Raw genomic sequence first — 197,022 nt, forward strand, 5'->3', positions numbered from 1 at the left:
GACCACACCGCCCGGGGATTGATGGTGTACGTAACCACCTGCGGCGCAGTGCCGGTGAGCTCGACGTTGGTGAAGTAGTCGTGGTCGACCGCCGTCGAGCCGTCCGGTCCGATGACGAAGGCCCGCGGCAGGGTGGCCTTGATCATCGCGGAGACGTCGGCCGAATTGCCATCGATGTGCAGGATGTTGAAGTTCGGCGGAAACTCTGTCAGCGCGAGTCGCAGGTTGCCGCCATCCTGCAGGGTGGCCGGGTCGTGAGGGTTGACGTCGCTCGTCGAGCCGACCTGCGCGTTATGGCCGGTTTCGGGGATCAACTCGGCGGCCGGCGAACAGCCCGGGAGAACCAGCGCGACCGCGAAGAACAGCGACCCGACGCGGGTGCCCGTGGCCGCTTTGACCGCCCGGCTAGACACGTCGGCCCGGATCTGGTCGTGGCACCGCGCTGAGCAGTCGTCGGGTGTATTCGTGTTGCGGATCGGCGAAGACTTGTCGGCTGTCGCCCTGCTCCACGATGGCGCCGGAATACATCACGACGACCTGGTGCGCCAGGTGTTTTACCACCGAAAGATCATGGGAGACAAACAGATAGGATAGGTTCAACCGCTCTTGCAGGTCGAGCAGCAGGTTGATGATTCCGGCCTGGATGGACACGTCGAGCGCGGAAACCGGCTCGTCGAGCGCCAGGATCTTCGGTTGCAGTGCCAGAGCGCGAGCGATGCCGATGCGCTGCTTTTGCCCACCGGAGAACTCTGCGGGGTAGCGGACTGCGTCGGCGCGGCGCAGTCCCACGATGTCGAGCAGCTCGGCGACGCGGTTGTTGGTGCGGCTCTTGTCGAATCCGTTGGCCCGCAGGGGCTCAGCGAGCAGATCAAACACCGGTAGCCGCGGGTCCAGCGAGGCGACCGGGTCCTGAAACACGACCTGAATGTCGCGCCGCAGCGATCGCCTGCTCGCACCGTTCAGCGCGGTGACATCGGTGCCCAGCACTTCGATTGAACCCGATTGGGGCCTGGTGAGTTCCAAGATCTCGTTCAGGGTGGTCGACTTGCCCGAACCGGACTCGCCGACGATGCCCAGGGTGCGGCCCTGCCGCAATTCGAAACTGACACCGTCGACAGCGCGAACTTCACCGGCGCTGCGGCGCAACAAGCCTTTGGTCAGCCGGTAGGTCTTGGTCAGGTCACGCACCCGGACGACGACCGAGGTGCCTGCGAATTCGGGTTGGCGCGATTCGGTGCTCACCCCGTAGATGTCCGCGGCGCTTCGCCCGTCGACCTCATCGGTGCGGATGCACGCCGCCCGGTGATCGGCGCCCACGGAAAGCAATTTCGGCTCCTCGAGCCGACATTCGTCGATGGCCAGCGGGCAGCGCGGAGCGAAGGGGCAACCGGGGTCCAGGGCCGCCAGTGATGGCGGCGCACCCGGGATCGGCACCAACCGGGTGCCCTGGGCGGCGTCGAGCCTCGGGACCGAGCCCAGCAGCCCGACGGTGTAGGGCATCCGGCGGCCTCGGTAAAGGGTTCTCACGTCAGCGGATTCGACAACTCGCCCGGCATACATCACCAGCGCGCGGTCGGCGAACTCAGCGACCACGCCGAGGTCGTGCGTGATGATGAGCACTCCGGCGCCGGTGATGTCACGCGCCGTTTTGAGCACCTCGAGGATCTGCGCCTGCACCGTGACATCCAGCGCGGTGGTGGGCTCGTCGCAGATCAACAAGTCGGGGTCGTTGGCGATGGCGATCGCGATGACCACCCGCTGTCGTTCGCCGCCGGACAGCTCATGCGGAAAAGCGCGGGCGCGTCGCTCCGGCTGCGCGATTCCCACCAGCTCGAGCAATTCCACCGCTCGTCGGCGGGCGGCCTTTTTGCCCACTCGAGTCTGGTGGATCTGAATCGCTTCGGCGATCTGGTCGCCGACGGTGTAGACGGGCGTCAGGGCCGACATCGGATCCTGGAATACCATGCCGACCGTCTTGCCGCGGAATCGCGACATCGCGTCGTCGCCAAGGCCCAGCAGTTCGGTGCCGTGCAACCGCACCGACCCGCACACGCGCGCGTACTCGGGCAACAGGCCGATGGCCGCCATCGCCGAAACGGACTTGCCAGAACCGGATTCGCCGACCATGGCGACGACTTCGCCGGGTTCGATGCGGTAGCTGACACCGCGGACCGCGGTCACCGGGGCGCCGCCCGTCGGGAAGGTGACCGCCAAGTCGGTCACCTCGAGCAGCGCGCCCATCACCCACCACCGCCCAGCACCGCGCTGCCCGGATCGAACGCATCCCGCAGGCCGTCGCCGGTGACGTTCGCGCACACCAGGATCAGCACCAGCACGCCCGCGGGAAACAGAAACACCCAGGGAAAGGTGGTCGCCGACTGGGTGCCGTTGGAGATCAACGTCCCCAGCGACACGTCCGGTGGCTGAATGCCGAAACCGAGGAAACTCAGGCCGGTTTCGGCCAGGATGGCCGAGGCGACGTTGAGAGTGGCGTCGATGATCAGGATGGACGCCACGTTCGGCACCACGTGACCGACGATGATGCGGCGGCTGGAGACCCCCATATACCTTGCGGCCCGGATGAATTCGCGCTCACCTAAACTCATGGTCATGCCGCGCACCATGCGCGAGCTGACCATCCAGCCGAATCCGGCGAGCAGCAGGACCAGCATCAAGACGTTGGACGAGGTCTTGAGTCGCGGCGTGACGATGGCGATGAGGATGAAGCTGGGCACCACCAGCAGCAGATCGACTACCCACATCAGCGCGCGGTCGCGCCAGCCACCGAAATAGCCTGCGATCGACCCGACGGTGGCGGCGATGCCGGTGGAGATGACCGCGACGCAGACACCGATCAGCATCGACTTCTGCATCCCACGCAGGATTTGTGCCAGCAGGTCTTGACCCAGCGCGTTGGTGCCCAGCCAGTGGCGCGCGTTCGGCGGCTGCAGCAGTGCGGTGAAATCGAGGTCTTCGTAGGAATAGGGCAGGACCGCGGGCAGGGCGTAGCAGCCGGCGAACAGCAACACCAACAACGTCAGCGATGCCACAGCGAACCGGTTGCGGGCGAACCTCCGCAGCACCAAGGTGCGGCGTGAGGTGAAGACCGCGCTTTCTTGGCCCGAAAACCCTTGGGCGGCAGCGATATTTGCCTCAGACGTCATGACACCCGCACCCGGGGGTCGAGTGCCGCGTAAAACAGGTCGGACAACAGGCCGGCCAGCAGTACCACCGCGCCGGAGAACAAGGTGATCGCCGCGATGATGTTGGTGTCCTGCGTCGTGATGCCCTGCACCAGCCATTCACCCATGCCGTGCCAGCCGAAGATCTTCTCCACGAACACCGCGCCGGTGACCAGGCCGGCCACGCCATAGGCGAACAGGGTGGCCAGCGGGATCAGTGCGGTGCGCAGCCCGTGCTTGACCAGCGCCCGGCGGCGGGTGAGCCCTTTGGCACGCGCCGTCCGGATGAAGTCCTGGCCGAGGACGTCCAGCATCGCGTTGCGCTGGTAACGGCTGTATCCAGCCGCTGCGGTCAGCGCCAGGGTCAGTGACGGCAATATCAGATGCCGTAACCGGTCGAGCAGCTGCGCGCCGGTCCCACCGGTCACCCCAGGTGAGGTCTCTCCGGTGTAGTCGAAGATGTGGATGCCCACGGCCCAGTTCACCCGCAGCGCGCCAAGGATCAGCAGGCTGGCGATCACGAATGTCGGCGTGCTGAGAATTAGCAGCGCCACCGCGGTGACCACGCGATCGCTGAGCCGATATTGGCGAATGGCGCCCCACGCCCCGGCCGCTACGCCAAGCACGGTGCCCACCAGCGAACCGATGACCAGCAGGCGCACGGTTACCCCGATGCGGCGCCACAGCGTCGTTCCGACGGGCTGCCCGGTGACGGTCTTGCCGAAGTCGCCGCGCACGGCATGCGACACCCAATGCGCGTAGCGGATCGGTATCGGCTCGTCCAAGCCGAGCGTGTGGGCCCTGGCGTCGATCACGGCTTGTGGCGGGCGGGGGTTGCGCTGCAACAGGCTGTCCAGTGGCTTGAAGGCTACCGACGTCAGGCAGAACGTCAGAAACGATGCCAGCGCCAGCAGCACAACGTAGTTGAGCAACCGGCGTGCAAGAAACCGAGTCATGCCCGTCCGCACACCCCACGTCGCATTGGGACAGGCTATCGAGCCGGCAGTGAAGCGTCGCGCGTTGCGGTTGCCCGGCGCGGTCGCTCGCCTTCGGATCGGGTTGATTCTCACGCGTGAATCGCGTGTGATCGATTGTTAGGATCCACCGCGGTGCCGGGTCGTCTAGCAACGCAGCACGGTTCGGGCCGGACATTGTCTAGGAGGCTTGTGTGACGGTTACCGATGAATACCTGGCCAACAACTCGGATTATGCGAGCACCTTCGAGGGCCCCCTGCCGATGCCGCCGGCCAAACACGTCGCGGTCGTTGCATGCATGGATGCCCGGCTCGACGTCTACCGCCTCCTCGGGCTCAACGAGGGAGAGGCCCACGTCATCCGCAACGCCGGGGGAGTCGTCACCGACGACGTTGTCCGCTCGCTGGCCATCAGCCAGCGCTTGCTGGGGACGCGGGAGATCATCCTGATCCACCACACCGATTGCGGCATGCTCACCTTTACCGATGACGACTTCAAGCGCAGCATCCAGGAGGAGACCGGGATCAAACCGCCGTGGGCGCCCGAGGCGTTCGGCGACATTGCCGAGGATGTCCGGCAATCGCTGCGCCGCATCGAGGGCAGCCCGTTCGTCACCAAGCACGTCTCGCTGCGCGGATTCATCTTCGATGTGGCCACCGGCAAGCTCGACGAAGTCACGCTTTAGCTCGGCATTGACACGGCCCGCTTAACGGGTGAGGAGGAGCCGGCAACGGCCTGGCTCGGCGAGAGTTGTCCGGGCGTTCTTAACCCACCTTGTAGGTTGCCAGCGCTTTGGCCACCAGCGTGCCCTGTGGGTCGACGATCTCGGCCTCGCAGTTGACCAACGACCGGCCGCGCCGCAGCACCCGGCCGACCCCGATCAAGTCGGTGGCCCGGGCGGGTGCCATGAAGTCCAGGGTGATCGACACCGTCACGCCCCGCAGCTCGGGCGGAGCCTCCGCACCGCACCACGCCGCAGCCATGACGGTGAGATCGGCGAGTGTGGCGATGGCGCCGCCATGGACCATGTCGCCGATGGTCACGTTGGACGGGTCCCAGGGCAGCCGCAGCCGCACTTCGTCTGCTGCGAGCCGGTCAGCGACGATGCCCAGCTTGACGACGAACGGGGATTGGGGGAGGAACTGCGCGATGACGTCGCGACCGCTCGGCGCGGACGGGAGAGGTTCGGGGGAGGCAGCCATTCGTCCATGTTTTCGCACCCCCGGCGGCCGTGAAAGGGCGGCCGCGACTCTTGGCGCGATGTGCCCGGTGGCGGGCTCGCGCGCCGCGCGGTCAGGCGACCGCGGTTCGTGCGGTTGACAGCGCGGGGGCGAGCTGGTCTTATAGCTTTCTAAGATAGCAAATATGGTCAAATCGACCAGGATTTAGCAAAAGGGAGCTATGCCCAGTGATCTCAAGGTGGCCCCCGCCGCCGGACAGTACGAACTGAGTCATCTGCGCTCGCTGGAGGCCGAGGCGATCCACATCATCCGCGAGGTGGCCGCGGAGTTCGAGCGGCCGGTGCTGCTGTTCTCCGGCGGCAAGGATTCCATCGTCATGCTGCACCTGGCGCTGCGGGCGTTTCGCCCCGGTCGGCTGCCCTTCCCGGTGATGCACGTCGACACCGGGCACAACTTCGACGAGGTGATCGCGACCCGCGACGAGTTGGTGGCCGAGCACGGTGTGCGCTTGGTGGTCGCCTCGGTCCAGGAGGACATCGACGCCGGGCGCGTCGTCGAGCCGCGCCAGGGGCGCAACTCGATTCAGACCGTGACGCTGCTGCGGGCCATCGGGGAGAACAAGTTCGACGCCGCGTTCGGGGGAGCGCGCCGCGACGAAGAGAAGGCCCGCGCCAAGGAACGCGTGTTCAGCTTCCGCGACGAGTTCGGTCAGTGGGATCCGAAGGCCCAGCGCCCCGAGCTGTGGAACCTCTACAACGGCCGCCATCACAAAGGTGAGCACATCCGCGTGTTCCCGCTGTCCAACTGGACCGAATTCGACATCTGGTCCTACATCGGCGCCGAGAACATCGCGCTGCCGTCGATCTATTACGCGCATCAGCGCAAGGTGTTTCGCCGCGACGGCATGCTGCTGGCTGTCGACCGCAACATGCAGCCACGTGCCGACGAGCCGGTGTTCGAAACAATGGTGCGTTTCCGCACCGTCGGGGACGTCACGTGCACCGGGTGCGTGGAATCCCAGGCCGCCACGGTGGACGAGGTCATCGCTGAGACCGCGGTGTCGCGGCTGACCGAACGCGGGGCCACCCGGGCTGACGACCGGATCTCGGAGGCCGGCATGGAAGACCGCAAGCGGCAGGGATACTTCTGATGACAACGCTGTTGCGCCTGGCGACCGCGGGTTCGGTCGACGACGGCAAGTCCACCCTGATCGGTCGCCTGCTGTATGACTCCAAGGCCGTCATGGAAGACCAGTGGGCGGCGGTGGAACAGACGTCCAAGGACCGTGGACACGACTACACCGATCTCGCGTTGGTGACCGACGGCCTGCGGGCGGAGCGCGAACAGGGCATCACGATCGACGTCGCCTACCGCTACTTCGCCACTCCCAAGCGGAAATTCATCATCGCCGACACCCCGGGCCACATCCAATACACACGCAACATGGTGACCGGCGCATCGACCGCCCAGCTGGTGATCGTGCTGGTCGACGCGCGGCACGGCTTGCTCGAACAGTCCCGCCGGCACGCCTTTTTGGCCTCCCTGCTTGGCATCCGGCACATCGTGCTCGCGGTCAACAAGATGGACCTGATCGGCTGGGACAGAGACAAATTCGAAGCGATCCGGAACGAATTCCACGCCTTCGCCGCGCGCCTGGACGTGCACGACGTGGCCACCATCCCCCTTTCTGCGCTGCACGGCGACAACGTGGTGAGCAAGTCGGAGCAGACCCCCTGGTACGAGGGGCCGGCGTTGCTGTCGCACCTCGAAGAGGTGTACATCGCGGGGGACCGCAACCTGGTCGACGTCCGGTTCCCGGTCCAGTACGTCATCCGCCCGCACACTCGCGAGCACCAGGATCACCGCAGCTACGCGGGTAGCGTCGCCAGCGGGGTCATGCGTCCCGGCGACGAAGTGGTGGTGCTGCCGGTCGGCAAACGCACCCGCATCACTGCGATCGATGGGCCGAATGGTCCGGTGGCAGAAGCCTTCCCACCGATGGCGGTTTCGCTGACCCTGGCCGACGAGATCGACATCTCGCGGGGCGATTTGATCGCGCGCACCCACAATCAGCCCCGGGTCGCGCACGAGTTCGATGCGACGGTGTGCTGGATGGCCGACAATGCGGCTCTGGAACCCGGCCGTGGCTACGTCATCAAGCACACCACGCGAACCACGCACGCCAGGGTGACGGCGCTCGACTACCGGCTGGACGTCAACACGCTGCACCGCGACAAGACGGCAACGGCGTTGCAGCTCAATGAACTCGGCCGCATCTCGTTGCGCACCCAGGTGCCGCTGCTGCTCGACGAGTACACCCGCAACCCCAGCACCGGTTCGTTCATCCTCATCGACCCGAACACCAACGCAACGGTGGCGGCCGGCATGGTGTTGCGCGATGCTTCGGCACAGTCCGCGAGCCCGAACACGGTGCGGCACAAATCATCCACCATCGCCGAGGCACGGCCTCGGGGCAGGACGGTGTGGTTCACCGGCCTGTCTGGCTCCGGCAAGTCGTCGGTGGCCATGCTGGTCGAGCAGAAGCTGCTCGAAAAGGGAGCGCCCGCTTACGTTCTCGACGGTGACAATTTGCGGCATGGCTTGAACGCCGACTTGGGCTTCAGCATGGCCGACCGGGCTGAAAACCTGCGCAGGCTGGCGCATGTGGCGGCGTTGCTGGCCGACTGCGGCAGCGTCGTGCTGGTGCCGGCGATCAGTCCGCTGGCCGGGCAACGTGAACTCGCCCGCAATGTGCACGCCGACGCCGGCTTCGACTTCATCGAGGTCTTCTGTGACACCCCGCTCGAGGAATGCGAAAGACGCGATCCCAAGGGTTTGTACGCCAAGGCGCGCGCCGGGGAGATCAGCCAGTTCACCGGTATCGACAGCCCGTATCAGCCGCCGCTGCGCCCCGATCTTCGGCTCACCCCGGACGAGACCGTCGACGATCAGGCGCAGCGGGTCGTCGACCTGCTCGATTCACTCGGATAGGCGCCGCATCAGCCAGGCTGCACCGAAATTGTGTCGCTGGATGGCACAATCCTGTAAGTGCGCATGTCGGCGAAAGCGGAGTATGCCGTGCGGGCGATGATTCAGCTCGCCACGGTTCCCGACGGAACCCTGGTCAAGACGGACGATTTGGCCCACGCCCAGGGCATTCCGCCGCAATTTCTCGTCGACATTCTGACCAACCTACGCACTGACCGGCTGGTGCGAAGCCATCGCGGTCGCGAAGGTGGCTACGAATTGGCCCGCTCCGGGAAAGACATCAGCATTGCCGACGTGCTGCGCTGTATCGACGGACCGCTGGCCAGTGTGCGTGACATCGGGCTGGGCGATTTGCCGTACTCGGGACCGACGGCGGCGCTCACCGACGTCTGGCGGGCGTTGCGGGCCAGCATGCGGTCGGTGTTGGAGGAAACCACGCTGGCCGACGTCGCCACGGGTGGCCTGCCGAAGCATGTCGTGCAGCTGGCCGACGACTATCGCGAGCAGGAAAGCCGCCGGCACGGCGCCGCGCGCAGCGGCGACTAGGCGCAGCGGTTGCTCGCTCAGCCCGCCGATCCATACGGGCTGGTAAGAATCTCCATGGCATGGCCGGACGGATCCGGGAAATAGACTCCCCGCCCGCCGTGGTTGTGGTTGATCTCGCCGGGGCGCGTCGCGCCCGGATCGGCCCAGTGCTGCAGACCGCGTGACCGCATCCTGTCGTAGATGGCGTCGAACTCCTGCTCGGAGACCAAGAACGCGTAGTGCTGCCGGGGGATATCCGCGCCCTCGGGTGCATCCGCGTAGTCGAGGCTTGCACCGTGCTCGAGCTCGACAACCATGAAGTGGCCGAAGGGCTTTGGGCTGGGCAGCCCGAAGAGCTCGGCGAGAAACTCGGCGGATTCGTGTTTGTCGCGTGACGCGACGATGGTGTGGTTGAAACTGATGGCCATAGTTCTTTCCAGTCAACCACTCCGATGCCGGCTCGACAACGCTGCGCTACTTCGGCGCGGTTAGCTCCAGGGCGATGTTGTCCGGGTCGCGGAACTCCAGGATGTAGGACGGCCCGATGTCTTTGACCGGCTCGTGGACGACGCCGAGTTCATCGAGATGCGCTGCCGCCGAATCTAATTCATCCTTGCTGCCGAGCCGGAAGGCGATGTGGTCCAGCCCGACACGGTCTTCATCGAAGCGGTCAGCGGCGACCGGCCGCAGCCCGAGCAGGGTGCCGCCGAGGTCGTAGATGACGCCGCCGTACAGAAAGCTCAACTGATTACGGGCAGCTTCGCTGGCGTTGTCGGGGACCTCCAGCAGCACCGGCCAACCGAACACGCTCTCGTAGAACTGGCGCGACCGCTCGATATCGGTCACGGTCAGTCGGACATGTGCGATGGAACTACTCGTGAACGCCATTCGGTCCATGGTTCCACTGAAAGGCCGCATGTTAAACATGCCAGAATCGCCGTCGTGCAGATTGCGATGACGATGCCGGTGATGGAGCCGGATCTGGACGCCACGGTGCTCGAGACGTGGGCGCGCGCCATCGACGAGGGCCCGTTCGCGTCGTTGTGCTGGGGCGAGCGGATCGCCTTCGATAATCCGGACAACCTGACATTGCTGGGAGCGCTGGCCGCCTGGACCAACCGGGTGCGGCTGCTGACGACCGTCATCGTGCCGCAGCTGCACGATCCCGTCATGCTCGCCAAGGGTCTGGCGACCGGCGATCTGCTCAGCGGCGGCCGGTTGACCGTGGGCATAGGGGTCGGCGGCCGGCACGAGGACTACCACGCCGTGGGTGCCGATCCGGCGACACAGACGATGCGCGGCATGGCCGAACGCGTAGCTGTGATGAAGCGCGTTTGGGCGGGGGAGAAGACCTCCGAATCGGTGCTGCCCGTCGGGCCGGCGCCGGTCCAGCCCGGCGGTCCGCCGCTGTTCGTCGGAAGCATCGGACCCAAAACCATCCGCAGTGCGGCCGAGTGGGCCGACGGGCTGGCCGGCACCACCCTCGACCTTGACGTCGGCAAGCAGAACGAGCTGTTCGACGTCACCCGAGAAGCCTGGGCCCAGGCCGGCAAGCCCCAACCCCACTTGATCACTTCGTTCTGGTTCGCGTTCGGAACGTCCGAGGCGTCTCGCGGCCAGATCCACCGTCATCTGCGGCGCTACATGAACTGGATTCCGGCGGAATACGTCGATGCGATGGCGCCGCTGACGGGCTGGGCCGGCAACGAAGACGAGCTCGTGGACGTGTTGCGCAGGTTCGAGGCGATCGGCACCGACGAAGTTCAGCTCATTCCGACGAGCTCGGATGTCGATCAGCTTCGTCGCGCCGCGGACGTGGCAGCGCGGCTGTAGTCTCCGGTCGCCCCGCTGTCCGAACCGGCGTGCCTCAGGTCGCCGCCCTATCGGTTCGGTGCTCGTCGGTGACGGCGGGCTCCTGCGACGGCTGTCCCTTGCGCAGCGTCTCCAGCAGCTCGCGGTACGGCCCCACCAGGTAGACGGTGTCGCCGCCACGAAGCCACGCGTCCCGCCGCGGGTGCAGCTCGACGGGCGCATCCCGGCGAGTGATGGCGATGACACGAGTCTGGGTGGACAGCTCGAACATCCGCAGCCCGTCGAGTTCGCTACCCGCCGCCACGTGCATGGCGCCGACCATGAACGAACGCTGCCCGACCGAGAACGTCCCCAGCACCTGCAGACCCATCGCGGCACCGATGAACCAGGGCGCGGCCAGGTCGACAGTCGATCGAACGTTCTCGAAACCGAATCGCTTGGCCACGGCCTCGCCGAGGGTGCGGTCATAGATCCGCAGCACGATCGGGACGTCGGGCCGGTTGACCTCAGGCATCACCCGGGGGCCGAGCATCTCGCGCAGCACAATTCCGGTCTCGATGTTGACCATGTCGTCCTGAGTCAGCACCGCTACGGCGCGGGCGCGGTCGACGCGGGCTGCCTCCAGCGTCTGGCGCAGTGTTGCATCCCCGAAGATCACCGGCACGTCCAGTTCGTCCGCGGTCGACAGGAATCGGTTGTTCTCGTCACGCTCGATCACCGCGACGTCGTATCCGGCAGCGGTCAGGTCACCGACGACGCGGCTGCCGAACGAGCCCAGGCCGACCACGATGATGTGGTCGCGCAAATGGCGTGCCCGGCGGACCCCGGCCGACTGCAGGAAGCGGCGCGACAGCAGCAAGTCCGCCAGGAACGCGACGAGCAGTGCGGTGGTCGTCACGCCGGCGAACATCAAGCCGACGGCGAATATCCGCAACCACGCCGATTGTTGTGCGAAGCCGAACTCGCCATAGCCCACGGTGGTGATGGTCTCCGCGGTGAAATACAGGGCGTCCAGCCAGGACAGCCGCGGCTTCGTATAGGAGGTGTGCACCACAATCGTCGACGCGAGCAGCAGGCTGAGCGCGAGCAGAATGGCCGGGAAAATCATGGGATTGACGTCATCGCGCATCGCCCGCGCGGCGTCCGAAATTCGCCGCATCCACGACTGGCGAGAGCGTGTCGCGCTCGGGCGGGGCGTTTTTATCCCGCGAGCGGCCAGCTCATCGGCGCTGCCGATCATGGCCGTCCAGTCTCCGGCACGCACCGGATGGTCTCGTCCCGGACATGGCACCACTTCGTCGGGCGCAGCGGAGTTCTCGCCGTGAATCACGGCTACCGGTGCCAGGTCGCCGTAGATCTCGCGGAGGGTCGCGTCGCGCGGTGCCTCGGCCCCCGACACCAGGAATTTGATTCCGGCCGCCTCGACCGGGTGCGTGTGGCTGGATAGGCAGGCCTCGACGACCGACGGCGCCGCGAGGTCGGCGACGTCCAGAATGGCTCCCGGACCGTTGTCGTCGGCCACCGCGGCGCGCAGCACGTCGTTACCCAGGCGGGCGACCACGCGCACATGGGGATTCGTTTTCCTTGCCAGCAAGGCGATTTCGAGATTCTTCGCGTCATCGGCCCCCGCGCACACGATCGCGCTTGCGCGGCCAAGGTCGGCACCGGTGAGCTCCTCGCTGTGCAGCTTGATGATCGTGGCGCCCGCGCGGTTCAGTTCCTCGGCGATTGTGGTCGCGAGCGCGTCGTCACCGCTGACGATGATGTGGCGGCGTGTGCTCATTCGCGTTCCGCCGCGACGGCCGCCTCGCAATCGCGGCCGTTCCCGCGTGGTGAGTCATCACGCATAAATCCCACCTCTGATGACATTGGCGCTCACTTGCTGCTACGACTATCGGGCACTATGCCGGTTGACGCCAGCGCGACATGTCCTCAAACGCGAAGACGGTTGGCGAGTGGGTCTCGCCGAGTGCCCTCGCTCGCGCCGCCCGAACCGTCGGTGACGCCCGACGGGCTCCAGTCGCTGGTGCTCACCGGGAAAGATGTTGACGGCCTCACCAGGACGCCTGGCATGTACGTCAACAAGACATGGACCCAGACGCACGAGCTGCAACACGATGACAGCTTTGATCCTCCGGAGTGCACCGACGCGGTATTCAACGGCTTGACGGCGTCCCATCGCGGCAGCGGCTACCGTGCCATCTACGGCGTGGATCTGGGGCGACACACCAATGGTTTCCCGCATGGCGTTTCGGAGTTCGTCGCGACATTCGACAATGCCGCGGCCGCAAGAAGTTTCGTCGCTGGCGCCATCAATCAGCAACAGCTGCGCCGGAAGGCAGTTGACGTACTCGCACGGCGGCATGTCCGGCATCTATGACGTTGAAACCCCGGTGCAAACCGGCCCGATGACATCGGTGCGCAGCACCCCGGGGACCGTGCAGGACAAGGGGCGGACCACCGACGTCGGCGGCCAGCACACCAGCGCACTGCGGGCCCTGGCGGCCAAGTCGAACGCCGTGGTCGACATCGAGGTCATCGGCGGCGATCTCGGCGACGACGCCACCATGCTCGTGCAGAGCATCCGTGGTCGGATTCCGAGTTAAGTTGTCGATCAACAAACTTGGCGACGTCTTCGGCCGATTCACACGGCCTGAACGTCCGCGGGTGACCAGAAGGCTCGCATCGACGCGATCTTGGCGTCCGCGTCGAACGACATCGTCGAGATCGGCGAGATCCGGGTACGGGTATCACCGGCGTCGAGCGTCAGATGCCAGAAAAAGGCGGCTTCGCTGCCGGAGATCCGCAATTCGGCCAGTTCGGTGTCCTTCTTCGCGTCTTGGAATCCCGCGTAAAACTCGCGGATGGCATTGTGACCGCGGCGAATGTCGGATCCGATCGGATCTTCGATCGTGGCGTCGGCGGCGTAGAGGGTCACGATCTCGTCGGCGGTGCCCGTGGCCACCAGCGCGAGGTAGCGATTGACGGTTTCGGTGATGGCTTCCGGGGACGGCATAGGTTTGGACGCTACTCCCCACCGCCGTCACCGAATGAGTGATGGCATTCGCGGCAATACTGGCGTCGTGACTTTCATCGAACGCCTCGCGAGCCGTGAAATTTACCGGAACCCTTGGATGGTGCTGCGAGAGGATGACATCCGCCGCCCGGACGGCAGCGTCGGTATTTACAGCGTCGTCGACAAACCGGCCTACGCGCTCGTCATGCCGTACGACGGCCAGCGCTTCCGGTTGGTCGAGCAGTTTCGTTATCCCCTCGACGAGCGGCGCTGGGAGTTTCCGCAAGGCACGGCTCCCGATCTGGCCGACGCGGAACCCGCCGAGCTGGCCGAACGCGAGTTGCGTGAGGAAACCGGATTGCGCGCAACGTCCTTCGAAACGCTCGGCCGGCTCGACGTCGCCCCGGGAATGACCAGTCAACGCGGCTGGGTTTTCTTGGCCACGGGTATCGCCGAAGGAGAAGCCGACCGCGAGCACGAGGAGCAGGACATGCGCAGCGCGTGGTTTTCGCGCGACGAGGTCGAGCAGATGATCCGCGGGGGAGACATCGTCGACGCGCAGTCGGTTGCGGCCTACGGGTTGTTTCTTCTGCGAGTGTGATGAATCCCGCGACGACACCGCGATCGTGTCCGCGCCGAGATCACGCCGCGTCATCGAACGCCCAGCATTGACCCAATGCGGCCGCGGGTTCGGGTGGTAACAGTGCTCGCTGCCGTCGCCGCGTTGCTCGTCGGGGCGCCCGGAATGTGTGCAAATGCGGTGCCACCCTCGTGGAACGGCAAATACTCACTGGTGAGGTACGCGGCGAGTAAATCCGGCAGCAGCGTCGCGGCCACGCAGGCCGAACCGACCTTCAGCGCGGATTACGTCTTCACCACCGCATGTTCCTCGGGCACGTGCGTGGCCACCGCCACCAACGGCCCAACGCCGAAGAATCCGACGCTGCCCCAGCCTTCGCGCTACACCTGGGACGGAGCCAAGTGGGTCGAGCGGTTCGACTTCCAATGGGATTGCTACATGGGCGAGGGTCTTTCGAAAGTGTGGGCGCCCGCGAGGTCGTGGGCCTTTTATGCACCGCAGCCCGACGGGTCACTGCGCGGGACCTGGCACACAGACATCCACGGCGGTCCCTGCCAGGGGAGCGTCGAAATGCCGGTCGCGGCGTTCGCCGCCGGGTCAGCATGACGTCGACCCCTGCCGCGGCGCCGCATGGCACGGCCGAGCGAGATCAGCGGGGTAATAACTTGCGGATCAGTCCCGCGGCGTAGGGGTCATCGAGGCGATGTAATAGGTTTCGTGCCCGTTCGGGTAGCCGCCGCCGCCGGTGGCAATGTGAACATGGTCGTAATGGTCTGCGGTCTCTGAGCCCAGGTCCGCCATCCAGTTGCCCCCGCCGACGCCCGGATAGATCTTCTGCCGCCAGATCACGTGGTTGATGCCCCATCGTTTCGCGTTCGCCAAGGCGTAGCCGGCGATCTGGTTGCCGAGTTCGATGCCCTCGGCGCTGTGGTAGTTCGGGATCATCACGTCGATCGCCAGCCCGTTGGGATGCCACGGCAGCGCGTCCTCGCGGTATCCGCCGATTGTCTTGATCTGAGGGAAGAGCACGCTGATGACGCGCGCCGCCCAAATCGTCTTGACCTGCAACCGTTCCTCGGACGCGACGCCGCGAGGCAATGCGAGCTGAAATTGCTGACCCGCAGAAGGGGCGGGCGGGGCCAGCGCCATCAATGCTTCCACCTCGGCCTGGCTGGCGGCCCGCGCCGCGCCGGCAGGTGGTGGAGCCGCGGCGGCGCTGGTCGTGGGGGCCGCCTCGGGGGTCTCGACACAGCACCGCGTCGTGGTGCCCTGCGCGTGGATCATCGCGGCGGAGACGACGAGCGAAGCCGCTACCGCGAGCCATCGGCCCCGGCCGTTAGCGAACACTTTCACGCCCACGACCAGCAGCTTAATGTCGTTTGTGACGCGTGGGGTGCGTTTTCCGATTGCTTGTTCACGACCGGGCGTGGGGACCACAATGACACCATGCCTGGGCGATCGTTTGACGACGCGAATGCCTTCCATCGGGCGATGCGCCGCTTCGCCTCCACGACCGTAGGGGTGGCGCTTCTTCGTCCGACCGCGCACCACCTCGACCGCCTCATCACCAAGGCCACCGGTGGTAGGCGCAGCTTCGCAGAGGTCGCGACCGGGGTCCCCGTGGTCATGCTCACCACCACGGGCGCCAAATCGGGTCAACCACGCACCGTCGCCGTTTACGGCATCCCGCACCCGGACGGCGTGGGCCTCATCGCGTCCAACTTCGGCGGTACCAAGCATCCGGCCTGGTACCACAATTTGAAAGCGAACCCGGAAGCGACGGTCACCATCGGCCGCGATACCTGGCGTGCCACCGCGCGGCTCGCGACGCCACGGGAGCGCGACGAGATCTGGGCCAAAGGTGTGGCGCTGTATCCCGGCTGGCGAAAGTACGAAGTGCGGGCCGGAGATCGACACATTGAGGCTTTCGTGCTGGCACGACGCTGAACCGACCCGCACCGGCGGGCGGTGATATCCCTCACGCCGGAAACCGAATCGTCCGCCTACGGCAGAGCTTCGGCGGGCCGCGATCCATATACCGCAACACCGCGTGATCTAGGGCGAAGAGGGGCACTGACATGGCGTCCTAGTGCCGGTTTTTTGCGCTGGCAGCTGTGTCTTGACTGGTCGGCCGACTACTCCCCGGTTGGGGACCTTTATACGCGTGTCTAAGAAGCATTCCAAATAAGTCACGAAGAAAACACGACCGGCGAGTCTGGCGATTGATGTCTTTACAGTTGGCCAATGACCGTTACGAAAATAGCGATGATCAGTGCTGTCGCGTTCGCGAACGTGATTTCCGCAGCGGCGATAGCATCTGGTTATCCTCACCAGCAGATGCCTACTTTGCTTATGCTGAATTTACCTATCGTCCCGACAACTTCGACTTGCTACGACGAGGCCTGCCAATCACCTCTGGACAGCAATCCAGGCGAGTCGTGGCGCATGCAAGTTGAGTCAGTGGCGATCGGTCCAACGTCATGACAGTGTTGTTCGCGACAGAGTGGCCCACCGAGGTATGGGCTGTCGAATACACCAATATCCGCAACGAGCGTGTGGTTGACGTCATGGACACCTTGGATGCCGCTCAACGGTTTATCGAGAAGGTAGACAGGAACTATTGGGCGGAGCCAGTGCTCCTCCGCAGTAGGGCGAATTTTTTCCCTTGTGCGCCCGATGGTTGCGATCCAGACCATATCGCCGAGCTCCCCAAACCCATCAAGCGACAATGGTCGCTATTCAGAACAGCAGTTGGCATTAAGCGCAAATATTCACGCCATACCGACGGGTTTGCAAATCTCCCCAAGTGACCGTCCGAAGCGAGCCAGAGGCGGTTGCCCCATATCGCCGATGAAATCCTGATCACAAGTGCGTGATGGAATTCGCGTGGCGAAAACAGCTGGAGACGGCACGTCACTAGAAGCAGGAAGCTACGCCACTGAATTGCACGAATGCCGCACGGAATTCTGCCTGTGCTAATGGTGCCCCCGGCAGGATTCGAACCTGCGGCCTTCTGCTCCGGAGGCAGACGCTCTATCCCCTGAGCTACGGGGGCGCACCGACATACCTGTTGCGCCATGGGGCTTGCGAACAAGCAGAGACAGACTAACGCATTGAGGCTGCCGCCCCGCCACCGCAATGGATTCGAGGCGGGGACGCCCCAGCCAATAGGATGAATGGTCGTGACCCCCGCTGACCTCGCTGAGCTGCTCAAAACCACCGCCGTCGCGGTGCTGGCCGAGCGCGGGCTGGATGCTGCCTCGCTACCGCAGACGGTCACAGTGGAGCGTCCGCGCAATCCCGAGCATGGCGATTACGCCAGTAATTTGGCGTTGCAACTCGGCAAAAAGATCGGTGCCAATCCCCGCGAGCTGGCCGGGTGGCTCGCCGAGGCGCTGTCACAGGCGGACGGCATCGCGTCGGCCGAGGTCGCCGGACCCGGCTTCATCAACCTGCGTCTCGAGGCATCGGCGCAAGCCGTCGTCGTCACCAACGTCATTGACGCCGGCGACCGCTTCGGCCACTCCGACGCACTGGCCGGCCGCCACATCAACTTGGAGTTCGTGTCGGCCAACCCGACCGGGCCGATCCATATCGGCGGGACCCGCTGGGCCGCCGTCGGCGACGCGTTGGGCCGGCTCTTATCCACCCAGGGCGCCGACGTGGTGCGCGAATACTATTTCAACGATCACGGCGCCCAGATCGACCGGTTCGCCAGCTCGCTGATCGCCGCGGCCAAGGGCGAGCCCACCCCCGAAGACGGGTACGCCGGCGCCTACATCAACGACATCGCCGCCCAGGTGTTGCAGAAGGCGCCAGAGGCGCTGAGTCTGCCCGACGCCGAGATGCGCGAGACCTTCCGCCAAATCGGTGTCGACCTGATGTTCAACCACATCAAGGAGTCGTTGCACGAGTTCGGCACCGACTTCGACATCTACACCCACGAAGACTCTATGCACACCAGCGGTCGGGTCGACGAAGCCATCGCCCGGCTGCGCGAAACGGGCAACATCTACGAGAAGGACGGCGCAACGTGGTTGCGCACCAGCGCCTTCGGCGACGACAAGGACCGCGTCGTCATCAAAAGCGACGGCAAGCCGGCCTACATCGCGGGTGACATCGCCTACTACCTGGACAAGCGACAGCGGGGCTTCGACCTGTCCATCTACATGCTGGGGGCCGACCACCACGGATACATCGCCCGGCTCAAGGCCGTGGCGGCGGCCTTCGGCGACGACCCGGCCGCGGTCGAGGTGCTCATCGGGCAGCTGGTCAACCTGGTCCGCGACGGCCAGCCGGTCCGAATGAGCAAGCGAGCCGGAACGGTGATCACGCTGGACGACCTCGTAGAGGCGATCGGCGTCGATGCCGCGCGCTACAGCCTGATCCGTTCTTCGGTGGACACCCCCATCGACATCGACCTGGCGCTGTGGTCCTCGGCGTCGAATGAAAACCCGGTCTATTACGTGCAATACGCGCACGCGCGGCTCTCGGCGCTGGCCCGCAACGCCGCCGAACTCGGCCTGGTCCCCGATACCGGGCACCTCGAGCTGCTCAGCCACGATAAGGAGGGGGCGCTGCTGCGCACCATCGGCGAATTCCCGCGGGTGCTCGCCACCGCGGCAACGCTGCGCGAACCCCACCGGGTATGCCGATACTTGGAAGACGTCGCCGGCGACTACCACCGGTTCTACGACTCGTGCCGGGTCTTGCCGCAGGGCGACGAGTCACCGACCGATCTGCACACCGCGCGCCTGGCGCTGTGCCAAGCGACCCGCCAGGTGATCGCCAACGGGCTGGCCATACTGGGCGTCACCGCTCCGGAGCGAATGTGAACGTTCACCCCGCCGGTCCTCGGCACGCCGAAGAGACCCGCCACGCCGAAAGCCCGCTACGACCGCAATCCCCCGAGGAGTTGCTGTTGCTGGCGCCCAACGTCTGGCCCCGCAACGTTGCTCGCGACGAGGCCGGAGTCACCAGCATCGCGGGAGTAGCGGTGACCGATCTCGCCCAGGAGTACGGCACCCCACTGTTCGTCGTCGACGAGGACGACTTCCGGTCTCGCTGTCGAGAGATCGCGTCGGCCTTCGGCGGCGGCAAAAACGTCCACTACGCCGCCAAGGCGTTCCTGTGCAGCGAAATAGCGCGCTGGATCGACGAAGAAGGACTCTCCCTCGACGTGTGCACCGGCGGTGAGCTGGCCGTCGCGCTGCACGCTGACTTCCCGCCGGAGCGAATCACCTTCCACGGCAACAACAAATCCGTTGCCGAGCTGACGGCAGCGGTCAAAGCGGGTGTCGGCCATGTCGTGTTGGACTCGATGGTTGAGATCGAGCGGCTCGATACCATCGCGCGGGAGGCGGGCATCGTCCAGGATGTTTTCGTTCGCCTCACGGTCGGTGTCGAGGCGCACACCCATGAGTTCATCTCCACGGCACACGAGGACCAGAAGTTCGGGTTGTCGTTGGCGAGCGGTGCGGCTTTGGACGCGGTCGGCAGGGTATTCGACACGCAGCACCTGCGGCTGGTAGGTCTGCACAGCCATATCGGTTCGCAGATCTTCGACGTCGCCGGCTTTGAACTCGCCGCGCGCCGGGTCATCGGTCTGCTGCACAAGGCCGTCGAACAATTCGGTGTCGAGAAAACCGCGCAGATCTCCACCGTGGATCTGGGTGGTGGACTGGGCATTTCCTATCTCGCCGCGGACGATCCGCCGCCGATGGATGAGCTGGCGGCCAAGCTGAGCGAGATCGTGCGGAACGAGTCCGCGGCCGTGGGCCTGCCGGCCCCGCGGCTGGTAGTCGAGCCGGGGCGCGCCATCGCCGGGCCCGGCACCATCACGCTCTACGAAGTGGGCACGGTCAAGGACGTCGACGTCAGCGCCACCGCTCATCGGCGCTATGTCAGCGTCGACGGCGGCATGAGCGACAACATCCGCACCGCACTCTATGACGCGCAGTACGATGCCCGTTTGGTCTCACGGCTCAGCGATGCACCGGCGGAGCTGGCCCGTTTAGTCGGAAAGCATTGCGAGAGCGGCGATATCGTGGTGCGCGACACCTGGGTCCCGGGGGACCTGCGACCCGGCGACCTGATCGGGGTGGCTGCCACCGGCGCCTACTGTTATTCCTTGTCGAGTCGTTACAACATGATTTGCCGCCCGGCCGTCGTCGCGGTGCGGGACGCGCGCGCGCGTCTGATCTTGCGCCGTGAGACGGTCGACGATCTATTGAGTCTGGAAGTGAGGTGACCTGTGCCCCGTGACGAAAGGCCGGTAGGCGTGGCGGTACTCGGGTTGGGCAACGTCGGCAGCGAAGTTGTCCGAATCATCGGGGACAGCGCCGATGACCTCGCCGCTCGCGTCGGCGCGCCCGTCGTGTTACGCGGCGTCGGAGTGCGCCGCGTCGCCGAGGGACGCGGTGTCCCTGTCGAACTGCTCACCAACGACATCGAAGAACTCGCCGCGCGCGAGGACGTCGACATCGTCGTGGAACTGATGGGACCGGTGGAGCCGGCCCGCAAAGCCATCCTCTGTGCCCTCGAGCACGGTAAATCGGTAGTCACCGCGAACAAGGCGCTGCTGGCCACCTCCACCGGCGAGTTGGCGCAGGCCGCCGAAAGTGCGAATGTCGACCTGTATTTCGAGGCGGCCGTCGCCGGTGCCATCCCGGTCATCCGTCCGCTGACGCAGTCGTTGGCCGGCGACACGGTGTTACGGGTGGCCGGAATCGTCAACGGCACCACCAACTACATCTTGTCCGCGATGGACGACACCGGTGCCGACTACGAAACGGCGCTTGCCGAAGCCAGCGCGCTGGGCTACGCCGAGGCCGACCCCACCGCCGACGTCGAGGGCTACGACGCGGCGGCCAAGGCCGCGATTCTGGCGTCCATCGCTTTCCACACCCGGGTGACCGCCGACAACGTCTACCGCGAAGGCATCACCAAAGTCACCCCGGCCGACTTCGAGTCGGCCAAAGCGCTGGGCTGCACCATCAAATTGCTGTCCATCTGCGAGCGCATCACGACCGACACCGGCCAGGAGCGGGTTTCGGCCCGCGTCTATCCGGCGTTGGTGCCGTTGTCACACCCGCTGGCCGCAGTCAACGGCGCCTTCAACGCGGTGGTGGTCGAGGCAAAGGCGGCCGGGCGGTTGATGTTCTACGGCCAGGGTGCCGGCGGCGCGCCGACCGCGTCCGCGGTAACCGGTGACATGGTGATGGCCGCACGCAACCGGGTGCTGGGCAGTCGCGGGCCGAAGGAATCCAGATATGCCCAGCTTCCGGTGGCCCCAATGGGTTTCATCTCCACGCGCTATTACGTCAGCATGAACGTCGCCGACAAGCCCGGTGTGCTCTCCTCAGTGGCAGCCGAATTCGCCAAGCGCGAGGTGAGCATCGCCGAGGTCCGTCAGGAAGGCGTCGTGGACGAAGGCGGGCGACGGGTGGGGGCCCGCATCGTCGTGGTCACCCACACCGCCACCGATGCGGCGCTGTCTGAAACCGTCGAGGCGCTGGCTGATTTGGATGCGGTGCAGACCGTGACCAGCGTGCTGCGATTGGAAGGGACCACCCTGTGAGCGCACCGCGTACCGCCGTTCATCAGCCGTGGCCCGGTCTCATCGAGGCATACCGGGATCGGTTGCCGGTCGGCGACGACTGGACCCCGGTCACCCTGCTCGAGGGGGGTACACCGCTGATAGCGGCGGGCCGGATCTCGGAAAGAACCGGCTGCACGGTGCATCTGAAGGTCGAAGGCCTCAATCCCACGGGCTCTTTCAAAGACCGGGGCATGACAATGGCAGTCACCGACGCGTTGGCCCGTGGCCAGCAGGCGGTGTTGTGCGCGTCGACCGGGAACACCTCGGCGTCGGCGGCGGCATATGCGGCGCGAGCCGGTATCACCTGCGCTGTGCTGATACCGCAGGGCAAGATCGCGATGGGCAAGCTGGCGCAGGCGGTTATGCACGGCGCCAAGATCATTCAGATCGACGGCAACTTCGACGACTGCCTCGAGTTGGCCCGCAAGATGGCCACCGATTTTCCGACGATCGCCTTGGTCAACTCCGTCAACCCGGTGCGAATCGAGGGACAAAAGACTGCGGCGTTCGAGATCGTCGACGCGCTCGGCACCGCGCCGGACGTGCACGCCCTGCCGGTCGGCAACGCGGGGAACATCACCGCGTACTGGAAGGGCTACACGGAGTATCACCACGAGGGCCTGATCGAGAAGTTGCCGCGCATGCTGGGCACCCAGGCGGCCGGCGCGGCCCCCCTGGTGCGTGGCGCCCCGGTCAAGAACCCGGAAACGATCGCCACCGCGATCCGCATCGGCGCGCCCGCGTCATGGACGGCTGCCGTTGACGCGCAGCAGCAATCGAACGGCCGCTTCTTGGCCGCAACCGACGAAGAGATCCTGGCCGCCTATCACCTTGTTGCCGAGTCCGAAGGCGTCTTCGTCGAACCCGCCTCGGCGGCCAGCATCGCCGGACTGCTCAAGGCCGTCGACGACGGTTGGGTGGCCCGCGGGTCGACGGTCGTGTGCACGGTGACCGGCAATGGCCTCAAGGACCCCGACACCGCGCTGCGGGATATGCCAACCGTGACTCCGCTGCCGGTGGACCCGGTACTGGTGGTCGAAAAGCTGGGGCTGGCCTAGTGACGAACGAAGGGCTGCTGACGACCCCGATGCTGCCTGCCGGCTTAGTGGCCAGCGCCGCGGTATCGGCGTCCAGCGCCAACCTTGGGCCCGGCTTCGACACTCTTGGTCTGGCGTTGAGCCTTTATGACGAAATCATCGTCGAGACCACCGATTCCGGGCTGGTTGTGCAGGTCGAGGGCGAGGGTGCAGGCCAGCTGACGGTGGGGCCCGAACATTTGGTGGTCCGTGCCCTGGACTGCGGGCTGCGGGCCATGGGGGTCCGTGCGCCGGGCCTGGTGGTGCGCTGCCGCAACGCGATCCCGCATTCGCGCGGCCTCGGCTCCTCGGCCGCGGCGGTGGTCGGCGGGCTGGCGGCCGCAAACGGCCTTGTCGCACAGACGGATTGGAAACCGCTCAGCGACAGTCAACTGATCCAGCTGTCCTCGGAGTTCGAGGGTCATCCCGACAACGCGGCTGCCGCCGTGTTGGGTGGTGCGGTCGTTGCGTGGGTTGATCGCAGTGGCACTCACCCGCAGTATGCGGCGGTGCCGCTGCGGCTCCATCCCGATATCCACCTGTACTCCGCGATTCCCGAGGAACGCTCACTCACCGCGGACACCCGTGTGCTGCTGCGCGAGCAGATCAGCCACGAGGACGCGCGCTTCAACGTCAGCCGGGCCGCGCTGCTGGTGGTAGCGCTCACTGAACGCCCGGACCTGCTCATGGCCGCCACCGAAGACGTGTTGCATCAGTCGCAGCGCGCACCTGCCATGCCGTCCTCTGCGGAATATTTGCGACTGTTGCGGCGTCATGACATTGCGACGACGCTCTCGGGGGCGGGACCTTCGCTGATCGCGCTGACCACCGCGCCCGAGTTACCTCCGGAAGTCATCGACTACGGCGCCACGATCGGATTCACCATCACCGAAATGACCGCCGGCGAACCAGCTCGCTGGAGCCCGGGAGTAACCGTCGTCGGTTGATCCACGGCATGGCCGGAGGGTTTGCTTGCTTCCGGCAAGGATGCGGGCTATCCTCGGAGCCGTCCAGCAATCGCAGCATCTGCATCTGCATCCATACTGCCTTGCCGCTAGGACAACACCAATTCTTCTTGTGGACGAGGTTCGCCGCTTACTCCGCCAATCCAGGCGATCACCGTTGCAATGTCGATGATTGGGCGCACTCGGCAATTTGCCTGAATGCAACGAACCCCCCGTATGACCTGATCAGCGGGGGAAGAAAGGAAATCCGTGACTGATACGGACCTGTTCACGGCTGGCGAAAACACTGATGCCAATCAACTGTCGAACGCCGTGACCGCTGACACTCCAGACGCGAAACGCAACGTCTCCGGTGGTGCACTGTCCACGATGGTGCTGCCCGAACTGCGCGCGCTGGCCAATGAAGTTGGCGTCAAAGGGACGTCGGGTATGCGTAAGAACGAACTGATCGCCGCGATCAAGGAAGTCCGGGGGCAGGCCAACGGCGCTCCCGCCAATGGCATCAAGTCCGCTGAGGCCAGCGGCAAGTCGGACAACAACGACAAGGACAAGAACGACGATAACAGCGCCGAGGCGCCGGCACCCGAGCGCGACCAGAATGGTGCGACGACCGAAGCGCCCCGCCGCGAACGACGCGGCGCGTCCCGCGACGCGGGATCTTCCGCTCGCGGCAACGACGAGGCCGACCGCGAGAGCTCAGGCAGCCGCGAAGGCGCCGCTCCCGGTGAGGCTGACCGCCGCGAGAAAACCAAGCAAGACAACAAGAATGACGACCGTGGCCAGGACGGCGGCGGCGACCAGGATCAGAATTCCGGCGGTCAGCAGGGCCGCGGAGGCTCCAACCAGCAGGACGACGACGGTGAGGGCCGTCAGGGCCGGCGGGGCCGCCGCTTCCGTGACCGCCGTCGCCGGGGTGAGCGATCCGGCGAGGGTGGCGACACCGAGCTGCGCGAGGACGACGTCGTTCAGCCGGTAGCCGGCATTCTTGACGTTCTCGACAATTACGCCTTCGTGCGCACCTCCGGGTACCTGGCCGGCCCGCACGACGTCTACGTGTCGATGAACATGGTGCGCAAGAACGGCCTGCGTCGTGGTGACGCGGTCACCGGCGCGGTGCGCGTGCCGAAGGAAGGCGAACAGCCCAACCAGCGGCAGAAGTTCAACCCGTTGGTGCGCCTGGACAGCGTCAACGGCGGCTCGGTCGAGGACGCCAAGAAGCGGCCCGATTTCTCCAAGCTGACGCCGTTGTACCCCAACCAGCGCCTTCGTCTGGAAACCACCAGCGACCGGCTGACCACCCGCGTCATCGACCTGATCATGCCGATCGGCAAGGGCCAGCGCGCGCTGATCGTCTCGCCGCCCAAGGCCGGTAAGACAACGATCCTGCAGGACATCGCCAACGCGATCACCAGGAACAACCCGGAATGCCACCTCATGGTCGTGCTCGTCGATGAGCGGCCCGAGGAGGTCACCGACATGACGCGCTCGGTCAAGGGTGAGGTCATCGCCTCAACCTTCGACCGGCCGCCTTCGGACCACACCTCGGTCGCCGAGCTCGCGATCGAACGGGCCAAGCGGCTGGTTGAGCAGGGCAAGGACGTCGTCGTGTTGCTGGACTCCATCACCCGACTCGGGCGCGCATATAACAACGCGTCGCCCGCCTCGGGCCGGATCCTGTCCGGTGGTGTCGACTCCACCGCGCTGTACCCGCCCAAGCGGTTTCTGGGCGCCGCGCGCAACATCGAGGAAGGCGGGTCGCTGACCATCATCGCCACCGCGATGGTCGAGACGGGGTCGACCGGTGACACGGTCATCTTCGAGGAGTTCAAGGGCACCGGTAATGCCGAGCTCAAGCTGGACCGCAAGATCTCCGAGCGGCGGGTCTTCCCGGCGGTGGATGTGAACCCGTCGGGTACCCGTAAGGACGAGTTGCTGCTTTCGCCGGATGAGTTCGCGATCGTGCACAAGCTGCGCCGCGTGCTGTCCGGCCTGGACTCGCATCAGGCCATTGACCTGCTGATGTCGCAGCTACGCAAGACCAAGAACAACTACGAGTTCCTGGTCCAGGTGTCCAAGACGACCCCCGGGGCGATGGATAACGACTAGCCCAGCGGGCGGACTCGAAGCCAGATGGGGTCTGGCGGGAATGCGCGGGAGCGGCCCGCTGTTTGGGATGATGGTGGTTGACCTGGCATAATCGAGGCTCGATTATCCGCTGACCGCGTGAGGTTCGGAGTTCACGCCCACCGTCCGGTTTCGAACGGGAGCGGGCGACAAACGATCGAAGAGGACATGATGAAAGCTGACATTCACCCCGCCTACGCGGAGACCACGGTGCTTTGCGGGTGTGGCAACACCTTCCAGACGCGCAGCACCAAGGACGGCGGGCGGATCGTCGTCGAGGTGTGCTCGCAGTGCCACCCCTTCTACACCGGCAAGCAGAAGATCCTCGACAGCGGTGGCCGCGTGGCCCGCTTCGAGAAGCGGTACGGCAAGCGCGGCGCCGGCGCTGCTGCCGACAAATAGCTCGGTTACCGACGCCCGAACTGTGCGCACCGTCGCACGGGCCGGGCGTCGGTTTTTGTTTGCGGTAACAACAGGCGACCCGGGCAGGAGGTGTGGCAGTGACCAAGCCGGTACAGACCATTGATGTGCTGTTGGCTGAGCATGCCGACCTCGAGCGGCGGCTGGCAGATCCGGAATTGCACAGCAATCCCGATGAGGCCCGCAAGGCCGGACGGCGGTTCGCGCGGCTGGCTCCGATCGTCGGCACCTACCGCAAGCTGGTGGCCGCGCGCGACGACTTGGAAGCGGCACGAGAGTTGGCCGCCGACGACGCATCCTTCGCCGACGAGGTGACGGATCTGGAAACCCAGGTGTCGGAGTTGGACACCCAGCTGACCGACATGCTGGCACCGCGCGACCCGCATGACCCCGACGACATCGTGCTCGAAGTGAAATCCGGTGAAGGCGGCGAAGAATCGGCCTTGTTCGCCGCTGATCTGGCGCGGATGTACATCCGCTACGCCGAACGGCACGGCTGGACCGTCACCGTGCTGGACGAAACCACCTCCGACCTCGGCGGTTACAAGGACGCCACGCTGGCGATCGCCAGCAAGGGCGACTCCGCCGACGGGGTCTGGTCGCGGATGAAATTCGAAGGTGGAGTGCACCGGGTGCAGCGCGTCCCGGTGACGGAATCCCAAGGCCGCGTTCATACTTCGGCGGCGGGTGTGCTCGTATATCCCGAACCCGAAGAAGTCGGCGAGGTGCAGATCGACGAGTCGGACCTGCGCATCGATGTCTATCGCTCGTCGGGGAAGGGCGGTCAAGGCGTCAACACCACCGACTCCGCGGTGCGCATCACGCACCTGCCCACCGGCATCGTCGTCACCTGTCAGAACGAACGATCGCAGCTGCAGAACAAGGCCCGCGCGCTACAGGTTCTGGCCGCGCGCCTGCAGGCCTTGGCCGAGGAGCAGGCGCTCGCCGACGCCTCGGCGGACCGGGCCAGCCAGATTCGCACCGTCGACCGCAGCGAACGCATCCGCACCTATAATTTCCCGGAAAACCGGATTGCGGACCATCGGATCAATTTCAAGTCGCACAACCTCGACCAGGTTCTCGACGGCGACCTCGACCCCCTGTTCGACGCCCTGGCCGCCGCTGACAAACAGTCCAGGCTGCAACAGGCATGAACGCCCTGCGGCGTGCGATCGACGATGCTGCGGTCACCCTTGCCGAAGCGGGAATCGATTCTGCGCGTTGGGATGCCGAGCAGCTGGCCGCGCACCTGGCGGGAACCGACCGCGGCCGCCTGGCCCTGCTGGCATCGCCCGACGACGACTTTCTCGGGCGCTACCGCGACGCCGTGGCCGCTCGTTCGCGGCGGGTGCCGTTGCAACATCTCGTGGGGACGGCGGCATTCGGCCCCGTGACGCTGCACGTCGGTCCGGGGGTCTTCACACCCCGGCCCGAGACCGAGGCCCTGCTGGAATGGGCCACCGCACAAGAACTCGCGGCGCAGCCCCTCATCGTCGACTTGTGCACCGGTTCGGGCGCCTTGGCCGTGGCGCTGGCCCACCACCGGCCGGCGGCGCGCATCGTCGCCATCGACAACTCCGATACCGCGCTGGGGTACGCGCGCCGCAATGCGCAGGGCACGACGATCGAGCTGCTGTGCGCCGACGTCACCGAGCTGGCCTCTCAACCGGGCATGCTCGCCGAACTGGACGGTCGAGTCGATCTGTTGGTGGCCAATCCACCCTATGTCCCCGACGATGCCGTACTGGATCCCGAAGTCGCGCAACATGATCCGCGGCGGGCCGTCTTCGGCGGTCCAGACGGGTTGGCGGTGATCGCCCCACTCGTCCGTCTCGCCGGTCGCTGGCTGCGCCCTGGCGGAGTGATCGGCGTCGAGCACGACGACACCACCTCCGCGCAGACGATTCAGTTATTCGGTCGCGCAGGATGTTTCGAAGACGTCCTAGCCCGGCGAGATCTGACCGGCCGACCACGATTCGTGACGGCCCGCAGGAGAGCAACTACGGGGGACAACGGCGCCGATGACTGACGTCTTCGACTGCGCCGACCCCAATCGGCGCTCACTCGGAATCGCCGCAGCGGCAGAAGCGCTCAAGGGTGGCCGGCTGGTCGTCATGCCGACCGACACCGTGTACGGCATCGCCGCCGACGCGTTCAACAGCGCCGCGGTCTCCGCGTTGCTGTCGGCGAAAGGCCGGGGTCGCGACATGCCGGTCGGTGTGCTGGTCGGCTCTTGGCACACTATCGAGGGACTCGTGTACACCATGCCGGACGGGGCCCGTGACCTCATTCGCGCTTTCTGGCCGGGGGCGTTGAGCCTCGTGGTCAACCAGGCGCCGTCATTGCAGTGGGATCTCGGCGATGCCCGCGGCACGGTGATGTTGCGCATGCCGCTGCACCCCGTTGCCATTGAACTGTTGCGCGAAGTCGGGCCGCTGGCGGTGTCGAGCGCCAACGTCTCCGGCCGTGCGGCCGCCGTGGACGCCAGCGAGGCGCGCAGCCAACTCGGCGATCTGGTGGACGTCTATCTCGAAGCGGGCCAATCCGATCAAGGTGCCGCCTCCACGATCGTCGATCTGACCGCTGCCACGCCGCGGATTCTGCGGCCGGGTCCGGTGAGCGCCGAGCGGATCGCAGAAGTACTCGCCGTCGATCCGGAAAGCTTGACCGCGCCGGCCTGACTGGAGCGGGTGTCGAGGTGCCAGGTTTGTCCAGTACGGTCTCGATGATGTCCAGCGACGCAACCTACCTTGCCGATGGGTTGCTCGCGCTGGCCGACCGCGGCGCCGGTGTTCCGCTTCGAGAGCTGGCGCTGGTGGGGTTGACCGCAGCGATCATCACCTACTTCGCGACCGGACCGGTGCGGGTGCTGGCCACCCGGCTGGGCGCGGTCGCCTATCCGCGGGAGCGCGACGTCCACGTGACGCCCACCCCCCGGATGGGCGGGCTGGCGATGTTCCTCGGCGTCATCACGGCCGTGTTTCTGGCGTCCCAACTGCCGGCGCTCACCCGTGGGTTCGTCTACTCCAGCGGCATGCCCGCGGTCTTAGTGGCCGGCGCGGTCATCATGGGCATCGGCCTTATCGACGACCGTTGGGGTCTGGATGCGTTGACCAAGTTCGCCGGTCAGATCACGGCGGCCAGCGTGTTGGTCACCATGGGCGTGGCGTGGAGCGTCCTGTACATCCCCATCGGTGGCGTCGGCACGATCGTGCTCGACCAGGCCTCGTCGATCCTGCTGACCCTGGCGCTGACGGTGTCGGTCGTCAACGCGATGAATTTCGTCGACGGGCTCGACGGTCTGGCCGCCGGGCTGGGACTGATCACGGCGTTAGCGATCTGCATGTTCTCGGTCGGCCTGCTGCGCGACCACGGTGGTGATGTCCTGTTCTATCCGCCCGCGGTGATTTCGGTGGTGCTCGCCGGGGCCTGTCTGGGCTTTCTGCCGCACAACTTCCATCGCGCCAAAATCTTCATGGGCGACTCCGGCTCCATGCTGATTGGCCTGATGCTGTCGGCCGCGTCGACGACCGCCGCAGGCCCGGTCTCGCAGAACGCCTACGGTGCCCGCGATGTGTTCGTGCTGCTGTCGCCGTTCCTGCTGGTGGCCGCGGTCATTTTCGTACCGATGCTCGATTTGCTGTTGGCGATCGTGCGCCGTACCCGTGCGGGCCGCAGCGCGTTCAGCCCCGACAAGATGCACCTGCATCATCGGTTGCTGCAGATCGGCCACTCGCACCGCCGGGTGGTGTTGCTGATCTATCTGTGGGTCGGGATCGTCGCGTTCGGCGCGGCCAGCACGATCTTTTTCCGCCCCCGCGATACCGCCGCGGTGATGCTGGGTGCCATCGTGGTGGCCGGCATCGCGACGGCGATCCCGCTCCTGCGGCGCGGAGACGAGTACTACGACGAGGAGTAGTAGTGGGGTCAACTGTGTGGTACGGTGCTGGTAGAACCCCAAAAAGCCGTGCAGGTTACCGGTCCATCGGAGGGCAATCCGAGTGGGCTGGTTCGAGACCGGCGTCGGGAGATACCCCTTGGGTGATTCAACTGTGACGTGCGATACGCTCGGCGGACCACCGATCAGTCGGTCGGGGGGGTTCCGTTTTACCAACCTGGGATTGAGGTGCTGCAGTGACGACACCAGCGCAGGACGCGCCGTTGGTGTTTCCCTCTGTTGCTTTCCGTCCGGTTCGACTCTTCGCGATCAGCGTTGCCGTCACCGCGGTGGCGGTGCTCGCAGCCGGGCTGTCCGGTCACCTGATGGTCGGGGCCTTCTTCGGTATCGGGCTTTTCCTGGGTTTGCTCAACGCGGTACTGGTGCGTCGCTCGGTTGAATCGATCACCGCGAAGGATCACCCGCTGAAAAGGTCGATGGCGGTGAACTCGGCGGCGCGGCTGGCAATCATTACCGTCGTCGGGCTGATCATCGCCTACGTCTTCCGGCCCGCCGGCCTGGGCGTCGTGTTCGGATTGGCGCTTTTTCAGGTCTTACTAGTCGCCTCAACAGCCCTTCCAGTGTGGAAGAAGCTGCGCGCCGGCGATTGGACGGAGTCTTCGAATGGTGCCGACCAAGGCGGCGTGATCACCGGATCGGATGGAACGGAAGGTAAGGAACAGCAACGATGACTGGGACGACGTTCCTGGCCGAGTCGGCAATCGAGGTTGGCGAGCACACTAAAGCCACGTGGCTTGGCATGACCGTCAACACCGACACGATTCTGTCGACCGCGATCGCCGCGGTGATCGTGCTCGGGCTGGCCTTCTTCTTGCGTGCGAAGATCACCTCGAAGGGCGTGCCCAGTGGTGTTCAGTTGTTCTGGGAGGCCATCACCGAGCAGATGCGCGGACAGATCGAGAGCGCCATCGGCATGCGGATCGCCCCGTTCGTGCTGCCGTTGGCCGTCACGATTTTCGTGTTCATCCTTATCTCCAACTGGCTTTCGGTGCTCCCGCTGCAGTACAAAGACAAATCCGGACACGCGACCGAGCTGCTGAAGTCGGCGGCGGCGGATATCAATTACGTGCTGGCGCTGGCCCTTTTCGTCTTCGTCTGCTACCACGTGGCGGGCATCTGGCGCCGCGGCATACTCGGGCATCCGCTGGCGGTGGTCAAGGGGCATGTGGCGTTCTTGGCGCCGATCAACCTCGTCGAAGAGCTCGCGAAGCCGATCTCGTTGTCGCTCCGACTTTTCGGCAACATCTTCGCCGGCGGCATCCTGGTCGCGCTGATCGCGCTCTTCCCGCCGTACATCATGTGGGCACCCAACGCGATCTGGAAGGCCTTCGACCTGTTCGTCGGCGCGATCCAGGCGTTCATCTTCGCGATTTTGACCATCTTGTACTTCAGCCAAGCCATGGAGATCGAGGATCACCATGACTGAGAGCGTCATGAAGTGTTTTGTCCCACGCACCATTACAGAGGCCTGGTAGACCGCTACCAGATAGGCCCCGAATAAAGGAGGAAAGAATGGCAGCCCTGGACCCTCAAATCGCTGCCGCCGCTCTCATCGGCGGTGGGCTGATCATGGGTGGCGGCGCGATCGGCGCCGGTATCGGTGACGGCATTGCCGGTAACGCGCTGGTTTCGGGTATCGCCCGGCAACCCGAGGCGCAGGGCCGGTTGTTCACACCGTTCTTCATCACCGTCGGTCTGGTCGAAGCGGCCTACTTCATCAACCTGGCGTTCATGGCGTTGTTCGTCTTCGCTACCCCGGTCAAGTAATTCGCTTGCAATGCGAGACGCGAACCTGAGCATTCTGGCTTCCAGCCAGATGGTGGCCGAGGGAGGCAACAACTTCCTCGTCCCCAACGGCACATTCTTCTTCGTGCTGGCCATCTTCCTGATCGTGCTAGCCGTCATCGGCACGTTCGTCGTGCCGCCGGTCATGAAAGTGTTGCGCGAGCGCGACGCCATGGTCGCCAAGACGGCTGCGGACAACAAGAAGGCGACCGAGGAATTCGAGGCGGCCAAGGCCGACTACGAAGAAGCCCTGACCGAGGCGCGGGTTCAGGCGTCGTCGTTGCGCGACAATGCCCGCGCCGAAGGTCGTAAGGTGGTCGAAGACGCGCGCGCCCGTGCCGAACAGCAGGTGATGTCGACGTTGCAAATGGCATCCGAGCAATTGAAGCGGGAGAGGGACGCCGTGGAACTGGATCTGCGCGCCAACGTGGCGTCCATGTCGGCGACGTTGGCAAGTCGAATCCTCGGCGTCGACGTCGCCCCCGCCGCGGCGACCACATCAGCAACCAAGACATCCGGACGGTAATTACGTATGTCGACTTTCATCGGCCAGTTGGTGGGCTTTGCGGCCATCGTGTTCCTGGTGGTGCGTTATGTCGTGCCGCCGGTACGTCGGCTGATGGCCGCGCGGCAAGACGCTGTGCGCCAACAACTGAAAGATGCTGCGACGGCAAGTGATCGGCTGACCGAGTCGACCACGGCGCACAGCAAGGCTGTGGAAGCCGCGAAGGAGGAGGCCGAACGGATCGTCGAGGAGGCCCAGACTGACGCCGGGCGCATCGTGGAACAGTTAAGGGCCCAGGCTGATGTCGAAGCCGAACGCATCGGTTCGCAGGGCAGCCGGCAGGTCGATCTCTTGCGCACCCAGCTGAGCCGGCAACTCCGTTTGGAACTGGGCCACGAAGCGGTGCGCCAGGCGGGTGAGTTGGTGCGGAACTACGTCGCCGACGCCGAACAGCGGTCGGCGACCGTCGACCGGTTCCTCGAACAGCTCGACGAGATGGCGCCCGCCTCGGTCGACGTCCAGTATCCCTTGCTGAGCAAAATGCGCTCGTCGAGTCGTGTCGCACTGGAAAACCTGTCGGACAACTTCAGCACCATAGCCAAAAACCTTGACAACAAGGGGCTTTCGACTCTCTCCAGTGAACTGGTAGAGGTTGCCCAGATGCTGGACCGCGAGATCGTCGTCACGCGGTATCTCACCGTCCCCGCCGAGGACGGCGCCCCCAGGGTCAAGTTGATCGACCGGCTGCTCTCCGGCAAGGTCGGCGACCCCACCCTCGAGGTGCTGCGCTCGGCCGTATCGGAGCGCTGGTCGGCCAACTCCGACCTCATCGACGCGATCGAACACGTGTCTCGGCAAGCGTTGCTCGAAGTCGCCGAACGTGAGGACGAAGTCGACGAGGTCGAAGAACAGCTGTTCCGATTTTCCCGCATCCTCGACGCGCAGCCGCAACTTTCCATCCTGCTGGGCGACTACTCCGTTCCCGTGGAAGACCGGGTTGCGTTGTTGCGCAAGGTCCTTGACAGCGCAAGCGGCAGGGTGAACCGCATCGTGGTCGCGCTGCTGACCCAGACGGTCGAACTGCTCAGAGGCGAGCCGGCCGAGGAGGCTGTTCAGTTCCTGACAAAAGTCGCCGTGGCCCGCCGCGGCGAGATCGTCGCTCAGGTCGGGGCGGCGGCCGAACTCAGCGACGACCAACGATCTCGGCTCACCGACGTGCTTGGCCGCATCTACGGGAACACGGTGGCGGTCCAGCTGCAGATCAACGAGGAACTACTGGGCGGCCTGCTCATCTCCGTGGGCGACGAAGTGATCGACGGGACACTCGCTTCTCGCCTTGCCGCGGCCGAGGCTCAATTACCTGATTGACCACGACCGACCTATCACCACCACATGCGAACCAAGATCAAGTAGGAAGACGAAAAGCTATGGCCGAGTTGACAATCTCCGCTGATGACATCCAGAGCGCCATCGAGGAGTACGTAGGCTCTTTCACGTCCGACACCGCCCGGGAAGAGGTCGGTACCGTCGTCGACGCGGGGGATGGCATCGCGCACGTTGAAGGCCTGCCCTCGGTCATGACCCAGGAGCTGCTCGAGTTCCCCGGGGGCGTCCTGGGCGTCGCGCTCAACCTGGACGAACACAGCGTCGGCGCGGTGATCCTGGGTGACTTCGAGAAGATCGAAGAAGGACAGCAAGTCAAGCGCACTGGCGAGGTCTTGTCGGTTCCCGTCGGCGACGCGTTCCTGGGGCGCGTCGTCAATCCGCTCGGCGAGCCGATCGACGGACGCGGGGACATCGACACCGATATTCGCCGCGCGCTCGAGATCCAGGCGCCGTCGGTGGTGCAGCGGCAGAGCGTGAGCGAGCCGCTGCAGACCGGTATCAAGGCCATCGACGCGATGACCCCGATCGGTCGCGGCCAGCGCCAGCTGATCATCGGTGACCGCAAGACCGGCAAGACCGCCGTCTGCGTGGACACCATCCTCAACCAGCGGGAGAACTGGGAGAGCGGCGACGAGCGCAAGCAGGTGCGCTGCGTGTACGTGGCCATCGGCCAGAAGGGCACCACGATCGCCTCGGTCCGGCGCGCCCTGGAAGAGGGCGGCGCGATGGACTACACGACCATCGTCGCGGCCCCGGCATCCGACTCCGCGGGCTTCAAATGGCTTGCGCCGTACACGGGTTCGGCGATCGCCCAGCACTGGATGTACGACGGCAAGCACGTGCTGATCGTCTTCGACGACCTGAGCAAGCAGGCTGAGGCGTACCGCGCGATCTCATTGCTGCTGCGCCGCCCGCCGGGTCGTGAGGCGTACCCCGGCGACGTGTTCTATCTCCACTCGCGCCTGTTGGAGCGCTGCGCCAAGCTGTCGGACGACCTCGGTGGTGGCTCACTGACCGGGTTGCCGATCATCGAGACCAAGGCCAACGACATCTCTGCCTATATCCCCACCAACGTCATCTCGATCACCGACGGGCAGTGCTTCCTGGAGTCCGACCTGTTCAACCAGGGTGTGCGGCCCGCCATCAACGTCGGTGTGTCGGTGTCGCGCGTGGGTGGTGCGGCGCAGATCAAGGCGATGAAGGAAGTCGCGGGCTCGCTGCGACTCGACTTGTCGCAGTACCGCGAGCTGGAATCGTTCGCCGCCTTCGCCTCGGACTTGGATGCGACGTCCAAGGCCCAGCTGGAGCGCGGTGAGCGCCTGGTCGAGCTGCTGAAGCAGCCGCAGTACCAGCCCATGCCGGTTGAGGAGCAGGTGGTTTCGATCTTCCTGGGCACCGGCGGTCACCTGGACTCTGTTCCCGTCGAGGACGTGCGGCGTTTCGAGACCGAGCTGCTGGACCACATGCGGGCTTCGGAAGAGAAGTTCCTGGGCGGTGTCCGCGACAGCGGAAAACTCTCCGAAGAGGGCGAGAACCAGCTGACCGAGATCATCAACAACTTCAAGAAGGGCTTCGCAGCCAGTGGCGGCGGATCGGTCGTGCCTGACGAGCACGTCGAGGCCCTGGACGAAGAGGAGCTGGAAAAAGAGTCCGTACAGGTCAAGAAGGAAAAGCCGAAGGAAAAGAAGAAAACCTCCGGCAAGGACAAGAAGTAGCTACCGATGGCGGCAACACTTCGCGAATTACGCGGCCGGATTCGGTCGGCGGGGTCGATCAAGAAGATCACCAAGGCCCAGGAGATGATCGCGACCTCGCGCATCGGTAAGGCGCAGGCCCGGTTGGAATCCGCACGGCCGTACGCGTTCCAGATCACGTCGATGCTCACCACGCTCTCCTCCGAAGCCGCGTTGGACCACCCTCTGCTGGTCGAACGAGAAGAGCCGAAGCGCGCCGGCGTGCTGGTGGTGTCGTCGGATCGCGGGTTGTGCGGCGCGTACAACTCGAGCATCTTTCGCCGCTCCGAGGAGCTGTTCTCCCTGCTGCGCGAGGAAGGTAAGACGCCGGTCGTCTACACGGTGGGCCGAAAGGCGCAGAACTACTTCAAGTTCCGCAACTGGGACATCACGGAATCGTGGACGGGCTTCTCCGAGCAACCCCAATATGAAAACGCCGCGGAGATCGCGTCCACGCTGGTCGAGACTTTCATGGCGGGGACCGGCGATGACGAGTCACAGGATGACCAGGGCGTCGACGAACTGCACATCGTCTACTCGGAGTTCAAGTCGATGATGTCGCAGGCCGCGGTGGCGCACCGCATCGCTCCACTGGTCATGGAATACGTCGAGGACACCGAGGAACTCCATACGCTGTACTCGTTCGAGCCAGACGCGACAACGCTTTTCGAGGCTTTATTGCCGCGGTATGTGACGACCCGGGTGTACGCGGCGTTACTCGAGTCGGCGGCATCGGAGCTCGCGTCGCGTCAACGAGCGATGAAGTCGGCAACGGACAACGCGGATGACCTGATCAAAGAGCTCACGCTGATGGCGAACCGCGAGCGGCAGGCTCAGATCACCCAAGAGATCAGCGAAATCGTCGGTGGCGCAAACGCACTGGCCGACGCTAAGTAGCACACGAGGAAGAAGAAAATGACTGCTACTGACGAAAAGACCGACAAGTCGACAAAGTCCGAGACCAGCGGCCGCGTGGTGCGAATCACCGGCCCCGTCGTGGACGTCGAGTTCCCGCGCGGCTCGGTGCCGGAGCTGTTCAACGCGCTCAACGCCGAGATCACATTCGAGGAGCTCGCGAAGACCCTGACGCTCGAGGTCGCGCAGCACCTCGGCGACAACCTGGTACGCACCATCTCGCTGCAGCCCACCGACGGCCTGGTGCGCGGAGTAGAGGTAACCGACAGTGGCAAGCCGATCTCGGTGCCGGTTGGCCAAGACGTCAAGGGCCACGTCTTCAACGCTCTGGGTGACTGCCTGGACGAGCCGGGATACGGTGAGGGCTTCGAGCACTGGTCGATTCACCGCAAGCCGCCGGCGTTCGAAGAGCTCGAGCCCCGCACCGAAATGCTCGAGACCGGCCTCAAGGTCGTCGACCTGCTCACCCCGTACGTGCGCGGTGGCAAGATCGCGCTGTTCGGTGGTGCCGGCGTCGGCAAGACGGTGCTGATCCAGGAGATGATCAACCGTATCGCCCGAAACTTCGGTGGTACTTCGGTTTTCGCCGGCGTGGGAGAGCGCACCCGTGAGGGCAACGACCTTTGGGTCGAGCTGAAGGAAGCCGACGTGCTCAAGGACACCGCACTGGTGTTCGGCCAGATGGACGAGCCGCCCGGCACCCGTATGCGGGTGGCGCTGTCCGCGCTGACCATGGCCGAGTGGTTCCGCGACGAGGCCGGCCAGGACGTGCTGTTGTTCATCGACAACATCTTCCGATTCACCCAGGCAGGTTCGGAGGTGTCGACGCTGCTCGGTCGTATGCCGTCCGCGGTGGGTTACCAGCCGACCCTGGCCGACGAGATGGGTGAGCTGCAGGAGCGCATCACTTCGACGCGAGGCAAGTCGATCACGTCGATGCAGGCCGTCTATGTGCCCGCCGACGATTACACCGACCCAGCGCCGGCAACGACATTCGCGCACCTGGACGCCACCACCGAGTTGTCACGTTCGGTGTTTTCCAAGGGTATCTTCCCCGCGGTGGATCCGCTGGCCTCGAGCTCGACCATCCTGGACCCGAGTGTGGTTGGTGACGAGCACTACCGGGTGGCGCAGGAAGTCATCCGAATCCTCCAGCGGTATAAGGACCTTCAGGACATCATCGCGATCCTCGGTATCGACGAGCTCTCGGAAGAGGACAAGCAGCTCGTGCAGCGCGCACGGCGCATCGAGCGATTCCTGTCGCAGAACATGATGGCGGCCGAGCAGTTCACCGGTCAGCCCGGCTCGACGGTGCCACTGAAGGAGACCATCGAGGCATTCGACCGGCTGACCAAGGGCGATTTCGACCACATCCCGGAGCAGGCGTTCTTCTTGATCGGTGGCCTCGATGACTTGGCTAAAAAGGCCGAAGGCTTTGGCGCCAAACTTGATTCCTGAGGCATGGGCGAGAAGGCTCTGAAAGGCTCTGTGGCATGGCTGAATTGAACGTTGAGATAGTCGCCGTCGACCGAAAGATCTGGTCGGGTGAGGCAACGTTTCTGTTCACCCGCACCACCGTCGGTGAGATCGGCATCCTGCCGCGGCACATCCCGCTGGTAGCGCAGTTGGTCGACGACGCAATGGTGCGCGTCGAAAGAGAGGGCGAAGACGATCTGCGGGTCGCGGTGGACGGCGGATTTTTATCGGTCACCGAGGAATCGGTGACGATCCTCGCCGAATCCGCCGAGTTCGAGTCGGAGATCGACGAGAGCGCCGCCAGAGAGGCCGCTGAGTCTGACGATCCGCGCATCGCCGCCAAGGGGCGCGCGAGATTGCGTGCCGTCGGCGCGATCGACTAACCGCCCATGAGCGCGCCCATGGTCGGCATGGTCGTGCTGGTCGTCGTGCTGGCGAGCGCCGTCATCGGGCTGAGTTATCGGCTGTGGAAGCTGCGCCAGGGCGGCACGGCGGGGATCATGCGAGACATTCCCGCGGTCGGGGGCCACGGTTGGCGGCACGGCGTAATCCGTTATCGCGGAGGCGAAGCCGCTTTCTACCGGCTCTCCAGTGTGCGACTGTGGCCGGACCGGCGGCTGAGCCGGCGAGGCGTGGAGATCGTGTCCAGGCGGGCACCGCGCGGCGACGAGTTCGACATCATGACCGACGAGATCGTCGTCATCGAGTTGCGCGATACGACCCAGGACCGCAGGTCTGGCTACGAGATCGCCTTGGATAAGGGCGCGTTGACCGCGTTCTTGTCCTGGCTGGAGTCACGTCCATCGCCGCGTTCCCGTCGGCGGAGCCTGTAGACCGCGCCACCCTAGACGGGGAAGGACGACGACCGGCGGGACTAACTCGTGGTGGCGTTGTCGCCGCCCGGTTTCCACAACACGTCGCCGTCGGGGTTGGCCACGCGCGACAGGATAAAAAGCAGATCTGACAGACGGTTCAGGTATTTCGCGGGCAGGACGTTGACCTGCCCCGGTGCGGCATCGACGGCCGCCCACGCCGAGCGCTCGGCTCGGCGTACCACGGTGCGGGCCACGTGCAGCAACGCCGACAACGGCGAACCACCGGGCAGTACAAAGGAATTCAACTTCGGCAACGGCTCGTTGTATGCGTCGCACCACTTTTCGAGTCGGTCAATGTAGGGCTGGGTGACGCGCAGCGGAGGATACTCGGGATTCTCGACAACAGGGGTCGACAGATCCGCCCCGGCATCGAACAAATCGTTTTGGATCTGCCGCAACACGCCCATGAGCTTCTCGTCCGGCTGACCCACCGCGACGGCTACGCCTATCGCCGAGTTGGCTTCGTCGCAATCGGCGTAGGCCACCAGGCGAGGATCATTCTTGGAGACCCGCGAGAAGTCGCTCAATCCCGTCGTTCCATCATCGCCGGTTCGTGTGTAGATGCGAGTCAGGTGTACAGCCATGAGCAAACCGTACTCGGGTGTGGGTTGGCTGACTGACAAGCCGATACCGCTTCACTAGACTGACCCGGGTGGCTGAGCGATTCGTGGTGACCGGCGGCAACCGGTTGTCAGGCGAAGTCGCAGTCGGGGGCGCAAAAAACAGCGTGCTCAAGCTGATGGCCGCGACGCTGTTGGCCGAAGGCACCAGCACGATCACCAACTGCCCCGACATCCTCGATGTGCCGCTGATGGCGGAGGTGCTGCGCGGCCTGGGCGCGACCGTCGAATTAGACGGTGATGTCGCCCGAATCACCTCTCCGGATGAACCGAAATACGACGCCGATTTCGCCGCGGTGCGACAATTCCGCGCGTCGGTGTGCGTGCTGGGACCGCTGGTTGGCCGGTGCAAGCGCGCCCGCGTCGCGCTGCCGGGAGGCGACGCGATTGGATCACGCCCGCTGGACATGCATCAGGCCGGCCTGCGTCAGCTCGGTGCGCAATGCAACATCGAGCACGGATGCGTGGTGGCCCAGGCCGATACGTTGCGCGGCGCGGAGATTCAGCTGGAATTCCCTTCGGTGGGAGCCACCGAGAACATCCTGATGGCCGCGGTCGTCGCCGAGGGCGTAACCACCATCCACAATGCGGCGCGCGAGCCCGACGTGGTGGATCTGTGCACCATGTTGAACCAGATGGGCGCGCAGATCGAGGGGGCGGGCTCGCCGACGATGACCATCATCGGCGTTCCAAAGCTGCACCCGACCGAGCATCGCGTGATCGGGGATCGCATCGTCGCCGCCACGTGGGGCATCGCCGCCGCGATAACCCGCGGAGACATCACGGTGACCGGCATCGACCCCGCGCACCTGCAGGTGGTGCTGCATAAGCTGCACGACGCGGGCGCCACCGTGACCCAAACCGACGACAGCTTTCGGGTGGCGCAGTACGAGCGTCCGAAGGCCGTCAATGTCGCGACCCTGCCGTTTCCGGGGTTTCCGACCGACCTGCAGCCGATGGCGATCGCCCTGGCCTCGATCGCGGACGGTACGTCGATGATCACCGAGAACGTATTCGAGGCGCGCTTTCGATTCGTTGAAGAAATGATCCGCCTTGGCGCCGATGCCCGGACAGACGGACATCACGCCGTCGTGCGGGGCTTGCCGCAATTGTCGAGTGCGCCGGTGTGGTGTTCGGACATCCGGGCGGGTGCCGGCCTGGTTTTGGCCGGCCTCGTCGCCGACGGAGACACTGAGGTCCACGACGTCTTCCACATCGATCGTGGCTACCCGCTGTTCGTGGAAAACCTGGCGATTTTGGGAGCGGAGATCGAGCGGGTACAGTAACCAAAGGCCAAGTCCCCCAGGCCTCCACAGCCGCGTATCACCAACGCGAAGGTGGACGAAAGCGGGGCCTTGACTCCCTCGCTGGATTGGTACTAGCCTGGCACGGCCGCTCCCGAGATGGTCTCCCGAAGATCAGATCCTGGGAGTTGACGGACCCGTCAGACCTGTATTAAGCTGGCAGGGTTGCCCCAAAACGGGCGAAACAAGTGTTGTTTGAGAACTCAATAGTGTGTTTGGTCTTTTTATTTTGTTGTTGTTTTTTTGGCCATACCTAAACACTCCCCGTGTGTCGGTATGGCCGTATTTGATGCCAGTTTTTGGCGTCTTGTCAGGTATCTCTGATTTGAATTCACCTCGTTCTGCGAGGAGTTTTTGTTTGGAGAGTTTGATCCTGGCTCAGGACGAACGCTGGCGGCGTGCTTAACACATGCAAGTCGAACGGAAAGGCCTCTTCGGAGGTACTCGAGTGGCGAACGGGTGAGTAACACGTGGGCAATCTGCCCTGCACTTCGGGATAAGCCTGGGAAACTGGGTCTAATACCGAATAGGACCTTTAGACGCATGTCTTTTGGTGGAAAGCTTTTGCGGTGTGGGATGGGCCCGCGGCCTATCAGCTTGTTGGTGGGGTGATGGCCTACCAAGGCGACGACGGGTAGCCGGCCTGAGAGGGTGTCCGGCCACACTGGGACTGAGATACGGCCCAGACTCCTACGGGAGGCAGCAGTGGGGAATATTGCACAATGGGCGCAAGCCTGATGCAGCGACGCCGCGTGGGGGATGACGGCCTTCGGGTTGTAAACCTCTTTCACCATCGACGAAGGTTCGGGTTTTCTCGGATTGACGGTAGGTGGAGAAGAAGCACCGGCCAACTACGTGCCAGCAGCCGCGGTAATACGTAGGGTGCGAGCGTTGTCCGGAATTACTGGGCGTAAAGAGCTCGTAGGTGGTTTGTCGCGTTGTTCGTGAAATCTCACGGCTTAACTGTGAGCGTGCGGGCGATACGGGCAGACTAGAGTACTGCAGGGGAGACTGGAATTCCTGGTGTAGCGGTGGAATGCGCAGATATCAGGAGGAACACCGGTGGCGAAGGCGGGTCTCTGGGCAGTAACTGACGCTGAGGAGCGAAAGCGTGGGGAGCGAACAGGATTAGATACCCTGGTAGTCCACGCCGTAAACGGTGGGTACTAGGTGTGGGTTTCCTTCCTTGGGATCCGTGCCGTAGCTAACGCATTAAGTACCCCGCCTGGGGAGTACGGCCGCAAGGCTAAAACTCAAAGGAATTGACGGGGGCCCGCACAAGCGGCGGAGCATGTGGATTAATTCGATGCAACGCGAAGAACCTTACCTGGGTTTGACATGCACAGGACGCGTCTAGAGATAGGCGTTCCCTTGTGGCCTGTGTGCAGGTGGTGCATGGCTGTCGTCAGCTCGTGTCGTGAGATGTTGGGTTAAGTCCCGCAACGAGCGCAACCCTTGTCTCATGTTGCCAGCGGGTAATGCCGGGGACTCGTGAGAGACTGCCGGGGTCAACTCGGAGGAAGGTGGGGATGACGTCAAGTCATCATGCCCCTTATGTCCAGGGCTTCACACATGCTACAATGGCCGGTACAAAGGGCTGCGATGCCGTAAGGTTAAGCGAATCCTTTTAAAGCCGGTCTCAGTTCGGATTGGGGTCTGCAACTCGACCCCATGAAGTCGGAGTCGCTAGTAATCGCAGATCAGCAACGCTGCGGTGAATACGTTCCCGGGCCTTGTACACACCGCCCGTCACGTCATGAAAGTCGGTAACACCCGAAGCCAGTGGCCTAACCCTTGGGAGGGAGCTGTCGAAGGTGGGATCGGCGATTGGGACGAAGTCGTAACAAGGTAGCCGTACCGGAAGGTGCGGCTGGATCACCTCCTTTCTAAGGAGCACCACGAAAAGCACTCCAATTGGTGGGGTGCGAGCCGTGAGGGGTTTTCGTCTGTAGTGGACGAAAGCCGGGTGCACAACAGCAAATGATTGCCAGACACACTATTGGGCCCTGAGACAACACTCGGTCGATCCGTGTGGAGTCCCTCCATCTTGGTGGTGGGGTGTGGTGTTTGAGTATTGGATAGTGGTTGCGAGCATCTAGATGAACGCGTAGTCCTTCGTGGCTGACATGTTCATCGAAATGTGTAATTTCTTTTTTAACTCTTGTGTGTAAGTAAGTGTTTAAGGGCGCATGGTGGATGCCTTGGCATCGAGAGCCGATGAAGGACGTGGGAGGCTGCGATATGCCTCGGGGAGCTGTCAACCGAGCATTGATCCGAGGATTTCCGAATGGGGAAACCCAGCACGAGTGATGTCGTGTTACCCGTATCTGAATATATAGGGTGCGGGAGGTAACGCGGGGAAGTGAAACATCTCAGTACCCGTAGGAGAAGAAAACAATTGTGATTCCGTCAGTAGTGGCGAGCGAACGCGGAACAGGCTAAACCGCGCGCATGTATAACCGGGTAGGGGTTGTGCGCGCGGTGTTGTGGGAGTGATATGTCTCAGCTCTACCTGGCTGAGGGGTAGTCAGAAAGTGTCGTGGTTAGCAGAAATGGCCTGGGATGGTCTGCCGCAGACGGTGAGAGCCCGGTACGCGAAAACCCGTCACCTACCTTGTATCAGTTCCCGAGTAGCAGCGGGCCCGTGGAATCTGCTGTGAATCCGCCGGGACCACCCGGTAAGCCTAAATACTTCTCGATGACCGATAGCGGATTAGTACCGTGAGGGAATGGTGAAAAGTACCCCGGGAGGGGAGTGAAATAGTACCTGAAACCGTGTGCCTACAATCCGTCAAAGCCTCCTCGTGGGGTGATGGCGTGCCTTTTGAAGAATGAGCCTGCGAGTCAGGGACACGTCGCGAGGTTAACCCGTGCGGGGTAGCCGCAGCGAAAGCGAGTCTGAATAGGGCGCATCCCCTTTGGGGTGTAGTGGCGTGTTCTGGACCCGAAGCGGAGTGATCTACCCATGGCCAGGGTGAAGCGCGGGTAAGACCGCGTGGAGGCCCGAACCCACTTAGGTTGAAGACTGAGGGGATGAGCTGTGGGTAGGGGTGAAAGGCCAATCAAACTCCGTGATAGCTGGTTCTCCCCGAAATGCATTTAGGTGCAGCGTTACGTGGTTCACCACGGAGGTAGAGCTACTGGATGGCCGATGGGCCCTACTAGGTTACTGACGTCAGCCAAACTCCGAATGCCGTGGTGTAAAGCGTGGCAGTGAGACGGCGGGGGATAAGCTCCGTACGTCGAAAGGGAAACAGCCCAGATCGCCGGCTAAGGCCCCTAAGCGTGTGCTAAGTGGAAAAGGATGTGTAGTCGCAGAGACAACCAGGAGGTTGGCTTAGAAGCAGCCACCCTTGAAAGAGTGCGTAATAGCTCACTGGTCAAGTGATTATGCGCCGATAATGTAGCGGGGCTCAAGCACACCGCCGAAGCCGCGGCACATTCACGTCTACGTGGATGTGGGTAGGGGAGCGTCCCTCATTCAGCGAAGCCGCCGGGTGACCGGTGGTGGAGGGTGGGGGAGTGAGAATGCAGGCATGAGTAGCGATAAGGCAAGTGAGAACCTTGCCCGCCGTAAGACCAAGGGTTCCTGGGCCAGGCCAGTCCGCCCAGGGTGAGTCGGGACCTAAGGCGAGGCCGACAGGCGTAGTCGATGGACAACGGGTTGATATTCCCGTACCCGTGTATAGGCGTCCCTGATGAATCAGCGGTACTAACCACCCAAAACCGGATCGACCATTCCCCTTCGGGGGCATGGAGTTTCGGGGCTGCGTGGGACCTTCGCTGGTAGTAGTCAAGCGATGGGGTGACGCAGGAAGGCAGCCGTACCAGTCAGTGGTAATACTGGGGCAAGCCTGTAGGGAGAGCGATAGGCAAATCCGTCGCTCATTAATCCTGAGAGGTGATGCATAGCCGATTGAGGCGAATTCGGTGATCCTCTGCTGCCAAGAAAAGCCTCTAGCGAGCACATACACGGCCCGTACCCCAAACCAACACAGGTGGTCAGGTAGAGAATACCAAGGCGTACGAGATAACTATGGTTAAGGAACTCGGCAAAATGCCCCCGTAACTTCGGGAGAAGGGGGGCCGGAATACCGTGAACACCCTTGCGGTGGGAGCGGGATCCGGCCGCAGAAACCAGTGGGTAGCGACTGTTTACTAAAAACACAGGTCCGTGCGAAGTCGCAAGACGATGTATACGGACTGACGCCTGCCCGGTGCTGGAAGGTTAAGAGGACCCGTTAACCGTAAGGTGAAGCGGAGAATTTAAGCCCCAGTAAACGGCGGTGGTAACTATAACCATCCTAAGGTAGCGAAATTCCTTGTCGGGTAAGTTCCGACCTGCACGAATGGCGTAACGACTTCCCAACTGTCTCAACCATAGACTCGGCGAAATTGCACTACGAGTAAAGATGCTCGTTACGCGCGGCAGGACGAAAAGACCCCGGGACCTTCACTACAACTTGGTATTGGTGTTCGGTACGGTTTGTGTAGGATAGGTGGGAGACTGTGAAGTACAGACGCCAGTTTGTATGGAGTCGTTGTTGAAATACCACTCTGATCGTATTGGACACCTAACGTCGAACCGTATATCCGGTTCACGGACAGTGCCTGGTGGGTAGTTTAACTGGGGCGGTTGCCTCCTAAAATGTAACGGAGGCGCCCAAAGGTTCCCTCAACCTGGACGGCAATCAGGTGTTGAGTGTAAGTGCACAAGGGAGCTTGACTGCGAGACTTACAAGTCAAGCAGGGACGAAAGTCGGGACTAGTGATCCGGCACCTCTGAGTGGAAGGGGTGTCGCTCAACGGATAAAAGGTACCCCGGGGATAACAGGCTGATCTTCCCCAAGAGTCCATATCGACGGGATGGTTTGGCACCTCGATGTCGGCTCGTCGCATCCTGGGGCTGGAGCAGGTCCCAAGGGTTGGGCTGTTCGCCCATTAAAGCGGCACGCGAGCTGGGTTTAGAACGTCGTGAGACAGTTCGGTCTCTATCCGCCGCGCGCGTCAGAAACTTGAGGAAACCTGTCCCTAGTACGAGAGGACCGGGACGGACGAACCTCTGGTATACCAGTTGTCCCACCAGGGGCACGGCTGGATAGCCACGTTCGGACAGGATAACCGCTGAAAGCATCTAAGCGGGAAACCTTCTCCAAGATCAGGTTTCTCACCCTTTTAGAGGGATAAGGCCCCCCGCAGACTACGGGTTCGATAGGCCAGACCTGGAAGCCCAGTAATGGGTGCAGGGAACTGGCACTAACCGGCCGAAAACTTACCAACACACAATCGCAACCACACTCCAGTTCGACGGCTATTCGCCGCAGAACAACTTTGACGCCACACCCCCCACCAAACAAATTTAAATAGAGTTACGGCGGCCACAGCGACAGGGAAACGCCCGGTCCCATTCCGAACCCGGAAGCTAAGCCTGTCAGCGCCGATGATACTGCCCATACGGGTGGAAAAGTAGGACACCGCCGAACATACACAAAAACACCCCCGGCAACGGGGGTGTTTTTGCATCTGCAAATAAATGGCGGAATTTTCAATCGAATAGCGATAAATCCATCTGGGCCGTCGTGTGCCTGCGCTCCATATCGAGAAGCGTTCGTTTTCGGTCGAGTCCGCCGCCGTAGCCGGTAAGGCTGCCGTTGGCGCCGATGACCCGGTGGCACGGAACGACGATCGCGATCGGGTTGTGTCCATTGGCCAAACCCACCGCGCGTGCCGACCCGGTAGCTCCGATCTGATCGGCGATCTGTCCATAGGATCGCGTCTGCCCATACGGGATCGTCAGCAGCGCCTCCCATACCTTGCGCTGGAATTCGGAGCCGCGCAGGTCGAAGTCGAAGTCGAAGTCGGTGCGTTCGCCGGCGAAATACGCGCCGAGTTGCTCGACGGCCTCGCCGAACGCCCGCGGGTTCGGCGACCAGTCGGTGCGGTTCGGCTCGTAGGTCTGGTCGACCATGCGCAGATTCGTCAGCACCGAGCCGCGACCAGCAAGGGTCAGCAGTCCGATTGGGCTGTCGATGGTTCGGTACTCGATCATGCGACCTCCTGTGGCGGCCAACGGTTTACCGGATGTTCGAGAGTGGACCAAAGGTATTGGGTGGCATAGGAACGCCAGGGTCGCCACCGCGCACTGCGCGCGACGAGCGAGCGCTCGTCGGACGGCAGGCCCAGCTGTTTGGCGGCCATGCGCAGGCCCAGATCGCTGGCGGGAAACGCGTCAGGATCGCCCAGGCCGCGCATTGCGATCACTTCCGCGGTCCATGGGCCGACCCCTGGCAAGCCGAGCAATTGCCTTCGGGCGCTTTCCCAGTCGCAGCCGGCGCTCAACACGACAGTTCCGGCGGCGAGGCCGCCGACCAGAGCACTCAGTGTCCGCTGCCGGGCCTTGGGCACGGCCAAATGGATGGGGTCGATGTCCGCGAGCTGCTCAACGGCGGGGAAGGTGTGGGTCAACGTTCCGTCGGGATCGTTGATCGGCTGCCCGTAGGCGGCGACCAGGCGCCCCGCATGGGTGCTCGCCGCCTTGGTGGACACCTGCTGGCCCAGCACCGCGCGCACCGCCAGTTCGGCTTCGTCAACCGTGCGCGGGATCCGTTGCCCCGGCGCCTTGGCTAAGACGGCGCAGAACTCCGCGTCGTCGCTCAGCGCTTCGTCCACCGCCTCCGGGTCGGCATCGAGGTCCAGCAGCCGTCGGCAACGCGCGATAGCGGTTGTCAGATCACGAAAATCGTCGAGCACGAGCACGCACCGGACATGATCCACGGCGGGGGTCAGGGTGACGATTGCGTTGCCGAACGGAAGGCGCAGACTGCGACGGTAGGCGCCGTCGCGGACTTCCTCGCAACCGGGCACCGTGCTTGCGGCCAGATGACCGAAGACGCCGGCGAAGGCGAAGGGTGTGCGTACCGGGAGCCGAAGGCACACGGGGCCGGGGGAATTCGAGGTCAAGCCGGGGGGTGTCGTCGCGCGCTGGCGCAGCGCGCGCGGTGTGCTCTCGAAGACGGAGCGCACGGTGTCGTTGAACTGACGGATGCTGGAAAAACCGGCGGCGAAGGCGACATCGCCGAATGGCAGGTCCGTGGTTTCGATGAGCACTCGGGCGGTCTGCGCACGTTGCGCGCGGGCCAGCGCGAGTGGGCCGGCCCCAACCTCAGCCTGTAACAGGCGCTCCAGCTGTCTGGCGGTGTAACCGAGGTGGGCGGCCAGGCCGCCGACACCTTCGCGGTCCACCGTCCCGTCGGCGATCAGGCGCATCGTCCGCGCCACGACATCACCGCGCACATTCCACTCCGGAGAGCCTGGGGACGCGTCGGGGCGGCAGCGCTTGCATGCTCGAAAGCCCGCTCGCTGCGCGGCCGCTGCCGTCGGGTAAAACCGCACGTTACGCGCGAACGGCGGCCGCACGGGGCAGCTGGGCCGGCAATAGATGCGGGTGGTCAGCACCGCGGTGACGAACCATCCGTCGAACCGGGCGTCCTTGGACTGGACGGCGCGGTAACAACGTTCGAAATCGCTGTGCACGGTTCCAGACTTACACCCGTCCACCGACAAAACTAGCGGAAAAGCGACATCGTCGTGACGGCCGGTTTGGGACCTGACTATTACCAGACAGCGGTCTGAGCCCGGATCACCAACGAATGCGCGTAGCCAAGAAGACACGTACCCGCTCAGGTGCCGACCGGGATCGCCCACCTGGCGCACGCAGTGGCGGGCCCGCAATACCGGACTGGGCGAACCGCCCGGCCTTGTCCGCGGGACCGCTCACCGACATTGCAAGTACGTGAAACTTTCGATCAGACGTTATGCAATTGTCGCCGCGCCCATTCAACTCGAAACCAATCATTCACCGGTCGACCGGCGACGCCAGCTGAGTGGGACGCTCATACCCGCGCAGGGTGACGGTGTCGCCCAAAGACCAACGGGCTCGCTCGTTTTCGCTCGCATGCTCGACGGCGTCCGCCGTCGCGAGAAGCGGCGTCGAGTGCGACTTGGCAAGCTCGCACAGGCGGGCCGCCTCGTTGACCGGCTCACCGATCACGGTGTATTCGAAACGCTCCCTGGCGCCGACGTTTCCGGCAACGGCACGACCCGCAGCGACACCGATGCCAGCCGAGAGCTCAGACATTTCATTGGCCAGTCGCTCGGTGATGCGGCGCGCGGCAGCGAGTGCCGCGTCCTCCGGGTTGTCGAGGTGGTTCGGTGCTCCGAAGATCGCCAGCGACGCATCGCCTTCGAACTTGTTGACCAGCCCGCGATGTCGATCCACTTCTTCGACGACGATGGCGAAAAATTGGTTCAGTACACTGACGACTTCGGCCGGTGGCCTGTTCGTCACCAACTGCGTGGAACCGACGATATCGATGAAGACCACGGCGACGTGGCGCTCTTCGCCACCCAGCTTCGGCCGCTCGCGCTCGGCGGCCAGGGCGACTTCGCGGCCCACGTGCCGGCCGAAAAGGTCACGCACGCGTTCCCGTTCGCGCAAACCATCGACCATCGCGTTGAAACCGCGCTGCAACTCACCGAGTTCGGTTCCGTCGAACACGACCAGATCGCCGCGGAGGTTTCCCTGCTCGACGCGTCGCAGCGCCGCCATGACTACGCGCACCGGTGTCGCCGTCAGCCAGGCCAGGATCCACATCAAGACGCATCCGAAGATCAGCGTCGCAAACGACACCATCAGCACCGCGACCGCGAACTCGGTCTCGGTCAAGTTTCGCATCAGAATTTGGAATGTGGTCAGCACGATAATGCCGATGACCGGCACACCCGACCCGAGGAACCACACCGTCATGGTCCGGCCCATGATGCCGGCCGTCAGTCGCCGTGGCGGTGGCCCCGCCTCGAGCGCCTGGGCCGCCACCGGCCGCAGCGCGAACTCAGCGAGCAGATAGCTCCCGGTGGCCACCAGAATGCCGCAGAAGCCCACCCCAACGAGGAACCGCGGGATAAACAAGGTGTTGACCAGGCCGTAGAGGACCGTCAGCACTACCGCCCCGACGCCCCACAGAATGAGGTCGACCAGCGCGATTCGCCACGGGGCGACGAACGTGTTGCGCTCGTCCTCAGGGGTCGGCGGGCGCTCCTCGATCGCCCACCGCAATACGAGCACGGTCCGGCGAGTGATCCAGTAGACACCCACGGTCAGTGCGAGTGCGATATAGGCCGGCGCGGCGCCGAAGGTGACCCACCAGGGCGCGTCGTGGAACACGCTCGGTGCGGGGATGGCGACCGTCACCAACAGCAGCGCGGCGCCGATGCCGATCAGGTTTGCGCCCAGCACCAGCACGGTCAGGATGACCTGAATGCGGATGCGTCGGCGTTGTTGGCTCTCCGAGACCCGCCCGAGTAGGAACGACCCGTACGCCGGGGTTTCCGGCAGGCGGCCGCTCTGACGGGTGACTCTCTCAAGCACCCTGCCCAGGCGTTTTGCGATGGTCTGGTTGGCCAACATCGTGGCGTCAGCCTATGTCGTCGGCGAGCCTTTAAGGTGAGTCGGGTGCGTCTAGTGATCGCCCAATGCACCGTTGACTATGTCGGCAGGCTCACCGCCCACCTGCCATCCGCCCGCAGGTTGCTGTTGTTCAAGGCCGACGGGTCGGTCAGTGTGCACGCCGACGACCGCGCCTACAAGCCGCTGAACTGGATGAGCCCGCCGTGCTGGCTGACCGAAGAAACCGGTGATCAGGCCCCGGTGTGGGTGGTTGAGAACAAGGCCGGGGAACAATTGCGCATCACGGTCGAGGAGATCGAACACGACTCCAGCCACGAGCTGGGCGTCGACCCCGGGTTGGTGAAGGACGGCGTCGAGGCGCACTTGCAGGCGCTGCTCGCCGAGCACGTGCAACTGTTGGGCGAGGGCTACACGCTGGTTCGCCGCGAGTACATGACGGCCATCGGCCCGGTCGATCTGCTGTGCCGTGACGAACGAGGCGGCTCGGTGGCGGTGGAGATCAAGCGCCGCGGCGAGATCGACGGTGTTGAGCAGCTCACCCGCTACCTGGACCTGCTCAACCGCGACAGCGTGCTCGCACCGGTAAAAGGGGTGTTTGCCGCTCAGCAGATCAAGCCGCAGGCCCGCACATTGGCGACCGATCGCGGGATCCGCTGTCTGACACTGGATTACGACAAGATGCGCGGCATGGATAGCGACGAGTACCGGCTGTTCTGAGATGTCGCCACTAGACTGAACCCATGGCTCGCCGTCGTACCCCGCCACGCCGGCCGTTGGCGCCGTCGGCCCCGCGCCGGGTGGAACCCGGCCCCGACGGCCACGAGTACGAAGTCCGTCCCGTCCCGGCGGCCCGTGCGGTCAAAACCTATAGGTGCCCCGGCTGCGATCACGAAATACGCTCCGGCTCAGCACATCTGGTGGTATGGCCGATCGATTCGACGGTGGGGGGTGGCTCGGGTCAAGTCGAGGACCGCCGGCATTGGCACACGCCATGCTGGACGCACCGCGCTACCCGCGGTCCGACCAGGAGGTGGTCGTGAGGGTCGGGAGTGTCAGGCCGCCGGTTCGACGAGCTCGATCAGCACCCCACCGCCGTCCTTGGGGTGGATGAAGTTCATCCGGGAGTTTGCCGTGCCGCGTCGGGGCGCATCGTAGATCAGGCGCACGCCTTGCTCACGGAGCTGGTCGGACAGGGCGTCGAGGTCACTGACTCGAACGGCCATCTGCTGGATGCCCGGACCGCGCTTGTCGATAAACTTCGCGATCGTCGAGGACTCGTCAAGGGGGGCCATCAACTGGATCTGCGCGGTGCCCGCCGGGGCGCCGCGCACAGCCAGCATGGCTTCGCGGATTCCCTGCTCCTCGTTGACTTCCTCGTGCACCAGGATCATGCCGAGGGTGTCGTGGTACCAGGTGATGGCGGCGTCCAGGTCGGCGACTGCGATGCCGACGTGATCGATCGCCGTCACCAGGGAGGTGGCCAGGATCTGACGGGCGTCAACTTGATCGGTCGTCATCACATAACGGTAACCTGGCGGCAAAGATTGCGCTTCTCCGGGATGCTGAAACGGCCATCGAGGGAGCGCCCAGCAGGCCTTAGGAGATAGTCATGACAACGTCGGTGATCGTTGCTGGAGCGCGGACACCCATCGGCAAGTTGATGGGTTCGCTGAAGGACTTCTCCGCCAGCGATCTGGGGGCCATCGCGATCGCCGCCGCCCTGGAGAAAGCCAATGTTCCGGCCTCCGCGGTCGACTACGTGATCCTGGGCCAGGTGCTGACCGCCGGGGCCGGTCAGATGCCGGCACGCCAGGCGGCCGTGGCGGCCGGCATCGGCTGGGATGTTCCAGCCCTGACCATCAACAAGATGTGTCTGTCCGGTATTGACTCCATCGCACTGGCTGACCAGCTCATACGCGCCGGCGAGTTCGACGTGGTGGTGGCCGGCGGCCAGGAGTCCATGACCAAGGCACCACACCTGCTGATGGACAGCCGTTCGGGCTACAAGTACGGCGACGTGACGGTGCTCGACCACATGGCCTACGACGGGCTGCACGACGTGTTCACCGACCAGCCGATGGGCGCGCTCACCGAGCAGCGCAACGACGCGGACAAATTCACCCGGCAGGAGCAGGACGAGTTCGCTGCGCGGTCCCACCAGAAGGCGGCCGCTGCATGGAAGGACGGCGTCTTCACCGACGAAGTGGTGCCCGTCAACATTCCGCAGCGCAAAGGTGATCCGCTGCAGTTCACCGAGGACGAGGGGATCCGCGCCAACACCACCGCCGAGTCGCTGGCCGGCCTCAAGCCGGCATTTCGCCGCGACGGCACCATCACCGCCGGTTCGGCCTCCCAGATCTCCGACGGCGCGGCGGCGGTGGTGGTGATGAGCAAGGCCAAGGCTCAGGAACTGGGGCTGACCTGGCTGGCCGAGATCGGCGCGCACGGCGTGGTGGCCGGACCGGATTCCACGTTGCAGTCGCAACCGGCCAACGCGATCAAGAAGGCGATCAGCCGAGAGGGCATCTCGGTCGACCAGCTCGATGTCATCGAGATCAACGAGGCGTTTTCCGCGGTGGCGCTGGCATCGACCCGTGAACTGGGCGTGAATCCCGACCTGGTCAACGTCAATGGCGGCGCGATCGCTGTGGGGCATCCAATCGGGATGTCCGGAGCACGGATCACGCTGCACGCCGCCCTGGAGTTGTCACGACGCGGCTCTGGATACGCTGTCGCGGCGCTGTGCGGGGCCGGCGGGCAGGGCGACGCCCTGATCCTGCGCGCGGGTTAGCCGGCTGTCGCCGACGTTGCTGGCGCGGCCCGCCGATGACCAATTGTGATCTTCGTCATATCTGCCGATCACGACCCTGCTGCGGGGGCATTTGCGCCCCTGTCGGGGGCTGCCGGACAGCGGTCGTGACCGGGTGGATGGGTAGCCCGGGCACATGACAAACTTGACGGTGTGACGCGTCCGCGACCCTCTATCGGCCCCGCCCTGGCTGGTGCGGTCGACCTCTCCGGTCTCAAGCAACGGCCCCAGCCGGCGGGCGATCCTGCCGCCGGGTCCGCGCCGTCGTCCGCTGGGGGTGACCGCGGAATCATCGCCGTCACCGAGGCTAACTTCGAGGCCGAGGTGCTGCTTCGGTCGGAAGAAGTACCAGTCGTTGTGTTGCTGTGGTCGCCGCGCAGCGACGCGTGCGTCCAGCTGCTCGACACGTTCGCCGGCTTGGCCGCGCAGGACGACGGCAAGTGGTCGTTGACGACGGTCAACGTCGATGTCGCGCCCCGGGTCGCGCAGATATTCGGTGTCGACGCGGTCCCGACCGTCGTGGCGCTGGCCGCCGGTCAGCCGATCTCGAGTTTCCAGGGAATGCAGCCGCCCGAGCAGCTGCGCGGCTGGTTGGACCAGATTCTCTCGGCGACCGCCGGAAAGCTCAAGGGCTCAACGGGTTCCGGTGAGGCGGAGGCCGTCGATCCCGAGCTGGCCGCGGCGCGCCAACAGCTGGAGGACGGCGACTTCGACGCGGCCAAGGCGTCGTATCAGTCGATTTTGGACGCCAACCCGGCCAACACCGAAGCCAAGGGCGCGATCCGGCAGATCGAATTCCTCACGCGCGCAACCGCGCAACGCCCGGATGCCGTCGCCGTCGCCGATGCCGCGCCCGGCGACATCCAAGCCGCCCTCGCTGCGGCCGACGTGCAGATCCTCAATCAGGATGTCGGAGCCGCATTCGACCGTCTGATCGCCTTGGTGCGCAGCACATCCGGGGACGATCGCACCCTGGTGCGTACCCGGCTGGTCGAGCTGTTCGAACTCTTCGACCCCGCTGATCCCGAGGTTGTCGTCGGACGGCGTAATCTCGCCAACGCGCTGTACTGAAGCGGCCTTACTCGGGTTCCAGCCACAGCGCCGACGTGGGTGGCAGCACCAACAGTGCAGAGGCCGGCCGGCCATGCCACGGGTCTTCGGTGGCGTCGACGCCGCCCATATTGCCGATCCCCGTACCGTTATAGGCCGTTGCGTCGGTGTTGAGCACCTCGCGCCAGCGACCGGCCGACGGTAGACCCAATCGATACCCGCTGTGCTCGGTGCCCGCGAAGTTGAAGACGCACGCCATTACCGAGCCGTCTGTGCCGTACCGCAAAAAACTCAATACGTTGTTGCCCGAGTCGTTGGCGTCGATCCAGGAGTAGCCGTCGGGCACGGTGTCCTGGCTCCACAGCGCCGGGTGACCGCGATAGATGTCGTTGAGGTCGTGGACCAGGCGCAGGACCCCGTTGGAGAACCCTTGCTCGTCGAGCTGCCACCAATCCAGGCCGCGCTCTTCAGACCATTCGGCGCGCTGCCCGAATTCCTGTCCCATGAACAGCAACTGTTTGCCCGGGTGCGCCCACTGGTAGGCGAGCAGGCTGCGCAGCCCGGCCGCCTTGACGTGGTTGTTGCCCGGCATCCGGCCCCACAGCGTGCCCTTGCCGTGGACCACTTCGTCATGACTGATCGGAAGCACATAGTTCTCGCTGAACGCGTACAGCATCGAGAACGTCATCTCGTGATGGTGGAAGCTGCGATAGATCGGGTCGCGGCTGATGTAATCGAGCGTGTCATGCATCCAGCCCATGTTCCACTTCATCGAAAAGCCCAGGCCGCCAAGGTTGGTCGGCCGCGTCACCCCGGGCCATGAGGTTGACTCTTCGGCGATGGTGACGATGCCCGGGGCGGTTTTGTGCACCGTGGCGTTCATTTCCTGCAGGAACTGTACGGCCTCCAAATTCTCCCGGCCCCCGTAGATGTTGGGGGTCCAGCCGCCTTCGGGACGTGAGTAGTCGAGGTAGAGCATCGAAGCGACCGCGTCCACGCGTAGACCGTCGATGTGGAATTCTTCGAGCCAGAACAGCGCGTTGGCCACCAGGAAGTTCCGGACCTCCCGACGACCGAAGTCGAATACGTATGTGCCCCAATCGAGTTGCTCGCCACGCTGCGGGTCGGAATGCTCGTAGAGCGGCGTGCCGTCGAAGCGCGCCAGCGCCCAGGCGTCCTTGGGGAAATGCGCCGGCACCCAATCCACCAGCACGCCGATACCGGCCTGGTGCAAGGCGTCGACCAGGGCCCGGAACTCGTCCGGTGTCCCGAAGCGGGACGTCGGCGCGTAGTACGACGTCACCTGGTAGCCCCACGATCCGGCGAAGGGGTGCTCGGCGACCGGCAGCAGCTCGACGTGGGTGAAACCGTGCTCCACCACGTAATCGGTTAGCTCGCGGGCCAACTGCCGATAGTTGAGTCCCGGACGCCACGAACCCAGATGGACCTCGTAGGTGCTCATCGGCTCGAACACCGGGTTGCGCTGCGCGCGCTCGGTCATCCAGTCGGCGTCATCCCACGTGTAGTTGCTGCGCGTAACCCGGGAGGCGGTGTGGGGCGGCACCTCGGTGGCGAACGCCATCGGGTCGGCTCGGTCGGTCACGACGCCGTCGGCGCCGTGCACGCGGAACTTGTAGAGCCCGTCGAGGGAGAACCCGGGCCAGAACAACTCCCAGACGCCCGAGGACCCCAGCACCCGCATCGGAGCTTCATCGCCGGTCCAGCCGTTGAACTCACCGATCAGATTGACGCCCTTGGCGTTGGGCGCCCACACCGCAAACGACACCCCGGTGACGACGCCGTCGGCCGTGGTGAACGAGCGAGGATGTGCGCCGAGGACTTCCCACAGCCGCTCATGGCGTCCCTCGCCGAACAGGTGAAGGTCGACCTCACCCAACGTCGGCAGGAAGCGGTATGCGTCGGCGGCGACGTACGGCTGGGCACCTTCGTAGGTGATCTGTAGCCGATAGTCGATCAAGTTGACGAATGGCAACACCACGGCGAAAAGGCCGGATTCGATGTGCTGCATGGGAAATCGATCGTGGCCAACCAGCGCGACGACTTCGGCCGCATGCGGCCGGTACGCACGAATGATGGTGTGATTGCCGTATTCGTGGGCGCCCAGAATGCTGTGCGGGTTGTGGTGTGTGCCAGCCACCAGGCGCGACAGGTCGGCCGGATCGGGCGCCAAGTGTGTCCGAGCGAGTTGATCGGCTTGGCTCATGTCCCTTTCACCTCCGGTCCGTTTCATCGCCTTCGTAGCAGTGTCATCCGTGAGTCATGCGGCACGAGCGGCATGTTGATGATGTGCGCGACCGCCTGCCCCGGATCGATGCGGACGTAATTGGCCTGACCCCATTGGAATTCCTGGCCGGTGATCTCGTCGCGCACCCAAAAACGCTCGTAGGGCTCCATACCCAAAGCTGCCATGTCTAAAAACAGCGTCGCTTCCTCGGCGCCGTAGGCATTGAGCGTCACAACCACCAACACACAGTCGCCGGTCGACGGGTCGAACTTCGAGTAGGCGAGCAGCGCATCGTTGTCCACACTGTGGAAGTGGATCGTGCGCAATTGCTGCAACGCGGGATGCACTCGGCGAATTGCGTTGAGCTGCGTGATGAATGGCTCGAGTGATCGTCCTTCGGCGAGGGCGGCCGCGAAATCGCGGGGCCGTAACTCGTATTTCTCGGAATTCAGGTACTCCTCGCTGCCCTCCCGCACCGCGCGGTGCTCGAACAGCTCGTAGCCCGAATACACTCCCCACGCGGGTCCCATGGTCGCTGCCAGCACCGCACGGATGGCGAACATTCCAGGCCCGTTGTGCTGCAAGATGGCGTGCAGGATGTCGGGGGTGTTGACGAACAGATTGGGCCGACGGAAGTCGGCGAGCTTGGCGATGTCGTTGCCAAACTCGGTCAGCTCCCACTTCGCCGTGCGCCAGGTGAAGTAGGTGTAGGACTGGGTGAAACCCAGCTTCGCCAGACCGTACTGCCGAGCAGGTGGCGTGAACGCCTCGGACAAGAACAGCACGTCGGGATCGGCGGCCTTGACCGTCGCTATCAGCCAGGCCCAGAAATCCGGTGGCTTGGTGTGCGGGTTATCGACGCGAAAGAATTTGACGCCGTGGTCGATCCAGTGCCGGACCACGCGCAACACCTCGTCATAAAGGCCGGCTGGGTCGTTGTCGAAATTGATCGGATAGATGTCCTGATATTTCTTCGGCGGGTTTTCCGCGTAAGCGATGGTGCCGTCGGGCAGTTCGGTGAACCAATCGCGGTGGTCACGCGCCCAGGGATGGTCCGGAGCGCATTGCAGCGCCAGGTCCAGCGTTACCTCCATGCCCAGCTCGCGGGTCGCGGCGACGAAGGCGTCGAAGTCCTCGATGGTGCCCAGATCCGGATGGACGGCATCATGGCCGCCCTCGTCGCTGCCAATTGCCCACGGGGAGCCCACATCCCCGGGGGCGGCGGTCGGGGAATTGTTGCGGCCCTTGCGATGTACCTTGCCGATCGGATGGATCGGCGGCAGGTAGACGACGTCGAATCCCATCGCCGCGATGCGCGGAAGCTGGGCGGCGGCCGTCGCGAAGGTGCCGTGTACTGGGTTGCCCTCGGCGTCCCACCCGCCGGTCGAGCGGGGAAACATCTCATACCAGGAGCCGAACCGGGCCAGCGGCCGGTCCACCCAGACGGCGTGCTGTTCGCCGCGGGTGACCAGATCGCGCAGGGGGTAGTCCGCCAGAATTTCTTCGATCTCCGGCCCGAGCGCCAGCACGGTCCGGGTGATCGGGTCGCCGGGCTTGCGCAGCGCAGTGGCGGCGGCCAGCAGCGGCTCGCGCAGGGGGCGCGGCACGCCCGTCGCCGCACGCTCGAACAACCCGGCGCCGATCAACAGGTCGTTGCACAGTTCGGTCTCGCCCTGACCGGCGTCCAGTTTGGCGATCAGCCCGTGCCGCCACGAATGGATCGGGTCGCCCCACCCGTCGACCCGAAAGGTCCACAGCCCGACCTGGTCGGGGGTGAACTGACCGTGGAATACGTAGGGCTCGAGGCCCATCGTCATCGGCAGCGACAGGGGCTTGATCCGCTGCTGATTGACTTTGCCATCGCCTTCGGTCATCGGCTTCGCCGGCGCCTGAACCGCCTTGGCCCGGCGGGTCTCGGTTACCTGCGGATAGCTCGGCCCGAGGTAGCGCACGACCAGGGTGGCCGCGACGGCCTCATGGCCTTCTCGCCACACCGTAGCGCTGACCGGCACGACCTCGCCGACCACTGCTTTCGCGGGATACGCGCCGCAGGAAACGACCGGTTGGACGTCATCGATCTCGACACGACCCGGCACCACCACTCCGTTCCGATTGTGTGCGGCCAACCCCGCGATGTGCACCGTGCGGAATGCCGCTCGTCGGGAAACTTCCTGTCGTGGGGAAACATTCTGTGCGGGGAGGCATCGTTGCGACCCCGATAACTACCCGATACCCACCCTAGTCTTCGGTCACACACCGCCGACGGAAAGCGATCCTTCCCACCGTGCGCGGGCTGAGAACCTCAGTAAGGTATTAACGCGTGAAAGCCCTCCGCCGGTTTACCGTCCGTGCTCACCTTCCGCAGCGATTGACCGCGCTGGACCAGCTGTCGACCAACCTGCGATGGTCCTGGGACAAGCCCACCCAGGAGCTTTTCGCCACCATCGACCCGGGCCTGTGGGAGCGCTGCAGCAGTGATCCGGTGGCGTTGCTGGGCGCGGTCAGCCCGGCGCGGCTCGACGAGTTGGCGCTGGACGAAGCGTTCCTGGGCCAACTCGACGCGCTGACCGCCGATTTGAACGATTACCTGAGTCGCCCGCTGTGGTACCAGCAGCAGGGCGTCGAAATGCCGGCCGTGATCGCGTACTTCTCCATGGAGTTCGGCATCGCCGAGGTACTGCCCAACTACTCCGGTGGGTTGGGCATTCTCGCCGGCGACCACTTGAAGTCCGCGTCCGATCTGGGTGTGCCGCTGATAGCGGTGGGCCTCTACTACCGCTCGGGGTATTTCCGTCAGTCGTTGACGGCCGACGGCTGGCAGAACGAGACCTACCCCTCGTTGGACCCGCAAGGCCTCCCACTGCGGCTGCTGACCGATGCGACCGGCGAGCCTGCCCTGGTCGAGTTGATGCTGCCGGACTCAGCGCAGCTGCACGCCCGGATCTGGGTTGCGCAGGTGGGCAGGGTTCCATTGCTGTTGCTGGATTCCGATGTCCCCGAGAACGAGCACGATCTGCGTGGCGTCACCGATCGCCTTTACGGGGGTGACCAAGAACATCGGATGAGGCAGGAGATCCTGGCGGGCGTCGGCGGCGTGCGGGCGATTCGTGCCTTCACCGATATACACCGCCTGCCCGCGCCCGAGGTGTTCCACATGAACGAGGGCCACGCGGGTTTCCTCGGAGCGGAACGCATCCGCGAGCTGATGACCGGCTCCGGACTGGACTTCGACACCGCGCTGACGGTGGTGCGCTCCAGCACGGTGTTCACCACGCACACCCCGGTGCCCGCCGGCATCGACCGATTCCCCATCGAAATGGTGCAGCTGTACTTCGACGACCATACGGGCGACGAAGCCGAACCCGGGACATCGGATGCCTCACCCGTGCTGCTGCCGGGGGTGCCGACGGCTCGCATCCTGGCGCTCGGCGCCGAGGACGACCCCACCAAGTTCAACATGGCCCACATGGGTCTACGGCTGGCCCAGCGCGCCAATGGCGTCTCGTCGCTGCACGGACGGGTGAGCCGATCCATGTTCAACGAACTGTGGCCCGGCTTCGACCCGAGTGAGGTACCGATCGGCTCGATCACCAACGGTGTTCATGCGCGCACCTGGGCGGCGCCGCAGTGGCTGCAGCTGGGCCGTGAGCTGGCCGGGTCGGATTCGTTTGCCGATCCGGGAGTTTGGCTGCGTCTCAAGCAGGTCGATGCGGGTCATCTGTGGTGGATCCGCTCGCAGCTGAGGTCCCTGCTGGTCGACGACGTCCGGCAGCGGCTGCGTCGCTCATGGCTGGAACGCGGTGCCTCCGAAGCCGAATTGGGTTGGATAGCAACAGCATTCGATCCAGAGGTGTTGACCATCGGGTTCGCACGGCGGGTGCCGACGTACAAGCGGCTGACGCTGATGCTGCGTGATCCGCAACGGCTGGAACGGCTGCTGCTCGACCAGGAGCGGCCCATTCAGCTGATCGTCGCGGGCAAGTCGCACCCGGCCGACGACGGCGGCAAGGCGCTGATCCAACAGGTGGTGCGCTTTGCCGACCGGCCCGAGGTGCGCCACCGCATCGCATTTCTGCCCGACTACGACATGTCCATGGCGCGCCTGCTGTATTGGGGCTGCGACGTCTGGCTGAACAATCCACTGCGGCCGTTGGAGGCTTGCGGCACTTCGGGAATGAAGAGCGCTCTCAACGGCGGGCTGAACCTGTCCATCCGCGATGGGTGGTGGGACGAGTGGTACGACGGCGAAAACGGTTGGGCGATACCGTCTGCCGACGGTATCGCCGACGAGAACCGGCGCGACGACCTGGAGTCCAGTGGGCTCTACACACTGCTGGAAGAAGCCGTCGCACCGAAGTTCTACGAGCGTGATGAACACGGCGTGCCGCCGCGCTGGATCGAGATGGTGCGCCACACCGTGCAGACACTGGGACCAAAGGTGTTGGCGTCGCGGATGGTGCGCGACTACGTCGAGCAGTACTACACACCGGCCGCCCAGTCGCTGCGCAAGACGATCGCACCCGTCGAGGCCACCGAAGACGCGGCCAGCGGCGGCGAGTTCGGCGCGGCCCGTGCGCTGGCCGCCTACCGCCGGCGCGCCCAGGAGGCCTGGCCCAAGATCGTCATCACCGACGTCGACAGCACCGGCCTGCCGGACAGTCCGGTGCTTGGCTCGAAGCTGACCCTGACCGCCACCGTGCAACTGGCCGGCCTGGCGACCGACGAGGTCACGGTCCAGGCGCTGCTGGGCCGGGTCGACGCCAGCGATGCGCTGCTGGACCCGATCACCGTCGAGATGTCCTACACGGGCACCGCCGAGGGCGGCAACCAGGTCTTTTCGACGACGACCCCGCTGCCGCTGGCGGGATCGGTCGGCTACACCGTGCGCGTGCTGCCGCACAATCCGATGCTGGCCGCCAGCAACGAGCTCGGTCTGGTGACGCTGGCGCGCTAGCCGGCGCCCACAAAGAGTGAATCCAGCTCGCGCTCAACAAGATTCGACCGACGCAGGTTTACCCCCAGCTCGGGGCGAACCGGTCTGTCGTATGTCCAATCCTCATTATTAAAAAAGCCCCACTCCACCGTGCTTTTTGGGCAACAATTGCACATCGGCGCAATAGCCTCACTGAGCGGAGATGCGTCATGGCGAACAAAACCGCTGCTCATTCCGCCACTCGCGGGAATCAGACCGGCGCTCACGCGATGCCCGGGGATACCGGAGCGGTCGCTAAATTCGACTCGGTCATGCACCTGCTCGGTGGACGACGCCTCGGCGCGAGACGGCCGGCGGTTCCGCTCACTCGACGTCGACAACCCTCACCGACGGCGGTGTTGCTGGTCGCGGCGTTCGGTGCCTTCCTCGCGTTCCTTGACTCAACGGTCGTCAACATCGCCTTCCCAGCCATCCAGCGGTACTTCCACAGCACCGATATCAGCAGCCTGTCGTGGATACTCAACGCCTACAACATCGCCTTCGCCGCGTTCCTGGTGGCGGGTGGCAGGCTTGCCGACTTGCTCGGTCGCAAGCGGATGTTCATCTACGGCGTGGTGTTGTTCACCGTCGCGTCCGTCTTGTGCGCCGCCGCCGACACCGTCGGCCAGCTCGTCGCATTCCGGGTACTGCAAGGCATGGGCGCCGCGGTCCTGGTGCCGGCGTCGCTGGCGCTAGTCGTCGAGAGTTTCGACGAGGCGCGCCGCGCGCACGGTGTCGGCTTATGGGGCGCGGCAGCCGCCATCGCGTCCGGTCTGGGGCCGCCGATCGGCGGCGCTCTGGTGGAGGCGTCGAGTTGGCGCTGGGTCTTTTTGGTCAACCTGCCGCTGGGCGTTGTAGCTGTGGCGGTGGCCCGGCGGCGACTGGTCGAGAGCCGCGCTTCGGGTCGCCGTCGCGTGCCCGACTTACGGGGGGCGGTGTTGCTCGCCGTCGGGCTCGGTTGCTTGACCCTCGGTTTGGTCAAGGGTCCGGACTGGGGCTGGGTCAGCCTGGCAACCGTCGGGTCATTCCTAGCCGCGGTGGTCGCGATGCTTGGGTTCGTGATGAGTTCGCGGAGTCATCCGACGCCGCTGATCGAGCCTGCTTTTCTGCGCATCCGGTCTTTCACGGCCGGCAACGCCCTGACGCTGATCGCCAGCGCCGGTTTCTACGCGTACCTGCTGACCCACGTGTTGTTCCTCAACTACGTGTGGGGTTACAACTTGTTGCGCGCGGGCCTGGCGGTGGCGCCGGCCGCGTTCGTCGCCGCTATCGTCGCCGCGGTACTCGGTCGCGTCGCCGACCGGCACGGTTACCGCCTCATCATCGTCGCGGGCGCGTTGATGTGGACGGGCAGCCTCCTGTGGTACATCGGACGCGTCGGGTCCAAACCCGATTTCCTCGGGCAGTGGCTGCCCGGTCAAATACTGCAGGGCATCGGGGTCGGGGCCACGCTGCCGATGCTCGGCAGCGCCGCCCTGGCTGGGCTGGCAGCGGGCGGCAGCTATGCCACCGCTTCGGCGGTGGTCAGCAGCACGCGCCAACTCGGCGCCGTGGTCGGCATCGCGTTGTTGGTCATTGTCGTCGGAACGCCGGCTCACGGTGCCACCGAAGCGACGTTGCGACGCGGTTGGGTGCTGGCCGCGGTCTGCTTTGCGATCGTCGCTATCGGCGGGGTGCTACTTGGCCGTACTCGCCACCTCGCCGCGGTGGCCGACGCATCACAGCTTCCGCCGCAAGTCGATTCGCCGAAGTCGCCCTGGGCGCCCGGGCTGGTGTCCCTACCCGAGGTGCGGTCGGCCTCCGATGGTGAGATCGATCCGCTCGGCGGTCTCCCGCTGTTTGCGGGGCTGGATCCGGTCAGCCTGGCAGAGCTGCGAGACCACGCGGATCAGATCGACTTGGAGGCGGGGTCGTACCTGTTTCATGCTGGCGACGCGTCCGATTCTTTGTACGTTGTACGGAATGGTCGCCTACAAGTGCTCCAGAATGACGTCGTACTAACGGAATTGGGCCGCGGGGAGGTCGTCGGAGAGCTCGGATTGCTGATCGATGCGCCCCGTTCCGCATCCATTCGGGCAGTGCGTGACTCGACGCTCGTGCGGCTGACAAAGACCCAATTCGACAAGATTGCAAACTCAGGAGTCCTCGAGGCTTTGGTCCGGGTCTTGGCGACCCGGCTACACCAGGCCCCGCCCCCGGCATTTCCCCGTGCCCCGGCGCCTGAGGCGGTGGTGGGGGTCATCGGCCTCGATGAACACGCACCTGTAGCGATGGTGGCCACCGAACTGGTCACCGCGCTATCGGGGCGGTTGCAGGTGGCCGATCCCGGCCGGGTCGATCGCGATGGGTTGGAGCGCGCCGAACGGATCGCGGACAAGGTGGTGTTGCGCGCGGCGGCCGATGAGGCGGAATGGCGCGACTTCTGCCTGCGGTCGGCCGACCGGATAGTTCTGGTCACCGCTGATCCGGCACCGCCGTCGGCGCCGCTGCCGGCACGAGCGGCGGGCGCCGACCTAGTCCTCGCAGGAGCGCCCGCCAGCCGCGAACATCGGCGCCTGTGGGAGGAGTTGATAGCGCCTCGCTCGGTGCATGCCGTCGGCTCCGACGCCGCTGCCGATCTGCGCCCGCTCGCCGCCCGCATCGCGGGCCGCTCGTTGGGGTTGGTCCTCAGCGGTGGCGCGGCCCGGGCGTTTGCGCACCTTGGAGTGCTGGACGAGCTGGAGGCCGCAGGGGTCGTGGTCGATCGTTACGCCGGGACCAGTATGGGGGCAATCATCGCGGCGCTCGCGGCCACCGGTAAGGATGCAGCGGCCGTGGACGCCAATATCTACGAGTACTTCATTCGCAGCAACCCGACCAGCGACTACACGTTACCGAGCAAGGGACTGATTCGGGGGCGGCGTACCTTGGGCGCTCTCGACAGTGTCTTCGGGGGACAGCTAGTCGAGGAATTGCCGAAGGAATTCCGCTGTGTCAGCGTCGATCTGCTGGCGCGCCGGGCCGTCGTGCATCGACGAGGTCCGCTCGCCGATGTCGTCGGTTGTTCCCTGCGGGTGCCAGGTTTGTACGCACCGGTCGTCTACGACGGAGTGCTACACGTCGATGGCGGTGTGCTGGACAACCTCCCGGTAACGACGCTGGCGCGCCACGAGGGCCCACTGCTCGCGGTGAGCATAGGCACCGGTCAGCAGGCAACCCCCGCGGTCGCCACGAATCTGGCGCACTCACCGCGGGTGCCGAATGTCGTCGACACCCTCATGCGCACTATGACCATCGGCAGCGCGATGTCGACGTCCACGATGCTCGAGCAAGCCGATCTGGCGATCCACCCCGACACCAGCAGCATCGGCTTCCTCGAATGGCACCAGATTGACCGCGCCCGCGAGGCCGGCCGAATCGCGACCCGTGAAGCCCTGCCCCGCATCATGGAGGTCGCGCAGGGTGGATCTGCGCATGGCTGATGTCGCGGTAATGACCGACAGCACCTGCGCGTTGCCGCGTGCGCTCGTCGAAAGCCAAGGAATCACGGTGGTTTCGCTGTACTACGAGGTCGGCGGTGGCCCGCTGCGCGAGTCGGACTTCGACGGTGATTTCGGACGGTTCTACGCGGATTTAGACGCGTCGAAAAGCGTTGCGAAGACGTCACCGCCTACCGTCGAGGATTTCGTCACTGTCTGTGACCGGCTGTTGGAGCAGCACAGCGCAGTCGTCGCGGTCCTGATCTCATCGGGCCTGTCCGAGACCTGCTCGATGATCCGGCAGGCAGCTGCACGGCTGGAGTCCGAGGGCCGCGGTGGCGAGCGGGTGGTGGTGATCGACTCTGCCGGTGCGGCCGGCCAGTTGGGGCTTCAGGTGCTCGCTGCCGCGCGGGCGGCCGCCGCTGGGGAAGACGCGGCGGGGGTGGTTGCGGCGACGCGCCGGGCACGTCAGGAAGTCAGACAGTGGGTCGTTCTCGACACGCTTGAATATCTGCGTCGCGGCGGCCGGATCGGCGGCGCCGCCGCATGGCTCGGATCGGCGCTCGACCTCAAGCCCATCTTGGTGGTCGAATCACAGTTCCGGGCCGTCGAACGCGTGCGCACGCGCAGGCGAGCTGTCGAGCGATTGGTCGAGTTGATGCAACAGCGGCGCGCGGTCGGCGCCGATCGGTGGTTCGTCCAGCACGCCGATGCGCGCGAGGACGCGAAGCGGTTGGCCGAGCGCCTCGCTGAGACGTTCGGCACCGAGCCAGAGTTCATCTCGGAGCTCAGCCCGGTGCTCGCGACACACACCGGTCCGGGGACGTTGGTTGCCGGAGGCCTTGCCGGAGCGGCATTGGAGGGTGCGTATGCCTGACGTCGCGGTGGTGACCGACAGCACCTGCGCGTTGCCGCGGGCGCTCGTCGACAGCATGGGCATCACGGTGGTGTCGCTGTACTACGACATCACCGGTGCCGCCTCGCCCACCGGCGGTCATGAGCTACCCGGGCGCGGGGAGCGTGAGTGGGACTTCGACGGTGATTGGGCACGTTTTTTTGCCGAACTGGACGGGTCGAAGTCCGTTGCGACGACCGGGCCTCCCAAGCTCGAAGATTTCGTTGCGGCCTATGAACGCCTGCTGCAGCAGCACAGCGCCGTGGTCGCGGTCATGCTTGGCTCAAACCTATCGCCGACGTGTGAGTTCGCACGGGAGGCGGCGGCGGGGGTGGACCCCGAGCGGATAGTGGTCATCGATTCGGCCGGCGTGGCCGGCCACCTGGGTTGTCAGGCGCTGGCTGCGGCGCGTGCCGCCGCGGCGGGAGCCGACCTGCAGGGCGTGACCGAGCAGGTCCGCCGGGCTCGCCAGGAGATCAGGCAATGGGTCCTCGTCGACACCCTTGAATACCTGAGGCGCGGCGGCCGGGTAGGTACCGCGGCCGCATGGATCGGATCGGCGCTGGACCTAAAGCCGATATTGATGGTCGAATCGGAGATGAAGGCCGTCGAACGAGTGCGCACGTTCAAGCGCGGCGTCGAACGCCTGGTTGAGCTGATGCGGCAGCGCCGGGCGGTCGGCGCCGATCGATGGTTCGTCCAGCACGCCCATGCGCACGAGGAGGCGCAGCGATTGGCCGAGCGTCTCGTCGGGCTGTTGGGCACCGAGCCGGAGTTCGTTTCTGCGGTCGGACCGGTTCTGGCAACTCATACCGGCCCCGGGATGTTGACCGTGGGTGGTCTTCCCAGTGCGGCGTTGGGTTAGCGAACCTCTCGGCCGCTGATCCCGGCTGAGTGCCAAGTTATTTGACGAAAGTCAGCAGACTGGCCCCGGCATTGGATCTGCGGCAGTACGCTTGCTGCGGTTAAAGGTCGTGGCCGGACATGTTCACGGTGTTCGGGAACCGACTGGAGTGCGCGCATGGCCGACGTCGCGGTGGTTACCGACAGCACTGGCTACCTGCCGCCCGCGCTCGTCGACAAGCTCGGTATCACGGTAGTGCCGCAGTACTACGACACCGGCGACGGACTGCGGCGCGAGTCGGAGTTCGACGGCGATTTCGGACGCTTCTATGCGGAACTGGACGCGTCGAAGAACATCGCGAAAACATCGGCGCCTGCGGTCGAGGATTTTCTCGCGATCTTCGACCGGCTGCTGCAGCAGCACGCCGCCGTGGTTTCGGTGCTGATCTCCTCTGGCGTTTCCGAGACGTGTTCGATGGCTCGACAGGCAGCCGCAAAACTGGAGGGCCAGGGCGGCGAACATGTGGTCGTGATCGACTCGGCCGGCTTCGGCGGACACCTTGGCCTCCAGGCGCTGGTGGCAGCGCGAGCCGCCGCCGGGGGAGCCGACTCGGAAGGTGTTGTCGAGCGCATACGCCAAGCCCGCAAGGAAGTCAAAGGCTGGGGCCTGGTGGACCGGCTCGACTACCTCCGCCGCAGCAACCGGGTGGGCACCGTAGCCGCGTGGGTCGGATCCGCGCTCGACCTCAAACCGATCCTGACGATCGAATCGGAGCTCAAGGCCCTCGAGCGCGTGCGCACCTACCGGCGAGGTGTAGAGCGGCTGATCGAATTGATGGTTCAGCGGCGCGCTGCGGGGGCCGACCGGTGGTTCGTCCAGCACGCATTTGCGCGCGAGGAGGCAAACCGGCTGGCCGAGCGTCTCGGCGAACTGTTGGGCACCGAACCGGAGTTCATCTCCGAGATCGGACCCGTTGTTGCAACGCACGTCGGTCCGGGGACGTTGTTGGTGGGCGGACTACCGGGCGCGGCGCTGAGGTAACCGATGAGTGCGCCCGCAAACGTGCAGTGCGGCAGGTGTGGGGCTGGGAACCGGCCTCAGGCCAAGTTCTGCGGCGAATGTGGCGGCCCGCTTGCGGTCGACATCGCATGCCCGGGATGCGGTGCCCGTAATCCGGGTTCCCAGCGCTTCTGTGACGAGTGCGGCACCGCGCTGAGCGGGCGGTCCGCGCCGGCGCAGCCCGCCGGCCCGCCGGTCCCTAAAACGCTTGCCGACGGCCGTTACAAGCTCGGCCACCTGCTCGGCGAAGGTGCCGGCAAGCGGGTGTACCTCGCCATTGACACCCGACTACAACGCGAGGTCGCCGCCGCCGTATTCAAGGCCGGCGGCTCGGATGAGACCGCCATGCGCCGCGCGCGCCGGGAAGCGGAGGCGATGGCGAAGCTTGGCGAACACCCCAACATCGTCAACGTCTACGACTTCGGCGAGGAGCAGGGACAGCTATACCTCATCAGCCAATACATGTCCGGCGGTGACCTCTACGGCCTGCTCTCAGACGCAACGGATCATCGGCTCGCCGTCGAAGAGGTGGTCCGGATCGGTGGGGACATCGCCAGTGGGCTCGCGCATGCACACGCCCAGGGTGTGGTGCATCGTGATGTCAAGCCGCAGAATGTGTGGCTGGCACCTGACGGCACCGCCAAGATCGGAGATTTCGGGCTCGCGGTCGCAGAGGGCGCAACCCGAGTGACGGCCGTGGGGACGGTGATCGGAACCGTTGCCTACATGCCGCCGGAGCAGGCGCTCGGACGGGGTTCCGACGCGCGTTCGGACATCTACTCCCTTGGTGCCCTCCTGTACGAATTGCTTTGTGGAGAAATACCGTTCGCGGGTGAGTCAGCGGCAGCGATTGTCTCCCAGCATGTTTCGACTGCTCCGGTCGCTCCGAGCGGGCATCGCTCCGGTGTGCCGGCGCCGCTCGACCAGTTGCTGCTCAGAATGCTGGCGAAGTCGCCGGAGGCGCGTCCCCAGCAAGCAGCCGAGGTTCGCGATGCCTTGGCGGCCATCACCGCTGCGGTTAGCGGTGGCGGTAGCGCGAATCAGGATATGGCGGCGCTCGACCGGATCACCGACAGCACCTTCCTCGGCCGCGAGCGAGAGACACACGAGCTTCGCGCCGCGATCGATGACGCTGTGGGGCGCCGCGGCCGCACGGTGCTGATAAGTGGCGAGTCGGGAATCGGCAAGACCCGGCTCGCGTCGGAGGCGGCGGCATATGCCGCCCTCCGGGGCGCGCAGGTCCTATGGGGGCGTTGCTATGCGGGCGCGGGTGCTCCTGCGTACTGGCCGTGGGTCCAAGTGATCCGAGACTATGCACGCGGTCACGATGCCGAGACGGTCGCTTGTGACTTGGGCTCTGGAGCGTTCGAGATCGCACAAATCGTGTCCGAGGTACGCGAACGGATGCCGGAGATCCCCGAATCGCCACCGCTGGACGCTGAACAGGCGCGCTTTCGGCTGTTCGACTCCGTGGCGCGGTTCCTGATCGGCGCCTCCGATCGCCAACCGCTTGCCATCTTCCTCGAAGACCTGCAACAAGCCGATCAACCATCGCTCATGCTGTTGGCGTTCGTCGTACGCGAACTGGCCCACTCACGCGTGCTCGTGCTCGGCACTTACCGCGACGACGAGCTTCCCGATGGCCATTACTTGAACGAAGTGATCGCCGGGCTCAGCAAGGAGCGGGGCTACGCCCGCATCAAGTTGCGAGGGCTCTCCGATCAACACGTCAAGGCGATGCTCGAAGCGGTGCTGCAGCAGCCGCTCGAGCGACGCCAAGAACTCGCACTTGCCGACGCCGTTTGCCGAGAGTCGGAGGGCAATCCGTACTTCACCGAAGAGATCGTCCGCCACCTGATCGACTCGGAAGTCCTCGACTGGCGCGATGGCCGGTGGGTTACCAACATCCGAGACGGTGAGGAGCTGGGCATCCCACGGGGTATCCACGAAGTGGTCTCTCGTCGGTTGGAGAAGCTGCCCACTGAGACACTCGAGCTGCTGTCGACCGCGGCGGTGATCGGCCGTGAGTTCGATCTCCCGATTCTGACGCACATCAGCGGGCTCGAAGCAGACGCAGTGTTGGCGCGGATGCAGCCGGCCCTCGATGGGGCGATCGTGCGGCAGTCTGCCGGCGAGCCGGGCCGGTACGGTTTCGCGCACGGTGCGACTCGCGACGCGCTGTACGACGACCTGCCCACGCTGCGCCGCTCCCAGCTGCATATCGCCGCCGGCGAGGCAATCGAGGTGATCTACGAGGACCGGATCGAATCCCACCTGTCTGCGATTGCTTTCCACTTCGCGAAGGCGGCTCCCTACGGCGATGCCGCAAAAGCAGCCGACTACGCGTGGTGGGCGGGCGAACGGGCGGCGGCGACGTATGCCTACGAAGACGCGGTGAGCCTCTACGCGACGGCGCTCCGGCTGTTCGACACGACGTCTGAGGTGGTGCCGCAACGCCGATGCGATCTGCTGCTGGCGCTCGGGGACGCCCGATGGCGGGCCGGCGAAGCCGAAGGTGCCCGTAAGACATTCAGCGAGGCGGCGACGATCGCGCGTGAGTTGGCGCTGAACGACCACTACGCGCGTGCGGCTCTCGGATACGGGGGTGGCCCGGGCGGCTTCTCGATCACGGACCGTGCCGACGAACAGCTGGTGGCGATGTTGGATGAGGCCCTCGAGGTGTTGCCGGCGCGCGACAGCGCGCTTCGAGTGACAGTCCTTTCCCGGCTTGCCCTCGAGCTTCGCTGCAAGGGTGCGCTGCCAGAAGCCGACCGGGCCAGCGCGCTGGCCATCGAAATGGCCGAACGCGTCGGTGACACCAAGATCTTGCTGCTGGCCATGCACAGCCGGCAGTGGTCGACATTGGGTCCCGACCGGATCGAAGAGGCGATTGCATCGGGCGAGGAGATGGCGCGGCTCGCTCGGATTGTCGGTGACCGTGACATGGAGTTCGAGGGCCACCAGTTGCGGCTGATCGCGCTTGCCCAGCTGGGTGATTTTCGGGCGGTCGATCAGGAGATCGCGACCTGTGACCGACTGGCCAACGAATTGCGCCAGCCCCGCTATCTGTGGCAGACGGCGGTGTTCCGCACGATGCGAGCGCTGATGCAGGGCCGCTATAAGGAGTCGGAGCGGCTCGCGCGGACTGCGCTGTCGATCGGCCAGCGCGCCGAGCGTGAGGTGGCAACGGTCGTCTTTGGCGCGCATTCTTTCCTGACCCGGCTCGCGGACGGCACTCTCGAACAGCTGCGCGACGTCGGCCGCGAAGCCGCCGCGCGTTACGGGCAGGCGTGGCCCGCGTCGTACGTGTGGTTGCTGACCGAGATCGGCCAGCTCGATGAGGCTCGCGCCAGGTTCACGGAGCTTACGGCCGACGGCTTCGAGGCGCTCAGGCGCGGCAGTGATTGGTTGACCTCGGTCTGCGTGCTGTCGATGGCGTCGATCCCCATCTGTGCCCGCGAAGCCGCAAACTCGCTTTACGAGCTGCTGGTGCCCTATGAAGATCGCTGCACTCTGTTTTTGGCCGGAGCCGGGTGCCTCGGCTCCAATCACACCTTCCTCGCCTTCGCAGCCTCGGCAGCGGACCGCCATGAGGACGCGGTGCGTCACTTCGAGCTGGCCCTGGCGCGAAATGCGGAGATCGGCTGTGACTACGTGACGCCTCGGGTCTGTTACGAGTACGCACGCATGCTGCTCAGCACGTCTGAGCCGGCGGATCGGGACAAGGCGATGGGCCTGATTGACCACGGAAATGCCGTCGCACAGCGGAACGGCATGCGCGTCGAGGTCGAGCGACTGCTGCGGCTACGCCGAGAGCAGGACGAGGTGAAGCGGGAACAGAAGCCGATGCAGGGGTGGTCGGTGATAGACGACGTTGCAGAGTCCGTCGAGGCGGACCGGCCCGACCTCAGCAAGGCGGCCGCTCCCGACGGAACAGTCACGATTATGTTCTCCGACATCGAAGGCTCGACGGTACTTGCCGAGCAACTCGGCGACGAACGCTGGTTAAAGCTTCTGCACCGCCACAACGCGGTCATCCGTCGCCAACTGGCAGCCCACAGTGGCTTCGAGGTCAAATCACAGGGCGACGGGTTCATGGTCGCCTTCGCCAGCGCCCGCAGCGCGCTGCGCTGCGCGATCGCTATCCAGCGTGATTTAGCGGCATACCGCGATCAGTCCGGTACCCAGGTTCTGCGCGTGCGAATCGGACTCCACACTGGAGAGGTGATTCGCGAACAGGAGGACTTTTTCGGGCACACCGTAATCCTCGCGGCTCGGATCGGGGCGAAAGCAGATGGGAACGGAATCCTCGTCTCGGCGGTGCTGCGTGGGCTGGTTGCGGGCAGTCACGAGTTCCAGTTCGGCGAAACGCGCGAGGAACAGCTCAAAGGCCTACGCGATCCCCAACGCGTGTACGAGGTCTGCTGGCAATAGGGCTCACGCCGACAGGCCCTCTTCCGACGGCGCTGCGGCGCGCAGACGCTGCAACGCCTGGCGCACCTGGTCGCCATTCGTGGTCTGCCAAAACGGCGGCAACGAGGCACGCAGGTAGCCGCCGTAACCGGCGGTGACCATGCGCGAGTCGAGCACCGCAACCACGCCGCGATCGGTGACGCGGCGCAACAGCCGCCCCGCTCCCTGCGCCAACAGCAGTGCCGCGTGGTTGGCCGCGACCGCCATGAACCCATTGCCGCCGCGCGCGGCGACGGCCCGCTGCCGCGCCCCCAGCAGGGGGTCATCGGGCCGGGGAAACGGAATGCGGTCGATCAGCACCAATGACAGCGATGGCCCGGGCACATCGACGCCCTGCCACAGCGACAGAGTGCCGAACAGGGACGTCTGGGGGTCGGCGCTGAACTGCTCGACGAGTGCCGACGTGCTGTCGTCGCCCTGACACAGCACCGGCGTCGACAACCGTTCACGCATGGCATCGGCCGCCGCCCGGGCCGCCCGCATCGACGAGAACAAGCCCAACGTGCGCCCGTCGGCGGCGGCGATGAGCCCGGCGATCTCGTTCAGCTGCTCGGCGGAGCCAATGCCGTCGCGCCCCGGGGGCGGCAGATGCGCTGCTACGTACAAAATTCCGGCTTTGGCGTGCTGGAACGGCGAACCCACATCGACGCCGCGCCAGTGCGCGTCGTCGCCGTCCCCGGCCGTCAATCCCCAGGCCGTGGCCATGGCGTCGAACGAGCCGCCGATGGTCAGCGTCGCCGACGTCAGCACCACCGTCGACCGCGAGAACACCCGGGATCGCAGCAGCCCGGCGACCGACAGCGGCGCCACCCGCAACACCGGGCGCGATGAGCCCCTGTTCTCCTCGTGCTCCAGCCACACCACGTCGGTGCGGTCGGGGATGGCCGGGCCGAACGATTCCAGCACGCGCGACGTGGTCTCCGATATTTCACTCAGTGCCGCAACGGCTTCGGCGCGCGCCGACGCCGCCCTGGGGTCGTTGGCGGTGTCGATCGCCGAGCGCGCCGCCGTCGCGACGTCGCGCAGCGCCGTCAGGTAGGTCGCCAGCTCCTCGTCGAGGCGATCGATGCGGCCCGGCGTGCCGTCGTGGATGACCGAGGCGAAGTTCGCCGTCGTCGCCTCCAGACGCTGGATCAACTCCGGCTCCACCAGTCGGGCGATTCGCCGGGCGGCCACGCCGAGGGAGGCCGACGTCAGCTCCGCGGTAGCCACCGATGTCACCCGATCCACCAGCTCGTGTGCTTCGTCGACGACCAGCAGCGCATGTTCGGGCAGCACCGCCGATTCGGCCACGGCGTCGATGGCCAGCAGCGCGTGGTTGGTGACGACGACATCGGCACGGCCGGCCCGGCTACGCGCCCGTTCGGAAAAGCACTCGGCGCCGAACGGGCAGCGCGCAACGCCGAGGCATTCCCGCGCGGAAACGCTGACCTGCGACCAGGATCGGTCCGGGACGCCGGGTTTGAGATCGTCGCGATCACCGGATTCGGTGTTCGACGCCCATTCGGTGAGCCGTTGCACGTCGCGGCCCAACCCGCTGACCGCCATGGGGTTGAAGAGTTCCTCCTGCGGCCGGCCGTCACCTTCTTCATCGTCGGCCGCCCCGCCGTTGTGAATTTTGTTCAGGCACAGATAATTCCGCCGACCCTTGAGCAACGCGAACTGCGGACGCCGGGGCAGCGCATCGGCCAGCGCGTCGACGAGCCGGGGCAGATCGCGATCGACGAGCTGGCGCTGCAGAGCGATCGTGGCCGTGGACACGACGACGGGGGAGTCGTCGTCCAGGGCGTGGACGATCGCCGGCACCAGATACGCGAGCGATTTACCGGTACCGGTGCCGGCCTGCACCACCAGGTGTTCCTCGGTGGCGAAGGCCTGTGCCACTGCGGCGGCCATCTCCTGTTGGCCGCTGCGTTCACTACCACCGAGCGCGGCCACCGCGGTGGCCAGCAGCTCGGACACGGAAACGTCAGACGTGGCTGCCCTCTTCGCTGTTTGGGGCGGCGCTCGCGCCGCGTCGTTTTTCGCGCGGCGCTAGCGCCGGCCGGCGGGAATCTGGGTCGTCGTGATCGCGGGATCGCCGTGCGACAAGTTCAATCCCTCCCACGGCAGACTGCGCAGCCCGGAAGTTACCAGTTCGCGCGCTGCGGCGAGGTTCGGTTTGAAAACCAGTTCGCCACCGCGGACCAACGGGACGGTCAGCACCCGCGCCGGTTCGGAGACGGTGGGCGGATGGCCGGCCGAGTACACCACCTCCTCGGTGATGATGCCGGAATCGCGCGACAGGCGTATCGCCTCCTTTCGCCCGCCAGGGGATTCCTTGTGGCTGCTGCGCTTTTGGACCGCCAAGCCGTCCACCTCGACCAGTTTGTACACCATGTTTGCCGTTGGGGCGCCCGAGCCCGTCACCAACGACGTGCCCACGCCGTAGCTGTCGACCGGCTCGGCGGCCAAGGCCGCGATGGAGAACTCGTCGAGGTCGCCGGAGACCACGATGCGGGTCCGGGTCGCCCCCAGCTTGTCGAGCTGTTCACGCACCTGGCGGGCCAGCACGCCCAACTCGCCGGAGTCGATGCGCACCGCGCCCAGTCCGGTCCCCGCGGCGGCCACCGCATTGGCCACCCCGGTCGTCACGTCGTAGGTGTCGACCAGCAGGGTGGTGTCCACTCCGAGCGCGTCGACCTGCGCCCGGAATGCGGCCAATTCGGTCGACTCCGCGGGAGAGTCGGTGTGCGCGTACAGCATGGTGAACGCGTGCGCGGCGGTGCCCTCGGTGGGGATTGCGTAACAGCGTTGTGCCTCCAGATTGGACGACGCCGCGAAGCCGGCCAGATAGGCGGCGCGGGCGGCCGCGACGGCGGCCTGTTCGTGGGTTCGCCGTGACCCCATCTCGATCAGCGGGCGTCCCCTGGCCGCGCTCACCATGCGCGCCGCGGCGGACGCGACCGCGGTGTCGTGGTTGAAAATCGACAGTGCCAGCGTCTCGAGCACCACGCATTCGGCGAATGTCCCACTCACCGACAGCACCGGGGATCCGGGGAAATACAGCTCGCCTTCGGCATAGCCGTCGATGTCACCGCCGAACCGGAATTCGCGTAGATACCGCAACGTATCCGGGTCGAGGAACTGCTCCAGCGACTGGCATGCCTGGTCATCGAAGGTGAACTGCGGCAGCGCTTCGAGCAGCCGGCCGGTTCCGGCGACCACGCCGTACCGGCGGCCTGCGGGAAGTCGGCGGGCAAAAAGTTCGAAAGTGGTTCGTCGATCGGCGGTGCCGTCTCGCAGCGCCGCCGCCAGCATCGTCAACTCGTACTTGTCGGTCAGCAGCCCAGTAACGACCGGGTCGTTCATTCCATAACGGTATCGGCTGCCGTTGAGGCTCGGTACGTCGTCCATCCCTCGGTATCGTGTAGGCCATGGTTGTTATGTCAGCGCCCACCAAGCCGGGCACTACAGGACAACGAGAGACCGCTCCGGTAGAGACCACGGCGAGTCCGTGGGTCACGATCGTCTGGGACGACCCGGTCAATCTGATGACCTATGTGACGTATGTTTTCCAGAAGTTGTTCGGCTACAGCGAGCCGCACGCCACCAAGCTGATGTTGCAGGTGCACAACGAAGGAAAGGCCGTGGTGTCCGCCGGCAGCCGCGAATCCATGGAAGCCGATGTGTCCAAGCTGCACGCCGCCGGTTTGTGGGCGACGATGCAGCAGGACCGCTGAACGTCGAGGCGCTGGCGATTCCCTGTGCGCAAATGGAAGCGGGTCGAGACCGCTAGCGGTCCCCGTTTTCGGTCGTCTCTGGCATCGCATGAGGCCGCCCTGCTCAGGAACTTGGCAACGGCGATGATCGGCTTGCTCGACGAACGTGAATCTTCATCGCCCGCAGACGAACTCGAGGAGATAACGGGCATCAAGACCGGCAACGCCGATCCCCCGAGGGACCCCACGTTGCGTCGGCTGCTGCCCGACTTCTACCGGTACCACGACGGGGACACCGCGCCGCCCGATGACGCGGATAGCCTGAACGCGGCACTGCGCAGCCTGCACGAGCCCGACATCGTCGACGCCAAACGCCTTGCCGCACAGCGGTTGTTGAGCACGGTTCCCCACGACGGCGGCCGTTTCGAGCTGACCGAGGACGACGCGAACTCCTGGGTCGCGGCGGTCAACGACATTCGGTTGACCCTGGGAGTCATGCTCGAGGTCGGGCCGGAGGGCCCGGAACGCCTACCGGCCGACCATCCCCTGGCCGTGCACTTCGACGTGTATCAGTGGCTGACGGTGTTGCAGGAGTATCTGGTCCTGGTGCTGATGGGGCCCCGATGACTGGCGGCAGATGAACGCCATCACCGATGTCGCGGGCATCCGCGTCGGGCACCACCAACGATTAGATCCCGACGCGTCCCTGGGCGCCGGCTGGGCTTGCGGCGTTACCGTCGTGCTCACTCCGCCGGGCACTGTCGCAGCGGTGGATTGCCGCGGCGGCGCGCCCGGAACCCGGGAGACGGATCTGCTGGACCCGGCCAACACCGTGCGGTACGTGGACGCAGTGTTGCTGGCAGGGGGCAGCGCCTACGGGTTGGCCGCCGCGGACGGTGTCATGCGCTTCCTGGAAGAACGCGAACGCGGTGTGGCGATGGATGGCGGCGTGGTGCCCATCGTGCCGGCGGCGGTGATCTTCGATCTACCGGTCGGCGGCTGGGAGTGCCGTCCGACGGCCGAGTTCGGTTACGCGGCCTGTGCCGCCGCCGAAGACGCAGCGGCGATGGAAGTCGGGACCGTAGGCGCCGGGGTGGGGGCCCGGGCCGGGGCGCTCAAGGGCGGTGTCGGGACCGCGTCGCGGGCGCTGCCGTCCGGCGTGACCGTAGGAGCGCTGGCCGTGGTGAACTCCGCGGGGGAGGTCGTCGACCGTACTACCGGTTTGCCGTGGATGGCGGAGCAGACCCGGGAGTTCGGTCTGCAGCCGCCGCCGGCCGAGCAGGTCGACGCCTTCGCTCAGTTGCCCTCCCCATCGAATCCGGTGGACAAGCCTCTCAACACAGTCATCGCGGTGGTGGCCACCGACGCCGCTCTGAGTCCGGCGGCGTGTCGGCGGGTGGCGATCTCAGCCCACGACGGCCTGGCCCGCAGCATCCGCCCGGCGCATACGCCGGTCGACGGTGACACGGTGTTCGTGCTGGCCACCGGGGCGGTCGAGGTAGACGCGGCGGCCAGTTCGAAACCGGTGCCCGCCGCGTTTTCGCCCGAGACCCCGCTTGCCACCGAGGTGGGTATCGCCGCCGCCGATTGCCTCGCCCAAGCGGTGCTGGGTGGCGTCTTTGCGGCGACATCGATCGCCGGCATACCGAGCTACCGCGACGTGCTGCCCGGGGCCTTCGGTCGATGAGATCGACCGGGCCGCAGCGCCGGTAGCCTTGACGATGCCGGAAACGCTAGAAGGGCAGCCATGGGTAAGACCGCGTCGCGACGATGTAGAGCGGAGCGATGAGGAGGAGCGGCGCGGGCGGCCCCTCGCGGGGACGTCCCGGGGCGCCCGCCGCCCCGAGCAGGAAGCGGTCCACCGCGACCGTGGGAGCCGCCACGATCCTCACTTTCGTGGCGCTGCTGTACCTGATCGAACTGATCGACCAGCTGACCCGGCACTCGCTGGATGCCAACGGCATCAGGCCACTGGAAGCCGACGGCCTGTGGGGCGTCATCTTCGCTCCGGTGCTGCACGAGAACTGGCAACACCTGATGGCCAACACCGTGCCGCTGCTGGTCCTGGGATTTCTGATGACGCTGGCCGGCCTGTCCCGGTTCGTCTGGGCGACCGCCATCGTGTGGATCCTGGGCGGCTTCGGCACCTGGCTCATCGGCGACATCGGCAGCAGTTGCGGGCCCACCGACCACATCGGCGCCTCCGGCCTGATCTTCGGTTGGCTGGCCTTCTTGCTCGTGTTCGGCATCTTCGTCCGCCGGATGCGCGACATCATCATCGGGCTGATCGTGATGTTCGCCTACGGCGGCGTCCTGCTCGGAGCCATGCCGGTGCTCGGCAGATGCGGAGGCGTGTCATGGCAGGGCCATCTGTGCGGAGCGATCGCCGGCGTAGTGGCCGCCTACATGTTGTCCGCACCGGAGCGTAAGGGCCGGACGAGGAAGGCCGGCAGCCCGGTGCCGCGGCCCAAGATATGAGCGCGGCATTAACACCCATCGGGATCTTCGACTCCGGTGTCGGGGGACTAACCGTCGCGCGGGCGATCATCGACCAGCTGCCCGACGAGGACATCATCTACGTTGGCGACACCGGACACGGTCCCTACGGTCCGCTGACCATCCCCGAGGTCCGCGCGCACGCGCTGGCCATCGGTGACGACCTCGTCGGCCGCGGCGTCAAGGCTTTGGTCATCGCCTGCAACACCGCATCGGCGGCGTGCCTGCGGGACGCTCGCGAACGCTACGACGTGCCCGTCGTCGAGGTGATCCTGCCCGCGGTGCGCCGGGCGGTCGCCACCACGCGCAACGGGCGCATCGGCGTCATCGGCACCCAGGCGACCGTCAACTCGCACGCCTATCAGGACGCGTTCGCCGCCGCCCGCGACACCGAGATCACCGCGGTGGCCTGCCCGCGTTTCGTCGACTTCGTGGAGCGGGGCGTGACCAGCGGGCGCCAGGTGCTCGGATTGGCCGAGGGCTATCTGGAGCCATTGCAGCGCGCGCAGGTCGACACGCTCGTGCTTGGCTGCACGCACTATCCACTACTGTCTGGGCTCATTCAGTTGGCGATGGGTGACAACGTGAGCCTGGTTTCCAGCGCCGAGGAGACCGCCAAGGAAGTGCTTCGGGTGCTCACCGAACGGGATCTGCTTCGCCCCCACGACGCACCGCCCGCGACCCGGGTTTTCGAAGCCACCGGCGACCCCGAGGCATTCACCGCGCTGGCGGCGCGATTCCTGGGGCCCGCGGTCACCGGTGTCCAGACCGTACATCAGGTGCGCATTGATTAACGACTGCACGAGATTCTCGTCACACCAATGCGGCGATGTTTTCGTCGCGCTCGTATCGGGCATGGCACAGTAGTGTCCGTGCGAATAACCGTGCTCGGCTGCTCGGGCAGCGTAGTCGGTCCGGATTCGCCCGCGTCGGGCTATCTGCTCCGGGCACCGGATACTCCGCCGTTGGTCATCGACTTCGGAGGTGGCGTCCTCGGCGCGCTGCAACGGTACGCCGATCCCGGTTCCGTGCACGTCCTCTTGTCCCATCTGCACGCCGACCATTGCTTGGATCTGCCCGGGCTCTTCGTGTGGCGGCGCTACCACCCGACGCGTCCGCTGGGTAAGGCGTTGCTCTACGGCCCCGGCGACACCTGGTCGCGCCTGGGCGCGGCATCGTCGCCGTACGGCGGTGAGATCGACGACTGTTCGGACATTTTCGACGTCCGTCATTGGGTCGACGGTGAGCCGGTGAACATCGGTGCGCTCACGGTGACACCGCGAGTGGTTGCTCACCCGACGGAGTCCTACGGCCTGAAGATCACCGATCGCTCTGGGGCATCGTTCGTCTACAGCGGCGACACCGGTACCTGCGATCAGCTCGTCGAGCTGGCTCGCGGGGCCGATGTCTTCCTCTGCGAGGCGTCATGGACGCACTCGCCGGAGCGTCCGCCCGCGCTGCATCTGTCGGGCACCGAGGCCGGGTTGGCCGCGGCCGAGGCCGGCGTTCACGAACTGTTGCTGACGCACATCCCGCCGTGGACCTCGCGTGAGGACGTGATCAGCGAGGCCAAGGCCGAGTTCGATGGTCCCGTGCACGCGGTGGTGTGCGGGGAGACATTCGATATCCGCCGCTCTGAGCGGGTGTGAGCTAACCGCAGCGATGCTGCATTGCCCGCTAGTGTTGGCGGCGTGACGAGACGAGAAGACGGCCGCCTTGACGATGAGCTTAGGCCCGTAGTCATCACCCGCGGTTTCACTGACCACCCCGCCGGTTCGGTATTGATCGAATTCGGTCACACCAAGGTCATGTGTACCGCGAGCGTGACCGAGGGGGTGCCGCGCTGGCGCAAGGGATCGGGACTTGGGTGGCTGACCGCGGAGTACGCGATGTTGCCGTCGGCGACCCACACCCGCTCGGACCGCGAAGCGGTCAAGGGCCGCCTGTCCGGACGCACCCAGGAGATCAGTCGGCTGATCGGGCGGTCGCTGCGTGCCTGCATCGATCTGGCGGCACTGGGTGAGAACACCATCGCCGTCGACTGCGACGTCTTGCAGGCCGACGGCGGTACCCGCACCGCGGCCATCACGGGTGCGTTCGTGGCGTTGTCCGACGCGGTGACCTATCTCGCGGCGTTGGGCAAGCTGTCTGATCCCCGCCCACTGTCCTGTGCGATCGCGGCGGTCAGCGTCGGAGTGGTCGACGGGCGGATCCGCGTCGATCTGCCGTATGAGGAGGACTCCCGCGCCGAGGTCGACATGAACGTCGTCGCGACCGACACCGGCACCCTCGTGGAGGTGCAGGGGACCGGTGAGGGAGCGACGTTCCCGCGGTCGACGCTGGACAAACTGCTCGACGTGGCGCTGGTCGCGTGCGACAAGCTGTTCGCCGCGCAGCGCGAAGCACTCCAGCTTCCGTATCCTGGCGTCCTTCCCGAGGGAGCCCCGGCGCCGAAGGCGTTCGGCAGCTGACCCGGCTGCTGGTCGCCAGCCGCACCTTGGCCTAACTGCCCCGCGGTTTACCCACCGCCGACACCGCGGCCAAGACGAGCCTCTTCCGGTCGGTCACGACTCGTTCTTTGCAGCTCGAATATCGGGATGGTGCGTGTGGTTTTTGACTGGTAATTCGCGAACGCGAACGCGGGTACGGTCGCGTTGATCTTGGGGATGATCGCCTGACGTTCGGACGAGTCGAGCTCGTGCGCGACGACGTCAAACGAGTCGGTGGCGAGTTCTACGCGGGCCCGCGGGTTGGCCCGCAGGTTGTGCACCCACCCCGGGTTGACGTCGGCGCCACCGTAACCCGCGACTATCAGCAACTTGCCGTCGATACGGAAGACCACCAGCGGCGCGACGCGCGGCTCGCCCGACTTCGCGCCCTTCGTAGTGAGTAGCAACAGCTCGTTGCCTTCGAATCGCCCACCGACCTTGCCGGCGTTGGCGCGAAACTCGTCGGTGATGTTGTTATTGAGCGCCTTGAGCGTCTCGTTATCGGGTTTTTGGCTCACTGTGGACGAAGCTACTTCGTCGCCCTGTCTATTCCTTGCGGCGTGTCGCGCTGTACGTCGTACCGGCGCTGCTTAATGCGATTCGCGCCGCCGACTCATATCTCGCAGTGCGTAACGTGGCCGGGGTGCATCGGCAACGGCCCAGACGCGTGTTTAGGAATAGATGATGACCCGCCTGCTGGTCGCCAGCCGTAACCCGAAGAAGCTGGCCGAGCTGCGCCGGGTGCTCGATGCCGCCGGTCTGACCGGATTGAGCTTGGTGTCGCTCGATGACGTTGCGCCGTTCGAGGAAGCGCCGGAGACGGGCGCGGTTTTCGAGGACAACGCCTTGGCCAAGGCCCGCGACGCGTTCGCCGCGACCGGGTTGGCTTCGATGGCCGACGACTCCGGGCTGGAGGTCGCCGCGCTCAATGGCATGCCCGGTGTGCTGTCGGCGCGCTGGTCGGGCGCGCACGGCGACGACGCGGGCAACACCGCGTTGCTGTTATCGCAATTGCGCGACGTGCCCGAGGGACGTCGCGGCGCGGCGTTCGTGTCCGCCTGTGCGCTCGTCTCTGCCGCAGGGGAGGTCGTGGTGCGCGGCGAGTGGCCCGGCAGCATTGCGCGGGAACCGCGCGGCGACGGTGGCTTTGGTTACGACCCCGTCTTCGTTCCGCAAGGGCATGACCGCACGGCAGCGGAGCTGAGCCCGAGCGAGAAGGACGCCGTCTCGCATCGCGGTCGCGCACTGAGGCTGTTGTTGCCGGCGCTGGAAAAGCTGGCTCGATCCGGGGGTTAGCTAAGTTGGCGAGGTCCGGCCGGGCGTCGTTGACTTTCGCCCCACCAGACGCGGCGGAGGGGGTTGACCTTTTGCCCGCCTTCTAGCGACAAACTCGTCTCTGCCCACCGTTGTCGCTCAGAGGTGGGCATTCGCGCTGTCACGCCCGGCGAGATCGGTGTGGCGGTGGTGACCTATAAGCCGAAACGCGCTTTGACGTCCCGGGTTTGGAAGTGTTCGACGATGATGCCGAGCAGCGGAATGGTCCCGGAAAGCAGCACACCGACCGTCTTGCCGAGCGGCCAGCGCACCTTGACCGCCAGATTGAACGCGGTCAAAACGTAGATGAAGTAGACCCAGCCGTGCACGACTTCGATCCATCGGATCTCGTGGTGAAAGACGAGGTGCGAGACGATCTCGTAGCACAACGCGATGAGCCACAGACCGGTCGTCCACGCCATGATCCGGTAGCCGAGCAACGCGGTGCGGATCTTGTCGACGGGGACTGCAGGCACTGATGATCCGGGCGTGTCCGGTGTCGTCATTGGGCTGTCCTCTTCTGCTTTTCGGCGTCTTGTGCGGCGAGCTCGGCCAGGTAGGCGTTGTACTCCCGCAGCGCGGGATCGTCGGATGACTGCGGCGCGGGCTTGGCTCGCTCGGGCAGCAACCCGGCGGGTATCTCCGTCATCGCCGTTGTGCTTCGCGGCGGTGGCGGTTTCTCTTCATAGCGGACGAACTTGCGGTACGCGTACACGCAGAACCCAGCGAACAGCGGCCATTGCAACGCATAGCCAAGGTTCTGGAACGAGCCGGAGACGGAATTGAACCTGGTCCACTGCCACCAGCCCAGGGCAAGGCATCCGCACGCCGCGACGAACACCAGCGCGATCAGCGCCGGCCTGCGACGATGCGTAGTGGACACCCCTTGACCGTACCGCTCACGATTTGGGCCCGACGAATTCATCGGGTCAGCTCGCGGCAACTTGGAACTTTGGCAAGCGATACGATCGCCACGCCGCGGGCGTGATGGAATTGGCAGACATGCCGGCTTTAGGTGCCGGTGCTCGAAAGAGCGTGAGGGTTCGAGTCCCTCCGCCCGCACTCGTTCTGTGGGTCTATGGGCTGGTGAACACCGATACGGTTCTTTGCCGGCACCGCTGCACTGCGACGCGAGACGTTTGTCCCGCCGGTTTACGCGTGAGCCAGACTTGTCTAGTGCGCTTCGAAAATTCGCATAGAGGAACATAGAGGAAAAGGTGTCGCATTGCCGGGTGTCACAACTGCCTAAGGTACTGCCGAGACCGCCGGTTGCAGCGAGTGTCGAGCTTGCGCGTTCGGTATCATTTCCGGCGGGGCTGTTCTGGCCGGGGACCACCGACGGTTGCCTGGCTGAACCGCATGCCGCCAACCAGGCCTTGCGACTTGAATCTGTTGGCTTTTGTATCAATACGTCCAGCTTGATTGGAGCGATGGACACCGCGATCGCGCGGTCACGTCGGGTATCACCACTGCACCGCGAGGACCCGAGCCGACACTTCGACGGCCTGCGTGTCTGTGGTCTTCCGCTAAAAGACACTGTCGATGCCGGCGCCGTGGGCCGACAAGGGTCAGGTTCCAAAGGTTCAGTGCCTGCGTCTGGACGCCGGACAACGGTTCGCGCCCAACTAGGCGACCGCCGATCACATTCCACCAAAGCAGGTCACCGAAGATAGCTTCGAATTGCATTTTGGCACGAACAGTCTCGGTTATTTTGCAATCGCGGGACTGCCGTCGGAGAACATGTTGACCGTCGAGGGGTCGTGAGTTGTCTTCGTCAGCAGCAACTTTCACAAGAGGGTGGTGCCATTCTCTTCGACGATCTGAATCTGTCGTCCGGGTTGCGACAGCGCGAGGCGATCCAGAGCACGCTGAGAAACCAGGCTTTGCGGCCGGAATCTGTTGACGCTTAGTTGAATAGACCGAGGAGTACCCCACGTCGGTTGCGGCCATCGTCAACCACCTGATGCTCAACAGCCAGTGCCTGCGCTTCGCGCCTAAGTAAGTCGCCGCCGTCGACTCGACGGGGGAGATAGTCAGGTGGTGATGCGCTCCACTTCGACGGGCACGGCGGTGACGCTGGGCTGGCCGGTCAGCAGATCGGGCGCGGGATCTGTCAATCGATTGACGTTCTGGCTGTGCCATCCGTGCGCGATCCAGACGGTCTCGCGGGCCATCGACGGATCCACGAGCACCTCTCCCGTCACCTCGCCGCGTCCCGTGTGCACCCGCACCCGATCTCCGGTCTCTATCGCGCGTTCCCGCGCCACGTCGGCACTGATCCGGATGCGAGGAGCTCCTTCGCCATTCGTTATCCCGTAGTGCGAGCTGTTGACACTTTCGATCGTGCGACCGTTGACCAAGCGGGGTCCGGCAACGTCGCTGCGCAACACGAGGCCGGGCAGGCGCTCGGTCAGCACGCGAGGCGCGAGCCTCCACTTCCCGCCCGGCAGCGCCTTCTCGTGAAACCACCCGTAGCGAAAGTCGACGTCGCGGCCATCGATACCCGCCTCGAAGACGGCCTCGGCGTCTGCACAAGTCAGGCGGGTAATGGCGTACATCAGCTCTCGGTCCGTCACGGTCTCGGCGTCGACTCCGGGGATCACTGACAAAATGTCGAAACCCATGCGGGACCCCACCGCGGAGAGGACCTGCCACACGTGCCGGCGTTGCGCGCCCGGTTCCACGATCGCCGTCGACACATAGGCTCGTTCGAATCCGTACTGCGGGAGGAAGCGCATGTCGTGGCGTTCGGTTTGCCAAGTGCACGGGACGACGTGTGTGGCGATCTCCGTCAGCTCCCACTCGAGGATGTCGATCACCACGAGCACCTCGAGGGTGGCGAGGGCCGCACGGAGCCGCGCTGCGTCAGGTGCGGCCCCGATTGGATCGGCTCCCACGACAATCAGCGCACGAATGTTTCCCGCCTCGATCTCGTCGACCATGGCGACGGACGGTCGCTCAGTGAAGATCTCGCCAAGTTCCGGCCGACTGGCTGGGCCCGGGCCCGTCGAGCCGCCTTCGGGCGCATGCCCTTCCCATTGCGGTCCGTCCATCATCGCGTTGTTCCCGGGCAGGAAGCGCATTCCGCCCTGGCGGTCCAGCGAGCCAGTGAGGATGCTCACTACCCAGATCAGCCAGTACGTCACTACCGCGTCGGGAGAGAAGGAAATCCCGGTGCCGGGCAGGAACGAGACTTTGCCGTGCCGCTTGATAGCGGCGAGCAGATCGAGCAGGTCCCGTTCCTCGAGTCCCGTCCGGTGCGTCGCCACCTGGAGATCAAAGGGTGCAAGCACGGTGCGCAGATTCTCGACATCGCCTGCATCGCAGGCTGTTTCGAGCTCGTCGGCGTCGAAGCCATCCCGCAGGAGCTCGCGTGCGAGCCAGGCGAAGATGAACACGTCTGACCCCGGCCGGGGCGCGAGGTGTCGATCTGCAATCCGGGCGGTGCGCGTGGCTCGTGGATCGATGACCCACACCTCGCCGCCGCGCTTGCGGAACGCGCGGACCCGGTCGTTGAAGTTGGTGGCCGGCGTTCCGACGTAGCCGCCGGACACCGACGGGTTCTGCCCGACGACGACCGTCAACGTCGAGGCCGGCTCATCGGGGACCCAAACCGGCACGGCTTGGGTGAAGCCGGTCACCAACTCAGCCGCCCGCATCAGCGGTGCCACATCGAGTGTCAGTGAACTGTAGAGCGACTTCGTGCCGACCATTCCAAAGAAGGTGTGCATCGCGAACAGCTCGTTGACGGAGAAGGTTCCCGTACCGGAGAACTTCGCAATGCTGTCGGGGCCATACTCGTCCTTCAGCCGATGCAGCTTGGTCGCCAGATCGTCGAAAAATTCGGTCCATTCGACCTCGAGACCGCCGATGCGCGGCCGGTCGATTCGGTGCGCGGCATGGTGCACCCGTGGGATGTTCCGGCCCTTTTTGCAGCTGTAGCCGTGCGATGCTGGATGGTCACGATCGGCGACGACCTTGGTGATCTGGTCGCCCTCCACTGTTGCGTACATTCCGCAGCACGCTGCGCAGAGAAAGCAGTTGAATCGCACCAGTTGAGGCGCCGTCGCCTCTTCATTGATCATGCGGGGTCACTCTCGACTTCGCGTGCTAAGAGGTTGCGGCCTTCACGAGTGGGCGTCCGCCAGATCGGCTGGGTCGGCGGCAGCGTCCCGGCGAGTCACCCGCACATTGAGTTTCGCCAGGCCCCGCAGTGTGGGATTGGTACGCCAGCCGGGCTCTCCCACGATCTCGATGCGGTCCACATGCTTGACGATCTCGCGCAGCACGGTGTGGCCCTCCAGCCGCGCCAACTGCGCGCCCAAGCACAGGTGAACCCCCGAGCCGAACGATAAGTGGCCGGTGGGGTTGCGTTCTACCCGAAACTCGTCCGGGTTTTCGAAATGACGTGGATCTCGATTCGCCGCGCCCCAGAGGAGCAACACCCGTGATCCTGCGGGGATCGTCGCCTTCTCGACCACATAGTCGGCGCGCGCCGTACGGTACAGACCTTGAATCGGCGCGTAGTACCGCAGCTGCTCTTCGATGGCGCTGGGGATCAGATCTGGGCGATCTTGAAGAAGCTGGAGCTGGTCGGGGTTGTCGGACAACGTCAGAAAGAGTGTGCCGAGCATGTTCGTCGTGGTTTCGTTGCCGGCCAGCAGCAGGAGGAAGGCGAAAAAGAACAGCTCGTCGTTGGTGAGTTTGCCGCTGTGCGCGTTGGCCACCAGTCGACCCAGCACGGTGTGCTCGTCGAGCAGTTGTCCTTGGCTCAGCTTGTTGGTGAAGTAATGGTGGAAATGGCCGATCGCCCTCATACCGGCGATCCCCTGCTTCACGCCCGAGAGCGACATGTTCGCGTTGGCCAGGCGTACAGTTTCGTTGGACCAATCCTTGAAGGCCGCCAAATCGTCGTCGGCGATGCCGAGGATGTGCGCAATCACAGCCGTAGGCAATGGCTCGGCGAGCGTATGTACAACGTCCACTTGACGATTCGCGAACAGCGGGGCGGTGTGGTCGACTGCGAGTTGTTCGACCATGGCTTGCCACGACTCCAACGCGCCACGGGTAAAGGCGGGCTGGGCTTGCTTGCGCATTGCGGTGTGTCGGGGAGGATCCACCGTCAGCAGCGACGGCGAGCGCATGCGGTTGTAAGAAATACCGTCAGCGCTCGACAACACATGAGAGGCTCGGGCACCAGCGCGTACGTGCTCGTAGCGACTCAGAATGTAGATGCCTCTGCGCGGGTTGAATAGAACGGGCCCGCGTGACAGGAGCTCACGGTAGTGGGGATAGGGGTCCGCCGTCGTCGCCGGATCGAGCGGATCGAAGTCTGTGATTTCGACGCCGCTGGGAATCGGCCGCCTGCGAGCCGCACGCACGACGCCGTTAGCCATGTCGTCGAGGAAGCCCATGGCAAGGCTGGGCCCGTACATTTTGAGGAATCGCAACTGCGATCGGATGGGCATGGTGGTCAAGCCTAGAACGGCCCCTGCAGGCTGTAAATATCTAAACATCATAGACTTTGTGCCGTTTCGCTTGCGATACATTCCAAGCCAATGCCGTTGTCGCAGGAAATAGGTGCGCTCGTAGCAAGTCGGCGCGGGCTTTTCGATTACGTTCAGGACGCTGAAGCGGCTCGGCCGGAGCTGAGACAATGCCACGGACAGAACGTTATCGACGACATTCGCGCGGTATCTGGAGGGCAAGGTCTCAAGCGGTTGTAGGCGTTTGCTTGACTTATTTATCTGAATTAGGAAAATAGCAATGAGCGCTCAGAGCTGATCTCCGGCCTGAACGGAGCACGTATCCGCGATGTCGCCCGACGTCGGTTTGCAACGGAGGAGCGAGTAGGTGCCGAACTGGGGTCAGGACCTGGAAGGGGTCCGCACACTGGTCGTTGGCGCGTCCTCCGGAATCGGTGAGGCGGTGGCGGTCGCGGCGCATGCCCGAGGGGCCCGCGTGTGTGTGGCCGCTCGCCGCTTCGACCGGTTGAAACGGCTGTCCAAGGCTCTTGGTGGATCGGCGCACGAGCTCGATGTGTCCGACCCTGCAGCGGTTGAAGAAGTGCTCAGGGCCGTCGATACCCGCCTCGGCGGGCTCGATGCCCTCGTATATACCAGTGCTGTTGTTCCGTTCGCCCGTATTGAGGAGACGGACTCCACCACCTGGATGCACGCATTCGCTGTCAATGCCGTCGGCGCATCTCACGTGATGCGAGCGGCCGCGCCCTACTTCGCCCGTGGCGCCGTCGCCCTAGTCACCTCTAGCCACGAGACTGGACGTCCGCGGGTAGGGGTTGCAGCATATAACGCGAGTAAGGCTGCTCTCGATGAGATTTGGCGTTCATGGGGGGTAGAGCACCCTTCGGTGAACGTGGTCCGGGTGAACCTCGGCCCTACGAATGGGACCGAAATTTTGCGAGGAGCCGACCAGGATCTGCTTGCCGACCTCAATAACACGTGGGCACAGCAGGGAATCACATCCGAGTCGGTATGCGACGTCGTTGACGTCGCCAACACTTTGCTGTCGCTGATCGCAAACGCTCGACGCACGCCGTCGGTCCGAATCGAGACAGTCCATATCGTGCCGCGTCCCAGGGCCGAGTAGCCGAGCACTGCGCCGACATGATAAGCGGGAATCCACAATGGTTCTGAGACCCTACGGCGGTACCGTCGTTCATTGTCAGGCCAGTGACGGCTGCCGAGCCGGCACTGACGTTCCCAGTGCTGGTCCGGTGCGACTATGAGCATTTCGCTGTTGTTGGAGATGGCGTCGTCGGCGGATCCGGACCGGACGGCTGTGGTGTCCGATGGCTTTCGGCTGACGGTGGCGGAGTTGAGCGATTTGGCCGACGGTGGAGCAGGTGCCATCGCGTCCTCAGGCGCCGAGCATGTCGCTTATCTCGGCGCCGGCGGGGCGATGCTGCCGCTGCTCTTGTTCGCCTCGGCGCGGGCTGCGATGCCGATAACCCCACTGAACTACCGACTTTCCGCCGATGGTCTGCGTACCCTCATCGGTCGGCTCGCCGAACCACTGGTGATAGTCGACGACGAGTACCGAGACATGATCGGCGCAGCCGGCAAGCAGGTGCTGTCATCGGCCGAGTTCCTGCACGCTGCACGCAGCGCCGAACCCTCTGCTGAGTTCGCCGATCCGGAAGCGGTTGCGGTCGTGCTGTTCACGTCGGGCACAACATCAGCCCCGAAAGCAGTTGAGCTGACCCACAATAATCTGACCAGCTACATCACCGGCGCGGTGGAGTTTGGCTCAGCCGATCGCGATGACGCGGCGCTGATCTGCGTGCCGCCGTACCACATCGCCGGCGTCTCAGCTGCACTGTCGAACCTCTACGCGGGCCGGAAGATGGTTTATCTGACCAACTTCGATGCACATGCCTGGGTCAGGCTCGTGGGCGAGGAAGGGGTTACGTCAGCGACGGTGGTGCCAACGATGCTCGATCGGATCGTCGCCGTGCTCGAAGAGTCTGCCGGAAAGGGGCCGACGTTGCCCACTTTACGGACCCTGGCCTACGGCGGTTCAAAGGTTGCCGCGCCGCTGGTGCGCAAGGCACTTTCGTTGCTACCCGAGGTTGGATTCGTCAACGCCTACGGGCTCACCGAAACCAGCTCCACGATCGCTGTTCTCACACCCGACGACCATCGGGTAGCGCTTGCATCCGATGATCCGGCAGCCGTGCGTCGGCTCGGTTCGGTAGGTCAACCGGTGCCAAGTGTCGAGGTGCAGATCCGCGGTGAGGACGGCACGGTGCTCGGCGCCGGTGAGGTGGGTGAGCTCTTCGTCAGGGGCGAGCAGGTGTCGGGCCGCTACACAGGCGTCGGTTCCGTACTCGACGAATACGGCTGGTTTCCGACCAGGGACGTGGCCTACCTCGACGAGGAGGGCTACCTATTCATCGGGGGGCGTTCGGATGACACGATCATTCGAGGCGGCGAGAACATTGCCCCGGCCGAAATCGAGGAGATCCTCGTCGAGCATCCACGCGTGCGCGACTGCGCGGTGGTGGGCGCCGACGATTCCGAGTGGGGTCAGATCATCGTCGCCGTCGTGGTGCCCACCTCAGGTGCCACACCCGACGTGGAGGACCTGCGCTCCTACGTTCGCCAGCAGCTTCGCGGGTCACGGACCCCGGACAAGGTCGTCTTCCGCGACGAACTGCCCACCAATGCGACCGGCAAGGTGCTACGGCGCGATCTCGTCAGCGAGCTGAATTTCAGTAAGGAGCCTGCATGATCAAGAACGGAACGCGTCTACAGAGTCAGGTATGCGACACCCAGGTGATCGTGGTGCGTAGCGCCGACAGTCTCGATGACCTTCGAGCCGGCGGTGTACCGATGGTCCCCGTTGGCACCGAGGCCGCCGCGGGCGTGACTTTCGACCCCGAGTTCTCGGCAGGCACGCTCATGGGCAAGCGCTACATCGATGACACCGGCGCCGAGGTGCTCGTCACCAAGGCGGGCAACGGTTCGCTGTCGATCGGAACCATCCCCTTGGTCATCAAGGAAGCCAAACCGCTGCCCGCCAGCGACTGACTGCGTGGGTCTGCGCCAAACCCTCGCGTCGCTCACGGGCCGTTTCGAACCCCTTGTGCCCCTTGAGACCTGACTCAATCGCGGATTTGAATAGCCTGCTTAGGACAGGCGTGAGCTGCTGCTTGCACCTTCTTGCGCAGTGCCTCGTCAGGCTGCTCTTGCAGGACTTTCAGAGTATCGTCGGGTTGCATTTCGAACACTTCTGGCGCCTCGGTCGCGCACATGGCGTTACTTTCGCAGATTTCCCAATCCACAACGACTTTCACAGCTGCCTCACCCTACCCTTCACCATGAGCGTGGTTTCAAAAGCCGGTAACCCGGCTTATCGTGAGAACGGGAAATTGGCATGTCTCATAAGGTGATCGGTACAGAACTCCAGCCGCGGACGGTGCTTGTGTGCACCTGTACCGCAGCGGACATGTCGGCGTCCCATTCAGGGAAGCGGCGCACCGTTTCCTGCAGCGCAATTCGACCCTCGAGTCTGGCCAGTGCGGCCCCAAGGCAGTAGTGGGCTCCGATCCCAAAGGCGACGTGCTGCTTGGGTTCTCGGGTGATGTCGAATTTATCTGCGTTCGGATACTGGCGCTCGTCGCGACCGGCCGACCCGGTCAATAATAGTACCTTGGACTCCGCGGGAATCACCGTCCCGTGCATTTCCACCTCGTCGAGCGTCCACCGGCCTTGTACAGGTGACGGCGCCTCATAGCGCAGCAGCTCCTCGACGGCTCCCGGGATGCGGCTGTGGTCCTCGACCATCAAGCGGAGCTGGTCGCGGTGCTTGGGGAATGTGACTGCAGCCCAACCCAGAAGTCGTGCAACGGTTTCGGTGCCTGCGGTGACGAGCAGACCTCCGAAGTCGGCGGCCTCGTTGTCTGTCAGCTTTCGGGTGACACCCTGTTCATCGGTCAGCTCGGTCTGGGTCAGGGCGGTAAACAGGTCGTCTTTGGGATTGTTGCGTCGCTCCTTGAGCGCGTCGAGGATGTAGCCCATCACCCACATGCGCGCATTGATGGAGATCTCGTTGATCATCCCGGCCTGCGGGTCGATGTGGAAGATCTCGTCGATCTTGAGCCGGACCTCTTCGCTATCGGACTCCGGCACGCCGAGCATGGACGAGATGACCATCGAGGGCAGTTGCTGGGCGAAGTCGGTGACGTAGTCGAAGCCGGCACTTCCGAGGTGGGGGTCGAGCAGTCTGCCGCAGAGGGCGCGGATTCGGTCCTCCATCTCTGAGGTCCGCTTTGGAGTAAACGCTCGGGAGATCAGCGCTCGCAGCGCAGTGTGCGAAGGCGGGTCCATGAAGATGAGTACTTCCAACTCACCGAAGTCGTTACCCATGTACTCGAGCACCGTGCCATGAGAGGACGAGAACGTCTTGGTGTTGCAGGAGGCGGCCTGCACGTCGGCGAAGCGGCTCAGTGCCCAGAAATCGTGCTTGTCGTTGCGGTACACGGGGAATTCATCGCGCAATCGCCGCCACACGGCATGCGGGTTTTTGTCGAGCTCGGCGTCGTACGGATCCCAGTAAATCTCGTCAACTGCTGCGACCACGTGCACTCCCCTCGTGTCTGTTCAGTTCGGTGCCGCCGTCTGGCGTTGGATGTGTAACGCCGCGCCACAGCACCCTCCCACGAACCATTCCTTCTCGCCGGTGGACGCGCGCTCTTGCGGGTAAAAGCCGAAGGTGGGTTGATGGAGATTATAATAGGCGACTAAAAAAGTCAATGTCGTGGGAATTTGGGAGGATTGAGGTCGGTTGCCCGGTGACGGCGCGATGCACGGGGACGCCCTTAAAGCCGACGGAGCAGGTCGAATCTTGACCCGGGGGCGTTGGCGCAGGCAGAGGGCCGGCGCCATGGACATAGGGTCGGCTGAGCTAGGCCTTCCGCCGATACTCGACAGACTTCCCGAATTGGTATAAAAAAGAGGCGGTCGTTTGGTTTCCGCTCGACATGCGGGCCGGGATGGGGTTGTGGAGTGACTTTTGGCGCGCGAACCCATGGTGGCGCGGTCGCAGGCGGCTTGCCGACTTTGAGTGCCGCTCCCAACGTCCGACTGCGCAGGCGGCCCGGGAGCGGACGGCGACCAAACACCTTTGAGCCATCTCGGCTTTCTAATGCCACACCCGACAGGAGCTTCCCATGGAATTGAACGACATGATCATGGTCAGCATCGACGACCACTACATCGAACCGCCCGACATGTACGACAAGCACGTGCCCGAGAAGTACAGGGACCAGGCGCCCAAGCTTGTCCGCAACGAGCACGGCATCGACGAGTGGGTGTTCCAGGGCGACAAGGCCTCAACGCTGTTAGGGCTGGGCGCGACCGTCGGTTGGCCCAAGAACGAGTGGGGCTTCAACGCGGGCAGTCTGTCGGAACTGCGGCCGGGCTGTTTCGATGTGCATGCGCGGGTGCGCGACATGGACGCCAACGGCATGCTGGCGTCGCTCAACTTTCCGACGATGGCGGGTTTCAACGCGCGGACGTTCGCCGAAGCGCCCGACAAGCCGTTGGCGTACATCATGCTGCAGGCATACAACGATTGGGTCGTCGACGAATGGTGCGCTGAGTACCCGGGACGATTCATCCCACAGGGCGTCGTGCCCATGTGGGACGTCGAGCTGGCGGCCGCAGAGGTGCACCGGATGGGCAAGAAGGGCCACAAAGCGATGTCCTTCCTGGAGACCCCGCATACCAAGGGGTACCCGAGCTTTCTGTCCGGCTACTGGGATCCGATGCTCAAGGCGCTGTGCGACGAAAACATGGTGCTCTGCCTGCACATCGGTGCCGGCTATGACGTCATTCAGAGTCCTAAGGAAGCGCCGGTCGACCACATGATGGTGCTCGCCTGCCAAATCAGCGCAATCACGGCGCAAGATCTGCTCTTCGGTCCCACATTGCGAAACTTCCCCGACCTGAAGGTTGCGCTGTCCGAGGGCGGAATCGGGTGGATTCCGTTCTACATGGATCGGATCGATCGCCACGTCGATAACCAATCCTGGCTCGACCATGGCAACGACTTCAACGGCAAGAAGCCGTCCGAGATCTTTCGCGAGCACATCCTGGCTTGCTACATCACCGATCCTGCCGGTCTCAAGCTCCGCGATCGGATCGGTATCGACAACATCGCCTGGGAGTGCGACTACCCGCACACCGACACCACCTGGCCCTATTCACCCGAGCTGGCCTGGGGTGAATTCATGGACGCCGGCTGCACGCCAGACGAGATCAACAAGATCACTTTCGAGAACGCGTGCCGGTTCTTCGACTGGGATCCGTTCAAGTACACCCCGCGCGAGGAGGCCACCGTCGGCGCGCTTCGCGCCAGGGCCACCGACGTCGACGTGAGCCGGATGCCGCGTGCCGAGTGGAAGAAGCAAAACGAGGCCGCCGGCATCGGCGTCTGGTGACCGCGACCGACTTCTGAGAGGAACAAACATGACGAACGTCGTGGCGCCCCAGGCGCCGCATACCGACGACTCGATTGCCTCGATCGGATTCATCTCGGCGGATTCGCACGTCAACGAACCGCGCGACCTTTGGTCGTCGAATCTGCCTGCGTCGCTGAAGGATCAGGCCATGCGAGGGCTCGCGTCCTCGGGTGACGGTGGCTGGAGTCTCATCATGGACGGCCAGCACGCGTTCCAGAAGGACATGCAGGCCGAAGAGGACCGGCTGGCGGTCCTCAAGCCCGAGAAGCGACTTGAGGTCATGCGTGAAGACGGCGTCGCCGGCGAGTGCATCTTCCCGACCATCGCCCTTCAGGTCTGGATGCTGGAGAGCCCCGAAGGCGGTCAGGCCAGTTGCCGCATCTACAACGACTACATCTACGATCAATTGCACCGGCACTCGCCCCGGTTCTGCTGTGCCGGCATCGTGCCAACCTGGACCCCCGAGATGGCGGTCGCGGAGGTCGAGCGCATCGCCGAGATCGGTCTGGGCGCCATTATGCTTCCGGCGCTGGCGAACCCGATGTGGAATCACCGGCAATGGGGTCCGATGTGGGACGCGATCGAGCGGACCGGCCTTCCGGTGGCCATGCACCAGGGCACCGGGCACCCCATGAGGGCCTTCCGCGGTCCCGGCGCCACGGTCGCCAACAACCTCTATATCCAGTCGATGGCTCCCCAGGTCGCCACCCTGCTTGCAACCTCCGGAGTGCTCGCCGACCATCCGGGGATCCACGTGGTGCTCGTGGAGTACAACGTCGGGTGGATGGCGTGGGCGAACGAGGCCATGGACAACTCCGACATCGCCTTTCGCCGCTACGACGAGTTCGTGTCCTACGGCGGCCAGAAGGGCCAGCCGTCGGTCTATCCCGACCTGGAGCACCCGCCCAGCTACTACGCAAAGCGTCAGGTGCACTCCACGTTCGCGAGAGACACCGTGGGAATCGGCAACATCGCGCATACCGGCCCGTCAATGCTGATGTTCGGCAACGATTATCCCCACGAAGAAGGGACGTATCCCCACTCGCGCGAGATCGTCGCCGAGCAGGCCAAGCTGATTCCGGACCCGGCGATCGCCCGAAAGGTGTTCCGCGAGAACGCTCTCGAGGTCTTCAAGTTCGACCCCGCGGAAGTCACACCTCTCGTCTGAAACGTCGACGGCAAGCAGTTGCCCAATAGAGCTCTGGGATCAGAGGAGGTACATCATGGTCGCGGCACGCGATGCGCAACAGTGGGTGAAGGACGGCGGCTTACACGGAATCGGAGACTCGCTCTTCACACCATTCTGCGGTAAAGACGGCGACGAGATCGATTGGAATTCCTACCGCACACTCGTTCGCTACTGCATCGGCGACCTCGGTCACAACATGCTCTGGCTGACCAGCGGATGCGCCGAATGGTGGGCGTTGACACTCGACGAGCGCAAACGACTCCTCGAGGTCGCCGTGGCGGAGGCGCGCGCGATCAATCCGGCAGTGGTGATCCAGGCCTGCACGACTGCCGAGTGCGCCAAGGACGTGGTCGACTTGACGCTGCACGCTCAGGAGAACGGCGCCGACATCGCCTTCATCCAAACGCCGACGATGGAGGTGCACGGCGGCGAGGGGGTAAAGCGATTCTTCCAATATGTCGCCGACCGGACGGACATCGCGTTGGGGATGTTCAACAGCAATTCGTCGGGATACGTCATGACGGGCGAGGAGATGGCGGCTGTCCATCACGCGGTCCCCGCGGTAGTGGCCGTCAAGGAAGGCGTAATGGACAGCACGGTGAACACCACGGTGCTGCACGCGCTCGCTCCAGACATCGCCATCTGGGAGTGCGACACGTTGGTCTACGAGGCGGGCTGGTTGCAACAAGGCATCGTTTGTTCCGGACAACTCGGGAACATCGCGTGGCTCTACGAGAGCGCGGACAACAAGTGGTTCAGCGCGTACTGGCAACTGATCTGGGACGGCAAGCTGGACGAGGCGCGCGCCCACCGCGGCGCCAATGTTGGCGGAATGCCGTTGTCGCCGAAGTTCGGCGAGTACCCGGGCAGGCCAGGCTATCTCACGCATTGGGGTGAGGTGGTGAAGGTTGCGGCGAGCACGATTGGCCTGCCTGTAGGCGACTACCCGTACTCGCGTCCGCCCCAGGCGCTGCTCGGCGAAGCGGGGCGCAAGGAGATCGCCGATCTCTTCGAGGCCGCCGGACTGGCGGGAGTAGCACTGAAGAGCTCCGCCGTTACCGGGACGCTCGAACATGCATAACGGATCGATGAATATGCGGCCACGGCATGGCCGGGGGGAAGTAGGCGCCGCATGACCGCACTTGTGCCGCTGGTGGACTATTTGGTGCTTGGTGACGATCCGCACTTGGTGACGCACAAATGCACGTCGTGTGGTGCACAGTTCTTTGATCATCGCAACGCTTGTGCCGGTTGCGGCGGAACGACATTCGAGAGTGCAAGGGTGTCGCAGACCGGCATACTAAGGACATTCACGATTGTCAACTTCGCTATGCCAGGGGTTCCCGTTCCGTTCGTTGCCGGCGTCATCGACTGTGATGGCACCAGCGTGCGGGGGAACGTGATCAACGTCGACCCCCACCCCGACCACGTCAAGACCGGGATGAAGCTCCGGTTAGCGACGTATTCGATCGGGAAGGACGGAGAGGGCGTCGAGGCGATCGGCTTCGGCTTCGAGCCTGTCGATGCGGCGTAATCACATACTGCTGTCCCCTTAAGAGCTGAAATAAGAGGTATCGAATGGCTTCCGACGACATCTACATTCTCGGTATCAGGATGACGAAGTTCGGAAAACACCCCACGCTTGACGTGCTTGACTTGGCTTCCGAAGCGACGTTGGGCGCGTTGTCCGACGGGGGTGTATCCATCCGTGACATCGGCGTGATTGCGGCCGGGAACCTGTCGGGCATGGGCACCGGACTTGGCCAGGACGTGCAGAAGCAGGTAGGGCAGACCGGGATACCGGTATTCAATGTGGCGAATGCCTGCGCGACCGGCGCCACCGCGCTGCGTACGGTGATGATGGCGTTGAAGGCCGGGGAGTGCGAGATCGGTCTGGCCGTCGGTGCCGAGAAACTCTCTGGGGCAGGCATGCTCGGCCTCGCCGAGGCTCCGAGTGAGGACCGTTGGGTCCCCAAGGGTCGGTTCGGTGCCGTGGCACCCCTCGATGGCCGAATCGGCACCGCGGCAATGCCAGGCGTTTTCGCTCAGGTGGGACTGGAATACGGCCACCGGTACGGGGGAGTGAGCTTCGAATTGTTCGCCCGGATCTCTGCGAAGAACCACGACCACTCCACGCTCAATCCGCTTGCCGCGTATACGAAGTCGATGACCGTTGAGCAGATCATGGGCGAGCCGATGATGGCCTATCCGAATACCCGCGCCATGTGCTCGGCGAACTGCGACGGTGCGGCGGCGGCCGTCCTGGTCACCGGGGAACGGCTTAAATCGATGTCGTCTGAACAGCAGAAGCGGGCAGTGAAGGTATCGGCGTCGGTCCTGACGACCGACCCCTGGGAAGAGGGCTGTCAGGTACTGCCCAACATCAACACGCTGACCCGGAACGCCGCGGTGCAGGCATACGAACAGGCAGGTGTAAGTCCGGAAGATCTGGATCTCGTCGAGCTTCACGACTGCTTCGCCACCGCGGAGTTGGTCCACTACGACAACCTGATGCTCTGCCCCGAGGGTGGCGCCGTCGACTTTTTCGAGTCCGGAGCGCCAGGCAGAGACGGCAGCACGCCGGTCAACGTTTCGGGCGGGCTCGAGTCGAAAGGCCACCCCATCGCCGCGACGGGAATCGCGAACGTCTGGGAGATCTGCCACCATCTGCGTGGCGAAGCAGGCCCGCGGCAGATCCCGAATGCCGTTGTGGGCCTGGCCCATGTCATCGGCCTTGGTTCGACATGTGGTGTACACATCTTGGAGAAGTCCGCTTAGGGCCGCCGGGCAACCTTTTCAGCTGTCGGTCGAGGCCAAGATCCGTCCACAGAAACCCTACGGTGAATTATTGAATATACATTACTAAGTCGACTAGGCTACCCGCATGGGTGAAATGCGCATGCTGATCGACGGCAAACTCGTTGAAGCGGACGGCGGAAATGTCTTCGACAACATCAATCCGACGACCGAGGAGTCGTTGGGGCACGTTGCCAACGGTTCGGCGTCGGATATGGCGAACGCGGTGGCCGCCGCACGGAACGCCTTCGACAACACCTCCTGGGCGATCGACACGGAACTTCGCAAGCGTTGTCTCGATCAGCTTCAGGCGGCGCTCGAAAGTGAGCAGGAAGAACTTCGACAGGAGCTCGTGGCCGAGGTGGGCGCCCCGATTGCCTTGACCTACGGCCCGCATCTCGACGCGCCGCTCAAGCACGCCATCACCTGGCCACGCGACATGATCGACAAGTTCGAGTGGTCTCGATCGCTGGGGCCGGCCGACGCGCTGGGTTGGGGTATGCAAACCGAGCGGGTGGTGTGGAAGGAGCCGAAGGGCGTCGTCGGGGCCATCGTCCCGTGGAACTTTCCCGCCGAGCTGACCCTCACCAAGCTCGGGCCAATCCTGGCGATGGGAAACACCTGCGTGCTGAAGCCCGCCCCGGACACACCGTTCAATGCGACCCGCATCGGTCGGCTCATCGCTGAGAAAACCGAGATTCCGCCCGGCGTCGTCAACGTGGTGCCGTCGAGAGACCACTCGGTCGGCGAGGTACTCACTCGCTCGCCCGACGTCGACATGATCGCGTTCACTGGGTCGACCGGTACAGGGCGTCGCATCATGGAGGCGGCGGCATCCACCATCAAAGACGTGTTCCTGGAGCTGGGCGGTAAGTCGGCACTGGTCATACTCGATGACGCGCCGCTCGAGGAGGTGTTGGCCACCGCTGCCATGGCGTGCATCCACGGCGGTCAGGCTTGCGCACAAGCTTCTCGGCTGCTGGTGCCTCGCAGCAGGTACGACGAAGCGGTCGAGATCTGCAAGACCAGTTTCGAGAACTGGAAGTACGGTGACCCCAGCGTATTCGAGAACATGCAGGGTCCACAGATCAACAAGACTCAGCAACAGCGGATCATCGGCTTATTTGACAGTGCGCGCGAACAGGGAGCTACCACCGTATTCGGGGGTGGAATCCCGACACATTTCGAGAAAGGCTTCTTCGTCGAGCCGACTCTGTTCGCGAATGTCACCAACGATATGCGCATTGCTCAAGAAGAGGTTTTCGGACCCGTTCTAAGTGTGATCGCTCATGACAGTGACGACGACGCCGTTCGCATCGCCAACGACAGCACGTACGGCCTCTCGGGCGGCATCCACTCGGCCGATCACGAACGGGCGCTAGCGGTCGCCCGCAGAATCCGGACCGGCACACTGAGCGTCAACGGCGGAATATGGTACGGAGCGGACGCACCGTTCGGCGGCTACAAAATGTCGGGCATCGGTCGTCAGTGTGGCATAGAGGGGCTTGAGATCTTCACCGAGACAAAGCTTGTGGGGTGGCCCGTCGGTGACGAAGCCAAATGACCTGACTGGCTCGGCAGGGCTATGATTGCCGCCGTAAACCGGGCGACCTGCTGTCTCACCGATCAAAGTTGTTGTCGTGAGCCGGCTCGCCCTGCCCACCTAGTGCAGTTCTGAACGCCGTTCTACGGAGGTTTGGGATGTCCGATGCGGCCGGAATCGAGCCGATCAAGGTGGGCTTCCTGACCGACTACATCGCCGGGAGCGCTGCGATCGACGACCAGACCATATACACCAACCCGATGGACTTGGTGTTTGGTCGGGGATACGAATCGGGGGTGATTCACCGGCCCGTAGAGCTTGTTTCCAGGACGGTGCAGGGTCTGCCGCGGGGCAACGTCAGGGCGGTGGTCAACGCGTTCGGTGAGCTCGTCGACGAGGGATGCCTTGTAGTCATCGGGCCGGGCATCAGCGACAACGCCATCCCGCTTCGCCCCGAGATCGAGCGCCGGTTCCGCGTGCCGGCGATCAGCGTTTGCGGGTCTGAGGAATGGCTCGGCAAGTGGACCTTCGTGCTCCCAAACGGATCCATGACCGACGAGCCGATCTTCTGGGCGCAGATCTTGAAGAAACACGGCCACTCCACTGTTGGGATGCTGATCGAGCAGGCATACATCGGCCACAACTACGCAGAGAACTTCCGCCGCGCCGCCAGCGCGGAAGGTATCAAGATCCTGGTCGAGGAGAACGTATCGCAGACGGGTCAGGACGTCTCAGCAGCGATCGAGCGGATCCATCGATCTGGAGCTGAGGCCATCATTCACTGCGGCTTCGGGCTCGGCCACGCCGGGATCAACGCCGCGCTCGACAAGCTGGGGTGGAATCCACCGAGATACCTAGGCACCGCTTTCGAGACTGCGTTCAACGAGCACCTGTGGGATGCCACCAGGGGATGGATCGGCCTTGAACAGTACGACGAGGGCAATCAAGTCGCGCAGCAGTTCCTCGACGACTATGAGGCCGTGTACGGCCATCGGCCAGCCTTCTACGCTCCGTTGCTGTTTCGAGACTTGGCAATGGTCGTCCTGCATGCGCTGGCCGGCGCGAAGCCGCTATCCCCGCTCGCCGTGAAGGAATCCATTGAACGGGTGAAGATGCTGCCTGCTGCGTGTGGATCGGCCGGTACCCGAATCTCTTTCGGGCGCTGGATGCACCGTGGATGGGTCGGGTCACGTTACCTGGTTGCACGGACACTGGACCCGGACGGAAAGGAGCTCGGACAGTACTGGAAGTCGACACTGGTCGGCCGTTTCGGCGACGAATGAGTCGGCCCACAGCCGAGGGAAGGTGCCGGAATGGCTCGGAACAAGCAACGCATCCTCCTGGTTCGCACGCCCCGCTGGCCGCGACCGATCACGGGCCCGGATCGGGCTCGGGCGGCATGGCCGCATCGGCTGCCGAGGCGGCATGGGCGATCTCGTCGAAGATGATGGTCGGCACGAGAAGGTCTTTCGTATCGTCGATTTCCGATAGGTGGGCTTCGACGTCCTCGGCAGTGAAAGCGCGGTCGGGACTGAACCAGCCTCGTGTCACGCCGATCTGCAGTCTGGCCACACGCCCCTGAAACGCGCTGAAGACCGTGTGCGTTCTCGTGCACCGCTCGCTGGCGAGATACGCGACAACAGGCGCGACCTGATCGACGCGCAACGAGTCCAAAAACTCGCGCGCCTCGGGTGTTTCGACTGCCTCACCGAAAAGCGCGGCGGCCATTCGGGTCGAGGCCATCGGCATGATCGCGTTGGCGGTGATGCCGAATTCGGCTCCCTCGATGGCCGCGACGTTCATCATGCCGAGCATCCCGGTCTTCGCGGTCGCGTAGCCGAGCAATCCCGGCTGCCCGAATACGCCGGCCGCTGAGGACACGAAGACCAACCGTCCGTAACCGGCGTTCTTCATCGCCGCGAAGCCCGGCCTGACAACATGGAATGCAGCCTTAAGGTGGTTTCTCAGTGCCGATTCGAACGCTCCGGTGGAGTACTCGGAGAGCGGCGCAGAAGCGATATTGCCCGCGTTCGCGACGATGATGTCGAGCTTGCCGAACTCACGTAGCGCAAGATCGACCGCTTGAGCGCCTCCCGACTCGGTGCTCGCGTCGCTGGTGCACGGAACCGCTCGACCGCCGGCGGCCACGATCGCATCGGCCACGGATTCCGCTGGTGCGGAATCGGACCCGTTACCTGCCGGATCGGATCCGTTGTCGTGCACAACCACCTGCGCGCCTCGACGAGCGAGTTCGTGGGCATATCCCTCGCCCAGCCCTCGACCCCCGCCGGTTACGATAGCCACACGGTCAGTGAGGGTGATTTTATCGGCCACGTTAACCTGTTGGCGGAGTAGTGGTTACGGAGCGGCCGTGGGTTGGATTCGCGCAGCGACGGTCAGCTGTGGGATGAAGCTGCTGTTGCCACAGCGAATAACGGAATCCACGACACCGGTGAGGTGTTCGACATCGACTATTCCACCGTGCAAGTGGCCTTCCTGCATCCAGGTTTGAATTGCCGCCTCGAGAACCGCCGGATCCCAGTTCTTATTAATCTCCGTGGTCGACTCGCCTTCCCCGCCAGGGCAGTCCCCGAGGGCCATACTGGTAAAGCCGACTTCCGGGTGTTCCACCCGCCATGCCACGACCAGCTTGTCCAGCGCGGCCTTGGTAACTGCGTAGGCACCGAGCATCGGCCACGGGGTGGTGTAGTCCGCGCTGAGTGAGGACAGATAGATGGCCGATCCGTTGCTGCGACCGAGGTGCGGCAGCATCGCCGCGGTGACCAGCGACGCTCCGGTCACGTTGGTTGCGAACAGCGCCGCCCACTGCTCCGCGGTCGTTTCGGCCAGTGGAGCAAGGACGCCCATGCCGGCGCTGTAAACGAGCGTGTCCAAGCCACCGAATTCACTCAGTACGTCGTCTGTGGCCCGCTGGCACGAGGTGGGATCGGTAACGTCACACACCACGGCGACCGCACCGTTACCGGCCTCGCGGGCGGCATTGGTCAGGCGCTCACGCCGGCGCGCGAGTAGGGCGACCTGATGACCCCGCTTACTCAAACCGATCGCGATGCTGCGACCGAGGCCGCTCGAAGCACCGATCACCGCGATGCGCTTTAGCTCGCTTGTCATCGCGTCAGCTCCGTTGCGGCGCCCTTCATGGACGGACACCGTTGGCCATGTCATAAACCTCCCAGATGGCCGGTCGTATTGTCTGGGTTCTCATTGGCCGAAATCCGCACGGCCCCATACGGGCATGTCCAGGCAGCTATACAGTCCCGGCGCCGCGTCACAAGTAGTGGGGATTGCGTTCACGACGCGCCCGGCGGTCGCGTCGACTCCGGGTTGATCGCCGCCCGAAAGGCTCAGAGTCACATCCACCTTGGGCGTACCGTCGATGACGACCTGACTGGTGCGCACGTTGGCATCAGGTGTCCCGTTGACGACCGGGGCCCAGTCGTCAACTACCTTGTCGATCATTGAGTAGATGATGCTCATGGTGATGCGCGGTGTGCCGCCAACGAAAGCTTCGTGGACGAAGCGCACAGTCGCCACAGTCCCTTTGGGGATCGGGCCGGCCAAACACTCGTAGTCGGCATCGGCCACTGCAACCTCGCGTCGGGTGCGGACTTCGTCGAACGTTGCACCGAGCGTCTTGGCCACGGCCGTGAACGGCCCCAACCACCCGCCGATTCCTGCGCTGTCGACCATCGCGGGCTCGTCGGGTCCCTGACCGAATCCCATGAAGCTGAAGACCATTGGATCCTGGTAGGTGGCCATGAACACCCGCTCGGAAAGAGTGATCGACTTGATCGCATGCGAGACACTGCCACAGGCGATGATGAACGCGTCGGTGGTGTACCCAGGTGCGATACCGCTGCAGAAGAAGGAGGTCTTACCAGCCTTACAGCCATCCTCGAGACGATCGGTGATCTCGCGTGGCACCAAGGGCGGGTACGACAACATTGGCATCGTCGAAGTGACGATGTTCTTCCCGGACGCGAGTATGGCGGCCATCTCATCGATGACCTGACTGTCCTCGCGCCCGAAATCGGTCGCGAAGTAGGTCACACAGTCAGCGTCGCAGGAGAGAAATTCGTCGAAATCAGTTGTCGCACTGAGCCCGACCGGATTGATGCCGACGATTTCTCCTGAATCGCGGCCGGCCTTCTCCGGCGTGTGCACCAGATGCCCGACCAGCTCGAGGTCGGGGCGGGCGATCACCTCCCGTAGGGCCTGTGCGCCGGTGTCACCCGTGCCGTAATGCGCGACGCGGTACGTTTTTGAGCTCATTGCGCGACCCCGGTGATTCGAGGCCTTCGGACGGAGTGCTTCACCGTCGCGATCCTGCGCGCCGGGAAGCGTAGAAGGGTAGATCGACCGGTGACAGGTGCCCGGACCGGGCTGCGACGACCGCGGGGATCGCATTCGTCGCGGCAAGTGCGGTCATGGGGAGGCCAGAGGTTATCCCGTCGGGCATCGGATCCGGCATCAACAGTGCTCGATACGTTGGTCGCCCTTCCACCGTGTAAGCGATCGCTCCGTCTATGCCCGCCGGCAGACGCGGCCAGTGATCGGGAACCTGCGCGTCACGGGTGATCTGGGCGATGTATTCGATAGAAACCACCGGCTTGTCGCCCACGACGCCGGCGAGCTGCCAGTAGTACCCACAGATTGTGCCGGCCGGATAGGTCCCGACGTTGGTGGTCACGATGTCGACAGGGGAGGCCGCCGTCTCCCATTCCAGTCTGATGCCGTCGAGCTTGATCCCCAAAAGGTCTGCGATAAACCAGATCTCCGGCGTCCACCGGGTCTCGACCGTTCCGTCGGAAATTCGCGGCGGCACAAAGCCGTCGGGCTTCCCGAATCCCATCGATTCGCGCAGCACCGCCTCGAGCGGGTAGTCGTTCGCGAGGTCGGGAGTGAACTGCTGCTCGCGATATCCGGTCACCTCGCCGGACATCGAGAGCAGCGCCGCCGGGACGTTCATGCTCATCGCTCCGGGTTCGCTTCCGGTGGCGTACAGCGACGCGCCGCCGCTCTCGCATGCCGACTCGATGATCTCTCGAAACTCGGGTGGCGTCGCGCCTGGGTAGCTGATCTCGACCACGGCAAACGTGACCACGTTGGTCCCAGCACGCAGGAACTTGGCCATCTCTCCGACGGCTTCGAGCTCACGACCCACGGCATTGCCGGCATAACAAAGGCAGTCCGCCTTCAATCCCACCACAGCGTCCAGGTCGCCAGTCGCGAGGACCCCGGTGGTAGGGAGCCCGCAGAGCTCCCCGGCATCTTTACCTACCTTTTCCGGTGTGCTGACGTACTGGCCGACGAGTTCGAGTGCCGGGTCCTCGATGATGGCGCGCAGCGCCTCACGTCCCGTGACCCCGGTACCGCAGTGAACGACGCGCAGCGTCAACGTGTGCCCCCACTTCCCTGTGCGGCGTACACCTCGGCGGCACTTCCGCCGATACCGTCCGGATAGAACTGCTTGGCCCACCGTCGAATTGCGGTGAATCCCTCGTATTCCGCGGTCGCCAGCGCGGGCGGGTCCGAATAGCGCTGGTGCTGCCAGATGACGATGTCCTGCTCGAATTGCTTAATCACTTCTTGGCTGAAGACCTGCGCATCGGCTTCGGAGTAGGCGGCGTCATCTCGACCGATGTAAGCGGTGAATCGGACGTCGCTGGTGTAGTCGTCGACCGGGGTGACCCCCTGAACCGTGCGGCCGGCGAGCAAGCCATAGCTCCTGGTCACTGTCACTCCAAGGCCGCCGTTGATGGCTTCTACGTAGCTTTCGGCGACTTCGGTTTGTGCCTCGTCGCTATCTGCCGCACCGAAGGCGAAAGCGAGCTTGAAGTCGACGAAGGAGACCGGCTCGGCGAAGTCGTGCCGGGTGAAGACTGCCTCAGGAGTACCGTGCACATACCTGAAGTGGGCGAAGTCAACGCCGTTTTCCTGCACGTATTGCGGATGTATTTCCAGTCGCTCGCAGTACAACCTGCGCGGTCGGTGGAAGTCGTCGGGGCTGCTGCCGTCGTTGAAGTCGGCGAACACGTCGGGCGCGTCGAAATACGGTTCTCGACCTTGTACGTCATGCCAGATATAGACCGACTCGTTGCGCTCCACCACCGGATACGTGCGAATCCGCCTGCCTCGATTCGGGCGATTCTGGTAGGGAATACAGACGTTGCGGCCCTCCTGGCTCCATTGCCAGCCATGAAACCCACACTGCAACACCTCGCCGACGACTTTTCCACCGAAACCAAGGTGTGCGCCGAGGTGTTCGCAGAAGGCGCTCATGACCGTCAATCGGCCGGACTCGGCCCGCCAGGCGATCATTTCTTCGCCGAAGTAGGTCATCCTGCGGACGTCGCCAACGCCGATTTCATCGGACCACGCAACCTGGAACCAGCCGGTGGGCTTCATCGACAACGGCGGTTTGGGCATGCGAAAAATGCTAGCCGAGCCGACACAGCATTTTCTAGTGGTTCTAGAAATCTAGCTCAGGCCGCGGTGCGTCGTGCGCTGTGGCGGTGCGTCAGTCTTTGATGCCGGATAGTTCTTTCTGAATAGCGACCACATCGACGACCGACGAGCCTGACTTCGTGTCTTTGTGGTGGCTGAGCGCCTGAATGGATACGTCGTGGCCCTCGGCGGCCTTGCGCAAAGCACCGACTGACGCCTGGTCCCTGCTGATGTGGGCGAACGGGTCGAAGGAATACCAGCGCATCGCGTTCTCGTGAGTCAACTTGTCGATCTCGTCGTCTGGCACGTTGTTCGCCGACAGCACGGCCCACAGCTCTTCCGGCGCGCCGGGCCACATCGAGTCGCTGTGCGGGTAATCGGCTTCCCAGCAGATGTTGTCGATGCCGATCATGTTGCGCAGCGTGACGCCGACCTTGTCGCTGATGAAGCAGGTCAGGAAGTGCTCGCGGAACACCTCGCTGGGCAACTTGCCCTTGAAATCCTGGTGCGTCCACGTCGAGTGCATCTCATAGGTGCGATCGGCACGCTCGAGGAAGTAAGGAATCCAGCCGGTGCCACCCTCAGAAAGGGCAATCTTCAAGTCCGGATATTCCTTGATCGGCTTGGACCACAACAGATCCGCCGCAGCTTGGACGATGTTCATCGGCTGAAGGGTGATCATCACGTCCAGTGGCGCATCGGGTGCGGTGATCGCGAGCCGGCCTGAGGAACCGATGTGGATGTTTATCACGGTGTTGTTGTCGCACAACGCATCCCATAGTGGCTTCCAGTAGTCGTCGTGGAAGCTGGGGTAGCCCATCGCGGCCGGGTTCTCGGTGAAGGTCAGCGCGTGCACGCCCTTCTTCGCGACCCGCCGCACCTCTTTGGCGCATTCCTCGGCGTCCCAGATCACCGGGATTGCCATCGGGATGAATCGTGCCGGGTAGGCGCCACACCATTCCTCGATGTGCCAGTCGTTATAGGCCTGCACAAGCGCGATGGAGAAGTCGTGGTCCTCAGTGGCGAACAGCCGCCCGGCGAAGCCGGGGAAAGAGGGGAAGCAGATCGAGGCGAGGATGCCGCCGGCGTTCATGTCCTTGATGCGCTCGTCGACGTTGTAACAGCCAGGCCGAATCTCGTCGAGGCCCTGGGGTTCCAGCCCATACTCCTCTTTGGGGCGACCCGCTACCGCGTTCAGCGCGACGTTGGGGATGACGGTGTCACGGAACTTCCAGACGTCGGAGCCGTCCGGGTTGTGCACCAGCCGCGGCGCATCATCGGCATACCGCTGTGGCAGATGATTCTTGAACATGTCCGGTGGCTCGACGGTGTGGTCATCGACACTGATCAAAATCATGTCTTCCTTTTTCACTGACCATTCCTTTCTGTCGTGGGCTTAACCACCCGCTCAATGTCGAGAGTGATCTCATCACCCGGTTCGACACACTCGGCCCCCTGTATTCGAGGCCAGGACGATGACAGGCCCCGCTCGAAGGTGGTGGCGCTGCGGCCTACAACGGCGCACATCGACCGGCCATGAGCGTCACGATCGATGATGGGCGCCCACGCGCCGAAGGCGTTTGGAGCTCGGCACCAATTACCCTATGAAACATTGGAATTCGCCACCCTGAATTGCAATCAGTCAGTCAGGACATCGGAAGTTGGTCTGCTGAGTCATATCTGGGCGTCCGCGAAATCGGCGGGGTCGGTGGCTGCGTCGCGGCGAGTCACCCGCACGTTGAGTTTAGCGAGCCCCCGCAGGGTGGGATTCGTGCGCCAGCCGGGCGCTCCCAGGATGTCGATGCGGTCCACGTGATCGACGATCTCGCGCAGCACGGTGTGGCCTTCCAACCGGGCCAGATGGGCGCCCAGGCACAGATGAACTCCCGAGCCGAACGCGACGTGTCCGGTGGGATTGCGTTGCACTCGAAACTCGTCGGGATCCTCGAACTGACGGGGGTCCCGGTTGGCCGCCCCCCAGAGCAGCAACACGCGCGACCCGGCGGGAATTGTCGCCTTGCCCACGACGTAGTCGGAACGCGCCGTGCGGTACAGGCCTTGGATTGGCGAAAAGTAGCGCAGCTGCTCTTCTATGGCGCTGCCGATCAGCTCTGGGCGCTGTTGCAGGAGCCGCAGCTGGTCGGCGTTTTCGGACAACGTCAAAAACAGTGTGCCGAGCATGTTTGTGGTGGTCTCGTTGCCGGCGAGCAGCAGCAAGAAGGCAAAGAAGAACAACTCATCGTTGCTGAGTTTGCCCTCGTGGTTGTTCGCCACCAGTCTGCCCAACACCGTGTGGTCATCGAGTAACTCCCCCTGGCTTAGCTTCCTGGTGAAGTACGCATGGAAATGTCCGATCGCTCGGATCCCCGCTACCCCTTGCCGCAGCCCGGACGGCGACATATTCGCGTTGGCCAAGCGAACCGTCTCGTTGGACCATTCCTTGAAGGCCGCGAGATCGTCATCGGCGATGCCGAGGATGTGCGCGATCACGGCGGTGGGCAATGGCTCGGCGAGTGTCTGTACGACGTCTACCGACGAGCCGGTGAACAAAGGGGCCGTGTGGTCGACGCAAAGCCTCTCGACCGTGTCTTGCCATGACTGCAGGGCTCCGCGGGTGAAGGCCGGTTGCGCCTGCTTGCGCATTGCCGTATGCCGCGGTGGATCCACCGTCAACAGAGCGTCTGCACGCATCCGGCTATAAGCGATGCCATCCGCACTGGACAGCACGTCACTGGCCCGGGCGCCGGCGCGCACGTCCTCGTATCGGCTCAGGATGAAGATGTCGCGTCTCGGATTGTAGTGAACGGGCCCACCCGCCAGGAGGTTCCGATAGTGGGGGTAAGGGTCCGCGGCCATCTCCGCATCAAGTGGATCGAAGTCGGTGATCTCGACGCCGGCCGGCGGGGGTTTCCTGCGCACCTTGCGAGCAATAATGTGCGTCGCGTCGTCGGCGAATCCGACTGCAAGGCTTGGCGCGTACATCTTGAGGAACCGCATCTGGGATCGGATCGGCACGATGTGAGTGTAGATCCGCACGCGAGCAGTTGTAAAACAAGATTAGAAAACGCGCCAGGGCACGCCACAGGGCATTTTTCTCACGCCGATCGAGATGCGGTAGTGCCTGAGACTCTTACGGGCGAGTGGTGGGCGTGGATAACTTGGGGCTTTCTAGTATAGTTAGAAAATTGCGGCTGCGGGGCATGCGTCTTGGACCTCAGACAATTGTTTTCGCGCCACGTACGAAGAAGTTTCGGGTACCGGTACAAGGAGGTTCCGTGGTTCATCTACCCATGGCGGGTGTCAGGGTCTTGGAAGTTGCGCAGTTCACTTTCACGCCGGCGGCTGGCGCCGTATTGACGGAGTGGGGCGCAGACGTCATCAAAGTCGAACATGCCGAGACGGGCGACGCGCAACGCGGCCTTCGCATCGGTCCCTACGCCCCGGCGGAGGGTTCGTTCGCGCCGATCATGGACCATCCGAATCGAGGAAAGCGCAGCATCGGCCTAGCGGTCGACACGGCGGCCGGCTATGGGGTGCTGATGGATCTTGCTCGCACCGCAGACGTCTTCCTCACCAATTTTCTTCCCGATGCCCGCCGTCGACTGAAAATTGACGTCGACGACTTGCGAAAGGTGAATCCCAACATCATTTATGTACGGGGCAGCGCCAACGGTCAGCGTGGGCCCGACGCAGAGAGCGGCGGCTTCGACGGCACGACGTTCTGGTGTCGCGGCGGTAGTGCATGGAGTGCGACGCCCCCGGACTGCCCCCGACCGATTTCGATGCCAGGGGGGGCGTATGGCGACACCATCGGCGGAATGACCATTGCCGGTGGAATCGCGGCTGCGCTATTTGCCCGCGAGGCGACCGGCGAGCCTTCGGTGGTCGACGTATCACTGCTCGGCCTCGGGCTGTGGTCCATGGCGTTAAATGTTTCGAATGCTCTGATGACCGGGACCAATATCGAACCCCCGCCGCTAACTGCTCCGGTTGCGGCCGTAGCCAACCCGTTCGTCGGCTTGCTGCGCACATCGGACGATCGCTGGCTTTCTTTGGCGATCCTGCAACCAGGACGCTACTTCGCCGACACTTGCAAACACCTTGGCCTCGACCATTTGCTGGATGATCAGCGTTTCGCGACGGCCGAGGGAATTATGGAGCACACGAAGGAAATCGCCGACGAAGTCGCGCGCGCGATTGCGTCCCAACCTCTTTCGTACTGGCTGAACCGACTGCAGACACTGGAGGGCCAGTGGGCTGCGTTGCAGAATCAGCTGGAGGTCGGTGCCGATCCGCAGGTTCTGGCCAACGGCTACCTCGTTGATGTGATCGACGCCGAGGGAACCAGTCGCCAACTCGTTGCGAACCCCGTCCAGTTCGACGAACGTCCCCCGTCTGGTGCGCGCGGGCCCCTGTTCGCGGAGCACACCGACGATATCCTACGCGAGCTCGGCAAGACCGAGGATGAGATGATCCAACTGAAAGTCGAGGGTGCTTGCACGTGATGGCAGACGTCGCAGCCCATTCCCGCGCAGTTCCGTCCCACGACGCCCTCGACTTAGGGCACGGCGTGTTCGGCGCCGCGGATGCCCACTTCGAATGTGTCGTTCGTGCGTTCTCCACATTGTTTCCCGGCGGTCGCCTCGGCGGTGGAGCCTTGGCGGTCTATCTCGACGGACAGCCCGTCATCGATGTCTGGAAGGGGCGGGCAGACCGGGACGGCCGCGTGCGCTGGTCTGCAGACACCGCGCCGATGCTGTTCTCAGCGACCAAGGGCATGGCCGCTACGGTGATCCATCGCCTGGCCGACCGAGGGCTGATCGACTACGAGGCACCCGTCGCCGACTACTGGCATGCATTCGCTGCCAACGGCAAGGCGGACTTGACGGTTCGTGAGGTGATGAGGCACACCGCCGGCCTGTCGGGTCTTCGCGGGGCCACGCAGGCAAGCGTGTTTAACCACATCGAGATGGAGGAGCGGTTGGCCGCGGCCTCGCCGGGCCGCCTCTTCGGCCAACCCGCTTATCACGCACTCACGTTCGGCTGGCTGATGTCTGGACTCGCGAGGGCGGTCACCGGCAAGGACATGCGGATCCTGTTCCGGGAGGAGCTCGCCAAACCGCTGAACACCGACGGCTTCCACCTGGGCCGGCCACCCGCCGAATCACCTACCCGAGCGTCCGACATCATCGCGCCACAGAACATGACGGCACATCCGATCCTCACCTGTGCCCTACAGCGGGTCGCCGACCGCGTTTCGGGCGCGTACCGCTCAATGTACTTTCCCGGTGTCACCTCGGCCATCAAAGGTGACAACGACATGCTGGATGCGCAGATTCCGGCTGTCACCGGCTTCGCGACGGCCCGGGCGCTGGCCCGCATGTACGGGGCGATCGCCAACGGGGGAGAGGTCGACGGCACGCGGTTCTTGTCGCGTCGCCTGGTCACGGGTCTTGTCGGCGAACGGAATCTACAGCGGGACCGAAACATCTTCATACCGTTGGCTTTCCACCTTGGCTACCATGCGTTCCCGATCGGCATGCCGGGCTTCGGTCACATGGGCTTGGGCGGCTCATTCGGCTGGAGTTACCCCAAGATGGGCCTGGCGATCAGCGTGGTGCACAACCGGTTGATGACGCCGTTGGGGCCGGCCGACTTCGGCGGGTTCGTCGGTGTGTACGCGCTGATCCGGCAGGCTGCCGCCCGGGCACGCAAGCGCGGGTACCGGCCGGTGCAGCGATTGGGGGCGCCGTACTCCGGCCCGGGCGCCGTCGTGGAGTAGCGGCCTTCGAATCCTTTGAGCGTAGCCCACTTTCATGGTCTGGGCAGTGCGAGGTTGCGCCGTTCACGAGGTGACGGGCGGATCGTGGCAGCGGCGCCGCGAGTGCCTGAAACATCTGCGCCGCAACGTCTTTGCCGCCAACTCGATCCGGGATTAAAAGGGCGGTCTTGCACAGCTTCGGGGGCGAATACCCGCGTGGTTGGTATCCGTGGCACCGCAATTCTGTGCCGCGCGATCTGGCTGTTTGTGACCCGTTGTTCGTCCATATGCAGACCCTGGATTTCTATGACAGGACTGTGGAATAGCGGGGAGTATCCATCAATTGCCTCTACGTGCGGCCATGACGCTAGATGAATTCGCCTAGGGGACCAAGCGTTTCCGGACGCCATCGATGACTGTGGCTAGCCCATACTCGAACAGGTCGTCGCTATCGAAGACACCCTCGGCGCCCGACACACTAAAATACGTGGCTTCTCCGCTGCCCGCGTTTTGTGTTGAGTTGTCGAACCACAGCTGACCCGTCATAAATGCGGCCACGGTTGCGTATGCAAGCATCACTTCTTGCGTGCCCGCACCCGTCTCGGACAGTATCTTTACGCCCGTCTCAAACAGACGTTGGTAGGCAGCACGCGGTTTTCCGGCTTCGAAGGTTTCCGGGAGCATTAAGCGTATGCGTCTTAGCTCGCTCCGCACTGAGCGTTCAAACGTCCGCAGCCGGAGGTCCCACGGTCCAGGCGGCGGCTCCTTGACACGGTTTAAAGCCGCGTCAACCACTAGAGCAACCAGAGCTTCCCTGCTGCGGATGTAATGGTAGAGCGCGGCGGCAGTCACGCCAAGGCTGTCGGCGAGCATGCTCATGGTCAGTGCCCCCACACCGACTTGTCCGGCGAGTTTGGTTGCGGTCTCCAATATGTCGTCGAGGCTGATTACCGGCGGACGCCCCAGGGATGCGGGCCGTCGTGGCTCAGACGACGCGCGGTTCGAGGGTGCACTACGTTTGCGGCTCGGTCGCGCCATGCTGTGGTCAGCCCTCCTGACGAGCGTCAAATTTCGCGCAATATCTAACAACCGCCAAGTATCGCACGCCGAGCAAGTAAGCGCGCGTGGTCTGCGATCCGCCCCCGTTCAGCGCGCCAGGTCGAGCGCGATCGCTAGCCAGGGTGCGGGTAGCGGCCGTCGGGAGCCCTTGACTTTTCTAGTTATCTTAGGAAAAGTCGGTCGCACATTTCAGATCAGATCACCCTAGGAGAACTGATGCGCCTGAAAGGCAAAGTTGCGTTTATCACCGGCGCAGGGCATGGGCAGGGACGTGCCCATGCGATCCGCCTTGCCGAAGAGGGCGCCGACATCATCGCGGTCGACATCTGCGAACCGGTCCCCAGTGTTCCCTATCCGATGGCCTCGAAAGAGGAACTTGAACAGACGGTCAAGGAGGTTGAGGATCGCGGGGGTCGCATCGTCGCCCGTGTCGGAGACGTCCGTTCGCGAGAGCAGCTCGCAGAAGCGGTCAGGGCGGGCGTTGACCAATTCGGTCGGCTCGACATCGTGTGCGCCAACGCAGGCGTGCAGTCGATGTACGACGAATACCTCGGGCAGTCGTGGATCGATGGTGTTGACATCGATCTCTTTGGCGTACACCACACAATGGCCGTGACATTTCCACACCTGAACGACGGTGCCTCCATCATCATCACCGGGTCGACGGCCGGAATGATTCCTGGGCTCGTGGACAACCCGGCGCTCGGCTTCGGCGGAGCCGCCTACGCGTGGTCGAAGCGGATCCTCGCCCAGTACACCGAGGTGTTAGCGCTGCACCTCGCCCCCAAGTTCATCCGGATCAACTGCATCCACCCCACCAACTGCGACACCCAATTGCTGAATCACGAAACCGTGTACAAAGCGTTCCGGCCAGACTTGGAAAACCCGGGCAGGGAGGATGCGATTCCCGCGTTCACCATGATGCAGGCCATGCCGGTCCCGTTCATTCAGCCCGAAGACATGTCCAACCTCGTGGCTTTCCTGGCGAGCGATGACTCACGCTTCATTACGGGACAGAACATTCGCGTCGACGCCGGGTCGATGCTCAAGGCCAACCGTCCGGTCGGCACCTAGTTCTCGAACGTGCCGTGCAGTCGGGATCCGCGGATTAGCATCTTCACACACATTATGTGGAGCGAGCAGGGCAGATAGGGGGTAGGGGAGGGCCAGTGGCGCAGCAGCACGTCGACGCGGCCGCAGCCGCGCCCCGAACCACTAACGCTGTTCGCTCAGATGTGACCTCCGGGATCACCGGCCACAGGCTGCAGCGACCGTTGGCCCCGGCTTTCGCTGGTGGGCGCCGAGCGATACACCGGGGCGTCAGGATTCCCCTGCGTAGCGCGGCAACAACGGGTCGTGGCTTGCAATTGTTCGTGGACGTGGTGCGCTACGCGGCAGTCGACGCCTTCTCCCTGAAGCTGCCTCTCGGCGAGGCGCTCGTCCAAGCATGGACGTTATTCAAGGTGACCGCGGTCGCTGCGCTGCTGATGGCCATTCCGTTCGGGGCGTTGGTGACGGTAGTGACGTCCGGCCTCGTCAACCAATTGGGGGCGACCTCGCTGCTCGGAGCGGCAAGCGGGGTGGGCGTCATTCGCCAGGGCGCGCCCATCACTGCGGGTCTGCTGATGGGTGGCGCTGCCGCGTCGGCTATTGCCTCGGAACTCGGAGCGCGCGAGATCCGTGAGGAACTCGACGCGATGCGGGTTATGGGTATCGACCCGGCCCGCCGTCTGGTAGTGCCTCGGTTCTTTGCCCTGCTCGCGATCGCTCCTATCTTGGGTGTGTTGATCATGGTGTCGGGCACCGCGACGGCATACATCATGTCCGTCAATTTCACCCAAGTAACACCCGGTAGTTTCTGGCTGTCGTTTGGAGCGTTCGCAAAAATGGTGGACGTTTGGTTTGCCTTGGGTAAGACACTCGTCTTTGCCGCGATTGTGGTGATAATTTCGTCGCTTCGTGGAATGGAGGCAAAGGGCGGGCCGCGTGGTGTCGCCGATGCTGTGAATTCATCGGTAGTACTCAACGTTATCTGCATCGTTTTTGCGAATCTTGCGATAACGCAATTGCAGACAATGTTTTTTCCGATGGAGGTGGCATAGTGACCACCACTCAAGCCGGCGCGCCCTCCGCGTATTGGACCACACGACTGGTATCTAAGGTCTCTGCCTTCCCTTTTCGGGGCTTCCGCATGATCGGACAAGTGGCGCTATTTGCCGCCCAGAGTTTATGGTTGCTGCCGCTGACTGTCCACAAATATAGACGAGAAACGCTCAGGCAAGTCAATAGTCTTGCGTGGGGTCGAGGCTCGATCATAGTGGACGGCGGCGTGATAAGTGTATTGCTGCTCCTTGGAATTGCCCTCGGCGCTTCGCTTGCCATCGAAGCGCTCTCGATCTTGAATCAGATCGGGTTCGGTGCGCTTTCGGGATTGATCTCCGGGGTGGGATGTGTTCGGGAAATCGCTCCGCTGGTAGGGGGAATCGCGTTCGCAGCACAAACGGGTTGTCGGATGACAGCCGAGATCGGCGCCATGCGGATCGGCGAAGAAATTGATGCCGTCGAATCGTTAGGAGTACGACCAATACCCTTCGTAGTCGGTACACGGTTGATCGGCGCTATGGCATGCGTAATCCCCGGATACGCGTTAACGCTGATCGCAACGTTCGTCGTAATGGACACAGTCGTCGTCAAGTTCTACGGCCAGCATGCCGGCACGTTTAACCACTACTTCATCGAGTTCCTGACGCCCAGGGACCTCGCGTACTCCGTGATCAAGGTCGCTGTGTTTTGTGCCGCAGTGACGTTAATCCATTGCTACTATGGATATTTCGCCGCTGGCGGCCCCGAGGGTGTGGGTTCTGCATCGGGCCGCGCGGTGCGCGCGAGCATGGTCATGCTCATGGTGATGGATTTCACATTGACCGTGTTACTGTGGGGCATCCAGCCAGTGTTCGTGTTCAAAGGCTAGGTGGTAAGTTTGCTACTCCAGACTTCGGCCGAATCCGAAACACGAGCGCTGACAATTATCGGCGCGGCGGTGGCGGTCGTAGCTGCTGTCGGCTTGACGTTGGTCATCCTGAAGCCATTCCAAGGTCAACCCAAAGATCAGCTTTCGATTTCGATCGATACCCCCTATATCGCTCAGGGCATCATCGAAGGTACCCCGTTGGTCATGCATGGCGTGGAGCTCGGGAAAGTCACAGAGATTTCCAGCATTGCCGGCGGGCGCATCCGGCTGGGTGTCAATTTACACAGATCGCCCACCGCCGGTTTGACTGACGCAATGCAGATTGATTTTCGGCCCATCAACTATTTCGGCGTCAGCGGAATCAACATAGTCCCCGGGGCCGGTGGTCAGGCGCTCCGGAATGGTCTACTCATACATGCTGTACCGAGAGGAAATTACACGCTGCAGACAATGCTCACTCGTTTTGGCGAGCTTTCCAACAAAGTTATTACACCGCAACTGGTCAGCGTCATCGACCGGATCACCAGATATACCGATGCGCTGAATCCGCTGATCGAAACCGTGTTCATCGCAACTAATACGCTGGCGGAGGTGCAGACGGTGCCGACCGAGCGGCTCCTGGCCAATGCGACGGGTATCAGCGTGACCACTCCTGGTTTACTCAATGCAATCACGGATTCAGGCGACGTCGTCACGCATGGGGACAATAACTGGATGCACGAAGGCATGGGTGACCTTAGCGACAAGCAGTGGTACAAGGAATATGGAGTCCCTCACTGGAATGCCATCGTCGACGGAATTTTCGGATCGGTCGGAAAAGTCGAGTCGTCGCATGTCGGTGACCTGCTGCCGTTAATTAACGGTTTCCAGGGGATCTTGGACACGACGGCCCCGTTGCTGCGCCCTGAGGGCGTCGGCGACACGCTGGTCGAACTCCGTCACCGCTTCGAGAAGTTGTACGGCGGTACCCCTGAGCAGCGGGCGCTCCGGGTTCGCATCGTCCTTGACAAACTTCCCGGCATCGCCGCTCCCGTCGATGCCATGGGGGGTGCCTGATGAAACCCTTTGCGGCGGCGTGGCGACTCGTGTTAGTCGGTGTTGTGGCGGTTAGCGGCCTCATTCTGCTCGCGAGCGCAATCACCAGGCCCGTGGCGCCGTCTGTGCGCTCTTATACTGCCGAGTTCACCGACGTGTCCGGGTTGTACACGGGGGCCGACGTGCGCGTCCGCGGAGTCCCCGCGGGGAAAGTCCGATCCATCGATTTGCAGCGCCACGACGGCCAAAGCGTCGCAGGAGTCACGTTCACGCTCGAGAACCGCTACGGCATCGTGGCGAACACCCGGCTTGCCGTCAAGTATCAGTCTCTGACGGGTTCGCGGTACCTCGACGTGGTTAATTCGTCGGAGTCGTACACGGGAGCCGACCTGGTCAAACACGTGCCCCTGGCGATGACGTCGCCGTCGTTCGACGTCACCAGGTTGTTCAACGGGCTACAACCCGTGCTCGCGACGCTCAGTCCCGAGGAAGTCAACAGATTCACCCAGAACGCTGCGTCTTTTCTGGCCGGCGACGGAGGCGGCCTGGGACCCATGCTGAAAAGCATCGACACTCTCACTCGATTCGTGTCGGATCGCCAGCAAGTGATCGCAGTCCTGATGCGTAACCTCTCCGCCGTCGCCGACGCGATGGGCGGCAAATCACCCGACATGGTTCAGATGTTGGACTGGATCAACCGCCCTTTGGACGGTGTGCTCGGGGTGCTAGACGAATTCCGAAAGACCGAGCTCTACAGCACCGATTTCTTGAAGCCGTTAACGGCTGTTCTGACCAACGTCGGATTCCCGGTAAGGGGCAACAGCGCGGAAAGCTTCATCTATCAACACCCCGACCAGGCATTGGATAGCAACGTAACCAACATCAACGAGGGGATGGACCGGTTTTTCGGAAACATCGATAAATTCATGGATGCGTTCAAGCTCGTGCCGGTCATGTGGGAGAACATCGGACCGCCGTCGGCACCTAACGACCCGCTGCCGTGCTCTCGGGGTCGCTTCCAGCTTCCAGAGCAGATGGACGTCCTTCTGAACGGACAAAGGGTGGTGCTATGCAACCGCTGAAACTGCTGCGTAACCCCACCGCTTGGGGTGCCGGCGCGTTGGTGCTGGCCACCGTGGTGTCGCTCGTTGCCGCCTGGTTGTACATCAGTCCTCCGGGCCAGAAGATCGTCACCTTCTATACCGACGACGCCGCGTCGCTCCATTCCGGTGACCTAGTTCGGATCGCAGGCATCAACGTGGGCAAAGTATCCGACCTTTCATTGGAATCCAACCGGGTGCGTGTGCGGACAAAGGTCGACGGCTACGCGTTCGTCGGCGATCAGTCGCAAGTCGAGGTCCGGATGCTCACCGCTGTCGGGGGTTACTACGTGAACCTCGTACCGTTGGGTGACAAACCGTTGGGCACCAAGGCCATTCCGCTGGAGCGAGTGACAATGCCCTACAGCTTGATGACCATCCTCGCCGATACCACGAAGATCACCGACAAGCTCCAAGGCAACCCGCTCAAGGAGTCACTGGATCAACTCCAGAGTGGGCTCAGCGGCGACAACGCCGAGGCGCTCTCCTCGGTGATCGACGCGGGCAACAGCCTGGTGTCGACGATCCAAAAACAACGCGGTCAACTCACGGCCATCCTCAATTTCTCCAACGAGTACATTGACGCGCTAAACGGCTACAACGACGGAATCAGGACGCTGGTCCACAAGATTTCGATCGTCATTCAGACACTCGTGATCTACGGCAAGAAATTCGGCGACGGAATCACTGCGTTCGCCGACGTTCTGGGTCAGCTTTCTCCGATCGCATACTTTTACCGCGACCATCGTGCCGACTTCATGGAGAAGGTGCGGCATTACCTTGAGACCGCGCGGATGTATGCGGAGCACAACGGGGTGGTGGTCCGTTCACTACGGCTCATCGAGAACAAGTTCCAACGGGTGTTCGACGCGCAGAACGCGCCTCCAGACTTATTGGCCACCGACCTTTGTGTGCCGATGCCGGGGAGTCCGTGCTGATGGCCGGGCCGAAGTCGCGCCGCCTTTGTCGGATCGTCGTGGTCGCAGTGACGGCCGTCGTGACGGTGTCGACGGTCGGCTCGTGTGGCTCGTCGCCGAAGGGCGCGAGCGCCGACTATTGCGCAATCATGCCCGACGCCGTGGGGCTGTACGTGGGTAATCCGGTTACCCAGATGGGTTATCCGATCGGCAAGGTCACATCGGTCACACCGGGAAACTCCGACGTCCAGGTGCACTTTACGGTGACCGCGCCTCGTCGGCTGCCCGCCGACGTCAAGGCCATTATCCGCGCGACATCACTGCTCGCCGATCGGTCTCTCGAGCTGGTCGGCAACTCCGGATCGGCGCCCCAACTGCCCCCTGGCGGGTGTATCCCACTGGATCGCTCCTTCACCCCCAAGAGCCTTTCGCAGGTAGTGGGCTCGACCGCCAAACTGCTCAATTCGATAAGCCCCGAGGGTTCGACCAACGTTGCCGCTGCCGTTCGTGGAATCGATCAGGCCTTGCATGGCACCGGTCCGCGGTTCAACCAATTGATGACCAACACGGCGGCGGTGCTGGACAGTCCCGACCAAGCGATCAGTTCGATGGCATCCGTCATCGTCAACCTCGGTCAGCTGACCACCTTCGTCCGGGAACTGAGCGGGCCGATTAAGCAGATCATGCTGGACTTGCAAAGGACCCTGCCCGACATCATCAGGGTGGTCGAACCGGTTGGCCAACAGCTGTTCGGCACCTTGTACCTCTTCAAGATGACGTCGGATATCGAAGTGACGCTCGGCGAGCCGATGCAGGACACCATGGACGCGACGGCGATGGCCCTGCGGAAACTAGCCGCCCACGCTCCCCGGCTGGCCAACCTTCTCAACCCCATACCGTGGTGGATCAATACGGCAGCCAATTACTTCAACGCGCATGCGGCTCGCCACGTCATCAGGTACCGGCCCCCCATGTACCGCATCCGCACGCCCGACGGAGTCGGGATGTGCAACATCATGAACGCGAGCGCGCCGGGCAGCTGCGCCAATGTCCAGGGGACGCCCTACGCCGTCGACGTTGCGCTGTTGCAGTACGTGTTGACACAGGCGGCGAACCGATGAACCGCCGACTGTGCTCGATCGCCGCGGTCGCCGTCGCCGCCGTGGCCATGTCAACGACCGCGTCGGGATGCGCTGCACTCAATGTCAATTCGCTGCCCGAACCCGGCGGCAGCTACAACGGCGGGTACAACGTCGTCCTTCAATTCGAGAACGTACTCAACCTGCCCAACCACGCCAAAGTGGTGATGGGTGGTACTCAGGTCGGGACCGTCACCGATGTGAAGGTTACGAGCCGGCAGGTGGATGTCACCGCAAAGATCGACCGCAGCGTCTCTATTCCGTCGAATACTCATGCGGCACTCGAGCAAGCCACCGTTCTCGGTGACATCTATCTGAGCCTCGATCCACCTGATGGTCAATCCGCAGCACCACCATTGGCCCCGGGCGGCACAATCATGCTGGGGCAAACCAGATCCCCGCCCCAACTGGAAGACACGCTGGCACATCTCGCCGACTTCGTGTCGAGCGGTTCCATCCAACGTCTGCAGAACACGATCATCGGCATAAACCGGGTGACCCCGCCGGAGCCCGCGCTTCGGAACTTGGCTTCGCGGGTAACCGCCGATTTGAAGGATCTGTCCGACAACATAGATGTCGTCGACTATTTTCTGCATGGAGTATCCGGAACCGGCACCGTCCTGCACGACCGGCTTTCGTCCGCGCAGTATTGGTTCTCGCCGAGAGGCATGCGGGGCTTCGACCGTGCCATGCAGACGTCCAACTACCTCGGCAGACTCTTCCCATCGATCGGCAGCGTCTACACCGGCGGATACTGGCTGGCGCCATTTCTGCAATCGTTCGTCCAGTCGACCGACGCGTTACGACGTTCGAAATGGGCTTTCGAGGACGAGGAGCCTGCGTGGCGCAAGCTGTTTACCGACACGTTCCTACCGGAGGACAAATACCCGGCGATCAACATCACCTCGATCGTCGGCCCTGACGGTCGCGAGTTGTCGGGCAATGTGATGGATGTGCTACGGATGTTGGGCGCGGCGCCGTGAGAATACGAGATCTCGCCACGTTCATCGCGTTTGCGGCGATGATCGCTCTTGGGGTGGGCTATATCTGGTCGCTCGGTGTCCGGGTCGCGCCCCCGGCGGACCGGACGAACCTTTCCATGCAAGTCGCCGATATCAACGGAATCCTGCTCGATTCGAATGTCCTGCTCCGAGGGGTTCCGGTCGGCAAAGTGACGGGTATCCATTCGTCCTTGCAGGAGGCGACCATCGACTTCTACATCGACGGCCGCTACCACGTCCCCGTGGACAGCGAAGTGCGACTCGAAAACCTCTCAGCACTCGGTGAGCCCTACATCGGGTTGGTTCCGCGGGTCGACCACGGTCCGATGCTGCGCGATGGCCAGCGCATCGCCACGCAGAGGATCGTGCAACCACCGTCGATTTCGGAGTTAGCCGTCAGCGTCACCCGACTCCTCAACCAAGCGGATCCACAAGCGCTCAAGCGGGTCGTCAATGAACTCGATACCGGCCTGCCGCAACCAAATACCGTGCTGCCCAACCTTTCTCGGGCGTCGATGCTGCTCAGAAATGTCTCCGCGGACATGAACGGCAGGGGCCGGATACTGCTCGACAACTTCCAGGCGCTGCTGCAGAACGCGAGCTGGGTCGGCCCGTGGATTGCCGACGTCACACCCGGATTTCGAACCATCGGCCTGTCCAGCGGAGTCCTGTTCTCGGGATTGGAAATCGACAGGGCACTGGGTGGAGTGGCCATCTACGACACCGTCAACCGTCTGATCGACCGGATCCAGAAGCTTCTGGACGACCGCGGCGGTGACATCAAGGTGCTGGGCCAAGCACTTCTGCCCCATCTTCGGGGGATTGCTGGCTCGCTGATGAACTTCGACACCGGTCAGATGCTGTCCAACGTTCTCGAATCGGTGCCTGCCGACGGCACCATCACATTGAACGTCAATATTCCCTAAACCTCTTGACCCCCAGGTGAATAACTGAGATGAGAGTTCAGAAATCCGATGATGACCGATAAGAAGACAGACAACGAAGAACGCTCCGCGCCCGAGTCCGTCGATCAGGAGACCGATGAGCGCGAGGTGGACACGACTGAAGCGTCGAAGCAGGACGCATTGAAGAACGGCGAGGGACCACCCATCGCGGAGGATGAGCCCAAGGCCAAGCGCAGGCGACTGCAGGCGTCTATTTCGGTTCGCGCGCTGCTCGTTGCCGGATTGATCGCTGCCCTCGTTGCAGGCATCGGCGTGATGACATGGTTGTACGTCGGCGCCAAGCACGAACTGGACCAGCAAGCCCGGCAAGCGGCGAACACCAAGCGTGCCGAACAGATTGCCCTCGACTACGCCAAGAACGCCGCGGCCATGAACTTCAAAGATCTTCCGGCCTGGAAGGACAAGCTCGTCGCGGGAACCAGTCCCGACCTCAAGAAAAGGCTGGGCGCGGCGGCAGACCAGATGGAGCAGATTCTCGTTCCGCTGCAATGGGATTCGACGGCGCGGCCGCTGACGTCCAAAGTGCGATCGGAGGTTGGTGGCGCCTATGTCGTCGACGCGTTTGTCAGCGTGACGACGAAGACGGCGCAGGGTCCAGACCCCCTGCAATCCACCGCTACCTACAGCGTGACCGTCGACAGCAATAAGGACTGGCAGATCACCGACGTCGGCGGGATCGGCGCCGCGATAGAAGGACGATAAAGGGAGCGGGCCGATGATCAGGGCGCTGCGTCAAATGACGACCGCGGTGGTCGCCTCCGCGGTCGCGGTGTTGATGGCTGTCGCGGTGACATCGGCGACGGCAGGGGCCGATCCGGTGTCCGGTGGGGAGATGCCTTCCGATGACCAACTGATCCGGCCACTGCCGGTCGTCGTTGTCAAACCCACGAACTGGGTGCCGAAGTTCCCGTTTCCTTTCGACAAGACACGCAACCGAGTAACCGACGCGGACATCAACGCCGAACGTGAACTGTGCCAGTGGTATACCGCTCAATACGAAATATTAAGAGATCAGATCGACAGGCTGCAGTTCAACAGGATCCAGCAGAACGGACCGGGTGTCCGGATCGGGTCGGGTACCGACTGGGATTACAGCTTCGGGCCCATCCAACAGCAAGTCGACATTGTCACGGGAAACATCGATCGATCGATGGAGTTCATCACCCCTCGCGTGCAGGCGTTCACCATAGACCACGACTATGTGGGCGACATCTACCTGCCGCTATTCCAAGCGCAGAATTTTTACTCCTTGTGGCAGAGCCTGGGTAATGTCAACGACGGCATCAAAGCCCACCAGCCCGATTGGTTTACTGGTCCGTCGGTGCAATTTGTCAAGCGCGCGGGCAGCCAGATCAACCGATCCCACGTGTGCTGGTGAAGCGCGGCGGGAGAAACGAATGTCGAGATTAGGGGGCAGGCCCAGGCGCTGGATGCCGTCGGTTATCGCGACCATGACGCTTCTCGCCATCGGTTTCGCGCCAGCGCCCGCTGCGCGTGCCGACGCCACAGAAAACCTGCGGTCGGCGGTGACACAGGCCCGTGCCGCAACGTCGTGCGGAGCGCTTCGTGCCGATCCGGTTGCCGAACAGGTCGCGGCCAAGATCAACCAGTCGACCCAGGACTACATGGAACACCGGGCGACGCAAACACCGCTGACTGACCCGCTGACGGGCCTGAAGATTCTTGGCTACCGCGGCAGCAAGGCCAGTCTCCTCCAAGGGGCGTCGACGTCCGATGCTGACTCGATCAAGGCGCTTATTTTGCAGGGCTACAACAAGATTCCGGATTGCAGCTTCGCCGATATCGGCGCGAACATGCAACAAAACGAGCGAACCGGCTACTGGTTGACCGCCGTGGTGTTGGCCGGCCCGTGATGGGGGAAATTCGATGAGTCGCCGTCGCGCGGTCATTGTCACGGCGATCGCGGCCGCATCCGGACTGTCGACGGCCCCCGCCGCTAACGCTGCGGTACCCGTCACCTACGAGGTGGTATCAGCCGCCGTGGGGTCGGCGAACGTCGAGTTCTTCGACGGACATGGGCGCCAAGCTCTGCCGAATGTGCACTTGCCGTGGCGGACCACGGTCATGCTGGACAACCCTGGCAGCATGGGAACCGATGTCGCCGAGATCCGCGCTGATTGGCGGCCGGCAGCCGCGCCGAACAGGTGGGTGACGGTACGCGTCTACTTCGGAGACACCGTCCGCTGCGCCAACACCCTCGATGTAGGGGACGCGTCTTGCTATGGCGCTACAGGATTCAACAACTCCTGAACGTGAGGAAGGATGCGCACAATGCCATTCCGTCGATGGCTGACAGCGATCGGGTCCGCGATCGCGTTAGGTCTGTGCACTGCGATCCCTGGACACGCTGACCCGGCCCCTGATCCGTCGATATCGCCGTTCCCGGCTGTGGACACCATCACGGCCTGGTACACCAAACTGCCCGCCGAAGATTTCTTCATACCCAACAGTTCCGGCGTCTGGTTCCTGTCGCCCACCGGACTAAATTGCGGCATATGGACGTGGGGGAGCTTCGGCTGCACCGGTGACATCCCGGGAATACCTCCCGGCGAACGACACATCGCCTGGTTCAACGGGAACCGCTCGGTACACCACGGTTGGACGGCGGCCATCCAATTTCCCGGCGGCCAAGCGCAGCGTCCGCTGCCGCCCGGCAGTTACGTCAACTACGCCACTCCAGGCGCAGGTGAGACGACGTGTGCCGTCACTCCAGAAGGGAACACCTACTGCGGACACGGCGAATTCAAGTTCCTGACGACGCCGAACGGTACGTGGTTCAAAGCGTGGAACGACCGGGATTCCTACATCTGCAACAGTTACGGGACCTGCCCGCCGTGATGAAGCACGGCCGCTGGGCTCCGGCACTCTGCGATAGTTCACCACAAGTCAGGTAGTCCATCGCGGAGCCGGCCGCACACCCGCGAATTTCTCAACGGCATGGTGAAGCGCAGCATCACCGGTGATCGCCTCATCGACGAACTCGACCGCGTGACCACCTCCCGCGGCGCCAACCCAGCGGTGCTGCGGTGTCACAACGGGCCCGAATTAGCCTGCAGCGCAATGGTCGGCCGGCTCGACGGAAAAGTCGGCGTGCACGTCATCCCGCCCGGCGAACCCTGGCGCAACGGCTACGTCTAATCGTTCACGTGACGAATGCCTCAACATCAACAGCTTCTGATCCCTGGCCCATGCCCGCGTCGTCATCAGCGACTGCAAGCACGGCCCCGACACCTCGGCAATCCTTGCGTGAAATGTCGGAAACGACACCGCGAGGATCGGAGTTATTCGCGCAAAGGAAGGTTTCGCGCTCCAGCGCTAGGCCAACGCGAATCGGGCCAGGGCCACTACATCCCTCAGCTTGATCGTCGCCAGAACCCCGCCGTCGCAGGGAATGTCGACCCCAGTGAGGTAGCTGGCCTTGTCGCTGGCGCAGAATGCCAGCACTTCTGCGACCTCCTCCGGCCGGCCGAATCGCTTCAATGCGCCGAACTCCACCATGGCACCCGATCCGGCTTTTTCCTCCAGTCGGCCCATCGCGGTATCGATGCTGCCCGGAGACACCGAGAGGATTCTTGCACCACGCCGGCCGAAGCGCTCCGCCTGCGACGCGCAGTACCAAGTTACGAAATTCTTGCTGATGGCGTACCCCATCGGAATGATCTTGCAGACTGCTGTCATTTTCCTCATGAACGCGTCCTCATCCCGCAGCGCGACTTTGAACCCTCGTGTGGGAATCAGGATTTTAGGGAGCACGTTGGCAGCCACGGACGCGACGTTCACAATCGCGAAGCCTTCACCGGCGATCGCGTAGAAAGCCTCGTTCACGTGCACCGTACCGAGGGCGTTGACCCTGATGATCTTCTCATGTGTGGCCATGCTGGGACTCAGGCCCGCGGTATGGATGACCGACTTAACGGCCCCGAGCGCCGTTGCAGCGCTGACCAATTGCGCCACGGACTCGATGTCCGTAACGTCGCACAACACGGTCGTACATGGGATGCCGATGGCGTCGAGTTGGGTTGCCGCCGCGTCAAGGGCCTTCTGATCAACGTCGCTGATGACGATCGAATGGTCTCGCCCGAGGATTTTGCCTGTGGCGAATCCCATACCCCCGGCGCCGCCGGTGATCACACTCACTGGATGAGTCAACGGCCCCTCCGTTCTAGAACACTCCGCGCATTGGCTGCGGCGACACCCGCGACGCTGTGGGCAACTGCGGCACCTGCCTCTTCGAGCGGTGCCATCGCCTCGGTGCGCACGTCGAAGACGGTCAGCCCCTGGGGCCAGTTGGCCAACCTCCTGGCCAAGGGTGCGCCCAAATTCCCGAGGCCGATATAGCCCAGCGCAGGGGCGCTCATCGGATGGGCTCTCACCGTTTGAATTTCATCATCGCTGTGATGCCCGTCAATGGAGCCGCGCACTGGAGCCAAGCCCGATCTCCATCACCACGCCGGTCAGCACGCCCGGGTCGGTGACAAGGTGCACGACCGCTCGCGTGACGTCCTCGGCTTCGAGCCATGGCTCGGGGATCGGGTTGACCCGGGTAGCGCGCTGCACGATCGCCTCGTCGGGGATCTTGCCCACCGGTATCGCCATCGGGGTGGCCACCGTGCATGGGCACACCACGTTGACGGTGATGCCCTCCTTCGCCACCTCGAGAGCGAGCGACTTGGCCATGCCGATAACGCCCCACTTGGTGGCGTTGTACGCGCTGATGTCGGGGAGGCCCATGCGTCCGCCCATCGATGACGTGACGACGATGCGGCCGAAACCCTTCTGGCGCATCGGTTTTACGGCGGCGCGTAGGCAGTGGAAGACGCCGGTGAGATTTGTGCCCACCAGTTCGGCCCACATCGTGTCCGTAATCTCCCAGAGCTTGGTCGGCGGCGAAACGATTCCGGCGTTGGCGACGAGCACGTCGAGGCTTCCCAGATCGGCCACGGCGGTTCCCACCGCAGCATCGACTGCGGCGGGGTCACGCACATCGGCCTCCACCGGCAAGCACACACCGCCGGCCTCGGCGACCAGTGCGCACGTCTCTGCGAGGTCGTCGCGGCTCGCGAGCGGGTATCTGACGCTGTTCATCGTGTCCGGTACGTCCAGCGCGACGACAGCCGCGCCGAGGCCGGCCAGGGCGATGGCGTGCGAGCGGCCTTGGCCGCGGGCCGCTCCAGTCACCAGCGCTACGCGTCCTTCGAGACGGCCGTCGCCGCTGCGGTCCACCATGGCGGGCAGCCTAATTACCGGTGCTCGTGGTGACGGGACTGTCTACCAGGGTGTCGAGGTAGGTGTCGACGACGGTCCATTTCGGTGTCCAGCCGAGTCGCTGTTTTGCCTTGGTGGAATCGATGATGACCGGCACGCTGTACAGCTCGGCGACGGCGGCGAAATCGGGGACGAATCGGAATCGGGTGGCGGCGGCAACTTGGCTCATCGTCCGGTAGAGCAGATCCTTCCCGAACGGCACCGGACGAAAACCGAAGATGCGCGCGATGTCTTCGCTGCTGATCACGCCCTCGCTGCAGATGTGATACACGCCGGGGGCGCCGGCGCCGAGTATGCATTGGACGAAAGCCGAGCCGACGTCGTCCTCGTGGATGGCTTGAGTTTCGAAGCGCGGCACGGGCATTGGGATCCGCAAAGGTAGCCGGCGGTTTCGGTCGATGAAGCGCCGCAGTCGCCGCAAGCCGCTACCGCTGCTCTTGTGCCCGATGACGTGGGGACCCATGACGCCCGGCGTGCGGAGCACATAGAGATCGATGCCTGGGGTGTCGGCTTCGAGTTCGGTCAGAGCGCGTTCGAGGTTGGCTTTCTGCCGCGCGTAATCGAAGTATTTGATCGGCCTCGGCGCCCATTCCTCGGTGACCCCGTACGGCATGTCGGGATCGAATCCGAGCGCCGAGATGGTCGAAGCGAACACGAAGCGCTTTGCGCCTGCGTCTGCGGCCGCCTTGAAGGTGTTCAAAGTGCCGTCGATGTTGATCGCGTACGTCGCGGGATCCTTCGGCGAACCGGTGATCGCGAAGGCCAGATGTACCACGACGTCCGCGCCGTCGAACGCCGCGGTCAGGTCGGTGGGGCTGCGCACATCGCCCGGCCGGTAGGTCATCTTCGACCAGCCGTGCTGGACGGGGTCGAAGTGGCTTCGCGCGATGCCGATGATCTCGCCGATGCGGTCATCTGCCTCGAGAAGTGGCATCAGACCGAACCCGAATGTTCCCGTCGGTCCGGTGACGGCGACCCGCAGCGGTTTGTCGGCCACCGTTTCAGTCTCTGACCTTGTCGCGCTGGGCTCGTACGACCGGTGGCGTCTTGCCCCACTCGGGCACGCCGTCCTCGGGCTTGGCCATGGGGTTACCGTCGTCATGCACTTGCGCCCAGTGCGCGTGGTTGAGTTCATGCAGTGAGAAGCACGCATTGAGCGAGTTGTGAAAGCCCATATTGTCGACGGTTTGATTGACCGATTCCTTGATGAGCAGCGCCGCCACCGTCGGCACTTCGGCGACCCGCCGGGCGAAATCCAGCGTCATGTCGCCGAGTTCGTCAGCGGGAAAGACTTTCGCCACCATGCCAAGTGCGAAAGCGTCATTCGCCGATAACGAGTCGCCGGTGAGCATCAACTCCTTGGTCTTGCGCGGGCCGAACTCCCAGGGGTGGGCGAAATACTCCATGCCGCACATGCCCATCCGGGTGCCCACGACGTCGGCGAATTCGGTGTTATCGGCGGCGACGATCAGATCACATGCCCACATCAACATGAGTCCGGCGGAGTAGACCTTGCCGTGAACTTGGGCAACGGTGATCTTGCGAAGGTTGCGCCACCGCAGCGTGTTCTGAAAGAAGTAGTGCCACTCCTGCAACATCAGGCTTTCCGCGCCCTTTCGGGTGCCCCCGTTGACCTTCCACGAAGGGTGCTGATTCGGCCCGGGAAGATACTCCTGCTGCGCCTCGGGAGACATGACGTCGTGACCGGCGGAGAACATCTTTCCGGTGCCGCCGAGAATGATCACCCGCACGTTGTCGTCGGCTTCGGCTGCCATGAATGCGTCGTCGAGCTCGACCAGCAGGCCACGGTTCTGGGCGTTCCTGGTTTCCGGTCGATTGAGCAGAATGCGCACCACCCGCCCGCCGTCATGGCTCTCGACGAGCAGGTACTTGTAATCGGCCATGGCGTCCCTCTTTTCCGATTCCGTTCAACTTCATGTGTGCCCGGACGAACATCTGGCTGCCGTCGGCGATTCAGTGGGCATGCATCGGCTATTATCTACGCGGCATAACTTTACCGTCTCAGACGTGTGGAGCAAGCCACTTCGCCGCTGTCGTGGACTCGTGCGGCGTCGACGACGGACACAAGGGACGCCACAGATGGACGACGAGGACCTGACCGAAGAGCAGCGGATGCTGCATCAGACCACCAGGCAGTTCATCGAGGAACAGCTGCCGGTGGCGGCGACCCGAATGCTCCACGACGACCCGATGGGCTACGACAGAGCGTGGTTGTCGCGAACAGCCGACCTGGGCTGGTACTCAATGCTGATCGCCGAGAAATACGGCGGCGGCAGCATCACTGGTCGCCCGCTCGTCGACCTGACGACCATCGCCGACTCGGTGGGCCGTTACCTGCAGCCTGGGCCGTTCATACCAATGAACGTTGTCAGCGCTGCGATCTCGGAGTTCGGCACCGACGCGCAGCGCGAAGATCTGCTCCCCAAGATCGCCTCCGCCGACGTGGTGGCGACGTGGGCCCCGTTCGATCCCGTAGGGGAGTGGGATGCGGGAGCGAGCCTGGAGGTGTCGCGGGATGGCGAGCAGATCGTGCTTCGAGGCGTGCGCGGCTTTGTCCCGGAAGCCCAGTCCTGCGACTACCTGCTCGCGGCCGGTCGGTGTGGTGGCGAGCCGGTGCAGATCATCGTGCCGACCCAGACCGCCGGTCTCGGCGTCGAAGCGCTGACGTGCTACGACCTTTCGCGTCGCGTCGCAGAGGTGTCGTTCGACGGGGTGCGCCTGCCGGCCGCGGCCGTCCTCGGCTCCGCCGAAGCCGCCGCGACCCAGAACCTGGAGCGTCAGCTGCAGATCGCTGTGGTGCTGGCTTGCGCGGAAACCGTGGGCGCGCTCGACGCGATGTTTTCGATGACGGTTGAGTACTCGAAGGACCGTATCGCCTTCGGCCGCCCGATCGGGTCGTTCCAGGCGCTCAAACACGTCATGGCCGACCAGTTGCTCTTCCTCGAGAGCTGTAAAGCCGCCACGGCCGAGGCCGCGCGAGTAGTCGACCGCGGCGCCGATGATGCCGCCGAAATCGCGTCCATGACCGCAGCGTATGTCGATGAGTATGCAACGCAGATTGCCCAGGAGTGCCTGCAGGTGCACGGCGGAATCGGCTTCACGTGGGAGCACGACCTTCATCTGTACATGCGGCGAATTCGGACCACCACGAGTATGTGGTGTGAAAAAGCCTGGCACTACGAGCGAATCTGTGAGGTGTGTGCGCTGTGAGCGAGGCAGGCGAACTCGATCAGTACCGCGCTGCGATGCGGGAATGGTTGTCGGCGAATCTCGCGCGACGCACAGCCGAATCCGACGGAGGAATCCCGAACGAGGTGACCGCTGAGGAAGTCGCCGCTGGCCGAACACTGCAGAGGAGGGTGTACGACGCGGGATATCTGGGCATCAACATCCCGATCGAGTACGGCGGTCAGGGGCTCGGCGACGCTCATCAACAGATATGGGTCGACGAGTCCGCCGGCTATGACGTGCCACTGCCGGCCGGTATCGCGTCTGTCGTCACGATGCGGGTTGTCCTGCCGACGTTGCTGCAGAACGCCACCGAGGAACAAAAGCGCGAGTGGATTCCGCGCATCCTGCGCGGTGAGGACATCTGGGTTCAGTTGTTGTCCGAGCCAGACGCGGGGTCCGACCTTGCCGGAATTCGCACCCAGGCCCGTCGCGACGGCGACAAGTGGATCCTGCAGGGCACCAAACTCTGGTCCTCTGGCGCCATCCACGCCGACTACGGGATCTGTTTGGCGCGTACGGATCCGACTGTGCCCAAACATCGCGGGCTCACCTGGTTCAAGGTTCCGTTGCATGATGAGCGCGTCACCGTGCGTCCGGTCCGCCAGGTCAACGGCAGCGAGGAGTTCTGTGAGGAATTCCTCGACGACGTCGTGGTCGGCGAGGACATGGTCATCGGGTCGGTGAACGACGGCTGGAAGGTCGCGAACTCGATGCTCATGTTCGAACGCGGAGCCGGGCACATCGACCTGTCCCGCTCTACCTTCCAGTCCCGCAACAAGCAGGCTTCCGATCTCATCGAGTTGGCGCTGACCTGCGCTCCACCCGGCAGCGAAACGGCTCGCGGGCGCAGGATCGGCCCGATAATCGCAGCCCAGCGCACCAAAGACTGGGTTCACGAAGCGCTCACGCGTCGCGTTACGGCGCGCCTCATGCGGGGATCGGCCAACCCTGCCACGTCTGCGCTGATCAAGCTGTCGATTGGCACCCGCGGACCTGACCGCGCCATCGCCGGCATGCAGATCGCCGGGCGCAATGCGGTCGCCTGGCGCGGCGCCGGTTCGGCAGGGGAGAAGGCGGCCAACAACTTTGTCTATGGGCGACAGTTCGCAATCGCGGGTGGCAGCAATCAGATCCAGCGCAACATCATCAGCGAACGCGTTCTCGGCCTCCCCCGCGAGCCGAGCTACGACAACGAAAAGCCGTTCAAGGACGTCATGCGGGACGCCCGAAAGTGGACGGCCGGCTGACATGACCGGCAGAGGCGGGCAAACCTCGCCGCTTGCGACCGACTTTCCTAAGTTTGTTGGGAAAGTCGCAGCGGGACCCGGCGCGGAGGGAATGTCCCACCGGTTATGTGGATTGTGGCCGGTGACCGGGCGGAAAAGTTCAACCCGACGGTGTCGCAACCCACAGGCGTCATACTGAACATCGAACCGGAGCCCCCGAGGAGCAGAACCCCATGATTCGCGGCTTACGAGTGATGATCGCGCTGATCATGGGTTGCTCCGAGGCGGTGGGAGCCCCCGCAATCGCTCGCGCCGATGAGTCGGTGACGTACGAGGTACTCGCGCAGTCGCCCTCACTCACTGCGGTGGACGCCGAGTACACCGACGGCGCGGGCCAAGTCGCTGTGCAGAATGTTTCGCTGCCGTGGCGAATGAATGCGACAGTGCCTGACGCTCATAGCGTCGACACGACGATTCGCGTCACGTGGCCATCGCCGGTGCGCTACAAGTGGGTGATCGTCCGAATCTTCACCCGCGGCAGCATGCTGTGCGAATCCATTGCCGACAAGGGCGAAACAACCTGCACCGGTAGGGGATATTACAAAGGCGAGATGCCCAGATGGATGCCGCCCATGTCTCCTCCCGGCGCTAGCTGAGCATCGCAGTCCCGGCCACTCCTACTACAGGCGGATGAAAATGAGAAACCGATTCGTACGCCGCTCAATGATCGGGGCTGCTCTCGCCGGGCTGATAGCCGGAGCCCCCCTCGCATTCACTCCCGCCACGGCGTCCGCCGCGCCATGTGATGAAGCAAGCTGTGTCGCACACGTGAGGACCGATGCAGTCGCGGGTGCGGAGTGCCAAGCGTCCAGACTCTATGCCTTCGGGCTCGACGCGAGCGGAAATACCTTCATCTGCTACGCCACATACCGCAACCCGACAACGGCGACGTGGGTGCCGGTTCCCGGCATCGTTGGAGTGCGTGATTTCGGGGCCCTCTGTTCCGGCGGAGGGGTGGCCCAATCGCTCGACGGCATACCGATGGTATGCAGAGATGGCATCTGGGACCGCTACACACCCGCACTTCCGGTGTCGTAAACGGCGTCAGTCGTCAAACCTGGCGGTAAGCAGCCTCTTAGCTGGGCATTCCTTGAGCGAGGTCGTCGTGGTCGATGCCGTCTGACTGTGTGCGTCGTTGGACGGACAGGTCAAGAACCGATGTCAGTTCCCTTGGCCGTGATTTAGTTATATATATTTGAAAAATCCGACGATCCGTGGCGGCCTCAGTGAGACCGCGCCACAGGAGGGGGTCAAACGTGAGCGATCAGGTGCTCTACCCGCCGATGCCCAAGCCCGACAGCGTGAGCGAATTCTTCTGGAGCGGCGTGGATCGCCATGAACTCTTGATCCTGCGGTGCCAGGCATGTGCGACCTATCTGCATCCACCCAAGGAGGTCTGTCGAACCTGTCTGAGCACAAATTTGAAGCCCGAGCGGGTATCGGGCAAGGCCACGCTCGTCACCTGGACAGAGCCCCGCAAGGCCTACGATCCGTACTTCGCTGCCCATCAGCCTTACATCTTCGCCACTGTAAACCTCGTCGAGCAGGAGCCGCTGCGCTTCGCGACAAATCTCGTCGACTGCACCGGTGACGAGCTGCGGATCGGACAACCGCTGGCAGTGACATTCCGTGAAGTCGCCCCGGGCTGTACCCTGCCGCTGTTCGAGGTCGTCGGGTGATGACCATGATGCAAAATCGCGTCGCGATCGCCGGCGTCGGGTATTCGGAAACGGGCCGTATGCTGCCGTTCTCAGACGATCAACTCGTGACGCAGGCCGTCACGGCCGCCCTCGATGACGCGGGCCTGAAACAAGGCGATATCGATGGGATTTCGACGACCGGCGGCGTTTCAATGTCGATCGGATCCCTACTCGGCATCTTGCCCCTGAATTGGTTCTTCACCTCGAGCCTATACGGACCCTCTTTCGCCGAGACGGCAGTAATGGCCATGGACGCAGTCGCTTCCGGCTCGTGCCACACCGCACTGGCCTTGCGTGTCATTCGTCAGCCGCGCGCGGGGGAGCACCCGATTGCCGCGATAACCTCCGGCGGGCCGGCCGACGGACCTACCCGAGTCGGCGGGCAACAGCAGTGGACAGCGCCGTTCGGCGGCAGCCTGCCGGCCGCGTTCATCGGCGGCCTTCAGATGCAGCGATATATGAGCGAATTCGGTGCCACGGAAGAAGATTTCGCGCGGCACGCCGTCGTCCAGCGCAGTCATGCGATGCGAAACCCCGAGGCGTTATTTCGTGAGCCGCTCGGTGCCGACGAGTATCTGGCGTCGCGCTACGTCAGCAAACCGGTGCGACTCCTCGATTGCGACTACCCGGTGGATTCCGCATCCGCGGTCATATTCACCACTCCCGAGCGAGCCAGACAATGCAGTAAGCCTACCGTTCTGGTCGACTCGTGGGCGATGTCCGCGGTGGCCGACATCGACATGGCACTGCTCGACGACTTCACTTCGAACGCGATCGGTCATTGCAGTGAAACCCTATGGTCCCGAACCGATCTGCGGCCCGCAGACGTCGACTGCGCCGGACTGTACGACGGCTTCTCAATCATCACGTTCGAATGGCTTGACGCTCTTGGATTCTGTGGCCGGGGAGAGGCGCCACAATTCATCAACGACGGACACACCGGACCCGGTGGGTCACTCCCGACCAACACAGACGGCGGTGCTTGCAATGTCGGCCGTCGCCACGGGGCCAACTTCTGCATCGAATCGGTCAGGCAACTTCGTGGTGAATGTGGGGAGCGGCAGGTACCCGGGGCGGAAGTCGCGGTCTGGTCGAACGCCACCGGTTCGTTCGCAGGTGCCGCGATCCTCACTGTTGATCGATGATGAAGAGGCTCAGCTGCCAATCAGTGCGAGGATCAGGTGCTCCTGGCCCAATCCGACGAGGAACCCGAGCGCCGCACCGACGACGATGATGATCCACTCGTCGTTCTTGAATATAGGACGCATCAGGTTTTCGAACGTCTCCGCGTCCATCTCGTTCATCTTTTCGACCATCAGTTCTTCGAGGTTAATCCGCTCCGAGAAGTATTTCTCGACATAGCCTATGTTCTCCGGGAGCTGCGCGATCACGACGTCAGCGATCCGCCGCTTCATGTCCCGGTACTGTCGGCCGCCGACCGCGTTGATGATGCGCGCCGCGAAACCCAGTTGCCTGTCGATGGATTCACGGATCTCGGTTTGAATCGCGTAAAAAAATTGGTCTGACATAGGGCCGGTGAGAAGGTCATTCAGTATGGCCTTTGGGGTAAAGATTTCATTGGCCATCAGCGCGGCGTAATCGCGGGTGATCTGCACGCGGTTCGCTTGGAACACGCCCTGCCACTTGAAGCCCGGGAAGATAGTGCGTCGGTGCAACGGCCGGAAGATCATCTGCAGCGCCACGTAGTCGGTGAGGCCGCCCGTCAGTAAGCCGAACGCGGGCAACGTCCACGCCCATCCGGTCAGACCGAATGCGAGGGCCTGGACCAGGCCGATGATGAATCCGAAGACCAGTCCGGCCCTGGCGAAGAATTTGAACGAAGTCTTGCCCATGTCGTCGAAGAGCTCGACGAGCTTCCTCTTGTCCCCGACCAGCTTTGTGACAACCATGTGCCTCACGTCGAAAAACCGGTCGAGTTGACCCTGGAACTGCTCGAACATGGCGCGCGAGGCCGCTGGCATGCGAGTTTCCACGCCTTTGACGATCAGGTCTTTGACCTGGTCGGGAGTGGCACGCCAAACCTGGGGCTGGAGCGACATCATCATCACGTCGACGATCTCTGCGGTCGCCCCCCGTAATGGTTCTTGAAGTTCGTTGACCATCTCTTCGGGATCTAACTGGTCGAAAATCTCGTGCGGAGCGATGATTTCGGATGTCAACGAGTCGACCATTTGTGCAGCCATCTTCGGTGCCAGTCGGGGAATCTGGCCCTGCCAGCCGAGGTAAGGCTTGATGCCCTTGAACTCGATCGGATAGAACATCATCTTGAGAGCGAGAATCTTTGTGGCCCAGCCGATCAGGGCGGCGCCGAGTGGGATCGAGATGTAAACCCACAACGGGTGGGTGAAGATGGCACCGAACTCGACATAGATCCTCACTTCGCGGCGTCCCATACTTGCTGGCCCAGCGCGCTGATCCGCACTGTTCGTTTGATCACCCGCGCTGGACGTATTCCGCGTCGCGCTTTGGCCTGCGCGAGGCTCACAGCGTCATCGGCGAGCAAGATCTCGTAGTCGCTCTCCATCGAGGTCGGGCCCTCAGGCCCGATGACCGCCAAACCCAAATGCACCATCCGGGCGAGGTAGAGCGGAGTGTGGTCGGGCAGTGAAACCCCTGCAACGCGACCTACAGTTGACGCGTTTTCCAGCGCCATCACCGAGCTGGCGCCGGCGCTGGGTTCCGCGACGTGCACAACGGGATAGGTCGACCCATCCGACAGCGCCGCGAGGATGCGTGCTTCGTCGGGCAACATTGCCTCTAGCAGAGCGCGGTGGAGATCGTCGAGGCTATCGTCGGGCGAGTTGTAAATCGCCCTGTCAAGCAACGACTGAAGGACATCGGTCGGGGACGCGAGCGCAGCCGCTTCGGCGAGCGGAGGCCCGTTCGCCGAGGTGCCTGCCGCATCGTCGAGCTGCGCGAGGTGTTGTCGAATCAGTCCGACCACATAGCGCTCCGAGGTGAGGACCACTGGCAACACACCGGCGACCATGACGTCTGCCGCGGTCTGAAAGCTGCTGCGAATAAGCCTCGTCGCGTACATTGGATCAGCCGTCGTTCTCTGCACCGCATCGATGGCTCGACCGGTATGGGTTTTCTTGCCAGACTAAATAGGTCACAGCCAGCGAGGTTACTCGGCCGATGCGGTCTAGAAGCCCCGTTCTGCTGTCTTTCTTTAGGTGCGTTAAGCTTGGCCGACGACGTGCCTAACTCATGTGGGCCGCCTTTCGTCAGCAACCGATGGGTCCCCCTGCTGTGGTTCCGACCCGTAGTGTTCCGAGGACAACGCCCATGATTCTTCCGTGATGATTTGCTGGTGACAGGCGTTGCCCGCGTTCCCTACCGCTCCTGCGCGCTCGCAGCGACGATTGCGAAGCGGAGGCGACCGTCGGCTAGCCGACGGCTGAACGGATACTCTGGAAAATGGCCGATGACACGAGCGCGGCGCTCGACCGGTCCGCAGGTGAACGTTCGGCACGGTTTCGGGAGCTGACGTGGTCGTCGACGGCGGTGAGATCATCGACCATCGTTGGTTGACGCCGGCAACCACGTTCGCCGAACACGGTCGCCGAAGGCTCGAGTTGCTCCCGCCCACCTGGGTGACACTGCATGGGCTATCGCGCGATACCGCAGCGTCGCCGCGGCGCGGACGGGGCTCGACGCCGCTCCGATGGAGCAGTACGACAGCCATGTGGTCCGCACGGAGAGCGGTTACATCTGCCTGTGGCGCGGCGACGAGGGTTTCGAAGCCGGCGATCCCGAACGCGCCGGCGCACGCCACCGGCTTTACCTTGTCAGTGATGGTCCGTGGCGTTATGAGCGCAATGAAGGCGTTTGACGGACCGAGAGTTCAACGCGCACTGTCGATTCCATTGGACTGCCAGCTCAAGTGTGACCGCTCATAGTGGAAATTTCGTTCCCGTAAGTTGCTCCGACAAGTCCCAAAGCGCGGCAGCCGTCGCGATGTTTCGCGCCGTCGGGCTGCGGCCGACTGGCTGGCTGCGGCCCACCATGACGAAATGTGGACCGATGAAGGTGTCGCCCGGCAGATCCTGCGACACCGCGTACAACGTCTGCCGGGCACCAAAGTCGGCGCTGGTGGACAACCGTTTCGTCGCCGCAGTCAACACGTCACCGAGGCGGCGCCCAGAAGTGCTCATCAAGTTGGTCTGCGAGTACCCGGGATGGGCCGCGATCGAACGCAGCCGCGAACCGGCAGCGTCGAGTCGGCGTTGCAGCTCGCCCGTAAACAGCAGGTTGGCGAGTTTTGATTGGCCGTAGGCGAGATAGCCGGCGTACTTTCGTTTCTTCCAGTTGAGGTCATCAAGGTCGATGCCCCCGCGCCAATGAGTGATCGAGGAGACCGTTACCACTCGGTCGTTGAGCTTGGGCAGTAGCAGGTTCGTTAGCGCAAAATGCCCGAAATGGTTTGTGCCGATCTGGCTTTCGAAGCCATCAACCGTCATCGAGTAGGGCACCGCCATGATGCCCGCATTGTTGACCAGGACGTCGGCCGCGTCCACACCTTCGGCGAACTTCCGGACGGACGACAGATCCTGCAGATCGAGTGCGCGCACCTCGATGTCGCCGGTCATCTGTTGTGCGGCGGCCGTGCCCTTGTCTATATCACGCACGGCCATAATGACTTTGGCGCCCGCCCGGGCCAACTCGCGAGCCGTCACCGCGCCTAAGCCACTGTTGGCACCGGTGATGACGACGGTGCGTCCGAGGAATGACGGTAGATCCTCTGCGGTCCAATTGGTCACGCCCCGAGCATTCCTTTCGGCAGTTGACGGGCGCGGTGAGGCTCGACGCGCTGTTGACTTGGTTAGAAGTGAGTGGTAGACACGAATACAGAACGCGTCTCTTTGTCTACTATAGAGGAGCATGCGGTGCCGTTGCAAGACGATGTCCAGATCGTGTCGGTGGACGATCACCTGATTGAGCACCCGCGTGTTTGGCAGGATCGCCTGCCGTCCAAGTATTTGGAGGATGGGCCGAAGATCGTCGAGGACGAGCAAGGCCACCATCTTTGGGCGTACGAGGGTGAACTGCATGCTCAGGTCGGCTTGAACGCGGTGGCGGGCAGGCCTTATGAGGAATATGGGCTCGAGCCCATGAGATTCCAGGACATGATTCCGGGTTGTTACGACTCAGTGGAACGCGCCAGGGACATGGATTTGGATGGAGTGCAGGCGGCCTTGTGCTTTCCCTCATTCCCGGGCTTTTCGGGTTCGACGTTCCATAAAGCCAAGGACAAAACGCTGGCACTCGAATGCGTACGGGCGTGGAACGACTTCTCTCTGGATGAATGGTGTGCCTCAGCGCCGGACCGCTACATTCCGGTCGTAATGGTGCCGACGTGGGACGTCGATTTGGCTGTTGCGGAAGTGGAACGGACAGCAGCAAAAGGCGCCCGCACGATCAGTTTTCCCGAGAGTCCAGTGCCACTGGGTATGCCGTCCCTGCATTCTCGATACTGGGACCCGCTGTGGAGTGCCGCTGAGGCCACTGACATGCCGCTGAGCATGCACTTCGGCACGTCGACGTACCTGCCGGGATACAGCTTCGGTGCGAGCGGGGTCACCACCGACGATCAAGATCAATACGACCAGCACAGCGAGCAGGAGGATATCCCGTTCGCGGTGGCCATCACGCTCTTCGGCACCAATCTGATGTGGACCACCGTCGATCTGCTGCTATCCGGTGCGTTGCAACGTCACCCCAACCTGAAGATCTCGCTGGCCGAGGGCGGCATCGGATGGATTCCATACATCCTCGAGCGCACGGACTACGTGTGGGAGCGGCACCGCTGGTACCAGAAGATCGATAAGGAAGCTCGGCCTTCCGATCTGTTCAAGCAGCACTTCTACGGCTGCTTCATCGACGACGAGTTCGGTCTCGCGAACCGCGACGCAATCGGGGTGGACCGCCTGCTGCTCGAAGTGGACTATCCGCATTCCGATTCGAGCTGGCCGAATTCGCGTAAACGTGCTCAGGAGGTTCTGGTCTCGGTGTCCGACGGCGATGCACGAAAAATCGCCGAGGACAACGCCAGAGCGCTGTTCCGCTTCCCTCGGTCGGGCTGGAAGTGACACCTAATCCCCAAGCCGGAGCCGAGGGCTTCCTGGCCGGCGTCACCGTTGTCGAGCTTGCCGACGAGACCGCCGAATATGTGGGCAAGCTGCTTGCCGGCCTCGGCGCGAATGTGATCAAGGTCGAACCGCCGGGAGGCGAAGTCACCCGGACTTACGGGCCCTTCAAGGATGACGTCGAGAATCCCGAACAGAGCCTTCATTTTTGGCACTCCAATATCGGCAAACGAAGCGTTGTTCTGGATCTCGACGACGCAGGAGATCAGGCGCGAATGCGGGACTTGGTGTCCCATGCAGACGTTTTCGTACACACCCGATCAGCGGACTACATGCGTACCCGTGGTCTCCATCAGGCGGACTTGCGTGCCGATGCGTCCGCACTGATCTACTGCCGGGTATCGCCGTTCGGTGACGACGGACCGTGGGCCGAGTATCCGGGCAGCGACCTCGTCCATCTCGCGCTGGGCGGCGTGGCCATGAACTGTGGCTACGACCCCGAGCCGTCAGGACACTACGACACGCCTCCGATCGCGCCCCAGATGTGGCAGGCTTACTGCATTGCCGGCGAGACGACATCGATCGCGATCATCACGGCATTGATCTATCGGCAATCTTCTGGCCGGGGACAATACCTTTCGGTGTCTATCCATGATTCGGTCAGCAAGAACACCGAAACCGATGTGCCGAACTGGGTGTACCAACGCCTTACGAACCTGCGGCAGACATGTCGGCATTCGATGCCGACGGCGGCCGTCCCGGCGCTGGCACTGACCAAAGACGGTCGTTGGCTGCTGCCGTACCGGACCTACCTGCCCGGTGGCAGTGCGCTTTTCAAAGCTCTGGTCGACATGCTGGCGCGACACGGGATGCAGGCCGACCTGGACGATCCGAAGTACCTCGACGACGCCTACCGCGCCCAACCCGTGGTCGCCCAGCATATCGGCGACGTCACCGACCGCCTCATCGGTCAGTTCCTCGCCAACCGGGAGATCTGGCAGGAGGCGCAACAGGTCGGCATGCCCTGGGCGCCAATCCGTTCGCCACACGAGAACGTCACCGACCCGCACTTCAGCGCGCGAGAGGCATTCAAGGTTGTCGAGCATCCCGAGTTGGGCGAGAGTTACACCTATACCGGGGCCCGGTGGTACTGCCCTGAGGTGCCATGGCAATCGGACACTCGGCCACCGATGCTCGGTGAGCACACCGCGGAGGTATTCGAAGAGATCTCTACCCGCTGCGCACCTGAACTTCCCTCGAGCCATGCGGCCCACCGGGGGGCAGCCGCGGTGTCCCCGTTGGGAAAGCCATTCGCGTTGGCGGGGGTTCGCGTCATCGACTTGTCCTGGCTGCTTGCCAGCGCCGGTGCGGGCCGGTTTCTCGCGGCGCACGGCGCGGAAGTTGTCAAGGTCGAACACTCCAGCCGATGGGACACAATGCGTTTCGGTGCCGGCTTTGCTCCTGAGGGCGGACGTGCCGAGCGTGATAAGGCCCGGGGGCCGATTGCCGTACCGCCCGGGGACCGTGGGCCGAACAAATCGGGTGCGTTCATGGAGATCAATTCGGGCAAGCTCGGCGTGAGCCTGAATCTGAAATCAGATGAGGGCAAGCAAATTCTCGAGCGGCTGATCGCCGATGCCGACATGGTGATCGAGGGATTCTCACCGGGCACCATGGAGCGTATGGGATTCGGTTATCAGAGGTTAAAGGAGATCAATCCCGGAATCATCTATGTCCAGCAGTCGGGCACCGGTGAGCACGGCTGCTACAAGGGTATGCGGACTTACGGTCCGACCGCGGCCGCATTCGCCGGCAATAGCGAAATGTCCGGCATGCCAGCGCCGTTCCCTCCCGCTGGTATCGGCTATTCCTACCTCGACTGGTTCGGTGCCTACAACATGGCCACAGCGATGTTGGCGGCGTTGTTCAGAAAACAGTCGACCGGGCTCGGCTGCCACATCGACGCTTCCCAGATCGAGATCGGCATCTATCTGACCGGCACCGCGGTACTCGACCACAGTGTCAATGGACGCGTATATGAGCGGACTGGAAATCGCTCCCCGTACAAGCCTGCCGCTCCGCACGGTATCTATCCGACGCGCGGCGTGGACCGCTGGATCGCATTGTCGTCTTTCAGCGACGAACACTGGACGACGTTGATCGAGGTGTTCAACAAACCCGAACTCGGGGCCGACGCGCGGTTCGGCACACTCGCCGACCGCCTAGCACATCAGGACGAACTTGACGCGATCGTCGCTGCATGTACCGCCGAGTGTGACGGTTACGAGCTGATGCACACGCTCGCGCGCCGCCACTTCCCGGCAGGGGTCTGTCAGACGGCGCAGGATCGTTGTGAGAACGACCCGCAACTCGCTCACCTGGGGTGGCTGGAAGAAGTTCCACAGTCCGAGATCGGCACTTGGCCGGTCAGAACGCTGCCGGTTGCTTTCAGTGAAACTCCCTCCTACATAGGTGGTTTCGTCGGCCGTTCCGGTCCCAACTACGGTGAAGACAATTTCAGCTTCTACCCAAGGCAACTAGGGCTGACCACAGCGGAGGTCGAACAGTTGTTACGGACTGGTGTCTTGTAATACGTAGTCCTCGCGGATCAGAGAACTGATTCCACTACCCACCGAACAGGAGATTGACATGGGACGAGTGCAGGACAAGGTCGTCTTCATAACCGGTGTGGCGCGCGGCCAAGGGCGTGCACATGCCATTCGTCTGGCCGAAGAGGGCGCCAACATAATCGGCATCGACATCGCCGAAAATATCCCGACGGTGCCGTATCCAATGGCGTCCGAGGCGGAACTCGACCAAACGAGAGACCTCATCAGTGACGCCGGTGGAAAACACCATCTCGTCAAGGGCGACGTACGCGACAAGCAGGCTGTCGCCGAAGTTTTGCGCGAGGGTCTTGAATTGTTCGGCGGCCTGGACGGCGTTGTGGCACAAGCCGGCATTATGGCAGTGGGGAACACGGACCCTGCATCGTTCAACGACACCGTGGATGTCAACTTGGTCGGCGTGCTCAACACGGTCAGCGCCGCCTATCCGTTCCTGAAGGACGGCTCGTCGATCGTGATCACGGGTTCTTATGCGGCGTTCACGTCGGCCCTGAAAGCCGATCCCAACGGCGGGGCCGGCGGCCTGGGTTATGTCGCCTCGAAGCGCCTGCTCGCCGCGTACACCCACGAACTGGCGCTTGCGGTGGCGCCGCGCCGGATCCGCGCGAACGCGGTGCACCCGACGTCGGTGGATACGGCGATCATGCGCAATGAGCCGCTGTACAAGTCATTCCGGCCCGATTTGGAGTCACCGACGCTCGAGGATGCGCTCCCGGTCCTGCCGGCGCTGAATCTGTTTCCGGACCCGTGGATCGATGTCTCGGACGTCGCACACGCTGTGGTCTACCTCATCTCTGACGAATCGCGCGCGGTGACCGGCACGCAAATGCGAGTCGATCTCGGCGCTTGGATCAAGTTGCACGATTACACCTTCCCGTGAGTCGATGTGGGAAATCGGAACTGAACTCGGCCGCTCGGTCTTGGGTCGTCGGTGCAGCTCGCTCGTGCTGTTACGCTGGCTGTTTGTGAACGGCGATAATCCCGTGTGGCACGGTAGCCCGGTCGGGTGCGTTTGATGACCACTCAACAGGGCGCCACCTTCGGCCGTCGCTTCAAGGTGTTCACATCTCGCGCCGCGCAGGTTTCGGACGACTCACCGCGCAGAGACCGCATCGTCGATGCAGCTCGACGGTGCTACGTGACCATCGGCTGGGACAAGACCACAATGGAGGACGTCGGGCGCATTGCTGGTATGTCGCGTGCGACCCTGTATAAGAACTTCCCGACCAGCGAGGAGCTGCACCAAGCTGTCCGCAGTAAAGCCGTGGACCTGATGCGTCGTGATTTCGAAGACGCACTGGCCGAGGGTAAGGACCTGCCGGACAGTTTGGGGAATGTAGCTGCTGCGCTGACGGTTTGGTGTTCGACGATGCGGTCGGTGGACAATCCCAACGCGTTCTACTTTCGTATTCATGCCGAGGAGTCGGCCGTTATCATCGACGTGCTGGCAGAGGTTTTGGCTCCTCGAATGGCGCTCGCGCAAAAGGCTGGCGAGATCGACCGAAGTCGAGACATCGATCGGGCGGTGGAGTGGGTCGCGCGATGCGTGGCCGGCTTTGCGCTGTTGCCCACTGGCCGGGATTCGGAGCGCGATTATCCTTTTATCGCACGCGAATTCATTCGCGAATTTGTGGTGTCGCCCCTGTAAGGAGTGGCGCCAACACCCTTGCTTCGTCGGTGGTTATTCCGTGCGCAGCCTCTCGATCAGATCGACGAGCTCCCGTTTACGGACCTTCGATGCCGGTGTCATCGGGATGTCAGCGGCAGACTCAAGGAACACGATGACCGTGGGTACCTTGAACGGCGAAAGTCGTTCACGTAAAGCCTCTTTGATCGACGCCTCGGTGAGATGTACGCCAGTAACTGGCACTACTGCCGCCGCCACCAATTGACCGCGATCCGCATCAGGCAGGCCGACTACGTGGGCCATCTCGACGCCTTCGATGATGTTGATTTCGCGTTCGACCTCGACCGGCGATACGTTGGCACCGGAGGTCTTGATGATGTCGTTCAATCGCCCGACGAATCTCAACCGTCCATTGTCATCGCGGACTGCGAGATCGCCGGTGCGATAGAACCCGTCGGCGTCGAACACCGCACCGCGAGACAATTTGTGCAAGCGTGAGGTCAGCGTCGGGCCACGAACCAGGAGCTCGCGGGCACCTCGTTGGTCGGCAGCTTCGGAGAGGCGGACCTCGAATCCGGGCTGAAATCTGTCGAGCGGTGCCGCGATCGAATACGGTCCCGAAGGGACCTCGGTGCCCCAGGCATACATCCCGAAAGTTTCGGTCATTCCCAACGCGGGCACCAGCTGCATTCCGGGTAATGCGGTAGCCGAGGATGCCGATCCGGTTGCGCGGTCCCGGATCACGGCATTGGCGCCCAGCGTCGACCGCTCAGTGCAGCGTGTTACTCCACCCGCAGCCATCGTGGGGAAGAGCGCCATGACGAGTCCGCCGACCCAAAAGAACGGCAGCGTCACGTCGGTCACCGTGGCTTCGGTGAACCCGAACATATCGCGCAGGTAGTGGGTTTTGTCGATGATCGCGCGGTGGGTGAACAGCGCTCCTTTCGGGTCGGCACTTTGTCCGGATGTATAGATGCAGAGCGCTTCGTCCTCGGGATGAACCTCGTATCGTGCTTGATCGAGGATCAGCTGCCAGCGACCGTCCCGCCCCCCGCTGACGATCCAATCGACGTCGCGTGACCATCCTGGCCCAGGGCCGTCGAACACCACCATGCGCAGGTAGGGGGCTTCGGCGAGCGCCAGCTCGGGATCCTGCGCCGAAGCCAGGCCGGGCAACGCCTCGGCCACGAGTTTGACGAAGTCGCGGTCCAGGAACGAGCGGCTGGCTACCAGCAGGTGTAGATCGGAGTGGCGCACCAGCCGGGCGAGCTCGGCCGGCCGGCTGAACGTGCTCAACGGAATACACAGAGCGCCAATCTTTTCGATGGCCGCCCACCACACCACCCAGTCGGTGCCGTTGCCGAACAACAGTCCGACCCGAGTGCCTTTGCCGATGCCGCGCGCGAGTAGACCTCGCGCGATGCCATCCGAGCAGCGATCGAGTTCTGCGAACGACAACGATCCGGATTCTGCGATAACGCAGCAATTCGACCCAAATGATGCGGTCAGCTCACGTAGCCAGATCGGAATCGACACAGCGTCATGGGCCGACTCGGCAGGGCTGGTAGACATAGCGCCTCTTCCCTTCGCGCACACCTGCCCACGGCGTGCCTCTCCTATCCACGGTTCCCGGTAGGCATTCTGCATGATGCTCGCCCAGCCATTGACGCGTATACAAAAATTGTATTAGCGTCTACCTGTGTTATCCAGCGAAGAAGGGCGCCGTGACGACATGCTCTGAGTCCGCAGGTACCGAGGCGGTGGGCAGGTCGCTGAAGTTCATCGGTCCCGGCGTCGACGACATCAACCAGTTCTTCTTCGATGCCACCAGCAATGGCCAATTGGCATTTCAGCGATGTCGCGCCTGCGAGACATGGTGGAGTCTGCCGGCCTACGCGTGCTACGCCTGCGGTGCAAGCGAATTCGATGTTGTCGCGACTGGGGGGCGTGGGTTTGTCTATACCTATGCCATCCCGCGTCGTCCAAGCGCCGCTCTCGTCGACGTAGACCTCGTGTTCGTCGTGATCGAGCTCGATGAAGGGGTGCGGTATTTCTCCCGACTCGTCGGTATCGACCCTTCGCAGGTTGATTTCGGCATGCGCGTGGAGGTGCAGTTCGCGCCCGCCGATTCGGGTGTCATGGTTCCGGTTTTCGCTCCGGCCGGAGGTCCACCATAGCCATGCGGAGCTCTGACACCGAGGTGGTGGTTGCAGGGATCGGTATCACCGAAATGTCGACGGATTCCGGGGTGTCGTCGTCGACTTTGGCGATGAAGGCCGTTTCGATGGCTCTTGCAGACGCAGGACTGTCGCTGCGAGATGTCGACGGTCTGGTGACATATGAGGCCGATCCGACATCTCCATTCCTGCTCGCCCAACTACTCGGATTGCCTGAGTTAAAATGGTTTTCGATCACGCTGGCGGGCGGGGGCGGCGCGTGTATGACCTTCCAAGACGCGGCGCTCGCGGTGAGCACGGGACTGGCCGATCATGTGGTGATATATCGCGCAGAAAACTTGCGTTCAGGACGGCGGTTCGGGCAGGGAATCTCTGACTCCGACGCCGGCACGACCCAAGCTGTGCTGCGCCAGGTCTTTACCTACGGCTCCATCACCCCGGCGTGGTGGGAGGCGCCGACTTTTCATCGCTATCTTCACGATTACGGCAAGACCAATGCCGATTTAGCGCATGTCGTGGTGTCAGCCCGAAAGTGGGCGGAAACCAACCCCGCGGCTCGTTTCTTCGGGCGGCCGCTGACGTTCGAGGGCCACCAGGAATCCAAGTGGGTGGCCGAACCGGTTCTGCGCGTTAATGACTGCTGCTTGGAGAGCGATGGAGGCGCGGCGTTCGTGGTGACCACGGCGACGCGTGCACGCGACCTGAAGGCAACACCGGTCAAGATTCACGGCGCGGTCAGGGGAATGGCTCACCGGTCAACTCTGATGCAGAACTACTATGCGCCTGACATCAGCGGGGTGCCGGATCTCGACGTCGTCGCCGAGAACCTCTACCGGCACACCGGTATGACAGCGAGAGACTTCGACGCCGCCATCATCTACGACTCGTTCAGTCCACTCATCCCGATGTCACTCGAAGCCCTCGGATTCTGCGGACGTGGGCAAGGAATTGACTTCATCGCGGAGGGCCACACGTCTCCAGGTGGCGCGCATCCCGTGAATCCGAACGGCGGCCAGATCGGAGAGGGCTATCTGCACGGCTTCAACGGGATCGTCGAAGCGGTCCGGCAGATCCGCGGCAACTCGGTGAATCAAATCCCCGATGTCAACACCATGGTCGTGACCTCCGGGCCGGCCCTGCCGACGAGCGCGATGGTCCTGCAAGCGTGCTGACGATTCGGGCCATGCCTCATGGCTTCTGACCGGATAGGGCTTGCATTACGGAGAAGGGAGGAGCGAAATGTCGACCGTGTCATTGAGCCCCGGGAGACCCTACGTGAACGGAGCGTGGGACCACGGTAGCGGCGAGCGGGCCACGACGATTATCAATCCGGCAACCGAACAACCCATAGGCGAGGTTTACGAATCGTCTGTAGACGACGTCATTCGAGCCGTCGACGCCGCCCGGGAGGCTTTCGGCGACGGCCGGGGACCGTGGCCGAAGATGTCACCCAAAGAACGATCCGCAGTTCTTCACCGTTTCGCCGATGCCGTTGCCGCCCGGCGTGATGACCTGATGTTCCTGTTGAAGAACGAAATCGGCTGTGCGGGAATGGCCGGGGAGGTCAGTCAAGTCGAAGAAGCTATTCGGTTCGCCTACTTTTGGGCGGACCGAGCCGCGGAGCTCAAGTTCGACGAACCATTGCCGCCGAAAGCGGGCCTGACCGGAATGGGACAGGCGCTGGTACGGAAGGAACCGGCAGGCGTGATCGGGGCGATCACCCCGTTCAACTATCCAATTCTCTTGAACATGTGGAAGATTGGGCCAGCTTTGGCGACCGGCAACACGATGGTGCTCAAACCCTCGCCCTACACGCCGTTTTCGGCGTTGATCCTGGCGGATGCGGCCGCGGAAGCTGATATTCCGCCGGGTGTCTTCAATGTCGTTACCGGTGGCATCGACGAGGCGCGGGCGCTCACTGAGCATCCCGATGTGGCCGTCGTCTCTTTCACAGGCTCCAACGCCATTGGCCGGGAAGTGATGCGGCAGGCCGCGGGCACACTCAAGCGCGTAGTGCTGGAGTTGGGCGGCAAATCGCCCAACATCGTCTTCGCCGATGCGGACATCGACGATCCCATGCTGGTGATGTCGCTGGTCATGGGATTCACGGTGCACGCAGGTCAAGGTTGCGTGTTGCAAACTCGGCTGCTCGTGGAGCGGCCGGTCTACGACGCGGTCGCGGACCGGATCAAGAACGCGATCCAGGCGATGAAGGTGGGTGACCCGGCAGACCCCGCGTCAGAGATGGGACCCCTAATCAGTGCCGGTCAACGCGATCGTGTGCTTGGTTACGTCCAGTCCGGCGTCGCGGAACGGGCGACGCTGGCCTTCGGAGGCGGCCGACCCGCACACCTGGACCGCGGATTCTTCGTCGAGCCGACGTTGTTCACCGATGTCACAAACGACATGAAGATCGCCAGAGAGGAGATATTCGGCCCCGTGGGAGTGATGATTCCGTTCGACGGGCCCGATGAGGCGATCGCAATCGCGAACGACACACCCTACGGTCTCGGTGGCTCAGTATGGAGCGGCGACTCGGTGAAGGCCTTCGAGGTGGCCGGAGCGCTGCGAGCCGGCTACATCCATATCAACGGCGGTGACCAGAGCTTTGGTGGACCGATCGGGCCCGCGCCTTTCGGCGGATACAAACAATCGGGAATCGGTCGCGAACACGGCTCCGCAGGAGCCGACGAGTACATGGAGATCAAGACCATGCATTACCCGGTCGGCTGATGCGCTCAGCCGAAATCACTGTGAAAGCGAGTCTTTCGTGACCGGGGCGGGACCAGTTTTAGTCACCGGCGCGTTCGGCCTTGTTGGTACCGCGACGATCGAGCAATTGGCCTCGGAAGGTCGCCGGGTGGTGGCCACCGACCTAAAGACGCCCGCGTACGTCAAAGCGGCCAAGAAGTTGCCCGCCGGCGTCGAGGTGAAGTGGGCCGACCTGACCGTCCAGTCACAGCTCGACGAGTTGCTGGGAGCCTCGTCACCGTCAGCGATCATCCACCTCGTGGGCATGATCGCTCCCGCGATCTACCGTAACCCGGCACTCGGGCGCAAGGTCAACGTCGACATCACTCGCGCGCTGGTGTCGGCGGCCCAGGCGTTACCCAAACCGCCGCGCATCGTGCACGCTTCCAGTGTCGCCGTCTACGGCCCGCGCAACCCCTTCCGTCATCCGGAGAAGGTGGACGAGAACACCGTCACCGCGCCCAACGAGGTGTACGGCTCGACGAAACTCGAAGCCGAGCAGGTTATTCGGACGTCGACGCTCGACTGGGTGATACTGCGACTGGGCGGCGTGGTGAGCACCCGGCTCGTGTCGATGGTGAGCGGTTGGGACGTTCTCCTGTTCGAAAGCGCGCTACCAAAGAACGGTCGCATCCACACCGTCGACGTTCGGGACGTTGCAAAGGCATTCGCCGCAGCCACCACCGCGGACGCCGTGGGAAGGATCTTGCTCATTGGCGGCGACGGCACTCACATGCTGCGTTACACCGACGCCACGCACGATCTGACGGCTGCCGCCGGCATCGGCAACGTTCTTCCAGAGGGCCGTCCGGGCGATCCCGACAGTGAGACGGCCTGGTTTGCCACCGACTGGATGGACACCGGCCCGGCGCAGGAATTGCTGCAATTCCAGAACCATTCGTGGGGCGACATCTTGGCGGAGGTCCGTCGAAAAGTCGGTCCTGCGCGTCATGTGCTGCGAGTCGTTGCACCGCTGGTTCGCAACGTCCTCGAACGCCGGTCCGCGTACCGCGATGCTCCCGGCGTGTATGCGGATCCGTGGGAGATCGTGCGCGAACACTTGGGCGATCCCGCGGCGCCGAAGTCCTGACATGCGTCGGCACGTCGCCATGGACCGGTTCGATCCAACCGGCACAACCCGCTTGTATGAGCCGTACGTCTCGTACCGGGGCGGTCGACAAAGGAGGGGCCATGGACTTCGAAGTTAGCCGTCGTTCTGCGGACTTGCTGGAACGCCTTACCGGTTTCATGGACGAGTGCGTGTACCCGGCCGAGGCGACTTATCATCGGGAGCTCGGCGAAGCCGGACACCCCCATGCGCAACCCGGGGTCATGCAGGAGCTCAAGGCCGAGGCTCGCAGGCGGGGACTGTGGAACCTCTTCCACCCCGACCCCGAGTACGGCGCGGGGTTGTCTTGTATTGAATACGCACCTCTGGCAGAGATCATGGGCCGCAGCGCGATTGGGTCGGAGGCGTGCAACTGCTCGGCGCCGGATACCGGCAACATGGAGCTCCTCACGCAGTTCGGCTCCGCCGAACAAAAGGAGCGATGGCTTCGGCCGCTGCTGGACGGCGAGATTCGGTCCGCGTTCGCGATGACCGAGCCTGACGTCGCATCGTCGGACGCTACGAATGTCCGGATGCGCATCGAGCGGCAGGGGGGCGAGTACCTGCTCAACGGACGAAAGTGGTGGATCACCAATGCAATGCACCCTCATTGCCGCGTGTTCATCGTGATGGGTAAGACCAATCCCGACGCACCGACGCACCGCCAGCAAAGCATGATCCTGGTCCCGCGTGATACCCAGGGGGTCACGGTGCTGCGCAACCTGACGGTGTTCGGCTACGCCGACCAGGAGAGTCACTGCGAAGTCGTGTTCGAGAACGTGCGAGTCCCGGTTGAGAACATCATCGCGGAGGAGGGCGCCGGCTTCGCCATCGCTCAGGCGCGGCTCGGTCCGGGCCGCATCCACCACTGCATGCGGGCGCTGGGTGCGGCCGAGCGTGCGTTGGAGCTGATGTGCCGACGGGCCTGCGAGCGGGTGACGTTCGGCGCACCGGTCGCCTCGCGGGCGAACATCATGGACTGGATCGCCGAGTCGCGGACCGAGATCGAAATGGGCCGGCTACTGACCCTCAAGACCGCCTGGCTGATTGACACCGCCGGCAACCGTCAAGCGCGAACGGAGATCGCCGCGATCAAGGTCGCCGTACCCCGAATCGCGGCCAAGGTCATTGACCGAGCAATCCAAGTCCACGGCTCGGGCGGCCTGTGCGGCGACTTCCCGCTGGCGGCCATGTACGCGCTTATCAGATGCCTGCGCTTAGCCGACGGACCCGACGAGGTGCACAACGTGACAGTCGCCCGCCGCGAGCTGGGGAAATACGCGGCGGCGAACTGACGGCGATACCGTCCGGTTGGTCGTACTAAGTGCGGCACGGACTACGTTTTCGACCGTCCAGTCGGTCTGCTAGGCTCGCATGATACGTGCGGAGAGGACGGGTCATAGGGTGGCTATCCCAAGCCTGCTTGACGGAGTGCGGGTGGTCGAGCTTGCCGGCCGGCCGTCGATCAGGGTGGCCGCCTCGATCTGCGCAGTGATGGGCGCAGATGTCGTCCGCGTCGAGTCCGGGCTCACTGCGGAGGCGTCAATTAGCGGCGTGCATCCGCTCGTGGACGAGCGCGCGATGAGCGTTGCGTGGGACCGAGACAAGCGCACGGTCACGGTCGGCGGCCACGGCAGGGCAGGCCTCGACGAAATGATCGCGAGCGCCGACATCCTGCTCACCTCGGCTGAAACTGGTGCGGGCGAACCGTTTTCGAGTAGTCGTGGCGGAGCTCCTTACGGCGGCGTCCAGCTGCTGATCACGCCGTTCGGCACCACTGGGCCCTACGCGGCATACCGCGGCGACGAGCTCAACGTCTGCGCCTTTGGCGGTCCCGCCGTTTACGTCGGGGAACCCGGGCGTGAGCCGATCGTCCCGCCATTCATGCTCGCCAGCTTTCAGGCCGCGCTGTCCGGACTTGCCGGCGCGCTGGGGGCGTTGCTCGGCGGACGGGGCGCGCAGATTGACGTCGCCGAGTATGAGGCACTCGCCACCAGCCACATGACCGGCCTGTACAGCCTCTCGTTGTTTTCCGGCGAGGTGCCGCGACGGGCCGGGCACCGTAAGCCCAACCCCTACCCGTTCACTGTTCTGCCGTGCAGGGACGGTCGTGTCTGCCTGGCGTTCCTGGCCGGCCACCAGTGGAGGCGCCTCCTCGACGCGATGGGCCAACCAGAGTGGTCGAAGGATCCGCGTTACGCCGACCGCCGCCGCAACGGTGAGCTTTATGCCGACGAACTCGACGAGCTCGTGTCCGGGTGGCTGGCGAACTACACCAAAGACGAGTTGCGTGCGATGAGCGTGCAGCGGGGCATTCCGCTCGGGCCCTTGGAGACCATCGAGGGCCTACGCGAGTCGGAGCAGTTCCGGCAGCGTGGTTTCCTGCGCCCCGTGAGCGTCGACGGGCACAAGATCGATATGCCCGGCCTGCCGTTCCTGGACCGACCCGCGTCGCGCACCCGGATGGGTGCACCGGCTGCATGTAACACCGCGCGCGCCTCAGGCAACTCCGCGCTGCCGCTCGCCGGTCTGCGCGCCGTCGACCTCAGCTGGGTGATGAGCGGGCCGATGGCCGCTCAGTTCCTAGCCGACATGGGGGCCGACGTGATCAAGGTCGAGTCCCGAACTCATCTGGACGCATCCCGCCAGGGCCTCCCGCTGATCGCAGATGTCGAGGCAGGCGACGCAGGTGCAACGCCGAATATGATGCCGCACTTCAATGCCGTCAATCGCGGCAAGCGCAGCGTTCAGCTGGACTTGCGGTCCGACGCGGGGCGGTCGGTGCTGACGCGGTTGGTTCAGGATGCGGACGTCGTGGTGGAAAATATTGGCGCTGGATCCCTTGAACGGCTTGGCTTTTCGATGGACGAGCTGCATCGGCTTCGACCTGAGCTCGTCGTGCTCCGGATCAGCATGGCCGGCCAAGAGGGTCCCGACGCAGCCTTGCCCGGTTACGCGCCGCAAAGTACGTCCATCGGCGGGCTCGACGTGCTCGCCGGCTATCTGGGCGAACCGCCGGTTGGGATGGTCGCGCTCAACCTCGGCGACATCACGGTTGCTTCCTTCGGGGCGGTGGCTCTGCTGGCCGCACTGCACCGGGCTCGCACGCGGGGGATAGGCACGGTCATCGACTTGTCGATGATCGAAGTCCACGCGGCGACTATCGCCCCGTTATTCGCCGCGCGTCAGCTCGACGGCACCGACCTCAGCCCGATCGGTAACGGTCACCGGGTCCACTTCCCTCACGGCATGTATCCGAGCGCTGGCGATGACGCGTGGATCAGCATCGCGGTGCGGGACGAGCGGGAGTGGGCCGCACTGGCCGCGATCGTGGGAGCGCCTGCGGAGATCGCCGGCCGCACCGATGTCGCGCGCCGGCGCGAGGTCGCCGACGACATCGAGGAGCTGATCTCCGCATGGACCCGGACGCGCCCTGCCGACGAGGGCGCCAAGCAACTGCAGGAGGCCGGGGTTCCGGCAGCGCCGGCATACGGCGTCGAGGAGCTGATGACCGATCCGCATTCGTGCGCACGCCAAGTCGTCGTCGAGCTCGACCATCATCTGATCGGCTTCGTGCCGGTGTACGGCTCGCCGCTGCATGCGCAGCCAGCGATAGCTGAGGTGACCATGCGCGCGCCCGATCTAGGCGAGCACACCCTCCAGGTTCTCGACGAGCTCGGGTTCGACCACGAGCAGATCGCCGAGTTGGCCCAATCCGGCGCGTTCGACGGACTGGACCCGTTCAGCCTCGCGATCAAGGAGACCTTATGACCGAGTTGAAAGACACCACGCGCGAGCGGCCCGGTCCGCTTCGAGACATCACGGTCGTCGATCTGACGCACTGGGCAGCCGGGCCGATCGCCTCAATGGTGCTCGGCGACCTCGGCGCCGACATCCTGAAAATCGAGCCACCTGCGGGCGAGCCGCAGCGCGGGATGGGCGTTACGTTCCCGGGCGGCTGGAGCACGTTCTTCCTCGCCTGCCAGCGCAACAAGCGCTTCGTCAGCATCGACTATCGCAACCCGCGCGGTCGTGAGCTCATCAAGAAACTGGCCAGCACCGCCGACGTCGTGATGGAGAACGCGCGGCCCGGGACCTGGGAGCGCCACGGCCTGGACTACGAGAGCCTGCGCGCGCTCAACCCACGGCTGATCTATGCCTCCATCACCGGCTTCGGGCAGACGGGCCCGATGCGCGACTGGCTGGCGATGGATCCGATCGCTCAGGCGGCCGGCGGAGTGGTCGGGATTACCGGCACGCCGGAGGGTGGGCCCGCGAAGGTCGGGGCGGCCATCACCGATGTCGTATCGGGTCGCCTGGCGGCCTTCGGAGTCGTCACCGCGCTGTATGACCGGATGCGCACGGGCGTCGGCCAGCGCGTCGACGCGTCGCTGTTCTCGACCGCGGTCGGCCTGCTCACTATGCGCGAGACCGAGTTCCAGTTCACCCAGCAGAACCCGCCCCTGCTCGGCACGGCGCACGGTCAGATCGTGCCCGCCGAGGCGTTTACGACGCGCGACGATCGGCGCGTGATGCTCTGCATCTACAGCGACTGGCACTGGGCGCGCTTCGCCGAGCTGGCCGGGGCTCCCCAGCTCGCGGCTGACGACAGATTCACCACGAACTCCGCGCGCTGCGAGCACCGGGTGGCCACGATTGCCGCCGTGCAGGACGTGATCCGCACCCGCACCGAGGTCGAATGGACGGAGCTGCTTGCCGGCGAGATCCCCTATGGCCCGGTACTCGAATTCGACCAGCTTTGGCGGCACTCGCAGCTCGACGCCAACGAGCTGATCGCGCGCTACGAAATGCCCGGCGTCGGAGAGGTCCGCTCCATCGGCAGTCCCGTACGGTTCTCGGGCTTTACCCAGCCGGTGCGCCGCGTGCCGGCAGCCACGGGGGCCGACACGGTCGAAGTCCTCCGCGAGCACGGACTTTCAGACGACGAGATCGATGAATTGATCGCCGCCGGGGTGGTGCACACGGCACCGGCTCACACCGCGGCATCCGCGTAGCCCGCACGACGACACATCGCATGAGACAGCAGAAAACCTACAGCTGAAAGATAGAGAGGAAACAAATGACCGAGGTGGCGGAAAAAAGGACTGACTTGCCGTGGGGCGAGATCACCGACGAGACGATCGCTCACGCAGCTGAGCTGCTCGGGACCACGCTGCGACGCGACCGGATGGGCGGCTGGGTCACCGAGGTGAACGTCGACGCGATCAAGCATTTCGCTCAGGGCCTCGGTGACCGCAACCCGCTTTGGCGCGACCCCGAATACGGCAAGTCCACGCGGTGGGGCACGATGCTGGCCCCACCGACCATCCTGTATTCCGTCGACGGCACCACCGTGGCGCCGCGCCTCGCCGGCGTGCAGTGGCTCTACGTCGGCACCGACTGGGTGTGGTACGACGTGGTGCGGCGCGGCGATGTCTACGACGCCCCCGCCACGTTCGTCAAGCAGGAGGTCAAGGGCGGCGAGTTCGCCAGCCGCTGGTTGATCCAGACCGGCCACATCCGCTACCTGCGCAAGCCCGACGGTTTCATGGTCGGCGAGGCGTTCGGCAAGTGCGCCCGCACGCCACGCGGTGCCGCGCTGAAGAAGGATGGCAAGCAGAAGTACAAGGCGCGCGAAGCTTACGAATACACGAGCGAGGAGTTGGCAGCGATCGAGCGCGCCCTGATCGACGAAATGCCACGTGGCGCCGACACGCTCTACGCCGAGGATGTCGAGGTCGGCGAGGTGTTGCGGCCGACCGTCAAGGGTCCGCTGACCTCCACCGACATGATCGCCTGGTACGCGGGCTGGTCGGGCGCAGCGCCGTATGGCGGCGCGCACGGAGACGCCGTGCGCTATCGCACGCGTCACCAGGATTACCACGTCTCGGAGAAGACGGGCGCCAAGGATTCCGCCGGGCGCGGTCACCTGGAGAAGAAGACCGGCGAGGACGTCGGCATGGGTGGCGCGTATGACATTGGCCCGCAGCGCATCTCGTGGGGTGTCCACATGCTGACCGACTGGATGGGTGACGAGGGCTTTCTGCACACGCTTTCCGCATCGGTGAAGCGTCCCAATCTGATTGGTGACACGACGACCTGGCACGGCACCGTCACCGGCAAGGACGTCGTCGACGGCTACCACCTGATTTCGATCGACATGCACGCCGACAATCAGCGTGGCGAGACCAACGCGACCGCCACGGCCACCGTGTTACTGCCGTCGAAGGTGGACGGCCCCGTGGTGACGCCGGTGCCGCGCAACCTCACGAGCAAGTGACCGAGGTGCAGGCGGCGATCGTCGGCATCGGTGAGACCGAGTTCACCAAAGAGTCAGGCGTTTCGGACCTTCGGCTGAGCCTCGAGGCGACGAAGGCGGCGCTGGCCGACGCCAAGATCAACGCCCACGATATCGACGGCATCATCATTCCGACGGTCGTCGGCGCCACCACCGAGGACTTGACCACCAATCTCGGCATCGAGAACCTGCGCTACCACGCGGCGGTCATGCTCGGCGGCGCGGGCCCGGCTGCCGCCCTTCTGCACGCCAAGACGGCCATCGAAAACGGATTGGCCTCCCGGATCCTGGTGTGTTATGGGTTCAACGGGCGCTCCGGTGCGCGGCTCGGTCGCAGGGGGCCAACGCTGATGTTCGGCGAGGCCCCGAGCATGCGTCGCAACTACGAGGGCGTGCACGGCCTGCTGGTGCCGGCTCAGTACTACGCGCTGTGGGCGCAGCGGTACATGTACGAGAACGGCTGGAAGTCGACCGAACCGATGGCGCACGTGGCGGTAACCCAGAGTCGCCACGCGCTGATGAACGGTAAAGCAGTGGGCGCCAAAGAGATCAGCATCGAAGACCACCAGTCCTCGCGGATGATCAGCGCACCGTTCCGGCTCTACGACTGCAGTCGCGAAACCGACGGGGGTGCGGCCTACATCGTTGCCGCGGCCGAGCCCGGCGACCGCAACGCCGTCGCCATCCGGGGCGTGGCCGAGGGGCACCCCGGCCAGGCCGACCAGCCGACCACCCGCCGGCGCTTCTTGCACACCGGCATGGCCGAGGCGGCCCAACGCGCCTTCGCGCAGGCCGGCTGGAAGCCGAGCGATGTCGACTTCGCCGAGTTATACGACGCGTTCACGTTCAACGTGCTGTGGCAGTTGGAGCTGTTGGGACTGTGCGATCCGGGTGAGGCGGCAGAATTCGTGATGGCGGGCAGCACACAAGTGGGCGGTTCGTTGCCGGTCAATACCCACGGAGGTCTGCTCTCGCAGGCGCATCTGTGGGGTATCAACCACATCACCGAAGCCGTGAAGCAGCTGCGCGGGACCGCGGGCGAGGCACAGGTGAAGGGCGCCAAGAGGGGGCTGGTCACCGGTAGCGGTGACTTCGGCGACAACGCCGTCGTCCTGTTGGAGGGAAGCTTCGTTGAGTGACATCGAGTACAAAAAACCGCTGCCGCGACCGACGGGAACCGACCAGGAGCATTGGGCGGGCCTCAAGCGCCATCAGGTTCTGGTGCAAAGATGCGACGACTGCCAGACGTGGCTGTGGTATCCGCGCCAAATGTGCAGCAACTGCGCGAGTTTCGCGCTCTCGTGGACCGAGGTCGACCCGACTGGAACCATCTACTCGTTCACGACTCAGCACCACGCGACGGGATCGAAGTTCGATTCGGACCTGCCGTATTCGGTTGCGGTGGTTGAGCTGGACGCGGCACCGGAGGTCAAACTGGTGGGCCCAGTGAACAACGTCACCCCCGACGGGATCCACATCGGGCAGCGGGTACGCGGCACTTTCCTCGACGCGACCGAAGACGTGACCTTCCTGCACTTCGAACCATTCGACAGCGAAACCGGAAGTTAGACATGAGCGATACGGAAAGCCCCAAGGTCCTCCTCGAGCGCGAGGACGGGGTCGGCGTGATCACGATCAACCGACCCGACGTCCGCAACGTCGTCGACCCTGATGTCGCTTCGGGAATCGAAGCGGCACTCGATGAAATCGATGCGGACCACGAGGTTCGCGCCATCGTGCTGACCGGCGCGGGGGAGAAGGTGTTCTGCGCGGGTATGGACCTGCGCGCGTTCGCCAAGCTCGGCCCCAAGGCCGGATTCTTCACCGAGAAGGGCGGATTCGCGGGATTCACTGCCCGCAAACTCATCAAGCCGGTCGTGGTCGCGGTCAACGGACCCGCTTTCGGCGGGGGTCTGGAGATGGTCCTGGCCGCCGACTGCGCGATCGCTTCCTCGAGTGCGAAGTTCGCGGTGCCCGAGGTGAAGGTCGGCCTGCATGCCGGTGCCGGCGGCGTTATCCGTCTCGCCAAGCGGATACCGCGGGCGGTGGCGCTGCAGATGGTGATGTCCGGCGAACCGATCGGCGCCCAACGCGCGCATGACCTGGGTCTGGTCAACGAGGTCGTTGCGCCCGACCAGGTACGAGAGCAGGCGCTGCGGTTGGCCAAGAGCTTCGCCGCGGCGTCCCCAACGGCCGTCCTCGTGTCGCGCGAGCTGATGCTGCGCTCGCTCGAAACACCCAACGAGGCCGACGCGTGGAAACTCAACCAGGCCGCCGCGCGGATCGTGCTGAAATGCGGGGATGCCAAGGAAGGTCCACGCGCATTCGCCGAGAAGCGCTCGCCCGAGTGGGCGGACGCGGGGCCGATCGACCTCGGCTAAGCCGGTGCGGTCAGCGTATGACTTACCGAGTCGTGCATTGCGGAACGGGCAACGTCGGTCGGGTGGGCCTGAGGGCCATCATCGATCAGCCAGGTCTCGAACTCATCGATGTGGCCGTGCACAACCCCGAGAGATCAGGGTCGACGCGGGCGAATTGTGCGGCCTCGATTGACAGGTGTGCTCGAGCGACTGGACTTCATCCGTGTCCGGGAGGTATCGAATTACGCCACTTATGCTGAGCGCTGGCTTGATAACAGGGCGTGGTGCCGTGCGCTGATTTGGTAGCGAATCACAAAGAAGCCGAAGGAGTTACGCGTGGACGATATGGGGGAATGGCTTGAGCGCCTCAGGATTAGGGACGTCATCGAGAGATACATGCGATACAACGACGACGGCGACGCCGAACGCCTCACATCCCTGTTCCACGAGGACGCCACGTTTCAGACCGCCGGTCAGACCCACCAGGGTCGTGACGCCATCGGCGAGCTGTTCCGTGGCGCTTTTTCGGACACGGCGCCCGGGCGCTGGACCGATCCGGGAAATCTTTTCGCCCAACCGCGTTCACTCCACATTGGCTCGAATCCGGTGATCGATCTCGACGGTGACCGTGCCACCGCCGAGACCGACTTTCAGGTTGTCGTCCGCAACGCCGAAGGACGAGCCGCGCTCAGCGTAGTCGGTCGTTTCAGGGACCGGATGCGGCGCGGCGAAAACGGAGCCTGGCTGATCGAGAGCCGGACTATCGTCCCGGTCGGTCGACAAACCGACAAGGCACTCTGATGCGTGGGTGACCCCGCTCGCCACTCAGTTCGCGAAATTGATCTGAGCATGCCGATTGCTCAACGCAGTCACCAAACCAGAGCCAATGGGTCCGCAAGCATCCGACAGTGTTGCCGTTCCCACCGAGATGCCGTCGGATGCCCAATGTGTGTCGGCGTGCACACAGATCCAGTCGCTGCGCGGCAGGCGGGCGAGCGCGACAGTGAGATCGCCGTTGATGTAGCCAACGCCGGCGGTGCCTAGATTCGTGACTAGGCTGGTCGCTTCGGCGGCTGCAGCCGCTTGCACAAAAGGTGTATTCGGTTGGCCTGCAACGATATCAACGCTTCGGATGACGACACGCTTGCGGGCAGCGTTCTGGTGGTCAGCAATCTCTGACGTCCACCCGAGTTCGGCGCTTTGCAATTGCCGCACCGATCCGTTCTGCACCGGCAGACCGTCCAGGCTGGGCGCTACCAGGCTTTCGGCCTTTGGAGTCCACTCATGACCGTCCGGCGCCTCAGCCCGGCGGTACTGCACGAGCACGGCTCGAGCGACCGCGATACCTTCCTGCTCGATGGTGCACACCGAGTTTCGGACCCGACGGCCGTTGCGTAGCAGATCGACTGCCGTGGTCATCGGGGCCCGCCGGGGCGATTTGAATAGATCGACCGTCAACCGTGCCGGTGTGAAGTCGGGCAGGCCGAAAGCGGTGTCTAGCGTGAAAGCCGCGAGCCCGGCAACGGCGGCACCGACGACATGATCCTCAGCCCAGAGACTCTGTACTTCCGCGTAATCCGTTGGCACGAAAACATTTGTGTCCGTTTGCCAGAAGTGGGCGATCTCTGAATACATCGACACTCCTCGCAGAGTCTCGTTTTACAAACTTGTCTTCTCATCCGCATCGTCTGTGCGAGCGTAGTCCCGAATCAGCAGCAATGGCCATTGTTGTCCGGCTATCACGAGCTGCTTGGCATGCTGGCGAAGTCAATCTGAGCGCTTCGGTTGCTCAACGCCGTCACGAGGCCAGAGCCGAACGGCCCGGTATCGTCCAACAGCGTCGCCGTTCCGACAGCGATGCCGTCCGCTGCCCAATGTGTGTCGGCCTGCAAGGAGATCCTTTCGCCGCGGGGCAGGCGGGCGAGGGCGAGAGTGACGTCGCCGTTGATGTAGCCAAGGCCCGCGGTGCCCAAGTTCGTGACCAGGCTGGCCGCGTCTACGACCGCGGCCGCCTGCACAAAAGGTGAATTTTTCTGGCCCGCAACGACACTGACTCCGCGGACGGCGACACGCTTGCGCCTGGCGTTCTGGTGATCGGAAAGCGAAGACGTCCAACCGATGTCGGCGCTGTATAGCTGTACAAACGAATCGTCGTCGTCGTTCGGGGCCGCCACGAGTGGTGGCTCGGCCATCCACTCGTCACCGAGTGGCGGCTCGCTGCGGCGGTACTGGACCAGCACCGCACGCGCGACCTCGGCGCCGTCTTGTTCGATGGTGCACACCGAATTCCGTATCCTGCGTCCGTCGCGCACCAGCTCGGCCCTGGTCGTTGTCGGTATGGTCCGAGCCGATTTGAACAGGTCGACCGTCAGACGTGCCGGTGCGAAATCGGGCAATCCGAAACGGGATTCCAGCGCAAGCGCAGCCAGCCCGATGATGGCACCCCCCTGGAGGTGATCGTCGGCCCAACGACTCCGAATATCGACATGCTTGATGGGAACGAAGCGATCAGCTTCAGTCTGCGTGAAAATCGCGCGCTCTGAATCCATCAATGCTTCCTCGCAGAATCTGCGGCTCGAATATTGACGTTATCGGCGGCTCATCGGCGCGCCGACGGTCAGACTACACAGCCGTCGTCCCAGACGTCCGACCGGTCAGTCGGCAACGCGGTAATATCGCGCCGTGCCGCCTACACCGCTGCATCCGCGTTCGAAGGAGCTGATCAACATGTTCCTTGCCGCGGGCGCGCCGCCGGCGCCGCATTGCACGCCCGCGCAGCGCCGCGAACGGGCAGCCAACCTCCCGAGAATGCTGGGACCCGGGCCGAACGTCGAGCAGGTCCGCGACGCCTGCCTTCCTGGCCCTGCTGGTGACCTTCCGGCGCGCATCTACCGCCCTGACCCCCCTCACGCAACGATCCTTTATCTTCACGGCGGCGGGTGGGTCGTCGGTACGCTCGACATGTTCGACGCCTTCGCCCGCAAGCTGGCCGTCGAATCCCGCTGCAAAGTAATAAGTCTCGAGTACCGACTGGCGCCGGAACACCCCTTCCCGAGTGCTGTCCAGGACGCCCATGCCGCGCTACGGTGGGTGGCCGCCCAGGAACTCGAAGGGCCGCTCGTCGTCTGCGGAGACAGCGCCGGCGGCAACCTGGCCACTGTGTGCGCACGTCGCGCTCGCGACGACGGCGGTCCGCGGATCGCGATGCAGGTGCTCGCTTACCCAGTCGTCGATCACGACTTCGACACCGACTCCTACCGCGAACAGGCTGATAACCCGTTGATGGGTCGCAACGACATGACGTGGTACTGGGACCTCTATGCGCCGTCAGCCATGGACCGCGACCAGGTTGACGCATCGCCGCTGCGCGCCGACGACCTATCGGGCCTGCCCCCGACATACCTGATCATTCCCGCGTACGACCCGCTCCGCGACGAGGTGGAGGCGTACGCGCACCGACTACAGGACGCCGGCGTCCCAGTGATTCGGCGCCATTACGACGATCAGCCCCACGGGTTTCTGACGATGGTGAACTTTCTGCCGACTGCCGATATGGCGGTCGCCGAGCTCGGTGTCACGCTGCGCGCGTGCCTCGGCGACGAGGGCGTAGCCGTTCCTTGATTCCCGTCTGCAGCACGGACTACCATCCGACCGATCGGTCGGGAGAAGTAGGATGTACTCGGCCCACGGCGGACAGCGGCACTTGCGCGGGCTGACGGCGGATGTAGCGATTAACCACAAGGAGCGTAAGCGTGAGCAGAATGCTGCAGGGTCGGGTGATCGTCGTGACCGGAGCGGGTCGCGGAATCGGGGCAGGCATTGCCCGCCTCGCCGGCCGCGAGGGAGCATCCGTCGTCGTTAACGACCTCGGTGCGGCTGTCGACGGCGAGGGTGCCGACCCCACGCCAGCGAGCAAGGTTGTCGATGAGATTGTCGCCGCCGGTGGTCAGGCGGTTGTGAACGGGTCTGACGTAGGCGACCACGATTCGGCGGGTGAGCTTATTCAGCAGGCCATTGACACCTACGGCCGTCTCGACGTGCTCGTCAACGTGGCCGGCATTCTGCGCGACAAGATGATCTTCAACCTCGAACCCGAAGACTGGGACGCCGTCGTCAACGTGCATCTCACCGGCACGTTCAACACGATCCGGCACGCAAGCGCCTACTGGCGCGGACTCCGCGACGAAGCCGCGCATCACCGCATCATCAACTTCACTTCGGCTTCGGGCATGCACGGCGCGCCCACACAGCCCAACTATGCGGCGGCCAAGTACGGTGTCGTCGGGTTGACCTATTCCTGCGCCAACGCATTGCGCCGCTACGGCGTCACCACGAACGCGATCAGTCCTTGGGCGAGCACGCGGATGACCGACGCGATACCCGACGATCAGTCCGGCCACCACGACCTGGGATGGCGGGCGCCCGAGAATGTCGCGCCCGCCGTTGCCTACCTAGCCAGCGAGCGGTCGGACTGGTGCAACGGCCAGGTGCTGCTGTCGGGCGGCTATCACATCGGCCTCTACGACCAACCGCATCTGGTCAGCCGCATCTCCTCCCTCGGGTCGTGGGACCTCCCGAGGGCCTTCGACCTGATCGAGGAGGCGTTCTCGCGCAACGTCGGCATGGTCGGTCCAGAGGCACTTCCGGCCGTCATGCTGGCGCACTAGTGTCTTGGTTTTGGTGGCAGGTATGCAATTACTCCTGATAAGACACGCCAAGCCGCAGAGCAGCATCGGCGACGGCTTGGAACCCAATCTCTCATATGACGGCAACGAGCAGGCGCGACGGTTGCCGGACGCGCTGAGCAAATTTTCTCTCGCGCGGATCGTCAGCAGCCCGCGGCTGCAAGCGCTGCAGACGGCGGCACCCGTGGCTGACCAGCTCGGCATGACTGTCGAGATCGACGATCGGTTCGCCGAGCACAACTGCGGAATGGCGGAGGGGACGTCGGTGGAACAGGCGTCGTGCACGGATCGGCGGTTGCCGGGCGAGGTGGATGTGGAGGGGTTCGTCGAGCGAGTCAAGAGGGCCATCGACGACGTGATCGCATCGGGTGAGCACGGTCAGACGGTGGCGGTATTCACCCACAGCGGCGTGATCAACGCCATGGTGCACGCCGTGATGAAGACTGAAGAGCTGTTCAGCGTGCAGCCCGACTATGCGGGTGTCACGCGTCTGCTCGTATCCGAAGACGGAGGCCTCAGTGTTGCGTCGGTCAACGTGACCGAGCACGTCTGGGATCTGCTGTACCGGACGCAGTGGTGGTCCGAAGAGCACTGACTCGCATCGGCGGTCCTGCAAGTCACACCGCGCACCACCACGGCTGGCTCAAGCGCTGTCGGAGTAATCGACTTGCGGTGTGGTAGCCACCTGTCAGTCCGCGAATCAGGCCATTCGCCGGTCGATCCCGGTGAACCGGCGTCGGCTTGACGGGCGCGTGCGCAGACGGCTTGAATAGGGACATGTCGACAGACCAGTCGGTCGAATCGCCACCCGAGGCACCGTTGTCGGGAGACGATGGTTTCGCCGCCGCTCTCGCGGCTCGCGACGTCCCGTACCTGTTCAACCTCCCTGGGACGCAAACGCTCTCGCTGCTGCGCAAGATGGCCGAGAACCCTGACGGTCCGCGGGCAATTTTCATTCGCCACGAGCAGGCCGCCGCTTACGGCGCGATCGGCTACGCGAAGGTCACCGGCCGCTCGGGGGTTTGTCTGGCCGTGCCGGGTCCGGGTGCGACCAACATGCTGACCGGCGTTGCGTCGGCGCTGGCTGACGGGATCCCGCTCGTTGTCGCGACACCGCAGGTGCCCTCCGAGCTGCTGGGCCGTGGCGTCCTGCACGACGCGGACCTGCGCGCATTGTTCGCGCCGACAGTCAAAGCGGTGGTCGAAGTCGACGCACCCGAGGACCTCGGGCCCGGGCTTGCCCGTGCGATCGACCTGGCGGTGACCCCACGACACGGCCCTGTACAGCTGCTTTTCCCGTCGAGTTTTCTGGTGACGCGCATCGATGGGTTCGAGCTGCCAGACGCACCCTATGGCGTCCAGCAGCCGGCGATCGCCGATCTGGACGCGGCGCGGGCTCTGCTGCAAACGGCGCGGCGACCGGTCATCTGGGCCGGCGACAGAGTTCACTTCGCGGGCGCCCGGGAAGCGCTGCGGGAGCTTGCGGAGGCGCTCGGCGCGCCGGTCGTCACCGACGAGATGGCGCGCGGCGTCTTCGCTGAAGATCATCCGCTGGCGATGGGCACGGCATCGTTTCGGGCGATGCCCGAGGTGCTCGCGGAGGCCGACGTATGCGTCGCGGTCGGCACGGCCTTCCCGGAGTGGTCGACGGTGTCATGGACGATGCCGGTGCCGCAATCGCTCGTGCACCTCAACGACGAGCCCGGCGTCTTCCACGTCAACTACCCGGCCACCGTCACAGTGGCCGGTGATCTCGCCGCGTCGCTGGCCCACCTCGTCAGCGCTTTCGCCGGCCACACCCTGCCGCGAGACGACTGGGGAGCCGCACGGGTCTCGCGGGCCAGGGACAGCGGCATCGCGGCCATCGCGGCCGACCGTGCCGAGCACGTCGACGAGGGTCGTGGCATGCACCCCGGCGATGTCGTGAGCGCGCTGCGTGCGGCGCTGCCTGCAGACGTCCTCGTCTGCACCGACGGCTCGGCGACGGGCAACTGGCTCAGCGAGGAGAGCTTTCCTGTCCTTGCCAGCTCCGGGATGCTGCAGTCCGATGTCTTCAAAGAGACCGGGTCCGCACTCTGCGCCGGCATGGGCGCGAAGCTCGCCGCGCCACAGCGCGAGGTGGTCGTCGTGCAGGGTGACGGCGGCCTCCTATTCCAGCTCGGCGAGCTGGCGAGCCTGTGCCACAACGAGATCAAGCTCATCGTGGTCGTCTTCGATGACGGCTTCTTCAACGCCGATCGCATCTACCAGGAATACGTGTTCGGGGGCCGAGAGTCCGACTGCGCTCTGTTCAACCCGGACTTCGCTGCGGTGGCGACGGCGTTCGGGCTGCACGGCGAGAACGTCACCTCGGTGGCCGAGCTCGACGCGTCGTTGCGGGATGCACTCAAACGCAACTCGTCGACCGTGATCGCAGCCGCGATCGACCCAATGGCACTGCCCTATCGACTGCGCTCCCGTATCGAGGTATGGAGGCGCCGTACCGCTGCCGCGCAGGCCGTCACCGCCGACTCCGGGCACAACGGCGCCCGCGTCACTGCGTCGTAACCATGGCCCAGGTCATGTCCGAGGCTGGTCCGAGCACCTGGGTCGTCGGTATCGGCGGCATCGGCGCCACCCTCGGGTGCCGCCTGGCCCGCGACGGCGACGTGCTGCTCGTCGACGGGTGGGAAGAGAACATTGCCGCGATCCAAGACCGCGGGTTGGCGGTGGAGTATGCGGACGAGACGGTGATCGCGAGGGCACCTGCGGTGACCCTCGATCGGCTGGCCGGTGCCAGGGGACCGGCTCCGCACGTGGTGATCCTTGCTGTCAAGTCCTATCAAACCGCTGAGACGATCGGGATTCTCAAGCCGTTGATCGGGTCCGAGACACAAGTGGTTTCGGCGCAGAACGGGCTCAACGAGGATACGATCGCCGACCTGATCGGAACTGAACGCACGGTCGGCGCGATCTGCCTGTTCGACGGCCAACTGATGGAGCCGGGGCGGGCGCGCCAGCGGCGTACCGACGGCAAGATGGTGATCGGCGACTTAAGTGCTGCCCCTGAGCAAAAGCGGCAAGTCCTGCAGGACATTGCACGGCGGCTCCGCCCGGCCGTGGACGTCGAGATCAGCGGCAACATCTATGGCGAGTTGTGGACCAAGGTCATCCGCAACGGGATGATCAACGGCGTGTGCGCGCTGGCCGGCGCCGACGTCGGGACCGCTGCCGGCGATGACGACATGCTGAGCATCATCGTGGCCCTCGGGGTCGAGGGGGTGCGAGTCGCGCGCGCGCTCGGTGTGACGCTCATCGAGGCCGATCTGTATGGCGCCAGCGTGACCGACTTCGAACGGGGGCTCAACGATCCGGCGAGTTATGAGCGCGTGGCGGCGAAGGTCCGCGCGGAATATCTGAGCTTCGCGCGGGTGATTCCGTCCATGGCGCAGGATGTCGCGAAAGGACGGCCGACCGAGATCGAATATCTCAACGGCGTTGTCGTCGCCAAGGGTGAGATGTTGGGGCTTGAGACGAAGGTCAGCGCGGCGCTCGTCGAGGCCGTCAAACGGATCGAAGGCACCGAGCATCGGTCCGCGGACGGCAGCTCGGCGATCGAGGCGCTGGCCGCGTTGGTCGCTCGGCTTAGGAATGGAGGCTGACGATATGAGGCCGGCGACATGAGCGTGATCGATCGCCCGCCGATCAACCTGCGCCATCTTGACAAGCTTTTCATCGACGGGCAGTGGGTCGTGCCGTCCAGCGACGCGAGAATCACCGTGATCGACTCCGCCACCGAGATGCCGGCGTTCACCGTGCCCGAGGCGCAGGCGGCCGACATCGCGCGAGCCGTGGCGGCCGCACGCGAGGCGTTCGACACCGGGCCGTGGCCGCGCTTCACCCATGAGGAGCGCGCCTGGTACCTGCGCGCGATTGCGGCCGCACTCCGCGAACGCAGTGAGGAGATCGGCGGCCTGTGGCCCCGCGAGGCCGGAGTGCTGCACAGCATCGCCCGCGAAATCGCCGCGGGCGCCGCCTGGCGGTTCGACTTCTACGCCTCGCTTGCCGACACGTTTCTTTTTGAGGAGGAGATGGCGCCGACCGCGGGTGGCGAGTTCGGACTGCTCGTCCGCGAACCGGTCGGAGTCGTCGGTGCGATCGTGCCATGGAACGCGCCACTCGGACTGATGTCCAGCAAGCTGGCGCCCGCACTGCTGGCCGGCTGCACCGCAGTGCTGAAGTTGTCACCCGAGGCCCCCGGCGAGGGCTACGTGCTCGCCGAAATTGCTGAAGACGTCGGGCTGCCGCCCGGCGTGCTCAACGTCGTCACCGCCGACCGTGAGGTGTCCGAGCTTTTGGTGCGCAACCCCGGTGTCGACAAGATCTCTTTCACCGGATCGACGCTGGCCGGGCGACGAATCGCTTCAATCTGCGGCGAGCGGATCGCACGCTGCACGCTCGAACTGGGCGGCAAGTCGGCGGCCGTCGTCCTCGATGACATCGATCTTGGGCGCGCCGCCCAGGCACTCGCGTCTGCCGAATGCTCGATTTCGGGCCAGGTGTGCTCCTCGCTGACCCGCATCGTCGTCTCGCGTCACCGCCACGACGAACTGGTCGACGCACTGTCGTCAATATTCTCCGAAGTGCGGGTCGGTGATCCCTTTGATGCCCAATCCCAGATGGGACCGTTAGCCTCAGAGCGCCAGCTCGAACGCGTACTCGGCTTTATGAGCACCGGGGTCGAGGAGGGTGCCACCCTGGCAACGGGTGGCGGTCGACCGGCCGACCACGTACGGGGCTACTTTGTCGAGCCGACGGTATTCGGCAACGTCGACAACGCCTCGACGATCGCGCGCGAGGAGATCTTCGGCCCGGTGCTCAGCGTCATCCCGGCGGCAGACGAGCGCGACGCCGTGCGGATCGCCAACGACACGATCTACGGACTCAACGCGTCGGTGTTCACCGATGACGTCGAGAGAGCGCGGTCCGTGGCCGCGCAGCTTCGGTCGGGTACCGTAGGACACAATGCATTCCGCACCGACGTCGGGATCGCCTTCGGCGGTTTCAAACAGTCGGGCATCGGTCGGGAAGGCGGTCGCGAGGGGCTCTACCCGTACCTCGAAACCAAGACCGTCATCCTCGACGGGCGGCCAAAGCGATACGGGGCGGGGTAAGCGATTCTCGACCGTCTATTCGGTCGGCTTGACCGCACCGATCGCGCACTGTTAACCTGCGCCGATGGCTCCCCGGAGTAAGACCGCGGCCGCCGCGTCCGGTGGGGCAGATACGACAGGGTATGACCGCAAACGCCGCGACATCGCCAAGGCGGCCGCCAAGGTCTTCTACAAAAAGGGTTACCTTTCGACGAACGTCGACCAGATCGCGGCCGCGGCCGGTCTGCGGAAACCTTCGCTCTACCACTACTTCAAGAGCAAGAGCGACATCTTGTTCGCGATCCACGAGGAATTCATCGACGTCCTACTCGAGAAGCAACAGGCCCGGCATGACGGTGCGCGCACTGTTCGCGAGTCGCTGACACAGGATATGGCCGACGCGCTCGGCTTGCTCGATAGCCACCACGGGCACCACCGCGTCTTCTACGAGAATTTCGACGAGCTGCCTCGCAGCCAGCGCAATACCATCCTGGCCAAAAACCGGGATTACTACGCGGCTATCGAGGACAAGATCGAGCGAGGCATCTCCAACGGAGAGATACGCGACCTGCCCCCCCGGATGATCGCACTGGCCATGTTTGGGGCATGCAATTGGGCGTACCAGTGGTATCACCCTGGCGGAGCGATGACGACGCGCGAGATCGCCGAGATGTTTGCGACCATCTTCTTTGACGGGATCGCCGTATCGGGCGACTGAGGCCGGCCCCGAGAAGAGCCCGGCTTTCGGCGAGGAAGACCTTCGGTTCGGGCGCGTCTTCGTGGGGCTGATCCCTTCCGTTTGAGCCACCATACCGACCGTCTGGACGGTCGAGATTGTGGTAGCGTGACCCGCCGTGGCGCCTTCGAAGCCGTCGTTGTCCAAGGCGGAGCTGGAGGTCGGGCTGCAACGACTATGCCGCGCACGCACGGGAGACCGAGCGGCGCGGGTGACCGATCTTCGACCGGTTGGTGGGCACGCCGGCCTTACTCTGGGATTCGATCTTCATTGGACGCCGGAGGCGCGGACTCCCCGCAATGAGGCACTGATCGTGCGGCTTGCGCCGCCAGGGGTCCGCGCCGCGGGCCCGGCCGACGTTGTGCGCCAGGCGCGCCTGCTGCGCTGCCTGAGCTCGCTCGGTGTGCCGGTCCCTGGTGTGCGATGGTCTGGCTCGGACACGAGGTATTTCGGCACGCCGTTTCATGTCGTCGAGCACATCCACGGGCGAACGTTCGGGCTCGATGAGCCCGACGGGACGCGTGAAATGGGCGACGTCCACAAGGTTGGCCGCGACGCGATCCGCCGCCTGGCGGAGCTGCATCGGCTGGACCCGGCCCGAACGGCGTCCGTGTTGGATGAACCACTGGACCTGCAGACGGATATCGTTCGCTGGGACCGATTCGTCGAGCGCGCAGGAGACCCACATCTCGTCGTCGACATCCCCGAGCTGCGTTCGAAGTTGCGCGCGCGAATGCCGCGGGCGCCGCGGATCGGCATTGTGCACGGCGACTATCAGTGGTCCAACGTACTCGTGCGCGAGGAGCAGATCGCAGCGATCCTCGATTGGGAATTGGCGGCCGTCGGACCGGTATTGACCGATCTCGGGTGGTTGTGCCTTTTTAGCGAACCCCAATGTTGGAGCCCCCCGATCGTGTTGCCTCCGTTGCCCAGTCCGCGGGAACTCGTTTCCGAGTACGCGCGCCAATGCGGTGATGACGTCGACGAAATCGACTGGTACCGCGCGCATGCCGCATATAAGTTCGGAATCATTGCTGCACTCAACCTCGGGCTGCACCTGCGCGGCAAACGCCACGACCCGTTCTGGGAAGAGCTCGCCCCGTCGGTTCCGCAGATGATCAGGCACGGGATCGCGCTGATCTCCACCTGAGCCGACCATCACCGCGTCGCAAACCCGTGCTTGACAGTGCACCGCGGGGTTTCGGCGGCACCGGTCGTGCCGCTGTCCGGGTTTGACTTCCGGACACGTCGCGATAGCATCAGAGATGCCAACCCGACCGAACGGTCGGGCGGAAGCAATACCCGGGAGAGAATTGTGAGCCGCCGTAATCGCTTCTGTTCTGCGCTGGTGATGCCCTGATGACGTCGACGATCGCGCATGGCCCTACCGAAGTCCGCCCACAGGACAGCACCGATTCGAGTGGCACTGCGCCAAATCGACCGTTGACCATCGATTGCGACGTTCATCCGACGCCGCACGATTTCGATGAATTTCTGAGCTACGTGCCGGAGCCGTGGCGCAGCCGCGAGGCCATGGCCTACAGCACGCGTGGCGCAGGCACCTCCTACAGCTACTACGTCCCTGGCGGTTCAACCCGCAAGGAAGCGATTCCGAACACCGGTGGCCCGGCGGCGTCCGACCCATATCTGACTGCCGAGCAGTTGCTCGAGGGAATCGGTGTGGATATCGCGATCCTCTTGTCGCTCGTCGCTCGACCTGTGGCCAACCCGGTGCACGAGTCGGCGTTGTCCGAGGGCTCCAACCGGTGGCTCCAGGAGCGCTGGCTGCACGGTGAGTTTGGCGACCGCTATCGCGGCGCGATCCGCGTGTGCGCTGACGCCCCGGATCGCGCTGTCGCTGAGATCGCGCGCGCACACGACGCCTCCGACCGCTTCAATTCCGTGCTCGTGGTACCCAATGTGCTGCGGCCGCTCGGCCACGAGCCATACATGCCGATCTACGAGGCGGCGGCCGAGCGGAGGCTTCCGGTCGTCATGCATCTCACCCGGCCCGCCGGAATGGCGCTTGGCACCCCTGTTGGATTCCCGCAGCACTTCGTGGAAGTGCAGCCGATGTACTCGCTGCTATACGCCACCCACCTCGTGAGCATGGTCTTCAACGGCGTCTTCGCGCGCTTCCCGGATCTCCGGGTCGCCTACGTCGAGGGGGGTATTGCCTGGGTGCCTGCGCTCATGCGCCGGATGGATCGCAACTGGGAGGGTCTGCGCTCGGAGGTTCCGTGGGTAACGAAACCGCCGTCGGAGTACGTCGCCGAGCAGGCTTTCTTCACCACCCAACCGATCGAAGAGCCGCTCGAGGGACCCGCTCCGCTCATGGAGGCTTTCGCTGGCGCCGAGCACCTGCTGACTCGCAACATTCTGTTTTCGACCGACTATCCGCACTGGGACGCCGACGAGCCTCGTTGGGTGCTGCGCCAATTCCCAGCCGAATACCACGACGCGATCCGCGGCGCCAACGCCCGCGCGCTGTACAAACTGTGAGCGCGCCAGCCGGGCCCCGGGTTGAGCACTTCGACTGCGGTCCGCTCGCCGATCTCGAAGACGGCGGCATGACGCTCGTCGACGGGCCGGACGGGAGCATCGGCCTTTTCCGGCGCGGAGTCACGGTGTACGCACTGCGCAACTGGTGCCCACACAACGGCGGACCGGTGTGCCTGGGCCCTGTGACGGGCACCAACGTGACCAAGGGCGGCTACGAGGTCGAGCATGTGCGTGAGGGTGAGATCCTCAAGTGCCCGTGGCACAAGTGGGAGTTCGAGCTCGCGACGGGAATGTCGATCACCAAGCCCGTCAAGAAGGTGGAGTCTTACCGGGTCATCATCGAGAACGACCGGGTGTACGTGGTTATCCGACGTCTCAGGAAGCGAAAGAATGTCGATACGACCCACGATTGATTGCGTGGTCCATCCATGGCCGGGCGCCTCCGAGGACATCCGCGAGTTCTTGCCCGCACGCTGGGACGGGCAGCCCATCCCGATGATTGGACGTTACTTCTACCCGCCGTCCATCCCGGAATGGACGCCGATTAGTGCTGACGACTCTCGGCCGGCGACGTCCAGCCCCGAGCTGCTCGCCGAGTCGTGGGATACGGCGATCTCGACAGACGGGGCGATCCTCGTCCCGTTGACACGTGGTCTGATTCCCGAGCCAGACCTCGGGCCGGCGGTGTGCAGGGCGACCAACGAGTGGCTGCGCGCCCAGTGGCTGGACCACCCAGCGTTGCGCGACCGCGTGGCCGGTGCGGTGCGGGTCGACCCTGAGGACGCCGTCGCCGCGGTCGCAGAGCTGGATCGGGTCGCCGACGATCGACACTTCGTGACAATCGCGGTGCCATTACAGGGCCGCGAACCATACGGTAGCCGGCGCTACCTGCCGGTGTGGCAGAAGGCAGCTGAGCTCGGGTTCGCCGTGACGATCTTGGCCGACGGCGGCTGCGGCATCAACCAATTCCCGACTATGGCCGGATATTGCGAGCACTACGTGGAGTACAACTCCCTGTTGCCGTGGACCGCGGCGATGGTCCACCTAGCGAGCTTCGTGGGTGGCGGTGTGTTCGAACGCATCCCGGAACTGCGGATCGTATTTCTCGACGGCGGCGCCGACGTCGTGTACCCGTTCATGTGGCGAATGGACAAGCCTTGGCGCGGCGTCCGCTACCAGGTGCCGTGGATCGAGAAGCACCCGACGGAGTATCTCGCCGACCACGTGCGCTTCTGTGTCCAGCGTGCCGAAGGGGCTGCGCTCCCGGCGGCCAGCCTTACGTCGCAGGCGGCCGGACTGACGGTGTACGGCAGCCGTTTTCCGCACTGGGACGCCATCACCCCCGAAGAGGCGAGTGCGGGTCTGGACGCCGACGCCGCCGAGAGATTGTTACGTGGCGCCGCGGACTTCTACGGAGGCCGTTTCGCGCGGTGGGCCGCAAAGCTTCCGGCGCGGCCCGGGCTGTCGGTGAGTTAGTGGCCGGCGCTGGCTCGGAGCGCGCGACCTCGCCGAACTTTGACCTTGCGGGGCGGGTGGCGATAGTGACCGGCGGCAGCCGCGGACTCGGACGCGCGATCGCGTTCGGGCTGGCGCGGGCCGGCGCCGACGTCGTGATCACCAGCCGTCGCATCGACAGCTGTCGCGAGACCGCCGCGGCGATCACCGAGGAGACCGGGCGCAATGCGCTGCCGGTGGCCTGCCATGTCGGGGACTGGGACCAGATCGACGATCTGCTGGCCGAGACGGAGAGCGCGTTCGGTCGAATCGACATTCTCGTGAACAATGCGGGCCTGTCGCCGATCTACCGGTCTGCTGCCTCGGTCTCAGAGGATCTGTTCGACAAGGTGATTGCGGTCAACCTCAAGGGGCCGTTTCGGTTGATGGCGCTCGTAGCCGACCGGATGTCCCGAAGCGGGGGCGGGGCGATCGTGAACGTCAGCAGTGTCGCCGCGCAGTGGCCGCGCGGCGATGCGATGCCGTACGGCGCGGCCAAGGCGGGGTTGAACAATCTCACTACTGCGTTCGCCCACGCGTACGGCCCCGTTGTGCGCGTCAACGCCGTGCAGCCGGGTGCGTTCTTCACCGACGTAGCCAAACATTGGGACATGGAAGCGTTCGCCAGGCATTGCAGGGGAATCGCCCAACGGCGCGGCGGCGAGCCTGACGAGATCGTCGGCGCTGTCCTGTATCTGGTCAGCGACGCCGCCAGTTACACCACCGGGGTGACGATCCCGGTCGACGGCGGCTATTGGCAGCCGTTCGAGCTCGCCGCCCGCCCCGATGCGTGAGCCGGCTCGTCGGGGAATCGCATCGGGATGCGGCTGAGCAACTCGAGCGTTTCGCCCGGCACATAGTGCCCGCGCTTCGCTTGGCCGGCGACAATCCTCAATCGGACTCCTGGGGCCCCGCCCGCATCTCTCTCAGCCGGCTCGTCAGGGGTACGGAATTGCCCTGCGACCAAGTCACTCGCAGACGTCGATGGGCGATGCGCCAGCCTTCGGGCGTTCGCACCAGCTTGTCGTCGTAGCGGCCGCCGATGACGTAGTGCTCGCCACCCGGGGCCCCGCGGGTAACGTGCTGGGCCTGCAGGTCGCAGGCGCAATCGGCGCGGTCACCGTCGATCGTGCACCGGGGGTTGGCAATCAGGTGTTGGGTAACGTCAAAGCCCGACAGCACGCCCTCCGCGAACGCGATGATCGCATCGATTCCGCTGAGCGTGGCCCCGACCTCACACACGGCGTCATCGGTGAAACACGTTCGCAGGAGCTGCGAGTCGCGATCGTCCAGTGCGTGTGCGTAGCGGAACAGCACATCGTGGATGGCGAGTCGGTCGACTATTTCCTCCGTTGGCATCAGGCACCGAGCCTGGGCAGCACCTTGGACTCGAAGAGCTCCAGCGATTCCCATCCCAAAGCCGGCGGCATGCCGCCCATCAGCGGCTTGAACATCGCCCCGCCGCGCTGGGTGATGGCCTGCACCGCTTCGTCGGGCGTGAGCACCTCGTACATGCCCGGGGCGCGCAGGTGGTCGGGGTTGGAAATCTCGGAGTAGGGCGAGGCGCTGTTTGTGGCCGCCCAGCGGCCATAATCGTTCATCTCGTACATCGCGTGTTTCCCTATGGTCGCCCATGCTTTCTCGGGGTCCTCGGCGACGTGGAAGAACAACACCATTCGCGCGCGGTTGTCCGCTGGTGGCGGTGCCGCCTTGCCCAATTTCTTGCACTCGGCGATGTAGAGGTCGTACAAGTGGGGGACAAGCGGTTCGTACCCATCGGCGAACTGCGCCGCCCGCACCGCAGTGGCGGGTACCGAGCCGCCGAGATAGATCGGCGGAGAGGGATTCTGCGCAGGTCGCGGCAGGATGCGCACCGTCGCGCCGCGAAATTCGAAGGACTCGCCGGTCCAGGCCTGCTTCACCGCTTGGAGCGCCTCCTCCATCATCGACGGGCGCTTCGTGATATCCAGGCCGAATTGCTCGTATTCCTCGACCCGGTAGCCGGCGCCCACGGTGAACAGTGTTCGCCCGTTGGAGATCAGGTCGAGCACCGCCGCGTCCTCGGCGAAACGCAGTGGGTGGTACAGCGGCAGGAGGGCTACGTTCGTGCGGATTCTGAGGTTCTCGGTGACCGCGGCAATCCCGGCGCCCAGGACGAGCGGCGATGGCAGATACCCGTCGTTCGAGGCGTGGTGTTCGAGCAGGTTCACGTCGCGGAAGCCCCGTTTGTCGGCCCACGCCGACATCTCGATTGCGGCTCGGTACAACTCGGGCGCCGGAGCGCCGAAGTCCGGGGCGCGCATGTCGAACAGAAGCGAGAACGTGTACTCAGCGGGACTCTGCATGGACGGATCGTAGTCCGATTGTTGAATAGATTTAGAAATCCAAGCTCTTCCTTACCGGCTTTCGAGTTAGGTTGCCTGAAGCGTGCGGTGCGATCCGACAGGGCTAAGGAGGCGCGAATGAGTGCGTCAATGAACCGCATCTGCATTTGGTTGGCTTGGGTTCAAGGGGTGATTGCAACACTTCGTAGTTAGGGGTGTTGATGACGGGCCAGCCTCAGCTGTTATCGGTGCAACGTCGGTATTGGGAATTGATCGCAGCCGGGGCGTCCTCGGAGGATGCCGGGGTTGCGGTCGGCGTGTCGCCGACGTGCGGTAGCAAGTGGTTTCGCAGGTTTGGTGGTGTGAATCCGCGATGGTCACCCCCGAAGGGTCAGAAACGGCCGCGGTTGTCGGCTGATGAGCGTGAACAGATCATGATCGGCACTGCTCAAGGTGAATCGATTCGGTCGATAGCGGCCCGGCTGGGCCGAGCCCCGTCGACGATCATGCGCGAGATCGCCCACAACGGTGTCATGTGGGCCGTTATCGCGCCCGGTATCGCTTCGGAGCCCGCCGGGCTGGCTGGGACGCGAAATCAGGCTATTCGGCACGGATTGCTCAGCTGCGCAGTGAACAGCGAGCACGTCGGCCTAAGACTGGCAAGCTGGGTCGCTGCCCGGCGCTGCGCACCGAGGTGCAAACGTGGTTAGTCAAGAAGTACAGCCCCGAGCAGATCGCTTCGGTGTTGGCCAGGACTTATCCCGATTGCCCGGAGATGCAGGTGTCCCACGAAACCATCTACAAAGCGCTCTACGTGCAAGGGCGCGGGGAACTGCGCCGCGAGCTGAGCAAGTGTTTGCGGACCGGACGTGCATTACGCAAGCCACGTGGCCGGGTCGGCGCCCGCACCGGCGGTGGCCGTATCCCGGGCATGGTCAATATCAGTGAGCGGCCCGCTGAGGCTGCTGATCGCGCGGTGCCCGGGCACTGGGAGGGCGATCTGATTCTGGGCAAAAACCAGCATTCCCAGATCGGCACCCTGGTGGAACGGTCCACCGGATTCGTGCAGCTCCTGCACCTGCCCGCCCGCCGCGATCCCGACACGGTGGCCGAGGCGATGATTACCACCATCAAGACCTTGCCCCAAGCGCTGCGCCGTTCACTGACCTGGGACCAAGGCCACGAGATGTTGCGCCATGCACGTATCAGTATCGACGCCGGCATCGACATCTACTTCTGCGATCCGCACTCGCCCTGGCAGCGCGGCAGCAACGAGAACACTAATGGCCTTCTGCGCCAATACTTCCCGAAAGGCACCGACCTGTCCGTGCACTCTGCGGACTACCTCGCCGAAGTCGCCGCCGAACTCAACGAACGCCCCCGCAAACGCTTCGGCTGGGACAGCCCCGCCCAAGTCCTCAACCGGCTACTGTCAACCGCGTCACTTGCCACTGTTGCAACCAGACCTTGAAACCACCTGGGGCCGATCGGAACGCTGATCATGATCATCGGACTCGCGATAGCAGGCCTCCAGGTGGCGCCGTCGCCGGACGCGCCGGTGACGTTCTACACCGACCACCGGGACGCGATTCAGGCGGGGCTCATGGTCGCCATGCTCGGGGGCGCGCTGTACCTGCCGTGGATGGCAATGCTGGCTCGCTCGTTCAAGCTCGCTGAGGGGGATCGCTCCGGGATGGCGTACCTGCAGCTGGCGTTCGGAATCACCTTCACGATTCTTGTGGAGTTTCCGTACTTGCTGTTGGAAGTTGCGATCTACCGGGCGGGCACCCCGGCCGCTGTTGTCCAGGGCTTGGTCGACACGGCGTGGATAATGGCGGCCGGCTTCGGCTACACCCACGTGGTAGCGGTGCTGCTGACCGGCATCTACATCGTTCGCGAGCAACGTATGCTGACCGTGTTCCCAGGGTGGCTCGGATGGTTGAACATCGTCTGTGCGCTTTTGTCAGTGCCCTCCTTTTTCGCGGGAACCGTGACCTCGGGGGTGATGGCCTGGAACGGCATCGTGGCGTTCGGGTTTCCGTCAGTGGGGTTCTTCCCGTGGTATCTGGCGTGGACGTACGTGCTGCTGCGCATGGAGCGGCGAGCGTCGGCAAACGCGGGTACCAGGCCGGTCGCCGCCGGGGCCTGACGCCCTTATTGATGGGATCTAGATAAAAGGCGATCGGGAGTTCGATGAATCGCACTTGCATCTGGCTCGGCCCGATCGGCACCGCGATCATTTATGTCGGGCTGTCGATGGCCGGCCTGGCTGTCGCGCCGTCGCCGGACGCGCCGGTGGAGTTCTACACGGGCAACCGGCATGCGATTCGGGTGGGAATGGTCGTCGCCATGTTCGGCGGCGCTCTTTACGGGCCGTGGTTGGCAATGCTGGCGCGTGCCTTCAAACTGGCCGACCGGGGCCGGTCGGGATTCGCCAACTATCAAATCGTGTTCGGCGTTTTCTTGATGATCGCGACGTTGGTGCCGTTTTACCTGCTAGAGGTCGCCGTCTTTCGGCCCGGCGCCTCGCCCGACGTCGTCCAGGCATTCGTCGATGCGGCGTGGATCATGGTGCTGGGATTCGTGTACGCCCCGTCTCGGCCGTCCTGCTGACCGGTGTGTACATCTTGCGGGAGTGCCGCGGATCGCGGATGTTCCCCCGCTGGCTCGGGTGGTTGAACGTGGTCGTGGCGCTACTCAGCGTGCCCGGCCTGTTCACGGGCACTGCGACGGCAGGGGTGCTGACGTGGAACGGCATCGTGGCGTTCGGTATACCCTCTGTCGCGTTCTTCCCGTGGCTCGTCGCGTGGACCTATGTGCTTCTGCGCATCGAGGGGCTGGCGCAGGAGTCGGGATGCGAACCCTCAGCCCTCACGTGAAAAGTCGATCGCGACGCGGGCGGACTCGCCGCGGTGAATCAATTCAATGCCCTCGTTGATCTCTTCCAGCGAGATCGTGTGCGACACAACGTCATCAAGACTGATCTTGCCTTCGACATACCAGTCGACGTAGCGCGCAGCGTCCTCGACTGTCGCGCTTCCCATCTGCGACCGCCGCCAGGTGCGGTTGCGAAGCGTGTTCAGAGAGATGCCGAGCGGCGCGCTCTCGGGAATCATGCCGACCGATACGACCTGTCCCCAGCCGAGACTGACGCAGGCGAAGGCCTGCTTGGTCAATTCGACACTTCCGACGCACTCCAAGGCATGATCGGCCCCCACGCCGGTCAGCTCGATGATGCGGGCCACGGCGTCCACCTGCTTGGCGTTGATGAAGTCGGTGGCCCCGAACCGCCTCGCGATCTCCTCCTTTGCCGGGTTGACGTCGACAGCGATGATGCGGCTCGCCCCCGCCAGCGCCGCGCCCTGGATCGCGGCCGCCCCGACGCCACCGGCGCCGAAGATCACGACCGAATCACCCTCGCCGACCTTGGCGGTGAGCAGCGCGGAGCCCAGTCCGGTGGTAACCCCACACCCGATGCAGCAGGTCGGAATCGCGGGAGGCGCGTCACTGACTTTTGCGATCTGGTCGTCGCGCATGACGCTGTACTCCGAGAATGCGCCGACGCCGAAGAAGTCGGCGATCGGCTTTTTACCGGACGAGAACCGCGTCAGCTGCGGGTCGCGGAAGGTGCGCTGGAATTCCGCGCAGAAGTTCGTGCGCCCGGAGCGACAGTAGGCGCAGGTCCCACAGTGCGGGATCACGAACGGCACCACACGGTCGCCGGGCGCGAACCTCGTGACCGCGCTTCCGCAAGACACGACACGAGCGATCCCCTCGTGGCCGAAGATGACAGGGAACGCGTGCGGAAAGGCGCCGGAGGCGAAGTTGAGGTCGGTGTGGCAGATGCCGGCCGCCTCGAACTTGACCAGCACCTCGCGCTCGCTGGGGGCTGCGACGTCGACCATCACGATCGCGAGCTCGGCGCCGGGCTCGAACGCTACGGCGGCGCGCGACGTCACTCCCGGCGATGCGGCGCTGCGCTGGTCCGGCGGTTCCTGCCCTTGCATCTCGGACTCCTTCGTCGCCGCGGGGCGGGGGGCGATTGCGGCCCGCGTAACGGTGACCGGTGGCGGCCGCATCCATGTTATGTTAGACCGACCAGACGGTCGAATACCCGGAATGGGTAGGCGCTTGATGGTCCTCGGGACCAGAGCTCCCGCGGCACCGGCAGCGCACTTAGGGAGACAGAGATCATGGTGTCAAGCAACACCGCGGCTCAAAACGGTGAGAACCCCAGAGTCGACGGCGAAGCCGACGTCATCGTCATCGGTGCGGGATTTGCCGGCCTCTATGCGCTGTATCGGTTGCGCGGAATGGGTCTGTCGGTGGTAGTGCTCGACGCAGCCGACGACATCGGTGGGACCTGGTATCTGAACCGGTATCCGGGCTGCCGATGCGATGTGGAGAGCCTCGCGTACTCGTACTCGTTCTCACCGGAACTCGAACAAGAGTGGGACTGGTCGGAACGCTACGCGACTCAACCCGAGATATTGAGCTACATCCGCCATGTCGCCGATCGGTTCGACCTTCGTCGCGATATCCACCTGAACATGCGAGTGGAGTCGGCGCACTGGGATCAGGATGCCGAGCGTTGGCGCGTCGGCACCGAGCATGGCAACCGCTGGACGGCACCGTATCTGGTGACCGCCGTCGGCTGCATCTCCGCGCCGAAGTTACCGGACATCGAAGGCTTGGACAGGTTCACAGGGGAGCGCTACCACACTGCCGAATGGCCGCGCGAGGGAGTGGATTTCACCGGCAAACGGGTCGCTGTCATCGGCACGGGATCCTCGGGCGTGCAGGTGATTCCGATCATCGCGGAGCAGGCAAAACAGCTCACCGTTTTTCAGCGGACGCCGGTCTTCACCATCCCGGCGCAGAACCGCCCGTACACCGAGGAGGAGCGCGCGGAGATGAAGGCGCGCTACCAGCAGTACCGGGAGGAGTCGCGCTGGACGACTTTCGGGACCGCCGGTCACAGGCCAACCGCGGCGGCACTCGAGGTCGATGAAGAGACTCGCCGCAACACCTACGAGGGTGCATGGCGGGTGGGCCGGGTCAACGAATTGCTGGGCGCTTTCACCGATCTCATGGTCGACGAGGCGGCCAACGATACCGCGGCGGAATTCGTCCGCGAGAAGATCCGCACGATCGTCAAGGACCCGGATGTTGCTGCGTCGCTGATGCCGACCGACTATCCGTTCGGTGCCAAACGGCCGTGCATGGACACGAACTATTACCAGACCTTCAACCGGCCCAACGTATCGCTCGTCGATCTGCGCAAGGAGCCGATGAAGACCTTGCTGCCGAACGGCATTCGCACGTCGAAGGCCGAGTACCCTTTCGACACCCTCGTGCTGGCCATCGGGTTCGACAATTTCACGGGCTCGCTGCTGCGGATGAACATACGGGGTCGAGGCGGCATCTCCCTCAATGATCACTGGGCCGACGGTGCGCGTTCCTACCTTGGGCTCGCGGTCGCCGGCTTCCCGAACATGTTCACGATCACCGGTCCCGGCAGCCCCTCGGTGCTGAGTAACACGATCGTCTCGATCGAACAGCACGTGGATTGGATCAGCGCGTGCATCGGTTATCTCCGGGAGCACTCGATCTCCACGATCGAGGCGCGGCCGGATGCCGAGGACAGCTGGGTGAAGCTCGTCAGCAAGCTCGCGGAGAAGACGCTGATGACCAAGGCGGACTCGTGGTACCTGGGTGCGAACGTCCCAGGCAAACCGCGGGTTTTCATGGCCTACCTGGCGGGGGTGGGGAACTACCGGAAGACCTGCGACAGCGTGGCCGACAACAACTACGAGGGATTCACGTTGACGCCGGCCGGGGCGACGCTCTACGCATGAACGTCGATGTTCAATCTTGACGGCTCGAGGACGCCCCGAGCGAAGGGACAGGGCACGTGCGAGGTCTGACCAGTGGATTTCCGCTAAGTGACGCCCAGCGCGCGATGCTGGACCAGCTGAAGGTCTACCTGGACGAGAACTTTCCGGAAGAGCGCGCAGTAGCCGCTGACCTGACAGCGGAGTGGGCCAGCGACGAGGAATACGAGTGGCTGCATCAGTTCAATCGCCGGCTGGCCGAAGATGGCTGGCTGATCGGGCACTGGCCCACAGAGTGGGGTGGCCGCGGCCTGACCGACGTCGATCAGATGCTGATCCGCGAGGAACTGGCATATCGACGCATCCCGCTGGTCAATGTCAACGGTCTGGACATGTTGGCGCCGATCCTGCTGCGCTTCGGTACCGAGGAGCAGAAGCAGCGCCACCTCCCTGGCATCGCTTCCGTGGATACGATGTGGTGCCAAGGGTTTTCGGAACCCGAGGCGGGATCCGATCTGACCTCACTGCGCACGACGGCAGTCCGCAATGGCGATCACTACGTCGTCAACGGCAGCAAGGTGTGGACTGGCCACGCGATGCGGTCGATGTGGATGATTCTGTTGTGTCGCACAGGCGAAGGCTCGACGGGCAGCCGCGGCCTGAGTCTGCTGTTAGTCGATATGGCGAACACGCCCGGCGTGGAGATGACGCCGACGGTCGCGATGACCGGCGTCGTGACGTTCTGCCAAGAATCCTTCGTTGACGCGAAGGTGCCTGTCGAGAACATCGTCGGTGCCGAGAACGAGGGCTGGGCGGTGTCGCGGGCGTTGCTGGAGCACGAGCGCGGGGGTCCGGGCGTGGCCGCCAAGCTACGGCGAATGCTCGACGATCTACTCGACCTCGTCGCCGGGGCGCAAAAAGACGCGTCCGACGCCGATGTGGTCCGTCTCGGCGGCCTTATCGAGAAGGTCGAGGGCGCGCGGGCGATGGCCTACGAGATGGCCGAGGCCAGAACCCGGGCCGAAATGTCGCCCCACATGCCCTCGGTTTTCAAGCTTTTCAGCTCCGCGCTGGGTGTCGAGCTGTCCGAGGTGGGAGTCGATCTGCTGGGCTTGGATGCCCCCGCGCACCGGCCCGACGTCGGCGCGTGGACACACTGGGAGGACTACCTGTACTCGTTTCTCATGCCGATCGCAGGCGGCAGCAATGAGATTCAGCACGAGATCATCGCTTCGACCTTCCTTGGGATCGGCCGCAAATGACTTCCCGAGTCGACTACCTCGCCGGTTTCCACTGTGTGGTCCTTGGCCATGGCGCAGTCGCCCTCACGGCGCGCGACACGCTCCTCAGTCTGGGCGCTGACGTCGCCACCGTCACCTATGGGGCCGACGCCGCGGACATCGTCATCTGCGACCGCGTCGCCGAGGGGACCGACGAGCTGTACCTATCGCAGGTTGCCCACTGGGTTGAGAATCGTCACTCCGGCCGCCCCGGGACGTGGGTCAGCGTCTCGGCCTTCGGGCTTGACGGCCCGGCTGGCGGTTTGCCGGGCTCCGACCTGGTGTGCGCGGCGGCCGGCGGCATGCTGGCGGCGCTGACCGACGGCGAAGGTCGGTTCCATCAAATGCCGGGTGAGCAGGCGCTGCAGGCGACGGGGCTGCTGGCGGTTCTCTCTGCGCTGCACGGAGTTTCGCTGAGCCGCAGCGAGGGGATCGCCGTGCACCAGGACCTGTCTGCTCAGGAGGCCACCGCGTTCTCTTCCGTGCAGCAGGAGCTTGCTCACATTTTGTATCGGTGCGGTGGTGCCGGCGGTGCGGCCCGCTACTCGGCGCCCGCGGGCGTGTTCGAATGCACGGACGGGTTGATCAACATCATCGTCATCGACGACCACCAATTCGCCCGCGTCGCCGAGGTGGTCGGGCGACCGGAGTGGATCACGCTGTATCCGACGCTTCCCGACCGAGTCGCCAACGGGGACACCATCAATTCGGTGGTGCAAGATTGGCTTGCCACTCGGCCCAAGGTCGAGTGTGAACGACTGATGCAGGCCAACGGGGTTCCTGCGACCGCCGTGCGCACCGTCGCCGAGGTCAACACTTCCGACCAATTCCAGGAGCGGGACTGGACGGCCCGATGCGGCGGATTCGACTCCGCCGTCCCGCCGGTCCCTGCCGTCATTGCCCGTCACCCGGCGGCCTCCCCGCCTAGCGAAGGGCCGGCCGAGCGCACCCTGGATGACCTGCGGGTGGTCGAGGTAACCAATGTGCTCGCCGGTCCGCTCAGTGGCTCCATCTTGGGAGCGATGGGCGCGAAGGTGGTGCGGCTGGAGGATCAAGGCCGACTCGACGTCTACCGACGCAACGGTCCCTTCGCCGACGGTGAGGTCGGCCTCGAACGTGCGGCGTATTTCATGTGTGCGAACTATTGCAAACGCAGCGTCACCGAGGGCGTCGGTGAGGATCCGGAGATCGCTCGACTGGCGCTCGGCTGGGCGAACCTGCTGATCGAGAACGTCGGCTCGAGCCGGCTGGCGCGCCTTGGGACCGGTCCGGTAACGGTGGGCAGTGGAGCCGGGGGAATGGCGGCGTCGATCTCGGGCTACGGCCGCAGCGGACCGCATGCGGACTTCCGGGGCTATGCACCCAACGTGCACGCCTACGCGGGTCTTACCGAGGCGATCCACGAGGCAGTTGGATCCAGGGTCTACCTGATCGGCGCGCTAGCCGATTACGCCGCAGCGATCTGGGTGGCCACGCTCGCCGCGGCCTGGTACCTCGGCGGTGCGAATGATGAACAGCGCGTTGATCTTTCGATGGCTGAGACCGTAGCGGTAAAACTGCGCCATCTGCACCGCGAGGTTGGCAAGGCTACCCGGGATCTGCTTGTGGAAACCACAGACGGTCGTACCGTCGCGCTCTCGTTCTCCGAGGGCGACGGCGAGCGCGTTGCCGGCGCTCTCGGGCAGCAGGTTTCCGACGGCGACGTGGATGCGGTCGTGGCCCGCGCCGTCAGCGAGGATCCCGAGGCGGCGGTCTCGTCACTGCAAAAGGCCGGCCTCGCCGTGTATTTCGTCAGGTTGACCGCAGACGTGGTGACCGACCCGCAGTTGCGTGCTCGCCAATTCTTCCTGCGCGCCGATCATCCGGTGGTGGGCCCGGCCGAAATCATCACCCTGCCGTGGAAGGTGGCGGGCTGCGCGCGGACTGGCTATCGCCCCGCCCCAGTGCTGGGCGCGGACGACGCCGGGGCACGCGAAGCGTTCGCCATTCACAACGCAACCGGTTCCCGACAAGAGGCGACGAGGTGACGAAGAACATCGCTGCGGGCTATCGCGAAAGTGACGAGCGGCGAGAGTTCCGCGCGTCCACGAGCGGAATGCTGGCTCGGCTGTGGCGAAACGATGTACTGCGCGACTTTCCCGATAGCGCGCAAGGCAAACTGGCCGAGCTCAACGCGGATATCCACCGCAACATGGCCCTCGGCGGAATTCTCGTGGCCGAAGAGCATGGTGGCCTTGGTGCCACCCTCGAATATGCGACGGTCGCCGCCGAGGAACTGGGTGCGGGGCTGGCTCCCTATGACCTCCTTGGTGCCTGCATGTCGGCACATATGCTCAACGTCGTCCAGGCTTCGGACCGGGACCTTTGGTTGCGGCGCATCGCCGAGGAGCCTCGTCCGTTCGTGTTTGCGTGGCCGGGGGTGGACTCGTGGTGGAACATCCGCGACGTGACGCCGGCCTCGGTGATACGCGACACCGCGTGGGCTCGATTCACCTATGTGCCGGGGCTGGTGGGCGAACCGTTCCTCGCGGTGCCTGCGCAACGGGATCACGGGTTCGGCGTCACGCTCATCGATTCGGCGACGGCCGTCGACCGGATCTCGGTGACCGAGGTCCCAAGCGCGGACACCTTGCGGGCGATCGGGCACCTAGTGCTCGACGGCGTCGAGTGCACGTACCTACCCGTTCCCGAACGCGCTTTCACCGAGGCGGTGATGCTCGGGGCGATCTTGCTCTCGGCAGAGATGGTTGGCGCCGCGCGTACGTGCATTGAGCGCATGGTCGAATATGGGTTGTTGCGGCAGCAGTTCGGCCAACCGATCGTCACTTTCCAAGCCCTCAAGCACGCCGTCGTCGATGCCGCGGTTGACTTTGAGCGGGCTCGGGCGAGCGTCTACCGTGCCGCTAGACGAGCCGACGCGACGTCCGTCGACGGTTCTGATGGCGGCCTGGGCGAGGCCCTCATGTTCGCCAGGATCGCCAAGGCGTCGGCCGGCACAGCGCTGCGATCGGCAGCCAAGTTGTCCATTCAGCTTCACGGCGGGACCGGCTTTACCTGGGAGAATTTGTCACACCGGTATCTGAAGAAGTGGGTCACGGGCAACGAGCTTTTCGGCTCCGCGGACGCACAGCGCCGACTGATCTATGCACAGGCTCAATCCCAAGTCAGCTAGCGGCTCGTCGGCTCAGCTGATTACCCCGTCCCACGCGCGTGCAGGCATCCCGATCGCCTGGCGGCGTTGGCATTTCACATCCGTCGGCGCGTGGCGCACCGTTGGTCTCGTTCGTCGCTACACGGTCGCCCGCTCTGGTCGATTTATCGGTTCCGCTGATCAGACACGAGGGTCGCGTCGGCCTTCTATCGGACAGCGCCGCGCCCACTCAGTGCCGGGTTCAGTTCCTTGACAAGAATTATCTATGGTGATTAAAATCATAATTTATTATCCTTAAATTAATCTGACACGTGGAGTTATGGCAGCGCGCAGTGGCGAACGTGCGGTTGTAGTAGCTGGCCTGCCGAAGTCGGTTTCAACCGGTTATCGATGGAGGATATGTTCGATGCTTCGGGTAGTGCAGTGGGCGACGGGGTTCGTCGGAAAGTTCTCCCTGACCGCCATGATCGAGGATCCGGATCTCGAAGTGGTCGGGGCGCGCGTCTACAGCGACGACAAGCACGGCAAGGACGTCGGTGAGATCTGCGGCCTCGATCCTATCGGCGTCAAGGCGACCAAGAACCGCGACGAGATCCTGGCACTCGACGCGGACTGCGTCGTTTACATGGCAGACGTCGAGACCAATCCCATGGGCGGCCTTGATGACATCTGCGACATCCTGGCGTCGGGCAAGAATGTGGTATCCACCGCGGTGTCGCCTCTGATTTATCCGGCCGTCATGGGCCCGGAGGCCGTGGAGCGCATGGAAAAGGCCTGTGCCGAAGGCAATTCGAGCTTTCACGGCACCGGATTCAACCCCGGCTGGGCGTCGGGGGTGCTGCCCCTGACCATGTTGTCGTGCATCTACCGGCTGGACTCGATCCGGTACCAGGAGATTCTCAACTATGCCCACTGGGACAACGCCGAAATGCTCTTCAACAACATGGGTTTCGGGATGGCTCCCGATTACGAGGCCCTGTGGACCAGGCCCGAAGTTATGGGGGCGTTCTTCCATGCGCCGCTCTCGCTCATCGCTGCCGGCATCGACGCCACCATCGAGAGGTTCGCGTACGACCGGCAGACATGGCTGGCCAAGGAGGACTTCGAGATCGCGGCAGGGACGATCAAGGCGGGAACCGTAGCCGCGATGAAGTTCTCGGCAACGGCCGTCGTCAACGGCAAGCCGATGATCACCGGAGAGCACGTCACACGGCTGCGAGCAGATGCCGCTCCGGAGTGGCCGGACGGACGAGGGTTCAAGTTGATGGTCGAGGGTTCGCCGTCGTTGCTGGTGGAGGCCAAGATCGACATCCACGGTGACGACGAAGCCAATCAGGCCTGCTTGGCCACTGCGATGCACGCCGTGCATTCGATCGCCCCAGTGTGCGCTGCCGAGCCCGGAATCAGGACCATCCTCGACTTCCCGATGGTCGTCGGCCGTCACGTGGCGGACGCGCCGGTCCGCCCGCTGGCACATCGGGATTAGCCCACAACTACAGAACCGTCTTGACACTTTAGAGGAGCAAAGGTGCTGACAGGCAAGAAGATTCTGGTCACGGGCGGAACCGGGCAGATTGCAGGCCCTATCGTCGAGGACTTCGCCAGGGATAACGAGGTCTGGTGCGCCGCGCGCTTCAGCGACCCGGCGCGAAAGGCCGAGCTTGAGGGAATGGGCGTGCACACGTGTACGTGGGACATGAGTGACGGTGACATGTCGCCGTTGCCCGATGACTTCACCCACGTGGTTCACTCGGCCATCTACCCGGCCGTCGAACACGAAGATTCCATCCACCGTAACGCCGAGTCTTCCGGCCTGCTCATGAAGCACTGCGAGAACGCGGAAGCATTCCTGTTTGTGTCGAGCTTCTGCATGTACCACGAGCACGAGGACCACCCCAACCACGCGTATTGCGAGACTGACAAACTCGGGGGATCTGCCAGTTACAACGACTCCTATGCGGTCGGGAAGCTGGCGGCCGAAGGGGCGGTCCGGTCGGCATGCCGGATCCTCAATCTGCCGACGACCATTGCGAGGATGAACGTCGGGTACAGCTGGACCGGTCATGGCGGCTTGCCGGTGGCGTACTACTACCTCATGTCCCAGGGCCAACCGGTGCCGGTTCCCGTGGGTTCGTCGAACATGAGCTCGCCGATCGCCGGCGAGGACATCGCCCGCCAGGCCCACTTACTGCTCGAAGCAGCCACCGTTCCGGCGACGATCGTGAATTGGGCCGGCGATGAAGCGGTTTCGGATCGTGAAATCTGCGACTACGTCGCCGAGCTGACCGGAGTGACCGCGACCTATGTTGAGAGTCCCGTCAGCTTCGACAGCTTCATCTCGGACAACACCCGCCGGGAGAAGCTCATCGGCAAGTGCGAAATCCATTGGCGCGACGGCATTCGCGACACGTTTAAGCGGCGCGGCATCCTCACCTAGCGTTGGCCGCTGTTTCGGAGACGGAACTTCGGATGGATGACATCGAGGCGATCAAACGCCTGAAGGCCCGGTACTGTCGGCTGATGGACACCAAGGATTGGAACGGCTACCGCGAGCTCTTCACCGACGACGTCACCGTCGACCTCGAACTCGCGGGGGAAGCAGTGCCCGGCCAGGGCCAAGACTCGACGGAGGCGGCCGGGGCCGTGATCGCCGGGGCCGATTCCTTTCTCGCCATGCTCGTGCCGACGCTCGGCGAGGTGGTCACTGTCCACCAGTGCCACACCCCTGAGATCGATGTGCTGTCGCCGTCAACAGCGAGGGGCATCTGGGCGATGGAGGACTTGCTCCGCTTCCCGGATGGCACGGAGCTGCATGGTTTTGGGCATTACCACGAGACGTATGAAAAGCAAGGCGAAGATTGGCTCATCAAGTCGACGAGACTCACCCGACTGCGCACCGATGTTGTTGCTGGTCCTCAAGTCGCACGCCGTCAGATCGCGGAGTAGCCGCCGTCGACGACGAGCGTCTGCCCGGTAACGTAGCTGGCTCCGGGGCCGGCGAGGAACAAGAGTGCGCTGTCAAGTTCGTCGTCTCGGCCCGCACGTCGCATCGGCACCGTGCGGTCGATGAAGGCGAGACTTTTTTCGTCGGTCATCATCGCAGCTGTCATCTCTGTCGGAAACCAGCCCGGCGCAAGGCAATTGACCCGGATGCCGCTGCGGGCCCACTGGGCGGCCAATTCCCGGGTGAGGTTGGCGACGCCGCCCTTGGAGGCGCAGTAGGAGGCCTGGGGGATGCGACCGATGCCGATCTGTCCGAGCATCGAGGAGACATTCACGATGCTGCCGCCGCCATTGTCGCGCATCGGTCCGTACGCCTCCCGGCAGCAGACGAACACCGCGACCAGGTTCGTGCTGATCACCTGCTGGAAGTGTTCGGTCGACTCTTCCTCGGCACGCACCATCGACCCCGTCCCCGCGTTGTTGACCAGGATGTCGAGCCGACCGAAGCGCTCGACGGTCGACCTGACGAGCTGAGCCGGGAACGCCTCGTCGCTGATGTCGCCGGCCACGACGTGGATGCGGTCGGGGCCGAGCTCGGAACGCAGTTCCTCGAGACGGTCCGCGCGCCGTGCGGTGATCGACACGAGCGCGCCGGCTTCGACAAGCACCTTCGCGAAGCGCCTACCGAGGCCGGAGGACGCGCCGGTAACGATCGCGACTTGACCCTCAATCCCGTTACCGGCAGAGGGTGCTGCGGGGCGGTTGGTGACAGCTGTGTGGTCGACGGATTCAGCGGCCATGCGTCAACCATAGGCGACCGTCCGGACGGTCGATAATTGCGGTCGCCGGTGGCGGCGAGGGGCTGCGGGCTAGCCCGTGAACACGGGCATCTTGGACCATCCCCGCACGCTCGTCGTGTGTGCCCTGACGGCGTTGGCGTAGTCAACCTCCCAGTCCGGCCAGCGCTTGATTACCTCTTCCAGCACCACCTTGGCCTGCATTCGCGCCAGGGCCGAACCCAAGCAGAAGTGCAATCCATGGCCGAAACTGAGATGCGCGGCGCCGCGATGGATGTCAAATGTGTCGGCGTTGGGATACTTTCGCTCGTCTCGATTGGCTGATCCGTTGAGCAGCAACATGACCGAGCCTTGGGGAACCAGGGTGTCGTGGCATTCGACATCACGGGCGACGTAGCGCGCCTGCACCGGGGATGGCGCCTCGTAACGTAAGACCTCCTCGATGGCGCTGGGGATCAGCGACGGGTTTGCCACGACCTCGCGGCGCTGATCCGGGTGCTCGGCAAGCAGCTGGCCCATGAATCCGATCAGGCGTGTCGTCGTCTCATTGGCGGCGCCGGCGATGCCGCTGGCGTAGCACAGCACCTCATCACGCGTGAGTGGTCGCGTCCCGTACTCATCCTCGAGCTCGGAGTTCAACAGCTGCGTCATCAGATCGTCGGAAGGATGCTCCATCCGCCAGTCGATGTAGTCGGCGAACAGGGCATAGCTGTGCGTCATGAAGTCTTCGGCAACCCGCTTGAATGCGCCATCGCTGAGGCTGAGGATGCGGCCGCCGCGGTCGCGGATCTGCTCCTGGTTTTCTTCGGGGATGCCCAGCAGGTAACCGATGGTGCGCATCGGGACCGTCGCGCCGATGTCCTCGACAAAGTCCAACCGCCCGGTGCCCATCAACGGATCCAGTGCCCGCACACAATAGTCCCGGGTGAGTGGCTCGATCGCCTCCATTCGGCGCGGGGTGAAAACCCGTGAGACAACCCGACGATGGTAATTGTGGCTTGGCGGGTCCTCGAAGAGGATACTTCCCGGCGGAAACTCTATGTTGCTCATGATGATGTCCAAGGTGGTCCCGCGGCCTGACCGGTAAACCTCCCAGTTGGTGAGTTCAGGGGCAACGTCGTCATAGCGGCTCAGCGCGTAGAAGTTGTAGCTGTCGTTGCGGTACAGCGGGGCTTCGTCGCGCATCCTCTTCCAGACTGGATAAGGATCGTCGTCGATGTCGAAATCAAAAGGGTCGTAGTACAATTCGGGTTGGCTCATGACCGTCTCCTGATCTCCCACGGCACTCGCTTCGATGGAGTGCGCATCTGTTGGCTGCCCCGTTGGCGCCGAGAGGTCGGGTGGCAGTGAGGGCCTATTGCGGAGGAGCTCATCCCGGCCATGCTGCCCTCTATCCGTGTCTGCCACGCCGCCATATTGCCGGGATACGCCGGTGACGATCACAGCAACCTGACGGTCTGCGCAATATGGTAATGTCCAACCGACTGGTCGGATGGCAATTGGCCGATTGACATCAGGTTTGGAGCGCGACGAAATGTCTGCCGTTAAGACACGGATGTCCGAAGGGGTTCGTGACCTAGTCGCAGCCCCTGCCGGCTACGTCAACGGCTGCTGGCTCAGCGGAGGCGACAGCCAAATAGATGCCATCGACCCGACAACCGAGCAGGTTCTGGCGGGGGTGCCGACGACCACTGTCAGTCAGGTCGACGAGGCGGTCATGGCGGCACGCAAGGCTTTTGACGAAGGACCGTGGCCGCGGATGCGTCCGCGTGATCGCGCGGCGGCGATCAATCGCCTTATCGACCGCCTGCGTGCACACCGTGACGATCTCGTCGAACTCGGCATGCTCGAAGTTGGCTCGCCGCGGATGCTCAGCGAGGCGATGCACGCCGATCTCCCCATCAACTTCTGGGAGTGGTTCGCCGATGCCGCAATCCGCGGCCCGCGTGGTGGCTGGGAGAACGGGATCGGCCTGCATCATTCTCCGGTCCTGTCGACGAGCATCCTGTTCCACGATCCGATTGGCGTGGTGGCCGCGATCACGGCGTACAACACCCCGCAGCTGATCACCGCCTTCAAGGTGGGCGGCGCCCTTGCTGCCGGCTGCACGACCGTGCTCATGCCATCGCCGCGAACGCCACTGGCGGCGGTCGCCTTCGCCCGCATCGTCGAAGAGGCCGAGTTACCTGCCGGCGTCGTCAACGTCGTCATCGGCGAAGCCGAGGTCGGGCGCGCACTGACCGAGAATCCCGCCGTCGATCTCGTCACCTTCACCGGGTCGGTGGCTGTCGGCCGACAGGTCATGCGTCAAGCCGCCGACGGACTGAAGAAGGTCGTACTCGAACTCGGAGGCAAGTCACCGAACATCTTGCTGCCCGGTGCCGACGTGGAGGCCGCGGCGGCGCCGTCGATCCTGCGCTTCACCCGCAACAGTGGACAGGCCTGCGGGGCGACAACCCGCACGCTCGTGCCGCGCGCCGACTACGAGCGCTTTGTGGGCGCGGCCGCCGCTTTCATGGACACGGTCGTGGTCGGCGATCCGTTCGAGCCGTCGACCGTGTTGGGACCGCTTATCCGCCGATCCCAGGTGGACAGCGTTCAGGGCTACGTGAATCGCGCCTTGGATCGGGGCGCCGAAATCGTGGCAGGCGGCAAGCCCATCGACGCCGAGACCGGATTCTTCATGGCACCGGCGTTGGTCGGCAACGTCGGCAACGACGACGAAATCTGCCAGGAGGAACTCTTTGGACCCGTCGGCGCGGTGATGCCATACGACACCGTCGACGAGGCGGTGGCCATGGCCAACGGCACCCGCTACGGGCTCAACGCGAACATCTGGGGACCGGCGGACGACGCGATGGGTGTCGCGCGCCGTCTGCGTACCGGAACCGCCACCCTCAACGGCGGTGGCGGCGACCGGCCCGACGCCCCGTGGGGCGGTGTCGGCGAGAGCGGCATCGGATTCGACAGGGGTGAGGCCGGATTCGCGGAGTTCTTCACCGTCCAGCACGTGCAATGGCCACTGGCCGGTGTGGGTCGGGCCAGCGGCCTTCCGCCGGGCCGCGGCCCGGAAAAGTAGGGGCCGCGTGGACACCGCGGAGACCAGGGCCGGCAGCTTGACCCTCTGCCCTCAACGTGATGAAATGCCGATTATGTCGACAGACCGGTCGGTCGAATCATGACCCTCGAACAGGCGGTTGAAAAGGCCCGACAGTACGTCGGGCTTGTCGGGCCCGCGGTCGCCATGACGGTCGAGCGCACCACGATCCGGCGCTTCGCCGAAGCGATCGGGGATACCAACCCGCTTTATTACGACGAGGAATTCGCCAGGGCGACCAGATGGGGCGGCATCATCGCCCCTCCCACATTTCTCTGCCTGCTGCTGCCGCCGCTGCCCACGCCCGACATCGACTTCGGCACCATCAAGCTCAACGGCGGAAGTGCCTTCGAGTCGTACCGACCGGTTCGGCCTGGAGACGTCATCATCGGCCAGGCCGAATACGCCGACGTCCAAGCAAAGCAGGGAAAGGGTGGCGGCATGCTGATCTTCCAGGGAAGAACGCGATACACCGACGGCGACGGCCACCTCGTCGCGATCGGTACCGGCACCGGAATTCAGAGATGAGCACCGCGACCGAGCAGGAAGCCGCTCCGAGGCCTGAGGCGATTGTGCCGCCGCGCACCCTGGACCCGACGACCGTGGCTGTCGGCGATCGGCTTCCGACGGTCACCAAACAGCCGACGACGCGCCAGCTCGTCATGTTCGCAGGAGCCTCCGGCGATTTTTACGAGATCCATTACGACCACGCGGTCGCCGTCGAATCGGGTCTGCCCGGTGTCATCGTCCACGGCTACTTGAAGATGGCGTGGCTTGGTGAGCTCGTATCGACGTGGGCAGGCCCCGACGCGTTCGTCCAACGGGTCGACGTGTCCTACCGCGGTACCGATGTCCCCGGCGACGCATACCGGCTCGAGGGCCAGGTGAGCGCGATTTCTCCGGGCGACGGCGTAACCACGGTTGAACTCGAGATCTGGGGCGAGGGCCCCGCAGGGGCGAAGACGACTATCGGCACTGCCGCCGTGCAGCTGCCGATTACGCGTGGTCGGTGAGAGACCGTGTCCATTCGTGGAAAGGCCTGTATCGCGGGGGTTTTCGAGCACCCGCTGCGGAAAATCCCCGATCGTACGACGGCCCAGATCCACGCCGAGGTCGCCGTGGGCGCGCTGACGGACGCCGGTCTTACGCTGGCCGACGTCGACGGCTACTTCTGCGACTCGACCGCGGGCTTCGGCCCGATCTCGATGACCGAGTACCTCGGGCTCAAACCCCACTATGTCGACTCCACGGAGACCGGCGGATCGTCCTACATCGTGCACGTCGGCCACGCCGCGGCCGCGATCGCGGCCGGTAAGTGCCGGGTCGCGTTGATCACGATGGCGGGCCGTCCGCGCAGCGCTCCGCAGGGCATGCCGGCCCCCGCGGAGCCATCTCCCGAAACGACCTTCGAGGAGTCGTGGGGCATGTTCGGTATCGCCCCCGCATATGCCCTTGCCGCGCAACGGCATATGTACGAGTTCGGGACGACCTCGGCACAACTGGCCGAGGTCAAGGTGGCCGCGGCGCACCACGCGCAATACAACCCGAACGCCATGCTGCGGGATCCGGTCACGGTCGAGCAGGTCGTGGAGTCGCCGATGGTCAGCGATCCGCTGCACCGGCTGGACTGCTGCGTGGTGAGCGACGGCGGCGGAGCGATCGTCGTGGTCGACCCTTCTGTCGCAAAGGATCTCGGCGATCGCTGCGTCACAGTGCTCGGGCAGGGCGAGGCGATCAAGCACACCGACAACGGCGGCGTCGACCTCACCTACACCGCGGCGGTGGAGTCGGGTCCTCGAGCGTTCGCCGAGGCCGGCGTCACCCCCGCAGACATCGACTACGTGTCGATCTATGACTCGTTCACGATCACCGCAATGGTGGCGATCGAGGACCTGGGCTTCTGCCCGAAAGGACAAGGCGGCAAGTTCGTGCAGGACGGCGCACTCCAAGCGCCGCACGGCGTGTTGCCCTTCAACACCGACGGCGGCGGCTTGTGCAACAACCACCCCAGCAATCGCGGCGGAGTCACCAAGGTGATCGAGGCCGTGCGGCAGCTGCGCGGCGAGGCGCACTCCGAAGTCCAGGTACCCGATTGCGAGCTCGCGCTGGCGCACGGCACCGGCGGCTCGATCGGTACCCGGATGGGAAGCGCCACACTGATCATGGGGAGGCTCCCGTGAGTGCGGCAAGCTTGCCGGTTGCGGCGCCCACCGTGACGGCGGAGACCCGTGAATTCTGGGAGGCGCTCACACAATCCCGTTTCGTGCTGCCCCGCTGCAACGGTTGCGCCGCCTGGATCTGGTATCCGCGTCGATTCTGCCCCGCGTGCGGCAGCCTGGACACGGCGTGGCAGGAGGCCAGCGGACGCGGACGCATCTACAGCTACACGGTGGTACGCAAGAGCGGCCTTCCCGGTTGGAGTGACGTGGTGCCCTACGTGATCGCCTACATCGAGCTTGATGAGGGGCCGCGGGTGATGAGCAACATCGTCGGCTGCGATCCCGAAGCGCTGACGATCGGAAGCCCGGTCCGCGTAGTGATGCCCACCGGCGACGACGGCCAGGCCCTGTTCCGTTTTCAGCCCGATGGCGGTCCGCCGGCGCAATGACCTACCAGACGGTACGAACCGAGGAGGACGGTCGCGTAGCGACCGTGGTGCTCAACCGGCCCGACCGGATGAACGCCTGGACGCGGCGCATGGAAGCCGAATTGGGCCATGCGATTGCGGGATTCGAGGTACGCGACGATATCGGCGCGATCATCGTCACCGGTGCCGGGCGGGCCTTCTGCGCCGGCGCCGATCTCGACGAGGACCAAACCAGCGACACCGCGCTGCGGGAGCTCTTTCGGCCAGCGACGGATCGGCCCTATTGGGAGATGCGCACGCCGACGATCGCCGCGATCAACGGCGCAGCCGTCGGCGTCGGCATGACCTTGCCGATGAAACTCGACGTCCGAATCGCCGCCGAGGACGCGAAGCTCGGTTTCGTCTTCACCAGGCGCGGATTGACCCCCGAATTCGGGGCCAGCTGGATCCTGCCTCGGTTTGTCGGGGCCACCAACGCCATGGAACTGCTGCTGACCGGCCGCATCTTCGACGGTCGCGAGGCGGTCAGAATCGGCTTGGCCAACGAGGCCCACCCCGCCGATCGCGTGTTGGACCGCGCGCGAGAGATCGCCGACGACATCGTGCGCAACGTCTCGCCGGTCGCCGCGGCGGTCACCAAGAGCCTGGTGTATCGCGGGCTCGAATCGGCCGATCTGTCTGCGCACGCGCGGCTGGAGCAAAAGCTGTACGACTGGGCGCTCAACGGCGCCGACTTTCCCGAGGGGATGGCGTCCTTCGTGGAGAAACGGGCACCCGAGTGGCCCCTGAGCAAGAACGCCGCGTTCCCGGCGGAGTTGTTTCGGGGCCGGGACGGCGACGGCAAGTGCCAGTGATGTTGGGAGGGCAATGGTGAGCATCGCGCAGCAGGCGCGGTCCGAGCTTCTCGAGACGACCGACGAACAGCTCGAGGACATCGTTCAGTTCGCCGATCCACTGGTCCTGCGTGGGTTGCTCTATCAGCTCACCGGCGACGAGGAGCTCAAAACCCAGGTGAAGACGCTGCGCGCTCAGGTCATGTTCGCTGAAGCGGCGATTCCGGCCTCCGAGGACGACATCGCGCTGGTTCGGCGCAAAGCCGTGGCGTTCTTGAAGTCCTATCGCGACTCCGGCGGCGGCCGCCTCGACATCGGCCCGCTCGATCGCCTTGAAGAGTCGATCCGGCTGGCGACGGGAAACAAACCGGGGCCAGACCAGATGGCCATGCTCATTGAGGAATTGGGACTCGACCCCTGGGTACGTGCCCACAAGTGGTCTCAGACACCAGATCCCGCCAAGCTCGCGGACTTCTCGGTAACGGTCATCGGTGCCGGCTACGGCGGGCTCAACGCCGCGGTGATGCTCAAGAGGGCAGGCATTCCCTACACGCACATCGAAAAGGATGGCGGCGTCGGCGGCACGTGGTACCGCAATCGGTATCCGGGGGCCCGCGTCGACTCGCCAAGCCGGGCCTACACACACGTGTTCGGCGCGAACGTCGATCTCGAGTACCCGTTCTGCCCACGCGCGCACAACCAGGCCTACTTCGACTGGGTCGCCGACGAACACGACATCCGCGATCACATCGAGTTCGACACCGAGGTGCGCGCGCTCACCTGGGATGAGGACCTGGCCAAGTGGAAGATCGACGTCAGCGGCCCCAACGGTGACCGCACGAT

Annotated in this window: 175 protein-coding genes, 2 tRNA genes, 3 rRNA genes and 4 pseudogenes (1 of these 184 cut by a window edge); 133 read left to right on the forward strand and 51 right to left on the reverse strand. The window is 64.0% G+C overall.

Annotation, left to right across the window (positions count from 1 at the left end; translation table 11 throughout):
- The 4 genes in view from A5686_RS23210 to A5686_RS23225 are tightly spaced (each overlapping or abutting the next) and all read right to left on the reverse strand, a layout consistent with a single transcriptional unit that may run on beyond the window.
- Positions 1 to 413, reverse strand: the beginning of a protein-coding gene (locus A5686_RS23210) for an ABC transporter family substrate-binding protein (protein ID WP_067939177.1). The gene continues 1,282 nt to the left of window position 1, outside the view; 413 of the gene's 1,695 nt are visible here — the first part of the coding sequence; the start codon lies at positions 411 to 413; its stop codon lies off the left edge, out of view.
- The gene (locus A5686_RS23215; protein WP_067939180.1) at positions 406 to 2,241 is read right to left on the reverse strand and encodes an ABC transporter ATP-binding protein; all 1,836 of its coding nucleotides are present in this window, start codon (positions 2,239 to 2,241) and stop codon (positions 406 to 408) included. The genes A5686_RS23210 and A5686_RS23215 overlap by 8 nt, the downstream gene beginning before the upstream one ends.
- Positions 2,241 to 3,164 (reverse strand): ABC transporter permease, encoded by a 924-nt coding sequence (locus A5686_RS23220; protein WP_067939183.1) that lies wholly within the window; start codon positions 3,162 to 3,164, stop codon positions 2,241 to 2,243. Before A5686_RS23220 ends, A5686_RS23215 begins: the two co-directional genes overlap by 1 nt.
- Positions 3,161 to 4,138 (reverse strand): ABC transporter permease, encoded by a 978-nt coding sequence (locus A5686_RS23225; protein ID WP_067939184.1) that lies wholly within the window; start codon positions 4,136 to 4,138, stop codon positions 3,161 to 3,163. The genes A5686_RS23220 and A5686_RS23225 overlap by 4 nt, the downstream gene beginning before the upstream one ends.
- Before the next feature lie 212 nt (positions 4,139 to 4,350).
- Between A5686_RS23225 and A5686_RS23230 the strand changes: the two genes are divergently transcribed.
- Positions 4,351 to 4,842 carry a carbonic anhydrase gene (locus A5686_RS23230; RefSeq protein ID WP_067939187.1) on the forward strand — a complete coding sequence of 164 codons (492 nt, stop codon included), beginning with the start codon at positions 4,351 to 4,353 and terminating at the stop codon, positions 4,840 to 4,842.
- Positions 4,843 to 4,921: 79 nt separating this feature from the next.
- Here the strand turns inward: A5686_RS23230 and A5686_RS23235 are convergent, their stop codons facing one another.
- Positions 4,922 to 5,359 (reverse strand): PaaI family thioesterase, encoded by a 438-nt coding sequence (locus A5686_RS23235; protein WP_067939188.1) that lies wholly within the window; start codon positions 5,357 to 5,359, stop codon positions 4,922 to 4,924.
- Between the two features lie 199 nt (positions 5,360 to 5,558).
- Between A5686_RS23235 and cysD the strand changes: the two genes are divergently transcribed.
- The 3 genes from cysD to A5686_RS23250 are packed head-to-tail and all read left to right on the forward strand — an operon-like array spanning position 5,559 to position 8,872.
- A complete protein-coding gene (gene cysD, locus A5686_RS23240) occupies positions 5,559 to 6,488 on the forward strand; it encodes a sulfate adenylyltransferase subunit CysD (protein WP_067939191.1) in 930 nt (309 codons plus the stop codon).
- Positions 6,488 to 8,329 carry an adenylyl-sulfate kinase gene (gene cysC / locus A5686_RS23245; protein WP_067939194.1) on the forward strand — a complete coding sequence of 614 codons (1,842 nt, stop codon included), beginning with the start codon at positions 6,488 to 6,490 and terminating at the stop codon, positions 8,327 to 8,329. The genes cysD and cysC overlap by 1 nt, the downstream gene beginning before the upstream one ends.
- A gap of 57 nt (positions 8,330 to 8,386) precedes the next feature.
- Entirely contained in the window at positions 8,387 to 8,872 is a 486-nt protein-coding gene (locus A5686_RS23250) for an RrF2 family transcriptional regulator (RefSeq protein WP_067939197.1), read from the forward strand.
- 17 nt (positions 8,873 to 8,889) lie between these two features.
- Here A5686_RS23250 and A5686_RS23255 read toward each other — a convergent pair whose 3' ends face one another.
- Complete coding sequence (locus tag A5686_RS23255; RefSeq protein ID WP_067939200.1) at positions 8,890 to 9,279, reverse strand: VOC family protein; 390 nt, start codon at positions 9,277 to 9,279, stop codon at positions 8,890 to 8,892.
- A gap of 46 nt (positions 9,280 to 9,325) precedes the next feature.
- On the reverse strand, positions 9,326 to 9,739 hold the full coding sequence (locus tag A5686_RS23260; protein WP_067939578.1) for a VOC family protein: 414 nt from the start codon (positions 9,737 to 9,739) through the stop codon (positions 9,326 to 9,328).
- 66 nt (positions 9,740 to 9,805) lie between these two features.
- Here A5686_RS23260 and A5686_RS23265 point away from each other — a divergent pair, with 66 nt between their 5' ends.
- Entirely contained in the window at positions 9,806 to 10,684 is an 879-nt protein-coding gene (locus A5686_RS23265) for an LLM class flavin-dependent oxidoreductase (RefSeq protein ID WP_067939576.1), read from the forward strand.
- A gap of 34 nt (positions 10,685 to 10,718) precedes the next feature.
- Here A5686_RS23265 and A5686_RS23270 read toward each other — a convergent pair whose 3' ends face one another.
- Complete coding sequence (locus tag A5686_RS23270; protein ID WP_067939204.1) at positions 10,719 to 12,446, reverse strand: NAD-binding protein; 1,728 nt, start codon at positions 12,444 to 12,446, stop codon at positions 10,719 to 10,721.
- A gap of 120 nt (positions 12,447 to 12,566) precedes the next feature.
- On the opposite strand from A5686_RS23270, the gene A5686_RS28120 reads away from it, so the two are divergent.
- On the forward strand, positions 12,567 to 13,043 hold the full coding sequence (locus A5686_RS28120) for a sensor domain-containing protein (RefSeq protein WP_082947762.1): 477 nt from the start codon (positions 12,567 to 12,569) through the stop codon (positions 13,041 to 13,043).
- Positions 13,027 to 13,269 carry a hypothetical protein gene (locus tag A5686_RS28250; RefSeq protein ID WP_067939211.1) on the forward strand — a complete coding sequence of 81 codons (243 nt, stop codon included), beginning with the start codon at positions 13,027 to 13,029 and terminating at the stop codon, positions 13,267 to 13,269. The genes A5686_RS28120 and A5686_RS28250 overlap by 17 nt, the downstream gene beginning before the upstream one ends.
- 38 nt (positions 13,270 to 13,307) lie before the next feature.
- Here the strand turns inward: A5686_RS28250 and A5686_RS23285 are convergent, their stop codons facing one another.
- Positions 13,308 to 13,679, reverse strand: coding sequence for a nuclear transport factor 2 family protein (locus A5686_RS23285; RefSeq protein WP_067939214.1), 372 nt, complete (start codon positions 13,677 to 13,679; stop codon positions 13,308 to 13,310).
- 34 nt (positions 13,680 to 13,713) lie between these two features.
- Here A5686_RS23285 and A5686_RS23290 point away from each other — a divergent pair, with 34 nt between their 5' ends.
- Together A5686_RS23290 and A5686_RS23295 are read left to right on the forward strand one after the other, a co-directional pair.
- Positions 13,714 to 14,280 carry an NUDIX hydrolase gene (locus A5686_RS23290; RefSeq protein ID WP_067939217.1) on the forward strand — a complete coding sequence of 189 codons (567 nt, stop codon included), beginning with the start codon at positions 13,714 to 13,716 and terminating at the stop codon, positions 14,278 to 14,280.
- A 144-nt stretch (positions 14,281 to 14,424) separates the two neighbouring features.
- Positions 14,425 to 14,865, forward strand: coding sequence for a hypothetical protein (locus tag A5686_RS23295; protein WP_067939581.1), 441 nt, complete (start codon positions 14,425 to 14,427; stop codon positions 14,863 to 14,865).
- 66 nt (positions 14,866 to 14,931) lie between these two features.
- On the opposite strand, the gene A5686_RS23300 is transcribed toward A5686_RS23295, so the two are convergent.
- Entirely contained in the window at positions 14,932 to 15,618 is a 687-nt protein-coding gene (locus tag A5686_RS23300) for a glycoside hydrolase (protein WP_067939583.1), read from the reverse strand.
- A gap of 87 nt (positions 15,619 to 15,705) precedes the next feature.
- On the opposite strand from A5686_RS23300, the gene A5686_RS23305 reads away from it, so the two are divergent.
- Complete coding sequence (locus A5686_RS23305; RefSeq protein ID WP_067939586.1) at positions 15,706 to 16,206, forward strand: nitroreductase family deazaflavin-dependent oxidoreductase; 501 nt, start codon at positions 15,706 to 15,708, stop codon at positions 16,204 to 16,206.
- Between the two features lie 1,032 nt (positions 16,207 to 17,238).
- Here the strand turns inward: A5686_RS23305 and A5686_RS23315 are convergent.
- Positions 17,239 to 17,314: transfer RNA gene (locus A5686_RS23315), tRNA-Arg, on the reverse strand.
- Between the two features lie 127 nt (positions 17,315 to 17,441).
- Here A5686_RS23315 and argS point away from each other — a divergent pair.
- The 21 genes and pseudogenes from argS to A5686_RS23420 all read left to right on the forward strand — a co-directional run bounded on the left by argS (position 17,442) and on the right by A5686_RS23420 (position 39,035).
- A complete protein-coding gene (gene argS / locus A5686_RS23320) occupies positions 17,442 to 19,094 on the forward strand; it encodes an arginine--tRNA ligase (RefSeq protein ID WP_067939589.1) in 1,653 nt (550 codons plus the stop codon).
- Complete coding sequence (gene lysA, locus A5686_RS23325; RefSeq protein WP_067939222.1) at positions 19,091 to 20,509, forward strand: diaminopimelate decarboxylase; 1,419 nt, start codon at positions 19,091 to 19,093, stop codon at positions 20,507 to 20,509. The genes argS and lysA overlap by 4 nt, the downstream gene beginning before the upstream one ends.
- Positions 20,510 to 20,512: 3 nt before the next feature.
- Complete coding sequence (locus A5686_RS23330; RefSeq protein WP_067939227.1) at positions 20,513 to 21,838, forward strand: homoserine dehydrogenase; 1,326 nt, start codon at positions 20,513 to 20,515, stop codon at positions 21,836 to 21,838.
- Positions 21,835 to 22,917, forward strand: coding sequence for a threonine synthase (gene thrC, locus A5686_RS23335; RefSeq protein ID WP_067939231.1), 1,083 nt, complete (start codon positions 21,835 to 21,837; stop codon positions 22,915 to 22,917). The genes A5686_RS23330 and thrC overlap by 4 nt, the downstream gene beginning before the upstream one ends.
- Before the next feature lie 29 nt (positions 22,918 to 22,946).
- Complete coding sequence (gene thrB / locus A5686_RS23340; protein ID WP_067939592.1) at positions 22,947 to 23,882, forward strand: homoserine kinase; 936 nt, start codon at positions 22,947 to 22,949, stop codon at positions 23,880 to 23,882.
- 267 nt (positions 23,883 to 24,149) lie between these two features.
- Complete coding sequence (rho, locus tag A5686_RS23345; RefSeq protein ID WP_067939234.1) at positions 24,150 to 26,006, forward strand: transcription termination factor Rho; 1,857 nt, start codon at positions 24,150 to 24,152, stop codon at positions 26,004 to 26,006.
- A 189-nt stretch (positions 26,007 to 26,195) separates the two neighbouring features.
- Complete coding sequence (rpmE, locus tag A5686_RS23350) at positions 26,196 to 26,426, forward strand: 50S ribosomal protein L31 (protein ID WP_067939595.1); 231 nt, start codon at positions 26,196 to 26,198, stop codon at positions 26,424 to 26,426.
- Between the two features lie 98 nt (positions 26,427 to 26,524).
- Complete coding sequence (prfA, locus tag A5686_RS23355; protein ID WP_067939598.1) at positions 26,525 to 27,598, forward strand: peptide chain release factor 1; 1,074 nt, start codon at positions 26,525 to 26,527, stop codon at positions 27,596 to 27,598.
- A complete protein-coding gene (gene prmC / locus A5686_RS23360; RefSeq protein WP_067939238.1) occupies positions 27,595 to 28,473 on the forward strand; it encodes a peptide chain release factor N(5)-glutamine methyltransferase in 879 nt (292 codons plus the stop codon). The genes prfA and prmC overlap by 4 nt, the downstream gene beginning before the upstream one ends.
- The gene (locus A5686_RS23365) at positions 28,466 to 29,125 is read left to right on the forward strand and encodes an L-threonylcarbamoyladenylate synthase (RefSeq protein ID WP_067939241.1); all 660 of its coding nucleotides are present in this window, start codon (positions 28,466 to 28,468) and stop codon (positions 29,123 to 29,125) included. Before prmC ends, A5686_RS23365 begins: the two co-directional genes overlap by 8 nt.
- Before the next feature lie 28 nt (positions 29,126 to 29,153).
- Positions 29,154 to 30,363: pseudogene (locus A5686_RS23370) on the forward strand (glycosyltransferase family 4 protein); the annotation flags it as partial.
- Positions 30,364 to 30,578: 215 nt separating this feature from the next.
- Positions 30,579 to 31,073: an ATP synthase subunit I gene (locus A5686_RS23375; RefSeq protein WP_067939243.1), complete on the forward strand. Its 495-nt coding sequence runs from the start codon at positions 30,579 to 30,581 to the stop codon at positions 31,071 to 31,073.
- A complete protein-coding gene (atpB, locus tag A5686_RS23380) occupies positions 31,070 to 31,828 on the forward strand; it encodes a F0F1 ATP synthase subunit A (RefSeq protein WP_067939245.1) in 759 nt (252 codons plus the stop codon). Before A5686_RS23375 ends, atpB begins: the two co-directional genes overlap by 4 nt.
- 95 nt (positions 31,829 to 31,923) lie before the next feature.
- Positions 31,924 to 32,169 carry a F0F1 ATP synthase subunit C gene (locus tag A5686_RS23385; RefSeq protein WP_065052998.1) on the forward strand — a complete coding sequence of 82 codons (246 nt, stop codon included), beginning with the start codon at positions 31,924 to 31,926 and terminating at the stop codon, positions 32,167 to 32,169.
- A 10-nt stretch (positions 32,170 to 32,179) separates the two neighbouring features.
- Positions 32,180 to 32,713 (forward strand): F0F1 ATP synthase subunit B, encoded by a 534-nt coding sequence (locus tag A5686_RS23390; RefSeq protein ID WP_067939247.1) that lies wholly within the window; start codon positions 32,180 to 32,182, stop codon positions 32,711 to 32,713.
- 6 nt (positions 32,714 to 32,719) lie between these two features.
- Positions 32,720 to 34,060, forward strand: coding sequence for a F0F1 ATP synthase subunit B/delta (locus A5686_RS23395; protein ID WP_067939250.1), 1,341 nt, complete (start codon positions 32,720 to 32,722; stop codon positions 34,058 to 34,060).
- Positions 34,061 to 34,119: 59 nt separating this feature from the next.
- On the forward strand, positions 34,120 to 35,793 hold the full coding sequence (gene atpA, locus A5686_RS23400) for a F0F1 ATP synthase subunit alpha (protein WP_067939253.1): 1,674 nt from the start codon (positions 34,120 to 34,122) through the stop codon (positions 35,791 to 35,793).
- Positions 35,794 to 35,799: 6 nt separating this feature from the next.
- Entirely contained in the window at positions 35,800 to 36,708 is a 909-nt protein-coding gene (locus A5686_RS23405; protein WP_067939257.1) for a F0F1 ATP synthase subunit gamma, read from the forward strand.
- 18 nt (positions 36,709 to 36,726) lie between these two features.
- Positions 36,727 to 38,184 (forward strand): F0F1 ATP synthase subunit beta, encoded by a 1,458-nt coding sequence (gene atpD / locus A5686_RS23410; RefSeq protein WP_067939260.1) that lies wholly within the window; start codon positions 36,727 to 36,729, stop codon positions 38,182 to 38,184.
- A gap of 35 nt (positions 38,185 to 38,219) precedes the next feature.
- Complete coding sequence (locus A5686_RS23415; protein WP_067939262.1) at positions 38,220 to 38,585, forward strand: F0F1 ATP synthase subunit epsilon; 366 nt, start codon at positions 38,220 to 38,222, stop codon at positions 38,583 to 38,585.
- A gap of 6 nt (positions 38,586 to 38,591) precedes the next feature.
- Positions 38,592 to 39,035: a DUF2550 domain-containing protein gene (locus A5686_RS23420; protein ID WP_067939265.1), complete on the forward strand. Its 444-nt coding sequence runs from the start codon at positions 38,592 to 38,594 to the stop codon at positions 39,033 to 39,035.
- Between the two features lie 41 nt (positions 39,036 to 39,076).
- Here A5686_RS23420 and A5686_RS23425 read toward each other — a convergent pair whose 3' ends face one another.
- Entirely contained in the window at positions 39,077 to 39,661 is a 585-nt protein-coding gene (locus tag A5686_RS23425; protein WP_067939268.1) for a cob(I)yrinic acid a,c-diamide adenosyltransferase, read from the reverse strand.
- Positions 39,662 to 39,729: 68 nt separating this feature from the next.
- Between A5686_RS23425 and murA the strand changes: the two genes are divergently transcribed.
- The 4 genes from murA to rrf all read left to right on the forward strand — a co-directional run bounded on the left by murA (position 39,730) and on the right by rrf (position 46,484).
- Entirely contained in the window at positions 39,730 to 40,983 is a 1,254-nt protein-coding gene (gene murA / locus A5686_RS23430; protein ID WP_067939271.1) for a UDP-N-acetylglucosamine 1-carboxyvinyltransferase, read from the forward strand.
- A 373-nt stretch (positions 40,984 to 41,356) separates the two neighbouring features.
- A 16S ribosomal RNA gene (locus A5686_RS23435) occupies positions 41,357 to 42,887 on the forward strand.
- A 283-nt stretch (positions 42,888 to 43,170) separates the two neighbouring features.
- Positions 43,171 to 46,281, forward strand: a 23S ribosomal RNA gene (locus A5686_RS23440).
- 90 nt (positions 46,282 to 46,371) lie between these two features.
- Positions 46,372 to 46,484: ribosomal RNA gene (gene rrf, locus A5686_RS23445) — 5S ribosomal RNA — on the forward strand.
- Together the 16S, 23S and 5S rRNA genes form the textbook arrangement of a ribosomal RNA operon.
- A 62-nt stretch (positions 46,485 to 46,546) precedes the next feature.
- Here rrf and A5686_RS23450 read toward each other — a convergent pair.
- The 3 genes from A5686_RS23450 to A5686_RS23460 all read right to left on the reverse strand — a co-directional run bounded on the left by A5686_RS23450 (position 46,547) and on the right by A5686_RS23460 (position 50,467).
- Positions 46,547 to 47,050 (reverse strand): methylated-DNA--[protein]-cysteine S-methyltransferase, encoded by a 504-nt coding sequence (locus A5686_RS23450; RefSeq protein WP_067939275.1) that lies wholly within the window; start codon positions 47,048 to 47,050, stop codon positions 46,547 to 46,549.
- On the reverse strand, positions 47,047 to 48,534 hold the full coding sequence (locus A5686_RS23455) for a DNA-3-methyladenine glycosylase 2 family protein (RefSeq protein WP_067939278.1): 1,488 nt from the start codon (positions 48,532 to 48,534) through the stop codon (positions 47,047 to 47,049). Before A5686_RS23455 ends, A5686_RS23450 begins: the two co-directional genes overlap by 4 nt.
- Positions 48,535 to 48,856: 322 nt before the next feature.
- Positions 48,857 to 50,467 (reverse strand): adenylate/guanylate cyclase domain-containing protein, encoded by a 1,611-nt coding sequence (locus tag A5686_RS23460; protein WP_067939281.1) that lies wholly within the window; start codon positions 50,465 to 50,467, stop codon positions 48,857 to 48,859.
- Between the two features lie 45 nt (positions 50,468 to 50,512).
- Here A5686_RS23460 and nucS point away from each other — a divergent pair, with 45 nt between their 5' ends.
- Together nucS and A5686_RS26960 are read left to right on the forward strand one after the other, a co-directional pair.
- Complete coding sequence (gene nucS / locus A5686_RS23465) at positions 50,513 to 51,184, forward strand: endonuclease NucS (RefSeq protein WP_067939284.1); 672 nt, start codon at positions 50,513 to 50,515, stop codon at positions 51,182 to 51,184.
- Positions 51,185 to 51,207: 23 nt separating this feature from the next.
- Positions 51,208 to 51,507, forward strand: coding sequence for a hypothetical protein (locus A5686_RS26960; RefSeq protein ID WP_082947764.1), 300 nt, complete (start codon positions 51,208 to 51,210; stop codon positions 51,505 to 51,507).
- A gap of 12 nt (positions 51,508 to 51,519) precedes the next feature.
- Here the strand turns inward: A5686_RS26960 and mce are convergent, their stop codons facing one another.
- Positions 51,520 to 51,987, reverse strand: coding sequence for a methylmalonyl-CoA epimerase (gene mce / locus A5686_RS23470; protein WP_082947765.1), 468 nt, complete (start codon positions 51,985 to 51,987; stop codon positions 51,520 to 51,522).
- Between the two features lie 89 nt (positions 51,988 to 52,076).
- On the opposite strand from mce, the gene A5686_RS23475 reads away from it, so the two are divergent.
- Together A5686_RS23475 and A5686_RS23480 are read left to right on the forward strand one after the other, a co-directional pair.
- On the forward strand, positions 52,077 to 53,258 hold the full coding sequence (locus A5686_RS23475; protein ID WP_067939290.1) for an acetyl-CoA C-acetyltransferase: 1,182 nt from the start codon (positions 52,077 to 52,079) through the stop codon (positions 53,256 to 53,258).
- Positions 53,259 to 53,429: 171 nt separating this feature from the next.
- Positions 53,430 to 54,347 (forward strand): co-chaperone YbbN, encoded by a 918-nt coding sequence (locus tag A5686_RS23480; RefSeq protein ID WP_067939293.1) that lies wholly within the window; start codon positions 53,430 to 53,432, stop codon positions 54,345 to 54,347.
- A 7-nt stretch (positions 54,348 to 54,354) separates the two neighbouring features.
- Here A5686_RS23480 and glgB read toward each other — a convergent pair whose 3' ends face one another.
- Together glgB and A5686_RS23490 are read right to left on the reverse strand one after the other, a co-directional pair.
- Positions 54,355 to 56,550, reverse strand: coding sequence for a 1,4-alpha-glucan branching protein GlgB (gene glgB, locus A5686_RS23485; RefSeq protein ID WP_067939294.1), 2,196 nt, complete (start codon positions 56,548 to 56,550; stop codon positions 54,355 to 54,357).
- A gap of 23 nt (positions 56,551 to 56,573) precedes the next feature.
- Entirely contained in the window at positions 56,574 to 58,667 is a 2,094-nt protein-coding gene (locus A5686_RS23490) for an alpha-1,4-glucan--maltose-1-phosphate maltosyltransferase (RefSeq protein WP_231986463.1), read from the reverse strand.
- 224 nt (positions 58,668 to 58,891) lie between these two features.
- Between A5686_RS23490 and glgP the strand changes: the two genes are divergently transcribed.
- The 6 genes from glgP to A5686_RS23520 all read left to right on the forward strand — a co-directional run bounded on the left by glgP (position 58,892) and on the right by A5686_RS23520 (position 72,233).
- Positions 58,892 to 61,525, forward strand: a complete 2,634-nt coding sequence (glgP, locus tag A5686_RS23495) for an alpha-glucan family phosphorylase (protein ID WP_067939297.1) — start codon at positions 58,892 to 58,894, stop codon at positions 61,523 to 61,525.
- 290 nt (positions 61,526 to 61,815) lie between these two features.
- The gene (locus A5686_RS23500) at positions 61,816 to 65,004 is read left to right on the forward strand and encodes an MFS transporter (protein WP_067939605.1); all 3,189 of its coding nucleotides are present in this window, start codon (positions 61,816 to 61,818) and stop codon (positions 65,002 to 65,004) included.
- On the forward strand, positions 64,997 to 65,878 hold the full coding sequence (locus tag A5686_RS23505) for a DegV family protein (protein ID WP_067939609.1): 882 nt from the start codon (positions 64,997 to 64,999) through the stop codon (positions 65,876 to 65,878). The genes A5686_RS23500 and A5686_RS23505 overlap by 8 nt, the downstream gene beginning before the upstream one ends.
- Positions 65,871 to 66,761, forward strand: coding sequence for a DegV family protein (locus tag A5686_RS23510; protein WP_067939300.1), 891 nt, complete (start codon positions 65,871 to 65,873; stop codon positions 66,759 to 66,761). The genes A5686_RS23505 and A5686_RS23510 overlap by 8 nt, the downstream gene beginning before the upstream one ends.
- A 156-nt stretch (positions 66,762 to 66,917) precedes the next feature.
- Positions 66,918 to 67,781 (forward strand): DegV family protein, encoded by an 864-nt coding sequence (locus tag A5686_RS23515; protein WP_067939303.1) that lies wholly within the window; start codon positions 66,918 to 66,920, stop codon positions 67,779 to 67,781.
- Between the two features lie 3 nt (positions 67,782 to 67,784).
- Positions 67,785 to 72,233, forward strand: coding sequence for a protein kinase (locus tag A5686_RS23520; RefSeq protein ID WP_067939306.1), 4,449 nt, complete (start codon positions 67,785 to 67,787; stop codon positions 72,231 to 72,233).
- 3 nt (positions 72,234 to 72,236) lie between these two features.
- On the opposite strand, the gene A5686_RS23525 is transcribed toward A5686_RS23520, so the two are convergent.
- Both A5686_RS23525 and A5686_RS23530 read right to left on the reverse strand, forming a co-directional pair.
- Positions 72,237 to 74,234: an ATP-dependent DNA helicase gene (locus A5686_RS23525; RefSeq protein WP_067939309.1), complete on the reverse strand. Its 1,998-nt coding sequence runs from the start codon at positions 74,232 to 74,234 to the stop codon at positions 72,237 to 72,239.
- A 72-nt stretch (positions 74,235 to 74,306) separates the two neighbouring features.
- Positions 74,307 to 75,623 carry a nicotinate phosphoribosyltransferase gene (locus tag A5686_RS23530; RefSeq protein WP_067939612.1) on the reverse strand — a complete coding sequence of 439 codons (1,317 nt, stop codon included), beginning with the start codon at positions 75,621 to 75,623 and terminating at the stop codon, positions 74,307 to 74,309.
- Between the two features lie 65 nt (positions 75,624 to 75,688).
- Here A5686_RS23530 and clpS point away from each other — a divergent pair, with 65 nt between their 5' ends.
- From clpS to rph, 7 genes are all read left to right on the forward strand, one after another.
- Positions 75,689 to 75,994, forward strand: a complete 306-nt coding sequence (gene clpS, locus A5686_RS23535; protein WP_067939312.1) for an ATP-dependent Clp protease adapter ClpS — start codon at positions 75,689 to 75,691, stop codon at positions 75,992 to 75,994.
- Between the two features lie 24 nt (positions 75,995 to 76,018).
- Complete coding sequence (locus A5686_RS23540) at positions 76,019 to 76,600, forward strand: DUF2017 domain-containing protein (RefSeq protein ID WP_067939315.1); 582 nt, start codon at positions 76,019 to 76,021, stop codon at positions 76,598 to 76,600.
- A 10-nt stretch (positions 76,601 to 76,610) separates the two neighbouring features.
- A complete protein-coding gene (locus A5686_RS23545) occupies positions 76,611 to 77,660 on the forward strand; it encodes a P1 family peptidase (RefSeq protein ID WP_067939318.1) in 1,050 nt (349 codons plus the stop codon).
- A 98-nt stretch (positions 77,661 to 77,758) separates the two neighbouring features.
- Positions 77,759 to 78,451 (forward strand): rhomboid family intramembrane serine protease, encoded by a 693-nt coding sequence (locus A5686_RS23550; protein WP_082947767.1) that lies wholly within the window; start codon positions 77,759 to 77,761, stop codon positions 78,449 to 78,451.
- Positions 78,448 to 79,263, forward strand: coding sequence for a glutamate racemase (gene murI / locus A5686_RS23555; RefSeq protein WP_067939324.1), 816 nt, complete (start codon positions 78,448 to 78,450; stop codon positions 79,261 to 79,263). Before A5686_RS23550 ends, murI begins: the two co-directional genes overlap by 4 nt.
- Before the next feature lie 72 nt (positions 79,264 to 79,335).
- On the forward strand, positions 79,336 to 80,118 hold the full coding sequence (locus A5686_RS23560; protein ID WP_067939327.1) for a cyclic nucleotide-degrading phosphodiesterase: 783 nt from the start codon (positions 79,336 to 79,338) through the stop codon (positions 80,116 to 80,118).
- Between the two features lie 42 nt (positions 80,119 to 80,160).
- Complete coding sequence (rph, locus tag A5686_RS23565) at positions 80,161 to 80,940, forward strand: ribonuclease PH (RefSeq protein WP_067939328.1); 780 nt, start codon at positions 80,161 to 80,163, stop codon at positions 80,938 to 80,940.
- 47 nt (positions 80,941 to 80,987) lie between these two features.
- Here rph and A5686_RS23570 read toward each other — a convergent pair whose 3' ends face one another.
- Complete coding sequence (locus A5686_RS23570) at positions 80,988 to 81,476, reverse strand: nitroreductase family deazaflavin-dependent oxidoreductase (protein ID WP_067939332.1); 489 nt, start codon at positions 81,474 to 81,476, stop codon at positions 80,988 to 80,990.
- Positions 81,477 to 81,639: 163 nt separating this feature from the next.
- Between A5686_RS23570 and rdgB the strand changes: the two genes are divergently transcribed.
- Positions 81,640 to 82,254, forward strand: coding sequence for an RdgB/HAM1 family non-canonical purine NTP pyrophosphatase (gene rdgB / locus A5686_RS23575; protein WP_197520678.1), 615 nt, complete (start codon positions 81,640 to 81,642; stop codon positions 82,252 to 82,254).
- A 173-nt stretch (positions 82,255 to 82,427) separates the two neighbouring features.
- On the opposite strand, the gene A5686_RS23580 is transcribed toward rdgB, so the two are convergent.
- The gene (locus A5686_RS23580; RefSeq protein ID WP_067939336.1) at positions 82,428 to 82,778 is read right to left on the reverse strand and encodes a DUF3817 domain-containing protein; all 351 of its coding nucleotides are present in this window, start codon (positions 82,776 to 82,778) and stop codon (positions 82,428 to 82,430) included.
- The gene (locus tag A5686_RS23585; RefSeq protein WP_067939340.1) at positions 82,775 to 83,155 is read right to left on the reverse strand and encodes a hypothetical protein; all 381 of its coding nucleotides are present in this window, start codon (positions 83,153 to 83,155) and stop codon (positions 82,775 to 82,777) included. The genes A5686_RS23580 and A5686_RS23585 overlap by 4 nt, the downstream gene beginning before the upstream one ends.
- A 95-nt stretch (positions 83,156 to 83,250) precedes the next feature.
- Here A5686_RS23585 and A5686_RS23590 point away from each other — a divergent pair.
- Positions 83,251 to 83,334 (forward strand) — tRNA-Leu (locus A5686_RS23590).
- Between the two features lie 971 nt (positions 83,335 to 84,305).
- On the opposite strand, the gene A5686_RS23595 is transcribed toward A5686_RS23590, so the two are convergent.
- Both A5686_RS23595 and A5686_RS23600 read right to left on the reverse strand, forming a co-directional pair.
- A complete protein-coding gene (locus A5686_RS23595) occupies positions 84,306 to 86,357 on the reverse strand; it encodes a molybdopterin-dependent oxidoreductase (protein WP_067939343.1) in 2,052 nt (683 codons plus the stop codon).
- A 42-nt stretch (positions 86,358 to 86,399) separates the two neighbouring features.
- Positions 86,400 to 87,935, reverse strand: a complete 1,536-nt coding sequence (locus tag A5686_RS23600; protein WP_231986464.1) for a cytochrome P450 — start codon at positions 87,933 to 87,935, stop codon at positions 86,400 to 86,402.
- Positions 87,936 to 88,125: 190 nt separating this feature from the next.
- Here A5686_RS23600 and A5686_RS23605 point away from each other — a divergent pair, with 190 nt between their 5' ends.
- From A5686_RS23605 to A5686_RS23615, 3 genes are all read left to right on the forward strand, one after another.
- Positions 88,126 to 88,881 (forward strand): SDR family oxidoreductase, encoded by a 756-nt coding sequence (locus A5686_RS23605; protein WP_067939351.1) that lies wholly within the window; start codon positions 88,126 to 88,128, stop codon positions 88,879 to 88,881.
- Between the two features lie 135 nt (positions 88,882 to 89,016).
- The gene (locus A5686_RS23610; protein WP_067939354.1) at positions 89,017 to 90,525 is read left to right on the forward strand and encodes a class I adenylate-forming enzyme family protein; all 1,509 of its coding nucleotides are present in this window, start codon (positions 89,017 to 89,019) and stop codon (positions 90,523 to 90,525) included.
- Positions 90,522 to 90,824 carry a hypothetical protein gene (locus A5686_RS23615; RefSeq protein ID WP_067939356.1) on the forward strand — a complete coding sequence of 101 codons (303 nt, stop codon included), beginning with the start codon at positions 90,522 to 90,524 and terminating at the stop codon, positions 90,822 to 90,824. Before A5686_RS23610 ends, A5686_RS23615 begins: the two co-directional genes overlap by 4 nt.
- Positions 90,825 to 90,898: 74 nt before the next feature.
- Here A5686_RS23615 and A5686_RS23620 read toward each other — a convergent pair whose 3' ends face one another.
- Entirely contained in the window at positions 90,899 to 91,090 is a 192-nt protein-coding gene (locus A5686_RS23620; protein ID WP_067939359.1) for a ferredoxin, read from the reverse strand.
- Between the two features lie 85 nt (positions 91,091 to 91,175).
- Positions 91,176 to 92,375 carry a cytochrome P450 gene (locus A5686_RS23625; RefSeq protein ID WP_156750210.1) on the reverse strand — a complete coding sequence of 400 codons (1,200 nt, stop codon included), beginning with the start codon at positions 92,373 to 92,375 and terminating at the stop codon, positions 91,176 to 91,178.
- 590 nt (positions 92,376 to 92,965) lie between these two features.
- Between A5686_RS23625 and A5686_RS23630 the strand changes: the two genes are divergently transcribed.
- The 7 genes from A5686_RS23630 to A5686_RS23660 all read left to right on the forward strand — a co-directional run bounded on the left by A5686_RS23630 (position 92,966) and on the right by A5686_RS23660 (position 101,069).
- Positions 92,966 to 94,237, forward strand: a complete 1,272-nt coding sequence (locus A5686_RS23630; protein WP_067939362.1) for an amidohydrolase family protein — start codon at positions 92,966 to 92,968, stop codon at positions 94,235 to 94,237.
- A gap of 28 nt (positions 94,238 to 94,265) precedes the next feature.
- Positions 94,266 to 95,426 (forward strand): amidohydrolase family protein, encoded by a 1,161-nt coding sequence (locus tag A5686_RS23635; RefSeq protein ID WP_067939365.1) that lies wholly within the window; start codon positions 94,266 to 94,268, stop codon positions 95,424 to 95,426.
- Between the two features lie 55 nt (positions 95,427 to 95,481).
- Complete coding sequence (locus A5686_RS23640; RefSeq protein ID WP_067939368.1) at positions 95,482 to 96,528, forward strand: dihydrodipicolinate synthase family protein; 1,047 nt, start codon at positions 95,482 to 95,484, stop codon at positions 96,526 to 96,528.
- Between the two features lie 51 nt (positions 96,529 to 96,579).
- Complete coding sequence (locus A5686_RS23645; protein ID WP_067939370.1) at positions 96,580 to 96,981, forward strand: Zn-ribbon domain-containing OB-fold protein; 402 nt, start codon at positions 96,580 to 96,582, stop codon at positions 96,979 to 96,981.
- A gap of 44 nt (positions 96,982 to 97,025) precedes the next feature.
- Entirely contained in the window at positions 97,026 to 98,225 is a 1,200-nt protein-coding gene (locus A5686_RS23650; protein ID WP_067939373.1) for a thiolase family protein, read from the forward strand.
- 121 nt (positions 98,226 to 98,346) lie between these two features.
- Entirely contained in the window at positions 98,347 to 99,807 is a 1,461-nt protein-coding gene (locus A5686_RS23655; RefSeq protein ID WP_067939620.1) for an aldehyde dehydrogenase family protein, read from the forward strand.
- A gap of 137 nt (positions 99,808 to 99,944) precedes the next feature.
- Complete coding sequence (locus A5686_RS23660) at positions 99,945 to 101,069, forward strand: ABC transporter substrate-binding protein (RefSeq protein ID WP_067939375.1); 1,125 nt, start codon at positions 99,945 to 99,947, stop codon at positions 101,067 to 101,069.
- Between the two features lie 88 nt (positions 101,070 to 101,157).
- Here the strand turns inward: A5686_RS23660 and A5686_RS23665 are convergent, their stop codons facing one another.
- The 7 genes from A5686_RS23665 to A5686_RS23695 all read right to left on the reverse strand — a co-directional run bounded on the left by A5686_RS23665 (position 101,158) and on the right by A5686_RS23695 (position 109,269).
- Positions 101,158 to 102,090: an SDR family NAD(P)-dependent oxidoreductase gene (locus A5686_RS23665; protein WP_197520680.1), complete on the reverse strand. Its 933-nt coding sequence runs from the start codon at positions 102,088 to 102,090 to the stop codon at positions 101,158 to 101,160.
- 54 nt (positions 102,091 to 102,144) lie between these two features.
- Entirely contained in the window at positions 102,145 to 102,918 is a 774-nt protein-coding gene (locus A5686_RS23670; RefSeq protein WP_067939378.1) for an SDR family oxidoreductase, read from the reverse strand.
- 90 nt (positions 102,919 to 103,008) lie between these two features.
- Positions 103,009 to 104,079, reverse strand: coding sequence for a hypothetical protein (locus A5686_RS23675; protein ID WP_067939381.1), 1,071 nt, complete (start codon positions 104,077 to 104,079; stop codon positions 103,009 to 103,011).
- A gap of 40 nt (positions 104,080 to 104,119) precedes the next feature.
- A complete protein-coding gene (locus A5686_RS23680; protein ID WP_156750212.1) occupies positions 104,120 to 105,205 on the reverse strand; it encodes a dihydrodipicolinate reductase in 1,086 nt (361 codons plus the stop codon).
- Positions 105,202 to 106,236, reverse strand: coding sequence for a Rieske 2Fe-2S domain-containing protein (locus A5686_RS23685; protein ID WP_067939383.1), 1,035 nt, complete (start codon positions 106,234 to 106,236; stop codon positions 105,202 to 105,204). The genes A5686_RS23680 and A5686_RS23685 overlap by 4 nt, the downstream gene beginning before the upstream one ends.
- 91 nt (positions 106,237 to 106,327) lie before the next feature.
- Positions 106,328 to 107,626, reverse strand: a complete 1,299-nt coding sequence (locus A5686_RS23690) for an amidohydrolase family protein (protein WP_067939384.1) — start codon at positions 107,624 to 107,626, stop codon at positions 106,328 to 106,330.
- Positions 107,627 to 107,928: 302 nt separating this feature from the next.
- Entirely contained in the window at positions 107,929 to 109,269 is a 1,341-nt protein-coding gene (locus tag A5686_RS23695) for a cytochrome P450 (RefSeq protein WP_231986465.1), read from the reverse strand.
- 260 nt (positions 109,270 to 109,529) lie between these two features.
- Here A5686_RS23695 and A5686_RS23700 point away from each other — a divergent pair, with 260 nt between their 5' ends.
- Together A5686_RS23700 and A5686_RS23705 are read left to right on the forward strand one after the other, a co-directional pair.
- A complete protein-coding gene (locus A5686_RS23700) occupies positions 109,530 to 110,759 on the forward strand; it encodes a CaiB/BaiF CoA transferase family protein (RefSeq protein WP_369829739.1) in 1,230 nt (409 codons plus the stop codon).
- Positions 110,759 to 112,036 (forward strand): serine hydrolase domain-containing protein, encoded by a 1,278-nt coding sequence (locus tag A5686_RS23705; protein ID WP_067939392.1) that lies wholly within the window; start codon positions 110,759 to 110,761, stop codon positions 112,034 to 112,036. Before A5686_RS23700 ends, A5686_RS23705 begins: the two co-directional genes overlap by 1 nt.
- Positions 112,037 to 112,396: 360 nt before the next feature.
- Here the strand turns inward: A5686_RS23705 and A5686_RS23710 are convergent, their stop codons facing one another.
- Positions 112,397 to 112,945 carry a TetR/AcrR family transcriptional regulator gene (locus A5686_RS23710; protein ID WP_197520681.1) on the reverse strand — a complete coding sequence of 183 codons (549 nt, stop codon included), beginning with the start codon at positions 112,943 to 112,945 and terminating at the stop codon, positions 112,397 to 112,399.
- A 345-nt stretch (positions 112,946 to 113,290) separates the two neighbouring features.
- Between A5686_RS23710 and A5686_RS23715 the strand changes: the two genes are divergently transcribed.
- The 15 genes and pseudogenes from A5686_RS23715 to A5686_RS23785 all read left to right on the forward strand — a co-directional run.
- Entirely contained in the window at positions 113,291 to 114,148 is an 858-nt protein-coding gene (locus tag A5686_RS23715) for a mycofactocin-coupled SDR family oxidoreductase (protein ID WP_067939397.1), read from the forward strand.
- Between the two features lie 200 nt (positions 114,149 to 114,348).
- Positions 114,349 to 115,176 carry an ABC transporter permease gene (locus tag A5686_RS23720; protein WP_231986469.1) on the forward strand — a complete coding sequence of 276 codons (828 nt, stop codon included), beginning with the start codon at positions 114,349 to 114,351 and terminating at the stop codon, positions 115,174 to 115,176.
- On the forward strand, positions 115,176 to 116,045 hold the full coding sequence (locus A5686_RS23725; RefSeq protein ID WP_067939399.1) for an ABC transporter permease: 870 nt from the start codon (positions 115,176 to 115,178) through the stop codon (positions 116,043 to 116,045). The genes A5686_RS23720 and A5686_RS23725 overlap by 1 nt, the downstream gene beginning before the upstream one ends.
- 9 nt (positions 116,046 to 116,054) lie before the next feature.
- Complete coding sequence (locus A5686_RS23730; protein WP_067939639.1) at positions 116,055 to 117,101, forward strand: Mammalian cell entry related domain protein; 1,047 nt, start codon at positions 116,055 to 116,057, stop codon at positions 117,099 to 117,101.
- Positions 117,098 to 118,162: an MlaD family protein gene (locus tag A5686_RS23735; protein WP_067939402.1), complete on the forward strand. Its 1,065-nt coding sequence runs from the start codon at positions 117,098 to 117,100 to the stop codon at positions 118,160 to 118,162. Before A5686_RS23730 ends, A5686_RS23735 begins: the two co-directional genes overlap by 4 nt.
- Positions 118,150 to 119,118: an MlaD family protein gene (locus A5686_RS23740; RefSeq protein WP_197520682.1), complete on the forward strand. Its 969-nt coding sequence runs from the start codon at positions 118,150 to 118,152 to the stop codon at positions 119,116 to 119,118. The genes A5686_RS23735 and A5686_RS23740 overlap by 13 nt, the downstream gene beginning before the upstream one ends.
- Positions 119,118 to 120,218, forward strand: a complete 1,101-nt coding sequence (locus tag A5686_RS23745; RefSeq protein WP_082947802.1) for an MlaD family protein — start codon at positions 119,118 to 119,120, stop codon at positions 120,216 to 120,218. Before A5686_RS23740 ends, A5686_RS23745 begins: the two co-directional genes overlap by 1 nt.
- Complete coding sequence (locus tag A5686_RS23750) at positions 120,215 to 121,219, forward strand: MlaD family protein (protein ID WP_082947771.1); 1,005 nt, start codon at positions 120,215 to 120,217, stop codon at positions 121,217 to 121,219. The genes A5686_RS23745 and A5686_RS23750 overlap by 4 nt, the downstream gene beginning before the upstream one ends.
- Before the next feature lie 38 nt (positions 121,220 to 121,257).
- Positions 121,258 to 122,163 (forward strand): MlaD family protein, encoded by a 906-nt coding sequence (locus A5686_RS23755; RefSeq protein WP_197520691.1) that lies wholly within the window; start codon positions 121,258 to 121,260, stop codon positions 122,161 to 122,163.
- Positions 122,164 to 122,214: 51 nt separating this feature from the next.
- On the forward strand, positions 122,215 to 122,904 hold the full coding sequence (locus A5686_RS23760) for a hypothetical protein (RefSeq protein WP_067939642.1): 690 nt from the start codon (positions 122,215 to 122,217) through the stop codon (positions 122,902 to 122,904).
- Positions 122,905 to 122,917: 13 nt separating this feature from the next.
- The gene (locus A5686_RS23765; RefSeq protein ID WP_231986466.1) at positions 122,918 to 123,580 is read left to right on the forward strand and encodes a hypothetical protein; all 663 of its coding nucleotides are present in this window, start codon (positions 122,918 to 122,920) and stop codon (positions 123,578 to 123,580) included.
- Positions 123,581 to 123,653: 73 nt separating this feature from the next.
- Positions 123,654 to 124,076, forward strand: a complete 423-nt coding sequence (locus tag A5686_RS23770) for a hypothetical protein (protein WP_156750214.1) — start codon at positions 123,654 to 123,656, stop codon at positions 124,074 to 124,076.
- Positions 124,077 to 124,089: 13 nt separating this feature from the next.
- Positions 124,090 to 124,473, forward strand: coding sequence for a hypothetical protein (locus A5686_RS23775; RefSeq protein WP_082947772.1), 384 nt, complete (start codon positions 124,090 to 124,092; stop codon positions 124,471 to 124,473).
- 21 nt (positions 124,474 to 124,494) lie between these two features.
- On the forward strand, positions 124,495 to 125,061 hold the full coding sequence (locus tag A5686_RS23780) for a hypothetical protein (RefSeq protein ID WP_156750215.1): 567 nt from the start codon (positions 124,495 to 124,497) through the stop codon (positions 125,059 to 125,061).
- 75 nt (positions 125,062 to 125,136) lie between these two features.
- Positions 125,137 to 125,398: pseudogene (locus tag A5686_RS23785) on the forward strand (IS3 family transposase); the annotation flags it as partial.
- A gap of 140 nt (positions 125,399 to 125,538) precedes the next feature.
- Here the strand turns inward: A5686_RS23785 and A5686_RS23790 are convergent.
- The 5 genes and pseudogenes from A5686_RS23790 to A5686_RS23810 all read right to left on the reverse strand — a co-directional run bounded on the left by A5686_RS23790 (position 125,539) and on the right by A5686_RS23810 (position 129,392).
- The gene (locus A5686_RS23790; protein ID WP_082947773.1) at positions 125,539 to 126,360 is read right to left on the reverse strand and encodes an SDR family oxidoreductase; all 822 of its coding nucleotides are present in this window, start codon (positions 126,358 to 126,360) and stop codon (positions 125,539 to 125,541) included.
- A 41-nt stretch (positions 126,361 to 126,401) separates the two neighbouring features.
- A pseudogene (locus A5686_RS23795) lies at positions 126,402 to 126,605 on the reverse strand (NAD(P)-binding domain-containing protein); the annotation flags it as partial.
- A 22-nt stretch (positions 126,606 to 126,627) separates the two neighbouring features.
- Positions 126,628 to 127,449: an SDR family NAD(P)-dependent oxidoreductase gene (locus tag A5686_RS23800; protein WP_067939418.1), complete on the reverse strand. Its 822-nt coding sequence runs from the start codon at positions 127,447 to 127,449 to the stop codon at positions 126,628 to 126,630.
- 10 nt (positions 127,450 to 127,459) lie between these two features.
- Positions 127,460 to 128,485: an NAD-dependent epimerase/dehydratase family protein gene (locus A5686_RS23805; RefSeq protein ID WP_067939421.1), complete on the reverse strand. Its 1,026-nt coding sequence runs from the start codon at positions 128,483 to 128,485 to the stop codon at positions 127,460 to 127,462.
- A 4-nt stretch (positions 128,486 to 128,489) separates the two neighbouring features.
- Positions 128,490 to 129,392 (reverse strand): enoyl-CoA hydratase, encoded by a 903-nt coding sequence (locus tag A5686_RS23810; RefSeq protein WP_067939423.1) that lies wholly within the window; start codon positions 129,390 to 129,392, stop codon positions 128,490 to 128,492.
- A gap of 196 nt (positions 129,393 to 129,588) precedes the next feature.
- Here A5686_RS23810 and A5686_RS23815 point away from each other — a divergent pair, with 196 nt between their 5' ends.
- From A5686_RS23815 to A5686_RS23835, 5 genes are all read left to right on the forward strand, one after another.
- On the forward strand, positions 129,589 to 130,719 hold the full coding sequence (locus tag A5686_RS23815; protein WP_067939426.1) for an acyl-CoA dehydrogenase family protein: 1,131 nt from the start codon (positions 129,589 to 129,591) through the stop codon (positions 130,717 to 130,719).
- Complete coding sequence (locus A5686_RS23820) at positions 130,716 to 131,987, forward strand: acyl-CoA dehydrogenase family protein (RefSeq protein ID WP_067939429.1); 1,272 nt, start codon at positions 130,716 to 130,718, stop codon at positions 131,985 to 131,987. Before A5686_RS23815 ends, A5686_RS23820 begins: the two co-directional genes overlap by 4 nt.
- 212 nt (positions 131,988 to 132,199) lie before the next feature.
- Positions 132,200 to 132,622 (forward strand): hypothetical protein, encoded by a 423-nt coding sequence (locus A5686_RS23825; protein WP_067939433.1) that lies wholly within the window; start codon positions 132,200 to 132,202, stop codon positions 132,620 to 132,622.
- A 660-nt stretch (positions 132,623 to 133,282) separates the two neighbouring features.
- On the forward strand, positions 133,283 to 133,705 hold the full coding sequence (locus A5686_RS23830; protein WP_082947777.1) for a Zn-ribbon domain-containing OB-fold protein: 423 nt from the start codon (positions 133,283 to 133,285) through the stop codon (positions 133,703 to 133,705).
- Positions 133,705 to 134,871: a thiolase family protein gene (locus A5686_RS23835; protein WP_197520683.1), complete on the forward strand. Its 1,167-nt coding sequence runs from the start codon at positions 133,705 to 133,707 to the stop codon at positions 134,869 to 134,871. Before A5686_RS23830 ends, A5686_RS23835 begins: the two co-directional genes overlap by 1 nt.
- A gap of 9 nt (positions 134,872 to 134,880) precedes the next feature.
- Here A5686_RS23835 and A5686_RS23840 read toward each other — a convergent pair whose 3' ends face one another.
- On the reverse strand, positions 134,881 to 136,140 hold the full coding sequence (locus tag A5686_RS23840) for a DUF445 domain-containing protein (RefSeq protein ID WP_067939436.1): 1,260 nt from the start codon (positions 136,138 to 136,140) through the stop codon (positions 134,881 to 134,883).
- On the reverse strand, positions 136,122 to 136,787 hold the full coding sequence (locus A5686_RS23845) for a hypothetical protein (RefSeq protein ID WP_067939441.1): 666 nt from the start codon (positions 136,785 to 136,787) through the stop codon (positions 136,122 to 136,124). Before A5686_RS23845 ends, A5686_RS23840 begins: the two co-directional genes overlap by 19 nt.
- A gap of 627 nt (positions 136,788 to 137,414) precedes the next feature.
- On the opposite strand from A5686_RS23845, the gene A5686_RS27475 reads away from it, so the two are divergent.
- On the forward strand, positions 137,415 to 137,582 hold the full coding sequence (locus A5686_RS27475) for a hypothetical protein (protein ID WP_156750216.1): 168 nt from the start codon (positions 137,415 to 137,417) through the stop codon (positions 137,580 to 137,582).
- Positions 137,583 to 137,643: 61 nt separating this feature from the next.
- Here A5686_RS27475 and A5686_RS23855 read toward each other — a convergent pair whose 3' ends face one another.
- Positions 137,644 to 138,510: an oxidoreductase gene (locus A5686_RS23855; RefSeq protein WP_067939446.1), complete on the reverse strand. Its 867-nt coding sequence runs from the start codon at positions 138,508 to 138,510 to the stop codon at positions 137,644 to 137,646.
- A gap of 126 nt (positions 138,511 to 138,636) precedes the next feature.
- Between A5686_RS23855 and A5686_RS23860 the strand changes: the two genes are divergently transcribed.
- The 4 genes from A5686_RS23860 to A5686_RS23875 all read left to right on the forward strand — a co-directional run bounded on the left by A5686_RS23860 (position 138,637) and on the right by A5686_RS23875 (position 144,111).
- Positions 138,637 to 139,839 (forward strand): amidohydrolase family protein, encoded by a 1,203-nt coding sequence (locus tag A5686_RS23860; RefSeq protein WP_067939449.1) that lies wholly within the window; start codon positions 138,637 to 138,639, stop codon positions 139,837 to 139,839.
- A complete protein-coding gene (locus A5686_RS23865; RefSeq protein WP_197520684.1) occupies positions 139,836 to 142,427 on the forward strand; it encodes a CaiB/BaiF CoA-transferase family protein in 2,592 nt (863 codons plus the stop codon). The genes A5686_RS23860 and A5686_RS23865 overlap by 4 nt, the downstream gene beginning before the upstream one ends.
- 58 nt (positions 142,428 to 142,485) lie before the next feature.
- Positions 142,486 to 143,343, forward strand: coding sequence for a mycofactocin-coupled SDR family oxidoreductase (locus tag A5686_RS23870; protein ID WP_067939452.1), 858 nt, complete (start codon positions 142,486 to 142,488; stop codon positions 143,341 to 143,343).
- 135 nt (positions 143,344 to 143,478) lie between these two features.
- Positions 143,479 to 144,111, forward strand: coding sequence for a TetR/AcrR family transcriptional regulator (locus tag A5686_RS23875; protein WP_156750217.1), 633 nt, complete (start codon positions 143,479 to 143,481; stop codon positions 144,109 to 144,111).
- A 33-nt stretch (positions 144,112 to 144,144) separates the two neighbouring features.
- Here A5686_RS23875 and A5686_RS23880 read toward each other — a convergent pair whose 3' ends face one another.
- Entirely contained in the window at positions 144,145 to 145,662 is a 1,518-nt protein-coding gene (locus A5686_RS23880) for a class I adenylate-forming enzyme family protein (protein WP_197520685.1), read from the reverse strand.
- A 152-nt stretch (positions 145,663 to 145,814) separates the two neighbouring features.
- On the opposite strand from A5686_RS23880, the gene A5686_RS23885 reads away from it, so the two are divergent.
- The 12 genes from A5686_RS23885 to A5686_RS23940 all read left to right on the forward strand — a co-directional run bounded on the left by A5686_RS23885 (position 145,815) and on the right by A5686_RS23940 (position 159,585).
- Complete coding sequence (locus A5686_RS23885; RefSeq protein WP_197520686.1) at positions 145,815 to 146,267, forward strand: Zn-ribbon domain-containing OB-fold protein; 453 nt, start codon at positions 145,815 to 145,817, stop codon at positions 146,265 to 146,267.
- A gap of 2 nt (positions 146,268 to 146,269) precedes the next feature.
- Positions 146,270 to 147,439, forward strand: coding sequence for a hypothetical protein (locus A5686_RS23890; protein ID WP_067939465.1), 1,170 nt, complete (start codon positions 146,270 to 146,272; stop codon positions 147,437 to 147,439).
- 67 nt (positions 147,440 to 147,506) lie between these two features.
- On the forward strand, positions 147,507 to 149,000 hold the full coding sequence (locus tag A5686_RS23895; protein ID WP_067939468.1) for an aldehyde dehydrogenase family protein: 1,494 nt from the start codon (positions 147,507 to 147,509) through the stop codon (positions 148,998 to 149,000).
- A 37-nt stretch (positions 149,001 to 149,037) separates the two neighbouring features.
- Positions 149,038 to 150,108, forward strand: a complete 1,071-nt coding sequence (locus A5686_RS23900; protein ID WP_067939470.1) for an NAD(P)-dependent oxidoreductase — start codon at positions 149,038 to 149,040, stop codon at positions 150,106 to 150,108.
- Positions 150,109 to 150,209: 101 nt separating this feature from the next.
- Complete coding sequence (locus A5686_RS23905) at positions 150,210 to 151,421, forward strand: acyl-CoA dehydrogenase family protein (protein ID WP_067939473.1); 1,212 nt, start codon at positions 150,210 to 150,212, stop codon at positions 151,419 to 151,421.
- A gap of 109 nt (positions 151,422 to 151,530) precedes the next feature.
- Positions 151,531 to 153,897: a CoA transferase gene (locus A5686_RS23910; RefSeq protein WP_197520687.1), complete on the forward strand. Its 2,367-nt coding sequence runs from the start codon at positions 151,531 to 151,533 to the stop codon at positions 153,895 to 153,897.
- Complete coding sequence (locus tag A5686_RS23915) at positions 153,894 to 155,141, forward strand: CaiB/BaiF CoA-transferase family protein (protein WP_067939478.1); 1,248 nt, start codon at positions 153,894 to 153,896, stop codon at positions 155,139 to 155,141. The genes A5686_RS23910 and A5686_RS23915 overlap by 4 nt, the downstream gene beginning before the upstream one ends.
- A gap of 65 nt (positions 155,142 to 155,206) precedes the next feature.
- On the forward strand, positions 155,207 to 156,406 hold the full coding sequence (locus tag A5686_RS23920) for a MaoC family dehydratase N-terminal domain-containing protein (protein WP_067939481.1): 1,200 nt from the start codon (positions 155,207 to 155,209) through the stop codon (positions 156,404 to 156,406).
- A complete protein-coding gene (locus A5686_RS23925; RefSeq protein WP_067939484.1) occupies positions 156,403 to 157,563 on the forward strand; it encodes a hypothetical protein in 1,161 nt (386 codons plus the stop codon). Before A5686_RS23920 ends, A5686_RS23925 begins: the two co-directional genes overlap by 4 nt.
- The gene (locus tag A5686_RS23930) at positions 157,556 to 157,993 is read left to right on the forward strand and encodes a Zn-ribbon domain-containing OB-fold protein (protein WP_197520688.1); all 438 of its coding nucleotides are present in this window, start codon (positions 157,556 to 157,558) and stop codon (positions 157,991 to 157,993) included. Before A5686_RS23925 ends, A5686_RS23930 begins: the two co-directional genes overlap by 8 nt.
- Before the next feature lie 2 nt (positions 157,994 to 157,995).
- Positions 157,996 to 158,805 carry an enoyl-CoA hydratase-related protein gene (locus tag A5686_RS23935; protein WP_067939487.1) on the forward strand — a complete coding sequence of 270 codons (810 nt, stop codon included), beginning with the start codon at positions 157,996 to 157,998 and terminating at the stop codon, positions 158,803 to 158,805.
- Between the two features lie 324 nt (positions 158,806 to 159,129).
- The gene (locus A5686_RS23940; RefSeq protein WP_231986471.1) at positions 159,130 to 159,585 is read left to right on the forward strand and encodes a nuclear transport factor 2 family protein; all 456 of its coding nucleotides are present in this window, start codon (positions 159,130 to 159,132) and stop codon (positions 159,583 to 159,585) included.
- Between the two features lie 24 nt (positions 159,586 to 159,609).
- Here A5686_RS23940 and A5686_RS23945 read toward each other — a convergent pair whose 3' ends face one another.
- On the reverse strand, positions 159,610 to 160,419 hold the full coding sequence (locus A5686_RS23945; RefSeq protein WP_067939492.1) for an acyl-CoA thioesterase domain-containing protein: 810 nt from the start codon (positions 160,417 to 160,419) through the stop codon (positions 159,610 to 159,612).
- Between the two features lie 104 nt (positions 160,420 to 160,523).
- On the reverse strand, positions 160,524 to 161,333 hold the full coding sequence (locus tag A5686_RS23950) for an acyl-CoA thioesterase domain-containing protein (RefSeq protein WP_067939495.1): 810 nt from the start codon (positions 161,331 to 161,333) through the stop codon (positions 160,524 to 160,526).
- A gap of 133 nt (positions 161,334 to 161,466) precedes the next feature.
- On the opposite strand from A5686_RS23950, the gene A5686_RS23955 reads away from it, so the two are divergent.
- The 12 genes from A5686_RS23955 to A5686_RS24010 all read left to right on the forward strand — a co-directional run bounded on the left by A5686_RS23955 (position 161,467) and on the right by A5686_RS24010 (position 174,127).
- Entirely contained in the window at positions 161,467 to 162,405 is a 939-nt protein-coding gene (locus tag A5686_RS23955) for an alpha/beta hydrolase (protein ID WP_082947783.1), read from the forward strand.
- A gap of 140 nt (positions 162,406 to 162,545) precedes the next feature.
- Positions 162,546 to 163,451 (forward strand): SDR family NAD(P)-dependent oxidoreductase, encoded by a 906-nt coding sequence (locus tag A5686_RS23960; protein WP_067939498.1) that lies wholly within the window; start codon positions 162,546 to 162,548, stop codon positions 163,449 to 163,451.
- A gap of 22 nt (positions 163,452 to 163,473) precedes the next feature.
- Positions 163,474 to 164,064, forward strand: coding sequence for a histidine phosphatase family protein (locus A5686_RS23965; protein WP_067939501.1), 591 nt, complete (start codon positions 163,474 to 163,476; stop codon positions 164,062 to 164,064).
- Between the two features lie 182 nt (positions 164,065 to 164,246).
- A complete protein-coding gene (locus A5686_RS23970; RefSeq protein WP_067939503.1) occupies positions 164,247 to 166,016 on the forward strand; it encodes a thiamine pyrophosphate-binding protein in 1,770 nt (589 codons plus the stop codon).
- Positions 166,017 to 166,030: 14 nt separating this feature from the next.
- Entirely contained in the window at positions 166,031 to 167,110 is a 1,080-nt protein-coding gene (locus tag A5686_RS23975; RefSeq protein WP_197520689.1) for a ketopantoate reductase family protein, read from the forward strand.
- Positions 167,111 to 167,128: 18 nt separating this feature from the next.
- Complete coding sequence (locus tag A5686_RS23980) at positions 167,129 to 168,622, forward strand: aldehyde dehydrogenase (protein ID WP_067939508.1); 1,494 nt, start codon at positions 167,129 to 167,131, stop codon at positions 168,620 to 168,622.
- Between the two features lie 64 nt (positions 168,623 to 168,686).
- Positions 168,687 to 169,319, forward strand: a complete 633-nt coding sequence (locus A5686_RS23985; protein ID WP_082947785.1) for a TetR/AcrR family transcriptional regulator — start codon at positions 168,687 to 168,689, stop codon at positions 169,317 to 169,319.
- A gap of 136 nt (positions 169,320 to 169,455) precedes the next feature.
- Positions 169,456 to 170,487, forward strand: a complete 1,032-nt coding sequence (locus tag A5686_RS23990; protein WP_067939510.1) for a phosphotransferase family protein — start codon at positions 169,456 to 169,458, stop codon at positions 170,485 to 170,487.
- A 293-nt stretch (positions 170,488 to 170,780) separates the two neighbouring features.
- Complete coding sequence (locus A5686_RS23995; protein WP_067939668.1) at positions 170,781 to 171,839, forward strand: amidohydrolase family protein; 1,059 nt, start codon at positions 170,781 to 170,783, stop codon at positions 171,837 to 171,839.
- Positions 171,836 to 172,252: a Rieske 2Fe-2S domain-containing protein gene (locus A5686_RS24000; protein WP_156750218.1), complete on the forward strand. Its 417-nt coding sequence runs from the start codon at positions 171,836 to 171,838 to the stop codon at positions 172,250 to 172,252. Before A5686_RS23995 ends, A5686_RS24000 begins: the two co-directional genes overlap by 4 nt.
- Positions 172,253 to 172,256: 4 nt before the next feature.
- On the forward strand, positions 172,257 to 173,315 hold the full coding sequence (locus A5686_RS24005) for an amidohydrolase family protein (protein ID WP_067939513.1): 1,059 nt from the start codon (positions 172,257 to 172,259) through the stop codon (positions 173,313 to 173,315).
- A complete protein-coding gene (locus A5686_RS24010; RefSeq protein WP_067939516.1) occupies positions 173,315 to 174,127 on the forward strand; it encodes an SDR family NAD(P)-dependent oxidoreductase in 813 nt (270 codons plus the stop codon). The genes A5686_RS24005 and A5686_RS24010 overlap by 1 nt, the downstream gene beginning before the upstream one ends.
- Before the next feature lie 97 nt (positions 174,128 to 174,224).
- On the opposite strand, the gene A5686_RS27710 is transcribed toward A5686_RS24010, so the two are convergent.
- Both A5686_RS27710 and A5686_RS24020 read right to left on the reverse strand, forming a co-directional pair.
- On the reverse strand, positions 174,225 to 174,692 hold the full coding sequence (locus A5686_RS27710; RefSeq protein ID WP_067939520.1) for a nuclear transport factor 2 family protein: 468 nt from the start codon (positions 174,690 to 174,692) through the stop codon (positions 174,225 to 174,227).
- Entirely contained in the window at positions 174,692 to 175,678 is a 987-nt protein-coding gene (locus tag A5686_RS24020) for an LLM class flavin-dependent oxidoreductase (protein WP_082947789.1), read from the reverse strand. Before A5686_RS24020 ends, A5686_RS27710 begins: the two co-directional genes overlap by 1 nt.
- A gap of 200 nt (positions 175,679 to 175,878) precedes the next feature.
- On the opposite strand from A5686_RS24020, the pseudogene A5686_RS24025 reads away from it, so the two are divergent.
- The 4 genes and pseudogenes from A5686_RS24025 to A5686_RS24040 all read left to right on the forward strand — a co-directional run bounded on the left by A5686_RS24025 (position 175,879) and on the right by A5686_RS24040 (position 178,536).
- Positions 175,879 to 177,128, forward strand: a pseudogene (locus tag A5686_RS24025) (IS30 family transposase).
- A 30-nt stretch (positions 177,129 to 177,158) separates the two neighbouring features.
- A complete protein-coding gene (locus A5686_RS24030) occupies positions 177,159 to 177,806 on the forward strand; it encodes a hypothetical protein (RefSeq protein ID WP_067939522.1) in 648 nt (215 codons plus the stop codon).
- A 44-nt stretch (positions 177,807 to 177,850) separates the two neighbouring features.
- A complete protein-coding gene (locus A5686_RS24035; protein WP_067939525.1) occupies positions 177,851 to 178,270 on the forward strand; it encodes a hypothetical protein in 420 nt (139 codons plus the stop codon).
- A 38-nt stretch (positions 178,271 to 178,308) separates the two neighbouring features.
- Positions 178,309 to 178,536 carry a hypothetical protein gene (locus A5686_RS24040; RefSeq protein ID WP_156750219.1) on the forward strand — a complete coding sequence of 76 codons (228 nt, stop codon included), beginning with the start codon at positions 178,309 to 178,311 and terminating at the stop codon, positions 178,534 to 178,536.
- Here the strand turns inward: A5686_RS24040 and A5686_RS24045 are convergent.
- Positions 178,522 to 179,664: a zinc-binding dehydrogenase gene (locus A5686_RS24045; protein ID WP_067939676.1), complete on the reverse strand. Its 1,143-nt coding sequence runs from the start codon at positions 179,662 to 179,664 to the stop codon at positions 178,522 to 178,524. The genes A5686_RS24040 and A5686_RS24045 overlap by 15 nt on opposite strands.
- Positions 179,665 to 179,850: 186 nt before the next feature.
- Between A5686_RS24045 and A5686_RS24050 the strand changes: the two genes are divergently transcribed.
- The 7 genes from A5686_RS24050 to A5686_RS24080 all read left to right on the forward strand — a co-directional run bounded on the left by A5686_RS24050 (position 179,851) and on the right by A5686_RS24080 (position 188,868).
- Positions 179,851 to 181,515: an NAD(P)/FAD-dependent oxidoreductase gene (locus A5686_RS24050; protein ID WP_067939529.1), complete on the forward strand. Its 1,665-nt coding sequence runs from the start codon at positions 179,851 to 179,853 to the stop codon at positions 181,513 to 181,515.
- 56 nt (positions 181,516 to 181,571) lie between these two features.
- Entirely contained in the window at positions 181,572 to 182,753 is a 1,182-nt protein-coding gene (locus A5686_RS24055) for an acyl-CoA dehydrogenase family protein (RefSeq protein ID WP_156750220.1), read from the forward strand.
- Positions 182,750 to 184,798, forward strand: a complete 2,049-nt coding sequence (locus tag A5686_RS24060) for a CoA transferase (protein WP_067939534.1) — start codon at positions 182,750 to 182,752, stop codon at positions 184,796 to 184,798. Before A5686_RS24055 ends, A5686_RS24060 begins: the two co-directional genes overlap by 4 nt.
- Complete coding sequence (locus tag A5686_RS24065; protein WP_067939537.1) at positions 184,795 to 185,943, forward strand: acyl-CoA dehydrogenase family protein; 1,149 nt, start codon at positions 184,795 to 184,797, stop codon at positions 185,941 to 185,943. The genes A5686_RS24060 and A5686_RS24065 overlap by 4 nt, the downstream gene beginning before the upstream one ends.
- A gap of 385 nt (positions 185,944 to 186,328) precedes the next feature.
- Positions 186,329 to 187,408 carry a dihydrodipicolinate reductase gene (locus A5686_RS24070; protein ID WP_067939541.1) on the forward strand — a complete coding sequence of 360 codons (1,080 nt, stop codon included), beginning with the start codon at positions 186,329 to 186,331 and terminating at the stop codon, positions 187,406 to 187,408.
- A gap of 42 nt (positions 187,409 to 187,450) precedes the next feature.
- Complete coding sequence (locus A5686_RS24075; protein ID WP_082947791.1) at positions 187,451 to 188,359, forward strand: NAD(P)-dependent oxidoreductase; 909 nt, start codon at positions 187,451 to 187,453, stop codon at positions 188,357 to 188,359.
- 32 nt (positions 188,360 to 188,391) lie between these two features.
- Positions 188,392 to 188,868: a nuclear transport factor 2 family protein gene (locus tag A5686_RS24080; protein WP_067939542.1), complete on the forward strand. Its 477-nt coding sequence runs from the start codon at positions 188,392 to 188,394 to the stop codon at positions 188,866 to 188,868.
- Here the strand turns inward: A5686_RS24080 and A5686_RS24085 are convergent.
- Entirely contained in the window at positions 188,853 to 189,665 is an 813-nt protein-coding gene (locus A5686_RS24085; RefSeq protein WP_082947792.1) for an SDR family NAD(P)-dependent oxidoreductase, read from the reverse strand. The two genes, A5686_RS24080 and A5686_RS24085, sit on opposite strands and share 16 nt — an antisense overlap.
- Before the next feature lie 69 nt (positions 189,666 to 189,734).
- Positions 189,735 to 190,922: a cytochrome P450 gene (locus A5686_RS24090; RefSeq protein WP_067939543.1), complete on the reverse strand. Its 1,188-nt coding sequence runs from the start codon at positions 190,920 to 190,922 to the stop codon at positions 189,735 to 189,737.
- 274 nt (positions 190,923 to 191,196) lie between these two features.
- Between A5686_RS24090 and A5686_RS24095 the strand changes: the two genes are divergently transcribed.
- The 7 genes from A5686_RS24095 to A5686_RS24125 all read left to right on the forward strand — a co-directional run.
- On the forward strand, positions 191,197 to 192,741 hold the full coding sequence (locus A5686_RS24095; protein ID WP_231986468.1) for an aldehyde dehydrogenase family protein: 1,545 nt from the start codon (positions 191,197 to 191,199) through the stop codon (positions 192,739 to 192,741).
- 99 nt (positions 192,742 to 192,840) lie between these two features.
- Entirely contained in the window at positions 192,841 to 193,287 is a 447-nt protein-coding gene (locus A5686_RS24100) for a MaoC family dehydratase N-terminal domain-containing protein (RefSeq protein ID WP_082947793.1), read from the forward strand.
- A complete protein-coding gene (locus A5686_RS24105) occupies positions 193,284 to 193,772 on the forward strand; it encodes a MaoC/PaaZ C-terminal domain-containing protein (protein ID WP_067939550.1) in 489 nt (162 codons plus the stop codon). The genes A5686_RS24100 and A5686_RS24105 overlap by 4 nt, the downstream gene beginning before the upstream one ends.
- A 6-nt stretch (positions 193,773 to 193,778) precedes the next feature.
- Positions 193,779 to 194,939: a thiolase domain-containing protein gene (locus A5686_RS24110; RefSeq protein ID WP_067939553.1), complete on the forward strand. Its 1,161-nt coding sequence runs from the start codon at positions 193,779 to 193,781 to the stop codon at positions 194,937 to 194,939.
- Positions 194,936 to 195,367, forward strand: a complete 432-nt coding sequence (locus A5686_RS24115; protein WP_082947794.1) for a Zn-ribbon domain-containing OB-fold protein — start codon at positions 194,936 to 194,938, stop codon at positions 195,365 to 195,367. Before A5686_RS24110 ends, A5686_RS24115 begins: the two co-directional genes overlap by 4 nt.
- Positions 195,364 to 196,200, forward strand: a complete 837-nt coding sequence (locus A5686_RS24120) for an enoyl-CoA hydratase-related protein (RefSeq protein ID WP_067939555.1) — start codon at positions 195,364 to 195,366, stop codon at positions 196,198 to 196,200. Before A5686_RS24115 ends, A5686_RS24120 begins: the two co-directional genes overlap by 4 nt.
- Before the next feature lie 13 nt (positions 196,201 to 196,213).
- Positions 196,214 to 197,022, forward strand: an 809-nt coding sequence (locus A5686_RS24125; RefSeq protein ID WP_156750221.1) for an NAD(P)-binding protein, incomplete at its 3' end; no start/stop codon positions are given.

It is taken from the genome of Mycobacterium sp. E2479 (assembly GCF_001667925.1).
Lineage (GTDB): Bacteria > Actinomycetota > Actinomycetes > Mycobacteriales > Mycobacteriaceae > Mycobacterium.

What these genes read in the sequence shown, in the direction of transcription:
- A5686_RS23215 (WP_067939180.1), bottom strand. Translation starts at nt 2,241, where the DNA reads ATGGGCGCGCTGCTCGAGGTGACCGACTTGGCGGTCACCTTCCCGACG.
- A5686_RS23220 (WP_067939183.1), bottom strand. Translation starts at nt 3,164, where the DNA reads ATGACGTCTGAGGCAAATATCGCTGCCGCCCAAGGGTTTTCGGGCCAA.
- A5686_RS23225 (WP_067939184.1), bottom strand. Translation starts at nt 4,138, where the DNA reads ATGACTCGGTTTCTTGCACGCCGGTTGCTCAACTACGTTGTGCTGCTG.
- A5686_RS23235 (WP_067939188.1), bottom strand. Translation starts at nt 5,359, where the DNA reads ATGGCTGCCTCCCCCGAACCTCTCCCGTCCGCGCCGAGCGGTCGCGAC.
- cysD (WP_067939191.1), top strand. Translation starts at nt 5,559, where the DNA reads ATGCCCAGTGATCTCAAGGTGGCCCCCGCCGCCGGACAGTACGAACTG.
- cysC (WP_067939194.1), top strand. Translation starts at nt 6,488, where the DNA reads ATGACAACGCTGTTGCGCCTGGCGACCGCGGGTTCGGTCGACGACGGC.
- A5686_RS23255 (WP_067939200.1), bottom strand. Translation starts at nt 9,279, where the DNA reads ATGGCCATCAGTTTCAACCACACCATCGTCGCGTCACGCGACAAACAC.
- A5686_RS23260 (WP_067939578.1), bottom strand. Translation starts at nt 9,739, where the DNA reads ATGGCGTTCACGAGTAGTTCCATCGCACATGTCCGACTGACCGTGACC.
- A5686_RS23265 (WP_067939576.1), top strand. Translation starts at nt 9,806, where the DNA reads ATGACGATGCCGGTGATGGAGCCGGATCTGGACGCCACGGTGCTCGAG.
- A5686_RS23270 (WP_067939204.1), bottom strand. Translation starts at nt 12,446, where the DNA reads ATGAGCACACGCCGCCACATCATCGTCAGCGGTGACGACGCGCTCGCG.
- A5686_RS28120 (WP_082947762.1), top strand. Translation starts at nt 12,567, where the DNA reads ATGCCGGTTGACGCCAGCGCGACATGTCCTCAAACGCGAAGACGGTTG.
- A5686_RS28250 (WP_067939211.1), top strand. Translation starts at nt 13,027, where the DNA reads ATGTCCGGCATCTATGACGTTGAAACCCCGGTGCAAACCGGCCCGATG.
- A5686_RS23285 (WP_067939214.1), bottom strand. Translation starts at nt 13,679, where the DNA reads ATGCCGTCCCCGGAAGCCATCACCGAAACCGTCAATCGCTACCTCGCG.
- A5686_RS23290 (WP_067939217.1), top strand. Translation starts at nt 13,714, where the DNA reads ATGAGTGATGGCATTCGCGGCAATACTGGCGTCGTGACTTTCATCGAA.
- A5686_RS23295 (WP_067939581.1), top strand. Translation starts at nt 14,425, where the DNA reads ATGTGTGCAAATGCGGTGCCACCCTCGTGGAACGGCAAATACTCACTG.
- A5686_RS23305 (WP_067939586.1), top strand. Translation starts at nt 15,706, where the DNA reads ATGCCTGGGCGATCGTTTGACGACGCGAATGCCTTCCATCGGGCGATG.
- thrB (WP_067939592.1), top strand. Translation starts at nt 22,947, where the DNA reads ATGCTGCCTGCCGGCTTAGTGGCCAGCGCCGCGGTATCGGCGTCCAGC.
- rpmE (WP_067939595.1), top strand. Translation starts at nt 26,196, where the DNA reads ATGAAAGCTGACATTCACCCCGCCTACGCGGAGACCACGGTGCTTTGC.
- prmC (WP_067939238.1), top strand. Translation starts at nt 27,595, where the DNA reads ATGAACGCCCTGCGGCGTGCGATCGACGATGCTGCGGTCACCCTTGCC.
- A5686_RS23365 (WP_067939241.1), top strand. Translation starts at nt 28,466, where the DNA reads ATGACTGACGTCTTCGACTGCGCCGACCCCAATCGGCGCTCACTCGGA.
- atpB (WP_067939245.1), top strand. Translation starts at nt 31,070, where the DNA reads ATGACTGGGACGACGTTCCTGGCCGAGTCGGCAATCGAGGTTGGCGAG.
- A5686_RS23390 (WP_067939247.1), top strand. Translation starts at nt 32,180, where the DNA reads ATGCGAGACGCGAACCTGAGCATTCTGGCTTCCAGCCAGATGGTGGCC.
- A5686_RS23395 (WP_067939250.1), top strand. Translation starts at nt 32,720, where the DNA reads ATGTCGACTTTCATCGGCCAGTTGGTGGGCTTTGCGGCCATCGTGTTC.
- atpA (WP_067939253.1), top strand. Translation starts at nt 34,120, where the DNA reads ATGGCCGAGTTGACAATCTCCGCTGATGACATCCAGAGCGCCATCGAG.
- A5686_RS23405 (WP_067939257.1), top strand. Translation starts at nt 35,800, where the DNA reads ATGGCGGCAACACTTCGCGAATTACGCGGCCGGATTCGGTCGGCGGGG.
- atpD (WP_067939260.1), top strand. Translation starts at nt 36,727, where the DNA reads ATGACTGCTACTGACGAAAAGACCGACAAGTCGACAAAGTCCGAGACC.
- A5686_RS23415 (WP_067939262.1), top strand. Translation starts at nt 38,220, where the DNA reads ATGGCTGAATTGAACGTTGAGATAGTCGCCGTCGACCGAAAGATCTGG.
- A5686_RS23420 (WP_067939265.1), top strand. Translation starts at nt 38,592, where the DNA reads ATGAGCGCGCCCATGGTCGGCATGGTCGTGCTGGTCGTCGTGCTGGCG.
- A5686_RS23425 (WP_067939268.1), bottom strand. Translation starts at nt 39,661, where the DNA reads ATGGCTGTACACCTGACTCGCATCTACACACGAACCGGCGATGATGGA.
- A5686_RS23450 (WP_067939275.1), bottom strand. Translation starts at nt 47,050, where the DNA reads ATGATCGAGTACCGAACCATCGACAGCCCAATCGGACTGCTGACCCTT.
- A5686_RS23460 (WP_067939281.1), bottom strand. Translation starts at nt 50,467, where the DNA reads ATGTTGGCCAACCAGACCATCGCAAAACGCCTGGGCAGGGTGCTTGAG.
- A5686_RS26960 (WP_082947764.1), top strand. Translation starts at nt 51,208, where the DNA reads ATGGCTCGCCGTCGTACCCCGCCACGCCGGCCGTTGGCGCCGTCGGCC.
- A5686_RS23475 (WP_067939290.1), top strand. Translation starts at nt 52,077, where the DNA reads ATGACAACGTCGGTGATCGTTGCTGGAGCGCGGACACCCATCGGCAAG.
- glgB (WP_067939294.1), bottom strand. Translation starts at nt 56,550, where the DNA reads ATGAGCCAAGCCGATCAACTCGCTCGGACACACTTGGCGCCCGATCCG.
- A5686_RS23500 (WP_067939605.1), top strand. Translation starts at nt 61,816, where the DNA reads ATGCACCTGCTCGGTGGACGACGCCTCGGCGCGAGACGGCCGGCGGTT.
- A5686_RS23505 (WP_067939609.1), top strand. Translation starts at nt 64,997, where the DNA reads ATGGCTGATGTCGCGGTAATGACCGACAGCACCTGCGCGTTGCCGCGT.
- A5686_RS23510 (WP_067939300.1), top strand. Translation starts at nt 65,871, where the DNA reads ATGCCTGACGTCGCGGTGGTGACCGACAGCACCTGCGCGTTGCCGCGG.
- A5686_RS23515 (WP_067939303.1), top strand. Translation starts at nt 66,918, where the DNA reads ATGGCCGACGTCGCGGTGGTTACCGACAGCACTGGCTACCTGCCGCCC.
- A5686_RS23520 (WP_067939306.1), top strand. Translation starts at nt 67,785, where the DNA reads ATGAGTGCGCCCGCAAACGTGCAGTGCGGCAGGTGTGGGGCTGGGAAC.
- A5686_RS23530 (WP_067939612.1), bottom strand. Translation starts at nt 75,623, where the DNA reads ATGAACGACCCGGTCGTTACTGGGCTGCTGACCGACAAGTACGAGTTG.
- clpS (WP_067939312.1), top strand. Translation starts at nt 75,689, where the DNA reads ATGGTTGTTATGTCAGCGCCCACCAAGCCGGGCACTACAGGACAACGA.
- A5686_RS23545 (WP_067939318.1), top strand. Translation starts at nt 76,611, where the DNA reads ATGAACGCCATCACCGATGTCGCGGGCATCCGCGTCGGGCACCACCAA.
- A5686_RS23550 (WP_082947767.1), top strand. Translation starts at nt 77,759, where the DNA reads ATGAGGAGGAGCGGCGCGGGCGGCCCCTCGCGGGGACGTCCCGGGGCG.
- murI (WP_067939324.1), top strand. Translation starts at nt 78,448, where the DNA reads ATGAGCGCGGCATTAACACCCATCGGGATCTTCGACTCCGGTGTCGGG.
- rdgB (WP_197520678.1), top strand. Translation starts at nt 81,640, where the DNA reads ATGATGACCCGCCTGCTGGTCGCCAGCCGTAACCCGAAGAAGCTGGCC.
- A5686_RS23580 (WP_067939336.1), bottom strand. Translation starts at nt 82,778, where the DNA reads ATGACGACACCGGACACGCCCGGATCATCAGTGCCTGCAGTCCCCGTC.
- A5686_RS23595 (WP_067939343.1), bottom strand. Translation starts at nt 86,357, where the DNA reads ATGATCAATGAAGAGGCGACGGCGCCTCAACTGGTGCGATTCAACTGC.
- A5686_RS23610 (WP_067939354.1), top strand. Translation starts at nt 89,017, where the DNA reads ATGAGCATTTCGCTGTTGTTGGAGATGGCGTCGTCGGCGGATCCGGAC.
- A5686_RS23615 (WP_067939356.1), top strand. Translation starts at nt 90,522, where the DNA reads ATGATCAAGAACGGAACGCGTCTACAGAGTCAGGTATGCGACACCCAG.
- A5686_RS23630 (WP_067939362.1), top strand. Translation starts at nt 92,966, where the DNA reads ATGGAATTGAACGACATGATCATGGTCAGCATCGACGACCACTACATC.
- A5686_RS23635 (WP_067939365.1), top strand. Translation starts at nt 94,266, where the DNA reads ATGACGAACGTCGTGGCGCCCCAGGCGCCGCATACCGACGACTCGATT.
- A5686_RS23640 (WP_067939368.1), top strand. Translation starts at nt 95,482, where the DNA reads ATGGTCGCGGCACGCGATGCGCAACAGTGGGTGAAGGACGGCGGCTTA.
- A5686_RS23645 (WP_067939370.1), top strand. Translation starts at nt 96,580, where the DNA reads ATGACCGCACTTGTGCCGCTGGTGGACTATTTGGTGCTTGGTGACGAT.
- A5686_RS23650 (WP_067939373.1), top strand. Translation starts at nt 97,026, where the DNA reads ATGGCTTCCGACGACATCTACATTCTCGGTATCAGGATGACGAAGTTC.
- A5686_RS23655 (WP_067939620.1), top strand. Translation starts at nt 98,347, where the DNA reads ATGCTGATCGACGGCAAACTCGTTGAAGCGGACGGCGGAAATGTCTTC.
- A5686_RS23660 (WP_067939375.1), top strand. Translation starts at nt 99,945, where the DNA reads ATGTCCGATGCGGCCGGAATCGAGCCGATCAAGGTGGGCTTCCTGACC.
- A5686_RS23670 (WP_067939378.1), bottom strand. Translation starts at nt 102,918, where the DNA reads ATGACAAGCGAGCTAAAGCGCATCGCGGTGATCGGTGCTTCGAGCGGC.
- A5686_RS23675 (WP_067939381.1), bottom strand. Translation starts at nt 104,079, where the DNA reads ATGAGCTCAAAAACGTACCGCGTCGCGCATTACGGCACGGGTGACACC.
- A5686_RS23685 (WP_067939383.1), bottom strand. Translation starts at nt 106,236, where the DNA reads ATGCCCAAACCGCCGTTGTCGATGAAGCCCACCGGCTGGTTCCAGGTT.
- A5686_RS23705 (WP_067939392.1), top strand. Translation starts at nt 110,759, where the DNA reads ATGGCAGACGTCGCAGCCCATTCCCGCGCAGTTCCGTCCCACGACGCC.
- A5686_RS23715 (WP_067939397.1), top strand. Translation starts at nt 113,291, where the DNA reads ATGCGCCTGAAAGGCAAAGTTGCGTTTATCACCGGCGCAGGGCATGGG.
- A5686_RS23740 (WP_197520682.1), top strand. Translation starts at nt 118,150, where the DNA reads ATGCAACCGCTGAAACTGCTGCGTAACCCCACCGCTTGGGGTGCCGGC.
- A5686_RS23745 (WP_082947802.1), top strand. Translation starts at nt 119,118, where the DNA reads ATGGCCGGGCCGAAGTCGCGCCGCCTTTGTCGGATCGTCGTGGTCGCA.
- A5686_RS23750 (WP_082947771.1), top strand. Translation starts at nt 120,215, where the DNA reads ATGAACCGCCGACTGTGCTCGATCGCCGCGGTCGCCGTCGCCGCCGTG.
- A5686_RS23755 (WP_197520691.1), top strand. Translation starts at nt 121,258, where the DNA reads ATGATCGCTCTTGGGGTGGGCTATATCTGGTCGCTCGGTGTCCGGGTC.
- A5686_RS23760 (WP_067939642.1), top strand. Translation starts at nt 122,215, where the DNA reads ATGACCGATAAGAAGACAGACAACGAAGAACGCTCCGCGCCCGAGTCC.
- A5686_RS23765 (WP_231986466.1), top strand. Translation starts at nt 122,918, where the DNA reads ATGATCAGGGCGCTGCGTCAAATGACGACCGCGGTGGTCGCCTCCGCG.
- A5686_RS23770 (WP_156750214.1), top strand. Translation starts at nt 123,654, where the DNA reads ATGACGCTTCTCGCCATCGGTTTCGCGCCAGCGCCCGCTGCGCGTGCC.
- A5686_RS23775 (WP_082947772.1), top strand. Translation starts at nt 124,090, where the DNA reads ATGAGTCGCCGTCGCGCGGTCATTGTCACGGCGATCGCGGCCGCATCC.
- A5686_RS23780 (WP_156750215.1), top strand. Translation starts at nt 124,495, where the DNA reads ATGCCATTCCGTCGATGGCTGACAGCGATCGGGTCCGCGATCGCGTTA.
- A5686_RS23800 (WP_067939418.1), bottom strand. Translation starts at nt 127,449, where the DNA reads ATGGTGGACCGCAGCGGCGACGGCCGTCTCGAAGGACGCGTAGCGCTG.
- A5686_RS23810 (WP_067939423.1), bottom strand. Translation starts at nt 129,392, where the DNA reads ATGGCCGATTACAAGTACCTGCTCGTCGAGAGCCATGACGGCGGGCGG.
- A5686_RS23815 (WP_067939426.1), top strand. Translation starts at nt 129,589, where the DNA reads ATGGACGACGAGGACCTGACCGAAGAGCAGCGGATGCTGCATCAGACC.
- A5686_RS23825 (WP_067939433.1), top strand. Translation starts at nt 132,200, where the DNA reads ATGATTCGCGGCTTACGAGTGATGATCGCGCTGATCATGGGTTGCTCC.
- A5686_RS23835 (WP_197520683.1), top strand. Translation starts at nt 133,705, where the DNA reads ATGACCATGATGCAAAATCGCGTCGCGATCGCCGGCGTCGGGTATTCG.
- A5686_RS23840 (WP_067939436.1), bottom strand. Translation starts at nt 136,140, where the DNA reads ATGGGACGCCGCGAAGTGAGGATCTATGTCGAGTTCGGTGCCATCTTC.
- A5686_RS23845 (WP_067939441.1), bottom strand. Translation starts at nt 136,787, where the DNA reads ATGTACGCGACGAGGCTTATTCGCAGCAGCTTTCAGACCGCGGCAGAC.
- A5686_RS27475 (WP_156750216.1), top strand. Translation starts at nt 137,415, where the DNA reads ATGGAGCAGTACGACAGCCATGTGGTCCGCACGGAGAGCGGTTACATC.
- A5686_RS23870 (WP_067939452.1), top strand. Translation starts at nt 142,486, where the DNA reads ATGGGACGAGTGCAGGACAAGGTCGTCTTCATAACCGGTGTGGCGCGC.
- A5686_RS23875 (WP_156750217.1), top strand. Translation starts at nt 143,479, where the DNA reads ATGACCACTCAACAGGGCGCCACCTTCGGCCGTCGCTTCAAGGTGTTC.
- A5686_RS23880 (WP_197520685.1), bottom strand. Translation starts at nt 145,662, where the DNA reads ATGTCTACCAGCCCTGCCGAGTCGGCCCATGACGCTGTGTCGATTCCG.
- A5686_RS23890 (WP_067939465.1), top strand. Translation starts at nt 146,270, where the DNA reads ATGCGGAGCTCTGACACCGAGGTGGTGGTTGCAGGGATCGGTATCACC.
- A5686_RS23895 (WP_067939468.1), top strand. Translation starts at nt 147,507, where the DNA reads ATGTCGACCGTGTCATTGAGCCCCGGGAGACCCTACGTGAACGGAGCG.
- A5686_RS23905 (WP_067939473.1), top strand. Translation starts at nt 150,210, where the DNA reads ATGGACTTCGAAGTTAGCCGTCGTTCTGCGGACTTGCTGGAACGCCTT.
- A5686_RS23915 (WP_067939478.1), top strand. Translation starts at nt 153,894, where the DNA reads ATGACCGAGTTGAAAGACACCACGCGCGAGCGGCCCGGTCCGCTTCGA.
- A5686_RS23920 (WP_067939481.1), top strand. Translation starts at nt 155,207, where the DNA reads ATGACCGAGGTGGCGGAAAAAAGGACTGACTTGCCGTGGGGCGAGATC.
- A5686_RS23935 (WP_067939487.1), top strand. Translation starts at nt 157,996, where the DNA reads ATGAGCGATACGGAAAGCCCCAAGGTCCTCCTCGAGCGCGAGGACGGG.
- A5686_RS23940 (WP_231986471.1), top strand. Translation starts at nt 159,130, where the DNA reads ATGGGGGAATGGCTTGAGCGCCTCAGGATTAGGGACGTCATCGAGAGA.
- A5686_RS23945 (WP_067939492.1), bottom strand. Translation starts at nt 160,419, where the DNA reads ATGTATTCAGAGATCGCCCACTTCTGGCAAACGGACACAAATGTTTTC.
- A5686_RS23950 (WP_067939495.1), bottom strand. Translation starts at nt 161,333, where the DNA reads ATGGATTCAGAGCGCGCGATTTTCACGCAGACTGAAGCTGATCGCTTC.
- A5686_RS23960 (WP_067939498.1), top strand. Translation starts at nt 162,546, where the DNA reads ATGCTGCAGGGTCGGGTGATCGTCGTGACCGGAGCGGGTCGCGGAATC.
- A5686_RS23965 (WP_067939501.1), top strand. Translation starts at nt 163,474, where the DNA reads ATGCAATTACTCCTGATAAGACACGCCAAGCCGCAGAGCAGCATCGGC.
- A5686_RS23970 (WP_067939503.1), top strand. Translation starts at nt 164,247, where the DNA reads ATGTCGACAGACCAGTCGGTCGAATCGCCACCCGAGGCACCGTTGTCG.
- A5686_RS23975 (WP_197520689.1), top strand. Translation starts at nt 166,031, where the DNA reads ATGTCCGAGGCTGGTCCGAGCACCTGGGTCGTCGGTATCGGCGGCATC.
- A5686_RS23980 (WP_067939508.1), top strand. Translation starts at nt 167,129, where the DNA reads ATGAGCGTGATCGATCGCCCGCCGATCAACCTGCGCCATCTTGACAAG.
- A5686_RS23985 (WP_082947785.1), top strand. Translation starts at nt 168,687, where the DNA reads ATGGCTCCCCGGAGTAAGACCGCGGCCGCCGCGTCCGGTGGGGCAGAT.
- A5686_RS27710 (WP_067939520.1), bottom strand. Translation starts at nt 174,692, where the DNA reads ATGCCAACGGAGGAAATAGTCGACCGACTCGCCATCCACGATGTGCTG.
- A5686_RS24020 (WP_082947789.1), bottom strand. Translation starts at nt 175,678, where the DNA reads ATGCAGAGTCCCGCTGAGTACACGTTCTCGCTTCTGTTCGACATGCGC.
- A5686_RS24030 (WP_067939522.1), top strand. Translation starts at nt 177,159, where the DNA reads ATGATCATCGGACTCGCGATAGCAGGCCTCCAGGTGGCGCCGTCGCCG.
- A5686_RS24035 (WP_067939525.1), top strand. Translation starts at nt 177,851, where the DNA reads ATGAATCGCACTTGCATCTGGCTCGGCCCGATCGGCACCGCGATCATT.
- A5686_RS24040 (WP_156750219.1), top strand. Translation starts at nt 178,309, where the DNA reads ATGTTCCCCCGCTGGCTCGGGTGGTTGAACGTGGTCGTGGCGCTACTC.
- A5686_RS24045 (WP_067939676.1), bottom strand. Translation starts at nt 179,664, where the DNA reads ATGCAAGGGCAGGAACCGCCGGACCAGCGCAGCGCCGCATCGCCGGGA.
- A5686_RS24050 (WP_067939529.1), top strand. Translation starts at nt 179,851, where the DNA reads ATGGTGTCAAGCAACACCGCGGCTCAAAACGGTGAGAACCCCAGAGTC.
- A5686_RS24060 (WP_067939534.1), top strand. Translation starts at nt 182,750, where the DNA reads ATGACTTCCCGAGTCGACTACCTCGCCGGTTTCCACTGTGTGGTCCTT.
- A5686_RS24070 (WP_067939541.1), top strand. Translation starts at nt 186,329, where the DNA reads ATGCTTCGGGTAGTGCAGTGGGCGACGGGGTTCGTCGGAAAGTTCTCC.
- A5686_RS24080 (WP_067939542.1), top strand. Translation starts at nt 188,392, where the DNA reads ATGGATGACATCGAGGCGATCAAACGCCTGAAGGCCCGGTACTGTCGG.
- A5686_RS24085 (WP_082947792.1), bottom strand. Translation starts at nt 189,665, where the DNA reads ATGGCCGCTGAATCCGTCGACCACACAGCTGTCACCAACCGCCCCGCA.
- A5686_RS24090 (WP_067939543.1), bottom strand. Translation starts at nt 190,922, where the DNA reads ATGAGCCAACCCGAATTGTACTACGACCCTTTTGATTTCGACATCGAC.
- A5686_RS24095 (WP_231986468.1), top strand. Translation starts at nt 191,197, where the DNA reads ATGTCTGCCGTTAAGACACGGATGTCCGAAGGGGTTCGTGACCTAGTC.
- A5686_RS24100 (WP_082947793.1), top strand. Translation starts at nt 192,841, where the DNA reads ATGACCCTCGAACAGGCGGTTGAAAAGGCCCGACAGTACGTCGGGCTT.
- A5686_RS24105 (WP_067939550.1), top strand. Translation starts at nt 193,284, where the DNA reads ATGAGCACCGCGACCGAGCAGGAAGCCGCTCCGAGGCCTGAGGCGATT.
- A5686_RS24120 (WP_067939555.1), top strand. Translation starts at nt 195,364, where the DNA reads ATGACCTACCAGACGGTACGAACCGAGGAGGACGGTCGCGTAGCGACC.